Raw genomic sequence first — 230,686 nt, 5'->3', positions numbered from 1 at the left:
TGTCCACTGAGGACTTGTGTGAGGGTTACTTGGTTGGCGAGGCTGTTGGGGTGATGGTAATTTAATAATATTTGATAGCCCTTTGCATCCAGATTTTGGTAGCCGCCAGAATTAGGTTGTAAACGCGGAAACAGGATTTTACCTAACTGAAAATCTCCTTTATTAGTAAAATCATATTTAATGCCTTGTTTATCTAAATAATTAATTGCTATGAGCGCACCAAATGCAAATGATGTTGTACATTTTTTTTCTGGAGAGTAAACAAATAACAAACTGCGGCGGAGAATTTGGTCGTTTTCATTATCAGCAACCACATTGCTAAACCCAACATTATCTATAGGGAAATTTGGCGGTGGTGGGATTTCATCTTTACCCAAGGTGTTGAATAAACAGGTGCTGAAGATGTTATCTTGATTTTGCAAATGAGCCGCCAAATAGTTGTTTTCTGGTTGGAAAAGATATAAACCAACAATTCGCGGTTGATAAGACTCTATTTTTTTTAATAGCTGATTGATTCTACGATCTGATATAGTCTCTTTGTCTTGTTTAAGATCCTCGTCAGTGATTTTTACTAGCAAAATCCGCCGATCCGGTGCTTCTATCGGTCGTGATCGCATCATCTGGTCATAAGCTCTTAATTCCAAAGGTTGCAGCCAGCCATAAAGACGCACAATAGAAACACTGCCTGCAATGCTTATAGCTTTAATCAAGATAATTAATATTAACCACCTAATTTTAATTTTCTGCTCCAACGGTTCCCGCTTTGCTTGCTGTTGAGCTGTTGTCAATATCTCGTTTGCATTTACTATACGAGTAAGTCTATCTTCACTAAGCTTGCGTTGTGTTCTTTCCTTTGCAAGCTCTGTAATTAATTTATCTCCCTGTTGCTGACGAATAAAAGATACTAAATAATCATGCACCAGTTGATAACGGTCAGCCGGCGATTCTGGTAACAGCAACACTAACCTTGATGCCACAAAAATCTCTAACACCAAATCTAGTTTATCGGCTTCTGTTGCCAAATCTGCGGCTAACTCAGCGCGAGTCTTCAGGGGACGAGTACCATTTTCATCTGTAAGTAAATATAAAACCAGTCGAGCAACCTGTTCATTCTCCGCACCACAATCATGGATGACTTCTTCTAAAAATCGCTCAACCAGTTTTTCTTTCGTACCAAACTGACGATACTTATCTAAAGTTGTAATTTTCTCAGTTTGCAATTGCGTCCCCACAATTTGTAACTCAATCGGGCGAACCTCCCCCAATTCGCCTGCTAAATCTTGCACTAATTTATTAATCAATGCAGGCTCTAAGTAAAATTGAGAGCGTTCTGTCAAACTCTGCACAACAGCCATAGCATCGGCTGGCGAAAAATTACCTAAGTAATAGCGAATATTTTTATCGAGAATATTATTATTAATTGCACTTAAATTAAATAAACGTTCTAACTCTAATAAATAATGTAAATAATCTTCCCGTAAAGACAGAATTATCTTGACAAAAGGAATATCTAGACAGACTCGCAAAAACTCATAAAATGCTCGTCGTTGACCTTGGTCTGGATAAACGAAGAAAAACTCTTCAAACTGGTCAAACATTAAAACCGTCAACAAATTCCGGTCAGCATTTCTCCGTAATTGTTCTAAAATAGCTACTGAAGAATCAAGATTAGCAAATAATTGATTACCTCTGACTTCCTCAAAAGCTTTAGCTAAACTCTGCCCCAACATCCCCACCCAATCGGTATAAACTCGCAACAAAATAGGTAAAGCATCTCGCTCCCCAATTGCTTGTTGTTGCAACGCCGGGATTAATCCACCCTGCAAAATCGAGCTTTTACCCACTCCTGACTGACCATGAATTACAGTCAATTTATGCTCAGTGCCGCCAATTCTTTCTCGCAACCGCTTAACATCTTGTCCGCGACCAGAAGCAGCAATTTCTTGAGCAATTGTTTCAGGATTTTCTACCTGCAACTGTGCAGAACTAATTACCTGTCGCTGCGGGTTGAGATAAGATGCACCAACAAAAGCACGGAAACCATACTGTTGTTCAATTTGTAATTGTTCTTGCTTAATATTAAAAGCTTTCAGATATTCAGCTTGTTCAAAATAGAGTAAGCGTAACCTCTCTAATATAGATATATATAACTGTGGGTTGTACTGATGATTACTTTCAGATTTAGCAATTTCTAAACTATTAATTGCTGCTTCAATTTGACCTAAACCCTGTTGAGATTTAGCTAAAATAAACCGATACAAACTAAATTCATTTGATTGTAAATTAGGTATCTCAGCTAATATTTGTAATGCTTGTCCTGCGAGTTGATGAGCTTCATTCCAGCATGACTGTTCTAAGGCTACTTCTGCCAAAAAACCATAATCTTTAGCCAACTGCAACGACGTGCCATAATTTTGATGTAGCGGCAGAGATTTTTCAACAAGGCTTTGCAACTCTGACCATGCTTGTAAACATCGTAGCACTTCACCCAGTTTAGTAATATGTTTGGCAACTAAATCTGAACGTTGTATTTGTTCAAAAATTTCAATCGCTTGCTGAAAGCAATTTCTAGACTCTTGCCAATAGCGTTGATTTTCTGTCTGATTTTTTTCAGATTGGCGGTTATAAGCTGAAGCAATATTAACGAGTAATATACCTTGTCGTTCTAAATAATTACTTTGTCGCCAAAACTCCAAGCTTTGTTGATAATGTGCTAAAGCAGAATCTATCTCATCATATAGATAATCATTTAAACCAAGCAAAAACTCTAAACTTGCATGAAGTGCTGCTTCTAATACTTCTCCTCGATTTTGCAAATCTTGACGGGCGGTTTCTAGTTCCCGGCACATTTGGGGATTGGGCCTTACATCACCTGCAAAGATTTCATCAGTTTTTTGCTGAAGGAAGTTGACTAACTCATCGGTAGGGTTTTCAAATTCAATGATAGTTGCCCAATTCTCTAAATCAGTTGCTAATCGAATAAATTTTTGCACAACTGAATCATTAACCCACAACAATATCGGAAATGGAAAGTTCTTTCTAAACTCCTCCCGTACTTGGTTAGCTGAAGTCAAAACCGTATCAATATCTTTAATCGACTCCAAACCAAAAATCATTAATGCAGGTGGCTGTTCATCTCCTAGTTGCTCACGAATATTTGTGTAAAGCGTTTTGACTGATGCGGGTAAAGTAATTTTGCGAATGGGTACAGGAGTTAATTGGTGCAGGCATTCTACCATACGCTGACGTAAAGCAGCATAGTTACAGCGCAGCAGAATCAGCGAAAATTCCCCCTGAGAAAGGGTAATTGTTCGCACCAGAGTTTGCAATGAACGCTCATTGTCAAAGGCTAAATTTTCTGGCTCTTGCTGATTACTCATAACATAGATAATTTACCTTATATTAGCTGTTTGTATAATTACATCATGCAAGTACGGGGCAGTGGGCAGAAGAATAATTTCTGTTAGTTGTAGGCTGTAGTTGTGAAAATTAAAACTGACATCGCTCCCGTAAACTCTGAAGCCACTCCCGTAAACTCTGAAGCCACTCCCGTAAACTCTGAAGCCACTCCCGTGAACTCTGAAGCCACTCCCGTGAACTCTGAAGCCACTACCGTGAACTCTGAAGCCAGTACCGTGAACTCTGAAGTCACTACCGTGAACTCTGAAGCCAGTACCGTGAACCCTGAAGTCACTACCGTGAACCCTGAAGTCACTACCGTGAACTCTGAAGCCACTACCGTGAACTCTGAAGCCACTACCGTCATAATTAAGTAGAGTGTGTTGTCGCCAAGCGCCGCACAGTCAATAATTCAAGGTGCATTAGCCTACGGCATAACACACCCTACGGACAATTTATGTTTCTTTATATAGCGGTTCTGGTTTGGATGCAATACAGTCAGACCTCTCTCCAAACCTCTCTCCTAAGAGGAGAGAGGCTTTGAATTTTACTCCCCTTCCCTTGTAGGGAAGGGGCTGGGGGTTAGGTCTGTATTGCACTCAACTGAGAACCGCTATATACAGCGATTTATAACCTAAATTCCTTGGCTTCTGCCAAAATCGGATTGATATCAAACCAAGAACCATCCTCATCCCGGTATTCAAACACAAACATACTGCGGAGCAAAAGTTCGTATCTTTCGTGACCTCTCAAGCTTTTCTCTTGCGTCACCTCACGTAGTAATTCCCATTCATCGGGCGTAATTGCCAAAGTTAGCTCATTGCGGCGTTGTTTAATCACTCTATTTACGCACTCTTGCGATAAAGGCGGGTCTTCTTGCTGAAGACAGCGAAATAATAACATTAACAAGTTACGCAAATGACCGCCGCTAACTAAGCACAGCCGTTCTAAACTATCAGCACTATCAAAAACTTCAGTAATCAAATGCTGGCTTTGTTCCCAACTGACACCAGGAAAAGCTCTCGCCATGACCATCTGTTGCAGCAGCGTGATTCCTTGTGAAAATTGTGAACCATCTTGTAGTTGCACAGGAACCATTGGCAAAACCTTGGGGTCTGCGCCAAAGCGATTTGTCAGCCTTCCTAAAGCGTTGGAAAAAATCAACACTAGGGGAATAGTATAAACAACATGACAATTTAGCTGGTTTAACTGTTCACCGCGTTCAACAAAGAGATATTCTGGCTGGTAATGACCGGAAGGCTTTAAAGAATTATCCACTCGGTCGAGATTATCAATAATTACCACCAGTCCTTTTTTACCTTGCTGCTTCAGTTTCTCTCTAGCAGGCTTGAGCAATTCTTTGTTGATTGATTCTAAAATGCCATTGGTACGCGGTTCTAAATATTGCCGTAACTGAGAGCGAAGTTTGGGGCTATCTTTAGTTTTGGCGGTAATCTTGGCAATACCTACAGATAACTCTCCCCCAAGTTCTATCGGCGTTTGCAAAAATTCAGCAAGTTCAGTAAATAGAGTTTGAAAGTATCCTGGTTTCAGATTAATTTTTATTGCTTCTAGACTTTGACTCACTTCACGAGCTACTGCCAGTAAAATATCTGTAACATCAATATCAGCCATATCTAGGCTTTGGCTAGACTCAAAATAAACCACATGAAATTCCTGCTGTTCTAACTCTGCCTTTAGCCGCAGTAATTCAGTAGACTTGCCACAGCCGATATGTCCGGTAAATAATTGACAAGTAGGTTGCTCAGGTGAAAGGCGGGTGATAGTTCGCCCTAATTCTTCAATAATCTTGGCACCACGCACTTTAGAGAAATCAATATAATATTGTCTATCCTCCGGTTTGCTCACAACCAGAGTCTTACTGGGGTTGCAAGCTTGAAAAAACCTGACTAAATCTAGTTTCATCACAAATCACCCAAAATTAGGCTGACACTCTTGCCCATTTCAGTGATTATACAGACGATAAAGCCGCTATTTCGGAAAAAGCTTCTTTAGATTGACTGATTAAAATATCTAACTTTTCTTATGGGGTGGGTGTCTCACCCGCCTACAAACAAGGGCGGACAAGATGTCCACCCCACAAGAAATATCTACAACTTCAGCTTTTCACCGCGAATTGAATAATCTAACAACTCCATCGGGTGAATAACTGAAATCTTTTTACCTTGCAACTGCAAATGCTTCGTAATCTGCAAAGTACACCCCGGATTAGCAGAAGCAATTAACTTAGCACCAGTATTCAATAAATTCTGCACTTTTTGCTGACCCAATTCTTCAGAAACTTCTGGTTGCAGCATATTATAAACCCCAGCACTGCCACAACATAAAGCTGCATCTATCGGTTCTCTCAACTTTACCCCTGGAATTTGCCGCAATATCTGACGCGGTTGCACACTAATCTTTTGTCCATGCAATAAATGACAAGCATCTTGATAAACTAAATTCAAAGGTTTATCAGTTAGTGGCGAAAGTTTTGCTGTAAACCCAACAGTTGCCAAAAACTCTTGAGCATCTTTAACCTTAGCTGCAAAATCCTTTGCCTTTTCTCGATATTCTGGGTCACTTTCTAAAATATGACCGTATTCTTTCAAAGTATGACCACAACCAGCAGCATTGATAATCACGAAATCTACATCCGTGTTAGCAAAACTATCAATCATCTGCCTTGCTAAAGCTTTCGCCTGTTCTGTTTGTCCTTGGTGTTCGGGAAGCGCTGCACAACAACCTTGAGATTTGGGAATCACAACTTCACAACCATTAGCTGTTAAAACTCTCACGGTTGCTTCATTCACAGGAGAGAAAAACAGCCGTTGCACGCAACCCAAAATTACCCCGACTCGGTAACGCTTTTCACCTTGGGCGCGAATAACAGTAGGCAAATTATCCTGAAAAGATTTGAGAGTAATTTCTGGCAGAATAGATTCCATTGCTGCCAAACGAGGCGATATTTTATTGAGTAAACCCGTAGCGCGAAAGAATTTTGCAAACCCCAACTTTTGATAAACCAACAACGGAACTAATAAAATCCGTAAAAGATTGGGATAAGGAAATAAAGAAAATATCAGTTGACGAAAAAATTGATCTGTTAAACTGCGAGGATAATTTCGTTCAACTTGATGACGAGTCGCAGAAATCAATTTGTCATACTGCACACCAGAAGGACAAGTACTGACACAAGCAAGACAACCCAAACAAGAATCAAAATGTTCTACTGTTGCTGTATTTAAAGCAATCTCGCCCTCATTAATCGCATCCATTAAATAGATGCGTCCTCTAGGAGAATCCATCTCCTTACCAAGCACCCGATAACTGGGACAAGTTGAGAGACAAAATCCACAATGGACACAACTATCAATCAACTTTGGGTCAGGCGGATGACTCTGATCAAACCCCTTCAAATTCTTTAAACTAGCCGTATTATTAACAGAATTTTCTGAAACCTGCATAATTAATTCTTTTCCCTATTCCTTGGCGACCTTGGCGTACTTGGCGGTTCGTTTTCTTAAAATTAAATTCCACCCACAAACCGACCAGGACTTAAAATATTCTTACTATCAAACTGTTCCTTAATACGGCGCATCAACGGCAAAGCATTACCCGTATAACCCCAAACATCTATTTGTTCTTTAACCGCCACTGGTGCTTCCAGAATTGTTAAAAAACCACTACTTGCTTGAGTGCGTAGGCGTAGCCCGCCGTAGGCATCGCCTCCGGCGGAGCGTAGCTCATCGCGCACTTTCAAAACTTGATTTTTATCCTCTAATTGTAACAAACCCAAACCACTACTTATATGAATTAAACCCAACTCCACCTGAGCCAAAATCTCCACAGCAGCAGTAGGTAACACTCCTATTTTGCAAGTAATTATAGATTCTGTGGCACTAGTATGGATTCGTTCTTGCAATCTCTGCCATAGATTAACTTCATCACCATCGGCAAAAATTGCCCCATCTAAACCTAACTTTTGCCCTACTTCCAAAACTCGGTTTGACTGTTCCTTAACACTCTCACTAATACTTTGAAAGCGGGCAATTAATCCCAGCCCTTGACCCAAACCTAAACTAGACACCAACTTAGTTGATAGCAAATCAGCCTGAACTGGTGTTAACGCCGAACCTCGAAGGATATCAGCCGCTTGGGATACAGCCTCTGCACTACCCGTTAGTACCACCGTTCCCGATGCCTCTGGTAGTGGATACACGCGAAAAGTTAGTTGACTAATAAAGCCCAATGTGCCATAAGACCCAGTAAGCAACTTCATCAAGTCATATCCGGCAACATTTTTGACTACTCTTCCCCCAGCTTTAGCTATTTCTCCATCAGCACGCACAAAGGTAATACCTAATAGCTGGTCGCGCACACTACCATAACGTTGCCGCAGAGAACCTGTATCACCTGTGGCAACAATACCGCCAATGGTTGCAGACTCTGGTGCTGTAGGATCAAGGGCGAGAAATTGCCGCGACTTTGCCAAAAGTGCTTGTAAATTAGAGAACTTCATCCCAGGTTCTATTGTGACAGTCAAATCCCCAACAGCGTGTTCAATAAGTTTATTAATGCGTTCTGTACTAACTACAATATCAACGCCCTTAGCTAAACCGCCCCAGCTAAGTTTACTGCCACTACCACAGGGGAGGATACGCCAGTTGTTAGTGTGAGCTGTAGCGATGACTGCGGCTAGCTGTTGTTGAGTGCGAGGATAGACGATACAACTGGGAGAATTTCCAGAAGCTATAGCCTGTTGGATACGTTTTTGCTGACTTAATTCGATATTTTCCCAAAGACAAACAGCATTTTCTTCGCCGACGATAGATGCAAAATCAGAAACGCAGATGGCTTGCGGCTTGTCGTTAGACATCGCTTTCATTTAGTTTATTTTTTTACGCCCTATATTTAATTTACTGGGTAACCTGACTAAAAAAGCGGATTGCCATTAATATATGATGGCTTTAATACAGGGAGCAATACCGTACCACTTCCCTACGGGACGCTACGCGAACGTAAAAGCAAGCTACGCAAAGCGTCTGTCTGCGACACGCTGCGCGAACCTAGAGATATTTCTTAGCTAATTTTAATCAGTTTATCAGGGGTAATTCAGAGCGATCGCTGATTATAGTCATTAATGTAGGGAATCCCGTACTAGAGTTGATTGCCCAGTGAACCGGAAAATAGAAAATAATAGATATATGGACAAACGATATTTTTTACAGGCTAGTGCAGTAATAGTCGGCACAGCATTGTTATCAAGGTATATCAAATGGGGGCCAAAAGAGATGACAACTTCTAATAGTGGATTTGAAATTACTAAACCTGAAGAAGAGTGGCGCACCATTTTAACGCCGGAACAGTTTAAAGTATTGCGTAAACACGGCACTGAACGCCCTTATACCAGCCCATTGGATAAGGAATACGACAATGGTACTTATTATTGTGCTGCGTGTGAACAGCCACTGTTTACCTCCGATACCAAATTTAACAGTGGTACTGGCTGGCCTAGCTTCTTTAAGCCGATTGAAGGTGCGATCGCTACTACTGTAGATCGGTCGTTGTTTATGACCAGAACTGAAGTGCATTGTAGTCGCTGTGGTGGCCATCTGGGTCATGTTTTCGATGACGGACCTGCACCCACAGGCAAGCGCTATTGCATGAATGGAGTTTCGTTGAAGTTTACTCCTGCCTAATTTAGTTGCGTAGGCGTAGCCCGTCGTAGACATCGCACGCACTAACCTAAATTATGAAATTTTGAGGCTTGACCAAGGGTGAATAGATTGTTGACAATAAGTTCTCCTACCCAATCCTACTGGACGAAGTATTGTCAATTAAAAAAATACAACTCTTGGTCTTCGCTAAAGCTATTTACCTAAATCTTTCTATTTGTTCGAGTCGTTTTTCTCCTTTTTGTCTTTGGGATCTTTTTTAGGTTTTTTAACCTCTTTATTACTTTTTCTTTCTTTCGACATTAGTGTTCTCCAATTAGATTACTTAGTGAAAGCTTCCACATTTTGCCATCAGTAAATCAGGACATAACTTACCTGATATTCTTTTAAGGCAAAAAAGAAAGTATCAAACATAAATGCTACTAACTACCATGATACGGTGTTGTTTGATTATCGGGCTTAATCTAAAATCCAAAATCCAAAATCCTTTGACTATTGTTCCAACAATTTTATCCGTTGCCACCAAAGATTTAGCGGATAATAGACCACAGGTGCCCACAGACTACTAAGAATGGCAGAAGCTAGGGCAACACGTTGGTAATATGTCCAAATATCTGTGACCTTGCGCTCATTCCCCATCAAAGTTAATTGCAAACCAAAAATAGTTTCTGCCAAAACTGCCATAACAAAGACAATTACAGCGATCGAAATAAAATCTTCTTCGATAAAACGCTGCTTTTGGAGCAGAGCAGTTAAAATTCCCACTATACCTAAACTAAGAGCATGAGTAGGGTTAGGTGATGTCATTGAATCTTGAAGTAGTCCTAGAATTATACCTGCCAATGCTCCGGCAAACACCGTGCGCTTCACACTCCAAGCTACCACCCAAATTAACAGCCAGTTAGGGGCAATTCCCAATAATTCCATACCCGGTAAGCGGGTTGGCAATAATAGCAAACATAATAGTACAGAACTAGCCGTCACTATCCAACCCAACAACTGACGTACACCGGGATGCCAACGAGAAAGTGGCTGGATTCGGAATTTCGATTTTCGCTGTGATGATTTTGGCTTTTTCTGCCTGCTACTACCAAATGCAGGAATCTTCATTTTTCTATGGATTTTTTTGAAGAATTTACTTAGACTTTTGCGGCGCTTGATTTACCGACTTTTGTATTTCCGACTCTTGGTTTTCTGGCTTTGGATAAACAGCTACCCAATCGAGAGAGCGGATTGGTGGAAAAAGCTCAATTTTCGCTACTGATGCGGGAAGTTTCTTTAAATCCAGCGACTTGATTCGTCCTACTGCCAAACCAGATGGAAATTTCTGACTATAAGTAGATGTGGAAACTAAATCTCCTACCTTGACATTTGGGACTTTTTCATAAAACTCCAGCACAGCTTCTGCTGAAGAATCTCCACGCAAAACACCTTTAGCTGCTGTACGGCTAACTGATACACCCACTTGACTTTTGAGATCGCTGATTAACAACACGCGGCTAGTATTAGGAGTTACACTTTGCACCAAACCCACTAATCCGCCTTCTGCCTTGACTATGAAACCTTCCTGAATCCCTGCATTCGCACCACGATTCAAGGTAACTTGTTGCCACCACTGGTCAGCACTACGTCCTACCACCCGCGCTGGAATTGGCCGTGATGCCAACGGCTCTTTTTCCACATAGCCTAATAAATCTTGTAGCTTTGTCTTTTGACTTTCCAAATCTACTATACGAGTTTGCAATTCTAATATCCGGGCATCTCTAAGCCGTTCTTCTGGAGTTGGCCCTGACTGCAACATCTCTAACGGACGGGTAATTGCCTGGTATGTCTCAAGCACCAGTGCACCTTGAGTTTGTCGCAATATCCAAGCACTACCTACTACTAAAGCTAACAACCCGATTTGTAATCCTTTATGATCCCACCAACGCCGCATTGTAACCATATATACTCCATATACTTAAACAATTAAGTTCTACTTGGATTCTATTTATATAAAACCCAAATAGAACTCAAATAGAACTCAAATAGAACTCCAGCCTGATATTTTTGTTGCTACATATTGCGAGAGCTTTCAATAACAACTCTTTCCAACTGTTTAAAGTTTTCTAACACACGACCTGTTCCCAGCACAACACAGCAGAGAGGATCGGCGGCAATGTGAGTCACAATCCCCGTTTCATGGCTAATTAAGGTATCTATGCCTTTGAGCAAAGCACCACCACCGGCTAACATAATACCTCTGTCAATAATGTCTGCTGCCAGTTCTGGAGGTGTACGTTCTAATGTGCGCTTCACAGCTTCTATAATTACTGATAGCGGTTCCAGCATACTTTCACGGATTTCTGGGGCTTTGATGGTAACAGTTCGCGGAAGACCAGAAAGTAGGTGTAAGCCTCGGATTTCCATCATCATGTCATTATCATCATTAGTGGGATAAGCAGAACCCATCCGAATCTTGATGTCCTCGGCAGTCCGTTCACCAATGACTAAGTTATGAACTTTCTTAATATACTGAATGATCGATTCAGTCAGTTCATCTCCAGCAATGCGTACTGATTCGCTGATCACTGTACCTTGAAGACTCAGCACTGCAACTTCTGTTGTACCACCACCAATATCAATGATCATGTTGCCAGTGGGTTCAGCAACAGGTAGTCCGGCACCAATGGCAGCAGCTACAGGTTCATCGATTAAATAAACTTTTCTTGCTCCTGCTTGGTGAGCTGCATCCATCACAGCTCGCCTTTCTACTCCTGTGACACCACTGGGAATACCAATGACAATCCGAGGTAAAATTAAAGATTTGCCTTCATTTACACGCCCAATAAAGCTTTTGAGCATTAGCTCGGCTATATCGAAATCAGCAATTACACCATCGCGCAAGGGGCGGAGGGCAATCACATTTCCAGGTGTGCGACCGAGCATTTTTTTGGCTTCTTCTCCTACTGCCAGTGCTACCTTTTCGTTGACATCGATAGCAACTACAGAAGGCTCTTGAAGTACAATACCTTTACCAGATACATAAACTAGGGTGTTAGCAGTACCGAGGTCGATACCCATATCCCATGATGTACGAAAGTTCCTAAAAATACCCACGCGTCTATAAGCCCCCTATGTGCGATACTTCTTGACTACAACGGTAGAGTTGATTTGATTATGTTTATATCCTGAGTTCAGTAAACTAGACTATATTTTTATATAATTCCCAGGAATATTTGCGATGTCTTAGCTATGTATGTTTTGATATTCTCTGGTTAACTTAGTATATCCGTATAGTTTTATGTGTTTCTCCAAGTAATATGTATAATTTTTCAAGTCAACTATATTGTTAACTGTTTAACACATTATTTTCAAGTGTTTCACAATTCGCTATGATGAAAGTCTAAATTACTAAGTACGCATGTACTAAAAGGTAACGCACATGAGTATCAATGTTGTCACCCTCATTGGTCGTGTAGGCGGCGACCCAGAGATTAAGTATTTCGAGTCTGGTAGCGTTAAGTGTAGATTGACACTAGCTGTTAATCGCCGTACTAAAGAAGGCGAACATACTGACTGGTTTAATTTGGAGCTATGGGGAAAAACGGCTGAGGTGGCAGGTAATTATGTACGTAAAGGCAGGCAAATTGCAGTTAAAGGTTCCTTGAAGTTTGACACATGGAGCGATCGCCAAACAGGAGCAAACCGATCCTCACCAGTTATCCAAGTAGATCAACTGGATTTATTAGGCTCTAAGCGCGATTCAGAAGGGGGCGGAGATTTTTCGCCAGAGAATTTCTAATTGGGCATTGGGAATTGGGCATTGGGCATTGGGCATTAGTCCTTTGCTTTCACAAATGACAAAGGACTAATGACTAATGACTAATAACTAATTTGCAATGTCACCGATGCTTCTACTTGCTGCTCACCACCAACGACAGGGGTTGAGGCATCAGCTACTTTGGCAGCTTCAGCCCTTAACAACATCGGTGGTGGTGGAGGCGCACTGGCATTATTAACTTGAATGCTCACCACTTCTTTGGATTTGAAACCCAAGGCACTGAAAACAGCATCAGCTTGCTGCTGGGCATCTTGGGTAGCTTCTTTTAATGCTTGCTTTTGAGCAGCTGCGATCGCTTCATCATTAGCAACAAAACTAATACCGTTAATTTGTGTCGCACCCGCTTTCACTGCATTATCCAATAATGTACCGGCTTTCTCGGTAGGAATGCGAAAACTAACTATGTTATTGGCAGCATAGCCTGTAATCCTCTGCACATTATTGGTGTAACTGTAAACTGGATTAAGCTGGATACCAGTAGTTTGTAATTTTTCAACATTTTGGCTTTTGAGGAACGCAACTACAGCCGATGACCTCCGGGCGGCTTCTTGCTGTACCTCTTGGGCTGTTTTCCCCTGAATCTCCACTCCTAAATTGACTTGCGCCAAGGTTGTAGGAATTGTTTCTACTCCGCGACCGCTCACACTAAGGGTTCGCCACAATTTCTCTTTTTCTTGTGCTAACGTAGGCAATGGAAAATTTACACATAAAAGCATTGCTAAAGGCAGTATTTTCCACAATTTTCCATGAGAAAACTGAGAACCGGGTAAAGCGGTTCTAGTCATAAGATTTGCACTCCTCAAAGTATCCACAGATGTTTTCAATCAACGTATCTAGCAATCTTCTGCTGGCGTTGAGAGTCAACAGTGATCACAAGTTTTTCACAACTCAAGTGCGACTAGATACGATTTATATGTTCTTACTTTGACATTGCCATAGTCAAAAGCGGAAATGGTTACATTTTTGGAAACTAAAAAAATTACACCAGTACTTTCTTAAGCTAGTAATGAAAAGTTTGTAGTAAGCAATTTAATGCTTACAAATAAGGACTGAAGTCCTTACTAGGAACTGGGGACAAATTAATTTATTTAATCTGTCAATCGCATTTCCATAGGATGTTTTTCAGAAACGCGTCAAAATCAAAGAGAAGGATTTTCAGAGAACCCATGCATTTGTTAGATCCAATCAACTTCTCTTTTCCTCTGCTGGCTACCGCAACACAAGCCGCAGACAGTTCAATGGTAGTAGCAGCAGTGTTACTAAGCTTAGTAGTCGTTTATCTCGCCAGCAAAGTTGGTGGAGAGTTATCAAACCAAGTGGGTTTACCGCCTGTCTTAGGCGAACTGGTAGGTGGTGTGGTAGTTGGTATCTCTGTTTTCCACCTTTTAGTGTTTCCAGAAGGCGGCACAGACAGTTCTAACTCTTTGATCATGTCCTTCCTTCAAATCACTGCTGGTTTAACGCCTGAAGCTACTCCAGCCGTGTTTGCAGCGCAGTCTGAGGTCATTTCGGTTTTGGCAGAATTGGGTGTGATTATCCTACTGTTTGAAATCGGCTTGGAATCGAACTTAAAAGATTTAATGGCAGTTGGTATCCAAGCTACCGTCGTTGCAGTAGTGGGGGTAGCAGTACCCTTTGCCGCTGGAACTGTGGGATTGATGACTTTGTTTGGTATTAGTGCTGTACCTGCGATTTTTGCCGGGGCGGCTTTGACTGCCACTAGTATCGGTATTACTTCTAAAGTGCTGTCAGAGTTGGGGCGACTCAATTCTAAAGAAGGGCAGATTATTTTGGGTGCTGCCGTAATTGACGATGTTTTGGGAATCATCGTTTTAGCGGTAGTTGCCAGCCTAGCTAAAGATGGTGTAGTGGATGTCAGCAAAGTTATTTATTTGATTATCAGCGCCACTGGTTTTATTTTGGGAGCAATCCTACTAGGGAATGTTTTCAATAAATCTTTTGTGGCGATCGCTGATAAACTCAAAACACGCGGTGGACTAGTAATACCAGCATTCATCTTCGCTTTTGCTATGGCATACCTTGCCGCCGTCATCCACTTAGAAGCAATTTTAGGAGCTTTTGCGGCGGGTTTAGTTCTAGAAGAGACAGATAAGCGCAAAGAACTACAAAGGCAAGTCTGTCCCATTGCCGATATGTTAGTGCCAATTTTCTTTGTAACTGTTGGCGCAAAAACCGATTTGGGAGTTTTAAACCCAGCAATTCCCGATAATCGAGAAGGTTTAATTATGGCAACTTTCCTGATCATAGTAGCCATTCTCGGTAAAGTAATCACAGGCTTAAGCGTGTTTGGTCAACCGGAAATCAACCGTTTAGCGATCGGTGTAGGGATGATTCCTAGAGGAGAAGTTGGATTAGTGTTTGCTGGTGTCGGTGCAGCCAGTGGCGCTCTCTCGAAACCATTAGGGGCAGCAATTATCATGATGGTTATCTTGACAACCTTTTTAGCCCCTCCTTTGTTACGATTTGTATTTCCAGATCCAAAAACTGTGGATTCAGGCTCAGACCAACTGATTTTAGATGGTTCCTCTGCCTCGTTGGTAATTGAACCGCCTCAGTCAAGAGTGCCAGCATCAAATGACAGTGGCAATTTGGAAGTAACCCCAGAATCTAGCGATCGCTAATCTTTGGGAATGGGGAATGGGGAGAAACTTATTCAATAATTCTCCCTCGTCCTCCTCATCTCCCTCATCCCCCTCATGCCCAATTACGCAGTGGAAACTTCTCTTCCTAAATTTCCGTCCCGTCTGATTGTAAAATAATCGTCTGTTTATAATTTCTACCACCATTCGGAATGTTATTTATTTCCAGTTTCCCTTGGCTTGTAAGCCTTTATTTGAAAATTTTTTAGGTAATTGGGGAGTAACACCCATAAATTTTGCTAGATCCTCTCAAAGGAATGGGAATTATCTATTTAGTACATTGATGGCGAAAAACAAAAAACAGTTATCAGTGAACGGTTATCAGTTATTAGTTTTCTAGCTTCCTTCGGAGTCAGAATTCCTACCTCTAAAGGTGGAAAATTTCACATGGGGATTTAGACCCAATATGAAACCTGGTGACTGATTTAAGCGCGTCTTTATACCATCTGAAAAAATCAGAAAAGGCATCAGAGGTCAAGTTTAGGTGGTGACAGTGTGATGATTTACCAATGAGTTGAGATATTGACCAGAAATAAAAAGGTACAGAGCAAATAAATTTATTCATGGGCTTGGTAAATTTTTGACTTTTGACTTTTGACTTCCCGGAAGGGGCTGACGGCTCCCATGAACGTGAATTAGGAGAAAGAACTGTGAAATTACATTGGTTACTACCCAGCACTATTGGAACTATCTTCATGCTATCGTCGCCGGTAATGGCTGCGAGACTTGAATCTTGGCGCTTTGATGCCAATCAAAACAGGCTGGAAATTAATACTGTAGGAGCAGTTCAACCCCAGGCACAACTAATTTTCAATCCAACTCGGCTGGTAATTGATTTGCCAGGAACCACATTTGGGCGTCCGCAGCTAACCCAACAGGTGGGCGGTGGAATTCGCTCGATCCGGGTTGGACAGTTTGATACAGAAACAACCCGTATAGTTGTGGAACTGACTCCTGGCTATACTTTAGACCCCAAACGAGTGCAATTTGTAGGTACAACTGGCGATCGCTGGACGGTGCAATTACCTAGACCAGAAGTGGATAGAGTAGCCTCATCTCCCCCTTTATCTCCCAGAAGTGCCTACACTGTTGTTACCCCAGACTCTGAACCTCAACCTAGTATTTCAAGGGTTGCCACTACTATACGAGGGGCGACTCAAATTGAGAACTTACAAGTAACAGGTGATGGGTTGTTCATTCGCACCAGTGGTGGTGGTAATTCTCCGATTCGGGTAATTCGGAGCCGCGATCGCGCTACCATCTTCATGGATATCTCTAACGCATCTTTATCACCACGTCTGACGCAACAGAATAATATCCCCGTTAACAAACATGGTATTAGCCGCGTTGAATTTACCCAACTACAAAGCCAACCTCCTGGCGTTCGCCTGACTTTGCGGGTAGATAAAAATAGCCCTAATTGGCAAGCAACTAATAGTAACAGTGGTGGATTAGTAGTTCTACCTAGTCGCGTCGTCAGATTGCCTGGAAATAATAATTATGATAATCAGGCACAACCACCCTCCTTTCTCAGTAGACCATCTGCCGACAACTCCCCAGCAACAATTGAATCTGTACAACTGGCTGATAATAACAGACAACTGCTAATTAGAGGCGACCAAACTTTATCTGCCACTGGAACCTGGGATAGATCCTTAGGTGTGTTCCGCGTTACAATTACCAATGCCAAGTTAGCTCAGAGAGTTACAGGCCCGACTTTTGCTCCCAATAGCCCCATTCTTCGGGTACGTCTGCAACCCCAACAACCCAACACAGTCGTTGTTTTAGTTCAACCAGCAGCCGGAGTGCAACTTGGGCAACCCCAGCAGATTGGCGACCAGCTTTTAGTTCCAATACAAGGTTCTCGGCGAGTTGTTGCCCTCCCTGGAAGACCCCCCTTTGCTTTACCTGGGCTACCACCACCAAACCGGGGACCATTCCCAGACCCAAACAATCCCAATTCCCAGCCACTAACACAACCACTGCGTCGAGTTACCAATGGGCGAGTGGTAGTGATTATTGACCCAGGACATGGTGGCAAAGATTCTGGAGCGCTTGGCATTGGGGGGGCACGCGAAAAGGATGTTATCTTGCCTATTGGTAAGAAACTTGCTGAGATTTTGCAGCAACATGGCGTACAAGTAATTATGACCAGGGATTCTGACTATTTTGTTACCCTTCCAGGACGGGTGCAATTAGCAGAGCGAGCTAATGCTGATGTGTTTGTTAGCATTCACGCTAACTCCGCAGGTGCGAGTCGTCCCGATGTTAATGGCTTAGAAGTCTATTATTACGATAGCGGTCTGGATCTAGCTCGTATTGTCCGCAGTAGCATTCTTCAAAGCATTAGTACTATCAAAGACAGGGGAGTGCGGCGAGCCAGATTTTATGTCCTCAGAAAAAGTTCTATGCCTTCTATCCTCGTGGAAACAGGTTATATGACTGGTCGACAGGATATGGCTAGGCTCAGAACCTCAGCTTACCAAAATCAAATGGCAGAAGCGATCGCTCGTGGCGTTCTTCAGTATCTAAAGAGAAGATAAGTAATTTAGTCGAAATTATTGAGTAAATACATCTAATCTTTACCATTTTTATCCGATTTAGTAGTAAACAATTTAAGTATTTTTGCGGCGGGATAGGAGTAGCTTCTTTGTTATTGTCATCTGATGATTTGCAAGCCAAGCCATTTTGGATTTTGGATTTTGGATTTTGGATTAACCCCACTGATAAAGGGATGGGGGTTGAGAATTTTAAATTTTTGATTAGGACTTACGCACACTCTACGAATTCTCGGCGCTCTTGGCGTCTTGGCGGTTCGAGAAATTAAGCTTTTTAGCAATTTTTGCGTAAGTCCTATTGATAATGGAATTATTTCATACCACAAGGAGTGTTAGTGTATCAAAGCGATAGTCCACCATCAACCAAAAATCAAAAAATCTAAAATTAGGAATCTAAAATCTAAAATTGACAGTCAAATTTATATAGGCTCATGGCATGGCAAAATCAGAGGAGCGTGCTATATTTTACGCCATTAGCTGTGTCTTAATAACAGCGTAAAACTCAAGTATGCGCGGTGACGGTGTGAGGATTTGCCAATATGTTGAGATGTTGACCAGAAATCAAAAGGTACAGAGCAAATAAATTTATTTATGGGCTTGGTAAATTTTTAACTTTTGACTTCCCCAAAGGGGCTGACGGCTCCCATGAATGTGAATTAGGAGAAAGGACTGTGAAATTACACTGGTTACTATCCAGTACTATTGGAACTATCTTCATGCTGTCGTCGCCGGCAATGGCCGCGAGACTCCAATCTTGGCGTTTTGATACCAACCAAAATCGTCTGGAATTTAATACTTCAGGGGATGTTCAACCCCAAGCACAATTAATTTTTAACCCCACTCGTTTAGTAATTGATTTGCCAGGAACCACATTTGGGCGTCCGCAGTTAACCCAACAGGTGGGCGGTGCAATCCGCGCTATCCGTGTTGGGCAGTTTGACGAACAAACAACGCGCATAGTCGTTGAACTGACTCCTGGTTATACTCTTGACCCCAAGGGAGTACAATTTGTTGGCACAACTGGCGATCGCTGGATGGTACAATTACCTGCGCCAGTAGCTGAGAATGTACCCTCAAATACTGGGGGGCAACAAGAACAAGCCATAGCAACAGAGACTTCACCGAAAACATCTCCACCACTGTTCCCCCCAAGAAATATTTATAACGTGGTGACACCAAGCTCTGTCAATCCGCCTAAAAACGGAATACTTGCCGCCAGAGTTACTCAAATTGAGAACTTACAAGTCACAGGCGATGGTTTTTTCATCCGCACCAATGGTGGTAATCCTCAGATTCAGGTAAATCGTAGCAACGACCAAAGGGCAGTTAACATCGATATTACTGGCGCTACTTTATCACCAAATCTAGGGCAGCGCGATTTGCCGATTAATCGCTATGGTGTCAACCGCATTCAGTTCAGCCAACTACAAACAAGCCCATCTGTTGTTCGCATAACTTTACAGGTGGACGAAAATAGTCAAAATTGGCGAGCAACAACTAGCAGTATTGGTGGTTTTGTGGTTCTGCCCAGTCGTGGTATTGCCCAGTTGCCTGGAGGTAATACTTCACGCCCAATACCATCTACTAACACTTCACCTGCTACCATTCAGTCTGTGCAATTGGCAGGTAATGGCACACAACTGCTGATTAGAGGCGACCAAGCTTTATCTGCTACAGGAGGCTGGGATAGAACTTCTGGTCTGTTCCGTATTACCATCAACAATGCTCGGTTAGCCCCCAGAGTTACAGGCCCGAATTTTAATGCTAATAGCCCTATCCTGCGAGTTCGTCTGCAACCACAAGAATCTAATACTGTCGTCGTCTTAATTCAACCAGCAGCCGGAGTACAAATTGGAGAACTCAATCAAGTTGGCGACCAGCTTTTGGCTTTAGAATTACAACGCTCTGGTAGCGTCACACCTCCTATTGCTTTACCTCCTCTGCCATCGCCAAATCTAAGTCAATTCCCAAACCCCACAGATAATCCCCGTCCTATCTCCCAGCCACAGCCGCGCCCCTCAGTTCCCAGAGGGAAATTACTAGTTGTGATTGACCCAGGACATGGTGGAAAAGATTCAGGTGCCCCAGGTCTAGGCGGACTTTTAGAAAAGGACGTAATCCTGCCTATTGGTAAAAGGGTAGCAGCAATTTTAGAGCAAAATGGTGTACAGGCAGTACTCACACGGGATGCTGACTTTTTTGTAGAACTTCAGGGACGGGTAGAAATAGCCGAGCGAGTTAATGCGACTGCCTTTGTCAGCATTCACGCTAATTCGGTTGATAATCGTCCTGATGTTAATGGGTTAGAAGTATATTATTACGATAGTGGTTATGCTCTGGCTGAAGTAGTTCGCAAAACCATCCTCCAGAACATCAGCACAATCAAAGACCGGGGAACCCGCAAAGCCAGATTCTACGTCCTCAGAAAAAGCTCTATGCCCTCGATTTTAGTAGAAACAGGTTATATGACTGGTCGAGAAGACAATCCCAGATTGGGAACATCAGAGTATCAAAATCAGATGGCAGAAGCGATCGCTCGTGGCATCTTAAAATACTTACAGCGCTAATTAATATAGTAAAAATGACTAATTAAAAGGTGGTATTTAGACTTCTTTGGCATCCAGAATTTAGTGGTCAAATTGGAGATTGTCTGCTAAATTCTGTATTTTAAATCCCAAAACCAAATTAATATCTGCCTGTGTATTCATCTTTGATCTTTGAAGCGAATCTTGACAATTTTTCTGATCAAGAACCCCAACGTGCCCCAATTGGCATCTTTGACAGTGGTGTGGGTGGGCTGACGGTACTACGACAACTATATCGGCAACTTCCCAATGAATCAATTATTTACTTTGGGGATACAGCCCGACTTCCTTATGGAATTCGTTCACAAGCAGAAATTTTACAATTCACGCGTGAAATTATTACCTGGCTACAACAGCAGCAGGTAAAAATGGTAATTATGGCTTGTAACACCAGTTCTGCTCTGGCCCTTGAAACCGTGCGTCAGGAATTCAATATACCCATTTTGGGAGTAATCCTACCGGGTGCAAAAGCTGCCGTACAGCAAGGAAAGCGGATTGGTGTAATTGCCACTCCCGCTACAGCGAAAAGTAATGCTTATAAGCACGCAATAATCGAAATTGCTCCTGAAGTTCAAGTCTGGCAAGTTGGATGTCCAGAGTTTGTGCCACTCATCGAGCAAAACCGGATTCACGACCCCTACACTGCCGAAGTAGCACGAGCCTATCTAGAGCCTTTACTAGAGCAGGAAATTGACACCTTAGTTCACGGCTGTACCCATTATCCTCACCTGACACCAGTATTGCGATCGCTCCTCCCCTCCCATGTCCAACTGATTGACCCAGCTGTTCATGTCGTAGCAGCTTGTGCCCAGGAGTTAGACTTATTAAGCTTAAAAAATACCCACCTCCCACTGCCAACTCGCTTCGCCGTTAGCGGTTGTCCGAAACAGTTTTCCCAGTCAGGAGTGCAGTGGCTAGGTTATACCCCAATGGTTGAAGAGGTTTGCTTCACTGATACCGCTATTTCCCAACTCCATTGAAGGAGGCAGGGGGCAGGGGGCAGTGGAGACAAGGGGACAAGGGGACAAGGGGACAAGGGGACTTAAATCAGAACTTGCAACAAGTGTTTCCCCTTGTCCCCAATTCTCAAGAGTCCCCAAGTCCTCTTTTCAATGCCCAATGCCCAATGCCCAATGCCCAATCCCTACTGACTATTAACTGCTTCAGTCACCTTTGCCCTTACTGATATCTCCTGCTTGTGTTTTCCTTCGGTAGATGAAGAAAAACTTCTAGCAACAGTCTTTGTACCTGTTCGCTTTGCCAGTGCTAGTAACAGGTAGACTGTGAACAAATATCCAGACGCTAAAATAAAAATCATCATAGGTATACTTCCGCAAATCATTGTTCTACTAGCACCTTTCTAAATGAATATAAAATTCCATAAAATTAGTAGAACCTCAGCCAAGCAAGTGCATCTTGATGGCTGTAGCTTCATAATGGTAAAATTACCCATAGAGATAAAATTCTCTATAGACAAATAATTTCTTCTCTAATACGACTTCTTGCAGACCATAGATCCCACAGCAGTTAGATTGCTAAAAAGCAATCTAAAACTATGATTCTTTGCGGTCTACTTGATCTGCTTTATTTTTGATCACATTGCTGTGAAAGGAGCAATGCTTGCGCTCAACGTGCGCTGAAGACGTGTAGCGGCTTCCCATAGGGATATCGCATAGCTCCAAACCAGGAGTTTGGCGGATCGTAGGAAAAATCAAAGGAATTATTTCCTTAATTTTAAACTACGACTAATTATTTTAGACCTACATCACCGAGTCAGTAAAATCAACTACTAGGTGACTTACTTTTGGGGTGTGAATATCTGAAAAATTTAAAATTCCTATATTTTAGCGTAACACAACGACATTAAATTTTGAGCCTGTTCGACTGCTAAATTTCAAATTTTTTGAGTAGCTACACTTCAGTCCTGAATAAATTTAGTCTGACTCGTTGATGACTCATTTTAGTTAAATCCATTTTGTCAATAGGGAACATTGCTTAATTTTTATTTTGAACTGTGGCGGTAAAGGTGTACCGAGAAACTACTTACTATAATTTAAGCTTATATTTATTCCCATGTACTTATAACTCGTGTGTAAAGTTATTTTTAAACCTAAGTTTTCAACAATTAAGCATAATTGCTTATTGACAAATACACTATTAACCTCAAGTATCACCTATAGACTCATGAAAATGGGATTACCTTATGAAAACTTTGCGCTGGCACAGGGTTATCTTAAAATGAGTGTAGGATATGTAAACTTTCGTAACCTAAGTCAGAGTCCGCCCATCCATGACCCCAGCCACCTCCCTGTTTACCCCTGTGGAAGCAGACCTGCGACTACTAGCAGATAACCTAAAACAGCTAGTTGGAAATCGCCACCCCATTCTGTTTGCAGCAGCCGAACATTTATTCGGTGCTGGGGGAAAGCGTATCAGACCAGCAATTGTCCTGCTAATATCGCGGGCAACAATGTTAGAACAAGACATCACGCCGCGTCATCGCCGTTTAGCTGAGATTACAGAAATGATTCACACAGCTAGCTTGGTACATGACGATGTGGTAGATGAATCAGATGTGAGGCGAGGCGTTCCTACCGTTCATAGTTTGTTCGGTAATCGCATTGCCATACTAGCAGGAGATTTTCTTTTTGCCCAATCGTCTTGGTATTTAGCAAACTTGGACAATTTGGAGGTAGTAAAACTCCTCTCAGAAGTCATTATGGATCTGGCTACTGGGGAGATTCAGCAGGGACTGAATCGTTTTGATGCTAGCATCTCTATTGAAACTTATCTTCAAAAGAGTTATTACAAAACAGCTTCATTAATCGCTAACAGTTCTAAAGCTGCTGGGTTACTTAGTGAAGTTTCGCGAGAAACTGTTGAGCATCTATATAGCTACGGTCGTCATTTTGGTATAGCATTTCAAATTGTTGACGACATTTTAGATTTCACCAGTACAACAGATACCTTGGGTAAACCAGTGGGGTCGGATCTTAAAAGTGGTAATCTGACTGCACCCGTTTTATTTGCTTTAGCCCAAAAACCATCCTTAGAAGTGCTAATTGAGCGAGAGTTTGCTCAAGAAGGGGATTTAGAGCAAGCACTAGCACTAATTCAAGATAGTCAAGGCATACAGCAGGCGCGAGAGTTAGCTGCTCACCATGCGAAGCTAGCAATTGAACATCTTGCAGTTCTCCCACCTTCAGAATCCCACCAGGCATTGATTAATATAGCTGAGTTCACACTGAGCCGCCTTTATTAAATCATTTACCAGTTAACAGGTACTTTAGGGGACTTTAGACCCCAAGCGAAACCTTTCACCTGTTCTTAGGTGGAGAATTTTTGCTTAATGGTCAGCTAAATTTTGAAAAATGTTCACTAATAACTGTTTGTTAAGCAATTTTAGATTAGGCGAAAAATTAAGCCGATCGCTTGCTTCTTTAAAGAACTAGAAGTTTAGTAAGTGGCATTAATTTATTTTTCATCAAAAACTTTTTCAAACAAATTTGAGATTTAAAATTTTGGATGTGGGATTGTATCTAAAAAATCCCACATCCAAGTTTTTTCTATGCAATATCAGGGGGTATCTGTTTAGGCGATCGCTGCTGTCGTAAGTGTTTCTGCATGAGTTTTTCTAGTTCAGTTCGTCGAATTTCAACGGTATGGGTGGTCTTACCCGGCGTCTCCAAAAAAACGATACTATCTACGGGTTCCAATGCCACCAATTGGAACAAAATATGGGTGACAGGGATAATTTTAGCTAGCATTTGAGGGTCAAGCCCAGCAGGGGAAATTAGAGAGACATCCTGTATGGTAGGGAAAGCGTAAACAACGCGCTTTTCCAATCCTGGATTAGTAAGATTGCTCAATGTAGTTAAAACCCAGCTTGATTCTGAATTTTGGAGAATATAGTACTGGGAGTGACGTAATTTTTGAGCGATCGTTCTAAGGGCAGGAGCAATTGCTGCAATCAAATTTGGTGTCATACCATCGCGGGGTGCATTGTCAATCAGCAATTGAATTTGTGCTTCTAAATCCATAATGACTTGTATACGGCTCTTGGGTAATGGCAATAACATCTATCAAAATGTGAACAATCCCATCCAAGTTGGGAATAATAAAATCAGCCACATTCTCAATATAGGATTGGTCTGCGTTTAGCTTATACGTAAAACCGAAAAAGCCAACACCCACAGTCGTACAGGTTGTATTTAAATACTTAGGGTCTTTTGAAAACCGAGACTATGAATTCAGCCGCAACCGCAACTATTCCATTTGCAAATATTCTGGGAGAAAATTCTAAAGGCGTGGAGGTGATCTTTCAACTCCTGTCCAGGGAGTTTCAACAATCAACCAAAGCTTCGGAACAGAATTGCCACGATGTAGCAAGACGTATTACCACCGAAGTCTATCGAATTTGCCAGGAAAGCAAACGTATCCAAGCTTCTGGATCTGTAGAAAGCTCGGCGATGACCCTAGCTCGCCATCGGCTACAACAGTGTCTCAGGTACTATCAGTTGGGTTCAAATCGGGGTAGGGTAGAATTACACAGTACTCTGAGTGCAATTATTTATCGATACATTAATCCGCCTCAGAAGCAATTAAGTTATCAAGGGCGACTAACTATAATCGAAGATTTCTTACAGAGTTTTTATCTGGAGGCATTAAACGCTTTCCGGCGAGAAAATCAACTTGGTGCTACTTATCGCCCTCAGACGCTTTTAGAATTGTCCGAGTACATGGCATTTACCGAACGCTACGGCAAACGACGCATTCCTTTACCAGGCCGTCAGCAGCAGCTAATTATCTTGCGGGCGCAAACTTTTTCTCAACAACAGCCCCCAGAAACTAGCGTAGATATAGAACAAGCCGCAGAAGGCAGCAATAATGAAGGCGATGGTTGTTGGGAAGAACCAGCAGTGCATCAATTACGCTCCACAATGGCAACGCAAGCCGAACCCGAACTTGAAGAAGATACTTTGCGTTCCGTTGTAGTTACAGAATTAATGAATTATCTCGAAGAACGGCAACAATCTGACTGTGCTAATTACTTTTCCCTCCGCCTCCAGGATCTCTCAGCACAGGAAATTGAGTCAATTTTAGGTTTAACCCCTCGTCAGAGAGATTACTTACAACAGCGCTTCAAGTACCATTTGATTCGGTTTGCCTTGTTACATCGTTGGGAATTAGTTCACGAGTGGCTGGAAGCTTCTTTACACACCAATTTGGGCTTAACTCCCCAGCAATGGCAAGTATACACAGCACAACTGGACAATAAGCAACGATCTTTACTAGAGTTGAAGCAACAAGGACAAGCCGATGAAAAAATCGCAAAAACTTTAGGGCTGTCAATGGCACAACTTCAAAAACGATGGTTTAAGATTCTTGAGCAAGCTTGGGAAATTCGTAACTCATTAGTGTCCGGATCAGGTGCATCTACTCATGAATAGTGACTCAGAATCCTTACAATCTCAGTGTCTCGGTTGGTTATTGACAGATAATGTCAAAAATACCGACCAATCTGTAGAATGTCAGGAAAATGACGGGGTAAAAAACCTCCACAATGAAGCCACTGCTTCAAAAAGCAGTGAGCCAAAATTGGGAGGAACGCCCCAGACCTTTCAATTGGGAGAAATTCCTACTGTGCAAGATCGTTTCCAAGCTGTCCTTAAGCATCGCTTACAAATCCAAGCCCAAGACCACCCACCTTTATTTCCTTGGGAAACACAATTAATCGACTATCCCGATTGTGTTGATGAGCCTTCAATGACGCTCGTTCCTAGCTGGGGGTGGATGGTACAACAGTCAAAGTTGAACCTGCCGCGTCCTTTACCGGAGAAAGTTTTTCAGCAATTGCTGGAAAAATGTCAATCAATGGTGACATCTTCAGTACCTCTGGGAGCAAAATTAGTTCAAGTGGTGGAGAACTTTTTTCCCAACGAGTCTCAAGCATTAAACGATATCGCGGGATTGGTGCTAAGAAGCACCTATCGATCTGTAAGTACTTTGGATATGCCCAATATTCAGAGCGATTATTCAGATTTACAACCGCGTCAACAAATGGCTTTGTCGTTGCTGGCAGCTAAACAACTGCTGGAAAATCTGACTCTACCACTTTCAGCAGCTAGTCCAGTGGTGGAAAGACAATGGCTAACGACTGTCGGTAATTTGAATATCAAAGTAGAGTATCAGTCTGTAGGTATTACGAAGTTACTTGTTGAAGCTGAGTTACCTATTAAAGGAACTTTGACACTTCGCAAAAGTGGAACTTTAGCAATGGCAACATCTTCAACTCCGGGATACTTAAGTGTAGAGTTAGGCTGCGAGCAACTTAACCCAACTTATACTCTGGAAGTTGAGTTTCCAGAAGTAGACGAACAGTCGCTTTTGTTTGTGATTAATCTCACTGTGTAACCTTAATTGCCACCGCTAGTACGCAATGCCAAATATCTTAAGGTAACTATTGCCTAACTGTTGCCTTGGGGCTTTTTCTGTCTCTAGATACTACTAGCAACAGGGTGCTTACTTATACTTAAACTGCGGTTACAGGTTAGCAGTGGGTGTAAACTCACCATAATTGATTTTCTGTAGGTAATTGTCAGTCTACTGTTTACTCGCAAAGCCTGGGGAACGAGTTAGTTTCTTATGTTGTGCTGATTTTAGCTCGCCTGTATTTTACCAAGCCACCAATTTTTCACAAGAATTTATTCGGTTGGATTGTTTTTTTATACAAAATTATGTTCGCGCTTGGCGTTACAGTTCGCGGTAACGTCATATTATGTTCGTTTGATTACTTAGTTAAAGCCGAAGAACCCCACCCCCAACCCCCTCCCCGCTCTTCGAGAGGGGGCTATGATTGTATCTCATTCATGTAATCAAATTTTTTAACATTTAAAACTCCTGTGAGGAATTTAATTTATAAAATAGGCGCTAAACCTGTATAGATGCATCAAAGCAGGATAGTAAAGCTTCTTCTAACGGGAATACTTTAAATTAGGACGAACAGTTTCGTCCTAAGCATTGTTTCCGTGGCATTTATACTTAGACTCGAAATGCTTAACTTATCCTGGATGAATCGGTTTTGGCGTGTCCCTGTAGGTAATTTCTGGCGGCAAAATCCGCAGCGATCGCCTTTAATAGAAGTGGAAGATTCAATTTCCTTGCGGGTGCTGGTGCTAGCGTTGGTTGTTTTGGGAATTGTGGCGACGGATATCGCTGCTGAAACTTCATTCAGTTTTTGGGCATTACCCCTGAGTGTACTGGGTGCGATTTGGAGTTACTATCGCCGCCGCGATCGCAATGTTGCAGTTAAGTTTTGTATCGCCATCGGAATGTTAGTAGCACTGGGTGCTTTCTTTGGGCGATTAGTGGGAGAGTTGAATGATACACGGTTGGGTTTGGCTGAGTTATTAATTCAACTCCAGGTGTTACATAGCTTTGATACACCCCGCCGGAAAAATTTGGGCTATTCGATTGTTATAGGATTAATTTTATTGGGTGTGGCGGCAACGTTAAGTCAGACTTTAGCATTTGCACCTGTGCTGCTGTTATTTTTAGCGATCGCTCTCCCAACTTTAGTATTAGATTATCGCTCCCGTTTAGGTTTACAGCCATTAAAAACTGAAAAGGGAAAATTCAATCAGAAGAATTCCTCAACTCTTAATTTTAAATTTTTAATTCTGAATTTCTTCCTAATTGTCGGTCTAGGACTGGCAATTTTTGCTGTTTTACCCAGATTTCCTGGCTATCAGTTACGGAACTTTCCTGTAAGTTCTGCGATTCCAATAAAAGGTAATTTCACCGGACGTAGTATCATTAATCCCGGTTATGTCCGCCAAGGTAAAGGTGATAATCAAGGCAGTGGTACGGGACAAAATCAAACTGGTCAACCAGGTAAAGTAGATAATAACTTTTATTACGGTTTTAATAGCCAAATTAACCAAAACCTGCGGGGCGAGATGAAACCTAAAATTGTGATGCGGGTGCGATCGCAAGCTGAGGGTTTTTGGCGAGTTCTAGGATTTGACCGTTATACGGGTAAGGGATGGGAAGTTTCCCGTAATGAAGATGTTACAACCATCAAGCGATCGCCTTGGTCTTACCAAATCTTCCTAAATCGACCTTTGATCGCTGGTAAAACCCAAGAGATAGTACAAACTTATACAGTGGTGGCGGATTTGCCTAATCTAATTCCGGCGATGGCTTATCCCAAAGAGATTTACTTTCCTACACCAATGATCGCGGTTGATAAGGAAGACGGATTGCGATCGCCTGTGGAATTATCAGAAGGACTCACTTACACAGTAGTGTCTGAAGTACCATATCGCGATCGTACTAAATTGGGTGAAGCTTCTACTAAATATCCACAAGATATTAAACAGCATTATCTGCAAATTCCTCCCGAAATTGCAGAAATTGTCCGGCAACGTACCGAAGAAATTCTTGCTAACTATAATCAAGAACGAGTTGCAAAGTCTTCTAAAAGTCTAGATTCAGTCTATGAAAAAGCTCTCTACTTAGCTCAATATTTAAAGCAACGCTACTCTCTTCCCCAAAATCCCTTAGATTTGCCTTATTTGGGAGAAAAAGATGACTTAGTAGAAGCTTTTTTATTCAAATATAAAGGTGGTTATCCAGACCACTTCTCAACAGTTCTGACGGTAATGTTGCGTTCCATTGGCATCCCAGCCCGGTTGGTAGCAGGGTTTAGTGCAGGAGAATTTAATCCATTTACAGGGCTATATGTTGTCCGTAATACTGATGCTTATGCGATGACGGAAGTATATTTTCCTAAATATGGCTGGTTTGCCTTTGACCCGATTCCCAATCATCCCCTGATACCTCCATCAGTGGAAGATACTCAGACTTTTAGTGTGTTGCGTCAGTTGTGGCATTGGGTTGCTGGATGGCTGCCTTCTCCAGTAACAGGTTTGTTGAATAATGTATTTGAGACAATATTTAAGTGGGTGATTGGAGCGATCGCTTGGTTTTTAGCTTTATTCTCTCAAGGTTGGTTTGGCGTATTGACTGGCTTAATCTTGGCAACTACAGCAGCTTTCTTCGGTTGGCTGGGTTGGGGACAATGGCGAGAGTGGCGCAATCGTCGATGGTTAAAGAAATTGCCAGCAATGGAGAGCCTTTATCAACAAATGCTGCAATGGACAACCCAAAAAGGTTTAGCTAAACATCCAGCACAAACACCTTTAGAGTATGCCAAAGGATCATATCAGCATCATGCCCCAGCAACTGCTGAGGTAATAGATGAGATTAGCCAAGCTTATGTTAGTTGGCGTTATGGTGGTCATGCTCCCAACTTGAAGCGATTGCGAGAGAGATGGCAAGGTATCAAAAAGACTGCTAAGTAATTTAAATCCTAGCAGAGCGCAAAATTTTCAGGTTATTTCTTCTAAGAGAATATCCACTTATTTAGACAGACCTAATTAGACAAATAATTTAGATGCCAAAGAAGAAGTTTGAAGATATTCCCTTTCCTCCTTTAGTCAGCATGGATACGGATACTCCAGTTTCTGTAGACCAAGTTTCAAACATTTTGAGGGAGCGACAAAAGGGAGCTAGTATCTGCATTCGTAGTACAGAGGGACACACTAATCGAGGCGGGTACTTCTTTCATGTCCTGCCAACAGACAGCGATTTAAGCAAATGCGAGTTATACAACTTTGAGAAAACGTTAGTTACTATATTACCTGTAGAACAGATAACCCTCTTCATGAATCATTGTTCAGGCTTGGAGTTCAACGAGTGGGTATTTCAATTCTGTCAATCAGTTGTTAATTTCCGGCTTGACCCAGCTGAACCTGAATCAGCTGAACTTGATTCTACTGAGTCAGATCCTACGGAGTTAGATTCGCTTAAATAAGCCGCTTTGGTTTTTTTCCCGTTCGCTTCAATGTCAATTTTCCTTTTTTATACTCAAATTCTCTCCAAGCATATTTATCTGTAAATAAGTAAACTTTGCTGACTGTTAGCTGGCTAAGAACTAAATTTTGTTTTTTCTTTGTTGAAACAGCAGAGCTTAATAAGAAGCAAACCTCACCTGATTGCCAACCAACTCGCTCATTCTCGTGGAGGACAGCAACAACCTTATTAAATTCAGAAAGCTGAGGTAGAAATAAATGAGCCAAAGTATCTAAACCTGCTTTGATCACTCCATTTTTAAAGGCAAGATAGTCTGCAATAGTGCGGTGAACTAGATCCGACTCAGGTGGTTCATATTTAAAGCCTTCTTGCCATATCCGTAGAAGCTTACCATAATTGCCCTCTTCCTCGTTATATGTGCCATCTTTGCAGTTGACAGCATATCTAAGGTCAAAGCCTTGCAATCCATTACCTAAATCATTAGGAGGACAATTGAGCCAGTACCAGTCGCGCAGTAAAGCAAGTGAAGATGCATGAAAAGCATACGCATGATGAATGAAGGGCGCTCGATCCCAGGTGACATCTTCAGGGTCATACCTCCAGTCCCAAGCAAAAACAATCACAAAGTCGGTTAGAGAATGAATGTCTTTTCTTAAAGTATCAAAGTTAGCAGATTTTTCTTCAGCAATGGTTTGAAGGCATTTAACCTCAACCCGAAGACCGCGAGAGCCTGAAGATGTACGAACTTCTAAATCAGGGAAACGGTTAGCGACAACATAACTCCAGAAAATATCTTCAATCTGGTGATCTTCAAGAATGCGAGTTGCTAAACGGGCTACTTCATATTCGATGATTAGACTCACGCGATTGCGTACATCAGTAAGGTTTCTTTCATTTTCTGGAATTTTCTCGCCAGCATATATACCAAGCCTACGCCTAACATCAGTTTCATTCAGCCTTTTAAGAACTTCTGGCAGGAATAAGTCGGTTAACCAAGACAATGTATCTAAAGGGTTGGACTCCCCCCTTAGAAAGGTTCTCAGGCTTTCAGCAGTGAGTGCCATTTCTTTATTCTCAATAGGCATAAAAGATGTTATCTTTGGGCTTCCAATAAAAGAACAAACCAGTTCTTTTACTAACGATGTGAGCATTAATTGAGAGCGGTCTAAAAAGCTTCCAATATCCGATTTGAGATTCTCTACTTTTTGGTGCTGACTCAAATACTGACGGCGAATTTCCTCTTGAACATCTTTAGGTGGAAGCGGAATCATTACTTGCAACAATTCTTTTGAGTTAATTCTTGGACGGCCAATACCTGCTACCAAATGCATAATTTGCCCATAAACAAAGTCTGATCTAAGTAAAACGCTTAGTATAAGAGGGTCAATTAGATATGTACCATCAGATGCTTTATTGGCAGCAAAAACTGAACATTCCGACGATACAAAACCTGGTTCTGCAAAGCTCATTAATGCAACTTTTCGCAGGTTAGGACGCATTTTTGCAAAAATAATATCACCAGGTTGGTACATCTTGACTGAGCTTTTTAATGAGTCAGATGGAGTTGGAACTTGTTCAAATTGTCCAGTATTTGATTCAATATTTGCCAACCCTGTATATCGAATAATTGCGCCAGAGAGTTCTTTGCATGGAGAGATAGAGACATTCCTTTCTGTACAAATATCGGCTAAACGTTTTAATGGATAAATAGAAGTAGCAATTAATTGTTGGCTTTTTTTTCTAGATGGGTGATGATACTGGAAATCTATTCGATGCCCATTTGTCTTTTTGTCAAAGTTAGAGTAGACATCAGCAACATAGATGTTTTCTGATTCATCAACTCGACCTTCTTTAAGGTATTTGTGCCAGGCATTTAATATAGACGGAAGATCGCTATTAAGATAACTTTTTCCATCCTCGTCGTAACGAATGTCTTCATCCCCGCTTGTTTTACGTCCAACTTTATCTGCTTTAGCAAAAAATACTGAAAGTTTGCTATTCTCAGCAAATATTTTTTTAGACATTATCAAAATGGAGGCATTCACGGTAGCATACGGCATGAATGCAGTTTCAGGCAGACTGATAACAGCTTTTAGATCAAAGTTTTTGATAATAAACTGTCTTACATCAGTTGCGTGAGACAAATTTAAAACACCTTCGTCAAGAATTATAGCAAGTATACCGTTTTTACGTAAAAGAGCATGGCAACGTTCAATAAAGAGAATTCCACGCCGACGAGATGATTTGCCTATTCCTAATTCAAATGTTTCTAAAACATCAGACTCGGTAAAATCGCTGCCAAATGGTGGGTTAGTGATTATCGCATCGAAGCATGAAAAGAACTGATTGGCTTGATTACCTAGAGTCCCCCCAGCAGGAAGAAACACTGTACGAATGTTTTTTGCTCCGTGAAGAAGCATATTAATTCCCGAAACCCAAGAGAGCCGCTCGTCAATCTCAATACTTGTAAGGGATGAATAATTTATTTGATGCCTTGCAATGCTAGAGAGAAATCCACCTGTCCCAGATGCTGGATCACAGATATCACCTTTAAGATAAGGCTGACAAGCGGAAACAATAAAATCAACAATATGAGGCGGGGTGAAAAATTGTTGATGATCGCTTTTGTCAAAAGTATTACGAACAATTTCTTCGTAAGCTAATCCTTTCACATCAAATTGTGTAGATGTGAAATTGAACGATTGAAGGGCTAAGACACATTTCATGATTGCACTATCAGAGCAATGAAGCTCACTAAACCGTTTTGGAATAAGGTTGCTGTGCTGGTGTGAAAGATGCTGATAGTATTTTCGGACGACGCAGGGATTTAGAGGAAGATCAGAGGGGGAAAAGGGTGTAGATGCTCCACTGTTGTAAGTTTTATCAGATACAATTTTGGCGAAGACCAGTTTCGTGATTTCGTCAAAGCGGCTGATGATGTTGCTCTGGCTATCATTGTCACGGAAAATATCATGAAGCCGAGATACCAATAGGCGAATACTTCTTAAGTCGAACACATCTGACGACATAAAACCTGTCTTCTCTGAAAATAGCTTCAGCTGTTGTTGAAGTTCCTTGGACGAGGCAGTTTCAACAGAGTTAACATCGTGCAGAGGTTTGTTCGACAAGAATTTAGACATGGCAAAACATTATAAAACCTTATTAATGGGTTGAAATTCTCGAAACTATTAGCAAGCTAGTTAGAGTAATTGCTGGGATCGAACTAGATCAAAACTCTGAAGATTACCTTACAGGTTTTTATCATATTTTGTCGCAATCCTAAATTTACAATTATTATCGTCTACTGTATGTAGACAGTGGTCAATTATCTTGAGGCAACTTACACTAAAATCATAATTTGAAGTTAAGTCCATGACAGTAGTGCAAGTTAAGCGAGTAGTGGAAGTGGTGCAGGACTTCCCAGATATTGGAAAGCGGATAAAACAGGCAAGGGAGAGAGATGAACGGTCTCTCTCACAAATTTGCCGAGAGGCTGGCATTAGTCGCGCCTATTGGTATCAATTAGAGGCTGAAAACTTAAGAGCGCCTGCAACAGAAGGAATCATCCGTAAGATTGAAGCAGTTCTAAATGTTGACTTAGGAGTGAAATTTCAAGAATAATTGAAGATGGAAATCCTTCCGTTGTTGGCTGTTAAAAGCAATCAAGAGAGAAATATTGCTTAATTGGAGTGAAAATAATTTACCAAATTAGCTATTATTTTGGATTTCGTCTAACTTGGCACGCACTGCCTGGATATCCTGCCACATCAACCACTTCGGCGCACCTCTTTCTTTAGAAGGGTTACGTAGCAAGTAGGAAGGATGAAAAATTGGCATACATAAACGTCCTTCCCACTCTAACCACTGTCCGCGAATTTTCGTAATCCCTCGCTTATCGCCTGTGATGGCTTTGACAGCAGTTGCACCTGTTAACAGGATTATTTTGGGGTCAACTAAACGAATTTGTTCTAGTAAGTAGGGTAAACAAGCCGCCACTTCTACAGGTGTAGGAACTCTATTATCTGGTGGGCGACATTTGTTAATATTGGCAATGTATACATCATCCTCAGTAGTCAGATTCACGGATGCCAGAATTTTCTCTAGCAACTGCCCCGATCTGCCTACAAATGGTAAACCAGTTTCGTCTTCATTTTGACCAGGCGCTTCTCCTATAACCATAATTGGTGCTTTGAGATTACCGCGTCCGACGACAGCATGAGTCCGAGTGTCTCCCAATGCACAACGATGGCAGCTATTGCAATGTTGTACCAACTCCGTCATGTCAGAATAAGTTCCCGAAGCGATCGCAATTTTAGCGTCTGTAGGAATCAGTTCTCGTTGGTTAAGGGTTGAGTCGTCGAAGAGGCTGAGTTGAGTTTCGCTGCTCATGAAAATTAGGATTTTGGCATCAGCACCATCTGTTTTATCTGAGTTAAATACTGCTCTAGTTGGAGATTTATCAGAATCAATAGACTTTTGCTGAGTACTTAGTTATTTATACAAATCTTATTGTATCAGTTAATTTGAGACAAAATTCAGTCATCATAAAAGCAGTGCCGTCCTAAGATGCTGGGGGAAACTATGTCATATACCCCGCTTTTCGCCGATCGCACCCATGCGGGTGAGGAATTGGCGCGAGTTGTTCATGATGTTTTGACTCAGCAAACTATTGATTCTGGGGTAAAGCCTGTACCAATTGTTTATGCTTTGCCAAGAGGGGGTGTACCAGTAGCAGCACCAATAGCACGTCTTTTGGATTGTCCGTTGACAATTGTTGTGGCGAAAAAGATTAGCCATCCAGAAAACCCAGAGTTAGCAATTGGTGCAGTGACTACTTTTGGAAATGTTCTTTGGACTGATCAAAAGCTATCTCGCCTTAAACATGATGCGCGGTGGCGGGAAGTAGCTTTAAATAAAGCGATAAACCTTGCTAAGTCTCTTGAGACTCTATTAATTCCTGCTTGTCCGCAGGTGAATGCAGAGGATGCTACGCTGATCTTAGTTGATGATGGCATTGCTACAGGTATGACAATAGCGGTAGCGGCAACTGCTCTCAAAACGCTTTCTCCAGCAGCAGTTTGGCTATGTACTCCAGTAGCACCACAAACATTGCTACCCTGGTTAGAACAGTGGGGCGATCGCACCATTGTCTTGCAAACACCAGAACCCTTTTGGAGTGTAAGTAATTTTTACACAGAATTTCCCCAAGTAGATACATTAGAAGTTCTCGGGTATCTCCAGCAACAAAAGACAATGGGAGAAATTGACCGATGTGAGTAATTTCATATTATTAACTTTTAATTATTCCTTTCCCTCTCTTGCTTTTTAACGATTTTTCGGACTTTTTGTAATTACGAATTACGTAGCCTGCTTCTCGCCGGAGGCGAGTATTACAAATTATTTGAAGATGTTCCTTGCTGGTATTGCATAGCTTTGGCATAATCACCCAAGGCGTAGCAAGCAGCTTTCAGACGATCAAGAGCTTCTTCTTCACTGCGCCGATCTTTGATGCTTCTAGCTAACAGCAAACGTTCTTCATAATACTTAATCGCTTTGTTATAGTCACCCAAAGCTTCACAAGCAACTCCTAAGTTACCTAAAGACTGTTCCTCGCTACGCTTGTCTTGAATTTCTCTAGCTAATTGCAACCGTTCTTCATAATACTTAATGGCTTTAGCATAATCACCTAAGGCATAACAAGCATTCCCTAAATTCTTTAGCACCTGAGAAGCACTGCGAACATGTTTCAAGGAACGTGCTAGTATTACACACTGCTCATAATAGGCGATCGCTTTTGAGTAATTGTCCAAAGCATACCAAGCATTACCCAAATTCTTGAGTACCTGTTCCTCGCCCCAGTTATCTTTGAGTTCCCGGACAATCTCTAGACTTTGCTGCTGATACTCAATTGCCTGTATAAAGTTACCCGAAGCTTTATATACCAATCCTAAATTATTCAGTGCTGCTACTTGACTACGTTTGTCTTGCAGCTGTTGTGTTATTTTTAAACACTTTTCCAAAAATTCAATAGCCTTGTTATGGTCATTTAGATGACGGTATGCATTCCCTAAATGGGAAAGTGCTTGCATTTGCATTACAAAATCTGAGGAGTTATTGACCAAAGACAAACACTGTTCGGAGTAAGAGATAGCACCTTTGTAGTCTCCAGCTGTGTAAGTTACCAATCCTAAAAAAGAAAGTGCCTGTGCTTGTTTTTGCAAATCCCCAACCGATTGAAACAGCCCCAAGGATTGTTGTAAGGACTTCAAAGCCGCTATTAATTCACCAGCTTGCTGCTGTTGAATTCCTTGCCTTAGTAGCTTGGATGCTTCCGATATGTCATCACTTTCCTGTATAGGTAGTATTTCTGCTTGTGAACCAGAGTCAAATTCATGGGTAATTGTATTACGCTTCACTGATTTTAAGTGTGTTATGGGTAATTGCACGGGAACTGTATTTTTCGATCTGTTATTTCATTCCCCTTTAGACATCAGCCCTTTCTTGTTCAGTCTGGTGCTATATCTAGTGTTCCCAAAACCACAAGGTATCTTTCATCAGGTTGGTTTAGCACAGCGTGACTTGTTTATTGGAATTTTTGTATTCCAGACTTGGGAAATCATCAGCAATAGACTTTGACAGGCTGCCTTACCACAGCACGATTTGTTGAGATAAAGAGATTTTAGATTTAGCGAACCAGTTGTGAAGCTTATGAATAAAACTTATATATTGACAAAAGCACTAATTGTGAGTAACGCCAATTAGTAGTTTATCTTGTAATTAAGACTGCGATCGCTTATTAATAAATCCCCCCTTCCTCCTGAAAATGCGGGGCTATGTCCGCTATTTCTAAGAGTAATTGGGAGGATATTCAAGAAATAAATGTCAATAATCTACAATTATTAATTATTGGCTTAACTTAAATGCACCTGCTAAAAGTTAGGTGTTGATTTAACCAACACCTACAGAAACATTTGCCACAGAGCCATTATTTAGGATAGGCTGACGGGTTTTCAAGTCAAATTTGAAACCATGTGGCAAAATATGAAGCTTTGCTCCGCAAATCGCCAAAGACTCATCTTTCAAGATTTCGTCCATATTGTTGTACGTAGCCTCTGATTCATCAACAATCGTAACCGCACCTTCACCAATAACTTCAACTTGGTTATCTGTCACGACCATAGCGGTATTCTCGTCAATACCGAATCCCAAAACAGCAGGCTGTAGTATCAAAGCTGAAATTAAGCGTCCCAAACGTCCGCGCTGGGAAAAATGTTGGTCAATTACCACTCCTGGTAGAAAACCAAGACCCGGGCCCATTTCAACAGTTTCAATCCGAGGATGTGTTTCTGAGTCGCCTTCTACAATCATTACGTCTGGCATCACGGCAGCTCCGGCGCTTGTGCCTCCGATAACTACACCTTCAGAGAACCGTTGATGAATCGCCGTATCTATTTCGGTGTCCTTGAGAATACTGGTGATGCGAGCTTGATCTCCCCCAGTAAAAAATATCCCAGTTGCTTTATGAATTGCTTCCAATGCAGTAGAAGAAGATCCATCTTCGCGGGTTTCTGTATCAATAATCCGAGCATTTTCGGCTCCCAGGCGCTCAAATACTCTAATATAATTTTCTCCCACTTCTCTAGGTAATTCTGTCGCCGCCGTCATTATTACAATATACGCTTTTGTACCCCCAGCGCGTCGCACAAAGTCCCGCAGAATTTGGCAATCTCCTTCCTTGTCTTCGGCTCCCCCAATAATTACCAGTTGCCCTTTTGAATTAGTTTGTACCATGATCGATGTCCCCTGATTTGAGTTAATAAATTTTACTAAACCATGACAATTCCAACTATCAAATCATCCCTTTGGTAGATCACCTAATAGAAGATAGTATTGATATTCGCGTAGCGTCTCGTAGAAAAGCCGCTTGTCGTTAGACATCGCAGCAGACTAAAAGATTCTTGCCAAAAATTACATAGAAAATAGCTATCCTCATTAACATTCGTTGACTTAATAAAACCCACAGCAACAACTGCCTCTAGAGTGATTTTTTAGAGACATTGCTAATTGCCGATTGGAAATTTATCGTGCAATTATTAAAAAATTGGTATTAACTCTCGCTGGATGCAATTAGATATCTGATGGTAAGTCCTAATGAATGCGACTTCTATAAAGCAAGTTAGTTAAGAAAAAACGTGCTTGTTCGAGGGGGAGATGCCTGGGTTTGCCTTGGTAGACAATTTGATACTCGTTTATATCCGGGCCATCACCATGCCCAGAGATCAGCTTTTGGTGAAAAGCTTCCTCAGCAAGTTCGCGAATTTCGTCTCTTAGAGCAGCTTGTGTGCTATTCATAACTTTGCTGTCTTTATGACTGTCTTTTGAATACCGCATATTTATTTATACAATTTATTGGCTGAGTGTTGCACCTTTCAAAGGTTATATATTTGACCATTCATGAGGATGAATTAACTGTAGTTTTTTCTTTGCTAAGGTAGGGGGGTTTAATTATGCCTTGAGATAGTTGAAAATGCTTACTAATAGGTTTAATCTAAGTTCTGATTAGATTCAATGGCTTTGCCATCACTCTCAAAAGATAATGTGAGTTAATTTACAATCAATAAGTCTGAGTAACCAGAACTCAGCATTTAAATTTCAGGGTGTTTAGCCAAAGGTTCGTAATCAATGGTTCTACAAAAAAGCAGTGATTTAGTCCGCATTAATGCTAGAAGAACGGATGTATTCGATATTTTCAACTTCAAGCATTTTGTTGGGCCCAACCCTTATTTAGATACAGGAGCGCTAGTATTTGATTTTGCTCTAATTGACTCTAGAGAGCCTTTGCCCATTGAAGATTATATTGCAAAGATTAGCGATCGCTATCCTCACCTGGGCAGCAAAAGCTACGAATCTTATGCTGATCTATTTGCCCAAGTTGTGTCTGAAGTCGGAAAACTGGACATGGATTTGCACCTTAACCGTTGGAGTGTCAAGCCATATCCAGATTTTGTGCGGATTAGCGTTCAATCACTACATGAACGCACAAGTAGAGAGGTAGCTTATTTTGTTTGGGATTGGTTTGAAGCTATTACCCAAGACGAAGACTTTACCTTTGATGAACAATTGGTGAGGCTGCAAAATAAATTCCGCGCCTCTGTCTATGGTGGCCCCACAGTTTACGCCTTATTGCGAACAGCTTACGAAAAAGGTATTCCCGCCTTTTATTTGTGGGAAGAAGGATTAATGCAATACGGCTTAGGAAAAAAACATGTGCGAGGGGTCGCAACAACATTTAACTGTGATAGCCATCTAGATTCGGAGTTTACCACCCGTAAAGACGACTGTAAGGCATTTTTAAAAACTTTGGGTTTCCCAGTCCCTGAAGGCGATATCGTTTTTACTGAAAAGGAAGCCTTAGCAGCAGCAAGACAAATTGGCTACCCAGTGGCAGTTAAGCCAGTGGTAGGTCACAAAGGAATTGGCGTTACGGCTGATGTGCAGGACTCAAAAGAATTGGAAGCTGCTTATAATAGGGCATTAGCAGCGATTCCCGAAGATCAGCTAACTCGGATAATTGTTGAGAAAAGTATTTCTGGATCAGATTTTCGCTTGTTGTGTGTCAATGGCAGATTTGTCGCCGCCACAGAACGCCGTCCAGCATCAGTTGTTGGTGATGGCTATTTAACGCTTGCAGAATTAATCCGCCAAGAGAACCGGAAACCTGCACGCCAAGACACGCCTACCTCGCCGATGAGTAAAATTCAAATAGATGAAGCGATGGAACTCTATTTAGAAGAACAGCGCTTATCATTGGACAGCGTGATTGAGAAGGGACGCACTGTTTACCTGCGTAAAGTCGCTAATCTTTCAGCCGGAGGTATGAGCATTGATGCAACCCAGACAGTTCATGATGACAATATTATTTTGGCGCAAGATATTGCCCAACACTTCCAGTTGACTTGCCTTGGTATTGATGTCATTACGAAAAGTCTCTCAGAATCTTGGAAATCCAGTAAGTTTGCCATCTTAGAAATTAACGCTGCACCAGGTGTTTTAATGCATCTTAAACCTTCTGTTGGTGAAAGTGTTGATGTGCCTTCTTATATCTTAGAAACCTTTTTTGAGTCGGGTACAGATGCCAGGATACCAATTATTACCTTTAATAAAATCTCAGTTGAAGAACTGCAAGCAACAATTGACCATATCCTTTTACAAAACCCCAACTGGACAATAGGCGCTGTTTGTCGTGATGCAGTTTTTGTGAATCGCTCCAAAAAAGTATTAAGCAAAAATTACAACAGCAATGTCCAAACTTTGCTGCGTCATCCAAAACTTGATTTGCTGATTACCGAGTATGCGGAAGATATCTTAAATGAAGAAGGGATGTTTTACCGCAGTAGTAATATGGTAGTTTTGGATAATCCCACCGAAACTGAGATGATGTTGGTACGGGATGTGTTTGATGGTTCCACTGTGGTGATTAGAAAAGGCAACGACATTTCTATCCGTCGCAAAGGATTGATTGAAGATTATACTTTGGGTGAAGATGAACCATTTACGCGGGTTTATTTGAAAGAAACTGGAGCAATTTTGCAGTAGCGAATTTTATTCGCCCAATACTTTTCAAATCTCCTTTTATCTCATGTCCGCCTGACTACTTCTTAAACCTGAAGAACCCCACCCCGTAAAAGCTACGCTTCGTCTCCCCTCCCCGCAAGCGAGGAGGGGATAACGGCTAAGTGTAGTAGTGTGGGATTTATAACTAAATTATGCGACTATGATATTTATTAAACTAAAAGTCGCTATTTATCCGAAATCATCGATTTTCTAGAAGTTTAAAATATCTAATGATTCTTCTATTTCTAAATCTAATATTATTTCTCGTGTATCTTTGAGTGCTTCTAACTTACCTTCTTGACGATAGATGTCTGCCGCTTTTTGAAAATCTTCAATTGCTCCCTGTTTATCTGCTATTTCTAAACGGATATTGCCACGGTTGTAATAAGCATCTGCATAATTTGTATTAATCTGGATTGCCTGAGTATAATCTTCAATTGCTCTTTCAAAATCTCCTAAATCTGAACGAGCATTACCACGGTTGTAATAAGCATCTGCATAATTAGGATTAATTTGTATTGCCTCAGTATAATCTTCAATCGCTCCTTCAAAATCTCCTAAATCTGAACGAGCATTACCACGTTTTTTATAAGCTATAGCATCTTTAGGATTAATTTTAATTGCTTGGGGAAATCCCGGTTGAGAGCCTAATAAATAACGAGCAATTCCACGGTTTTTATAAGCATCAGCATAATGGGGGTTAATTTTAATAGCCTGTGTGTAATCTTCAATTGCTCCTTGGTTATCTCCTACGTGAGAACGAGCTTCAGCACGGTTTTTATAAGCTACGGCAACATTAGGATTAATTCTGATAGCCTGAGTATAATCATTAATTGCTTCTTCTAACCGCCCCAGTTGAGACAGAGCTAAACCTCGTTTATTGTAAGATTTAGCATCATGAAGATTAATTTGAATTGCTTGAGAATAATCTGCGATCGCAGCTTCATAATCTCCTATTTGATAGTGAGCTAAACCTCGTTTATAATATAAATCAACATCACCAGATTTTATTTGTAAGGCTTGATTATAGTTGGCGATCGCATTTAAATATTCTCCTTTCTCAAAACATTCATCACCTAATCTTACATAAAGTATATTTAAATGTTCATCATTATATTCTGGTTTAAAATAAGAGTTACTCAACTGATTAATAGTTGGCTTAGATGCAATTTTCTGCTTCGGAAGATATTTATAAATTGGTGTTTGTTGCCTAGAAGAATTTATAGAATATTGTAACTGTTCTAGATAACACCATAAACCGCCACCATACAGTAATTGCTCTATCCCAAAAGAAATTTTACCAGTCTTTAACTTAATCATTCGGGTTGGGAGAAAGCCAGCTAAGAAAAGGTGATATTCAGATTGCGCTTCACTCACATCTTCTTGAATCAAAATGCAAACTACAACTGCATTTTTTTCAACCTCTTCAGAACTAATTGACCATCTAACTCTATCAATACTACCGTGACGAGATTTAACCTCAATACCAATAGATGGGTCAGAAGTCAAGGTAAAATCTATATTGCCATCGCCGCCAAATCGCTTTTCATAATCAACTTCCGTAATAAAATCAGCTAAACGTTCTTTGACAACTTCCTCACCCAACTTGCCTTTGAGATAGCTAAGAAAAACATCACGGACTGGCAAAACACGCTTATATTTCTCAGCCATTTGCCAGCAAAATTCCCGTAGCGCCTTTAATCTTTCTCCAGAGATTATAGTTACTTCACTATATTGACCTTCTGTTTCACAATGAAGCAGAGAACCAGATGTTAACCTTTTAATAAAATCAGACTGTAGCGATCGCAGTAGTGTAATCCAGTCCATTTATGTTTCTGCGAATCTTTTGATGAGATTATTCTATTAAAATATCCATTCGGCGTAAAGCTTTAAATCAGCTTTTTAGGTGCAACCATGTCTGATTATGCCAGAGTTTTGAAGAGTTGGGAGAGGGCGATCGCTCTTAATAATACATGAAATATTAATTAGCTAACCACCAAGATCGCAAATGACCCAAAGTCACAACCCCAACCCAAAGTCTCTCACCGACTCCAGTCCCCCCTCTCCGTGCTTGCGAAAAGGGGGGTGGGATTTAGTACCTACTCAACAGAGAACCGCTATATGCTGTACTAATGTTTACAGTTGCCTTGCTTTTGGTGTTCATGACCATGTTCATGATGATGACCATGACCGTGAGAGCAGCCTTGCAAATTCTCCTTCATGAGATTGTCGCTAATTTCTTGTAAAGATTCATCCACAGCTTGTAAGCCAATCCAAGCATCAATCTTTTGTACATCAAATCCGACCTCGCGCTGTTCGCCTACTTCTAATAAAGGACGGCGAATCAACAACGGCTCTTTCAGCATCAGCGCCAAAGCGGTTTGTTCGTCCACTTTTTCAGGAACTACCTCACCAGATTTTACCTTTGGAGCGGAAGGATTAAACCATTCGGCTACGGGGCGATCGCCAAAAAATGAACGTAACCGCTCAACTGTCCAAGGTTCTGTTAGCAGATTGTATGGTATCACCTCATGACCAGCAGCTGTAAGCAAAACTTTTTGCTTAGTACCACCTTTACAGCCTGGTTTACTATAGAAAATTACTCTTGCCATTCAACTACCTCGCTGTAAAATACTATTCTTTTTTAAGGGCGCACAATTGTGCGCCCATACCGCGTGATGCTAAAAGTTTTTAGCACTACACTTAACCGGGTCAAACTCAAATCTCTCACTCGGATCAGTTTCGCCGTAGATATTAAAAGTCACAGTTGGTTCATCACCCATTGCTTCTACACTGTGAATTGCATCAGGAGTGAAGCTAATAATATCCCCTGGAAATAGAGTTATCTCTCCTGTCTGTTCAATCTTGCCCAGATTTTCAGCGCTATGGGTGCGTCGCCAAAAAGTATTTTTTTCCTGACCTTTTAACACCGCCACGATTCCCCACGTCCCATGATTATGAATGGTTGATCGAGTTCCTGGTGCAAATGTTACTGTTTGCACAGTCAACGGAAAACCCAATTCATCGTATAGGAGTAAAACAGAGGTTCCCGTTTTAGGCGAAGGCTCTAAATATTGACTCCGCACCCAGTAGGAATTTACTATTAAGCGCCTTACGAGCATTCGGATTTCTGGCAGACAACTGGTTTGATCGTCCACACTATTGAGAACATCTTCGATTTCAGTTAAAAACCGATAAACGCGATAATTTTCTCTCAATAAATCCCATGCTCTTACAGCTTTACAGGCTTGATAATGACCGTCCCCCGTTAGCAGCCAATCCTTACCTTTCATAACTTTTAAATTGATAGCTGAGAAGATTGGATGATGATGATCGGAGAGACATTAGGAATATTATTACCTCCAGGAAGTTTAGTAGGTATGGTGATAGGAGGAATGATAGAGTTGCTATCAGTAGCTACTCCTAATAGGGAGTATGAGGAATATGATGTGGTAGATAACCAATTGTTCATGATTGTTCACCAAAAGGGCATTGGGAATTGGGAATGGGGCATTAGGGGGCATGGGTTATTCTCCTTGTGTCCTTGTCTCCCCACTCGTTACAGACGCGATGAATCGCGTCTCTACAACGCACATCGTCTTGTCGAGATATGCATTGACTAATTAATCATCTTCTTCTGCTGGACGTGTCAAAATATCCAGAAGAATTCCGGCTCCAAAATCATGCTTTTCGTCTATCTCTTTGACTTTGGCGCTGATTTCTTTTGCTTGCTCAATTGCTCCTAACTTTGCTAGTACTAATCCAGAAGCAGCATAAGCATTTAAGTACAATCGAATTTGTGGGTCTTCTTTGCGATTGACTAATATCGGCTTAAGTTGCTCCCAGTCATCAGGCAAGTTTTCTATTTCTTTAATTTTATCTAATAATTTAGTTGTTGTTTGTAATGCAAGAGAATAATTATTTTTATAATAGAAAAATCTATATGCTGCTACCAATACATCTGTATTTTCACCAGTTTTGGCTAAAGCTTGTTGAATATATTTTTCCGATTCTGATGTGTTCTCCCAGGTTTGTGCAGCTAAAATTAATAGATTTTTGATGTCCTCTGGAACCTGGAACCATGAGAATTGGTTTGTATTAGCTTGCATATTGGTCACTGGGGATTGGGGACTAGGGACTGGGGATTGGGGAAGATGAGGGAGTGAGACAGAATAATTAATGCCCAATGCCCAATGCCCCCTGCCCCATGCCCAATTTAAAACAAAGTAAGAACGTACACCAAGGTGAATAAAATAATCCAGATAATGTCTACGAAGTGCCAGTAAATTTCTGTCATTTCGATGAAAGTATGATTGGTTGCAGAATATTCACCGGGAAGACGCGATCGCCACAATGCACGTAATATCAATAACAGTCCCACAAAAACGTGCAAACCGTGGAACCCTGTCATGATATAAAAGCAGTTAGCGAAGACGTTGGTAGTCAGTCCGTATCCTAATGTTGAATACTCATAAACCTGACCACCTAAGAAAATTGCCCCCATGATTGCGGTAATTGCGTACCATAGTTGCATTCCCTTGACATTATTCTTTTTAATCGCCGTATCACCGAAGTGAATGACGAAACTACTAGACACCAGGATAATGGTGTTAATCGTTGGTACGAGTAGTTCTACTTCGCTTCCTTCTGGAGGCCAAACTGCTGTAGTACCCCGGAAAAACAAATAAGTGGCAAAAAATCCCCCAAACATAAGGGATTCAGAAGCGAGGAACGTCAACAATCCCCAAACTCTTAAATCTGGATGTTCTTCGTGTCCTGCATTGTGATTTTCGCTTGTGGTTGTAGCTATGGTCATAGATTTTTTGACAATATTATCCACTGTGTCTGTTGTGGAAGCTTGAATGAAGAATGAAGTCTGAAGCGGCAAAATATTTCATTCTTCATCCAAAATCCTTGTTTAACTCAACTCTTCACTTGTTCAGGAATTCTCAAAATTCCAAGTTCCGAGTTCCGAACTCGGCCTTTCGAGTTCTGAGGCTGAAGTTCCGAGTTCCGAACTCGGCCTTTCGAGTTCTGAGGCTGAAGTTCCGAGTTCCGAACTCGGCCTTTCGAGTTCTGAGGCTGAAGTTCCGAGTTCTGAACTCGGCCTTTCGAGTTCTGAGGCTGAAGTTCCGAGTTCTGAACTCGGCCTTTCGAGTTCTGAGGCTGAAGTTCCGAGTTCTGAACTCGGCCTTTCGAGTTCTGAGGCTGAAGTTTCAAGTTCTCAAATCAAATTACTAGAAATTGTAGTCAGCTTGAGAGCGATCGCATTCCTCACTTTACTACCTAAGCATTAGCTGACGGTGTTGCAGATGGCTGTATTTCAAGAGTATTATCATGACCGTAGTCATAAGGGCCATGAGTCACAACCGGCAACACTTCCCAGTTTTCAATTGCAGGTGGTGAGCTAGTTGTCCATTCTAAGGTCAAACCTTGCCAAGGATTATCACCAGCCAAAGGCCCTTTCAGCCAACTGTAGATCATGTTGATGGTGAAAGGAATTACCGATATCGCCAAAACAAATGAACCAAAGGTACAAATTTGATTCAGGTCGATAAATTGGGGGTCATACATTGCCACTCTTCGCGGCATTCCTTTTAAGCCCAACTCGTGCATGGGTAAAAAGGTCAGATTAGTACCGATGAAGGTAAGGGCAAAGTGAATGCGTGCCAAGCTTTCATTCAGCATTCGTCCGGTCATTTTGGGGAACCAGTGATAAATACCTGCGTAGATACCAAACACGGAACCACCAAATAGAACGTAATGGAAATGTCCGACAACATAATATGTGTCGTGGACATGAACATCAAAGGGGGCTGTTCCCATCGTCACACCACTTAAGCCGCCCATGACAAACATGGACAACAAACCAATGGCGAAAAGCATCGCACCTGTGAAGCGGATTTTACCACCCCAGAGGGTAGCAACCCAAGCAAAAATTTTCACGCCAGTGGGAACTGCAACTATAAGAGTGGAGATAGTGAAGAACATCCGCATCCAGCCGGGTGTGCCACTGGTGAACATGTGGTGTACCCAGACGAACAAACCAACAACGCAGATGGCTACACTAGAGTAAGCGATCGCTTTATAACCAAAGATTGGCTTACGCGAGTGAACTGGTATTACCTCCGACATGATGCCGAAAATGGGCAGAATCATTAAATATACTGCCGGGTGAGAATAAAACCAGAATAAGTGTTGATAAATTACAACATTACCGCCTGCATCTGGTTTGAAGAAGGAAGTGCCAAAGTTGAGGTCAAACAACAGTAGAACTAAACCGGCTGCTAATACAGGTGTAGAGAGAAGCGCCAGCAACGAGGTTGCCAAGATTGCCCAGCAAAATAGGGGCACTTGATCCCATTTCATGCTAGGAACTTTCATCATCAAAATGGTGATCACAAAGTTCAGTGAACCCAAAATTGAAGAAGTTCCCACTAAGACGATCGCAAGTATCCACATACTTTGAGCGATTGGTGCTGTCACTAAGCTCAAAGGTGGGTAAGCTGTCCAACCAGATTGCGAACCGCCAAAAATGAAACTACCTAAAATCAGCGCACCGGCTGGGGGATTTAACCAAAAGGCGATCGCGTTCAGCTTCGGGAAAGCCATATCCCTAGCACCAACCATCAACGGCACCAAATAGTTACCAAATCCCCCAATGGCGCTAGGAACAATCCACAGGAAGATCATAATCGTCCCGTGATTGGTCATGAAAGCGTTATACAGATTGGGGTCGAGTACGTCTGCATCTGGTGTTGCTAATTCGACACGCAGAGCAACAGCCATCAGTCCACCGATGAGATAGAACACAAACGCCGTCACTAGGTATTGGATACCAATAACCTTGTGGTCAACATTAAATGTAAAATAGTCTTGCCATTTCCACGCCTTCGGATGGGAGGTGTGGCCAGCCACCATTTCCGGTTTCTTTTCTTCTGGTGGAGTATTCCGGGGAAATTCTACCTGCGTCATATTTTTTACCCTTATGCAAAGACCAGGGTCAAATGTTCAAAGCAATTAAATGTGACTCTTGATCGGGCAATTTTGGATTTTGGATTAAAATAATTTTTTGATTTATCCCCCAGTGGCGTAGCGGAACCAATCTAAAATCGCAAATCTAAAATCCAAAATCGTTTGACTAATGACCAATGACCAATGACTGTAGAGTTGCTGCACTAATTCCCATATCATGGGTGTGGGGTGCGAGAAACTCTGATGTTGATAAGTCGGCTGGATTAACCCTTTGGGTTCGCGAGTTCCCCATCGCCGGAAACCGCCAAGACGGGGACTCGCTCACTGCAACGACTTGATTTAAATTTTGCTGTTGAGCAATCTGGTTTTCTGTCCGCCAGTTATTATATTCTTCTGGTGTGTGGACAATTACTTGTGTCCGCATTGAACCGTGATAACCACCGCACAATTCAGCACAAACTACGGGATATGTACCTGGTTTAGTGGCGACAAATCGTAGTTCGGTAGGGATACCGGGAAGTGCATCTTGTTTCAAGCGGAAGTTTGGCACCCAGAATGAATGAATTACATCTTGTGCTGAAAGGTTGAGTTGTACATCAGCACCAACGGGTATGTGTAATTCCCCAGAGGTAATGCCACTATCAGGGTAATTAAATAACCAGGCGTACTGTATGCCTTTGACATCAACAACTAAGTCGGCTGGTTTATCTAGGTTTTTGGGAGACGCGCCAATACCAATTGTTGGGGCTATTGCTGGGGCAGTTGTTGCTTCAGTATCGCTTAATGTGGCTGCCAAAGCACTCCCCGGTATATGAGCAACATGAGCTGCTGAATGAGGATGACCCGCAGGCTCAAAGCCGCCCATTCGGTTAAAAACATCTACACTGTAAATGCCCAAGCCGAGAACAATCACTGTTGGGATTGCTGTCCAAAAGATTTCTAAGGGAACGTTGCCTTCTACTCGCACACCATCACTATCATCACCGCGACGGCGACGAAACTGAATCAAAAAAAGTACAATTGTTCCTTCTACCACTAAGAAGAGTGCGATCGCAATGGTAAACATGACGTTAAAAAAACCGTCTACCAAAGGCGCTTGTAACGATGCTTGCACCGGCATCAAAGTGTGATTCTGACCAATCCAAATACTGATTGCTGTAACTACTATCCCAGCAACCAGAGTCCATAGTGAAACAGGAACTTGTTGCATACATGCTACCTGTGTAAACAGTCTTTTATAGGTACTGGGTATTGGGTACTGGGGATTGGGGATTGGGGATTGGTAATTGGTAATTGGTAATTGGGCATTGTTATTTATTCCCTATTCCCCATTCCCCATTCCCCATTCCCTATTCCCTTTTCACTTATTAACTTTCTAACGTGCAGCCATAAAAAATGGGGGAAACTTCCAGATTTTTTCCATATCTTTCCCCCAGAAACTTACAAATTATATTTCAACTCCTATGAAAAAGGTAGCCCCCTGCTTCCAGAAAAGCTAGTTGTTCCAAGAGGGCACTGTTAGACCTAATATTGATTAGGCTATATTAGCAGCAAGTTTAATTTTGTTAATAACTGACATTTTGCGATTTACGGATTTGTTTACTGTGAACTTTCTATTAGTTACAGTAAATATTTAATATCCCCCTCAAGTTACCTTGCCTAGCACATTTGCGCTTTATACAAACAGTGCCTCCTTGAATGAACAACAATTTTGACTAACTTCAAAAACCTTAGTTGTTTAATGCAACATGGGTGTAGCAATTTTTGGGGCAAATCCGTGAACACGCTTCACAACCAATACAGTTTTCTGGAGAAGTAACTGCCATTACTTTGCGTTCAATTTCATCATCATCTTCATCATCTACAAATTCGCCTTCTTCATTGAGCGCCTTCAAACCCAAAACATTGTAACCGCATACTTTAACGCATCTGCCACAACCGATACATTTGTCCTTGTCAATTTCTTGAGCGAATTTTGGTGTCCAAGCCTTACCGCCAAATGTCAAACCTGTTAGCTGTGCCATGAATAATCCTTCGGCAATTTTGCCTTTCAATCTGTTTGTGCATTAATCATCATATTATCCTAATCTTTTATTCGTTTATATTCAAAAATTACTTTTTAGTCATCAAATTCCGATGACTTTGAACACAAAATTACATTGTTTTTAATTTCAAATTATAGATAAGGATTATTGATAATAATTGTCTAGTTGTAGGGAGCTAAAGTATCTAATTACTACTGTGTATGGATAACTATTATTTCCACAAGATACAAATATCTCTATAAAAATGATGATATTCTTTTTCAAGTATTTTTTGATTAGTCAGATAAATATATCAAAACAGTAGTGATTGATACAAAAATAAATGTTCATGAGTTACATTTTTATATATGCAATATGTATTTTAAAAGCCAACAATTTTGATTTTCCTTTAATTAATCTATTTAGATAAATGATGACAAAAGAGATTATTCTTTTACATCAAGAAAGTAAAGTTAATTATGAAGGAACTGTAAACTTGGTAGCAGAATATCATCATGCATTAAATATTAAAATCAGTAATAAATCAGATGAAATGTAATTACAACAAGCTTAAATGTTTTCTAAAAGCACTTTATGGGTAAAGGTAAAATGTTCATTGAGGTAGAATTTCAACAAATATTAAGATTTTCTTTAAGCTCGATACAAACAAATTAATCATTATTTTTATGAAATGTATAGTTAATAAATAAGTTTTATCCGGCTCGGTTTTAAAGCCTTAAATAGCTTCCAATTGGATGCAAACTCAAAATATGGATGTGGGGAGTGAGTATGGTGAGAAAAAATTATTCTCGCCATAAAGATATGTGGTAGCGAGTCATGAATAAACAGGACTCATCCAGGGGAGACCTGAGCCAGACATCTCAACGATTAGAGTGGGAAAAGAGCCTTATGCCTTATACAATTCCTAACAACAGTTGCGTTGGATGTGACAACTGCCGCCCCCAATGTCCTACGGGTGCAATCAGAATAGAAGACAATGAATACTGGATTGATCCTGGTCTTTGTAATAATTGTGAGGGTTATTATTCAGAACCGCAATGTGTAATAGCTTGTCCAACAAATTCTCCGATTCCTTGGCAGTCAAAAAAAGGGAGATGCAAAATAGAACCAAGAGATGCTAGCAGTTTAGACTTGTTTTCTAACGGCAAGAATAATCCATTTGCTTCAGCGATCGCTATTTGGGAAGCTTGTAATGTACTAGCACAACGTACATCGCTACATTGGGAAACCGATGAAGAAGGCTATATAAGTTACAGCCGACAAATCAATCAGGGACGAGGTGCGATCGCTTTTCACATCCAAGATCCATTCAAAGTTAACGACAAGGCCATAGATTTAGCAGCAATTGAGGGGCTTGACATCAGAGCCGCTTGCATACATCTAATTTTTGCAGCTTATGCTACAGCTTTAGAGCAACCTTGGGAGCAAGAATTTGCGATCGATGAGCGACAAATTGAGAAATATTTGGGGATGGAGAAACGCAAAGATTTAAGCAAAGCTGCCAAACTAGCTTTAATGAAAAATCTTGTCCAGCAAGCTTGCTCCCTGCTTATCTCCATTGACTGGCCTCAACAAGGTCGAATTAACGGATTTTCTATTACAGGTAGCCGCTTATGGCACTTAGTAGATATTCAGCACCACTTTCAAGAAGACAATCTTGGATGCAAATATCTTATTGGGCTAACTTTTAAAGTAAAAGCAGGTTTATGGGCACAATATTTCTTAAATAAGCAAGCATGTAAACAGCGAACCGCATTCTATCAATACGGTAGTCTTCCGAAAACGCTGCTAACTACAGTTATGAGCATTTGGCAGCAACATGAAGGCGCAGTCCGATTAATGCTGTGGTTGCTGTTTAAAACCAAAATGGGCAAGGAACAACGTATTACTATTCCTACCTTGCTGCGGATTGCTTACGGAGAAGAAAAAGTTGCCCTTGCATCCAGACAACGAGAAGAACGCAAACGTCTGCTGCGAACTTTTGAAAGCGACTTAGAAATTCTCAATCACTATGGAATGAAACCACTTTTCGATCCGGTTACCTACCCGCCAGAAATTCAACCTTTATGGGCGAAGTTAGTTGATCTTCCAGAAGATCCAGATGAAGCATTAGAATTTTGGACTAATGACGGTGGTGCTGAAACCCGCCTCACAGACACAGGCCCCCGTGGTAAATGGAATCTCTTAATGAATGCGCGGATTTTGGCTTTTGAACTCCCACCAGAATGGGAACAGCAAATTTCAGAATCAGAGAAAAAGAAAACAAGAACTGCTAAAGCCAAAAGGAAGCCTAAAGCTACAAACGAATTGCTGGGTGAACAGATTTTACAGGCGCGAAAAAATTTGAATCTCTCTCAAAGAGAATTGGCAAAGCTTACAGGTAAAAGCCAAAGCTGGATTCGAGATATCGAAAATGGCCGTTTAAAAGCCAAATTAGAAGACCAAGTACTTTTAAGAAAAGTGCTAAATATGACTTAATCTTGATTTGGAATTTCAACGCAGAGGAACGCAGAGGGAAACGCAAAGGTACGCAGAGATTTTGTTACGAATTTGTGCAGCATTATACTAAATACAGCAAGACTCCGCGTCCCTCTGCGTTGAAAAACTCCTCTCTTTTAAGTACTATAACTCATCACCTTACTAGAACTAACCCAAAGACTACCGACAGCATATTTAGTAACTACCAATTCTCGTGTAGCATTGCATGAACTCTTCAGTTGTTGAGTCTTAGTTTCATCTCTCACAAGTTTAGCCTGGTAAGTGTAGAGAGAACCAGAAGGTTGTTCAAAACTTAGCTCACCCAGAATAGTATTATTATCTAAACTTTGCTCCAAAATTTTGCCTGCAACTTTGTAATTAAACCAATCCCATCCATTACAAAGCATTAGTTCTCTTTCCAAAACCTGAAGTGCAGCAGGTAGAATTCCCCAGCCTCTATAGACTTTATTTAAGCATTGAATATCGCCAGTACGAGTCAAAACCGATCTAAATGAATCTATATCTATACGACCGTAATATCTTCCTTCTGGCAAGTCTATAATTGTCGGTGCAAACCGATGTCCGCCAAAGTGTGATGATTTCCAGATTCGCACATTATCCAAGCACAAATCAGCGTTCCTTGCTGTTACATTGAAGTAAAAAGGAGCGCCATATCTGGCACAACATTTATCATGGCTACCGTGGGTACAAACTAAAATATCTTTAGTTGTACTCGTTTCTATCTCAGAATTAGAACTGATACCCCATAACCATTTTTGGACAACTGCTGCTACTTGCTCAATATTTGGCAGCTTAAACTCTTTTTTATGATATCCATTACTTAGCCCTTCTTTTTTTTGATAAATCAACAGCGTAGTCTGGTTTACTTTGTGTGATTGATCATTGGCAATTAAGAGGAATCTAATCGGTAGTTTAGCACGCTTCACTTCCTCTACCAAAATCCTCAAATTCTGGGGTACCCATTTGGAATTAAAGGCTTCTGATATCCAAGGTAAAGGACACTCAACTAAAATATAAGTTTGAGAATTGGTGGCGCTACCAATAACATCTTCTCCTACTTGGTGTGAATCGTCAGAACAAAAAAAAGTATTCATCTCGCTGTACTCATTAGCGTATTTTATGGACGAAAGGTATTACAAAATACAATTGTGTTCTTAGCTACAATATCCTTGACTAAAGGAGATAAAAAAGAACAATATTCATTTCCTAGTTAAAACTAGGTATCCACTTTATAACATCATTACTGATCAAGGTCTTTCCGGTTAATAAAGTCTCCACAATAGAGATAAACAGCATCAAAATAGATTTTTCCGTATACGCGGCGTTAGTTTTGTATCTAGTTTTATTGTTATTTGGTATCTTGTAAATTTTCACTTGCTGAAACTCGGCTTTTCTAAACTTGGTTTCTTTCGCAAAATCAAATATGTTCAATCTTTTGCGCTCGCTTAGAGAGTAACAGACAATCAACTTGCTTACAATATAGATGTAGCTGATATTACAATCAAAAATATTGCTAGCAGCAACATAGTTATTTAAAGTTTTGCTGAATTTTTTTACATAGCTAGTTACAGTTGTTGTTTTTACATATAAACATATTCCTAAAAGTAGATGCGAGAACACCTGATAAACAGATAATACTTTTTTATCTGCTTTTAATGTATTTATCCATATATACATATTGAGAATAATTGTCAATTATTACAGAAAAAATAAAGACAATTAAATTGGGGGTAAACGCTTTGTGCCCCGTACTTTATACACGATAAGTTAATGAGCAAAATTAGTGACTAATTGTTAGCAGCGTCACTAACTATCAACATTAACAAACCTGCTATTTACCCTTTTACCTAATCTAACTTCCTGAAGCTCATGTCAGGGTTTGATTATATGCCTCTGCCTTGACTGTAACTGAACTTAATAATAAATGCAAGTATTTGAGAATATTTCTAATATTTTTAACGTTTTTCACCTCTAGAAGGTAAGTTAAATCAAGGTTAACGGGCATCTTATAGCGGAAATAGCTCACTTGAGCAAGCATTGATTTTTTCAATACAATAGATAAAGCTTTGCAATTGTGACAAATTATTGCCAGTAAGGGGATACAGCAGTTCCTAATAATCCAAAGATTTTTAAGTATGGCGATCGCATATTTCTTTTTTCATGGAGAATTGAATCATTTTTTACCACGGCATCATAAGCAGGTGAAAATCTCCCATTTTTTTGAGGAGAGAGGCTCAATTAAGGACATGATTGAATCGTTGGGTGTCCCTCATCCAGAAGTTGCTTTTATCAATGTTAATGGTGAATATGTAAATTTTTCTTACATAGTTTCGGATGGAGATACTATTAATGTTTATCCAATTTCTGTTAGGACTACTATTATAACAAACGTTTTGGTTATGCCAGAACCGCTCAGTATTATCCGCTTTGTTTTAGATATCCATTTGGGGAAGCTGGCGACATCTCTACGACTTTTAGGTTTTGATACTTTATACCGCAATGACTACGAGGATGAGAAATTAGCCGAGATATCCTACAGCCAGGGGCGTATTCTCTTGACTCGTGATAAGGGTCTATTAATGCGTAGTTTGGTAACGTATGGGTATTATGTTAGAAATACTAACCCTCAACAACAAATCTTGGAAGTACTGCAACGCTACGACTTGTTTAAATTAGTCTCACCATTTAAAAGGTGTTTGCGCTGCAATGGATTATTAGAACCTGTAGAAAAACAATCCATCGTTGACAAGCTACCAGAAACAGTGCGATCGCAAGTTGATGTGTTCCAGCATTGCCAAGACTGCGATCGCATTTATTGGAAAGGTTCACATTATCAAAAATTGCAACAGTTTATTGATGGAGTCCTCAACTCACAAAGAGATGAGTAACTTAGTAATGGCAATATTTAACTACCTGAAATATTGGCACTAATTATTTGACTACCCCCGATTCTAGGATCTTCATCTTCGCTATTGAAATCATCAGGAGTAGGGTTTTGCTTACTCTCTCCAGTGACTTCTTCAGGTTCAATGGGATCTGTCTCTTGAGATTTATCGATATCAAGAGAGACAGGAGTTTCTTTGGCGTGAGAGAAATCGATAAGTGGATTAGGTTCGGAAGTCATGAGTTGCTAAATTATATAGTCTTCTTTAGTGTTGAATTTATTTTGCTTGCAAACATCTTTCTTGAGAAATAAACCACCTATTATATAAAGATAAAAAACGATGACATTAATTTTAGCTCTCGATTTTGGTGGAACTAAATTGGCGGCAGGATTGGTAAATGTAGGTTCTAGAAAGTGGCTGCGTTATGAACGCCGTCTCTCGCCAGCGAATGCAAATGCTAGTACTGACTTGGAAATTATGCGATCGCTAGTATACTCTCTGCTAGAAGACACAAAACCAGGTGCGATCGGTGTCAGCTTTGGCGGCCCTGTAGATGCTTCTACGGGGACGGTGCGACTATCTCATCATGTGGCTGGATGGGAAAATATTCCTCTTAAAGGTTTGTTAGAGGAAGAGTTTGGTGTGAGTGTTGGTGTGGACAATGATGCTAATGTTGCTGCTTTGGGAGAACATCGTTTTGGTGCGGGACAGGGGTACGATAGCCTGTTTTATATAACTGTAAGCACTGGTGTGGGTGGTGGTTGGATACTCAACGGCCAGCCTTGGCGGGGTGCTGGTGGGATGGCTGGGGAAATTGGACATATTGTTGTAGATCCTGCTGGGCCAGTTTGTTTGTGTGGGAAGCGGGGATGTGTGGAACGTTTAGCTTCGGGGCCTTATATGGCACAAAATGTTAGGGAAATTTTGGACAAGGAACCGCCAAGTCGCCAAGTACGCCAAGTAGGAGAGGTGTTAAGGGGTTTGGTGGGGGATAATTTAACGTTGCTGACGGGACAGTTGGTAAGTGAGGCGGCGGCGGCTGGGGATGATTTGGCAAAGGAAGTTTTACATAAGGCTGCTTGGGCGCTGGGTGTAGGTATCGGTAATGTGGCGAATTTGATGAATCCGCAGCGCTTTGTGTTGGGGGGCGGTGTGACGAAAGCGGGGGCAGATTTTTGGCAAGTGCTGCGTCAAGTGGCGCGGGAGACGGCTTTACCAGAAGTTGATTTTGAAATTGTCCCAGCGATTTTGGGGGATGATGCGCCGTTGTGGGGGGCGGTGGCTTTAGCAGAAATGGATAATTAAAACATTAACTGAACTGTATTGGTCTTTTGACGACTTTCGCTATTAGACTCAGAATTTATTCTGAGGCGGGATAGATGAGAACGAAATAGCGTTACTATTACTAGACTTGTCGCCTAATAAAGGTTTTGAATTTTTCGAGCCAGGCAAAGCAAGGGTTTCAGACACTAATTTTTTATAAAGCGACAAGTCTACTACTGAATACCCTGGCGAAACTCTCTAAGCGCTTCCAAGGGAGACGACAACAAAATACAACGATTGAGCAGGAATAAATCTAATTCTGGGAATAACTCACTTGTAACAACTTTCTCATATTCTTGCTCTCGTAAGCAGTAAACTTCAATTGTGCCATCTTCCCAAAACCAAACTTCCGGGACTCCCATTAATTTGTACTTCTGTAACTTTATGGGACTACCGCTAGTAATCACGACTTCAATGCACAAGTCTGGTACAGCTTTGTCCGTTCCAAAGCAATAAGATAAATCTGCTTGATATTCTACTATCTCGGGAATAACCTGGCTAAAACTTCCACTGGGGAAAAATTCAATGCCCTGTTCCAAGAAATACTGCCCCAAGAGCAAACCAGTTAAACACTTAATTGCCTCATGAGGCTTGCCAATACTCACAATTTCTAAGATTCCCTCACAATAAAACAATCGCACTCCCGCGACATTTTCAAAGCTAGCTTGAATTGCTTTAAACTGTTCCCAACTTAATCCACGTTTGAAGAAGTGTTGTTCTTCTGGGAAGTTAACAGCATTTTCTAACGTTTGAGTCATAATATTTTTCACTCTCGCAGTTAGTACTTAGGAAACTTATCTTATTTCCATCCTAAATCAAAACCAAATTATCCCGGTGAATCACGGTTTCCACACCCGCATAGCCTAAAATTGCGGAAATTTCCCGCGAATGACAGCCGCGAATCTTTTGCAATTCATCGCTGTTGTAATTCACAAGTCCTCTAGCAATTTCGTTACCGTTGGTATCACACAATTGCACTGCGTCCTGTGTGCGAAACTCTCCCTCTACTACCTTAATTCCAGCTGCTAATAACGATTTTCCCGCCAGAGAAATTGCCGCGATCGCACCTTCATCTAAATACAATTTACCCGCAGGTAAAAGTCCGTAAGCTATCCAACGTTTACGCGCCGAAGTTGGTTCAGGTTGTGGTTCAAAATGTGTCCCAATCAGTTCACCTTGGATAATTTTTTCAATATTCTGGGGAAATCGCCCTTGGGTAATTACGGTACGAACTCCCGCCGCGATCGCAATTCTCGCGGCCGAAATTTTTGTCACCATACCGCCAGTACCCCACTGAGAACCTTGGGAACCTGTTTGTATTTGTAATTGAGCTAATTCTTTAATGCTACTCACTAAAGCGATCGGTCGCGCATCTGGTACGGAACGTGGATCGGCTGAGTACAGTCTATCGACATCGGTAAGCAAAAATAGCCAATCTGCTTCTACTAAGCTAGCAACCAATGCTGAAAGGGTGTCATTATCACCAAATTTTAGTTCGTCTATTGCTACGGTATCATTTTCATTAACTATGGGGATAACTCCCAGCCCCAATAGTTCCTGAAAAGTGTTGTAGGCGTTGAGATAGCGGCTGCGTTGTACTAAGTCGCTGCGAGTCAGTAATACTTGAGCAATTGGTTGTTGTAAGGTAGTAAATAAATCATCGTATACACGAATTAACCTGCCTTGTCCAACTGCTGCTACAGCCTGTTTTAGTGCGATCGCTTTGGGACGTTCAGTTAAGCCCAACCGCGCACAACCCACTCCCACAGCCCCAGAAGAAACCAAAATCACCCGGTGTCCTTGGCGTCTTAAATAACAGAGTGTTTCCGCCAAGGTAGCGATGGTCGAAAGTGCTAATTGTCCCGTTTCTGGTTGAGTTAGGCTCGAAGTACCGATTTTGACAACAATTGTTTTCGTCATTGGTCATTAGTCATTAGTCATTAGTTATTGGTCATTAGTCATTGGTCATTAGTAACTGACGAATGACAAAGGACAAAGGACTAATGACCAAAGAAATTGTAAAGCGCCAATCCCTCTATAGTGAAGGCTGACGCTTTACGGGTTTATATTTATTTTGTATGCTGTAGGGTCTTTTTTGGCTGACCCCATGTTATTAATACTTAAGATCCCCGATTTTTGGATTTCAATAAGATTCTTTAACCATTTCTTTAGATTTACTTTCCTGATGATTTGTCAAGTTTTGTGAATTTTGCTTTTCTTGGGTGTAATAGAGGCTCCAAGTATTTCAGATATCCAAACTTCAAAGTTGCGAACAGGATGAGAACGCAAGGCTGCGTCTGCATGGACAATCGGTTCAACTAGAATAGTAAACATCCCCAAGCGATTACCTGCTATGACATCCGTAAATAAGCGATCGCCTACCATCCCCACTTGATGCACTGGTAGATCCATTCCCCTCAGTGCTGCTCTAATTTTGCGTCGGGAGGGCTTGGCTGCACCTAAGTAGTAAGGTAAATTAAGCGATCGCGCAATTCCACCAATTCGGGCTTCACTCAGGTTGTTACTCACCAAACACAATGCAGTACAGGAGCGAATTTGCTCCACCCAATCTTGTAGTTCTGGGGAAGCCAGCCCTACTCTAAAGGGTACTAAGGTTTCATCTACATCCAATACCAGCCCTTTAAGCCCGTATTTTTGGATAATATCTGGTGTTAGGTTCAACACTGAACCTTCTAAAATCAAGTCAGGCTGTAAAAGATTGTTCCAGACCATAGTCAACAGTGAAATTTAAGTAGCTCTAGACAAATGAGCATAACCCAATATAGTTTAGTTAGTCGAATTCGATTTTGGTACATCTCCCTGAACACTTTGAGATAAAATCCCTAAAATCTTATCGATCTCTTTAATATAATAATTATTTAAATCAATAAATATATTGTTTTCTTCTAACTTCAAAAACTTCCAAATATCTCCCGTTGTTACTGCCCCATAAATTTTCCTAATATCATTTCCTTCTCGTTGATTGAACATTTATGCTGCCAACATTGTCGCTGCACATTGACCTAATCCACCTTTAATATTTTCATTTTTCGCTTCAATAATAACCACCACAGGCACATTAATTGTTAATTGCTCTTTAGCGCGACTGATGATAAAATCACAACAGCCATTTAGACCTTTTTCGACATCTACATTAAAATCTGTTCCTAAAAATAAACTAATTGGATAATTAGCCCTACGTCTTACCTCCAACAAAATCGGAGTGATAATCATTTCTGAACGAGCTTTTTCAGTATTAATTGCTAAAGCCAGTTCTGCCGTTTCTTCTAGAGAATTTATAAGTTTCTCGCTTGGCTGTAAAGGTTCGATGTCAGCACATAAATCAGTTTCTTCATCAATGTGGATGCTGAATGACTTTTTAAATTTACTTAATGTAAAGTCGCTATAAGCCATTTTCAGCACCTCATCCCAATTTTGGATTTTAGATAATGGAATTAAAATCCCTACCAAAATGCTTTTTCCAGAATCTTAAACAAGAATAGTACAGTATGGCGTAAATAAACTACCCAATCCAAATAGCCAAAAAGTCTGCCCTATAAACTTTTTGACTTTTGATTTTGAACGCCAGTTGCTTCTCCTGTCGGAGACGCTGCGCGAACAAGTCGGCAAAGCCGCCCAACGCACTGGCTACTTTTGACTTCCGCCATGCGGTACTAATTGTCCCAATTTAGTGTCAATAATTACATTGCTTCCACAGTTAATGGGACATGGTAAAAGGTTTAAGTAAATTTGTATTCCAATTAAACATTCCCAGTTAAAAAATTCAAAATGAAAATGTTACATTTTGAATTTTTAATCTTATTCCACTTCATTAAAAAGATGTTCTTCTAACAGAGGCTGCACTTTCCGAAATTCCTCTGGAGAAAGTAATTCAGGTTCACCTGTTTTTGTTATCCGTGCAAAAAATAACAAGGGATCGAGGGGTGTATAAATTGCATACTCCTGATCTTCATCATAGAAGCTAGCGAGTAGCTGTAATTGCTCCGGATCTAAATCTGCCTCTTCGTCTTCGATTTCTAAAGTGAAAAGTTCTGATTCTTCAACGGGCGGTAAATCACCTGCAACAGTCAGAGCATAAGCTGTATTCTTTAATATCAGGTTCTGCTCAGATAGTACAGCTTGGGCAGTGGCAAAAATTTGCTCAATAATGGTGTCATCTTCTACCAGAACCGCTTCTTCTTCCTCACCGTCACCTTCCCAAGAAAAAATTTCTACAGGTGAGTCTACAGGAAGAAGTAAAACGTATTCTTGTCCATCGACTTCTAGGGAATGCTCTATGTAACATTCGAGCGATCGCCCTTTATCATCGGTTAAAGTGATGGAACCCGCATGAGCGTTATCATTTTCTTCAGGAAATGGAGAGGAAAACATAGCCGAAATGTAGAAATTTAATAAATACCAGCAACTTTGAAAATCGCTTAACTATTTAATGACATTATTATGCCAACTAAACAGCGTTATACGTAGATACAACTGCTGGCTAATCGTTTTCAGAATATCATGTTAAAAGGTATCAATATTCAATAGCTGCAACTGAACTGCGGGAACTAGCACGCTTAACATCCAGCCATTGTTGTAAAATCAAAGCGGCTGCCTTGCGGTCAATCAAACCTTTATGGCGTGACGGGGAGCGGTTCTCAGCTATCAGCAGTTGTTCTGCTTGAAATGAAGTTAATCGCTCATCGATATATTCCACAGGCAGTTTCAGTGCTTTAGCAAGTCTTGTAGTAAATTTTTGAACTTGACGCGCTTGAAATCCTAGTGAGCCATCCATTGAATAGGGTAAGCCCATCACCAGGATTTGCACCTCGCGTTCATTAACTATTTGCCGGATTTGCTCCACATCCTGCTCAAAAGATGTGCGCTCAATTGTGGTAATTCCCGTGGCAATTAAACCCGTGCGATCGCACCCGGCCACACCAATCCGCTTGCGACCGAAATCTAGTCCCAATGCTGAAATAAAAGGTTTTGGTTGCTCTTGGGATATCACAATTAATTCTCCTGCTGTGCATCTGCTGATTCCGAAATCGGTGATGCTTCCACGCTAGGATTTTTTACCGAAAAGTTAATCGGTTCTGACAAGCTTTGCAGTGGTTTATCTGACGATGGCAGTTGTCCTGGTTGTATCCATGACATCCCACCCGGTATAGGTTTACGTGCTGGTTGTAAACCTTGCAGCATATCAGTCCACTGAATTCCTTCTAAGGAGACGAATTTAGACTCTCGTAGCTTGTGCCATACAGAGCGAGACATAACTAATGTATGTTCTATGCGTTTTGCCCCAATTCGCTCCAAATATTCTTCTCGCTCTGCCTGATAGTCTGAAGAAGCGAGTTGTAACCCTTGCTGGGGAAAATCTTGGGCAATACGAGCCAGCTGAGATAATAATTCTGGATACAGCCAAGTATAAGCAGGATGAACAGTTAGCGTTGCAACGTGGGGGACTTCACCCTTACGGTCAAGTTGCACCTGAAAATAGCCGATCGCAGCCTTGCGTTGCGGTTCAAATACGTAACCACTCACTACTTCTGTTTTGCTGACCCATTGCATTACTGCATCTGTTAAAGCACCAAACAAACTGGTTTTAAAGTCGCGGGTGTTACGGTCAAAAACCTGACGTACCAAAGGTGGCATCGATGCCGTATCTAATTGATATAGCAACTGGGCATCAGCATTACTTACTGGCAAAAGGTTGGGTAAGTCTGGCTCTGCTTGCGCCAATTCAGCCAGTAATTCTGGCCCAATTTCCCAGTACGTCATTTCTGCCAGACGCTGGAATCCATTTTGCCGATATAGTGCCAGCGCCTCTATGTCATTGATATTAACTTCCAGTAACCAAGTCCGAGCTTCCAGAATCGATTCAAAGCAATGACGCAAAAGTTGTGAGCCAGTTCCTTGTTTATCGACACCACGCTCTAACAGCACTTGATCAATGCGCCAAGTGCTGCGTGTCCGGTTAAAGGGTGACACTTGAATCATCCCTAAAAGCATCCGTCCTTGCTCTGCTATGTAGGCACAGAGGCGATACTGTAGCGGGTTAGGAAACCAACTCAAAAATTTGAGTAATCCATACCAGCGACGCAGTATGAGCATCTGGCTGATAGCAAAACCTGCTCCCTTGGGAGTGAGGGCTGAGAATGACTCTTGAGTTATGCGCTCAATTCCGTCCAGATCCCGGTATTGGACTGGTCGGATAATAACGCTGAGGTTTCTGGGAAGTAATGAAGTCATTTTTATTCGAGCCGCTATTTAGCCTTAACTAACTGCTCTTCAAAGGAACTGCTGAAATAATATTAACTGCTTTTTGCCCCTTACTATTGCGCCAAAAGGGTGATTTCAGTAACTCAATACTTAAAAAAGCAGAAAAAGCAGACCTTGTGAGAACACCATTGGCATTAACCCAACAACATCTGCCTTATATTTTATTGGAATTTTGATTAAAATTTGTATATATTTTATAGCCCTTGTCGAGAAACTAGCTTTTCAAATTGGGCTTGAGTTTGATGGAGTAATTGGTGGCGACTATCTACCAGTGTTTGCTTCAGGGTTGGAACAAGATTGCGAGCTTGCAGAGTCATGTGAAGTTGCAGGTTGGCGACATATTCACTGAAATCTTGATTCATTTCATCTGCGCTTGCATTCGTTAATAAATTTGATTCCATTGCCACTGTGTTCTCCTGTGTTAATCCTATGCTGTCTCTCTTCATGAACAAAAAGTATCACGTTATTTTGACTAACTTCTTAATTTGCAATGAAGTTTAACGCTTCTTAGGGATAGGGATAGGGATAGCGATCGCAGTAGGGTTTTTTTCTGCCCCTTAAAATCTCAAACCAACACCACCTTGTACAGAGATAGCTGTACCACCGCTATCACGGTAGGCATCAAAAGCGATAATGGCATTGCCAAAAAGTACAGTATTGCTATTTGGGATCATATAATCAATGCCCGGTTGTAAAGCAAAACTAATTTTGTCGCCCACAGGAGAAGAACCACCACCACTAGCCAACACTAATCCAGCACCCAGGTAAGCATCAGCTTGCCAGTTAAGGGGTAAATCGTAGGAAACCGTTGGCACAATTGCCGTATTATTACCAATTAACACTTGGGCACGTAGTGAAAGTGGCGCTTCCAAAAGCTTGTAGCGACCGGCTAGAACTCCACCCAATTGGATACCATCAGTAAAACCAACAGTGGGGCCTATACCGACATAACTGCCATAAGCTACTTGAGCTTGTACTGGTTTAGCAGTTGCCAGACTCAACACCAAGCCAGCCCCCAAAACTGAAACCAAATATTGAATACACTTCATAACTAACTCCTCACACCAATTAGTCATTTGTCATTTGTCATTTGTCATTTGTCATTGGGCATGGGGCATGGGGCATTGATTATTCGCTTTATCTTCCTCATCTTCCCCTGCTCCCTCTGCGTCTCCCCTCCCCTTGCCCCTCTACTCCCCTCCCATTCTACGGGCAACTAGAATGAATGCCTCCTTGAGTACAAATGTATGCGATTTGCTTAGGATCTAAATTTTTGGCTTTAGAAAAATCAACCCCTTGGACTACGGCAGATACTGAGCCTAAATCTGGGGTTTCTACAAATTGATCGGCTGGATCTTGTTTACTAGGGGCGAGAATTGCTCCCTTGAAATCTGCTCCAGCAACATTTGCTCCCCGTAAATCTGCAAGACTCAGGTCGGCATTTTGCAAGTTAACGTTTTCCATCTGGGCAGAACGCAAAACAGCACCAGCTAGACGAGTGGCGCGGAGGTTAGCATTGCTAAGATTAGCACGATCCAAATAGGCTCCTGATAAATCTGCCCCTTGCCAATCAGTGTTCGTTAAGTTGGCAAAGGATAATTGTGTTCCTATGGCAGTGGCGCGACCTAAACGGGCAGCGTACAGATTGGCTTCGTTCAGTTTAGCGTCACCTAAATCTGCTCCTGTCAAGCTGGCTTTTTCCAAAACTGCGTTTCGGAGATCGGCTCCTACTAGTTGGGCGCTGTTGAGTTTAGCCTCATATAGACGTGCGTTGGATAAATTGGCTCTGTTGAGAGTGGCGCGGCTCAAATCGGTACGGTTCATCAAGACGCGACTGAGATTAGCATCAGTAAGATTGGCTTGCTGCAACTGGGCTTGGCTTAAATCAGCCATTACATCGTCGTAGGTATCCCAACGTCCATCTTCACCCACGCCTCGAAAGCGGCTACCTTTAAAGCTAGCTTGATTAAGATTTGCAGATTTAAACTTAACTCCTGACAAATCAAGGTTGTCTAGTACCAAGTTGAAGAAAGAACTTCCTGGAGTCCCGCTTTGACCTAATTGGGTATTACTAAGGTCAACGCCCTCGATTTTACCGCTATAAACAGAGAGAATCTTGTTGAGCGTTCGCTGGTTTCTTTGTAACCGCCCTTGCCGTAATTCCCGTTCTTGGGTTGCAGCACTACCCACAGACTCTAGTTCACTAACCAAAAACTGATTTTTATTTTTTAATTCCGGGATGGCTTTGGGCCCGACAGTTGTCAAAGCTTGTTGAATTGTATCTAAGAGGGTGGGGTTAGTTTCGCTAACCAAGAGATTCGCCAAAAATTTGATGGACTCTGGGTCATTAAGACCACCTATAGCCAAAATTGCACTTTGGCGTTGCTCATTAGTTGCTCCAGAGTTGGGAGCTAATTGTTTGACAAGTTCGAGGAACTGTTGGCTGTTGATTTTCTCGGTTGCTCGCTGGGATTGTTGAATTTGGATATAAACTTGAGTACCGATTAAAGTTGCCAATACAGCAGTCATACTCGTAAGCCCTACCCCAAACAAAGTCAGATTAGGATTTTGCTGTATCCGCCGCCAGATATTGGGCGACTGATTGGTTTGGGCTGCCGCTAATTCTTCTCCCTCCTGCCATTCTTCTGGTTCATCATTACCATCAGCAGACTGAGCTTGTTTGTTGTTAGCTGAGAGTGAGGATGGCAAGGGGCGAGTCGCGTCTATTGTATAAGTGCTTGCAAGTTGATCGTGCAATGCGCGACGACCCCGGCGCGACGGTAAGCCTATCCCTTCACCCACAATCATTAATAAAGATAAAAATGTGAATAATCCTAAATTAGGAAAAGCAAAGCTGTAGCGCCACAGCAGATAGGCGATGGAAACGGGTACAGTCCAACGCCCAACTCCTTCTCTAATCACTACTGCCCCTAAACCAGGTGGTCTTCCTTGCTCGTTGACAACCCGCACTTTTAACCAACGTTTAGGAATTGTGCTACCAGTCTTAGCCAGTAAATATAATTGCCACCATGAGAGAGTTACAGGTGCTAACAGGGCAATTGTCCACAAAATATTAGTCGGCCATGCTACATTACGGATGCCATAGCTAACAGGTAGGGCCAGGGGTCTAGCGATCGCTCTTTCTGTAACTACCAAAACGGGATTAAGCGGCACTCGGTTAAAATCACTTCTAGAATCGGCATAGACACCAATGCTGAAGGGAATCAACCCACTTGTAACCACTAGTGTAATTTCAGCCGCCCAAGCAGCAAACCGCCTGCTTGCTAGTAGCAACGAATTGGCTCTTTCTGGTTGTTTGGACTGCCCAGATTGATTACTTCTTTTGACAATTGGTGTCGTCATCGCATAATTTCCTTTGATTATTATTTATACGCCGCGATCGGCACAGTTAAAATAGACTAAGCTAATCGGCAAAACGTGAAATAGAATTTTGGAGCTATAAGTCAGGAGCCTTTTGGATCATGGCTCCTGACTTTCATAACTACAGATATGCAAAGTAAATGCATATCAGCTTATTACTTACGTTGAAAGCTACTGGACACAAAAATTTTGTATCCAACATACACTAATACCGCCAAAAGTGCCAGACTAATTACAGATGCAACCAGTTTAAACACTGCTTGCAGCATTGCCAAGCCTACTAGCACTGTCACACCCGAAACTACCAGCTTTTTTGTTCCAGATAGGCTGTTGAACCAAATCTGAAATCGCTCCAGTTGCAAATTAAATTTGGTAAAAATAGATGCCTCAGTCTGTTTTTGTGGTTGGGGAACCACTTCCGGCGAAGAATTAATCTCTGCCTCTAGCTTATTGAGGCGACGCTGCAAGTCTTCTTCTCTTTGAGGATTCATTAATCTTTTCTACCTCAGCTAGGTCACTTATTCCACAACAGACCAACCAAATTATATTTTTGGTGGTTGTCTTAGTGATTTTAGCTAATGTCTGTGTATGCAATACTTTTCTAGCAGTAAAAATTATGATGATTTTTGGAATTTTAACGTACTACGGATTGAAGTGTAGAATATTTTGGTGTAAAAGCGCCACCACACATAGATAATTTGCACAATTAATGGTTTTTACACCCATCAAATCTTCACAAAAAATCCTTAAATTAATGGTATTACTTTATACGGTAGCTTTTGGAACCAAGATGGATTGCCGTCGTCTATTAAGTCCTAGATATAACAATATTGCTCTACAAAAAATCTGGAGCATTAATTAAAATGAAAACGCTTAGGCTACTTACAATCGTTCCCACAGCTTTGGCGATGAGTTTGGTTTTCGCCCAGACTAATTTGGCACAGACGCCAACAATCCAAATTAATCGGAATCTTCAAGCAGATCCACTGATTTTGAAGGGAAAGTCTGGGGGAACTGTCAAAAGTAATTGTGGCAATATTACCACTGAACCTAATCACGTTATCCAGGTTACAGAATCACTGCCTTATTTGCGATTAACAGTAGAGAGTGAAGGAAAGCCAACGCTATTGATCGATGGCCCTGGGGGTCGTTTTTGTGTAATGGCAGATAAATATTCCGGAGGCAAGCCAGAACTTTCTGGTTTCTGGCAAGCAGGAACATACTTGCTGTTTGTAGGCGAACAATCCCCAGAAAAGCCAAACTTTAACTACACCCTCTCAATCTCGCAAGAAACAAAGAAATAGTCATTAGTCATTAGCAAATGACTAATGACTAATCTTCTAGTGATTTGCCTGGGATTTCGACAGCTTTGACATCAATTGTGCCTTCTGGTGTGAAGCGCTGAAAATGACTATTTTGTACTAACAGTGACTCTCCACAGTTGGGGCACTGCAATTGACTGTTATTTAAACCTGTAAATTCATATCGACAGACGGGACACTGGTCAGCAACCAAGTTACGTTGCAGCCACCAACGAAAGCCAAAAAAAGCCACAATGGGTGCTAAAAACAGCAACCCGACAATAATTAGTAACGAATTAACCAACCAACCCAAGCCCAGTGATGCCAGCAACCAAATAACTGCCAGCAGGGTAAGCCAAGGGCGGAGATTTAAAAGATTCAATTGAAATGACTTAAAGCTCATTTTTTAAATGTCGTCCTGCTCTCCTTCTAGGATAGCGATTTTAGTCATTGGTCATTTGTCATTTGTCATTTGGATTTAAATGGATTTCATTGCTGGGGATAGAAGAATTTTTTGCAAGTGCTGTTGAAAGGCATCTATGCCAAACAGAGCGATCGCTTGTTCTCGTAGCCACTCTCCATTACATCGTTGGTCATTCCCTTGAAGCATTTCTATACAAGCCGTTGCTACCGCATCAGGGCTGCGGTGTGGGACTCGCCATCCCAGTTTACCATCTTGCAAAGGATCAGCTGAACCATCGTCGTCACCAGATAATACAGGCACTCCACAAGCCATTGCTTCTAGATAAACTATGCCAAAGCCTTCTTGCGAAGGCATAATATAGGCATCAGCAAGGCGGTAATGTTCCATTAATTCTTCTGTAGCAACGAAACCAGCAAATACGACGCGATCGCTCACACCTAAATATGCAGCCAGTTTAGCTAATCGCGGTTGGTCATCACCGCGACCAATTACCAAATATTTCACTTCTGGGAAAACTTGAGCGATTTGTGGTAATGCCCGAATCGTTACATCTACACCCTTATAAATATCCCCTGACCATAACCGTGCTACTGTCATTAGCACCTTAGCACCAGTTAAGCCATACTTCTTTTCTAATTCTGGCTGCTTGGAACCAGGAGTAAATTTATCGCCGTCAATTGCACAAGGCATCATCTGTACCATTTTTGGGTTTAGACTATTAGCAGCACAAGCGCGATCGCGGCTGTAACGACTAATTGTCCAAATTCCAGCTGCTGATGTCAGGGCGCGACGTTCTTGATTTTTGAGCGGTTCCCAGACTTCTTTGCCGTAAGTTAGCACTGTGTAAGGAATCCCCAAGGGCTGGCAAAGAGTTTGTACTAATACTCCTAAGTTAATATGACCGCAGAAAACTTGTTCTGGACGGTTTTGTAATAGACACTTAAGTAAAGCTGCTGCCATTTTTAGTCTCCCTATTTGGGAAGACTGATTTTTAAAGTAATGAAATTTTAAGTTCTTGTCTTTAAACGGATTTAAGCTATCAGGACTATCTCGCAGCAAAAAGACTTCCGCTTTGTAGACTTGGCTCAATCCTAGATAGGCGCGAAAAATATCTTTTATATATGATTGAATACCGCCTTCGTGGGCAAAAATTTCTAAAAACACGAAGACATGATTAGTTTTTTTGTTAATTTTATCACCTAACTTAAGGTTTTCTGTCACTCTAGTGATATGCATGTTAGGTTATTTACACTCGCGGTAAAGGTGCGATCGCACCGCTTTTTAACCGCTCTAAATCTGCTTTTACCATTTTTTCTAAAAGTTCTTCAAAGCTCACTTGGGGTTCCCAACCAAGGTTTATTTTAGCTTTATTAGGGTTGGCTACTAGTTCAAAATGTTCATCTTGTCGCAATAAGCTGGTATTTAAAACTATATGCTGTGTCCAATCCAATCCGACAGACTCAAAGGCTGCGGCAACTAACTCTCTAACACTGTGCAGTTTACCAGTGCCTATCACATATTCTTCTGGTTCATCAACTTGCAACATTAACCACATTGCTTCTACGTAATCACCTGCAAAACCCCAATCACGTTTGGCATCTAAATTACCCATTTCTAAGGTGTCAGTTAAACCCAATTTAATCGATGCGGCTGCCAAAGAAACTTTGCGTGTAACAAACTGAGGCGGACGTAGAGGAGACTCATGGTTATATAAAATTCCACTACAGGCAAATAGTCCATAGCGCTGTCTGTGATGCACCATAGTCCAATGAGCGTGCATCTTGGCCGCAGCATAGGGATTTTTGGGGCGAAAAGCCGTTTCTTCATCTTGAGGCGAAATAAATACATCGCCAAACATTTCTGAGCTACTGGCTTGATAAAATCTGGTGGATAAACCAACTTGTCGTACTGCTTCCAAAAGTCTGGTAGCCGTACCGGTTATTAGATCCAGGGTTCCCAATGGGTCGTTCCATGAATCGGGTACAAAACTGGGAGCCGCCAAATTATAAATTTCTTGGGGACGTAGCTGCTCAACTGCGGTCAACAGCGCTGTATTATCCCTCAAGTCAACTGTAAAAATTTCTACCTGATTTGCCAGTGTTCCCAGTTTGGTCAAATTAGGTTGTCGATGCGGGGGTACTAATCCTACAACTCGGTAACCACGGTTGAGGAGCAAATGGCTGAGATAGTAGCCATCTTGACCAGTTATTCCTGTAATTAGGGCTGTCTTAATCATATTTTCTCCCCTATTCCTCTATCTCTTTAAGCACAAAATGGCACTTGTTGGAGAATAAAAATAAGACTCTCAACACTGCTGACAAATATTAACAAGGGAGATAGCGTAACTCGAATGTTATCTTTACTGTATTCATTAATTCTTTTTATACAACAATATTTTTTGAAGCTTTACAAAAAAATCATAATTCATAAGCAATTTTACGTAAAAAATATATTATCCCAATCCTAATAGTATTGAAAAAAAGTATACTTTTATCAATCAAATAACTACATATTTGAGCATAAATTACTTCTGCTCGTGTTTCTGTTTTCAAATAAGTGGCTCAACTTAAGGCAAAATTTCCGCCCCTTGCGCGGCGACATAGAAGAAGTTTTGTTTGTTGTACTCCTAATTATAATCAGGCTATGTGCAACGTATTGTAGAAAAGACAAGCTTTCGCACCCTGCGGGTACTCCTTCCCTACGCTGCGCCTATGCTCAAAACCCAAAATTGATATCAGAAGTATTCTTATCTACTTTTACCTTTGACTGCTTAACTTTTACTTTTGCGCTTCTTGAGAGTATTTGACGATGAGGAGGCAATTTCTACCATCTGCACCACGTTCGTATACAACACGATCAGCTAACCGCCGCAGGAGAAACCATCCATAACCGCCTACTTGCAGTGTACCTGGTTCTGGCTCTGCGATCGCATCAGGATTAAAAGGTTTTCCATAATCCCAAATTCTAATCTCTAGTCGGTCAATCCATAGATAAATGTTAATCTCAATGGTTGTTTCTGGGGGTAAAGCATGATGAGCGTGACGAACAGCGTTAGTAAAGCCTTCTGCTAATGCTAAATTTAGGCGATCAAGTTGGGTTTTTGACCAGCCAAGTTGAGACAAATGTTGCAGACAAAATTGCTCAAACCATTCTTGCACTTGGTTTAGGAGACTAAGTTCGCTCTTAACCGTCAGATGGTCTTGCTGCACTATGCTAAACATTAACTGTGACTTAAATATAAGTAAACCCAAGTTGCTAGTTATTAAATTTTGCACTATTCGCAGAATTTCTCTGATATAGAAAAATCTAAATTTAGATATTCTATGTCCCAAAAGACAAAACATGAACGATTTTGACATTTCGAGAATTGTAACTAGCAACTTACGTTAAGTAAGTGAAAAATGTTTGTATTTGATGACTTTCGGTGATTTTAAATTTTGGAATAGTTTTTCCATCCAAAACCTCAGATCCCAGATGCAATCTGAATTATTAAAATTGACGCCTGTAAATTTTTTTCAAAAGCACATCTGCATCTGCTCTTGAAACTCACAGGCGTCAAAGCACTTTGTGGTGACTAATTTAGAATAGTCCCAAGGTCAAAGATTTATCCAATGGCAAGGCAGCACCAATACCCAGCCACAAGGTGACCAGGGTACCAAAGAGGAACACTGTGGTTGCAACTGGACGACGGAAGGGGTTTTGGAACTTATTAACGTTCTCAATAAAGGGAACGAGGATTAGCCCTACTGGTACAGAACCCATTGCTAACACTCCTAAAAGTTTGTTAGGAAGCGATCGCAAAATTTGGAAGACTGGATACAAGTACCACTCTGGCAAAATTTCCAATGGTGTGGCGAAAGGATTTGCTGGTTCACCGGTCATAGCGGGATCTAGCACAGCTAGAGCCACAATCGCAGCGAAGGAACCCATGATCACGATTGGAAATACGTAAAGTAGGTCATTAGGCCAAGCGGGTTCACCATAGTAGTTGTGACCCATGCCTTTAGCAAGTTTGGCTCTTAACTGAGGATCGCTCAGGTCAGGTTTTTTTTGTGTTGACATATTGAAATCTGCTCTCCTGCTTAACTTAAATTAAAGCATTTGTGAAAGCTATCAGCTACTAGACAACCCTAGCAGGCGGCAAACAGTATTTGTCTATTTTCGGTCAGCCGCCTGGAGGGTGTCTCCAGCTTTAGCCTTCAGATACAAATGTTTGTTTTTTGAAACTTATGTACAATTAATTTGTGTTTCATAAGTTTAAAACAAACAACTTCATCTGGAAACTGATAAATGTTGCCGAGGGCTAATAGCTGAGATTACAAAGGCCCGGAAATGCCTTGTTTGCGGATCATCAAGAAGTGAAACAGCATGAAGACTGCAATCAACCAAGGCAGTACAAAGGTGTGTGCGCTATAGTAACGAGTTAGTGTTGCTTGACCAACACTCGAACCGCCGCGCAGTAGGTCGGAAATCAAAACGCCAACCACGGGAATTGCTTCTGGTACGCCGCTAACGATTTTCACAGCCCAGTAACCAATTTGATCCCAAGGTAAGGAATAGCCTGTGACTCCAAAGGAAACTGTAATCACAGCTAGGATGACACCACTTATCCAGGTCAGTTCGCGGGGTTTTTTGAAACCACCAGTCAGATAAACGCGGAAGGTGTGCAAAATCATCATCAATACCATCATGCTGGCAGACCAGCGATGGATGGAGCGAATTAGCCAACCGAAGCTGACTTCATTCATGATGTACTCTACAGAGGAGAAAGCTTCAGTAACTGTTGGTCTGTAGTAGAACGTCATCGCAAATCCAGTAGCAAACTGGATGAGAAAGCAAACCAGGGTAATTCCACCCAAACAGTAGAAGATGTTGACGTGGGGAGGGACGTACTTACTAGTAACGTCTTCAGCGAGTGCCTGAATCTCTAGGCGTTCCTCAAACCAGTCGGAAACGTTGGCCATACAATCTCAAGTTCCTAAAAGTCGGTTGCGGTTGATAAATCCCGAAGTTCTGAATCGGCGACCAAAATTCTGATGATTTCAAGCCTCGGCATCCTGTGAGTTTGCCTTTAGGTTTTCCCGTTCGATAAAGGAAAGGGGTTGCCACAGGCTAGGGTAGCAGCAGAATTGTCTACGGACTTCTCATAAGCCGCCGCTCAGACTTCTCTCCCAATTAGCAATTTTGGGATTTTAGTAAAGGCGAGTTTTGTTTACTTGTCAGCTTTCAGCGTGCTAAGAGTCTTCAGAAACTTTACACTCTGTAAAGAAGGAATATATTGCGATCTCTTTACGCCCCTGCACAGAAAATGGTGGACACAAAGTAGATTTTATCCTTTGATCAGTGGATACAACGCATCAGTTGACTGAACAACTTGATGAGAGGAATGCACCACTTCTATAAAAAAAGTAACATAATCGAGAGATAGATTTCATCAACAACAGAGCAAGTGGGCATTATCTAGGCAATTTGGGTTGAGGTGGAATTGATAATGGGGTTCATGAACAAACAAGTCTTTCGGGTTGGATTTTCATTGTTAATGGCGTTTTGGGTGGCATTAGGTACGCTCACGCAGCCGGCGATGGCTTTAACATCTGAACAAAAGCTGGTTTCGGAAGTTTGGCGAATTGTTAATCGCACTTATCTAGATGAGACGTTTAATCATCAAAACTGGGCGGCTGTGCGGCAAAAGGTGTTAGAGAAGCCACTAAAAGACTCAAATGCCAGTTATGAGGCTATTGGGAAGATGCTTAAGAGCCTTGACGATCCTTTTACCCGCTTTTTAGATCCAGAACAGTACCGCAGCTTACAGGTTAATACTTCTGGGGAACTGACTGGAGTAGGATTACAAATTACTTTAAATCCTGAGACTGGGAAGTTGGAAGTAGTGGCTCCGATAGCAGGTTCACCAGCAGATAAAGCGGGAATTAGACCACGCGATCGCATTCTCAAAATTGAAGGCGTTTCCACAGAAAATCTTACCCTAGATGAAGCTGCGACTAAAATGCGCGGCCCGAGTGGCAGCCTTGTTACTCTCCTCATAGAACGAGACGGAGAGGCAGAAACAGAAATTAGACTGACACGCTCGCGCATTGCTCTTAACCCTGTGGTTTCAGATTTGCGTGTTTCTCCTGAGGGTACGCCCATTGGCTACCTTCGTCTTACTCAATTCAATGCCAACGCCTCAACGGAATTGGCACACGCTATTTCTAGTCTAGAAAAAAAAGGCGCTGATGCCTACATTCTAGATTTACGAAATAATCCTGGGGGGTTACTACAATCAGGAATTGAAATCGCCCGTCTGTGGTTAGACTCTGGTACTATCGTCTACACTGTGAACCGACAAGGTATTCAAGGTAGTTTTGAAGCCTTTGGGCCAGCCCTGACGAACGATCCTCTGGTGATTTTGGTGAATCAAGGAACTGCCAGTGCTAGCGAAATTCTTGCTGGCGCCCTCCAAGATAATGGTCGCGCCCAGTTGGTAGGTGAAACTACTTTTGGAAAGGGCTTAATTCAATCTTTATTTGAATTATCCGATGGTTCAGGCTTGGCAGTCACAATTGCTAAGTATGAAACTCCTCAACACCGGGATATCAATAAACTAGGTATTAAGCCAGATAAAGTGATTTCCCAAGATCCAATTAACCGCGAACAGATTGGCACGGAAGCGGATCTGCAATATCAAGCAGCAATGGAACTTTTGAAGAAAAACTCGGTTGTGGCGGGGAAGGTGTAAAAAGAGACGCGATTAATCGCGTCTGTACAAGAGTTAGAAGAAGGTTTTTTACATGAATTTAAGTTTTTTCAAAAAGCATCCACTGTTGTTTGTCATAATAATTTTCTTTGGGCTTTTTTTCAGTAGTACAGTAGTTGCTGCCAACTTAAAATTGTATTTAGCTGCTCATAACTCTCGGTCACTACAATCAGCAAATCCTCAAGCCATTACGATTGCAGATCAACAACTATCTGTAGATAAATTACTAAAATTGATCCAGCAACGATTGCTAATTGCACATGATGTAGCCAGGTGGAAATGGAATAACAAACGTCCTATTGAGGATCTGAAGCGAGAACAAGAGTTACTATTAAAGGTTAGGCAACAAGCAAAAACTCATAGTCTAGAACCCGATAGAGTTGCAGCATTTTTTAAAGCACAAATAGAAGCAGGAAAAGTCATCCAAACAGTTGATTTTCAAAACTGGCAAAAGCAAGGCATTAAATCTTTTCCTAATGTGCCAGACTTAAACCAAACATTGCGACCATCGTTAGATAAATTAAACACAGAACTTGTCTTAGCTTTAATAGAAGTGACTACTGTTCTAGGTTGTCCGCAGATACGAGAATTAATTCAGTCACGTTCTCAGGTGATTATTCAGGGAGATGGTATTGATCGGCAAGTGCAGAGTCTAGCAATTTCACCCCTGCTGAAATTTCAAAGCGCTTCTTGCAAAGTAGTTTCCTGCTTATGCTATCTTCCCTTTAGCTGGAACCGAACGCAGACTAGCAGCGCTGCGCCCCCATGCTGCCAAACCATTACCCGGAAAAACAATCGCCATTCTCGACCCAGGGACAAAACTGGTGGTTGATGTTATCCCCTGTGAAGACGGTCATTCCCAAGAACGCTCCTTGTTCAATCAGGTTTTGGCACAAGTGTACATGGGGTAGACAAAATCGAAGTCGGTCTATCTGATTTTTACTTGGTGGATGATATTCACGGCATCTATCGGGGCATGATGATTAGACTTCTTGCATAAGTCGGGAAAAGGGGAAGGGGGAAGGGGAAAAAGTTCTGTATTATCCGCTTCCCCTAAAACCATTACCCTTTTCCCCAAGAGTGCAAAAAGCACTTTTGCAAGAGGTCTATTGCCATTCCTCCGGTTCATTGGCAATGCTTTGAGGATTTTACACTCAATCAGATGGTAGATATTCTCCAACATCTAGCCACAAAAGTACATCTGAAATCGTTTCGCAAGCATTCCAGAAGTCCCAAAAAGAAGCGACCAAGCACAATCGGGTATTGAGCCAATTGCAAAGTATTATTAATCAGTTAGAAAAAGTGCAAAATTGTACTACAGCCTATCTTAAAGCTCAAAAGTTACTACTTTCGGCAAATAATAAACTCAGGCAGCTACAGATTAAATAAATGGTAGCGATCGCTTTAGTATGTTAATATCTCTGCCAAAAATCTTTGCAATATAATTAATCGGCTATAGGGGCGTACAGCTATACGCTCCTACTTATATATCAGATATTTCATGAAATGAAATTAGTCCATTTGTACTATATATTTTCTATTTGATTTCTAGCCAGTTGTGGTGAAGCGGTGACGCTCGCTCTACTTGTTAACTGCATCCAACCCTAAAAGGGTAGTTCACACGGGCGTCAACAACTGGCCATTGGGTGGGATTTTTGAGACGGGAATCGCTCCCTTGTAGAATTTTCTCAATGTCCCAGTAACCCTGTTGATATCTCAATTAAAACTGCAACAGAAAAATTTTGGATGCCAAATTGCCAAAAGCACTCAATCAATTTTGATTGGGTAAACATAGGCGTTTTTATACCATGAGAAAACGCTCCAGGTGTACTCTGGAGAGGCTTTGCAGGATTTGTTGTGACTCAGCAGTATATTAAAAACTGATGCAGAACTTTATATATAGGAAGTTCAGTAAGCCTTCATGTTGAATTGGGGTTCTGCCCAATCCAGTTAATTTGGATTTTGATCATTTTTTCCTGAATGAATGTCCTGTTTTACCTTTTTACTCGCTGTAGATGTGATTAGAAACGCAAGGATTATTGGGGAGAATTCTTTGAGCATCGAAAACGACGGTCGCGGCAGTGGCAGGAATTGTTATAGCTTTTGTATTAGTCTTTAGATAGCGTAGGCGCACCCCGCCTTAGACATCGCTATCGCCTGGTGAAGTTTCCTGATTAAAGTGGTCTTATGTTGAATGGGGGCAAGAAGAGTGAAAAATCCGGATTAATGTCTTTTACCTGCTCCCAGATATAGCTCACCCACTTTAGGATCGTTCAACAGTTCTTGACCTGGGCCTGAAATAGCATCGCGTCCTGACTCCAGTACATAGCCGCGATTAGCCATTTCTAAAGCCTTACGGGCATTTTGTTCCACTAATACGATCGCAGTACCCGCCTGATTAATTTGTTTAATCTGCTCAAACACTTGTGTCACCAAAATCGGGGACAAAGCAGCAGATGGTTCATCCAAAATCAGCAAACTAGGTTCCAACATCAAAGCTTTGCCCATCGCTAGCATCTGGCGTTCTCCTCCAGAGAGAGTACCGGCGCGTTGACGACGGCGATCGCTTAGTCTGGGGAACATAGTAAATATTTTATCTTTAATTGGTTTCAGAGGAACGTTAAGCACAAAAGCACCCATCTCCAAGTTCTCTTCAACACTAAGGGAGGGGAAAACATTGGCGATTTGCGGTACGTAGCACATTCCTCGTTGAACTATTTCATTGGACTTTAGCCCCACGAGATTTTCACCTTTGAAGGTAATTGTCCCTGTGTGGGGGATCAAAAGTCCAAAAATTGCTTTTGCTAAAGTAGATTTACCAGCGCCGTTGGGGCCAATCACAGTTACCAATTCGCCTGGTGCAACGCAAAAATTTACGCCTTGCAGGATATCTACATCTTTAATGTATCCAGCGTGGACATTTTGGACATCTAGTAAATAATCATTTGTCATTTGTCATTTGTCATTGGTCATTGGTCAACAGTCAAGTTAAAAATAGCTATTGACTGTTGACTATGGACTATTAGGGAGTTTTTTGCAACTCTGGTCGTTCTTCTGCAAGAATTGCCCCTTCTACTGGGCAAACTTGGAGACATATACCACAATCGATGCAAGTGGCAAAGTCAATCCAGTACCAATCAGTTCCCTTGGCATTTTTGCCTGGGCCATCATGAATACAAGCTACTGGACAGGCATCTACGCAGTCAGCAACGCCTTCACAGACTTCTGTAACAATTGTGTGCGGCATGTTCTCGATTCCCTCTTTTCTGTATCGGCTATTTCTAGCCTAGCAGGGGAGTGGGGAGTGGGGAGTGGGGAGTGGGGAGTGGGGAGTTAGGAGTTAGGAGTTAGGAGTTAGGAGTTATAGATATTAACTCTTCACCAATGCCCAATGCCCAATGCCCAATGCCCAATGCCCAATGCCCAATGCCCAATGCCCAATGCCCAATACCCAACTCACTTAACGCAATGGTTCAATTTTTGGTGAGCCATCAGCTTTCATCCAAACAATTTGGGCAATGCCGCGATCGCTTGCATATTGGCGAATAGCGTCTGCATCCCTTCCCCCTAAATCAATTTCTACGCGCACTAAATCAGTAGAATCTCTGAGTTTTTGCGCGTAGGCAAAGGCAAAGGCGTTAGCGCTAGCTGTCTCTGGTACTACCAACCAATCACTTGTTGGAGTTGCCTGTGGTAATTGCTGAGTTGACAACAGAACTTGGTATAAATCTTCAATACTTAGTCCAAAACCAATACCGGGAATGTTTTCTCCTTGGGGATGATATAGCCCCAAAAGCTGGTCGTAGCGACCACCTCGCCCTAAAACTCTAGCTTGAGATTCGGTATCATTAACAACTTCAAAAACGATACCAGTGTAATAATCTATGGTCTGGATGAGGCTGAGGTCGAGGATTAACGGAAATTTTTTCTCTGATTCCAGTAATTCTACTAGGGATTTGAGGTTATTTACTGCTTCTCGCTGTTCTTCGTCTAGATCCAAACTACTAACTTTTTGCAACACGTCTGCACTGGGGCCACGCAAATCTAGCATGGTTCGGGCACGATCGCGTAGTTTATCACTTAGAGGTAAAGTATCTATAGTAATGCGGTCAAGATGAGCGATCGCACTGCGAACTTTATCCTGTAAATTAGCAGGAAAGGCACTCAGGAGCGATCGGGTAATTCCCGCTTCACCTAAAATTAAATGCCATTCCTGCAACCCTAGTGCTGCTAAACAATCTGCTACTAACAGTAGTACTTCCGCATTCGCCAACAATCCGCCAGCACCTAATAATTCCACCCCAGCTTGATAAAACTCTTGCTGGCGATTGTGTCTACTTTCCCAAGTGCGGCGAAACACATTAGCGTTATAGTACAACCGTTGCGGATAAGTTGCATTTGCCATGCGAGTGACAACTGTGCGAGCAATGGATGCTGTTAATTCTGGACGTAGCCCTAATTCATCATCTTCGCCATTTTGTAGTTGAATCACCATCTGGCGCTGGATTGCTTCCCCCGCCATCAGAGTATCCATGCGTTCTAAAGTCGAGGTGATAATCCTGTGATATCCCCAACGGTGAAACACCTGCTGTAATCTATCTTCAATCCAGCGTTTTTTCTCCACATCCAAGGGCAATAAATCCCTGGCTCCTGCTGCTGGTTGATACACCATTATTTTTTCTTCCCACCAAACAAACCACCGAACAAACCACCACTACCAGATTTATCTGGTTGCTTATCTCCATTATTGGCGGATGAAGTCACCTTATGATCACTTGGTTGTTGTCCTATAGCTCTATCTATTTTAGGCTTCCATTGCAGAGCCGCTTCGTCGTTGGGGTCTAATTTAAGAGCATTGTCGAAGTGGATTTTTGCCATTTTTAGCTGATTTTGCTTCAAATACACCATTGCAATTAAACTATGGCAATGACTATTTTTAGGTTCTAGCTTGAGGGCATCCTGCAACTCTACTTTGGCTTGGGCAAATTGGTTTTTATCAATCAAAGATTGAGCGCGACGAATATACTGTTCTACAATCAAGTCTTCTTTTGGTGGCGCTGGTGCTGGTGCTGGTGGTGTATTTGACTGAGGCGTAACTGATTCGACTTTGGGTTGAGCAGGTGGCCGCGGCGCTGCGGATAGTTTGCTTGCACTCCGCATTAAATACACTAAATTCAACTCACTAACTTGGGCAATGACTTGCAGTGCTTGCTCTAAAGAATCATATTGAGTTTCAGCGATTTTAGCGATCGCACTTTTATAGAAATGCTCAAGATTAGGCGTCTGGGCTAACTGTTTAGCCAACTCGGTGGTGAGAGTCACTGAAGTAGATTCTTGTAGCAGGCGCTTGCCAATTTGCGACAAAATTAAAATATATTCTGTGCGAGTGCGATCGCCACACAGTTTTTCGTAAGCTGGGTTAACCAACTTTGATAAAAATTCGTTCCCTAGCTGTTTTTGTTCATCAGTTTCAGTAAAACTACTATCCGGGTGTAAGCGACGGGCAATTTTGAGATAGCGTTTGCGAATCTCTTTGACATCCGCATCCACTGGAACGCATAAAACTGCGTGATGATCTATGAAATCATATTTAAATAGTCCACGATCTATTTTGAAAGACATATAGAGGTTTTGCACCAAAGCAGCATTTAGATTCTTTTTAGTTTACCCAAAGTCAGGGGGAAAGCTCCCACCTGCTAAACCCATGCTGACAGTGGTGGAACTTGTAAAAGTTCGTTACTGAGAGAGTCGTGAATATAACTATTTGTAGCAAGAATTCTACCTGACTCAATTTTGACAGGTGTCCCATCGTAGGCGGTAACTTTGCCCCCAGCCTCTTGTAACAAAATTATTCCGGCTGCAATATCCCAAGGAGCAAGCCCTCGTTCCCAGTAACCATCGACACGTCCACAGGCAACGTATGCTAAATCTAGCGATGCGGAACCGCTTCGTCTGACTCCTTGAGTTAGATGAGTCAGGTGACTAAATTCTGCGTAGTTGTTATCAGAGGTTTCGCGGCGATCGTAAGCAAATCCTGTGACTAGTAAGCTTTTATTAAGTTCCGATGTTGCCGAAACCTTAATGGGGCGACGATTACGCGTTGCTCCTAAGCCAGCAGCAGCCCGGAATAGCTCATTATGGAAAGGGTCATAAATTACACCAAGTTGCGGAACGCCATTAATTAACAGTCCAATAGAAACAGCAAAAAATGGGTATTGATGAGCGTAGTTGGTTGTGCCATCTAGGGGATCTATTGCCCAAAGGTATTCATTCTCTTGATTACCTAATTTTCCTGATTCTTCAGCAAGGATAGAGTGATCGGGAAAGTGGCGGCGCAAAATTTCTAAAATCACCTCTTCTGAGGCTTTATCAGCAGCAGTGACTAAATCACCAGGGCGACCTTTTTCAATAATTGCGTCTTCTAATTTACCTAAATAACCTTGCAAAACGACACCAGCAGCTAAGGCAGCTTCAGTAGCAATATCTAGAAAAATTTGTAGATTAGTCATTAGTTATTAGTCATTGGTCATTTGTCATTTGTCATTTGTCATTCGTTTTCTTCCCCTGCCTCCCCTGCTCCCTCATCCCCCATTCCCCACTCCCCACTCCCCACTCCCCACTCCCCACTTTTCAAAGATTTTGACGGCGAAACTCAGCAGGAGTAAGGTGCATCGGTTTTTCTGGGTTCCAGATTCCTTGGCCCATAAGTCTAGCCCATTGTTGGGCGCGTTCTAAACGCTGGTCATATTTGTGATTAGGCGATCGCTCAACAAACATTGCATTCCCTTGTTTCACTAATTCCTCATTCAACAACACCTTATTTTTCCATACATAAGCTAGAGTTCGTCCGATTTTGTCTTTTGTTTCTAAATCAAACTCCAGCGTTACCGATTGTTCTGCACCTCCAATTAGATTTTCTAACTGTTCTTTTGCTGCGTCCCCCCAAGGTCGCTGTCGCAAATCTGGTGCATCAATGCCAACTAAGCGCACTTGGGAAATTAAATTTGGTTGTTCAGCCATGCCTACCACTTCCAAACTTTGCCCACTAACTACCCGCGCTACTTTTACCTGAGCCTCATTGTTTGGCAGTTGGTTTTTACCTTGGCAACTTACCAAGAGCAACAAGCAAGCCAAAATCGCTATTTTTCGCACCCAATTACTAAGATGCATAGGCATTAAAATTTCGCCTATGTTCGCTGCTGCACGATCAGTGATTTTGAATAAAGGATGCAGGAGGAATAATCTCTTTTGCCTCGTGCTGCAACTAGAAATAACTTTAGTTTGAATCCCCAACTTCTTCAAGTGACTCTTTCTCAGGTGCGGTTGATGAGCAAAACCTCCTGCCTTATTCAATTGTTTATTCCTCATCTAAGGGTAAACCTGCTTTAACTTTCCCCCTAGCAAAATACCGACCAAACTGGAGTTCGTAGACTTCATCTTCGTCTTGTGTCTCTACCTCCAAGTCAGAACGGGGGTAACTCACACATAACAAGGCGTAACCTTGCCGACGTAAATCTGGCGACAATCCGATCGCCTCCGGTTGGTAAATTTCTCCCGATAAAACTCTCACCGCACAAGTGGTACAAGCCCCGTTACGGCAGGAAAACGGCAGTTCTACCCCTTGTTTTTCGCCAGAGTGCAGGATGTAGCGGTCTTCTGGGACTTGCAGGGTGTGGGTTTGGCCAGTGGCGCGATCGCGAACTCTAATTGTATATGTACGGGACATCTGGATTTGCGTTTTGGAATTGGGACTTTCAGATTCAATCTAAAATATCTTTCTTTATCTTTGCATTTTCTGGGATTCTATAGTATAATCGTAACTTGTGGCACCTGGAGAGGTGGCCGAGTGGTTTAAGGCGCAGACCTGGAAAGTCTGTTTAGGGAAACTTAACGGGGGTTCGAATCCCCCCCTCTCCGTTCTCGAAGCTAGTTTAAATATATAGTTTGAACCAGATTTCTACAAATAGTCAGGTTCTTTAAAAAGCAATATGGTTTAGTTAAGGCTGAAAACTGAAAGTTGCGTTGGTTGGAGAGCCACTATGCCCTTGCGGTTTTCCCAACCTGTTCGCGGCTAGTTCGAAGGGATAAGTAAGTGGCGTTTGAGGGAAAAATTTAACATTTTATACTAATAAACTTTATACCCACAACTAAAGTTTTCATTAATACTTCTTTTCTGCTAACCTCGGTTTCCTCTTGTAACATTTGTTTATTTTTCACTCATAATTGAGCCATTTTGTAAAGTGGCCAAACTCCTACTTCACGATGGCGACAGCCTGATGAACGGATCAGGTAAATTAATATAAGTAAATAAAACGCTTTGAACTAAATGGCAGCTCTAAGCTTACAAGAAATTTCTACTCAGTTAGAAAGTCCGAATTTACGCGATCGCATGGTAGCCCTAGCCAATCTGCGTCATGCGTCTCCTGAGGATGCAGTTCCTTTAATTAAAAAGGTACTAGATGACGAATCTTTGCAACTGCGATCTATGGCAATTTTTGCCCTTGGAATCAAGCCAACACCAGAGTGTTATTCAATTTTGGTCAGAATTCTCGAAAATGACCCCGATTATGGTATGCGTGCTGATGCTGCTGGTGCTTTAGGATATTTAGGTGATGCCAGAGCCTTTGAAGTACTTTCACGGGCATTTTATGAAGATACTGATTGGCTAGTACGCTTTAGTGCAGCCGTTTCTTTAGGTAACATTAAAGATCCTCGTGCCCATCAAATACTTATTCAGGCATTGGATAGCAAAGAAGTAGTGTTGCAACAAGCAGCAATCTCTGCACTGGGAGAAATTCAAGATATTGAGTCAGTCGATCAGATCCTGCGCTTCGCACAATCAGATGATTGGTTAGTAAGGCAGCGTTTGGCAGAAGCTTTGGGTAATCTTCCTACTCCCAAGAGTGTTTCAGCTTTAAAATACTTAGAAAAAGACAATCATTTCAACGTTGCCGAGGCAGCCAGGATTGGACTCAAGAAGCTTGAGGGAATAGGCAATCAAGCTTAATATTAAATCCTGCTACCTTTTAATAATTAAGTGAGAATTTTAGCATTTTGATGCAGGGTAATTTTGTTCATGAATATTGAAGAGTTTTTTCAGTTAAGTACTGGTAAATGGTTTTCTCATCGTACAAGTCAACATTTAGCTTTTAAAGAATCTGAAGAGAGTAAGTCAGACATCATCATTGAGACGCTGGCACTAGATGATCCAAAAGTGATCAAACTATGTCAACAGTACGAAATTAATCCTAGTTCCGCTTCTTGTGCTGCCAAAATTACCTGGAACGGCACAATAGAAAAAGATAAAACAAAACACAGTGGTTCAACTGTGTTAGTTTCTGTAACTGATGCAGATAATCCAGCTGAAGGTAAGTTACTGCGGGAAATAGTTGATACCGATAAAACTCCAGTTGCTGGACACTATAAATTTGACAGTGATGGTGCTTTAATTCTAACTATAGAGGATGAAACCATGTCGTTAGAGGAGCGTCTGTGGTTTGCTAGCCCCAATTTACGAATGCGGGTAAATGTCCTCAAGAGTTCTGATGGATTTAGTATCGCTTCTTTTACTTCTGAGATTCGCATGGGTGGTTTTCCACCAGCTGCGAAGGCTTCAGAAGCGGCTAATTCAGTATCGAGTTAGGTTTTGTAGGCTGTGTTATGCCGCCCTCTTACGCACCATCCTAAATTTTTACTGCGTTATTTCAGTGCGTTAGGACTAATGTCTATAACGCACCTTTTTATATTAGAAGAAGTGCAAATAACAAAATACCAAACTGTGGCAATACTTGTCGGTTAAGGGGAAAAGGGGAAAGGGAAAGAAAAAACCTTTAACCCTTACCCTTTACCCTTTTCCCCAAACCTGATTCTGAGTTAAAAATCCTTAACCGAGCAGTATTGCAAACTGTGGTTGATTCCATAGTGAAGAAAAACTTAGATATATTTCTCTTGGCGTTGAAACTTTTTAAATTTGCAAAAAGTTAGCGATCGCCTGCGGTAGTGGCAAAATAATTACAATCAGCAATGCCATTGCCAGTAATCCCCAAACGTCACGTTGGTTATCCAATTCAGTGACATCATTCAGTGCAGGCTCATCAATCAATGGCATAAATAATAAGATAATTGCCCACACCAAAAATTCTTCTCTGACTAAAGCCAGTAATAGCAATAACACACGAGCAATTTGACCAATTACCATCGCAGTTCGTTGTCCGAACATTGCATGGACAATGTGACCTCCATCTAGCTGTCCCACAGGCATTAAATTTAAGGCTGTAACAATTAGTCCCAAAAAACCAGCTACTGCAACTGGATGCAAATCAAGGGCTGATTTTGCCGTTAACTGACTACCCAAGGCTAACTTCGAGAGTAGTGCTAGTAAAATGGAATACTTGGGATTAAGGGCATCAGGATTTAAAAGTCGGGTTTTTTCAGTGATGGAAACCACATCAGAATGAGCCAAACCCCATATTAGTAATGGGACAGTCACCACAAAGCCTGCAATTGGCCCAGCGATACTAATGTCAAATAAAGCTTTGCGGTTAGGAATAGGACTACGCATCTGAATAAATGCACCGAAAGTTCCCAAGAAGAAGGGTATGGGAATAAAGTAAGGCAAAGTTGAGCGAATCTTGTAGAATCTAGCTGTTAAATAATGCCCAAGTTCGTGAATACCCAAAATAGTCATTAACCCTAAAGCATAGGGTAATCCCTTGAATAGAACATCTGGGTTAGATAGAACTTTGAACAAAGAACCGGCTTCCCATAGAGGCGGTAGAGAAACACCAGCAATTTCTACTCCCACCAAGGTAGTAGTTACCAAAGTAGCTGCTAGCAGTAAAAGTGCTAATCCTGGTCGAGTTAAGCGTTCCTGTTCGCGTCGTGGTGTTGTATTATTTCTCTCTTTAGCAGCTTGAGTGTTGGGAACCAGCACAAAGAAAGGTTTGTCATTTAAACCTTCTTGAAAGATCAGCAAGAAGCGATCGCCAAATTGTGCTTCAATATTAGTTTTAATCTGCTGATAGGCGTTGTTAGCTTTAGTTCGCAACTGACCACGGCAAATCACAGCTTGTGGCCGATACTCAATATTTTGAACGTAGTATACAGACCAAGGAAAACAATTTCGTAGTTGAGTTTCTTCTGTTGGCTCAATGGGACGCACTATTGGTTCTGTAATAGGCTGGATAGTCGGGGGTGATTCTGAGGCTTGGGGTTGGGTTTGGGCCTGTGTATCTCTTGGCGATCGACGTCCCCATTGAAACAATGTCCAGTACAACACTGTGGAGACAAATATCGACCAAAGAATCAGCGCTGGCGGTGGAGGTTGTTTCGGCCCATACACCAGCGTCCATCCACTCAACAGTAATGCTGGTGCCATTAAAACCAGCCACAATAACCATACTGGCGTCCGGGTGATCTGAGCGACGCTGTGCTGCACCATTAGATAAGTAGCTAGCCCCAGTAGGAGGATAAATAGAAACCAAAATGCCATATTATCTTCAGTAATTTTGACAAAACGTCTCACCAGTAGCTTCAGCACCATAGCATTAACTACAAGGCAGACCTCAAATCCCAATTTTTTTCAAACGGTTAACAGTGCTGGTTAACGCTCAAGTTTCAATTCTTTAGAATTTCCACACTGTCACCAGATTGTCTACAACTCCTCAGTTTCGGCTCTTTTATCATGTGCCCTTTACCTCAAGTGCCAAGTCATACAACTAAGCCACCACGGGCTGTCTTCCCTAACGAAGTTCCTAGCGCAGGTTCTCTACAATCGAACTTCGCACAAGAGAGCATTTTTGCTTTTCCACCCAATCGGGACACATTAGGAGGAACCTCTTATCTTATTGTAAGAAATGAAGGCAATATCCTGATAGACTGCCCTGCCCTAGACCAAACAAATCAAGATTTTTTGCGATCGCATGGAGGCGTGCGTTGGTTATTTATTACCCATCGAGGCGCAATTGGCAAGACTGCTGAATTTCAGCAAATCTTTAGCTGCGAGGTTTTGATTCAAGAGCAAGAAGCTTATTTGTTACCAGGCTTAACCTTAACTACCTTTAGCCAGGAATTTACGCTTGATGCCGCAGCCCAAGCAATTTGGACACCAGGTCATTCTCCCGGTTCATCTTGCTTCTACTACAGCGAACGTGGAGGTATATTATTTTCTGGTCGTCATTTACTCCCTAACCAGCACGGTGAACCAGTACCATTACGGACAGCCAAAACCTTTCACTGGCCCAGGCAAATTCAGAGTCTTCGATTCTTGTTAGAAAATTTTACACCAGAAACTCTCCGCTACATTTGTCCCGGTGCTAATACAGGCTTTCTCAGAGGCAAGCGCGTTATTGATCAAGCTTATCAACACCTCGCCTCTCTAGATTTATCAGCTTTGCTGCGGATACAGCCTTTTTGAAGCATTGGGCATAGAGAGTTAAACCAATTCGCAATTCGCAATGGGCTAACGCCCCGCTCCGCTAACGCAATTCGCAATTACGTTTTGTGTCGGGGTCTAAATCCCCGTCACAAAACGTGCTGCCTATCTTGCTGGGGACTTAAACCCCCAAAGTTCGTTAAGGGACTTCCAACTAAAAAAATATCCTATCGTGGTGTAGGCAGGGGGGCAGGGAGCAGTTCTTGCTGGGGGAGAAAGAAAAATATGATCTGAGTAAATTGGATAATTTATTTTCTGGAAGTCCCTAAGTATTCCTAAAGAACACAGAAAATATATACATAGGGGTGAATAATTGAAGATTTGTAGTAAATACTTGAGTCCTAATAAAACTTGCTATGAGTGATTAATCACTTACTACGAACTATAATTTTATTGTATGTTTAGTTATGCCTACATACTTAAGTGCTAAATTACGATGCTATCTGAAGATTAAATGACTCTTAAATCGTGTAAAAAGGTACTGTTGCATCTTGCTTAAGTCTGATATCTTCCTGAGAACAGCTTTGTTTTCTGGTAGATTGATGAGTCGAATTAATGGATTTCTAGGACGACGTGATTTCTTAAAATTTGCCAGTTTAGTAGGTATTGCAGCTACTGCTTTTGGTGATAGTTTTTGGAATACAGAATTTAGAAAAATTTAAAAGCAAAGCACAGTCGTAGTTTGTAACAAATAAATCCGGCAGGGGCCATATAACAAGGCCACCCGCCAGGAAGGTATAGTATATTCTGGCCATGTTTGATTAGGTTAGCGCTTATTTATAAAAAATAATTGCATATCCCTAGATACAATAACTAAATACTTTGGAAAACACAGTTAAGAAAAGTTACTAAATAGGTTAATTTCTAATTAAACCAACAATTCCCCAAATGGGGAGATGAGTGAGCAGAGGAGACAAGCGGACAAGGGGACTTAAATCAAAATTTGCAACAAGTGTTTCCCCTTGTCCCCAAGTCCTCTTTTGAATGCCCAATACCTAATGCCCCATAATATAAGAAAGCGCTTCACACTTCTTAAATAATCAGCTTTATTAGAACAATGGCAAGAGACTTGCGGGGATTCATTAAAATTTTGGAAGATAAGGGACAATTACGGCGAATTTCAGCTTTAGTTGACCCAGATTTAGAAATTGCTGAGATTTCCAACCGGATGCTACAAAAAGGTGGCCCAGGATTGTTGTTTGAAAATGTCAAAGGCGCTTCTTTCCCGGTGGCGGTGAATTTGATGGGAACTGTGGAAAGGATTTGCTGGGCGATGAATATGCAGCATCCAGAGGAGTTGGAAACTCTGGGGAAAAAACTAAGTATGCTGCAACAGCCAAAACCGCCGAAGAAGATTTCCCAAGCGATAGATTTTGGGAAAGTGCTGTTTGATGTGCTGAAAGCAAAACCAGGGCGTGACTTTTTTCCTGCTTGTCAGCAAGTTGTACTTCAAGGTAATGATTTAGATTTAAACAAGTTGCCCCTGATACGTCCTTATATTGGTGATGCTGGCAAGATTATCACGTTAGGACTAGTAATTACCAAAGATTGTGAGACGGGTACTCCAAATGTAGGTGTGTATCGCTTGCAACTGCAATCCAAGAATACGATGACGGTTCACTGGTTATCGGTGCGGGGTGGGGCCAGGCATTTGCGAAAAGCGGCCGAACGTGGGAAGAAATTAGAAGTTGCGATCGCACTTGGTGTAGATCCTCTAATTATCATGGCAGCAGCTACACCCATCCCTGTAGATTTATCAGAATGGCTGTTTGCTGGACTTTACGGCGGTTCTGGTGTGCAGTTGGCGAAGTGCAAAACTGTAGATTTGGAAGTTCCCGCAGATTCAGAATTTGTTTTGGAAGGGACGATTACACCAGGAGAAGTTTTACCGGATGGGCCTTTTGGCGACCACATGGGTTATTACGGCGGTGTAGAGGATTCGCCGTTAATCCGCTTTGAGTGTATGACGCACCGGAAAAATCCGATTTACTTAACAACATTTAGCGGTCGTCCACCTAAAGAAGAAGCGATGATGGCGATCGCACTAAATCGTATTTATACGCCTATTCTGCGGCAACAAGTATCAGAAATCGTCGATTTCTTCCTACCAATGGAAGCTTTGAGTTACAAAGCGGCGATTATTTCCATTGATAAAGCATATCCGGGACAAGCGCGACGGGCAGCTTTAGCATTTTGGAGTGCTTTACCACAATTTACATACACCAAATTTGTAATTGTTGTAGATAAAGACATAAATATTCGCGATCCGCGTCAAGTTGTGTGGGCAATTAGTTCTAAAGTTGATCCAGTGCGGGATGTCTTCATTCTGCCAAATACACCTTTTGATACCTTGGATTTTGCCAGTGAAAAGATTGGCTTAGGTGGACGCATGGGAATTGATGCGACTACAAAGATTCCGCCGGAAACAGACCATGAATGGGGTTCGCCTTTGGAATCTGATCCAGATGTGGCGGCGATGGTAGAAAGGCGATGGGCGGAGTATGGTTTAGCAGAGTTGCAGTTAGGAGAAGTAGACCCAAATTTGTTTGGTTACGATATGAAGTAGTATGCTATTCATCACAGCAGTTATTAGATAACTGCTGTTTTGAACTAATTACTAGTTCGTAATTATTGGTGGAACACCACATTACGGGAAAAAGGATTGGGTTAAAAATAGGAGTTAAATCAATGCCTTCTATATTTCCTGGAATGAACCCTTATTTAGAACATCCTGAATTATTTCCAGGATTACATCATTTACTCATTAGTGAAATTGCCAGATTTTTATCTCCACAACTGCGCCCTAAATATCGAGTTGCGGTAGAAGTGCGGATGTATGAAACAACTGACGAGAATTCCTTGCTTGTTGGTATTCCTGATGTAATATAGGACTTACGCAAAAATTGCTAAAAAGCTTAATTTCTCGAACCGCCAAGACGCCAAGAGCGCCGAGAATTCGTAGAGTGTGCGTAAGTCCTATAATAGTCAAAAATCGCCAGACTCTAACTGACTCCACGATTACAAATGTAGTAGTTGCCGCACCGACATCTGAACCTATAAAAGTCAAAATTCCAATGCCAGTGAGTATTAGGGAAGGATATTTAGAAGTACGAGAAGTAGAGACAGAGATATTAATTACTACTATTGAAATTTTATCTCCTACGAATAAACGTATAGGAAAAGGACGGCAGATTTATGAGGAAAAACGCGCACAAGTATTAGCTAGTCGCACTAATTTAGTTGAAATTGATTTATTACGTAAAGGCGACCCCATGCCAATGATGGGTAATGATATTCAGAGTCATTATAGACTTTTAGTTTGTCGTGGCGATCGCCGTCCTTATGCTGACTTATATGCTTTTAATTTACCAGATATAATTCCAGCTTTTCCCCTGCCTTTGCGTTCTGGAGATACGGAACCAGTTATAGATTTGCAGACATTGTTAAATGAGGTATATGATATCTACGGCTATGATTTGGTAGTAGATTATAGTCAACAACCAGTACCAGCGTTATCAGAAGCAGATGCAGCTTGGGCAGATGCACTGTTGCAGCATAAGGGTTTACGGTAACTCAAAATACTGTGAATTCTAAGCATATACTTATGCGATCGCAATATTACCTTAAGTTTTTCCTTAACGATTGATACATATTGCTAGAAAATTAAAGAGTAATTTTTGACATGGTTATTCTCAGAGTTCTGAGAATAACCATGTCACGAAATCACAAAGAATGCCTTACTCTACTTGAGCAAATTCGCTAGGGTGGAAAACCAAAATGTCTATACTGTCAATCAACCAACATCCCCAAGACAATCTCACTTAAGAGTTATCTTTGTAACATATCGTAAAACTATACTGAGTTTTGTCACAAATGTTACAACGCTAAACTTGGATGGGCATAGTAAGTATGCTTAATATTGCAAGAATAAAAAACAATGACAGCTACTTTATCTGGTTATCAACTCCTCGAAACTCTTCACTCTGGTAGTAAAACTGTCATTTATCGGGGACGGCGAGAAACCGATAACGTCTCTGTCATTGTCAAAACTCTCCTGTGCGAACATCCACTCTTAGAAGACATAGCTCGACTGCGCCACGAATATCAAATTATTGAGCCTCTGCAAATTCCTGGCATTGTTAAAGCCTATGAGTTAAAGAATTATCAGCATGGACTGGCTTTGGTTTTGGAAGATATTCCAGGTTGCTTGCTCCAAGAACTGATTGCAACTCAAACAACCACCTTAATTACTTTCCTCAAGGTGGGGATTAACCTAGCACAAATTTTAGGAGAACTGCACGCCCAACAGATTATTCATAAAGATATTAAACCGCACAATATTTTAATTGACCCCGATTCTGGGGAAGCCAAACTAATTGACTTCAGTATCTCCTCGCGCCTTGATAAAGAAAATCCCACCTTGAGCAATCCTAATTTGCTCGAAGGTACGCTTGCGTATATGTCACCTGAGCAGACCGGCAGAATGAATCGGGCGGTTGACTATCGCACCGACTTTTATTCGCTGGGTGTGACTTTATATGAAATGCTGACGGGTATTTTGCCCTTTCAAGCTGTTGACCCGATGGAGTTAATTCACTCTCACATTGCCAAAACACCACCCGCACCTTGTAGCGAAACCGTGTGTCGCGTTTTGGAAGATGTGCCAGAAGCGATTAGTGCAGTTATTTTTAAATTATTAGCGAAAACAGCAGAGGAGCGGTATCAAAGCGCCTGGGGACTGAAAGCGGATTTAGAGGAATGTTTGTTTCAACTTCAAACGACTGGAAAGATTGAAAACTTTGTACCGGGAAGACAGGACAAATCTGGGCATTTTTTGATTCCGCAAAAGCTATACGGACGCGAAGCAGAAGTAGCAACATTGATGGCTGCATTTAAGCGTGTGGCAGGTGGTAGCAGCGAACTCATGCTCGTCTCTGGTTATTCAGGAATTGGAAAGACGAGTGTTGTCAATGAAGTTCATAAACCGATTGTGGGAGCAAGGGGTTATTTCATTGCAGGCAAGTTTGACCAGTTCAAGCGCAATATTCCTTATGCATCCTTGATTCAAGCATTCCAATCCTTGATTGGGCAATTACTTACCGAAAGCGAAGCTCAAATCCAAATTTGGAAAGAGAAACTTCTAACTGCATTAGCAGAGAATGGGCAAGTCATTATTGATGTGATTCCCGAAGTCGAACTAATTATTGGAACTGTGCCACCCGTAACACAACTGGGTACGGCTGAATCTCAAAATCGTTTCAATCGCGTTTTTGGGCAATTCATTGGCGTATTCACAAGCCAAGACCATCCTTTGGTTGTGTTTCTCGATGATTTGCAGTGGGCAGATTCGGCATCGCTGAACTTAATTGAGCTATTGATGACAGATAGCGAGCGCAAATATTTATTGTTAGTCGGCGCGTATCGGGATAATGAAGTATCGCCCACCCATCCGCTTATGATGAGTTTGGACAAGATTCAATCTTCTGGTGCAGTGGTAGATAACATCGTCTTGTCACCATTGCAGTTAACGGATGTGGAAACGTTAATTAGCGATACGTTGAATGACACAGAAGCCAGCAAGCCACTAGCAGAATTACTATTCCACAAAACTGGAGGAAACCCTTTCTTCTTAACACAACTGCTGAAAACTCTACATCAAGAAGACTTGTTAACGTATGAGTTCCATTCAGGAGTATGGCAGTGGAATATCCAACATATTCAAGCGATCGGTCTTACTGACCTAAATGTAGTTGAACTGACGGCGAGAAATATTCGTAAACTGTCTCTAGAAACGCAAGAAGTACTTAAACTAGCTGCTTGTATTGGCAACACGTTCAATCTGGATGTATTAGCGATCGTTAACGAAGCATCTTCTTTAACGACTGCGGCGCAATTGTGGTCAGCCCTGCAAGCTGGGTTAATTCTGCCATTAAATCAGGATTACAAAATTCCCTTAGCATTTAATCAGGAGAATTCAGGCAGCGTTACCTTAACTGATGTCAAGGTTGATTACAAATTTTTACATGACCGAGTGCAGCAAGCAGCGTATTCTCTAATTCCCGATGAGCAGAAGAAAGCAACACATCTAAAAATTGGTCAATTACTGCTGCTAAATACTACATCAGAAGAACGCAAAGAAAATATATTTGCTTTAGTTAATCAACTCAATTACGGTGCTGATTTACTGATATTTGAAACAGAAAAATATGAATTTGCTGAACTCAATTTAATTGCAGGTAAAAGAGCGAAAGCAGCTACAGCACACGATTCTGCCGTTAAATATTTGCAAGTTGGTTTAGGATTGTTAGCAGAAGATAGTTGGCACACTCAGTATGACCTAACATTAGCACTGCATGAGGAAGCAGCAGAAGCAGCTTTTTTGAACGGTGATTTTGAAGGAATGCAGAGGTTCGTCGAGATAGTACAAAACTGCGCCAAAACGCTGCTGGACAAAGTGAATGTCTATGAAGTCCAGATCCAAGCTTACATAGGGCAAAACAGGCTGCTAGAAGCAGTTAATACGGGACTAAAAGTTTTAAAGCTCTTAGGGGTGGAGTTTCCCCAAGAGCCTAACCCATCAGATATTGGGCAGGCATTAGGGGAAACTGCGGCAATTTTGAGTGGAAAGCGAATTGAGGATTTAATTGACCTGTCTCAAATGAGCGATCGCTATAAATTAGCAGCCATGAGGCTGATGTCAAGTATCTTTGCTCCTGCATACATGGCTGCGCCAGCACTGGTTCCATTGACGGTGTGCAAACAAGTAAATTTATCCGTTCAATATGGTAATGCTTCTGTCTCTCCCTTTGCTTATGCCAATTATGGTCTTCTTCTTTGCGGAGTTGTAGGAGATATTGATTCAGGTTATCAGTTTGGTCAATTGGCTTTAACTCTAGTGTCAAAGTTAAATGCTCAAGAAATCAAAGCCAAGACACTCCTGATAGTAAATACATTTATCCGACCTTGGAAAGATCATCTGAGAGAAACCTTAGAACCTTTTGTGTCAGTTTACTCTAGCGGACTAGAGACAGGTGATTTAGAATTTGCTGCTTATGGTCTACTAATGTACTCTTATCTCGCTTACTTTAGCGGCAAAGAACTGACTGTCCTTGAAAAAGAGATGGCAATCAATAGAGATGCTATTCATAAAATCAAGCAAGAAACACCGCTTCATTATCTAGAAACCTATCGGCAGGCTACATTAAATCTGCTCGGAAAAAGTGAAAATCCCTGCCTTCTAAAGGGTGAAGCCTGCGATGAGCAGATTGGGTTTCAATTGCACGAGCAAGCGAACGACAGATTGGGAGTTGCCTACATATATTGGAACAAACTTTTACTTAGTTACTGGTTTGAAAATTACTCAGAAGCGATTGAAAATACTGTTATAGCAGAGAAATATTTGGACGCAGTGATAGGATTGCCTGTTGTTCCTCTATTCCATTTTTACGATTCTTTAGTACAGCTAGCAGTGTATTTCGATCGCCAAGAGTCAGAGCAAAAGGCGATTCTCGATCGCGTCCAAGCTAATCAAGAAAAAATGCAAAAATGGGCGCATCATGCCCCGATAAATCATTTACACAAATTTTATCTAGTAGAGGCAGAACGGCATCGTGTTTCAGGGGAAAAAATCGAAGCCATCGAGATGTACGATCGCGCGATCGCACTTGCCAAAGAAAACGAGTACATCAACGAAGAAGCACTTGCTCACGAACTCGCTGCCAAATTCTATTTGTCATGGGGTAAAGAAGCGATCGCCCGCACCTACATGACAAATGCTTACTACGCCTATGGCAATTGGGGAGCGATCGCTAAAGTCAAAGATTTAGAAGCACGCTATCCCCAATTGATTGTGCAATCAAATACAGAAAAACTAGAAACGAATTACCTGCAAACTATTCAAACAAGCTCTACGACTACCGCAGGCGGTCAAATTCTCGACTTGATCACGGTGATGAAAGCTTCACAAGTCTTGTCAGAAGAAATGGTGCTGAGTCGCTTGCTCGAAAAATTGCTGAAAAATGTCATCGAAAATGCTGGCGCTCAACAAGGTTACTTTATTGCTAAACACAAGAATAAATGGATGCTAGAAGCAACGGGAATAGTTGTAGGTAAGGAGGTTAGTGTTGTTGTTAACGCAGAAGATAAAACTGATTCACCCTTACTCCCAGTTGCCTTATTCAATTATGTCGAAAGAACCAGAAAGAATCTGGTTTTAGGTAATGCTGTTAAAGACTCTCGTTTTGCTGCTGATGCTTATATCACCACTTACCAATCTAAGTCCATTTTGTGTTTACCATTGATTCACTCTGGCAAGTTTACTGGTATTCTTTATCTGGAAAATAATCTCATTTCTGATGCGTTTACCCCAGAACGGGTAAATGTGCTGAGTTTGTTGATAGCACAAATTTCGATTGCGATCGACAACGCCCGTCTCTACACCAATCTGCAAGCTTACTCAGAACAACTGGAAGCAAAATCACAAGAACTCGAAGCTAATAATGAAGCTTTGCAAGCATCCGAAAGGCGAGAGCGAGAAAAAGCGGAGCAACTCGAAAAATCTTTGCATAAATTGCAACAAACTCAGGCTCATCTTGTGCAAACTGAGAAAATGTCAAGCTTAGGGCAACTAGTAGCTGGCGTTGCCCACGAAATCAACAATCCAGTCAATTTTATCTTTGGCAACCTAACTCATGCCAACGGCTACACTCAAGATGTGCTGGGATTGCTGGAACTTTACCAGAAACATTACCCATCTCCCCATCCAGAGATTCAGCAAGAAGCGGAGGCGATCGATTTAAATTTCCTGCTGGAAGACCTGCCTAAGCTACTGTCTTCCATGCGGGTTGGAGCAGACCGAATTCGGCAAATTGTCGCTTCCCTACGAACCTTTTCACGTATGGACGAAGCCGAGATTAAAGCCGTTAATATTCATGAGGGAATTGACAGTACTATCATGATTCTGCAACATCGCCTCAAAGCAAAGTCAGATCGTGTCGGTATCGAGTTGATTAAACACTATGGCAACTTGCCCCAAGTGGAATGCTATGCAGGACAGCTAAATCAAGTGTTTATGAATGTGTTGAGCAATGCGATCGATGCTTTAGAAGAGTCATTAGCAGACAATCAAGGACAAATAACAACTCCAACTATTACTATTTACACTGAACAAATTGATGCTCATCAAGTCGAAATTCGGATTGCAGACAATGGTCTAGGTATACCAGAGTCCGTTCGGCAACGTCTATTTGATCCTTTCTTCACTACAAAACCTGTGGGCAAAGGCACAGGTATGGGTTTGTCAATTAGCTACCAAATCGTCACTGAAAAACATGGTGGTTCACTCTCTTGCACCTCAGAACCCGGCGAGGGAGCGGAGTTTCAAATCCGCATTCCAGTTTACCAGGAAATCAGCAAGAACTTTGCTACTGATGTCTAAGGTCTTTAACGTTCTTGGCAACTTTTGATGATGGAAAGTTACGCGCTTTAAGGCAGCAGGATTAATTTCATCGGTTCATAGTTGGTGCTTTAGCAAAGCCCCAACTACAAACAATTGAGTAATTAATTTGCTACTCGCGCCACACTACTTAGAACGATATAAATTTGCTTGAGGAATAAAAGAGAAACGTGTCAGCACATCATCGATAAATGTAAATCTAGTAGAAGCATCTGTATTGAGCGTAGCGTACACAAAGTCTACAACCTTCTGTTGCTTAAACACTGAAGGTTGTAGAAAAGTAGGCTGACCATAAATCGATATCACCTGCTGCGGGTTCATGCCAACTCGGATACGTTGGGAGACAGACCCGCTTTTTGGCATGGCTGGTTCTGCTGGCAATATTACTCCCAGAATTTTGACTGGAGTTTCCAATCCGACATTCATAGCCTCCACCCGGCCATCTGTGAGAATTATATTTACTGGTAGTTGACCATCTTTTGCGTATGTGAGTCGCTCAAGTTTGTAAATAGAAATGTCATTACGTTGCTCAGACAAAGGCTCACCCATTAATTTCAGAACCTCTTGACGACTCATGCCAATTTTAATGCCCTGAGCAAAAGCAGGAACATCATTAGTAGTTATGGTTTTGACTTCGCAAGCAATACCTGATAAATAACCATCAATTATTGAGACTTTAGTGATAACTGGCTCTTGGCGATAATTCAGGATTTGAATGTGCAAATCTGAATTGGAAAACACCTTAATATCAGTTGGTTTTCCCATTACCTTTTCTACCTCAGCTTGAGTCATACCTTCGTATAACAGGCTAGATTTCAGAGGTTGACGCTTAATCTTAATATCACTAAGGATTTTCGGCAAAAAGGAAGGTTTGTTATCTCCTTGGGATTCAGTGTGAACTTGATTCTGTCTGGGGTTAGGAGTTTGAGCTATTAAGGGTGTAGCGGTAGCTGTAAGACTAAATGCTACAACGCATAGCTGAAGAGGCAATTTCACTGGAATAAACTCTTGTAATGGCATGATAGTAAATAAAGCTGTAGTTCACCTTGATAAGCACCGCTATATTGGTAATTAATAAAGGGCCCTGACTCAAAGCCCAATCACTTCAAATACATGAAGCAGATTTAAACTGTTGTGTATTTAATTTACATACACAACAGCTAATTTTGAAGGACTTCTAAACCAATGCTTTGGGAAGTTTATTTTATTTGTTTGAGGGAGCAGAATCTACCTGATTTAATGGAGCTAGAGGCCCAGAATCATTTATGATAAAGAAACTAGGGGCTGGGTTTGGATCAGAGAAAGTAGCTGGGGCGTTGTTTCCTGTTCCAGTCGGGTTAACAGTTGTTGGTGCAACAGGGCCAAGCTGTGTTGTACTACTTGCTGGGATATTGAACAGTGAATTAGGTGAATTCTGTACCACAGGAGCATTTGAAAACTGTCCGTTCGGCCTTATGGGCGCCAAGATAATCCTCTGCTTGCCAGGATTACCTGGGTCTGAACTCAATTGTGGCCCTACAGTAATGGTGGCTTTCTTTTGTACAAGGGTAGTAGTCGCCGTACCATTAGAATTAAACGACGGTGGACGACTATACACAGAAGCGGCAGTATTGCCACCGAGTGGGGAAGCGTCGTCTCTATAACCTCTCACTACTGCACTACCAATGGTATACCCCAAGGCTTCACCAGCTACTGAGTCAGAGTAGTAGTGTACACCTCCTTGTCTGCGGGAAAGGGAGGCTTCTCTACCCAAGGCAACGAAATTCTCTACTGGTTCTTCAGGAAAACATGCCGGCCCCACAGCCATAAAGACACCAGCAGAAGTGGAGTGACCAGAGGGGTAAGCCGGGTGGTAAGGTGTGGGCATTATGGGATTAGCAGCTTGAAAAGTATAATTAGTTACTTGATCCGGGCGGGGACGCAGGTACATGAATTTGTTGTACCAGGCAGCTAAAAGCCCAGCATAGATGCCTTCGTTCAGCATGGCGCTACAACGCGCTGCCAAGGGTGGACTGTATTTATAAAGTTGAACTAAATGGTCAAAATAGTAGTTGTAGTTTGAAGCAGGTGGGTCAAAATTCCAACGACTAATAACTTTGATCGTATTAGGATTGGTACGAGTAGCTGCCAATTGGTTCAATTCCCTTAGTTCATCTGCGGTTTGGGCAGAGGTATTAGAGGGCGGTGGAGGAAGGATAAACTTGTCAAATTTTCTCACCGGATTCTGGGGGATCACCCAGTTGGGAGCAGTAGGAGCAACAATCTGCGAATCGTCTAGGATTGTTGGAAACTGGGGATTCGTGAAAGTATCTTTAGGGTTAAAGCGTACATTATCTGGCTGATTAGGAACCTGAGCATGAGCTGCTGGAATGGCAGTAAAAACAAGCAGAGATATAGCAGATGCACTCTTAAGAAAGAATGAATTTCTCATTATTTTTAGTAGTATTAAATACTAAGTGTGTTCTACAAAATACTGGAGAATAATCTAAAACGATCGCTCTCAACAAAGATCACTTTGACTACTTGTAAAGTAATTATTAAGCGTATCTAGTTTAGGAAGACAGGCGGCTAGTACCGCAAGGCGGAAGTCAAAAATCAAAAGTCTTTAATTATAGGCTTTTCGGCTGTAATGAAATGGTAGGTTTATTTCCGCCGACCTGTGCTAGATGGTTTCCCAGCATAAAGATGACTTTGACTATCACAAAGCAAAATACAACATTTATTTAACTTTGTTGGATACACTAACCTAAACATAAACAGAACTGAAAAATATATATCAGTTGAGCACTTAAGATTTACTTTACAAATGATCTATCAGGAACGATTAATCAGGAACACAAAACGCTAGTAGTAACAGCATATTTGTTACCGAGGGTTTTTAAAATCTATCTTAAGATAGATTAAATTATCATTTTTTTGTGAAATATTATTGCGATTTGACTAACAATCGCATAAAGATAGCATTAAAGTATATACTTAAATAAACAGTTAAATTAAGTAATAAAATTTACATAGTATGATAAATATAGTTTAGGAGCCAGAAGTCACAAATCTTCTCGCTCCTAACTTTTTAGATATCTTCTTGCTTTTCTTAACGCACGCTAGCAGTTTCTAAGGACAAATCTTGAAACATGGGGGTGCTGAGATAACGTTCGCCAAAAGAAGGCTGAATCATCACGATTAACCGCCCGGCATTTTCTGGACGTTTACCTACTTGAATTGCAGCGCACAAAGCTGCACCAGAGGATATGCCAGATAATAAGCCTTCTTCTTTTGCTAAACGTCGTCCATAAGCGATCGCTTGTTCATCGCTGACTCTAATTACTTCATCAACCAATTCTAGGCGGAGAACATCGGGGATAAATCCGGCACCAATACCTTGAATTTTGTGTGGCCCGGCTTCACCGCCGGAGAGAACTGGGCTGTTGCTGGGTTCAACTGCGATCGCTTTAAAAGTCTTCTTACGCTGTTTGAGTACTTCTGCAACCCCAGTAATCGTTCCACCAGTACCTACCCCAGCAATGACAATATCTACTTCCCCGTCTGTATCTGTCCAAATTTCTTCTGCGGTGGTTTCCTGGTGAACCTTGGGATTAGCAGGGTTGCGGAACTGTTGCAGCATAAAAGCATCAGGAGTATTAGCCACAATTTCTTCGGCTTTGCGAATAGCTCCCCGCATTCCCTCAACGCCTGGTGTTAACTCCAAAGAAGCACCATAAGCCCTGAGCATGGCCCGTCGTTCTTGGCTCATTGTTTCTGGCATTGTCAAAATCAAACGATAGCCACGCGCTGCTGCTACCATCGCTAGAGCAATACCTGTATTACCAGAGGTAGGCTCAACTAAAATGGTTTTTCCAGGGGAAATTGAGCCAGCAGCTTCTGCTGAAAGTACCATACTCAAGCCAATGCGGTCTTTCACCGAAGCTGCTGGGTTCATCCCTTCTAATTTGACAACTATCCTTGCTACTACTCCCTCAGCTTGAGGAATCTTGTTCAGTTGAACTAAAGGAGTTCGTCCAATCAGTTCTGTTATGTCTTGAGCAATCCGCATTATTTAACTCCTAAAATCCTAAATCTTAGTACAGAGTATTTACTTATAACAATAAGCTCTTGTGTATTTTATTTGCAGTTTAGTCTCAATGAGTGCATATACTATGTATTCTAACTAAATCACAAAATATGAAAGTTTAGGAAGAACCTTTATCAGATGTTCCCATTAATTCTCACTTCAGCAGAAAGCTAGATTGCCATACTTATATTTTACCATTTGTAATTGCTGACTATTGTTTATTGGGCATAAATTCTGTATCTATGCATAATTTTTACCATTATTTTTAATCTCCTCTATATGTTATGTAAATCTAATTTACTTTCATAACATTTAATTGTTTTTTCCAATTTATTAGTCTATCTTTATCAAAAGACATTGATATTGCCTTTTGAGTGCAGTTTTTGTTTGTCGAAATTTGCATCAAAAACAGTCCTTAATCATTGCCTACACTGCTTTGAGGTTGAGTGCAGAAATACCAGAACCCCACCTCATAAACACTAGAACCCCATCCCAAAAACACTAGCACCCATACCCCAATTAATTTTTGTAAGACTTATCAGGCAGGGATTACAGGCTTTGAGTACTATTCTAATGAATTTAATAATCTTAACAGGGCTAGGGTAAACTGTTTTGTGGAGAGCGGCTGATATAAATCGTATAGGATTTACGCAGAGATTCCCCTCTACCCCCCAACATTCCTGAGCGAAAGCTTAGTGAACTAGGGGGGACTTCTTAATCTCTCTTTTGAAAGGAAGATGAAATCACATTCTCTGAATCTGAGTGCGTTATACCAATTTGAAAAATGATTAAGACAGATGGATTAATTGAACCCGCAAATAAAAAGCGATTCTCAATCCAAAATCTAAAATCCAAAATGGTATTATTTCTGACTGATTAATCCTACGTTTTGTGAAAAAGTTGGTAACTTTTCAGTGGTTAGTAGTCAGTGGTAATTATAAAAATGACTGGCAACTAACGATTGTAAAACTACCATTTACACATATTTTAATATCAAACCTGTTTAAAAAGTAGAAATATATAGCTACTTAAGATAAACAGCAAAAGATATTTTCTTGCTGAGTGCATACTACCTAGCAGGGGAGAGCCGAAATGAAAGCCAAACTTTTAAATCTTCTCACAGTTTGCGTAGTTACCTTAGTAGTGCTTTCTCCAGGATTAGTAGTATTTGGCATAGTTTGGGAACGACATTTGGAGTTAGTAAAATCCCAGAACTTAGCCTGCGAAATTAACAAGACTAGTAGAAATGCTCCTATCTTGGCTTCCCAGACAGAGGGTACACATTCCCCTCAGACTAGCATCAAATCCTCTGACCGTAATGTGATTCATCAAATGCTGACTGTTGCTGAACAATATAAATTTGCCACGATCCTACAATGGTTCTTCTTGCTAACCCCTATTTGTATTGGGTTAGGGATTCTTTTTTACGACAGATATCTTGTTCATCGTGCTGCTGTTTTAAAAGAACAAGTTGAAATGTTGGAAAGGCTATGGCAGCACAGTATCGAACAGTAACTAATTCACAACTCACTAAAATCAACAAAATTACTATGTCAGAGCAACGCCAACAACTATATTTCAATCTGATTGATGAGCTACTCAAATGTCCTAATGGTCAGGAACCAGAAGTTTTGGAAAGTAAGCCAGAATTGATTGATTCTGGATTTGTGGAGACAATGTTACAAGTAGCAACTATGTTTGCCCATGAAGGCAATCAAGATGGCGCTAAGTTTTTATTTTTTGTAGCGCGTGAGCTAGCTAAAGAACTGGGTTTATACCCGGAAGTTTCCAATCCTGAAGTTGCAAATACTGAAGCCGCAAATAAGGAGTAAAAATGCTGTTGACTTCAACGGATGCGGGACAAATAGCTTTAGAACTGCTGATGGCAGATTGGAATATATCAGAAGAGAATCGGGAATGGTTTACAATATATAACTCTCGTCTGATTGGCGAGAGTTGGTACACTGTAGAATTAGGTGTAGAAGGGTTTCCCGATAGATGGTTTATTCAAGTATATGACAATGGAGTGTGTGATCCAAACTACACATTTATATCACCAATCCGTGGCTCTGAAGGATTTACGGACTTTGTAAATGTGCCGGATATTGTAGCAGAAGTCTTAGTTTGTGAACGCAATGCTCGATAATAATTAAAAAGACAAAATTTAGAATTCAATATTAAGATATGCTATTTAAATGCATTTTCTTTGAATTCATAATTTTCAAATTTGGTTTGGGGAAAAAGTTAAAGGTTAAAGGTTAAAGGTTTTTTATTTCCCCTTTCCCCTTTCCCTTTTCCCCAAAACCCGACAAGTATTGTAACTGGTTTAACCTACGCAGGTGGGTTAAGTCTCTTATAACTGCGAATTCCATTTGCCAAGTCTAATACCGCAAGGCGGAAGTCAAAAGTCACGCAAGATTGTATTCTAAACTCTTGCGCCATTTAAAATGGTATGTTTGTTTCCACCGTGCTGCACTAAGGGTTTTCAAACCAATACTTTTATATTTAAATATAAAGATGCTTTACGCGTATCTGAGGTAATACTAAACAATGTATGCCTCTTTTTTTTGTAATATTTAATATTTTATTTAAGCCTAAGGGACTTCCAAAGAATAAATTATTCCAAGAAAAACAAGAGACAGGTTTTCTCAAGAATGATAATCATTTTAAGGGGGGGGGGAAGGGGTTGCCGAAGGCAACCCCTTCCCCCCCCCTCATCTATGCATGAAGAATCTATACACTTGTCGTCTGCTTTGAAGTTAAACAGTGTAAAATTAGTATGTTTTGTAGCTAAATAAATGCTGTTATTAAAATCAAATAACTTTTGTTTTACTACAACAAATATCAATAAACCAATTACCTAAATTTGGGAAGACTTCATGAGTAGAATCGGTTAACCGCTCAATCTGTTTTTCAATTTGAGCCATAGCTTTTTTTGTAAGTTTTACCCCATTCTCATAAGTTTTGTGTACTAGCTTAACTACTGGTTGATTTCCTTTCCATTTCATAGTACTAGCAAACTTTAAAGCCGTCTCCACTTCATCTAAAATGTTGCCATTCCAATGATTCTCTAGTATTGCCCATGTCCTTTCTATCGGATTATATTTACTATGATAAGGTGGATAATAAGCTAAACGTATATTTACTTGATGCTTGTGGGCAAACTCTACTATACGTTTCATAAATTGGGTACGCCGTGAACTATTCTGCGGCCCATTATCTTGATTGAGAAGTAGGGTTTGAATATCAGAAAAACGATGCTTTTCTGATAACCAAAAATCTTCTAAAATATCAACAATAAAATCGCTTGTAACTTTCGATTCTGTAAAGTATAAAAATAGCTCATCAAGCTCTGGAAGAAATATACCGTAAGGAGTTACAGTTGTTTTTGGGTTATAATCATGGTCGTCAGCTTTCGCTCCGTCCCGGCTTTTACCCCCGCGATCAAATGAGCCAATCTTAACGCGAGCTTTTGCATCCATGCTTAGACGTAAAATACTTTTATCTTCCGAAGCATCAATATTAACTAGGTCTAATTGCTCAAAGATGGCATCAGTTTGTGGGATTTTTTTTGAGGTTGAACTTTCTTTACCCTTCTGAGCTTGTAACCTAAATTATTTAATTTGACTCGAATTGTTTCTGATGTATGTAAATTTTCATCACTATAACCATATTTTTCAATTAATTGCTTTCTGACTTCGGCTGCACTGAGTCTGCTATATAGTCTTTGACTTTTAAAACTAGGATCAGTCTGACTTTGCGAATCTACTATATTTTTTATATCTTCTAAAAGATTTGGCAAGTGTTCTTCTGCTTTATAACGCCCTTTGCCACTCATGTTATCAATACAAGTAATACCACTTTCTAATTCTCTTATTCCTTTGCGAATTGTGTCTCGATTCCATCCTAATTCTGATTGTGCAAGTCTTTGCCCTCCTAAACCTAATCCCTGAACTGTCTGTGCCATAAATTTGCGCTTTGCTGCACCTTTTAATCCAGATACAGTTTCAATCAACAACTTTTTGAGAGAATCAGTTAATACTATGTCCATCAGTTACCACACTCAAAAACAAGCATCATTATTCAAATTACTACAAAAGGGGAATGAAGGGGCTGCCGTCGGCAGCCCCTTCATTCCCCCCCCCTTTAAAATGATTATCATTCTTGCTAGTGGAATAGTTTATTTTCTGGAAGTCCCTTAATAGGCTATTTTGTCATGTTTAATTGATAAAATTATGTTATATTAAATAGCGTGATGGACGCTACAGAAATATCAGTTCCAATGATTGCTGAAGATATCTTAGCCAAAGAATTCACAAGAGTCCTCAACGAATACTACCCAAAAGTTGGAGAATTACTAGACGGGTGTTATGTGAAAGTCATTACCTGTTTCTGGGGACGACCTGCGAGACGCTTGCAATATATAGGAATTTATTGCTCTGACGAAATGATTTCCTGTGTGCAAGCCCACAAAGAAATACTCAGAGAAGTAGCAGACAACATGGGTCTAGTACAAGTAGTCTGCATGAATGCCAAACGATTATTGCGCGATCCGATGTCGAACATCAAACACAATAACCCACGTCTATGGTTGGAGTTACAGTGGGTTGCAAATTAGTCTTTGATCGCATTAATGGAGAGGAGTAAAGGTGTTTGTAGTGGGGACTTTAGTCCTCAAATATTTAAGCACGCTTAGTGCTTACTACAAACCTATCGACCACTAGAATAGCCAGCACAAAGTATTAACGCAAGTAATGAAAACTGGAATTTTCTGCAATTACGATAATCATCACCAAGATGCTCATCGTGCCATCTTTGAGCAAGTCGCGCTAGTAAAACAGGCAGAAAGTTTAGGTTTTGAGTCAGCCTGGGTGAGTGAACATCATTTTAGTGAATCCAATCTCAGCCCCTCTATGTTGCTGTTAATGGCACACTTGGCGGGGCTGACTTCAACTATCCAATTAGGCACTGCGGCGGTGTTACTGCCATTCCATAACCCGATTCGGGTAGCGGAAGATATCGCCACTCTGGATAACCTGTGCAATGGACGATTATTATTTGGGGTTGCTAAAGGCGGCCCCTTTCCCCAACAAAACAAGCATTTTGCGACACTCCCAAGTGAATCTCGTCCCAGGATGCTAGAGGCGATCGCACTGATTCAAAAGCTGTTATATGAAACTGATGTATCATTTAATGGCAAGTATTATCAATGCGATCGCTTAACAATTTATCCAAAACCATTGCAGAGTCAAATACCAGTGTATGTTGCCACTGGCGGCGATGATGGTATCGAGTTTGCTGCTAAACATTCCTTCAGCTTGATGGGTGGGCCGCCATTCTCCCTACAGAGATTGAAGGATACTGTTGCTAAATATCGAGCCTTAAATTCTAGTGGTGCGGAAAATTTCGTGCTGGCACGCTTTTTTTATGTTGGCAAAACATTTGATGAGGCAGTGAGTGAGGCATTACCTTTCATTCGCCAATTTAGCAAGAAAATGACAGCTAATTCGGCTGAATTATTACAGAATAGTGCGAATCCCAACCAAAAACCATTCGATCGCACAAACATTTGTTTCGACGAAGATTATTTGATTGAGAACTCAATTATTGGTGATGTGGAGACTTGTCGAGACAAAATCAAGAAATTTCAGGACGAATTAAATTTAGGTACGTTAGCACTCAAACCCTCGGCTTCGGATATGCAAAAAAACCTGGAGAGTTTGACGCGCTACAACCAAGAGGTGCGAAATTATGTCTTCTAAACTTTACTTGCTTCCTCCCGATGATTTACCTCCCACTGAGGTAACAAAAGAGGATGGAATGCTGCAAATGGAGCTAGAACAGTCTACTGGCAGATGCTTTTTTCTAGCTTGCGATCGCATTACGCGAGTCTTGTTGTCTAATTGTCAGTGGTATCTCACAACAAATGCTAGCATTCTAACATTAATTGTTGACTGCCCTGACTTAGTATCTTACTGGCATATAGTCAGCAATATTGCCCAGTTAGGTAATAGGTTAGAGCGGTTTGCTAGCAACGGTAAAATCCGCGTTTATCCGCCATTTGGCAAGGGGATGCCGTTTGAAATCAGCGTAAATGAAATATCAGCTTATCGAGATTGGCTTTGAGGTAAATAGAAACTGGGAATCACACAAAATATAGCTGCTTACACCTTGTACTCCTAAAGTGCAGGGTGTTGCAATTTTGGAAGAGTTTCAATATGGTATATGTTTAATTTTATTCCCCAAAAATAAGTGTTTGGGATGAGTAAGTACCGTAATAAGGCGGTTTAACAGACTAGTTAAATTTTAAATTTTTCCTTTAAAATTTCTCTAAGCACCTTGCTTGCTCTTTCTATAAAATCTTCTTCCGTCTCGCTTGCATTTGGTTCACCAATTTTTTTACTTGAAGAAGATATGACCTCTTTTGATGTTGCATATTCTGAAACTTCCTTGCTAAATTTTTCACTTTTTCTTTGTGTATCATCCAGTCCGAATAATGTAGCTGCAAGAGGTGCACTAGCTATTAAAGTAGCAGCAGTAATAGAGGATTGTATTGTAGATACATGAATATCTTCAGAGTTATTTGGAATTTTTGTATCTGCTTCCCAAAAATCTTCAAAATTAAGATTTTCTAGATTATTTTGAATGGTAGAGCCTTCTGAATGATTTTCCATATTATTCAAATTATATTGACTAAATATTTTTGTTCTCGTGCCAATGCCTGTAGTAATTACGGAATAGTTTTGTAAATTCCTTAACTATCAACTCAATTATCTCTTTTTTGAGGCTATCGGGCACTTTTTCCCATAACGAAAATAATAATTTGAAAAAACTGAAAATAAGATGAAACATAATAAAGTATAATTTAGGTTTCTTTATAGTTTATATTTAATATGCAAGACAAATATAAAAAATAATATTCATAATGACTATAGTATTTTTACTGGAACATAAAGTTAATTTTTACAGCAAGACAGTTTTAATACTTACCTAATTTAAGCCAATACAGTTCAGTTAAATATTTTTTCCTTTGCGTTCTTTGCGTCCTTCTCTACGAGACACTGCCCGTTCACGTAGTGTCTCGCAGAGAAGGCGGTTCGTCAAAAAAAATTAACCAAGGTCAAGAAAGTCTCTGGGAGTAATTATCTGGTTTTGATATTCGGCTAGGATATTGAGTGATAAAAGGTCTTGATCTCCTGTGAGCAGAAACTCGGCGCTGGAATCTTTAGCAAGTTCTAAAAATTTATTGTCGTCTGGATCTCTACAAATGTTTACTTGAGATTTTATTTCTATAAATTTACTGTATTTTTTAACTACATCCAAAAAATCTTGCCGTTCTTCATTTGAAATATATTTATCAAACTTACGTTTGTAAATTCGTGTCTTTAATTCTTGATAAGTTTCATTGCTTTGAGCAATAAAGAATTCTTTATAGATTTTATCTAGAGCTTTACGGGCTGTTCCATCAGGACTTAGGGCAGCACTAAGTAAAACATTTGTGTCAATGACAATTAGTTTATGATTCATCGGCGAGTAGTTCTTCTAGCATTTCTTCGGTTAGTCCTTTGGCTTGAGCATTTCTGCCGATTCTTTCAAAAACACTAAGTAAATCTTCATCTTTATTTTTTGGAGAATTTCTCTTTATTTCTTGAATGAGTTCTTCTTGTTCTTGTGCTGGTAATTGTAGGACAAGATTAAGAATTTGCTCGAAGGTTAGTGGAAGTTGATAGGTTTTTTGATTCATGGTAGGTTCTGGGGTTAGTGGATAGTGACTTAGCCCACGTCTATTTTACCTGTGATAAACTAACGAGATATTTACTCATTCTTGGGCAAAGCTTATGGTAAAAGTTTATAAATTTAAACCAGGTTTTTATCCCAAAGCTTTGCCCAAATGCTGGTGTTTGCTTACGCCAAAATCGCCATTCCTGAAGGAGGCAAATCAATTCGTACAGTTGCGCGAAGGTCGTTATGATGTTGTACAGCTACAGTTTGTCCGCGCGGTGGGTAGCGTAAATATGAATCACTCCAATCACTTTTGTATAAAAAAGTCATGGTCGAGTCTGGAGGATGCATGTAAGTATCTACTGTCACTTCTGCACCGCGATTTTCTAAGCCGTTGGTATTCAGCACCATCAACACTTCTGTGTCAAATAAAGTCTGTGACCAAGCAACTAATTCGCATTGTCTGGGAATCGAGAAGGGGGAGTCATAAAAGGATGTTTCGCGCAGGTAGTGATGTCCACGGCGCAATGCTTTGCCAATTTTATCGTGACTGCTGCGAATCCGCGCGATCGCAGGTTATCAAATTGAGCTGCGATCGCTAGCGGCAGCCAAAACGGGACGATTCAGATTTGGGATGCCCAAACGGGTGAATGTTTAAAAACACTCAATCCTGACAGACCTTATCAAGGAACCAATATTACAGGCGTAACAGGAATCACGACAGCTCAAAAAGATGTCCTCAAAGCTTTAGGTGCTTTCGAGATTTGAGTCAGAAATTACGCAAACAATAGCCGATGCAATCGATGTGCAGGTCAATGCAATCGATGTGCAGGTCGATGCAATCGATATGCAGGTCAATGCAATCGATATGCAGGTCAATGCAATCGATATGCAGGTCGATGCAATTGATGTGCAGGTCGATGCAATTGATGTGCAGGTCGATGCAATTGATGTGCAGGTCAAAAGAGTTATATATCAATACAGTTCAGAATAAGCAACAAAACCCTCATGTAGAGACGCGATTCATCGCGTCTTCAACGACCAATCATCTTGTCCTCTGCTTCAACCTTAATTTTTTAGACGAATTCGACTTAATTATCTCCTCAATTTTCCATAACTTATCTCCATCGACGCGATCGGGCTAGAAACCTAAAGAACTGACACAGATGGGATTGTTGATGGTGGCGCTGGCACTGATACTCTAGTTGCCGACTACAGCCAGTTGAACAATGGTACTCCTGTTGATGTCGGATACCAGGGTCAAAATGCCATCTTCAGCCGCTTTACTGGCAATCCTGTACTCAGCTACAGCAATATTGAGCGATTTGAACTTACTGGTTCACAATACAACCAGTTACCCATTTATACCAATTATCTAACCCTGCACCAGTAATTGCCGAAACCTGAAAAATCTGAATTTGAGGATTCACCTGTACAGCATATTCTATGCACTTTTGCACATCAAAATCTAGATAAGGTAGCAAATCAATTTTAGTGATAATCATTACATCACTAGCACGGAACATGTGTGGGTATTTTATCGGCTTATCTTCTCCTTCTGTGACAGAGAGAATCACGACTTTTGCCTGTTCTCCTAAATCAAATAAGGCTGGACAAACCAAATTTCCGACATTTTCAATCATCACAACTGAATTTAGTGGCGGATTCAGTTGTTGTAAACCCCTGTCTATCATTGATGCATCTAAATGACAGCCCGTTCCGGTATTGATTTGGATGACTTTAGAACCAGTTTCTTTAATTTTTTTGGCGTCGTTAGCAGTTTCTTGGTCGCCTTCAATGACACTAATAGATAATTGCTGCTTTAAATCATTAATGGTTCGCGTTAAAAGAGTTGTTTTACCTGCACCGGGAGAACTCATTAAATTTAAAGCGAGAATATTTCGACCTTTAAACCATCCCCGATTTTGAGCAGCTAGCAGGTTATTCTTTGCCAAAATATCCTGTTCTAAGGATATCGTTGTATTGTGTATTTTGGCATGAACTTGAGACGCTTCTATATGAGTATCATGATTGTGGGAATGAGTGATGACAGTTCCATCTGGTAAAGTGTGAGTATGATTATGTTCAGCTTTATCTGTTTCCAGATTTGTAATTTTGACTTCACCATCATCAGAACAACCACAGGTTACACACATAATTCCTCTATTTCTATTTCTTTAATTTTCAATTCTTCACCAGTAATTAAATCTAATTGCACGCTACCGCAATTACAAATTCCAAATGGTTTATCTAAATAAATTTCTGCACCACATTGGCGACATCGCCCTAATCCAGGAATTTCCAAAATTTCTAATGTCGCCCCTTCTAAAACTGTGCCTTGAGTGCAAATATCAAAACAAAATCGGATAGCATCTGGCATGATGGCTGAGAGTTTGCCGATTTCTAATAAAACTCGCTGCACTTTTACGCCTTTGGCATTTTCAGTTACAATTGCCACTATATTTTGGGTAATTCCAAATTCGTGCATACTATAAAATCTATTAACAAATTCGTGGTAATTGGTCGCCTACTAACATATCAACAATTCTTTCAGCACCAAAAGCTGTTTTTAATAATACTATACCTGGAGGTGAAGAAATAACTTCGCCGATAATACAAGCATCTTTTCCTACTGGGTGTAATTTCATAGCTGATAAAACGTTTTCAGCATTCTTTTTTGGAACCACCACAATTAACTTACCTTCATTAGCTAAATACAACGGGTCTAAACCGAGAATTTCGCAAACTCCGTTGACTTCTTCCCGCACCGGGATAAATTCTTCGTATAGACGGATTCCTACATTTGAACTGAGAGCAAATTCATTTAGTACTGTGGCTAAACCACCGCGTGTAGCATCTCGCATAGCATGAATTTGAGGACATGTATGGAGAATAGTTTCTACTAAACTATGCAACGGCTGACAGTCACTTTCAATATTAGTGTCTAAAGCTAATTCCCCACGGGCAATTAAAATTGCTGTACCATGATTGCCTATTTCACCATTAATTATTATTGCATCTCCGGGTTTAATATTCTGGGCGGAAATGTTAACTCCTCGCGGGATGATACCAATACCAGCAGTGTTAATAAAGAGTTTATCGGCAGCACCACGATGTACAACTTTTGTGTCACCAGTAACAATTTGAATACCCGCTTTTTCTGCGGCTGTTTTCATACTGGCTGCAACACGGCGTAAGGTTTCTACAGGTAATCCTTCTTCTAAAATTACGCTACAAGTTAAATATAGAGGTTTTGCACCGCTTACAGCTAAATCATTAACTGTACCGTTTATAGCTAATTCTCCTATATCACTACCAGGGAAAAATAACGGGTCTACAACATAAGAATCTGTTGTAAATGCGAGTCTGTCTCCTTGTTGGAGGAGAGGGGTTAGGTTGAAGCTGGCTTGGTCTTCTAGTTGTGAGAGAATGGGGTTATCAAAATTGCTGATAAAGATTTCGTCTATTAAATCACGCATGGCTTTACCACCGCTACCATGTGCGAGAGTTATATGAGTGTCTTGCAGTTTTGCTTGGCGACGGCGGACTTGTTCTATTTTTTGGAATAGGGGATTTTGTATTGGGTTTGTGGGGGAAATGTTCATATTAAAAATTTTTTTAACGCAAAGGAACGCAGAGGGAAGCGCAGAGGTACGCGGAGTATTATAAGTCTGAGGAGAAGCCGCAAGCGGGGAGAGGTTCTTGAGTTATTTTTGGTTTTTGGGTGATTGTTCTTTTGGCAATGGTGGAGAGTCGCCCATATTTGTAATAGGCTGCACAAGCGCCTTCGGAAGATACCATGCAAGTGCCGATTGGTGTTTCTGGTGTGCAAGCTGTACCGAATACTTTACACTCCCAAGGTTTTAAGACTCCTTTGAGAATTTCTCCACATTTACAAGCTTTATGGTCGGCTACTTTGAGGTTAGGAATGGTAAATTTAAGTTCGGCATCAAATTGGGCATATTCAGGTTTAATTTTTAATCCTGAATAAGGAATATCACCTAAGCCGCGCCAATCAAAACTATCTCGGATGGCAAAAACTTTATTTATGGCTTGCAGGGCTACTGTGTTTCCGCTTTTTTGGACAATTCGGTTATATTGATTTTCGACTTCGCAACGATTTTCTACTAGCTGTTGCAATAGCATCCAAATTGATTGGAGAATATCTAAGGGTTCAAATCCTGAGATGACTATTGGCTTATTATATTGTTGAGAAATAAATTGATATGGGTCACTGCCAATTACCATGCTGACATGACCAGGGCCAACAAATCCATCTAGTTGTAAATCGGGATTATCTAGCAGTGCTTTGAGGGCGGGAATCACGAGAACGTGATTGGAAAACATACTAAAGTTATGAATTTCTTCGGCTGCTGCTTGCAAAATGGTGAAGGCGGTGCTGGGGGCTGTGGTTTCAAAGCCTAATGCGAAGAAGATTACTTCTTTATCGGGGTTATCTTTGGCAATTTGCAGGCTATCTAAGGGAGAGTACACCATACGGATGTCTGCACCTTGCGCCCTAGCTTGCAGTAAAGTGGTTTTGGAACCGGGAACTCGCATTGCATCGCCAAAGGTGGCAAAAATGACGTTATGATTTTGAGAGATTGCGATCGCATCATCTAATCTCCCTTTTGGCATAACGCATACTGGACAACCAGGCCCATGAATTAGTTCGATGGTTTGGGGTAATATTTCTTCGATACCATATTTAAAAATGGAATGGGTATGTCCGCCACATACTTCCATGATTTTGATGGGTTTTTCTAGCTGGTTGCATAATTTGGCGATTTCGCGGCGTAAGGCTTCAGCTTTTTCCGGTTCGCGGAATTCGTCAACATATTTCATAAGGATTGGGGAATAGTTAATTTTGCTTTTGTGGTGGGGAGTTTTTTACGAACCGCCAAGACGCCAAGAACGCCAAGGAAGAAAGAGATGAGTTTTAAACCCTTTCTTTACGTGAGACAAGAAAAGTCTATTATTTAATACTATTTCTTTGTGAAGCTGCGCTAAATCTCTTAATTTCTTATTTCTTCTCTTCGAGACGCTTCGCGAAGGCGTTCTTGGCGCTCTTGGCGGTTCGTTCTTTATTTTTTACACTATAGGCACATCTTCATACAGAATTGGTACAAGTATTAATTCCTGCTTGTGCTGCTGCTAATTCTTGGAATAGTTGTAATGTTTCTGCTGCTTCTTGTTCGTTAATTCGATTCATGGCAAAGCCAACATGTACTAGCACCCAATCACCAATACAAGCTTCGGGGGGATGTTGTTCATCTACAATGCAGGCAATATTTACTTCGCGCTTCACACCACCAATGTTAACTAGGGCTAGTTTATGGTTAGCGTTGGTAATTTCTACAATTTGTCCGGGGATTCCTAAGCACATTTTTTTATTTTGAAGATAAACTAACCGCAGAGGCGCAAAGAACACAGAGAGAATTATTTCTGAGTTTTTTCAAATATCAATACTTGTGTATTAATTGTGCTGCTCCAATAACTGCTTGTCCTAAAGATAAGCCGCCGTCGTTAGCTGGAACTAAGCTATGAGTGAGTACTTTTATTCCCAATTTTTCTAATTGTTTGGTAACTTGCTGTAACAATATACAATTTTGGAATACTCCTCCTGTTAGGGCTACCTGAGAAATCAGATTTTCTCGAGAAAGATGTTTAACCATTTGCACAATTGCTTTAGCTAAACCTTTGTGAAATTTGGCAGCCATAACTGGTTGGGGAATCTGCTGCTGTAAGTCATGGAGTAAGGCTTGCCACATTGGACGCAGGTCTATACAGTAAATACTATCTGAAATGCTAAAACTAAAAGGGTATATTAGCGTTTCTTCATCATTATTTAAGCTGCTAACATCTACTATAGCTTCAAGTGCGATCGCAGCTTGTCCTTCATAGCTACATTCATCTCTATAAATACCGATAGCCGCCGCCACTGCATCGAACAATCGCCCCACGGAAGACGCTGGAGGAGAGTTAATTCTTTTATCAATAAGTTGATTGAGTAGTTTGAGTGGCTTGCTTTCCAGAAATTTTACGATTTCTAAATCAGCATACTGTTGTCGGCAGTCATCCCAAAGATTAGCAGCTATTAATTGTGCATAAGTATTACGCCAAGGCTGATAAATGGCTTGTTCACCACCAATCATTGCTACTGGTTTAAATGTTGCTAGTCGCTGAAATTTCCGATAATCTGCTAAAATAAATTCTCCGCCCCAGAGTGTACCATCATCACCATAACCTAAACCATCTAAAGCAATGCCCAATACTGGAGGCGCATCTAGAGGAATCCCATTTTCTACCATGCAAGCGGCAATATGCGCGTGATGATGTTGGATTTGATGAATTTTGATTTTATTTGTATCTGCGAGTTCTTTACCAAGTTTGCTTGATAGATATTCAGGGTGTTTATCAATGGCAATTACTTCTGGTTTATGTTCAAATAAATTTAAGTATAAATTCAAAGTTTCTTGATAAGCATTAAAAGCCGCAGCATTTTCTAAATCTCCCAGATGTTGAGAGAGAATTGCTTCTCCTTCACGCAATAAGCAAAAGGTATTTTTTAACTCACTACCCATTGCTAAAATTTGCGGTACATTCTTAAATCCTGATGGTAAACTAATTGCTGCTGGTGCATATCCTCTAGCACGGCGAATTATTTGAGCTTTATCGCCGATAACACGCACAACAGAATCATCTACCCGATTAATAATATCTCGATTGTGAAAGAGAAAATAATCGACGATTGTCCCTAATTTTTCTCTTACTTCGTCATTATCAATACATTGTGGTTCATCGGCAAGATTGCCACTTGTTAAAACGATTGGGCGATTCATCCGCCGCAAAATTAAATGATGTAGGGGCGTATAAGGTAGCATGAAACCAAGGGTATTTTGCCCGGATACTATCGATGGGGCTACTACTTTTTTACCTGTTGCTTGTAATAAAACAATTGGTGCAGCAGAACTTGTCAATAATTCTTTTTCTTTGATGTTAACACTACAATATTGTTCAATTACTTCAATATCCCGCGCCATTAAAGCAAAGGGTTTATGATAGCGCCTTTTACGCTGACGCAGTTTTTGTACAACAGTTTCCTGTGTTGCATCGCAAGCCAGATGAATACCACCTAAGCCCTTAATTGCGACAATCTCACCCTTTTGCAATAAGGTACAAACGGCATCAACATCATCCAGCATAGAAAACATGGAAGCAGTAACCGATTTACCATCAGCGCGTTCTAACCAAGCTGAAGGGCCACAAACATGACAAGCTACAGGTTGGGCGTGAAAACGCCGATTTTCGACATCGTGGTATTCCTTTGAACATTCGGGACATATAGCAAACGCAGACATACTGGTATTGCTTCTGTCATAAGGAATCGCACGAATAATACTCAGGCGTGGGCCGCAATTAGTGCAGTTGGTAAAGGGATAGCGATAAAAGCGGCTAAAGGGGTCGAATATTTCTTGTTGACATTGCAAACAAGTGGCTGCGTCAGGGGTAATTTCTGTTTTAATAGCATTACTAACACTAGTAGAAATCACAAAATTATCAAATTTAAATTCACTTTGATAAATAATTCTTGTTAGTTGATTAATTTTTGCCAACGGTGGACACTCTGTTTGCAATCTGGCAACAAATTCTGTTATTGCTTCCTCACTACCAGATACCCTAATTAATACACCTTGACCATCATTACAAACATCTCCATGCAAACCGCAAGCTTTAGCCAGACGATATACTGTAGGGCGAAATCCTACTCCTTGAACAGTACCGCGAACTCTAATTTCTTCAGCCGCCATATAAATCTGACTTTCAAAAATTATGAATTATTAAACTGCCACAACAAAATTCGGTTATTTCCAGAATCAGCTATGACTGCTGTATTGCCATAAATTTTTATCCCGTAACACCAATTTAAGCTGTCTCGTTTTGGCAATCCGAAATTACGATTTTCACCTTTACTTTGAAAATTTATTTGTCCTGCTAACCCATCTGCTGCCGCACCTTGCAGTGATAAAATTGATTCTGGTTTCTTCCATCCTAACAAACGAGAATTAGCGGTATCTGCAACTACTAACCAATCGTCAGCCACTCCTACACCATAAGGCATACTCAAACTACTAGCACTTGGCAAATAAACTCCTTGATTCATTTCCACAAAATCAAAGCTTTTTTGTCCTAAAACTACTGCACAAGGAGCATTATTTTCTGTGGGTATTCCTTGCCAAATCATTACCCGGTGATTACCTGCATCGCTGACAACTAGATTTTTTCCCCAAAAAGCGATATCGTGACACCAACGCATACTCGCTGCGGTTGGAGAAGCACCGCCGTTTTCATTGCGAGATATCATATCTGGTTGTCCCAAAACTACATCAGCAGGTTGACCATTTTCTGTTGGTAATTGATGCCAAATTAATACTCTTCGATTACCAGTGTCAGCAATAAATAGCCGTCCTTGATGATAGAAAACACCATAGGGCCAGTGCATTGTACTAGCAGATGCTACTTGATTTCCTTGATTTGGTTCATTATTGGTAAAATTAACTTGCCCTAACACCAAATCTGCCGGAACATTGTTATCTTCTGGTAAATTCTTCCAAATCAAAACCCGATGATTCCAAGCATCTGCTACAGCTAATCCTTCGCCGCAAGCACAAATCCCTGTTGGTACACTTAAGGTTGCCCTTCCTGGTATATTTTTAGCATTTTGTCCTTCATGATAAAAATCAAGTTGTCCAATTACCCAATCAGCCGGTTGACTATCTCTAGTGGGTAAATTCTGCCATCCTAATAATCGATGATGTCCTGTATCTGATACCCATAATGGGCCAGTTTCTGATAATAAACAAGCAGCACGAGGCCCAAACATTGTTGTGGCATTGGGTGCTACAGGTATAACTAATTGCTCTGGTTCAATAATGTTACCTAAAATTACCTCCGCACCTTGAGGTGATAGAGGTAAATATTGAGGATTTTCTGTTGCTTCTAGCGGTAATTGTGATATGGAATTAATTATGTTTGGGATATCCATGAACCGCAGATAGAGGCTGATAATTATTTAAAAACATTAATGTTGATTAGCATGTAACAACAGTAACGGTTTTGCATTATGCTTTTTTCAAATTCAGTTAAAACCTCTAATCAACTTCTGTATTAATCAAGCTTAAAAATCAAGATAGCTTTTAGTAACTTTTGCTACATAGCAAATTTTTGGCATGAGTGCGTGATTTACTGAAATGAGAAAGCAAACTGGGGTTTGAATAAGTCAAATGATCTTTTGAGAAAGTAATATGCCTTTTTACTTTCTCAAAACACTAAAATCAATACCTGAATTACACAAATGAGAATGAATTTAGAGATATTGAGAAAGCATTCGGGCATTTTGCTTGTACAAAACACTAAGATGAATGCGCGAACTACTGAAATGAAAAAGCAAATTAGCGGTGATTGACTAATTGCCAAGTATATTTGCTGACATCTTATCTTTGCATCATCATTTTTGTAGTTTCACAAAAACTTTATCGTCTTTAACCTTGACTGGATACGACTGAAGCGAAACATCAGGAACGGTTAAGCATTTACCTGTCTCTAATTTGTACTGGAATCCGTGGGCAGGACAGGTAATAATACCATTTTCAACTTTACCTTTTTCTAAGGGAGATCCTAGATGGGTACAAGCATTACGGTAAGATTTAACTGTAATGCCTTGACGATGTAAAATTAGTGAAGTACCAGCAAGTTGTACTGCTAATACACTAAATTCCGGAACTTGATCAATAGTCGCTACTTTGATCCAGGTAGAAGTTATTTTTGAAGAGAATGGGCTGATTAAACCAGAATTTACGTTGTTAACAGTAAAGTTGTTAGCAACTGCAACTACTTTGGTAATTTCTGGACAATGGTTTTTGATTGCCTGTTCTACTCCTTGAGATAAAGTTAAAGTAGAAGCTGGACAACTGCTGCAAGTTCCGATTAATCTGACTTCTACTGTATCTGGCGGCTTAATTGCCACTATTTCTACATCCCCATTATGGCTTTTTAAACCTGGGCGAACTTCTTCAAGGGCTGTCTGAATACGTTGTGAAAGTAGAGGTTTCGGTGGTTTGACTAGTTCGTGATACAGTAAGACTGCATACACTAATTCATCTGCAACAGCATGGCGCAAAGCTGGCATTGATTCTTGTTTAAGGCTTTTAATCAAGTTAGTCAATGCAGCTTTATGCAAAGCCTCAATTGCTCTTTTTAGACCTACTGCTACACACCTTTGGCTTTCATCCCACTCGGATATAATCGCCTCAAAGCGGTTAATTTCCTGAACTAATTCTTCAAGGTTTGTCATTGGTCATTAGTCATTGGTCATTGGTCATTAGTCATTAGTTGTTTATCAATGACTAATCACTTCATTTTGAAGTCCTTGAGGAGAAATGGCATAATTATACCCGTCACCAAGCTAGATAATATTATTGGTAAGTAAAAGGGAATTGGGGCTTGTGCGAGTAACACTAATAGTAAGAAACCTATAGCAATACCAATAGTAGTTTGTTTAACAAAATACACTGGGTCACGTAGTAGCTTTCCTTTAAAAAATAACTTGGCTGAAAACCACCCTATTTCTAACATGTTGTCTCCTAATAATTTGTCAATAAATTTAAGGCAGCAAGCCCTAAGAAGATGGCGGGAATTACACCCGCAGGGGCAAATAATGCACCAAGCATGGCTGAAAACTGATAGCCTATATCTTTACCAGCTAACAGCATTCCGCCAATTGCACCGCCGACCATAGACAAGGCTGCGGCGATGATTAACCACACAAATTCTGTTGCTATGTTCAAGTCACCATCTGCTAAACTTGTGAGAAAATTTATCACGTTTGAGTAGGTAAAAATATCTCTCATGCTGTTTTGTCCTGATTGTTAGGAATTAGGGGAGTGGGGAGATGAGGGAGAAAGAATAACTAACCTACTCCCTATTCCCTATTTCTGCTTCTACATCTTGTAGTGCTTGGGCTACTACCTCTGCTTGGGCAATTTGTTGGTATTTCGTAAATATTTCTAAAGCGTCTTGATAGTAGATACGCGCTTGCAAAAGATTTTGAGGATTACCAGCTTCTGGTTTTTCCTGGTCGTCTGCTAAGTTAAATAGGGCGTTGGCTTTGTTGGAAATTGTGTTAGCGTACTCTAGAGGTGTATCTTTGGCGTTACGCACTTTTAGCGCTTCGTCATAAGCTGCGATCGCTCTTAAATTATTCTCTACAGGATGGGAACTCACTAAATATTGCAAAGCGTTACCTAAATTATTTTGCAACATCGCATATTCTCTAGGATGGTCAATCAGATTAATATGCTTTAGTGCTACCTCAAATGATTGCACAGCTAACCCTTGACGCAAGTATTCCCGTTCTGATGCTAGGGGCATAGAAAGGTAAGCGATCGCAATATTGTTATACAAAATGGCGTATTCTTGAGGATAATCTTCCCAAGTAAACACCCGCAAAGCCTCATGATAAGCTTGGATGCTGTCTGTTATCCGCGCCAAATTAAACGGCACTAGCGACTGCAACACCAGACCAAAATTCATCTGCGTCTCTGCCACTTCCTCTGGCGCAGCTAATTGTTGTAAAATCGGTAATGCCTCTTCATAACCGACTTTAGCTTGCATCAACAGTTGGTAATCAGCATCCGGTATTGCCTGTAATGTCCCCGCCATCCCTACTTGGGCCCTGGCTTTTAATAGGGGATACTCCTCACCACACATTTCATAGGCCCGGTAATATAACCCAACTGCATTTCGCAAGTCTTGGGCAGCTTTGGGCTTTTTTTGAAAACCCTGTGCTATCTCAATCAGCATCTGGATTTTTTCTTCTGCTGAGGCTGACTCTGAAGCAACAGCTGCTACCGCAGCCTTCACTGCTGAATCTGTAATGCTGGGGGTCATAACTCTGCCGTACTCTAGCCAATTGGGAATTGAATCTGTCAACGCCCACGAATGATTGAGATACGTAAACGCATCTAATCACGGGCCATACTGATTTACGCAGGCTTCGAGTCCTTTAGGCGGAATTCCCCTTTTTTATTTGAGCTAGGATTAAAGACTAGAAACTAGGGAAAATACTAAATACCCTATAGCCAATGTCTTATGCCATGCTCAATACAATACTATAAAACACCCTATTTCTAAAATTCTAGGGGGAAATTGCTAATATTAATGTCAGTTTTAAACACCTAATTTTTTTTAAATACTTTTTGTATCATCGTGTTATACAATTTCAATCTTTTTTATTGAATTGTTGACATAGAGGAATCCGGTTTGATTTGTGAAAATACATGTAGGATGTGTTAGCGACAGCGTAACGCATCAAACCCACGATCATAGTGCGTTACGAACTCCGTTCTAACACACTCTACAATACTTAATTTTGTTCAAAAATTAAATAGTAATTTTATATATATTTAGTGTAATCAAAATAGTTGCCACGCGATCGCCGAAGTGTAAAATATATTCATCAACTGTAAAACAAGCTACCTTTGAAAACAGACAGTATCTTCTATCGGATCTTTCAAAGTATCCCCAGCACCTTTTTTGAACTGATTAATTAACCACCGCAACTAGCTAGTGCTTACCAATTTTCTTCAGTAGAAGTTAAACAACTGGCGTTTAGAATCGATGGTGTCTTTCTCCCAAATACGCCAGAATTACCGATTTATTTTGCTGAAGTGCAATTTCAACCAGACAAAAAATTCTACTCACGTTTATTTACCGAAATCTTTAACTATCTCGACAAAACCGAATTAACTAACAATTGGCGTGGTGTTGTCATCTTCCCCAACCGCAGCGTTGATACTGGAGATACTGAAAGATATACAGAATTACTCAACTCTCAACGAGTAACTCGCGTCTATCTCGACGAATTAAGCTCAATTGAGACATCATCAATCGGTATGGAGGCAGTTAAACTGATTATCGAACCCGAATCAACGGCGACAACAAAAGCTGTAGAGATAGTAAACATTGCCCGACAGCAAATTCCAGATGTCACTACTATTAGGGAAATTATACAATTAATAGAGACGATATTAATCTACAAGTTACCGCGATTGAGCCAGGAGGAGATAGGAAAAATGTTTGGATTAAATGAGTTAAAGCAAACTAGATTTTACCAAGATGTTTTTGCAGAAGGTAGGCAAGAAGGGAAACAAGAAGGTATACAAGAAGGTAGACAGGAAGGTAAGTTAGAAGCGATACCCCAGCTATTAGGGTTGGGTTTAAGTATTGAACAGATAGCTCAAGCGTTAGGTTTGGATGAACAAGTTGTTAGGCAAGCTGCACAATCAAAATCCTAAAACAGCAGGAGATAAAAAATGTTTGGCTCAAATGAGTTAAAGCAAAGTAGATTTTACCAAGATGTTTTTGCAGAAGGTAAACAAGAAGGGATAAAAGAAGGTAAGTTAGAAGTGATACCCCAGTTATTAGGATTGGGGTTGAATATTGAGCAGATAGCTCAAGCGTTAGGTTTGGACGAACAAGTTGTTAGGTAAGCTGCACAACCAAAATCCTAAAACAACTGATATATAGTTGACGGGGCGCAAAGTTTTGTGCCCTTATTTTTGGCTCATTTATTATATGAAAATCTAATGGCTTAAAATACTCGCCACCTCAGACAATTAATAGTTGATAGTAATTATTATTAATATCAAAGAGCTTTAACCGTGATAAATTAAGCACGTTGAGTTTGTTAAGGTCAAGGCTTAAAAACAAAAGGTAGTTTTTATTTATACATTTTGCATTTATTAAATGTGTTACATATATAACAGACATAGCCATTGAAAATAATCTTGAGAGTATTTAATTTATTGTTAATGATTAATTCTTTTTTAATGAAAGTAAATTAGATAAAAAATATCTTAGTATTGAAAAATAAATATTGATAAACAGGTGAGACTTTGCAAGCATTATCACCTACATCATGCATGGTAAACAATACAAAAATACCTAGCCGATGACTAACGTACTATGGCTACAAGGTGGTGCTTGTTCCGGCAACACCATGTCATTTCTCAACGCTGAAGAACCGACAGTCTGTGATTTAATTGCCGACTTTGGTATCAAGGTACTTTGGCATCCTTCCTTGGGGTTAGAACTAGGCAACGACTTACAAACACTGCTGCGGGATTGCATTTCTGGCAAAATTCCTTTAGATATCTTGGTATTTGAAGGCAGTGTAGTTAATGCGCCCAACGGCACAGGCGAATGGAATCGCTTTGCCGATCGCGCCATGAAAGATTGGTTATTAGACCTCGCTAAAGTCGCTCAATTTATCGTCGCCGTAGGAGATTGTGCCACATGGGGAGGAATTCCCGCCATGTCACCCAATCCTAGCGAATCGGAAGGTTTACAATTTCTCAAACGTCAAGAAGGCGGTTTTTTAGGTAAAGACTTTGTGTCGCAAGCTGGATTACCTGTAATTAATATACCTGGATGTCCCGCTCATCCCGACTGGATTACGCAGATATTAGTTGCGATCGCTACTGGACGCATAGCAGACATTGCTTTCGATGAACTAAATCGTCCCCAAACTTTCTTCAACACCTACACCCAAACAGGTTGTACCCGCAATGTTCACTTTGCCTACAAAGCATCAACCGCCGAATTTGGTCAGCGCAAAGGCTGCCTATTTTATGACTTGGGTTGTCGCGGCCCCATGACTCATTCTTCCTGCAACCGCATCTTATGGAACCGCGTCTCATCCAAAACTCGCGCCGGAATGCCTTGCTTAGGTTGCACAGAACCAGAATTTCCCTTCTTTGATCTCAAACCAGGAACCGTATTCAAAACCCAAACAGTAATGGGAGTTCCTAAAGAATTACCGCCAGGGGTGAACAAAAAAGACTACGCCTTACTCACAATGGTCGCCAAAGACGCAGCACCACCTTGGGCAGAAGAAGACTTTTTTACTGTTTAGTCATTGGTCATTAGTCATTAGTCATTGGTCATTAGTCATTGGTCATTGGTCATTAGTCTTTTGTGAAAAACCAATGACTAATAGATATCTCCAGAAATTAGGTTTTTACCTACAGAGGATAAGAGTTTAAGATTATTTTTCGGAAATGATTGATGACAAAATACCAATGACAAACAACAAATGACAAATGACAAACAACAAATGACAAATGACAAATGACAAATGACAAATGACAAATAACAAAGGACAAATGACAAATGACAATTCAATCATTAGACATTTCGCCCGTTGGTAGAGTTGAAGGCGATTTAGATGTCCGAGTCGATATTGAACATGGAAGAGTAGTCAACGCCTGGACACACGCGGAACTATTTCGCGGATTTGAGGTTATCCTACGCGGTAAAGATCCGCAAGCCGGATTAATTGTCACACCTCGCATTTGCGGAATTTGCGGCGGTTCTCACCTAACTTCTGCATCTTGGGCATTAGATACAGCTTGGGAAACAGAAGTTCCCCGCAATGCGATTTTGGCGAGAAATCTTGGTCAAATTGTTGAAACAATTCAAAGCATCCCTCGCTATTTTTATGGTTTGTTTGCCATTGACTTAACCAATAGAAAATACCGCAATAGTCGCTTTTATGAAGAAGCTACCAGACGCTTTGCTGCTTTCACTGGCAAATCTTACGAACTCGGCATAACAATTTCCGCTAAACCTGTAGAAATTTATGCACTATTGGGCGGACAATGGCCCCACAGCAGTTATATGGAAATAAATTGGGGAATTGCTTATATAGTAAGGATTTGCCAGGATATGTGTAATGATTCCCTGGTTTTTCCTTAAATTAGGCGATAAATCCACTGTCAGCTACACCATAAGCAAAGATAGCAAGCAGTAAATCCATTAATTTTTCTCTGTTAAAAGTTATTTGCTTTTCTCAGGTATTACCTAATTTTTCCCTAACCATAGATTAGCGATGTCTAGCGACAAGCCGCTCCGCGTCTACGCAGTTAAGAAAGTCCAAGGCAAGTAGTTAAGTATAATTATTTTCTTCCTTTTGAAGTATAAATCTGGGTTTTCCTCAATATAAATACGCAAATAGTCATATCAGGGTTTAAATAATTATAATTTGGTCTAAGTATAGAAGTATTGATTTCTTTGTTTAAAAATTGAGCGATCGCTTTTCTCAAAGATGTTTAATGGTGAAATTATTGAGTTTTTAGCAGAAATACATGATACGATCAGACGAATTGGCAAAAATGCACTCGCCACTTATGAATTACAGAAACTATATCACAATTGAAGCGAATAAACGCGGTGGTAAGCCTTGTGTGCGTGGCTTGCGAATTACAGTTTATGAGGTGCTTGAATACCTAGCTTCCGATATGACCGAAGCAGAAATTCTTGATGATTTTCCCGACCTAACGCGAGAAGATTTAAAAGCTTGTATTGCTTATGCGGCTGACCGTGAACGTCGGCTTATGATTTCTCCATTATCAGCATGAAATTACTGTTTGATGAAAACGTAATAAGGTGTGTTACATTGCATTAACGCACCCTACAATATCAGCTATCGCACTACGTCATAAAAATTCCTGAAAGAGGTTATCGAACGGTTCTGTATTTTTCCAGCGATAGGTGTTGAAGTCTCGATAATCAACCGATAAAATTTGGCCATGACCTAATTCTTCTGCAAGGATCACGAGAGAGGAATCGGCTAAATCCATCGGTAAGTCTTTATATTTTTCCATCAGTTCTTCAATACGCTGGCAATGATGTTGTTTCAGATCAAAGATTTGTAGCTTTCCTGTAGAAATTTTATGAATAAAGATTTTTGGAGCATCTACTCCTACTCTTTTTTGTAATAGATAGCACGTTTCCGTAACGACACACCAGGTTGTAATAAATTGCTGATTAGCTAAATCTTGAAATCGTTTTTTGGCGGATATATGAACTGCATCTCTTTTATTGGCAAGAGCTAACCAAAAGCCTGTATCAACTATGATCATATTTTTGGTTAAGTTCACGGTCTAAGTAGTTTTTATAGTTTTTTGAGAGGTCTGTTTCAGCTTCTATGCAACCGATAAAGTCTGACCAGTCTTGCAAGGAATTTTCTGAAGATTCCTGTTGATTCAGAAGGTAGCGTTTTTTCAGGAATTCTACGAGTTGAACTATGATTTGTTGTGCATCGGGAGGAAGAGACTCAATATCTTGTTGAATTGTATCTAAGTTCATAATCTCATCTTGCTGTTTCCCTGATTATAGTTTAGCAAAAAATGTTCTTACCCAACCAATATGACAATACAATAAATAATTTTAAAATAATTTAATTTTACCCCTACTAGCTCCCTATGCCTAATTATAGAAGACCTAATGTTTCTGGAGGTACATATTTCATCACACAAATCACTTATCAAAGAGAATCTTGGCTCTGTACTGAATATAGGCAGAAAATCTCTCCGAGAAGCAATAGAAAAAGTAAAGGAAAAATATCCTTTTTGTATTGATGCTTTATTTAGGTTTAGAGGTTGTTTGAAAAGTCTTTTGCTGTGATTTTAAGCACGTTTAGATCCCCCCTAGCCCCCCTTAAAAAGGGGGGAACTGGAATCAAAGTCCCCCAATTTATCGGGGGATTTAGGGGGATCTAGAACTTTTGGATACCGACAAGAGGACTTTTCAAACATCCTCTTAAATAATTATAGGGCTTTTTAAGAATAGAAGTATTGAGTGAATAACCCACCTTGCCTAATGACTCATCACTTGACCCGATACGAATAGTACGCGTGGCATAATGCATTTCTTACTTCAAATTTATGTTCTTATAGTTACTATTACTTATGCTGGTTTGTCAAGCTGGTATTCAAAAAAGGTGGGTTGTCATAAGTTTCGCCACAGTTTTGCTACCCATTTACTGCAAAATGGCTATGATATCCGTACTGTTTAGAAATTAGGACACAACGATGTCAAAACCACCATGATTAATACCCACGTTCTTAACCGTGATGGTAAAGCTGTTTGCAGTCCTCTGGATTTTTAAACATTTTCCAAAAATTTCAACTTTTCAACTTCCAACTTCAACCTTTCATTCTCCATCCGTAGCGCCAATATTTCATTTTTCTGCAACTCAATTAACGACTTTTGACTAATTACCTCGCCAAAGGCTTTTTTACGGTTTTCAATACCAAACCATCTTTGATAGGTTTTTGTATGTTCATCAACAGTATGACCTAAATTATCTGCTGCGGCTTTGATGGGTATTCCCTGAAGATGCGCTCGAATCGCGCAAGCATGACGCAAATCGTAGGGTTGAAACTCAATTCCCACTTTTTTAAACCATCTGGATATATCTCTCCGCATCCAATTAATATTTTGCACAGATGCGATTTTTGTCACCTTTTTTTCTAAAATCTTTAATGGTTTGGGATTGTGTAAATCAAATAATTCTATCCATTCTGGTACAAAGGGGATAACTTCTCGATATCCAGTTTTTGTATTTTTATTGACTTTCCAAGTATGGTCTATATTTTGGAAACACATCCACCAATTAATATCTGGTTCGACAAATAATTCCCTTGGTCTTAACCCAAAGGTTGCCAACATTCCATATACCCAACGCCACATTTCCCAGCTGTCTATTTCATCAGTAATATTTGTATTTTTGCGATTGAGGGCGAATTTTTCAAAGAGGTCAAAAGAAGATACTATTTTATCATTGTCAGGTATTTCTCGATGAGCAGGAGTGACATGATCTCGTGTCACATCAAGTATAAATCCCAACTGAAAGGTTTTAATAAAAACAGAAGATACGGCAATTAATTCATTTTTTTTATTTCCCTGAAATGAATTAATAATTTCTTCAAAATGATTTTTGGTTACTAAAGTTGTTGCAGGAAAGTTTCTTTTAATAACGGATATATAGTTAGCAAAAGTATTTTGACTAGTTATAGTTTTGTGACGGGTTTGATAATATTTTTCATCAAATGTATCTAATAATTCCCCAATAGTTTTTATCTCTTGCTTCTCTCTAGATTTAATTCCTAAATACTTCTCATTCCACTCGAAGGTATGGCGAGCGATTAATTTACCCAACTCGTAACTTTCCTCGATCGCAGTTTTCAGTCCCTCTAAATTTGCTGGTATCCCTAGAGACAAGTCATACTGTTTTTTTTCCTTATCTACGCTGCTATCACCTGGTTTTAACGGTAGGGTAGCTCGTAACTGTAGAGAATTGCCAGTTTGTTTAATGCTAACTCTAACTCTATCCCTTTTTAAATTACTATTAGCTTCGACTAACTTCTGCTCAAAAACCGCTTGATACTGTAGTTCTGTTGCTTTAATTTTCGCCATTGTTCCTCTGTAACTACCGTCTGTGGTGTTGTGCGGCTCAAAATCTGCGAACATATCGGCGAACAAATCCCTTGAGTCTGCGTTTGCATCCTCATATGTAGATGGGGGATATGTCTGCGATATGAAATTGTGGCGATTGCAATTACCCTGGTTTTGATTTTGCCAGTTCATTCCCTAAATATTCCCTTATTTATAAGCTGAGATAGTGAAAAGAAAATGTTATTACCGAGCAAAATCACTTTATGCAATAAGTTACTCAGGAACATTTTGAGCATACCACCAGTTGCCACAGCAGTTATATGGTGCCTGGTGGCGTGATGTGCGCCCCAACACTAACAGACATTACTCGCGCTTGGGCGATTCTAGAATACTTCCGCACCAATTGGTTAGAACCAGTGTGGTTGGGTTGTTCTTTAGAACGCTACGAACAAATCCAAACTTATGATGACTTTAGAGATTGGTTGGATGAAGACCGAAATCATCGAGATTCCGACTTGGGTTTTTATTGGCGCATGGGTTTAGACATCGGTTTAGATAGATATGGCGCTGGTGTTGGTAAATATGTCACTTGGGGATATTTAGCCCATGAAGATAAATACCAAAAGCCGACTATCGAAGGGCGAAATGCGGCGATGATTATGAAAAGTGGAGTGTACGACAGCTTCACACACACTCACACCTTAATGGATCAGTCATTTACCCGCGAGAATACAACTCACTCCTGGTACGATGAAGGGACAGAAGATATTCACCCTAGCGATCGCACCACTAAACCCACTGCAATCAATACCAAAGACTTCGATAATGCCTACTCTTGGTCGAGTGCAGTCCTTCACAAAGACTTCGGACGTCTGGAAACTGGCCCCTTAGCGCGTCAATTAGTAGCCGGTGGTAAACATGGCGAATCTTGGCAACACTACGACGGATTTATCCTCGATGTATTCAAGGAGATGGGTGGTGCTAGTATTCATGTGCGTCAATTAGCACGAGTTCACGAACTTGTCAAGTTATATCGGCAAGCTGAACACTGTTTACGCGAATTCAAATTAAACGATCCTTGGTATATCAAACCTACAGAAAAAGATGGTCGTGGTTGGGGTGCAACGGAAGCAGCGCGGGGTTCATTGTCTCACTGGGTAGAAGTAGAGGGCGGTAAAATTAAAAATTACCAAGTCATTGCCCCAGGTACTTGGAATATCGGCCCTCGTGACGGTGAAGGTATCCGCGGCCCTATTGAAGAAGCTTTAATTGGCACACCCATTTACGATTCTAGCGATCCGGTGGAAGTTGGGCATGTGGCGCGATCGTTTGATTCATGTTTGGTGTGTACAGTCCACGCCCATGATGCTAAGACTGGTGAAGAGTTGGCGCGTTTTCGGACTGCTTAATTGATTGTTAGGTGCGTTACGCTATGAATAACGCACCGAAACTTCTGTATGCCTAAATCATGGTATGCCATGATTAGAAATAGCTGGGGCATGAGGGAAGAATTTATGACTATAACGGTAGAAGCTGTTTACGAACATGGGGTACTCAGACTATCACAGCCAATTCTATTAGCCGAGGGAACTCACGTTGAAGTCACTGTCATTGCAACTGAGGCTAAACCTCAAAACAAAACTCCTAGAGAAATTCTGGCAGAAATCGCTGCCATGCCCCTAGAAGTTAGCAATGATGAATTCTCTGGTAGCGATATAGATCGCTAATTACTTAGCGCCCTAGCAACTATTTGTTCTAATTTGTCGCACTCATGAATTAGCTTCATTACGACATTGTGGAAGTACCCCAAATCCATCAAGCTAATCTCAGCATTATGCATAATTTATTGAGTTAATTCATATTCTTAACTGTGGCGGTCGCAGTCCACTTGACTTATAAAAACTCAACTATTACATATTGTACAATCACTCTATCCAAGTAATGATTGTTACTTATGCTGTGACATTTCGCCACTATCTATACCACCAACAAGAGCGTACGCGTAGCCCGTCGTAGACATCGCTCTTGCACCACTATTACAAAAATACTAAACTTAGTTTAATTTCATGGAAACCGTAAATATTCATCAAGCTAAAACGAATCTCTCAAAGCTGTTGTCACGCGTAGAACTTGGAGAAGAAATCATTATTTCCAATCGAGGTATTCCGATCGCCAAGTTGGTTCCGTTTCACAACTCATCAAATCGACTCAATAGTTTAGGGCAAGATAAAGGGCGTTTTGTAGTGCCAGATGATTTCAATGCCCCTTTACCAGAAGAAATTTTGGCAGCATTTGAGGGCGGTGAGGAGTGAAACTTTTGCTAGATACACAGTGCTGGTTATGGTGGTTTACCCAACCAGAGCTTTTAAATCAAGCAGCAATCGCGCATATTGCCGATGAAACGAATGAATTGTGGCTCTCAGTTGCCAGTATTTGGGAAATGGGGATAAAAGTTGCGATCGGCAAGTTACCACTGGCAGATCCCCTAGACAGTTATATTTCTAGTCGGATGACAGTGTTGGCAATGCGAGCGCTAGAAATTACAGCTTCTCATGCTTTACAAGCGGCTGCGTTACCTTTGCATCACCGAGATCCTTTTGACAGAATGTTGATTGCACAGGCTCAGATAGAAGAAATGACACTTGTGAGTGCCGATTCGATGTTTAATAAGTACGACATTTCCCTAGTTTGGGCAGCCAAATCTTAATGCCTACGGCTGGCTACGCCTACGCATTTGCTATTTCGGCGATCGCTGCTGCTTATTGCGTTCATCCCCAAACAACGGACTGATCTAGACCATCTAGATTGCAGTCTGCTGCAACACTGTGTTATGCCGCACTGACTATGATAACTAGGCGATCGCCTTCAACAGTCACAATATCTTTACCTACGATTTTTCAATTTTGAAAAATACAAGGAGGTTGCCATTCACGATTTTTCTGTTACTTTTTGCGATTCAAGGTTTGAGCGATCGCATCTCTACTTTTTAGGGGCGCAATCTCTTACGCCCCTACGATAGGATATTTTTTCAACTGGTAGTCCGAAAGATGCCGAAAGCGCACAGACAAAAAGGTAAAAAACGAAATATTGAGGTTGGTTAAAACACAATAGTATTAGACCGTTAGAATATTTGCTGCTATTCGCTGTGCTACATCTTCATTTTGCCAGTAACTTCCGTGAGCGCTGCCGCCATTTGCCAAAGCCAAAAACGTCTGTCGGATCGGGGGAGTTTGAGCAAATAAATTCAATAAACCAGAGTCACCAGTGAGAACGTCTTCAACGTTAACGTAAGAACCAGAATCGGGGATTAACTTGGTGATGAGATTTTCTAGCGGCCAAGCAATTGGATCGCCAGGATGTATAAAATTGAGCCAAGACAACTCTCCATCTCCTTGAGTAAGGTTCTTCAACAAATTACTTAAACCAGGACTGATGTCATGAGTACTTTCATCATTAGCATTTCTACCATTGATACTAATTAAGCTAAACAAGGCGATGGGAGAACCCATAGTCTGAATACTAGCTAGTCGGATACCTGTTGTAGGATTCTCCCCAATACCATAAAGCTTATCTCGAATAGCCTTTACACTTTCATAGCCAGGAATTTCGTGATCATCCCAACGGCTGGCAAACAGAATGTCAAACAGTATGATTGTCCCCCAACTATGAGTCACCAAATGTAGGCGATCGCCCTGTTTATACTTTTCTAAGCCTTTAAATGTTTGTTTTTTAAGTTGTTCAGCCGCCATTGAGCCAATTAGGCGACTGATGTAGAGTCCTCCATCCCCGACAAATTGCAATATTTGCTTTTGGCGAAAATCTTGAAACCAAAGTTGGTTCCACTTAGACGAGCCTTTCAGGTTTGTTAGTAGTTCATTCAAGGCGCTTTCGTTGACATCACCCCAGTAAAGAGGCACTTTGATGCATTCACCCCACATTCCGCACCCTAACTGTCACAAAGGGGTTTTTACTGAATATTTTTTCTACAATGAGAATCAAAAAACACTTTACCTACTTACTTAGTCATATTATTTACCTACCCTCAATCAGATTTTTATTCTCAATAAGAAGCAATAAGTGTTTACGCTTAATTAATAGATAAAAACTTATGGTTGTTAGGCTAATATCTATATTTGATTTATAAGATGTCAATTAAAAGTCATTATAATTTGTGACTTTTAATCAAAATTAATAGTCTCTATGACAAATAAATTTTTGCTCCAGTCTGATTAACATTTATAATAGTAGCCACAAGTCTCTGGCAAAAAGCTCAAAATATATTTTCTTTCTGAAGTTAAATTTGATATTGATATTTCCTGATCAAATTTAACTAAATGTATGGATTGAAAACATTGAAATATCCATCGCATAGTCGGGTTATTTACAGATTTACCCAGCTGATTTTTAATAGTAGATTCAGACGCTGATAAGGCTTTTCTTATTTGTCTTTGAGCTAAAGTATAGATTAATAGGCATAATCCCATTATCATAGCCATAGCTTCAATTCTTTCTGGAGATTTCAGAAAAATACTATCTGCGAAAAATAAGGGGTCTTTGAGAAATCCAAATCCTCTTTCACAACTTTGCTGTGCCTTATATTCGGAAAGCATATCGTCATTGCTCAGGGATTTTTCATCTAAAATGTTTGTTGCAAGCACAAAACGTCCGGCACTTTGATAAGCTTTTTTAATAGCATTTATATTTTCCGACAATGAAGCACTTACTTCATAAAAATTTATTTTATCTTTTTTATTTTTTGATTCTTTCTCTAAGTAATCGATGTAATTAATTTGATGGTACTTTAATTTTTTATTTAAACTATCTACGGCTTTAATAGCCTCTTGATGAGAATTAAATTTTGATTCCAGTAGTTTCTTCAGATGAGATAATGCACTAGCTTTTGACTTAGATATTCTTCTTTCTAATTGGCGTAAATCAGATTCTTTTCTTTCAGTGCTTTCCACAACCAACCATCTTTGTTCAACTCCACCATAATTACTTTTAACTACAGAATAATAATATCCTGTTAAAGAACTACTAATAAAATCAGTTGATAATAATGTTGATGCTAGTTCTTTTGCCTGTCTTATAGTCATCGGTACTCTACATAGCCATTTTGTGCCAAATAATGAACTGATATTTTTGGCGTTATACAAAGCCGCATCTGCGACCATTAAATTATCTTCGTTCCCTATCTCTTCTTTTTGTATTTGTTCTTTGTATTCTAAAAATATTTTAGCGAAACTTGAAGAATCTGATTGATTTCCAGATGCCGATTTTAAAAATATTGGTATATCTCCATCTCCAGATGATATTAAATCTATGATAAATTGTTTTAAATCTGGTCTGTGGTCACGAGAATAACCATAGGTTATTTCGATAGGTCGTGCTGATTGTATTTCACTATTTGATGAATTACAATGAATAATTACATCGGTTAAACTACTACTATATTCACCATGTAAATGCAAGGAAGTCGAATCTAAATGTGAAGATTTTAAACTAATATTAAATTCTTTGACCGCCTGGCTGCTAATAGCTAAAAATATCTCCGTTAAACCTTTAATAAATAATTTATCCATGACTCTACCTAACTTATCATCATTTAAATATTCTGCTTTTACTCCTTTTCCGATTAAATGTTCACAAGGTTTATCTTCAAAAAACTCGGAAAACATATATAAAGGACTACTCACAAAACCCAATCCATTTAAGATCATTGCTTTAACCACTTGTCCAGGACTGATTTTTTCTCCTTGTTCTTGCCCAATTAATTCATTAATAATATCTACTAAGCCTATTGAGTCTATAATCCCTGCAATTATACCCAAATGGTCTATGTTTTTAATTTCAATTTCTTTCAGATTAGACATAGCGATGAACAGACTAAACAACATCTGTTCAAATTTTCACACTTTATCTACCTAAAAATTTATTTGCAATATCCAAGCCGCAGGTTTTTAGCCTTCCGTGCATATATAAATTTTTTGGCTTTGGCTTGGCTCAATTATCTATTAATAGTAGTTATTATCATTAAGTCTTAAAATACTCCTCCAGTCTATAGTTCACAAATACTATTTACTGAAAATTAGTTAAGTACTAATGAACTTGTGACAGTTAGGGTGCGGAATGTGGGATTCACGATTACGATCTTTCTCCCGGACTAACTCAACAATCAAGTTAAACAACTTGTCAGCATAGATGTAATTCTGGTTCCTTTCGTTTTCTTTCGATTCCCGTACATTTACGCCATGCAGAAATAAAATATAATCTTTTCCCATAGCTAACTCTGCCTTCCTTAAACTAATTAATCAAAACGGGTGATAATATTCTTAAGATTCCCATGAGAAATACAACTTGAATACATCTGTAAATATTCTTTAAAATATATGCTCATAATTGTGGTTTTCCCGTTAATCGACAATTATTTCACTATGACGAGCATCATTGCTATCTCTAGGATGATTTTTGCTTGAGATATCTCATAATCTAACTATTTATTCAAAAGTCGTAGCGTAACACACCAAAACATCTAGAAACGATGCGTTAGGCTTGCCTTAATGCATTTGCATAAAACAGCAATTTACACGGTAAGCTTGTGTCTGATTTAGCGCTACATCAATATCTCCCTCGCGTTCCCGATGCAGCATTGCAGGAATTCATCGAATGGTGTGTTTTAGAGCAAGCGAAAGCCGCAGAATGTAACTTTACTCCCGATAGAAGTAAGTTAGATAATTTGCCACCAGAAGACTACATTCCTAAACTTGTCGAGCAGTTCATGAAAGTTAAACCAGACCCAATTAAAGCTGGTTTAGTAGCTGCGATCGCAGGCAAAGAAGCAGACCAACATGCTTTATCCGGTTTAGCGATCGCTGCTGATTTTGTATCTCTTTATGTCAAGTATTTAATTCCTAAAGAAGGAAGTACTAAAGAACAGGCTGAAGAGATATTAACTAAAGTGTCACAAGATCAGTATGATAAACTGAATGAAATCGCCAAGAAACATGGCGTAGAGTTATAGTTTCCTGCTGATAAATTCTTTTTCAGAGGCTTTGTCTGTATTATTATTCAAAGCCTCTATTTCAATCACTACTGATTGCCTGTATGACAAACTTTAATTACTATTAATTGTTAAATTGCGATCACTCCATATCAAGTATGAAAATACTAAGCTATTTGCTGACCTAGCGGCTGAGAGAACCTACAGAAATATTATTAAAAATATTCTCATAGAATATGACCGCATCTGTAATATAGGAATCCGGTTTGATTTCTGAAAATATACGTAGGATGTGTTAGCACAGAGAGTACGGCATAAAACTCGTGTTCATAGTGCGTTACGAACTCCGTTCTAACACACTCTACAATACTTAATTTCGTTCAAAAATCAAATAGTAATCCTATAGCTCGCCTGATGACCACGTAGAGAGCCTTTTAGCACTCGATGATAAACGCGATCAATATTTATGGTTTCAGATTGGCTGGCAAAAAAATCGCCGGATTAAATCTCATCCCATGCTAACTATTATTGGTTGCGGCAATCTAAATCGCAGTGACGACGCAGTAGGCGTAATTATTGCCCAACGCTTACAAAAATATCTAGCTGAAAAACCTCACCCTAATGTGCGAGTATATGACTGTGGCACCGCAGGGATGGAAGTAATGTTTCAAGCTAGAGGTAGTAAAGAATTAATAATTATTGATGCAAGTTCAACTGGTTCTGAACCGGGTGCTGTGTTTAAAGTTCCAGGAAAAGAACTGGAAGCAATGCCCGAACCTAGTTATAACTTGCATGATTTTCGTTGGGATAATGCTTTAGTCGCCGGACGGAAAATCTTTCAAAATGACTTTCCTGAAGATGTAACAGTTTATTTAATTGAGGCGGCAAATCTTGGTTTGGGACTAGAGTTAAGTCCTGTTGTCAAACATTCTGCTGATTTGGTTTTTGAAGAGGTAGCTGCACTTATCAGCCAGAATATCAACTTTTAATTAACAATCCAAAATCGAATCAAGCCCAATCCCGATAAACAGACAATTCATCTACTCTCATTTCAAAAGGTACGCCTTGACTCTCTGGCGGACAAACACGGATTTTAGCACTGCTGACAATTCCATATAGCAATGTCCCCATTGGCACGATTTTTTGCAAAATACGCCAATTAGTAACTTGATCGGGACACTCAATAACCAATGTTAGAGCATTGGCATGGGTTGTGACATACCACCGACAATTAGATAGAAGATTTTGAATCGTGCGATCGCAAGCGTCATAAAAGTATCTGCTAATAGAATACTCTAGCTGTTGCCGCAGTATAATATCCGCAGATGTCGGTTGCATAGGATGTGAGTCATCACTATTGAAGTAATACATCTTTCTAGCCATATCTCTTTAGCTTCCTGCTTATATTCCAATCACCATTCCATAAAGTACATCTTTATTTGTTTCTAATAATTCTTGGGTTTCGTCATCATAATACGCACCAATTCCACTACACTGAATTCCCAAATAATTACTAGTTAAATAAAGCCTCTGTCCAAGAAAACCAGCTATTTGCATAGCAGTTTGATAGTTTAAATAATCTGACACAAAAAATAAAGTTACAGCGCCATCTCTAGCAATAGCCTGATTAATGCATAAGTAACCTGTCTTTTCACTAAAGTTACCTGCTTTAACCAGATACGTACCTTTATATAACCCAGGTGTCATTCCTTCTACTTGATGCACCACTGAGTAAATTTCTATTTCCTCATAATTTTCTGTCGGTATTGACTGCTGAAGTTGTTGTACTACATATAAATAATCTTCTTGAGAAATACACTCTTTCCGGAAACGTCTAATAGAACGTCTATCCCAAACTGTTTGATAAAATTTATCCCGATCAAAATCAAATTGAGGATACTCTAATTTCTGCTGGCGACTCTTTTGTAGAGTTGTTGCTTTATAGGCATCTTCAATAAATTGATTAGATTCAAAATAATCAGTACCAGAGACAAAAGGAACTTTCAGCCTTAAGCTTCTGATTTTCTTGTCTTGTATTTCTCCTGACACCGCACAAGCAGTAATAAACTCCTTATTCTCAAAACCCAAATCTGAATTGAGAGCAAGTTTATCAAAGTCAAAAATTAGTTGTATATCTCGGTTGTGGAGAAAAGCTGAAGCTGCAACTGCACCTAAATGGTGTCCGCTATCTAAGAAGCAATATCTTATGCTTCTATTTTGATATTTCCAGCTAGACCTATAATAAACACAACTAATTAAAAAGATGAATCCGTTGATACATTTACCCGGTATAATATAATTCTCCAACCCATCATCAATTAATTCATAGATGAGAGTTAGACAATTATTCTCAACTTCTACATGGTATATACCATCTACCATTCCCTCAATCCTGCGAACCTGTACGTAAACTTCCGTAGGATACAGAGCGCCTGCTGATGGATTCACCCGCAGTTTATAAGGGCCATCTTTATATACTTTTTCTAGTGTTACTGCACTGGTTAATGAGATAAAAGAATGAACAGGATTATTGAGATTTAATTTCACTCTCCGATAAAACTTGGGATAAACTTTAAATGAAGATGGCTGTGTTGAAGCATCTACATAATTTGGATCAAGTTGTACCGATAAGTAAGAATGCTTGGTAGCGTCATGATAAGCTTTGCCCGATATCTGACTTGATGGCATTTTTAATTATCCTTAAGACTTCTACGTTGCTAGCAAAATCTATCGCTTTATAATCGTCTAAGTTTTTTAAATATAAATTAGGATGATGTTGTAAAAGTAACTTGACTACTTCTGTCTTTCCGGCTGATGCTGCATACATTAAAACAGTTGCACCATTATCATTTTGGTTATCTATATTAATGTTGCTAGCAAGTAGTAAATTAATTAAATCGTAGTGATTGCCAAAACAGGCAAACCACAAAGCATTGTTGCGATCGCTATTTCGAGCATTAATATCCGCACCAGCATCAATTAGTTCTTTGACGACTGTATAAACTCCTTCTCTTGTCGCTTTCATTAAAGCTGTATCGCCATTTTCACCCGGCTGATTTAAATCGCTAGGATTATAGTCTTTTTCTATTAACCATTGGGTTGTTGATTCACTCAAATTTGGACTGTTGGTTCGATTCATGAGTATTCCTTAATTAGCTTAATCTGCACTAATTTACTAATATAAATTTGCTTGACAAATAGAATGGTGAGCAATGCCCACCATTTTTAGAAAAATGTTATCTACTAAATTATTTTCACTTACATATATGCTATCAACTTTATAAGTTTAAACTCTGAATCATTTATAAAGATAAATTTAAGATTTTTTCTTATTATTTAAACAATGCTAAAGTTTTCCAACAAACTTATTAAAAAATTATTCTAATACTTGATGCGACTTTTGTTAGGAAGTATAAATGTAAAAATGTTATCTAGCACTCGTTAATCGATAACTCTATTTTTGATAATGCCTATTATTTTTTAAAATTGTTTGAGCCTGAGTTTTGTAGCACATTACCACACTTTCTTGTAAAGATCATCACCTAGAGGTTTAACCGTTAGGCAAATGAGAATTATTTCAGAATTATTAAGATATTTAAAAAAATAACATTTATAATATTAAAATTTGCTAATTTACTAAAGTATAAATAGCTAAAGTTGGCAAGTAAAAACATGGAAATTAGCGCTCGTAATTCTCTCAAAGGTACTGTAAAAAAAGTTGTTCCTGGTACAGTTAATACTGAGATAACTTTAGAAGTGGCACCAGGAGTAGAGTTAGTGTCAATAATCACAAAATCATCGGCGGAAAAGCTAGGACTTGTAGAAGGTAAGCAAGCTTATGCCGTGATTAAATCATCAGATGTGATAGTTGCTGTGGATTAAAAAATAAGCAAGTTGCTTTTTCTTGCAAGCAGCTTTGTCTGTAATACGAAATTGCATTCATCTCTATAAATTTAGTGACCTCACTCCTGAAATTAATTAAGAAAGGAGTGAGGTCAATGTAATTCGTAATTCTTAGTTGCAATCAGTGCTTGCTCCATACCCTTTTAATTATAAATTAATAATTATTTTATCAAGATAATATTATATAGATGTTAATTATTTATCAATAATGCGGATATAAATAACACAGCTACTTTCTATATTTAGTTCTATATATGTGTTTATTATTTTAATAATTAATGAGAGAAACTTTTATTCTAAAGTCAGAATCATTCCTGACGTTACTCCCTTTGATATCAGTTTTTTAAATATTGTTTAATCTTGACTTTTACAGAAGGTTACGATTCCTCGCTTTCCCATTCTTAATAATTCTAATGAACAGCCAGAAATACTAAAAGTGGAAAAGATTTGAATTATAAATTAGGGCTTGTGAAGGGAAGAAGGAAGTATATTTTCATCCTTCATCCTTCATTTTTTATTTGATTGCCTTAGGCAGCAACCAAAATAATAGTTTAGACGAGATAGGGTTCTTGATGTGTCTTAATTGTGCAATTAGAACGGGGATAAGTGACACAAAGTAGAGCGAATCCCTTAGAAATCTGTTCGTCATCTAGGAAGTTTTGATCTTCTTGATCAATTTCACCTTCAACGACCTTGCCAACACAACTAGAGCAAGAACCTGCTTGACAAGAAGCTGGTAAGTCAATATCGTTTTCGTGCGCTGCGTCTAAGATTGTTGTCTCTTCGTCAACTTCAATTGTGGTGTCGAGGTCTTCTTTTTTGTTGATTAATCTAACTTGGTAGGTAGCCATTTTCAGATTCTCCTCAAACGTTATACAGTTGGTCTAATTTCCGAATTTTTTGAGCAACCTATCCTACTTTTTGCTTCCCTTCTTCTTACAGAGATGCTAAGTTTAGTCAGCTTCTCTATAGGGGTAAGGGATACAAAGCGAACTAGAAGCTACCTCAAGAGCATTGAAACTCTGCGGAGTGTGTTTATGGGAAATCTCTACAATTGACTTAGCACTAACGAAATGATGTTAGCTTTGGCTGCAAGGTACACCAGTAGGCGTACCGTCGTCTGTTTTAAAGGACTTTCCACAACCGCAGGTATCAGTTGCATTGGGGTTGATGAATTTAAAACCGCTTTCCATCACTCCCTCAACGAAGTCAACAATAACTCCGTCTAATAACGGCGCACTTTTGGCATCAACGTAAACCAGCACTTTGCCTTGCTGGCTTACCAAATCATCTGGTTGAGGCTTGCTAGTGATATCGATCGCATATTCGTAGCCACTGCAACCACCATCTTTTACAGAGATGCGGACACCTTTAGTTGCGCCATTAGCGTCGGGTGCGGAACCTTTGAGAAATGCCCGCAGATGAAATTCTGCTTTTTCTGATAAAATAACGGCCATTAAGTCTCCTGATTTGTAGCGATTAGTTGTTCTGATTTCAGGTGGGGTTGTCCTTCGTCATTTGTCAGTTGTCCTTTGTTATTCACTAATGACTAATGACCAATGACTAATGACGAAAATTAACTATTTTGTGCAATACCTGTGGCTGTGGGTTCCATCGAATTGGATTGCGCGTGTCTCCAAGGCGCACTATTACCGCATACTGGACAAGAGCGATCGCGGTGAGAACGGCGTTTAGCAAATTCCATCCGATTTAAGTCGATTGTCAGCAATTGCGACAATAGAGGCTGACTAAACCCGGTGATCAGCTTGATAGCTTCCAAAGCTGTTAAACAAGCTAGGGTTCCAGAAACAGCGCCTAGAACTGAAAAGCCGCGCTGATCCCAATCAGGCTTTTCTGGAAACAGACAAGATAAACAAGGAGTCACACCAGGAATAATCGTCGTTAGGTAAGCCTCCATCCCATTCATTGCGGCTTCCACCATTGGCTTACGCGATCGCACACAGGCTTCATTTAACAAATTGCGCTCTGTAAAGTTGTGGGCGCAATCAAGAGCCATATCGGCGGATTGCACTAATGAGTCTACATTTTCCGGGGTAATGTAATCATGAACAGCTTCCACTTGGACATCAGGATTAATCGCATCCAGAGTTTCTTTAGCTTTGAATACCCTTGGCTTACCTACCCAATCATCAGTCATAAGAACCTGACGATTCATATCATCTAGCCGCAAGTCACCACCCCGGACTAGAATTAGCCGCCCAACGCCCGCTACTGCTAGGTAAAGCGCCGCCGTACCGCCTAATCCTCCCACACCTGTCACCAGAACTGTCGCTGACTTCAAGCGTTTCTGTGCTGTTTCGCCAAAATTCGGAAGCATCATTTGGCGACGATAGCGTTCTAATTCGGTAGGCGTTAGGTTAACCAATTTATACCTCCTAATCAGAAGTGATTTCTGTCAGTGTGACTACATTTTTCGGCTTGTCGTTAAACACTTTAAACAGCTTTTGTTCGTGAGGTGTTGATTCGACAAATACCTGATAAGCTTTTTGCAAAGCCAAAGAATATTGATTTAGTCTCTCTTCTTGATTCATGTCAAAAGAATTATCATCAATTTCCTGCATGTATTGAGAGAACTTTTTCAGAATATGTAGACGATTTACATTTACAACTTCTAAGTCGTAGGACATGTTAAAGAATTGAAAAAATTCTTCTGCATCTACGAGCTTCTTGAATTGATCAATAGTTCCAGTCATTTAGCATTCTCCAATTTTTTCAGATGTTGCTTCAGTTCATCTAACTTGCGATAGATTTCATAAGTTGCGGCGGCAACATCCATAAGTTGGTTGTAATCTGTTGGCAGACCTTCAGCTAAATCATGCAGATCCATTTTCATTTGACCTGCTTTGCTGTTAAGCCGTCTGATTTGTCCTTGTAGTTCCTCAATACTCGTGTCTTCTGCTTGCACAATCAGCCACTCCTTTTCTAAAAGTTAGGAGTTATAAGTTATGAGTTATGAGTTATGAGTTATAAATTAAGAACTGTAAATCATGAATTATCAATTAAGAGTTAACTTAATTACTAACTCCTAACTATTAACTCTTAACTCCTAACTCCTAACTCCTAACTAATTAAATTTTGCCAACTTCAGGAAAGCGCTTCGCCAAATCAAGACCTTTTTTGACGTAGTTTTCTCCCTCTTCTGCTAATTTCTCTAGCGAGTCAAAGCCAAAGCGGTGAGCATCTCGCAGGGTTTTCACAGTTAGCAAAAGACGGCCAGAAAAAACTAGCGCCCAGCCAAATCCTTCATGGCTCAAATCAACTACAACCTGGGATATCAAACCTGTTTCTTGTTCAATTCCAGCCGCTACAGCTCGAAAAAATGCCATTATCCGGGCTTGAGTTACCGCATCAACTTCGCCCTCAACGGAGATTTCCCGTTTCTTTTGTTTGGTGACAATAAAGGGTTTGAGAATCAACTCATCTGACCAAGTACGATAAACTCCATAACTGTCTTGACCACGGATTTGTTTGATTAATACCTTAAGGAAAGGTGAGTTCAAGACTTCAGTTGTAGCGGTTCCGTTCACACTATTATTTGCGGTCATACTGTTGCTTCGTCTTCGATTTCATCAGCAAAGTTTGTGGTTTTTGGCTGTAAAGCTTTACGCAACCAAGGTGGAGGATTACCTTTGAGGGTTTTCACTAGCTTGTTTAGCACTTCACTAATTTCTTCTTCTTCCGATCGCGCCTTCACTGGGGTGACACCTTTCTTGATTAACCGAGCGGCGGCACTACCACCAATTGCTGTTACGTAAATAATCGTACAGTCGCCTATTGCCTCAAGTTTTGGGGTGATTTTGTCTTCATTCCCATCTTCTTTGAGTTCGCCTTCAAAGGTGAGGGTTTCTACGAAGTGATATCCCTCATCGGTAATTTCGTAAACATCAATCATTTTTGCCCATCCAAAGTGAGCATTAATATGAACTCGGTCACTCGTCGTGAAGGCTATTTTCATTGTAATTCTCCTCTCTAAAGTTTTGAATTTTGAAGCAATACGGTTCAGTTAGTAATATTTAGCTTTTAAAGATCCCCCCAACCCCCCTTAAAAAGGGGGCTAATTTAAAACTTGTTCTATTCACTCCTTAAAAAAGAGGGTTAGGGAGGATCAACTCTTAACTGAACTGTTTTGAATTTTCAAGCGTTAATTCAAAACTCAGCGCTCACAGTTCCGAACTCTTGGAATTGTTTAACTCTCGCTTCTTCTGCCTCTAAAAACAGGTTGCCGATGCCAAACACAATTTCCATCGTGCCTCGATAACCAACTTTGGTAAATTGACCATTACCTAAGCGGTCATAAATGGGCAATCCTAAACGATAAAGAGGAATCGAAAGGCGTTTTGCGATCGCACCCACATTCGAGTTACCAATCAGCAAATCAGAACCGCCTGCTAGACTCTCAAAGTCTTCTAAGTCGCCGATGGTGATGCTTTTAACTGGGAGTTTTTCTAAGAGGGGCGATCGCGTGGTTGTCACCACTGCATGAATTTGCGCTCCCATCGATTGCAGGAAATGCACCGTTGACCACAACAAGTCTGGTTCCAGCGCCAAAGAAACTCGTTTTGCACCGAAGTAAAAGTGAGTATCCAGCATCGCATCTTGCAACTGACGACGTTGGCGGCGGTATTTTTCGGGTACGCTGTTACCGCTCAGAATTGCCAATGCTTGGATAAACTCATCTACTGGTTCTAATCCCGTCAGTTCGCCGAACACCTCGTAAGGTGTGCCAAAGCGTTCTTCGAGAATCTTGGCAGCCCCCCGCATACTTTCACCCAATGCCAGGGTAAAGGCAGAACTACCTACTTCTCGTAGCTGTTTTAAGGTAGTTCCACTGACTGTAACTGCACTATAAGCATCCTCTAAATGTCCATCTAGAGAAGCGCCAAGGTCAGGTACAAAGATCGGCACTAGTCCAAAGGACGTGATTATCTCTTTGATTTCCTGTACATCTCCAGGTGTGAAGGCAGAACCCGCCAAAACCGTGACTTGTTCAGTTCTGAGTCCACCTGCGCGAGGAATTTCCTTAACTATGCTTTCGACAGCAACAGCAAAGCCATCTTGCAACGCACCTTTAAAATCTGGGGTAGGTGCAAAAACGATCGCTAAATTATTCAATTCGGGATGGCGATCGCGGATTTCCTTCAGAAAACCTTCAATGTCATCGCCTCTAGTTTCCGTTAACCCAGTACTACATAAACCAATAATTTCTGGATTAGCCTTTTCTACCAGAGTCAGAATCGCTTGCTCTACATTCTCTTCACCACCCAAGATTGTAGTGACTTCCGTCATCGCTGTCGTAGCTAGGGGAATCGCTTCCCGGAAATGCCGTACTAGGACAACTTTAGCGAAAGCAGTACAACCTTGAGAACCGTGGAATAAGGGCATTGTCCCTTTCAATCCCAAAAAGGCTAAGGTTGCGCCCAAAGCTTGACTCTGCTTGAGGGGATTAACTGTCAGTGCTTTGTTAGAAGCGGTAACGATCGCCATTAAACTTCCTCCTCGTCCCAAGGAGCGGGTTTGCGTATTTGTTCCCAAATCGGGCTATACAGAGCTTCGTACAATTCCCGCGCCATCTCAATCATTCCCACATAACCTGCATAAGGATGGTGGCGTTCTTGGTTGATATCAAGGAAAGGAATTCTAGCTTTCAAAGCTGTGTATTGGTTACGTCCACCAGCAATCAGCATATCTGCGCGAGTGTCTTTAACCAGTTGTAACAATTCTTGAGCGTTGCCTTTCTCCAGCATGATGCCATCGTTGCCGATCAACTTCTTGATTTTGGCTTTATCTTCTTCAGTACTTTTTCGAGTACTGGTAGCAACAACTTCAATGCCTAAGTCTCTAGCAGCCGAGATAATCGACCAACTCTTGACACCACCAGTATACAAAACAACCCGCTTACCTTTGAGTCGAGCGCGATAAGGAGCCAATGCCAAATCTAAAGCAGCCGTTTCTTCTGCAATTAGCTTTTCTGTCCGCTCCTGTAAATCAGCGTCGCCTAATTTAGCGGCGATGTTTCGCAGACAGCGATTCATATCATCGATGCCGTAGAAAGACTCTTCAATGTAAGGGATGTTGTAACGCTCCTCCATCTTTCTCGCCATATTGAGCAACGCTCGCGAGCAGATCATGACGTTGAGCTTGGCGCGGTGGGCGTAGCGAATTTCATTGTAGCGAGCATCGCCCGTAATTTTAGACAAAATACGGATGCCTAATTTTTCTAACAGTGGTGTTACTCCCCACATTTCACCGGCGATGTTATATTCACCGATTAAGTTAATATCATAGGGCGTTGTATGTTCCGGTTCTGCTGTGCCGACAACATATTCTAATAAAGATTCACCACCGAAACGGTTGCCGAGATTTTTACTGCCAATGAATCCTGGGGCAATGACGGGAACAACAGGAATACCAATTTTTTCAGCCGCCGCTTTGCAGACAGCATCCATATCATCGCCAATTAGAGCTGTAACGCAAGTGGCATAGACGAATACTGCTGCTGGTTGGTAGCGCTCGTGAAGTTCCAGAATCGCTTTGTAGAGTTTCTTTTCGCCACCGAAGATGACATCATTTTCACCCAAGTCAGTAGTAAAGCCCATTTTGTAGAGTTGAGGGCCAGACGACAGACTACCACGACTGCCCCAGGAATTACCAGCACAGGCGATCGGCCCGTGGACTAAATGAGCAGCATCTGCGATCGGCACTAGAGCAATCATTGCACCATCAAAGGCACAGCCCCCTTGAGCCGCGCCAGGTTGTGCCTGTTGAGCGCAAGACTTGTTTTTCTTTTCTGTTTGTTTGTGCTGATTATGTTCGCATCCTGTCTCAGTCAGCAGTTCGTTGATTTTACCTTGGGTGCTTTTCATCTCTCTTCTCTTAATTGTTAATTGTCCTTTGTCATTTGTCATTTGAATTGACTATTGTATAGACGCGTAGACGCTCGAAGAGCGGCTTCTCGCAGAGTATAATTGCGTCTCTACCAATGACTAATGACCAATGCCCCATGCCCAATAATTAACAAATGTATCTTGTGACATCCTCTCCACAGACATCGGTCAGGTAAGATAGAGCGCGGAAACGCAATCCTACAAATTCGTCATATAAAGGATTGAGTTTACATAGTGGTGGGATATCAATACACTTCCCAAATAATTTAATTTGTCGCTCAAAGGGACAACAACAAGGAATTGTTTGACAAATTAGATGAGCGATGCGATTATTTTTAACCTCAATTTCATCCACCACACGGCGCAACGGATTAAGAAGATTGTTGAACCACCCTCGTTTTTTCTGGTTTGGTGGATGGTAATTAGGATGAGGATGAGGATGAGTGTGAGTATGTTCGTGAGTGTGATTGATGGTTTCCATCTATATATACCTTCGGTAAATGCTAGCAAGAAAAAGGGGAGTTGGGGATTGGGGATTGGGGATTGGGCATTGGGTATTGGGTATTGGGCATTGGGTATTTTCCCAGTCCCTAGTCCCCAGTCCCCATTCCCTATTCCCTACTCCCGACTCCCCTTCTTCACCCTTTAATTAACACGTTGTGTTTCTACGCAATTTCTAACGAATCAAGTCGTAGGAAATATCTGTCTTAGAAGGAATGTTGGTGTTGCGATCGATTTCTTCAAACAGGGTGTTTACAGTCCAGTTGAGGAGGTTGATCACGCCTTGATAACCAATGGTGGCATAGCGGTGTAGGTGGTGGCGATCCATGATGGGGTAGCCGATTCTCACGAGGGGAATCTTGGTGTCACGCCACAGGTACTTACCGTAGGTGTTACCAACCAGGAAGTCTACTGGTTCGGTGAACAACAGTGAACGCATGTGCCACAAGTCCTTACCAGGCCAAACAGTTGCATGTTGACCGAAGGGGCTAGAAGCAAGCAGTTCTTTGATTTCTGCTTCAAATACTTCGTTGCTGTTGTGAACTAAGATATGCACAGGTTCAGCACCCATTTCTAGCATAAAGCCAACTACGCTGTATACTAAATCTGGTTCGCCGTAGATAGCGAAGCGCTTGCCGTGAATCCATGAGTGGGAGTCAGTCATGGCATCAACTGCCTGACCGCGTTCAATTTCTAATTGTTCGGGAATGGGGATACCGCTCAATTCGCTGAGTTTCATCAAGAACTCATCAGTACCCTTAATGCCCCAAGGACGGGAAACTGAGGTTGGTTGATGCCATTCTTTTTCGATGTACTCGCGGGTTTTGGGTGTAGAGTGGGCTTGCAGAGCGATCGTTGCTTTCGCATTGATTGAATCTGCTGCATCTTCTAACTTTGTACCACCTGGGTACATATCGAACTCACCTGTGTTTGGTGAATCCAAGTAGTCGCTGTTGTCGGCTAAAATTGTGTAGTCAAAGCCGAACAAAGAAGCAATCCGCTTGATTTCGCGGTTGTTACCTACATAGGTGTCAAAACCTGGGATGAAGTTGATTTTACCATTGCTGGTTTCTTTCTTATGACCTGCGGTCAAGTTAGAAAGAATTCCCTTCATCATGTTGTCGTAACCAGTGATGTGGGAACCGACAAAGCTAGGGGTGTGAGCGTAAGGTACTGGGAAATCTTGAGGAACTGAACCAGCTTGCTTAGAGTTGTTGATGAAGGCTTGTAAGTCATCACCAATTACTTCTGCCATACAGGTGGTGCAGACAGCGATCATCTTAGGCTTGTAGAGTTGGTAAGAGTTCGCCAACCCGTCAATCATGTTTTGCAGACCACCAAACACGGCTGCATCTTCAGTCATTGAAGAAGATACACCAGAGAATGGTTCTTTGTAGTGGCGGGTTAAGTGGGTGCGGAAATAAGCAACGCAACCTTGAGAACCTTGAACGAAAGGTAGAGTACCTTCAAAACCAACAGCAGCAAAGATTGCTCCTAGTGGTTGGCAGCCTTTAGCAGGGTTAACGGTTAGAGCTTCACGAGCGAAGTTCTTTTCACGATAATCCCAACCCTTTGTCCACTCTGCAACCCGTTGTACTTCTTCGGCTTCGTGACCGTTTTCAAACTGCTTTTTGTTTTCAAATAGCTGTTGGTACTCAGGTTGGTGGAATAACTCGACGTGATCTTGAATTTTTTCTGGATTCTGAGGCATTTCTTTCTGGATCTCCAAGCTTACTGAATTCTTTTACTGATTGAGGAGGGAGAGACGCGATTATACTCTGCGAGAAGCCGCTCTTCGAGCGTCTACGCGTCTTTACAAGGGAGATGGGAATATGATTCAAAATTCAAAATGCAAAAATCAAAAGAAATTTTAATCTTTCAATTTTGAATTTTGGATTCCCAACTCCCTCCTGGGGTTTTAGCCCCAGGTTATCCTTACTTATCGCTCTCTCCCATTTCCCTAGACGGCAGCCTTAGCCTTAGCTTCAGCCTTCTTAGCCTGAGCTTTTTCATTCCAAGGAGCGCCAATTAATGACCAAGTTGGGCTGTTGAGTGCCAAGTCCATATCACGAGCGAAGATGGCAAAGCCGTCATAACCGTGATAAGGGCCGGAGTAATCCTTTTTGTGGTTTAATTCTTTTCAACTGTTTAATGTTTGCAGTAAACAGTGTCAGCGATAAACATTGTTTTCTGAGAACACATTTATTTTTAGCCTAAATATAGGCTAAAAACACAGCATAATCAGGTTCAGGACTCACGCATCATCTAAATGTTGTCCTGAACCAAGGCGATTAAACAATCGCCCGTTTTTTTGCTCATCTCTGCAAGCACAGCAGCAAAAAGAACACATGAGAACGAAAGTACTACTAGAATTAGAAAAAGTTAATCTGCGTTTGAAGTCTGCAAAGGCAAAGGTGACAATTAGAGAATCGAATGGAAGTCTGCAATTACGGGCGACGTTACCAATTAAACCAGGAGACAAGGACAGTAATGGAACTGGAAGAAAGCAATACAATCTCAGTTTGAATATTCCCGCTAACTTGGATGGACTCAAGACGGCTGAGGAAGAAGCTTATGAGTTAGGGAAGTTAATCGCTCGTAAAACTTTTGAATGGAATGATAAATATTTAGGAAATGAGGCAATTAAAAAAGATTTTAAAACTATAGGAGAATTACTAGAAAAATTTGAGAAAGAGTATTTTAAAACTCATAAACGCACAACGAAAAGCGAACATACTTTTTTTTATTACTTTTCTCGTACAAAGAGATTTACCAATACTCAAGATTTGGCAACTGCGGAAAATCTGATCAGTTCAATTGAGCAAATTGATAAAGAATGGGCTAAGTATAATGCAGCTAGAGCGATCGCAGCATTTTGTGTGACATTCAATATCGAAATCGATTTATCTAAATATTCCAAAATGCCTGAGAATAATTCCCGGAATATACCGACCGATGCAGAAATATCTGAGGGAATTATCAAGTTTGAAGATTATCAAAATAACAGAGGTAATCAAGTTAATCAAAACGTTCAAGATAGTTGGCAACTTTGGCGGTGGACTTATGGAATGTTAGCAGTTTTTGGTTTACGTCCAAGGGAACTTTTTATTAATCCCGATCTTGATTGGTGGTTGAGTCAAGAAAATGCTGATTTGACATGGAAAGTTGATAAAGATTGTAAAACTGGTGAGAGAGAAGCACTACCATTATATCGGCAATGGATTGAGGATTTTGATTTGAGAAATCCGAAGTATTTAGAGATGTTGAGGAGGGCGATCGCTAAAAAAGATAACACTAATCATGCTGATATAACGGCGTTAACACAACGAGTTAGTTGGTGGTTTCGCAAAATAGGATTAGATTTTAAACCTTATGATTTACGTCACGCTTGGGCAATCCGGGCGCATATTCTAGGGATACCAATTAAAGCGGCGGCGGATAATTTGGGGCATAGTGTGCAAGTTCATACCCAAACTTATCAGCGTTGGTTTTCGCTAGATATGCGGAAATTGGCGATTAATCAGGCGTTGAGTAAGAGGAATGAAATTGAGTTGATTAGAGAGGAGAATGCTAAGTTGAGGATGGAGAATGACAAATTGAGGTTAGAGATTGAGAAGTTGAGAATGGAAATAGTTTATAAACAAAGTTAAATTTACTGATAAATCATACCAATTTTATATAATTTGCTATGGTTTATGGGTGAAGAACTATCGTTATTGACTTTTGCTAGCCATAGAGCATATACATACAAGAAAAACGAGGTCATGTATGGATTATAATTTCATCACAGGATGACTGCAAAAGTTAAAATTAACCAAGGAGTATAACTTATGCAAATTATCATTGAACTCCCCGATGATATAGCTAATCAATTACAAGTACAACCCACTAACATTTCCCGGAGAGTTTTGGAACTTATAGCAGCTGATAATTATCGCCAAGGTCGCATTGGAGCCGCCGAAGTTCACCGAATGCTGAATTTATCTTCTCGATGGGAAACTTATGAATTCCTCAAACGTGAACAAGCTTATTTACCCTACACTGAAGAAGACTTAGAACAAGATGTTCAAGCGATTCGTAACCTACTAGCTACTGAATGATTATTGTCTCCAACACTTCTCCAATCAACTACCTAATTTTGATTGGGCAAATTAACCTCCTACCAGAACTATTTCAGCAAATTATCATTCCTCAAGCAGTTTACACTGAGCTATCTGATAAACTTGCTCCACTACCTGTCCAAGCTTGGATTGCAACACCACCCAGCTGGTTAAAAATTCAACCCGTTAGCCAAAGTACGGATGCGATTGCAAATTTGCTCGATCTTGGTGAATCTGAGGCTATACTGCTAGCTCAGGAACTCAATGCAGATTTACTTATATTAGACGACATGAAAGCAAGACGCATTGCCAAAGATAGAAATTTGGTTATCACAGGTATCTTGGGAATTCTGGATCAGGCAACAACGATGAAGCTCATCAATTTACCTGTTACTATCCAAAGCCTTAAAAACACATCTTTCTGGGCATCTGATAGTTTGTTTCAAAAGTTGTTAGATAAGCATTCTTAAATGCTAATCGACCACGGGGCGATCGCGCAGCAATATAATGTGACTAAAGATTATCAGCAGATGGTCGCAGACGATATTGTTCACGAACATCTCTTAATAACTTGGTCTTTGAACCGTTTGGTTCTAATACTTCTATCACTTCCCAAAGTTCGCCCTCGTGCTTAAGGTTGAATACCCGACGAATTTCTTTCACCTCGTCACGATAAATAGACATCTCCGAAAACTATCAAAGCTTTGCTGTAACTAGTTTATAAGATGCCGATGCAAACATCAAAAGCTAGCTAATCAGTACGATAAAATAGGAATTTGAGATACTTGCTGATAATAACAAGGCAAAAATATGTAGTTATATGCATTAATTTTAGCCTGACGGCATAGGATATATTTCTACTGGTAATATTAGCGATCCAATTCGTAATCTTACTAGTCCACAAATAGTCAAGATAACTTGTTCATACTTCTTAGGATTCAACCTAAATCTGTCTTGAACAACTCGAAAAATTTTTACTGAGCGAATTCGATGTTCAACAAATACTCGTTTTGATGAAAACTCCTTGTTTGATGTTTTCTGTTTAGTTGTTAACTCTTTATTTCTTGGTTTCTTAATCTGAGTATCAATTAAATCTTCTCCTATATAACCCAAATCTCCCTTAAAACTTTGTTTTTGGTCAAAGTTATCACGATTTTCTCTAAACATTGTTATATCGCTTTTTGATCCAGGTTCTCCTGCCACAACATCAACAATATCACTACTATTAGGCAGGATAATTATCTGACTTTTAAATGTATGTTTACTTGCCTTAACTGAGTAATATTCTTCTTGCTATTTATTGTCTCTAAGTCTTTCCCTCACTTGCTCATAGCTATCTACAATTAATTCATAATCTGTGAGTATTTCTTTAACTAATTCATAGTCAGATTCTTTTTTTTTACTTGTTCAATTAAACTGGATGGTAACAGTTATCTCAAAAGAGGCAACCAATAATTAAACGTATCATTTGCCGTAGACTCACTGACTCCAAACTGGATACCCAAAAGTTGAAAACTTGTCATGTGCCTCAGATATACTAAGGTTAAAATTATTTGTTCTTTAATAGATAGTTTTGGTTTACGACCTCCACCACCAGTAATAATTCTAACTTTTTTGGATTCTAACAACGCTTGTTTCTCATGATGTAACTGCTCCGCATTTTGGATTAATTGTTGTAACTGTTCATACTTCATACCAATTAATCGCTTTGTTTCTTTTCGATTCTCCTCAATGTGATTCAGTATGTCACTCATATTTTCGTGTTAAAAAACTTCTCATGATGTTTTTTTACCACAAAATATACTATTTTGGAGATGTCTAATGGCAAAGCTAGACCAGTATCGTGAATATATTCAAAATTTACTAACGAAGTATGGCAGTTACCAACCTTCAGAGCAAGATGTTGAAATCCAATTGATATTCGATACGACGCGAGATCATTACCAGATTCTAGAGATTGGTTGGGATGGATATGACCGAATTTATAATTGTGTGATACATCTCGATATCAAAAATGAAAAGATATGGATTCAGCATAATATGACCGATATCCAAATTGCTGAAGATTTGACTGACATGGGAGTATCTAAAGAAGATATTGTTTTGGGATTACAGCCATCTTACCTGCGTCAATATACGCAGTATGGCGTAGCATGAATTTATCTAAAAAGTAATTACAGGATAAATCTCTGTTTAGTACGCATCCCTTACTTAGCGTGCGTTGTCGCAAAAAGCCAGAGTTACTTTACTCAAAAGCAACGCCGCGATAAATTTCTGTCATCGGCAATTCAATACTAAGCGAATCCAAAGAAATAGATAGCTCTAGACCGCTAAAATCACTGAGCAACCAACCTTTGGCTTGTTTACTGTAGCGTTCCACGAAAGGTTCATTCTGTTCTACTAATAAATATTCGCTAAAACTCTCAATTGAGCGATACATCCGAAATTTACTGAGTCGGTCGTAATCTGCGGTGGAAGGAGATAGGACTTCAACAATTAGCGTCGGATTTAAGACTTCATCTAAGCGATCGCCATTTAGTTGCGGTTCACCGTCAAAAACCATTACATCTGGGTAGACTCCGCGTCGATGTTCAGGAATCCACAGCCGTAAATCGCTGTTAATTGGCTCGAATTGAGTATCGCGCAGCACTGTACTAAAATAGGTTAGAATGTTCCGACCGATGCGGCTGTGTTTGAGCGTTCCTCCAGGCATGGGTACAATTTCTCCATCTCGATATTCGCTCCGTCCTTCGGCTTTTTCTTCGATCGCGCGATATTCATCTAAGCTGTAGCGGCGCGAGATGGTAGAAATCATAGGTCGTAAGCGATCGCACTGGCTATAAAACAACAATATTATTTTGTCACAGATTTACTTGTGAGGTAATATAATCCTGGGGTATATATATTCTTTTTTCTACAAAAGACTTTATCTTTCTGGTTAGCTGTCTACGATGTCTGCAAGAGATAGGTTTCATGAATTAGTCAGAACTGCTCTTGAGAAGCAAGGGTGGGTAATTACTCACGATCCGTACCACATTGATTTAGGGTTTGTTGATTTTTACATCGACTTGGGTGCGGAACTGTTGCTAGCAGCGACAAAGGATGAGGAAAAGATTGCAGTTGAAATCAAAACGTTTTTAGCACCCTCAACAATTTCTGAGTTTCATACTGCAATTGGACAATTTATTAACTACCGTATTGCTTTGGAAGATGACGATCCAGATCGGCGGTTGTATTTGGCTGTTCCGCTTGACGTTTATAAGCGATTTTTCAGATATCCATTTATTCAAACGGTCATTGTCCGTAACAAAATTCCCCTTTTGGTGTATGACACAGAAAAACAGGAGATTGCAGAATGGATAAGCTAAATTTGTATCGTGAACTAATTCAGAAATTATTGACGGCGCGAGCAAAGTTGCGTTCTAAGAGCGATCCAGTAGAAAGTCAAACCATTTTTGATACTACAAAAGACCACTATCAGCTTGTGCATGTGGGATGGAAGGATAGTAGTACCCGGATTTATGGCTGTGTGCTGCATATAGATATCAAGGATGGGAAGATTTGGGTGCAGCATGACGGAACGGAGGATGCGATCGCAGATCAACTTGTGAGCGAGGGAGTGCCTAAGCAAGATATTGTGATAGCATATCATGCACCTCATGTAAGGCAGTATACAGAGTTTGCTGTAGGCTAAACCTATTTAAAAAGCCTGTTTGCGATCGCTACTCGCAAACAGACTTGACTTTTCTATACTTCTAATTAAGCTTGCTCCCAAAGCTGACGTACATAATCAGGTAGCCAGCTAGCAATTTCCTGAATCCGCTCTTCGGAAAGTTCGTCTTTGGTGGCAGAAAACACTGCTTTAACCGCTTGTTCTCGCTCAACTGATCGCGGCATTCCGCTTTCATTAGCAACTCGGAACAAGAAGCGATCGGAATCGATATTGAAGATACCTGGGCCTTTCCAGGGTGGACGAACCCGGCTCAAAAATCCCACAATTGGATTGGTGTCTTTCCAGAGATCGGACACTTCAAACTGGAGTGCTTTCTCATCAGTAGGTATAGCTTCTGTATGCAGTTCTGCTTCGACGCGATCGCTGGCTTCTGTGGTCATTACGTCGCGCATCACGCGATACACAACTTCGGTAAAGTCTCTTGCGTCATACAAATCTGCAAATCCGCTTCTAACCATGACCTTTTCAAGAAAGGAGTGATGTTCGTCTGCGATCGCAGTTCGAGTATCTTCAATCTCTGTTGTGTCAACTTCTGGAATATCTGTTCTAAAACTTTGATCTGGCATTGTTTTTTCTTCTGGTTATTAATTTTGAGTCTTTATGCTTACTTTATGTAAGGTCGCACAAATCAAAAACCCTTGGAATCTTCCAGAAGTTTGAGATGGTATCTATTCAAAAGTTAGAAATTTCTTTGATCTGCTCATAGCTATAAAGTCGGAGAGCAATACTTCTGATGTTTGTGCCCGTCTGTGTCGAAAACCAGTCAAAATAAATGAGTTGGTATAAAATCAGCCGAAACAAAGATGCTAGAAACAACAAACATCGAAATTAACACTTATGGAACAACACCCAAGTTACAATCCTGAAGCTGCTCCTGATGCTTGGCAACATGTTCTAGAACTGTTTAAAAATCATTTGTCAAGCTAGATTACTTAGAAAGTGGTGTATTGTAGCCAGCGATCGCTACTTCTACCCAGGTTGAATTAACTACCGATGTGCGAATTATAATTTGACTAGGATTGTCGTTAATCTCCTGATAAGTACGCAAGGCATTGCTTTCTTCTAAGGCATCAATCGCATTAACTAAAATATTCATAAACACCTGATTGAGTTGTCCGGCATAGCATTCTACTAGAGGTACATTGCTATAGTCTTTGATCACCTCAATTTCAGGTTGTTCTGGTTTAGCTTTGAGGCGGTGTTGCAAAATCATCAAGGTACTATCGATGCCCTCATGAATATCGACGCTTTTAAATTCCGCTACTAGAATAGTGAGTTTTCATTGGAAACTAGAAGTTGAGTTTAATCTGATTTGCTTCTATATAGGAATCCGGTTTGATTTGGAGAAAATATACGTAGGATGTGTTAGCACGGAGAGTACGGCATCAAACTCGTGTTCATAGTGCGTTACGAACTCCGTTCTAACACACTCTACAATACTTAATTTCGTTCAAAAATCAAATAGTAATCCTATAGTTCCCAAGATGCTCACATACTCACCTTTGTTTAATTTTTTTGTCAAGCTGTCGGGTGCGTTAGACTGCGCGGCTACTAATGGATAAATATTTTGGTAAAACAGCGATGTCTACGACGCGCTGCGCCTACGCAATTATTTGGGTTTGACAAAATTTTGATTACTAGCGCACATCTTAACTTGTCGCTACTGTTTTCTTTCCATTCTTGCCTTCCAGACTGGCAACAAATGACGGTTGCTCCGCGTTAGGAGTTTGCGACTGGCCTCGCAGTCCCTTACGACGCTGGCTTTTAGGAACTCCTCCTGCCATGCCATACTCTACACTGTTTTTACCATATCGAGTCCCAACTGCCATCAGCATGTATTCTGTCATATCTCCCAACTCGCTTTCTGTTTCCAGCATTTCCTGATACAACTTATCCAAGCTAGAAAGGGCACTATTGTAAGCATTTTCTTGAGATCGCATCTTCTCGATCAGGGTTGAAAAAGCAGGTAAGGTAAGTCCATTGCCTAAATCTAATCTCGGATCAATTGAGTTTATGCTAGCGGCACGGCGCACTGCTTTTTCTAACACTACGGAAGTTCTTTTTCTACGAGCCATAATCTACACCTTGGAATCTAGTATGGTTAATATTCTTTACCTTAAATAACTGACCTATAGATCAGCTTGAGAGAATTCCGGCAAATCTGCAATAGTTTTTGCTACATAGCGATCTTTGTCATGAATGCGCGAACTACTGAAATAAGAAAGTAAACTGGGGTTGGAGAAAGTAAGAGCTTCTTTTACTTGCGGAAAACACCATAATGAGAAAGTAAAAGCTTATTTTACTTGCAGAAAACACCCAAATAAATAAGTCATAAAGCATTTTGATTAAGTAAAAGTTTATTTTACTTGTAGAAAACGCCAAAATGAATAATTCATAAGTCATTTTGAGAAAGTAAAAGCTTATTTTGTGTGTGACAAATACCTAAATGAATAAGTCATAAGGCATTTTGAGAAAGTAAAAGCTCATTTTGCTAACTAAAGGGGAACGCTAAATAAGCATAAGTCTTTAATGTAGCTTGAGGCCACGATTGAATTGTTGCTGGGAAAAACTTCGTAGGGCTACTGTTGCAATCTGTGTGTTCTTGGGAATACTCAGCTATAGAACTACTCAATATTTCTCAAATCAAGTTTAGTGAAGGACAATCAGTAAAGAACTGTTGCTGTTGAGTTAGAAAAAGCTAAGGATGCTTGGAGGCAAGCATCAAGAGATGATTGGTTTCCAAAATTCCTTGAACTTTTTGGAAAGTTTTGGAATGATTTGACAAGAGAACTTGAACGTCTAACTTCATCAATGATCTCTGAACGAGATACCGATGATAAAAACTTTAAGTCCGCCGTTGATTCTGCGATCGCGGCTTGTCGCTCAGAAACGGGAATTCCTGAATTGGAGGAGATTCAGCAAAAGTGTTATGCTAATGGGGCATACATGACTGCTTATGCTGAGTCTTTGCATGAAATACGTACTCATCTTTCAAAACAGTTTCTTTCTTTGGATATTGCATTAAAGGAATCTTTAGAGCAAGCAAAGTCTCGTGTAGTAGGAGTTTTAAAGACTCATGGCAAATTGGAAAAGATTGCGGAAGGTAATGGTAGTGAATTCTTAAAAGAGTTAGCAGAAAAGATTCCAGAAAATTTAGCTGGTTTAAAACTTGGTTTTCAGACCCTTGCAACCTTCGACCTTCAATATCGTGGACTGGTTCAACATAGAATTAGAAGGCATCTAGATGTTTTAACTCCCAATAGAACAACCTACAGCCTTGAAGTAGGTTTTCTAGACAAATGGATAGATATAAAGACAGGAAGAATACATACATCTCCCCCTGCTGAGAAAATTGTAAATAATCTCTCTAAAGCTCAAGCTGAAGCAGTTAACAACTGTGAAAAAGAACTTAAGACTCTCTTAAAAGAACCAAGTCAAGCAGGCTTCGCTATTGTTGAAGAATTTGTTGATCGGGTATTACGTGCTGAAGGTGTACGTACTGAATGGCAGATTTTCTTACAGGAAGTTGCTTCAGATGTTTGGATTGATGAATTTGGCACAACTATGGAACGTACCCAACTTAGACGAGACTGGATACAGAAAATAGGGGAAGTTGATCATCTAAAGCAGCCAGATGCAATAAACTTTTTACGATAAGTTGTTGTTTTGAGTCAAAATTGATAGAGAATAACGCGGCAGCATAACGCTTTTTTGGATCAGCAACACTGAGAAAGGTAGTTGACGTTGGTTTGAGTGAACAGCCAATTTACGCTAGTTTGCCTACATTTGACTGAAGCTCGGTTCCCTTAGAACCGAGCATTTATTGAGATTTTAATTAATGAGCGTTATGGCGCTTAGAGGATGTTTTAAAAGCCCCGAAAGTTATAATTTTGCACTTCTGCTAGGGTTATTACAACGCTAAATTCATATTTTAGCTATGTGCTAATATGCAATAATTTGCTAACTATGAGAGCAAAAAATCTTTTAAAACATCATCTTCAACAAGCGCAATTACCTTGTATATAAGACAAAGTAATTTTACTTGCGAGTTAGGTTAAGTAGTTCTTTGGGAGAAGCAAGTAAGTCAATAGCCACAAAGTAAATTTGACCTTGAGGATCGAGTAAAAATCGCCAAGCAATGTTCATCCCAACATTACCCCCAAACCAAGGAGTTTCGACTGTACCAGTAACTTTATGCTGGGTATAACCATCTTCTATAGTTTCCGAAACACCTTTGGTTGGCTTCATGACTAACCCTTGTCCCTCATCTCTTAGGTAAGCAGTGATAGCTTCTCGGCCAACAATTGGTTTTTGGAAAGGTGGTTGCAGCGCACCATTATTAGCAAATAAAGCAACAGCAGCTTCAAAGTTATCTGCATTCATAGCTTCAATGTATTTCAGCACTGTTGGCTCTGTAACTCCCTCAATAGTAAATTGGGGACTTAGAGATGAACGTGGGAACTTAAAGTTGATGACTTCTGCCTGTTTATTATCAGCCAGAGACGGATCAAACCCCATATTTACTACAGTATTGCGTAGTACAGTAATTTGCTGACTCTGATCGATTTTCTGAACAGCTTCTAGCACTGCTTTAACTTGAGGTGACATTTGATAGCCAGCTGGCATAGGAGCGACTATACCCTGTTTCATCCACTCTCCTAACTGCCACCAGAATCCCAATTTAGCATTGACACCAAAGTATGCATAAGAACGGCTGATAGGAGTATCTGCATTACTTGCTAAATCTCTCATTAACTGCGTTTGTTGTTCATGAGACATCTGCTTAATATCGTTGAATATACCTTCCATTAATTGGAGATTTGCTTTTCCGGGAGCAGCTGGAGTAATTGTACGACCTAGTTCAGCATAGGCATACCAGAGAAATGCCAATTGATCGTCAACGTTGAGTTTAGCAAACATTGCCGTAGTGGCTGGAACAGCATCTGCCACTTGCGTGCTAGAAAAAATATTCCGTGCAGATTCGATAGTATAACTCATGCTTGTTACCTCAAAGATTTACCTATTCAGTAGTTGTTTTCGGCTACATTTTGCAGTTTGAGGGATAAATCTAGGGCATTTTTCCTGGATGACACAATTATCCCTAGATATGTAAATCCGAATTATTATTCACTACTATGGCATCATAGCTGGTAAACATTAACAAAAGACTAAGATTTATAAGAGATTTATCTGATGAATATCATTGAATGAAATGTATATCTACTATTTATTTTCAATTTATAGTCTAATAAAAGTAATTTTTTAAAAAATATATCCTTCTCAAGAAAGATATATAACTGTATAGCATCTATCTTTGTAGATAAATATATCTAGTTTTTGAGCTTTTTCGTTAAGAAAAATAGAATTTGGTAATTGCTTAAATTAGTTTTTTTAATTACTGTATGGGTTACAGCAGATTTATGTTTAGCCGTAGGTTAGGCTAAATAAATAAAGTGAAGTCTGTTTAATATAAACCATCGGTTCGTTTATTAGTAAAATGCAAGTTACAAATTTTTTGCGATCGCTCTTTTTTTTGCGATCGCCCTTTAGTTAGGGGATATAGGACTAATAATTGATTTCTGAAAAAACTCGGTACAGTTCAAAAGCCTAATTCCCTACTCCCTACTCCCCGCCCACATAGATAATTTCAAAAATCAAATACGATTCCTATAGTTCTGGCTTAATCTTTTCGCATAACATGAGTTGATTATTTTAGCTTCAAATATGATCGCACGTTTCAAGTAGGGTGCGCTGTCGTAACGCACCTATGATCTCAAACATTCCAAATATCCAACACAAGCAAAACATCACTATTGCCATCCTAATAACCGTAAATCCTCTGTTGAGGTATAGAAAAAGCTGTATAAAATAGTCTTTATTGGCATTAAGATTATAAAAAATGATGCGGAAAAGTCCACTTGTGATTATTGCTGCGGCAATTGTAACAATTGCTGTCGTTGTAGCCAGTAAGTACTTTCTTACGGCAGCAAAATGTGAAAACCAGATAGTTACTTTAAGCTTGCCTCAAATTAAACTCCCTTACAAAACTGAAGATGGTCGAGCCTTGAGTATGGATGGTATTCCAAGGGGACGGTTTCAAATCTCTGCCGATAGTGAAATTACCCAAATTGAGTTAAGTGCTGTCATGCTTGATCCCAGCCAAAATTTGATCAAGCAGGTTTTAATGATTGGAGGTAATTTTCCCGATGTTGCAGAATTTGAATTGTCTGATAGATTCAGGCGAAAAATTATTAGACCAGCTAAAGTGATTGACCGCATCGTTGTACAACCATCAGGCTCCAATACTAACTTTATCTATCTATTTGCTCCACCCGAAGTTACCCGATGGAATGGAAGCAGAATTGTTTCAATTGAATTAGATGACGCTATTCCCATAAATCACTTATCTGTTCGCAGGGCAAACACCCAGTCAAAAAAATGGGTAGAAGGAGTATTTGTCAGAACTAACGAACAAATAAAACTTGGATATGCTCGTAAAAATGAGGCAAAAGAATACAAAGCTACTTATGTTTATGGTGTGTCTGATAGTTGTCCAAAGGAATAAAATTGAGAATATTAATAAATTGAGTGTAGGCTTAACCCATTGTTGATACGCTTATCAAATCGTAAATACTACCTGGACTGGATTAAATAATTAATTATACCTAAAATTATTAAGTGAGCCGGGTAGAATAGATAAAACCATCTAGCCCGTGAACCTTGTCTACCATTAAATTGAAAAACAATGAATCCTGCAAAAATTGCCCAAATTTGAAATATATAATTTATAGATAAAATTACTATAATCAAGTGTAAGATGCACCAGTAGAGCAACCATACTCTGGGGTTGAGTTTATCTATTAAAGACATCAATAAAATTACTCCAATCCCATATCCTCCATACTCAAAGCCCAAGACCTCAGAAACTGCTGCACACAATCCAATAATTATTAATTGCTGCCATAATTGCGGACAAAGCTTTATTAAGCGCAACATCACAAGTCCAAGAAGAAGCGTGAAGAGAATATTAAATGAGAACTTTTGGAAAACAACAGTATAGATTGGCTGAGATATAATTGCTGTAATTAATAACCTGCCTCCATAGCGGTACACATTTTGGGTGTGTTTTTCGCCTTTAGCTAGAAGCCATGCAAAGAGGGGAAAGCTCAATCGCCCAATAAAGTGCAATATTAAAAAGTCTGGCATTAACAAATAGCACACATGATCCATAACCATGAACACTGCGGCTAAGATTTTAATGCTGAAAGCTGAAAATTTAATCATAAGGTTGAGTTTTACCGTTAAAATTGCTAAATAGGTTCTTAGCGATCGCTTGCTGGTTCAAAAAAATATCCTGAGTGAAATCCTCCGCTTCTTGGGGTTGCCCAAACCTTCAACGCCAGTCCTAAGCTGAAGAAGAGCCTTAGCTTGTTGAGTTTACTGTGGCTCCCTAACTTACCTATAGATTCATAAAGCCGATGAATAAAAATCAAGATTTTTAATTTTTATTTGGTAAGAGTAATATAAGAGCGCTACTAAATACTAGCAATTTGATAACATTAACAAAGTTGATGATTGTTTACGACCCAAATTAGGCGGTATCTTAGACAAGCTAACGCCTACGCACTCTTCAGCAGATTGGCACAAACACTATGGCAAAGCGTAAAAAAAGCAATCTCCAGTGGATTAAAGAAACCCTTGAACTAAAGCCTGACCATCATTGGGAATCTCCATCAGGCTATAAAATATTTGTTGCGAATCGCGGAGCTGTTCGCTTCAATGTTCCCCAGGATTGGGTTTTTGAGCCACAAGAAAAATCCTTCAAGTTCCTCGATAAAAAACCCCCCAACGATGATTGCTGTCTGGAAGTATCTTTCAATCCTCTGCCACCTAATGATTGGAGCAAGTTTCCGCTAAAATCTACCTTAAAGAAAGTCTTGGAAAACGACAGCCGCAACATCATTGCTAAGGGAGAAATTATTACCGTCAAGCGCCAAACCGCTAAAATTGTCTGGACAGAGATGAAGTTCATTGATACTCAGGAAGAACCACGGGAAGCTTTTTCGCGGACTTGCATTGCTTTGGGGTCGAATATTCAGTGCTTGATTACATTTGATTATTGGGCAGATCAAGCAGAACAATTAATACCCGTTTGGGATGAAGCAATACGTAGTCTCACATTAGGGTTGTATATTCGTGACCCGATGACTGGTTTAGCTTTTCCAGACTGAAGCCCAAAAATAATTGCTTAAACTTCCTTGACAAATATAATGAAAACGCTATTCATATTAGTTGGCCCAAAAGGAGCGGGTAAAACTCATATTGGAACCTTGGTTAATGCTCAGATGGCAATCAAATTTCTTCCTGTAGAGCCAATATGGATTGATTATTTGCAGAATGGAGCTGAGGATCGAGATGGATGGGATATTGTTGAGGAAGAAATTGACCGACTGTTTGAAAGCAATAATACTGAACACATTCCTGAGTTAGAGGCGATCGCTTAACTTCACCCAGTATAAATATATAGTGGCGTGTTGTCGAACTGGGGCGATCGCTACAACGGTTTACTTCTCGTGCATTTTACACACAATCTCTAAATATACAGTGGCGTGTTGGCAAGTTGGGGCGATCACAGTTATGAGTAACCAACAATGCCAAAAGATTAGAGGTAGAAGTTTGCTGATTTACTTAGGCTTTGCTTGAGCGAATTTTATTCACGAAATTTACGAGTACTCTAAGTAAGGATTGTTATACGGAAAATATGTATAATATGTAGTTAATCAGCTTCCTTTCTGAATGAGGTCAATGGTTAAAGGTTATGTGTTAATGTTCAGCACCTAGTTACGATGAAGTTAACGGTTAGTATAGTTTCGACATTGGGAGTAAAGCAATTGGCACTTTGTATCTTAGGTAATTTAGAATGACTAACTCATCAAATCCTCAGAAACAAATTTTTGGTAATAGATGGGCAACAACGCTTAATGTCTCTCTACTATTTCATTGAACAACGCTTTCCAAAAGACGAAAAGAGAACTATTTTGAGGCGAATTTTTGAGGAAAATGGCAAGATTCCAGATGAAATTCTGGGAGATGATGCCTATTTCACTAAATTCAACTTGCAATTGCCCTCAAATTTACCAAATCATCCCAATAAGCTAAATAAAATCAACTACTCAACCCTAGATGAATATAAGATTGCATTCGATTTGCGAACTATAAGAAATATCATAATCAAGCAGAATTTTCCAGAAGAAGATGATTCTTGTATATATGAAATTTTTAATCGCCTAAACTCTGGCGGTATAAATTTAAAACCTCAAGAGATTAGGACAAGCCTATATTATTCTGATTTCTACAATATGTTGTATCGGCTCAATACTTTACCTGCCTGGCGACGAATAATTGGAGTTTACGAACCGGATCTGAATATGAAAGACATTGAAATTCTCTTAAGAGGATTTGCAATGTTAGTTGAGCGCCAAGAATATCAGTCGTCTATGGTTAAGTTTCTCAATAGCTTTTCTAAAAACTGTAAAAAATTGAGAACTGAACAAATAGATTACCTTGAAAAGCTATTCCACTCTTTTTTAGAAGCTTGCTCAGAATTGCCAGAAAAAGCATTTTATCGAAAGACAACTAATAAGTTTAATATTTCTATCTTTGAAGCGGTATTTGTCGCTCAATGTGGACATTTTTTTGAAACACGTCAGCTTGTTGAAGGAAAGATAGATACTGAAAAGCTCGAAGAACTAAAAAGCGATATAGAGTTTGTAGAAGCCATACAATCTCAAACTACTAGTAAGGAAAATGTCAACAAAAGATTACAAAAAGCGGCATTCTGCGTAAACAATTGTGATTTATGATAAAACAAAGTATTGTTGACCGAATTTATCAAGATAATTTAGACCTTCTAAAATTCCTAGAGGACAAAAATGAGCCATCTTTTATGGTTCAATTTAATACTGTTTTTACCAAAACTTTACTACTCTCAGCAGCAAGCTACTTTGAGCATGAGATTTGTAGAATGGTTCAAACATTTATTGAGTATAAAACTCAGAATGATGAATGCATTGTTTCAATAGTTAAGCAGAAGGCGATCGAAAGACAATATCATACATATTTTGATTGGGAAGGAAGAAATGCTAACAAATTTTTTTCTTTATTCGGTAAGACATTTAAAGAAAATAGATTAAAAGATGTAAAAGAAGATACTAATTTAGATTCTGCAATTAAGTCATTTCTAGAGCTAGGCAATGAGCGTAATAAGTTAGTGCATCAAAACTTTGCAGATTGCACTATCGAAAAGACAGCGGAAGAAGTTTATAAGCTTTATCAGCAAGCAACACTATTTATAAATTTTCTAGATCGGCAATTTAACAATTTATAATTTAAAGTTGCCAATTCAAGTAGCGTTATAATAATCAGCGGATGAGGTTTGTTATCTGCTGCTCAATTTAGACATTACGCACCATTTAATCTAAAAAATCGTCATTATAAATAGTCTTTCATTTTACAGTTATTATTTAAGCAAAATGCAAGCAAAATATAAAAACCAGACTCCATATAGAGTTATACTGTCTAAAGCATCAAAACAGATTGTTACTACATAACCCTGCAACTTGCATTTAGGCTAAAAATGGGCTGCTTTTTTCTCTCGCCGCTAAAAAACCTTGCATTATATGATGTTGAAGAATGATCGCTAGGTTCGGAGTAATCCCAAGAGTGCATTTGACGGAAAGGTAGACCCATCTTTTGGAAGACGTACTTCTCTTTCACACCAGAAGCTACTAGGTCAGGCTTCAGCGCCTTGATAAATTCCTCGAATTCGTAAGCGGTAACGTCGTCATAAACGATGGTGCCGTTTTCGATGTAGTGAGTGGTACGTTTGTAGTCATCGTTATGAGCGAACTCATAACCTGTACCAATCATCTTCATGCCCAAGTCTTGGAAAGCTGGGACAACGTGGCGAGGACGTAGACCACCAACCATGATGGCAACAGTCTTACCTTCTAAACGGGGGCGGTACTTAGCAACTACCGCATCCATTGTGGGCTGATACTTGGCGATAACTTTCTCAGCGTTTGCTTGGATTGTTTCGTCAAACTTGGAAGCGATTTCCCGTAAAGATTCAGCAATCTTGGTGGGGCCGAAGAAGTTGTATTCCAACCAGGGTATACGGTAGCTGAAAGTCTACAACGCTTGTGTACCAATGGTTTTGCAAGTCTGCGTTTCGCGTGGCTTGTTTTTGTCTTAAAGCTTGCGATTTAAACATCCAAAACTCTAGTAAAATGGTAATTTGATTTGCAAATTGTGGCTTAAGGGTGTGAAGTTTTAGCTGTATACCCACAGAATTAGTAATCGAGCAACTCTCAACTAGAGATGCAACAGTGGTGCATAAGTCAAAATTCGCTGGCGGATAACCTATAGGTTGTCTAGCAAATTTTTGCAACAGCTTGCAGGGTATCTGTCAAAGTTTATACACTAGGCTAAAACGCGAGTGTATTGGCATGGAAGTATTGGGAAGGCAGATAAGCAAAAACGGAGTGCTGCACTTAATGGATAACGAAAATCCGCGATCGCAAACTTGGTTGACTGTGTGCGGTCGTAAAATTCGCGCCACTCACGCTCTACCGTTGCAAAAATTTGATGCTGGCGAGAACTGCTGTACAGTCTGCGTCAGGATGCAACGCAGTAATGAGTTGCTGCACTCTCGACTTTTAGCTGCATGAGTGTGCGGCTAGTGTTTTTTAAGCGGAAAGGGTTAAACCCTCCCCTTATTTTTTGAAGTCCTTGCTAATAGTGATTTTTAGCCATTTTTTCTAACCGGAGAAGTATACTTCTCCAGTCAATTCGACCAAGTTTTAAGCAACGCTTAGAGTAGTGGGGGAAATACACGCGAAACCGTTGATTTTTAGAAGAATTAAACCAGCGACAAGTTAACTTGTCTAAGAAATATTGGCGTGGTTTGTTTTTCGAACATATTAGGGACTTCCAAGAAATAAATTATCCAATCTTGTGGGGTGGGCATCTTGCCCGCCTTTGACTATGGGCGCTCATGTTGCCCACCCCACAATAAATAGTTGTATATTTTTTTATTTGGAAGTCCCTTAGATATTTCCCAGAAGTTTTAGCGTGGTTTGAAATTCCTGCTGTTTTTAGAGACTGACCGCCAACTCTCCCGGTCGAGCCTTAACCCTCGACCGAGTTTCACTTGCTCAAAACATTTTGTTAACGGGTTAACCTATTAACATAATTTTTTGAGCAAGTGGCATTGCTACAGACCTGCTGTGATGTGTCCCTCTCTTTGGGGTTAATGTCGAAGAGAGTAACTCCAGTAGTTTGCTAACGGATAACCTAATTTAGTCCAGTTAATTTTTGCAAAATATGGGTACACCCCTGACTTCGGGATACTATACCGAAGCATTGTTTACGTTGCGACTGTTCTACGAACGGAGGGGTTAAGGCTCCGTAGCGACGATTGTTCTACGGGCGATCGCCGCTCAACAATGGCTAAACCTTAAGGTTTGTATGAAGTTCTTTACCGCGATTCCCCGACGTTTTTGTACGCAATCGGCGGCGGCTGGTTTTGCTGCTGCACGTTGCGGTAACTTCCGACTTCAACTTACAACTTCACCAGCTAGTCAGTGGAAGTCGGAAGTCAGGAGTTGGAAGTTAGGAAGCGTTGCAACGAGCGGTGAGCGATCGCTCACAAAAACGACCCCCGGTCGTTGACTGGAGGTCGTTTTTTTTGTAGTCCACGCGCACTACCTCGAAAGGCTGCAATCACTGCTGCCTTTGTCTTTTACCCAATCATTAATTTCTAGGATGAAATAGCTAAATAAAGCAACTTCATCAACTAGTGATATGTGTAAGTACCGTTTTGGCCGTAACTCAACAATTTCACACGCGCTTTGATAAATGTTGGGATATTTATCTTTCAAAAAGTCTTCAAGTAACAGTCTAAGTAGAAGTGCGATCGCCTCAATGACGATCGCCCCTGCCAAGGCATTTTAATTACATCGCCTCTAGCAAATAGCCTTCCAGTTCATCCCAGCCATGATTCTCATGATGAAACTGTGGATGATCTTCTGGCAATTCGACGGCGTACATCCAATCAAGCCCAGACCATCTCAAGCCTATTACCGTGACCGGATGCAAAATTTCACCCTGCCTCACTTTCATCTTGTGCAGCACGGTCTGACCAATGTAATATTCGGGCTTGTCGAATTCTTTACTGATCCGCAAACGCCAAAACTTTGACGCTTGACGAAAAATGCCCAAAGTGGGCGCGTCTGACGCTAACATACTATTGCCTCCTTAGTGGCGTGAGAACTTGTAAGGGGGAAGTCGTGCCGGTGGGGGAGAGGTGAAAGACTCTCTTGCCGGGGCGCATTCAAGCGCTGACCTTATTTGTCGTTGTAAAAAGCGATCGGGCTTCTTTTAGCCAGATGATCATTTACAGTAAACCACAAACTTTTGAAAACCAACGTAATAATAAGGGTTTCAGCCATCGTTAATCAGGAGTATTGACCATTGGTTTTAGAAGGATCTTAGAGCCCACATTCCGCACCCAGAGTGTCACAATCGGTAATCACTTAACTTTTGACAGGTTTTGAGCTAAAAATTATGCTGACATAATTTTTAATCTCAGTTAAAACAAGGAGATTAAGTATATAAACTAGCTTTGTTTTATTCTAAAAAACAGTGAAAACACCTTTGTGACAGTTAGGGTGCGGAAGGTGGGTTAGAGCGATCGCTTAAAGATAACTAGAGTGATCGTCTGAAATGCTCAACAAAACGTTGTTTTGTGATATCCCTGGCTTTGGCTGAAATGTTTGCTTGGGTTTTGCTTCTAAAAAACTTTTTGGTTTACTGATTTATCCATCCCATGTGGTTACTAGGGGAGCGAAACGACGCTACGACTTACTCGCTGCAACCTAAGTCAATTCCTGTTTTCATCTGTCTACACTAAGAATACGACAACCTTGAATACAATGTCAACATAGCTGTAGACAGCGAAGCTGAAACCATCTAATATTGTAGGCAGTGTAGACAAGGACAGGGTTATGGTTAGCAAACAATTTTCGTTTCGCTTGCCTGATGAGGCTGTAGCAGTATTAGAAGCATTGCAAATAGAGGGTGAAACATTAAACCAGACGGCTCAAAGGAGAATGATAGAATGTCTAGGGCTGTCTACAGATACATCTAGAAAATTGTCTACACCTGTAGACATGAAATCATTGGTTAAGCAAGAAGTAGAAGCAAGCCTAGCTGAAGTGCGATCGCAATTAGAGGCGCAACTGGAGGAACTGCGGGGAAAATTGAAAGCCCGGTAGAATCCGAGAATAGTGCTACCGGGCAATTAAGCAATGAAGAGTTAATCCTAACCCGCGATCGCACTTTGAATAAACTTAAAGTGGGTAAGCAATCAACGGCAGGAAAGGCGATTGACGCTTTTATCAAGGAATTAAAGCACGGTTTATAGTCAACTTATGCACGGTTTCAACGCGTCTACAGTTCGCCTACACCGCGACAACAGAAGGTGACAAGTACGCCACGATCGGCGGTGATAAAAGCGGTTATAGTGCCACGATTGACGGTGACAAGTGCGGTTCCAATGCAGTTTGAGTGCGTCTACACTGTCTACAGGTGTAGGCAAAACTGTAGACGGGTGAAACTCCCTCTAGATGCCGTTTTTATCAACTATAGACAATTTTTTTCTGGCTATTTTTTAACATAAATTGCAAAAAAAATAGGTATTTTATCTAATAAATTGCCCAAAAATATAGCAACACTAGTTTAACAGTTTAAAAAGCTAAATAAAAGAGATGCACCTCTCCTAATAAACTACGCTCTGCGTTAAGTTAAGTAGACAGCACCTCACTGATTTGATGCCGTGCCAGAGCTTGCCTGAGATATTCCACCTCAGCCCTTAGCCGTGCATTCTCCTGTATCAACGTATCCATATCATCTTTTTTATCCACTGCCTGCCTAATTACTTTCTTCCGGTTCTCTAAGCTGAACCACTTCTGATAAATCTCAGTGTGAATTTCTACAGAATGCCCCAAGTTATCAGCAGCAGCTTTAATTGGAATGCCCATCATGTGCGCTCGAATTGCCCAAGCGTGGCGTAAGTCATAGGGCGTAAACGGAATATTTACGCGTCTAAACCAGGATGAACAATTAACCCGAATAGTGTTTATATCTGTAAAACTAGTTCTGTCATCAGTTTGAGCTTTTAACAGTTTCAAAGGCTCTACATTTTTTAAATCAAACAAGTAAACCCATTCAGGATGTAGCGGCAAAGTTTCTCTGTAACCAGTCTTAGTATCTGGGTGAACCTTCCATGTATTATCTTTGTTTTCAGGATTCAACCACCAATCGATTTCAGGATTTACAAACAGTTCTCTTGGGCGTAATCCATAAGTAGCAAGCATTCCATACACCCATTCCCACATCTTCCAACTGTCTAAGCAATTTTTTTTAATTGTTAGGCTTCTAGTCAAAGAGTACTGATGAAAAGATTCATAATTTTTGATGATATCCTCATCACTGGGAATGTCCCTAGCCTGACTTTTGGGTTGTGTAGCTTTAAAATTTTCGAGAGTGAAGCTAGTTAAATTAAGGGTTGATTTTAAAACCTTCAATGATTTAACAGCACTGTATTTGGCGGAATCGCCCGTCAATTCTGTAAGCTTTTTATCAATCTCCGATTGAGTTAATAAAGTATCTAGCCCAATCAATCGCCGTAAATAGTCTTTGTAATAGGAAAAGGTGTGTTTACTTTTTTCTGTTAACTTGCGTGTTTTGAAATACTTAGTTTCAAACTCTTCTAAAACATCACCAAGGGTTTGGGATTTGTTGCTGACCTTAGCGATTTTACCCAAATATTTGTCAGTCCATTCAAACTGTTTCCGGGCAAGTAGCTTGCCTAGCTCGTTTGCCTCTTCCTCAGCTGTTCTCAAACCGTCCAAGCTTGCAGGGATATTTAGCGAAATTTTGTACTGCTTAAAACCAGTTCCTTTCGTGTCGCGATCGCCCGGTTTGATAGGTAGAGATGCTTGCAATTGAATAGTCTCCCGTGCCACGACCAAACCAACTTTGACCTTAGCGGCTTTTAGACGGGCCCGAGTGTCTGCCAAGCCTTTCTCAAATTTGCGTTCCAGATGCTGCCGAGTAGCCTTCATGTGTTTCTGCGTTCCTAGATAGCTGCCATCGGTAGATGCTGGCGGAGTGAAATCCTCAAAAACGTCCTGCGCCTTGCTTTTCATTGTGTCTTAAATGTGTCTTAAAATTTAGTCCATTTAGAACAATGTTTAAATTAAGCAAAGTTATACGTGGACTAAATCCTGGTATCACAATATATTAAATCATACTTCGTACAGGGTATACCATAAGCTTCTTCCATGTGACGGCTGATGTAGTTCATCGACCGATAACAGTGGATGAGGTTCATCTTCACATTGGGGGTCATCAACATTTCGTTGATGGTGCCATCACCTGACCACTGAGCGACTACGCGCAAGCCGATTTCTTCTAACAGGATGCGGCTAGCCCAAGCATCACCACCGATGTTGTAGTCACCAATGATGGCTACATCATAAGGAGTACCTTCAAACTGAAGTGTACCGTCTTTTTTCGCTTTGTCTGCTCTGGTGAACACCCAGTCACGAACCATGTCGTTCGCAATGTGGTGTCCCAAAGATTGGGAAACACCCCGGAAGCCTTCGCAACGTACAGGTACAACTGGCTTGCCAATTTCTTTGGATGTCTTACGAGCTACTGCTTCGATGTCATCCCCAATTAGACCGATGGGGCATTCAGATTGAATGGAAACACCACGGTTGAGGGGGAAAAGTACATCTAGTTCTTGGATTAGCTTGACAAGTTTCTTGTCACCACCGAACACGATATCTCTTTCTTGGAAGTCAGAGGTGAAGTGCATGGTACCAAAGGTATCAATACCTGTGGTGCCGATGTAGTAGTTACGACGACCAGACCAAGACCAGTAACCGCAACCTACAGGCCCGTGGCTGATGTGGATCATGTCCTTAATAGGACCCCAAACCACACCTTTAGAACCGGCGTAAGCACAACCACGAGCGGTCATTACACCTGGAAGGGATTTGATGTTAGACTTAACGCCGCAATCGGACTTACCTTCTTCGTATACACTTAAGTGCTTTTCCCGTTTTTTCTTAGCTTTATCGGGGTAAGCGTCTAGAACTTCTTTAATTAGTTCTTTTCTTTCTTCGATGATGTTTTGATTTTCTGGAGGTGTCATATTTAGCCTCTGTGACTCGTAAGGATCGGGGCATAGGGGGACTAGGAGTCCCCTCTAAGGTTAGGGGGGAGATGCGAGGGAGAGGAAAAGGTAAGATATGGAACTCTTCCTTTTTCCTTGTGCTAAAGCGTTATTTATTAGCGGCTACTTATGCTACAGGAGCTTCAGCAGCAGTCTTACCTACCAACTTCGCAGCATTTTCCTCGCTTTCGAGGATACCGAATTCAATCAACAATTCTTCTAGTTCTTCCATTTCGATGGGTGTAGGAATAGCTAGATTTTTGTTGTTGATGATCTTGGTAGCCAATGTGCGATATTCGTTAGCTTGGTTGCTTTCTGGTGCGTACTCGTTAACAGTCATCCGGCGCAATTCTGCGTGTTGAACGATGTTGTCACGGGGTACGAAGTGAAGCATTTGGGTGTTCAACCGTTTTGCCAAGGTTTCGATTAATTCGATTTCCCGGTCAGTGTTACGGCTGTTACAAATCAAACCACCCAAGCGCACGCCACCAGTGTGAGCATACTTAAGAACACCACGAGCAATGTTGTTAGCAGCATACATCGCCATCATTTCACCTGATGTCACGATGTAGATTTCTTGTGCTTTACCTTCACGGATAGGCATTGCGAAACCACCGCACACAACGTCACCTAATACGTCGTAAGATACGAAGTCTAGGTCTTGGTAAGCACCGTTTTCTTCTAAGAAGTTGATGGCGGTGATGATACCACGACCGGCGCAACCTACACCGGGTTCTGGACCACCAGATTCTACGCAACGAACGTTACGGAAACCGGTTAGCATTACTTCTTCGAGTTCGATATCTTCTACTGCACCACGTTCTGCGGCGAGGTGAAGAACGGTTGTTTGAGCTTTGCTGTGCAGCATCAAACGGGTGGAGTCAGCTTTAGGGTCGCAACCGACGATGAGGATGCGTTGACCCATTTCTGCCATAGCTGCCAAGGTGTTTTGAGAGGTGGTAGATTTACCGATACCACCTTTACCGTAGAAAGCTATCTGTCTAATGTTATCGTCTGTCATGGTTATTGTTTCCCTGCAATTGGTTGGTTGGTGGGTCTGTGCGTTTGTCAGTTGCGTTCACGCCAGTTGAGCGACAGTAGTGAGCGCGTGTAGAGCATCGTTGGTAGCGTTGGCATAAATGCCTGCTGGGGGCGATCGCTCCACAGCTAAAATTATTGAAAGTAAGTACATCGATCTTCCTCGTTAAAATTTTTTTTCTTTTGGTTTTTTGTCCTTTGTCCTTTGTCATTTGTTTTGACAAAGAACAAAGAAAATTACGCGATTTACAAATACGTCATAATGTGTTTCAGCTTGCAAGATTCAATAGGACTTGATGTTGCTATTTGTCAACAATCAATGCATAAGTCCTATTACTTGTTCAAAATAGCGCCCTTCATATTTGTGACGCGATCTAGTGCAGCTTTGGTGTTTTCTGCTGACACTCCACGCACAGCCATTGCTTCACCGAGATGCTTGGCGATCGCATCGAAGTGTTGTTGCTGTAAATTCAATCCTGCGTGGGTTTTGTCCATTGGACGACCGCCGTATTGCTTTGGCCCCTCAAATATTTGAGCTAAGAAAGCAACTAGATGATTGCGTTGCTTCGCCATATCTGTACCAGCAAAAATGGGACTGAGGAGGCTGTCTGTGGCAATGCGTTTGTGGAGTTCATCTACTACTTGTTCAATAGCTGGTTGTCCACCAATGTTGTCGTACAATGTGCTCATATCCTGTTCCTTTGAAGCGAGTTGGATGATGAAATTTGCAAGTAGGCGCTTAATGTATGAAGCCTATATGCTGTTAGCCGTCATAGCTAATTTAGCTATTGGTTGTCGGTAGGATTGAAGCATTGATGTGGAGACAATTATATGGTTCAAATCCTACTTTCTGTTCCTGGCTGAATGCATATTAGAGCGTATTTGTAGATTACGTTAAGTCCTACAGCAATTCCTAAACTGCTTCGACTACAAGGCTCTTGCTGACACGATCTTGTAATCTGGCTTCGATCGCAATTTTTAGAGTTGCTGTACTACTAGAACAGGAACCGCAAGCACCTTGCAGTACAACTTTAACGCGATCGCCTTCTACATCATAGAGTTCTACATCTCCCCCGTCTGCAATCAGTACGGGTCTGACTTCTTCATCGAGAACTTTTTGAATTAGAGCAATCTTTTGCACGTTTGTTAGCGATCGTTGCTTTGAATTAACAATTTCTGTGGCAACTTGTACGCCGTAATTGTTGAGAGCAGGTGAGGCGTATTCCTGTTGAACTGATCTAATAATATCATCGATATTCGCCAGACAGGAACCGCATCCGCCACCAGCTTTTACATAATTTGTTACTTGCTCGGCATCCGTGAGATGATTTTCTAAAATCACGCGGCGAATTTTGGACTCGCTGATGCCAAAGCAACTGCAAATTAACGCGCCTTCATCGTCATCATCGTGGGTAGCTAGAGGTATGCCACGATAGTTATAGATAGCGGCTTCTAAGGCTTCTTGCCCCATAACAGAGCAGTGCATCTTTGCTTCTGGTAAACCACCCAGGTAATCTGCAATGTCTTTGTTGGACACTTTCAAAGCTTCATCTAAGGTTAAACCTTTGACCATTTCGGTTAATGCACTAGAAGATGCGATCGCACTAGTACAACCAAAGGTTTGAAAGCGAGCATCTAAAATCTTATCAGATTCTACTTCCACTTTCAGGTGCAATCTCAGAGCATCACCGCAAGCAATGCTACCGATTTCACCCGTTGCAACCTTAACTCCAGCTTCGCTCGTTTCTTCGATTGCTCCCTGATTTTTGGGATCGTAAAACAGTTCTAATACTTTATCAGTGTAGTCCCACATATTATTAAGTGCTGAGTGCTGAGTGCTGAGTTATGAGTGGGGGGATTGGGAAAGGGGTAATGGGGAAGGGGGAAGGGGAAAAATCATTCCTTTACCCTTTACCCTTTAACCTTTTCCCATTTATTCCTAGTCCCTAACGATGTGCCAGTGCTTGTTCTTGTCCTTGCAACCAACCCGCGTCATCATTTTTGAAAGGTGAGAGGGCGCGTAAACGCTCTACAATACTGGGCATTACCTCTATCACTCGATCAATTTCGGCTTCGGTGGTGTAGCGACAAAGACTGAAGCGAATTGAACCGTGCAAAGTTGTATAGGGTAAGCCCATTGCCCGCAGGACGTGAGAAGGTTCTAGAGAACCGGAGGTACAAGCAGAACCGGATGATGCACAGATACCGTATTTGTTCAATAACAGTAGGATTGCTTCACCTTCGATGTACTTAAAGCCGATATTGGTGGTGTTGGGCAATCTCTGCGTAACGTCACCGTTAACGACACAATCGGGGATTTTAGCGAGTAAAGTTTGTTCCAAGCGATCGCGCAGTTTTCTTTCTCTTGCAGTCGCTTCTTCTAAGTGTAACAGTTCTAGTTCCGCAGCTTTGCCCAAGGCAATAATTCCTGGAACATTCTCTGTTCCCGCTCTACGTCCGCGTTCTTGGTGTCCCCCAATCATGAAGGGACGGAACCGAACTCCGCGCCGAATATATAAAGCACCAATTCCTTTCGGCCCGTGCAGCTTGTGACCAGACAAGGTTAACATATCCACCGTGCTAGTCTTCATATTCAAGGGGATTTTTCCCACTGCTTGCACCGCATCTACATGGAAGATAGCACCATATTCTTTGACGCGCAACCCAATTTGCTCAATCGGGAAAATCGTGCCGGTTTCGTTATTAGCATACATAATTGTCACCAGGGCGGTGTTACCCGTCAAGGAAGCTTCTAGTTCATCTAGATCCAGCTGCCCTTGATGATTTACTGATAGATAGGTAACACTATAACCTTGGGTTTCTAATTGTTTGCAGACATTGAGTACTGCTGGATGTTCAACTTGGGTAGTGACGATATGTCGCTTTTCTGGTTGTGCCAACAGTGCGGCTCGAATGGCGGCGTTATCTCCCTCAGTTCCACAACTTGTGTAGACAATTTCTGACTCATCGGCTCCCAGGATGGCTGCAAGTTGTTCTCTTGCTGTTCTCACTGCTTTACCGACTTGCCCACCAAAGGTATGCATACTGGAGGGATTGCCGTAATAATCTGTCAGGTAAGGTAGCATTACCTCTATAACTTCTGGGTCTACCTTAGTGGTGGCATTATTATCGAGATAGATGCAGTTATTTTGCATTGTTGTCTTCAATTAAGAATTACAAATTATTTAATTAAGCTTCAGAACCCACCGATTGGGATTGACGCTTTTGCAACTGTTCAGAGTATTTCTGGGAATAACAATTAAACCAACGTTCCCAGTAATCTTGTTTATTTGTTAATTTAGCGACTACGCGGTTGTAATTAGCAAACCAGCCTTCCCAATAATCGCTAGGCTGCTTAACGCAACCGTCGCACGTGGGACAACCAGCTTTACACTGAGGCACGGTGTGAATACTACCAATACAGTTTGTACAAAGTTCAGGGTCAATCCAGTGCTGTCCGTCAACCAGTTTTACTGCATTTGTGGGACATGCCGTTAGACAGAGATTGCAGGAAATACACTGGCTAGTAAGAATTTTGTAAGCCATGATTTATTCTCCTTTTTAGGTAAAGGGCATTGGGCATTGGGCATTGGGCATCGGGGAGACAGTGCCATAGGTGGGAGGCGAGTGGCGGCATTAGGGATAATTCTTCTTCTATTCCCCATGCCCCATGCCCCATGCCCTATTCCCTAATTCCCTAATTCCTTAACGTATTGCTCGTAGAACTCCAAAGCAACCTTTTCAATCACGTCGTAAGCTTCAACAGTCTTTATTCCAGCTTCTTGCAATTTTTCTTGAGGACAGTTACCAATCTTGGAGACTAAAACTGCTTTGCAATCTGCGATCGCTTTCATAATATGCTCAAAAGAAGCTTCTTCGCCGTATCCACCTTGGCAGTATTGGTCAATTTTGCGATGGCTGACAAAGCGAACTTCGTCTCCACCCACTTCGTAAATTTGGAATTCTTTTGCATGACCGAAGTGTTGGTTAACCAATCCGCCGCCTTTGGTTGCTACTGCAACTAAAACTTTCGGACTATTGGCAATTTTCTTACCAGCTAGCGCCTTATCTTTGGCTACTTTAAGTTCTTCTTTAAACTTCTCAATTCCTTCGTGAACGGTAGCGCGTTGCTCCATGTCATATTCTGGAGTCATTTCCAAGAATTTCTCTTTGGAAAATTCTTGGCTGCGGTCTTCTCCCAATAATCCGACTGCATCGGCACGACACTGGCGACAGTGACGCATCATTTTCATGTTACCAGAGCAGTTGTCTTGAACTTCTTTGAGTTCTTTGGGTGTGGGGCCGCGTTGACCGGTTAAACCAAAGTGTGTGCCATGTTCTGGTGCAGAAATCAATGGCATGATGTTGTGCAAGAATGCACCTTTTTCACGAATGACTCGATTCACTTCAACTAAGTGCTGATCATTAATTCCGGGAATCATCACGGAGTTAACCTTGCACAAGATATCAGCATCTTTCAGGGCTTGCAATCCTTCCATCTGTCTTTCGTGGAGGATTTTCGCACCTTCAAGACCTTTGTAACGCTTGCGTCTGTAGTGAACCCAAGGATAAATCTTAGCACCGATCTCTGGATCTACCATGTTAATGGTGATCGTAACGTGATCTATATTTAATTGTTTAATGCGATCGATGTAGTCGGGCAGCATTAAACCATTGGTTGATAAGCAAAGCTTGATGTCTGGTGCTTGCTCTGCAATCAACTCAAATGTGCGGAAGGTTTTTTCTGGGTTCGCCAGAGGGTCGCCAGGGCCGGCAATTCCCACAACTGTCATTTGGGGAATCTTGCCACCAATGACTAAAGCTTTGTGTGCTGCTTGTTCTGGTGTTAGCAATTCGCTAACTACTCCAGGACGGCTTTCGTTAGCGCAATCATATTTGCGGTTGCAATAGTTGCATTGAATGTTGCAAGCGGGAGCAACTGCAACGTGCATCCGGGCGTAGTGGTGATGAGCGTCTTCGCTGTAGCAGGGATGTTTAGCAATGCGTTCTTGGAGCTTTTCGTCCCTTTCCACGGTGGTGCTGGTGGTGCTGTCGCAGCCGCAACCACCGGATTTTGCTTGGGTTGTCGATTCCGTAGCGTTGGAGTTGAGGAGTCGTGTAGACGGTGATGTCATTGAGTTTCGCAAAAGGTCGGTGGACTTGGCTGCCACTGTGGGAGATGCTGTTGCCACTCTCTATGCCCAGGAATTGAAGTCGCGTCTTTCACACTACCTGCAAACCCTTGGGTTCGGGCAACTTGTTTTCAAGTAAGGCAGGCGATAGATATGTGATGTTCGGCTGGTGTGTCAAGGTTCGGTTCTTGGGTAGAATTTGTGCTTACAGCCGCGACTTCTCTTCACTTCAGGCTTGGTGCATGTCATCCCTCCACTCACTTTTCGCTTTGTTTGTTTCAGAGCGTTAGGTGATTGGCGATATAAGATTTATAGCAGCCGTCTCCTAGCCAAACGGTGCGTCTCTCTAGGATAGAATTTATTGGATTTATTACATTTGTACTCAAATACTAAAAACCCTAATCCTTCAAGCATTACAAGAATTAAAAAAGTTTTTTTCAGGTAGGGGTTCTAGTCTTTTTTGGTTGGGGTTCTAGTGTTTATAGATAGGGGTTCAGGATTTCTTTGTACTCAGCCACAATCCAATCCCAGCAAAGAATTTAATCTATTTGCAACTGGGTTTTGGTTATTTAAATGTGTACTCATATTGCCCTCAATTTGCGTTACAAGCAAGAAATACCAAGGGTTTGAGGGTGAAAAACTGAACTAATCTATATTGTTCTACTCCATAAACGCATGAAATTGAATTCTGTATCTAACATATCATTTTTTTGAGGGTAAAAATGCACTTCATATTCTTTTAATTTTTCTTTGACAATGATATTCAATTATGCCTTTAAGCCTTGTCTGGCAAGCCATATAAGCTAGTAGTCATAGATGTGTTTCTGCACATAATTTTCAAAAAATTTAACTTTTCAGTTCTTTTTTTTCATTCCCAGAATGAGGAGATGGGTAGGAAAGTCTCGAATTTTGTGTTTGAGAGAAACAACAAACTATAATCTAACATGATTAAGCGATCGCAATGATTTTTCTGAATTGCTCATTACAAACCTTAGCGAAAAACATAACCCCCTAACCCCCTTTCTGATGCGGTAAGGGTGAAAATTCAAAGTCTCTCTCCTTTAGTTCAGCGCCGCACATGTTGAGTGGCATTTGTCGGATTGCAGCGATCGCATGATTCATACTTGGATTCAGCAACGCCCAAAACTATTCCCTATTTGGGAAATATATTAGTTTTTGTTGGCACTTGCTGAAAGTTCTTCTGATTCTTCTGTTTTAGATGTAAATGTTGATGATTCTACGACTTGTTCAGGTAAAGAAACAATGATATCAGCGCCATTGATAATTGCCCCCAATAACCCCAGTTCCGATTCAACCAATTGATCAATAGCTTCACCTAACATGTTCTCTTGTGTATAGTGTGGTCGTGCCACAAGTACCATGCCATCGCTGTAGGGTTGGATTAACAAAGGGTCATTAGATATGCTGAGAGAGCTAGTATCTAAGATAACTAAATCAAAACGTTCGCGGACATCCTCCATCAGGCGCCGCATTTCGCTAGATTCAAGAATAGCGGCGGATTGACGCACAGGACCAGGACTAGGTATTATGTATAAATTTTCTACATGAGGAACTAAACGAATACATTCACTTAAGTTAGCGTAGTAACGCAGGGGTTCAATAGTGGCGTCGGGGTCAGGAATTACATTCAGTGATGCACAACGGGAAGGCGATCGCAAATCTGTTTCAATAATCAAGGTTCTTTTACCAGCACGAGCTGAAGCTATACCCAAGTTATAAGCACTTGCTGTTTTACCTTCTAGGTTACTGGTGCTAGTAATCAAAACCACCTTTAAGGCTTTACCACCAATCCGGCGCAGATTACTACGGACTTTCTCATAAAATTCTAAATAAGGAGAATCAGCAGAAAGTACTACAGGCACTGCATCTTGAGGCAAATCATCAACTGGCATTAAAGGTAATTCTCCCAACAGTGCCACTTCCCGTTGCTTGAGGCTCTCGCGGATATCCTCCCTGGTTTTGAAAGTACCTTCCAGCGCTCCTAATAAGAATATCACCCCGCCACCAATCAACACACCTAATAAACTACCCACAGCAAGGGTTACAGGTACACTCTTAGGTGGTTTTACGTCGGCAGTCGCTGTAGGGCGTCTGGCAATGCTAAGGCTGCTGGTAGTTTCTGCCTCTGCGGTTTTGGCATCGGTTAGCTTCGCCTGCATTTGATCATAGATAGCTTTTTTAAGTCCAACCTCTTGTTCTAAACGCGATCGCTCTAATTGCTTATTGGGTATTAAAGAATACTCTCGCCGTAGTCGCGCTTCTTGTTGGATTTCTTGAGCTAGTTGTTGTTGCAGCGTTTCCCGTTGGGTTTGCAAAGACACCATTTGGTTTGCCAATTGCTGGCGAGCCGGATCTAAGCTACTTTGGGCGCGAATCCCGGCAACACTACCCTGAAGCGGAGCCGCCGTTCCATCGCCACCTAATACCTCCGCAGCCCGTTGTTGCAGCAATTCCTCAGCAGCTTGTTTCTGACGCTGCAACTGAACCATCGTTGGGTGTTCCGGCCGTAAATCTTTCCTAAGTAAGGCGATTTGTGACTCACTTTGATAAATTTGCGATCGCAAGTTACCAATAATTGGATCGGCACTTAAAGCAGAAGAAATATAAGCCTGTCCGACTGTTAAGCCTAACTTATTTTGTAAACTCTTAACTTGAGCATCAACCCCAGAAATAGTTAATTGAATTTGCCGTTGGAGATTTTGGCTGGCAGTAACAGCGCTTAATAAGCTGCCATTCTCCGCCGCTAATATCGCCGTTCTCTCTATGCGATCATATTGTTCCAGTTTCTTTTCGGCAATTTGCAATTCCCGTTTAGCTTGTGGTAAGCGCTCATTAATCTTTTCAATAATTGCTTGTAATCGCCCAGTATTGATGTCACTGCTCAACTTAATCATTGATTGCATCAATTCAGTTAAGACCTCTATGGCCCGTTTGGGGTCACTATCTACATATTTCAGTTCAAAGGTACTCGTTTCTAAATCTCCAGTCTTGGGATTTTTTTTAGGTAGAGAAAGGACAATACTTGAACCAAGTTGTTTCGGTTTGATATTTACTTTCTCTGCCACTGTGGCAAGTATCTGGTTTGATAATAAAACATCCTCATTTAGTTCCTTTCCTTGCTGTTGGATTTGACTACCAGTTGCAGAAAAAGAAACTGGTGGACCAGCATAGGTAAGTGCGGCAGATGCTATGTAGTTAGTCTGTGGCTCTGGCTGCATAGCCACTACTGTTGACCCCACTACGACTAAACCAAAACTAGCTAGTCCAATCCACTTGTATTTTTCAAAAGCAATAAGATAGCGTTTAACAATTGGTGGAGTCATGGCAAGGGCATATAGAATCAGTTATCAGTTATCAGCTTTATATTTATCACCCTCATTTTCTCCTCTTTCACATCCTAGTAACAATCAGCGAAGAGGTGAGAGCTACTAATTTTACCTGCCACCGAAGTCGTCAAAAAATCGGAGAAAGGACTGGACATTAAAGAAGGGTTGAGTAATGGTAGTCAAGAAATTAGTAATTCTACCGATGAGGTTCCGACCAACAACCAGAACATCATTATCTTGAAGGGCCACATTTTGAGATGCATCGCCTCCTAAAGCTTTTTTCGCATCAAGTTTCTGGGTAACAGCTTTACCTCGTTCAGGATCAAAGCGAACCAAAGCGATATCTCGGAGATTAGCAGTGTCGAGATTTACTCCTCCCAAAGCATCTACAAAGGTACTCCCGTTAGGTAGTGATTGAATGGCAAGACCTCCAGCAGCGTAGTTTAAAATCCGGACTCTAATCTGTGGTGTGGACAAGGATGAACGTGCTACCAAATTGCGGTCATAATCATCATTATTACCAACTTCACGACGGGGAACGAGTATCGCATCTCCGTCTTGTAAGCGTAAATTGGGGATTGAACCGCCATTTTGCAGTGCTGCATATAAATCAATAGTTTGTGAAATCACAGAACCATCAATTAACTTCCGGCGTACTTGCACTTGTCGCAGGTCTGCATTCAAAGTTGAACCACCAGATATTAGTAAGGCATCAGCAACGCGCGGTGTTGTTGAATTAATCGGATAAATTCCAGGTCGAAATATTTCCCCACTAATGGTAACTTGAACTGGTCGCGTTCCTGCCAAAGATACTACTACGATTGGATCGGGTAAAATGCTACTTAAACCCAAGCGAATTTTTTCTTGAGCTTCTTCCAAAGTTAAGCCTTGTAATGACACCGTTCCCACTTGTGGCACTACAATGTTGCCTTCTGGACTAATTACAGCTTGAAAACTTAAGTCTTGACGCTGCGTTGCCAAGGCTAAAACTATTACTGGATCAACTACATAACGATTTAAACCTAAGCGAATTTTCTCTTGAGCTTCTTCCAAAGTCAAACCTTGTAAAGAAACTTTTCCCAGTAGCGGCACCACAATGTTACCTTCTGGGTTGATTAAAGCTTGAAAGCTCAAATCTGGAAAGCGCTGCACCGAAACGCTAATTCCATCTCCTATTCCTAAGCGGTACGGGCCAGGAGGACGCTGAAGCACAACACCAATTGTATCTCCTGGCCCCAAGAGATAGCGGCTAAGTTGGGGGGAAATTTCGTTATTTGCACCTAGAGGTACAACCTCAGTACCTGGTACAGGCGCAGGGGGTTGCCTTGGTAATTGTCCTTGAGGTGGAAAAGGCTGGGCAACAACAAGCTGGATAGGTGCTGTTAAGAAAACTCCTACTTGAAGACTGACAAAACACAAGGCGCTGAATGCACGCATATAAGAACTTTGATCTATGAACATCGGTGCAGGAAAACTTAGATAAAAATTAGTCGCGCCGAGTGGTAATTTTACTCTAAAAATATTCTAAACGTTTCTTTTATCTGCAAGTATTTTACCAACAAAAAGTAGAAAATTTTTGCCAATTTTAATTTATAACATCATATTTTTAACCTGGACGCGATTATAGAGATACAACTGAAGAATCTGTGGACAAATGCATTTATAACAGACTCTACAAAGAGTCTGCCATCAATTTAGCTTGCACTGTTTCTCCAATAGACTGTGCTAAAGTCCAAGATGTTTCTACCTGCCCTAAAGGTTCTATTGGAATCAGAATACTCACACCCACCCAAGGAGTGCGTTGCTTACGCCACTGGGCCAATTGATCTGCCAAGAACCAGTGGAAAGGTGATGGAGTTCCGCCGTCTGGCATAGCGTACCATTGCAAGACAGCGAAGGTTTGCTGTGGTGTGACGGCGCGAAAGAACCTAGCTTCTACTTTTATTTCAACCTTAGATGTCAACTTTGCAGGCGGTTTCACGGTAAATTCAGCAGAACGATATTGAGCTATATCCCACTTTCCCCAGCGCGATCTTCCCCAGCCGTTAACGTCTGTCCACTCTACCTCTGGTTGATCCATAGGCCCATTTTGCGGCAGCAAAAGCAGGATTGCCTGGGATTCGGAACCTTCTTTTTTAATTACCTGCAAAGACCATTTATGTTCGCCAATTTGCTGTTCTGCTTGTTCAATAGTTTGCCAACCAGGAAGGGCTAACCCAGCATGGCGGATCTGTTTTAACTCCTTGAGGGTGGTAACAGGTGGCGGCTGTTTCCATTGCCAGTGTCCTGTCAGGTATCCGGGAACCCCTCCGATTGCCAACAAGAGTAGCAATAACAAAAGTGCTGCCACCTGACTCAATTGGTTTTCCTTAAAAAACTTGGAGAAAGAAATCATCAGTAAAATTTATAATACTTAGGCAAAATTTTACTTCATAAAACCACACCATGAGGTAATATTTATCAGTAGAGAAGAAGCAGGGGAGTGAAGAAGTGAGGGGGATGAGGGGGATGAGGGACAAGAATTAATAACCAATGCCCAATGCCCAATGCCCAATGCCCAATGCCCAATGCCCAATGCCCAATGCCCAATGACTAATGACTTTCCCCTTCTTGCTGAGTTTCTGATGCTGAAAAATAGCTATTAATCCAATTCAGTAAGGGCACTAATGACACCAACATACAAGCTGAATAGAGGTCACCACCCCAACCCTCATGTAGCCATCTAAAAGCCGCTTCTTGACCTGTGCCGTGAAAGAAAGTCAGTAATGTATTACGAATGATATTGGCACAAGTACTAACGATCGCAGCAAGAGATAAAAACGTTATAACTGTGCGACGTGAAGACAAAGCATCTGTCCAATAAAGCAGCATCAAGCCGACGTAGAGAGTAGTAAACAACATTTTCAGCCCTGCACAATAGGGGGCAACTTCTACAATCCGTCCTCCCACGTAGAGATTTATCTCATCTACGGTTACGTCCATACCAAATTGATTCAGTATAAAGCCTGCTGTGCCAGCAATAAAGCTTTGAAGAGGCAAGGTATAGGGAGCAATGAGATAGGGTACTGCCGTTGGGGTTGCCAAAAATACTAGTATCAGGGGGAATCCTTGCGATCGCAAACCTGGTATTCCCTTAAACCACAAGCATAATCCTGCTAGTATAACGGGCAAGGAAAGGTTAACCCACTCTGTAACACCACTAAGATAAAACACTGCCCCGAATAACAATAAAACGGGACCCAAAGGATGGATCGTATCTGGTAAACGTTTCCACTTTTTCCGGTTCATCCAGCCCAGATAAGCGGCAAATGGTAAACCAATGATTCCGTGGCTGAAATATTCGTGTTCTGTACTGATATTTTTGTTTAGCCAACCATCCAACCAATGTAGCAATATAGGAGCATAAAGCAGCAGCAAAACGCCTAAAATAGCTAGATTTATTAATTCTGAGGCGTTTCTGTTTTTAACCTGTTGCGGGAGTACCATGATTTTCAGTAATTCAAAAACTTTGGTCATTAGTCATTGGTCATTAGTCATTGGTGATTAATTTGAGAGATAGTACAAATGACTAATGTCTTATTGTTAGATGCACATTAGGTATGAATTAACTTCAGGCTACCACGCTACCAAGGTCAGCATGAGATGGTTTATCTGTTTTAGAAGTTGAGACTGCATGAGCGATCGCTGTTATAACTTCTTTAATTTGGCTACTGGTCAAACCAGGATACATCGGTAATGATAATATTTCTTTTGACAATTTTTCTGCTTGGGGAAAATCTCCAGGCTGATAGCCTAAGTTGGTGAATGCCGGTTGGAGATGACAAGGAATTGGGTAATGAATGCCAGTTTGGATTCCTACTGCTGTAAGTTTTTCTTGGAGTTGCTGGCGTTCTATGGGACAAGAATCATCAACTCTAATGACATATAGATGATACACATGGCCTGTATCACTTTGGTTTTCTATAGGGATAATACCAGCATTTGCCAAGGGTGCTAGTTCTTTATCATACTGTTGGGCAATAGTCAAGCGAGCGCGATTCCATTGTGACAAATATGGTAATTTTTGGTGCAAAACTGCTGCTTGTAAAGTATCCAAGCGGCTATTTGTACCTGGTTCAGTATGAAAATACTTTTGCGATGCACCATAATTTCGCAAGCGCATCATCTTTTGAGCTACATCTAAATCTCGTGTCAGCAGCATTCCTCCATCCCCAAATGCTCCCAAATTTTTGCTGGGATAGAAACTAAAAGCTGCTGCTATTCCGACTGAACCAGCGTGATATCCGTCTCTTTGGGCAAGGTGTGCTTGTGCAGCATCTTCAAAAATTAGTAATTTGTAGGTATCAGCAAAATTCAATAGTTCACTTGGTAATACCATTTGACCATAGAGATGTACAGGGATAATTGCTTTGGTATGAGGCGTAATTGCCTTTGCTGCTTTTCTTAAGTCAATTAAAGCTGTTTGGCGATCGCAATCTACCAAAATTGGCTTCGCGCCAGCCCGTTGTACCCCAATCAAGGTTGCGATAAAAGTGTTTGCTGGTAAAATCACTTCATCACCAGCGCCAATATTACACGCTTGCAATCCGAGAGCGATCGCATCTGTTCCTGATGCAACACCAATTCCATAAGCTGCACCAGACGCTGTTGCAAATGCTGCTTCAAAATCTGAGACTGCTTGCCCTAAAATAAAATCTCCTTGTTCCAATACAGATTGGATTGCATCTTGCAATTGCGTTTGAATTGGTTCGTGTTGTAACTTCAAGTCTACAAAAGGTACTCTAATGGTCATTTTATTCATTACCAATTGTCCTCAAAAAAATATTTCCTCGGATGGAAAAAATAAAAAAGCCTGCACAATTTCAGCATAAAATTGTATTAGGTTTAATCTATTGAATCGAGACTTATATAAAGTATCTAGGATTGTCCGCCATTAGTGCTAGCTGTTATAAGTAATAATTGCTATAAAAGCTACATGATTATAAGTTACTCAGTAAATTTACCTTTAATATACCAGTCAGAATTTTTCCTTCTGTACATAAAGAATGACAGCCCCTTTGTATTGTATCCTTAGCATTAGCTTACCCTGGCTGAATCTAAATCTAACGCAGTCTGGCTATAAAATCCCAAGCAATAAAGGCTACACCAGCGTTAGATAAAGAATATTCAGCACCAATAACCGACTTAATGTCAGAGATAAAAAATTTTTGCTCCAAATTTGTTTGTCAGAGGCAAAATTAGGGAATGCTTAAAAATAGCAATTGATAACCCAGATAGGGCTTATATCAATTACAGTATCGAGAAATTATTAAGGTAGCAGTGGCAATGGTAGAGCCTGAAAATAAATTATTTGCTCTAAAGGATGGTTGGGACTCTCATGAATCAAGAGAACAACAACGCCTTAAAGCTTTGTCAGATTTAGGTTTGCGGCAACCAGAGACGATTCCGGTTTTTGAAGAAGCCACACAGACTGCTGCCCACTTTTTGGAAGCACCAATTTCCATATTGGGATTTGTGGATCAAGAACGTCACTGGTTCAAGTCGGCGGTGGGCTTATCTAGGCTGGGGCTAATGAATCATTTAGCACAAAGCCGCCAACTGTCACGTCGGGAATCCTTTTGCACTCAAGTAGTAGAGAGTCTTCAAATATTTGTAATTAATGATACGCATAACCTGACAGATCCAGTACTTGTTAGCAGCAAGTTAGTGCAGGATTATGGTATTCGTGCTTACTTAGGAGCGCCACTGATTGATGCTGAGGGAAATTGTTTGGGTGCATTAGCGGTAATGGATTTAGTGCCGCGCAATTTTACAAACCGAGACATTGAGTTTTTACAAATCATAGCTCGTTGGAGCATGAGTGAATTTGAACGTAACCGACTTCTGCAACGGAAACTCGAATCAAGTACACCCGTAATTGCTCCGATATTTTCAATCAATGACGAACGGAATACTGAAATTAAAATCACCCCAGCCACCACAGATAGCGGCTCTGTTTCTACCAAGGAACTGAAACTGGAACTTTTGGATCAGCTAACTCAGGAGTTACGCACGCCCTTAACATCTGTACTTGGTATGGCTAGTGTTTTAGGACGTGAGATTTATGGGCCTTTGACGACTAAGCAGAGAGAATATTTGGAAATTATCCAACACAGTGGTCGGTACTTACTTTCCTTAGTAAACGAAATTACCGAACTAGGAGCTATGGATGAAAATTCAACTGTGCTAAATATAGCTCCTGTGGATATCGAAATGCTGTGTCAACAAGCTATCAATACCCTTGAAGAAGCAGCTAATCGCCGCGAACAAGATATTCGCCTCTCTATAGAACCAGGACGCAATCGCATTTGGCCTTTAGATAAAGACAAGGTGCGGCAAATCCTCTATCACCTGGTTTTCAGTGTGATTCAACTTTCGGCTACAGGTAGCATTGTTCGTATTCATGTTTCTTACAAGGAAGATACGCTCAACATTACTATTTGGGTTTCCCACCCTTGGCTAGGGGATGGTATTACTGAAGTTGATCCCTACTTCCGTCTCAATTCTTTGTCGCTGCTGGAGCTAACAGGTGAAGTAGCAACTTACAATACTCATGGACAAAACCAGGAGCAAGGAGATATTTCATCAGTAGCGGTGGATAATTCAAATCACTTGAGTGCGAATCACTCAAATTTATTTGCTGCTAGTTCAGGTATAAATTTAGCTAAATCGAATGGAAATATCTCTCGTGAAAGTTTGGGTCTGTTGCTAAGTTGTCAACTGGCAGAATTGCATAGTGGACAAATTTTGATTCAAGGTTCACCAGAATCAGGATATCGTTATGTGCTTTCTTTGCCACTGCAATTGACGACTTCTTCACAAACAATTAGCGATGTCTAATTACAGCTAGCAGGGAACAGGGTGCGGATTATAAATAATAAGGAAATATAAATTCATGCTTTGTTATGTAGTAACTAGGTGAAGGGTTAGTCAACGGCTATCTTCACTTAGTATTAGCTGAAGTGTTTTAGATTACAGGTAGTGGCTGATCGCTATGAATAAGAGCATCATTACTAAACTGCAATTTCGTTATTATCTTTTTATAGCCATAGGCATTATGATCAATTCCAAGTTCTGCGTCGGCAGGCTAATTGATCGCAATGTTTTTTATGAATTTAGTCTGGCAACGATTTACTTTATCATCTTTCCCGCTCAAAGAATACCTTGCTACCAGTTATGTACATCGTTTTCTGGTGGGACTGTTAAGTTCTTGGCGACAAACCAGCGTCTTGATTCAGTGGGGAGATGCGACAGCAGCTGCTTTACTCAGTTTAGTATATGCGCTTGCACCTTTTACTTCGAGTACATTGATCGGCTTGTTGCTGGTGGCTTGTGTAGCATTTTGGCTGTTGTTGACTTTATCTGATGAAGCAACACCAGCAAATGTCTCCTCAGTCACTCCCATTCACCTACTGGTGTTGCTCTACTGGGGGGTTGCCGCAATCGCAACGGCATTATCACCAGTGAAAAAAGCCGCACTTAACGACTTGGGAACGTTAACCTTGTATTTGCTGCTATTTGCCCTTTGTGCCAGGATACTGAGGTCGCCTCGCCTCCGGTCTTGGATTATCATCCTTTACCTACACGTATCGTTAATTGTCAGTGTATATGGGTTGCGGCAATGGTTTTTTGGAGCCACGGCACTGGCAACTTGGGTTGATCCAGAATCTCCTCTGTCTAAAACTACCAGAGTCTACAGTTATTTAGGCAATCCTAACTTATTGGCTGGATACCTTTTACCAGCAGTAATTTTTAGCTTAGTAGCAATTTTTGCATGGCAAAGTTGGATCAAAAAAGCTTTAGCATTAACAATGTTAATTGTCAATACTGCCTGCCTGATCCTCACTTTTAGTCGTGGCGGTTGGATTGGGCTAGTGGTGGCAATTTTGGCTGTGATGGCATTGCTAGTTTATTGGAAAAGCGTGGAAATGCCTCGTTTTTGGCGTACCTGGTCGCTACCGATTGTTTTAGGAGGTTTGATCGGTATATTGTTGCTAGCAGTGATATTTGTAGAGCCAGTGCGCCTACGAGTGTTCAGCATTTTTGCTGACCGTCAAGATAGCAGTAATAATTTTCGCCGAAATGTTTGGGATGCTGTTTTCGAGATGATTCGCGATCGCCCCATTTTCGGCATTGGCCCTGGTCACAACTCTTTTAATCAAGTTTATCCTCTTTACCAACGCCCTCGTTACACTGCTTTGAGTGCCTATTCGATTTTGTTTGAAGTGACTGTAGAAACTGGCTTTGTTGGTTTAGCCTGCTTTCTCTGGCTAATAATTGTCACATTTAACACGGCATTTATACAAATGCGACGACTGCGACGATTGAGAAGTGTAGAAGGATTTTGGTTAATTGGAGCGATCGCTATTTTGTTGGGGATGCTAGCTCATGGAACCGTAGATACTGTTTGGTATCGTCCTGAAGTTAATACCCTCTGGTGGCTCATAGTTGCCTTAATTGCTAGCTATTGGACACCTTTAGCTCAAAACCAGACAAATTCATCTAACTTAGAATCAACAGTAAACTAACATGATTAAATTGTCAGTTGTTTTTCTACTGAACAACTGACAACTTCAAAAATTTTCTATTGTCTAGTACAGGTGGGCGGAAATAAACCTACATTTCGTTCAACCAGAAAGCACAAGAGAATTAAAGCCTTTTGACTTTTGAGAGGCACTTACTTCAGCGCTTTTAAGTCGCCCAACGCCTGGCTGACTCCTTTTGACTTCCGCCTTGCAGTACTAATCTCTGTAGGTAGTGGCGCTTGGAGCATTAGGGTCGCGGTAAGCAGTAGGTTGGTTCTCACTCTTTTTACCAGCCAAACCAGCCAAACCAGCTAGACCAATTAATCCCAGCCAACCCCAATCAAAACCGTTGCGATCATTATTGTAAGTGGTCGTTCCTGAACCAGTATTGGCTCCGGGGTCAGTTGTCGTTTGAGCTTGTGCGGATAGAGTTAAGGGTAAAATTCCCATACTCAAGGTGAGAACGCCAGCACCAATAGCTCTAATGAAATTACTTTTCATAAGTTGTGACAATTCCTTATGCCATCCGAAGTTACTCACCACTTTATCGATTTTCAACTTTAAGAAAATCAATCTGCGGCTATAAACTATAAATTTTCACAACTCACGCTATGGACATACAACATGCTTTTTACAGCAATTGGTTTCTCACTGTGGTGTGGTAGTTTAGCGACACTGACACTCAATAGTTTTTCATTGCCCGTTGAATGTCACGCTGGTCTTGGCGTCGTTTCAGGTCTTCTCGTTTATCGTGGAGCTTTTTACCTTTGCCAAGGGCTATACTTACTTTTACCCAGCCACGTTTGAGATACATTTTCAAAGGGATTAAAGTTAGACCCTGCTGTTCTACTGTGCCAATTAGCTTGCGGAGTTCTTTGCGATGCAACAGCAGCTTCCGTGTACGCCGTGGTTCATGATTAAAGTATTGTCCACTAGCGTTATAAGGCGAGATATGGACATTGATCAACCATGCTTCACCATTGCGAAGCAAAGCATAGCCATCTTTGAGATTGACTTTACCCGCACGAATCGACTTAACCTCGGTTCCTGTCAACTCAATTCCAGCTTCGTAAGTTTCTAGAATTTCATACAAATAACGGGCTTGGCGGTTGTCGCTAATAACTTTGTAACTGTCGCTCTTGTCGCTCATTGATAATTTTGTGTGCTTTAAATGTACCTAAAAAATTATTTAGATTTTTTGTTAATTATAGGCTTTATCTTAGAACCGCTATAAATTATGAACTCTATATCACTAATTTAGCTTTTATCAGTTCACAATTAAGAGTTTTCTGGCAACTTTAAGTTATATGATACCGATAACCTGTGAGTTAGGTAAGACTTGAGGCTTAAGCCCTAAGTCTTACCTAGTTTGATTTTGTGTAGTTTTATAAAGAATTGGGATGATACCAATAATCATTAGTGATTAGCTAAAAATTAATTACAAAGAACAAAAAATAACAGATATTTATTCCTACTTAGCTTTTATTAAATTATTTATTAAGTTAATATTAATTTACACTATGGTAGTATTTACTGTGCTTTATTGATGAGTTGTTACAAACGACAAAGCTCTCTATGCCTCCCAAAGAGAGCGAGTCAAAGGTGAGTTACACTTCTTTAACCCTTTCTAAGGATTTAAGATTTTCTTTATAAATCATCCCTAAAAACATCATTAGGTGGTAATCCTGTCATAGTATGAGACATAAGAATATTATTGTCTGTGTTCATTGATGAAGCGCGTAAAAGCAAATTTCTGAGTAAAAAAATGCTAGGGGTGTATTGTCCATGCCCTTGACGATCCTTGTAGTGGATGATGATTTGGGCACTCGCCTGTCTGTTAGTGACTATCTTGAACTGTCTGGCTACTCGGTGATTACGGCTAATGACGGTCAAGAGGCTTTGGCTATGGTGGATGAACATCATCCAGATTTAATTGTCACGGATATCGTGATGCCACAGATGAATGGCTACGAATTAGTGCGCCGGGTACGTCAACAACCAGTGTTTCGGTTATTACCTGTAATTTTATTAACAGCCCGAACTAAGACCCAGGAAAGAATTTTGGGCTACCAGTCAGGGTGCGATTTATTCTTACCCAAGCCTTTTGAACTGGAAGAGTTAGCAGCAGCAATCCGCAATCTTTTGGAGCGATCGCAAATTATTCAATCGGAGTATCGGTTTTCTCATAAAGAGAGTTTGGGCATTTCCGCCTCGACAAAAGCGGTGGATGCCCATAATTCTCTTTCCACTCAAATTCAGAAATCCCAGTTGCACTCATCCCTAACTCATAGAGAACAGGAAGTCTTAGAGTTATTGACTCATGGTCTTTCTAATGCCGAAATGGGTCATCAGCTACACCTAAGTCCTCGCACAGTGGAAAAGTATGTTAGCAGTTTATTGAGAAAAACCTCAACCAGCAACCGAGCGGAATTAGTGCGTTTTGCGATAAAGCATGGTTTGGTGGAATAAAAAAGTGAGGAGGAGAGACGCGATTAATGGCGTCTGTACAGAAGTGGGGAATTAAAATTCCTAACTCATAACTCATAACTCCTAACTTTTGTCAGCAGACCTTCACAAGCATCGATCAGTAAATCAATAACCCGATTAAATCCCTCTTGACCACCGTAATAGGGATCTGGAACTTCCTTCAGGGTGTGTCGAGAGCAAAACTCGCACATCAAACGTACTTTATGCTGATACTGCTTAGTTTGATCAAGAGTGAGGATGTTCTCATAATTTTCTTGATCCATCGCTAAAATGAAATCAAAGTCTTGAAAGTCTGACTTTTGAAACTGGCGTGCTCGACCACGTAGTTTAATTCCCAACTTTGTCGCAGCCGCAGCACTCATGCGTCTGTCAGGTGGGCTACCAACGTGATAACTAGATGTACCAGCAGAGTCACAGAGTATGCGTTCGCTTAAGCCAGCCTGCTCAATTAGATGATTCATAATGTTTTCTGCCGATGGCGATCGGCAGATATTACCTAAGCAGACAAATAGCAACTTGTAAGCCATAGATATTCTTTGTCCTTTGTCAATAGTCATTTGTCCTTTGTCCAATGACCAATGACTAATGACTAATGACTAAAATCCAGGAAGTTCTAGTCCACTGGTCAATTCTTCCATACGTTCCCGCATTGTTGCTGTAGATTTGTTGTAGGCTTCTTTCATTGCCACTGTCACCAGATCAGAAAGTACTTCTGCACCTTCTCCTAAAGCATCTGGAGAAATTTCTACCCGCTTGGGTTCTTGATTACCACTGACAATCACCTTCACCAGACCACCGCCAGATTCTCCTAGAATCTCCATTTGCTCCAATTCTTCTTGGAGTCGCTTTGCGCCCTCTTGAACTTGCTGCGCTTTCTTAAAAGCGTCAGCCAATTCTTTCATTTTTCCTAAGCCAAAGCCGAATCCTTGTCCTTTACCTGTCATAATTAGTTTTACGCGTATGCGTTGAATAACAAATCAAATTCAATTATAGATGCGGTAAGTAATTTGCCTCTTTTTTTACCAATAATTAATGCGTTATGGAATGGGGAGTGGGGAGTAGGGAGTAGGGAATAGGGGATTGGGCATTAGGCATTGGGAATTGCACATTGGTTATTAATTTAGGACTTACGCACACTCTACGAATTCTCGGCGCTCTTGGCGTCTTGGCGGTTCGAGAAATTAAGCTTTTTAGCAATTTTTGCGTAAGTCCTATAATTCTTCCTCATCCCCCTCATCTCTCCCATTCCCCACTCCCCACTCACCACTCCCTACTCCCCATTCCCTATCCACAAGCACCTTGAAACTCTCCGAGCATTTTGACTTCTGGTTCTAAATTAATAGACCAACGTTCTTGTACTTGATGTTGAATGTGGCGAATGAGACAGAAGATATCACTAGCTTTTGCTCCACCACGGTTAACAATAAAATTAGCATGGAGTTGTGCTACTTGCGCTCCACCAATTTGGTAGCCTTTCAGACCAGTTTGTTCAATTAACCAGCCAGCACTGTAAGGTTTGGGATTGCGGAACACACTTCCACAACTGGGGAAGTTGTATGGTTGGGTGCTCAAGCGATGCTTTTTGTGTTCTCTGGTGATTGCCACAACTTTTGCTGGGTCTGCACCTGGCGCGAGTTGTAAAGTGGCTTGAGTGACTATGCGATCGCCACCTTGCAATAATGAAGTTCGGTAGCCATAACCTAACTGATCGGCGGTAAGAGTTTCCAGCGTACCATCGGGTGAAAGTACTTGGGCGCTAACTAACATATCTGCGATACAGCTATTATGTGCCCCTGCATTCATGACCACGGCACCTCCGACTGTTCCAGGGATACCAACAGCCCACTCCAATCCTTGCCACCCTAATTCTGCTGCCGCCAATGCCAAACTAGGAATTGATTCTCCAGCAGCAACGGTTAATTGACCGGTTTGGGGGTCAAAGTTGCTGAAGCGCAGATGACGAGTAGCAATGACTAAGCCTGAGATACCGCGATCGCTAACTAGCAAGTTAGAACCTGCTCCCAGTGTTGTCACCTTTAAATTACGTTCTTTTGCGTATTTAAGACTTGCTTGCAGTGATTCTAAGTTTCGAGGAGCAACGTATAAATCAGCTGCTCCCCCAACTCTATAGGAAGTAAATGCTGACAAAGAAGCCTGGGGCTTAATCGTACAATCAGTATTGGGTAAGTAAATTACTTCACTGTCCACCGAATTAGTTGTTTGATGTTTCTTTGTATTCAAAGCAGAAACTGTGCAGACGTTTCCAGCTGCCTGGGAAATGGTCATTTTTACTTTTTTTTGGTAAAATTTTTACATTTATTTACCGTAAAGATACGGTAATAGAGTTAACCTATGGAACCATTGCTAGACAGGCACTTTGCTCAGAAATAAAACTTCGCAAAGTCTCCACTTAAGATGTGGCTTTAGCAGGTTCACAAAATGTCGTAATTATTTCAGGAATCACTTGATTCAAGTTCCCAGCCCCCAAAAACAGCGCCAAGTCTCCTGGGCGTAGTGTTTGCAGCAAGAACTCACACACTGAGGATAAAGTTGGTTGATAAACTACCTGGGAATGCTGTTTAGCAATTTCCGCCGCTAGATGTTCACCAGTAATTTGCCCTAAATTGGGTTCGCCTGCACTGTAAATATCAGTCAGCACAACCAAATCAGCATGGGTAAAGGAATCGGCAAATTCATCTAAAAAGGTGAGTGTACGGCTATAGCGATGAGGTTGGAAGATAGCTACTACTCTTTGTCCTGGTCTTGCTTGTAAGCGTGCTGCGGCAAGCGTAGCGCGAATCTCGCTAGGATGATGAGCATAGTCATCGATGAAGGTAATACCATCGACTTCACCCCGGAACTCAAAGCGGCGTCTTGCTCCCTCAAAGGTGGCGATACCTTTAGCAATTTCTCCAAATTCTAAGCCTAAGAGGCGACCAACAGCTACTGCTGCTAAGGCATTACTGAGATTGTGCCGACTTAGCAGGCGTAACTTCAACACGCCCAAAGCTTTGCCTCTTTCCCAAACTAGAGCTGTGGTGCCATCAGCACGATAATCAATATTAGTAACGCTGTAATCAGCGTCGGTGTCTGAGTATAAGCTGTAGCTGATTGTGGGTTGCAAGCGATCGCGCACTGTAGCACAATCAATGCTACCTATTAACGTTTTACAACCCTTAGCAAATGTCTGGAAGATGTCAATGACTTCTTCTAATGTCTCGTAATGGTCTGGATGATCGAGTTCAATATTGGTAATGATGCCAATCTCTGGAGCGTGTTTTACCAAGGAACCATCAGATTCATCTGCTTCGGCTACCAAATATTGGCTTTGTCCCAATCGAGCATTGCCTTCCCAAGCATTGACTTCACCACCTACTAAAATCGTTGGGTCTAGACCTGCTTCCAGAAGCATATAGCCAATCATGCTACTGGTTGTAGTTTTGCCGTGTGTTCCTGCCACTGCAATACTGTGGTAATCGGCGATTAAAGCTGCTAGTACATCTGAACGATGTAAAATTGGGCAACCTAATTCCAGCGCTGCTTTGTATTCTAAATTATTCGTGTTAATTGCAGTTGAACAAATGACTTGAGGCAGTATTGAGTTAGTAACAGTAGGTAATTCTTCTTGTGAATTTAATACTACTGCATTCGCTAATACCTGAGGCAGAAAGAATTCGAGATTACTTGCCTCTTGTTTACCAAAAATATGAGCGCCGATAGATTCTAATTTGTGCGTAATATGGTTAGGACGAAGATCCGAACCTGATACTGGAAATTGACGCTTGGCGAGAACGTATGCCAGAGCAGACATACCTATACCACCGATGCCAATGAAATGAAATGGTCTACCACTAAAATCTACAGAATTAGTCATTTCTTGCTCCTTTTACACCACACCACACCATAATCACAAATGACACGCGTATCATAACAGGAATTTGATTTTTACCGTAACTATCCCTTAATCATGTTTATGTTTGATGGCCAGATGATATTTCTGCTCTGGTTTTGCTTGTTCAGAATGATTTTACCTTGGTTAGAGGTTTTTACTATTTCTGAACTGTTTTTAAGATTATTCTGAAAATTTTGGCCGCATCGGGAAAGAAATTCTTGTGATGTCAAATACATCTTTTTGGCTACCTTACTGGAATTGGCTACATCATACATTGTTAGTAAAGCTGATTTTAAATTGCATCCAGTCTAGGCATGAATTGACTACAATAGTACATTGGTAATGAAACTATTTTTCAATTGCATAAAATCCACCCATAACTGGATGCAGCAACTAGCAATTTTTGGTGGCACATTTGATCCAATTCATTGCGGACACCTGCTCGTAGCCGAGAGAGCTTTGCATCAAGTATCCCTTGAAAAGGTAATTTGGGTGCCATCCCTAAATCCTCCTCATAAACAAGCAGCTTTGTTTGAGCATCGTGTGGCAATGCTGCAATTAGCCATAGAAGATAACCCAGCGTTTACTGTCTCACTAGTGGAGGCAAATCTCTCTGGGACTTCTTATGCCATTAACACCCTGATAGACTTATCTGCTTCTTACCCAAATACTCACTGGTACTGGATCGTAGGCTTGGATACTTTCCAAACTTTACCCCGTTGGTACCGTGGACACGAACTAGCACAAATGTGTGATTGGTTAATAGCACCCCGACTGCTAGGTGGTGAGACTATAACTCAAAGTAAATTAATCTGCAAGCAAGTGGAGCAACAACTGAGGGAGCAGTCATATAGCATTCACTGGCAACTCTTAGATATACCAATAGTCGGAGTTTCGTCAAGTCTAATTCGCAAATTTTGCCGCGAACGCCAGTCAATTCGTTATTTAGTCCCAGAATCGGTTAGATCATATATCACTAACAACAATCTCTACTCGAACAAATCTGAATAAATTATGTGTTTTTTTGTTGATATAACACTTTATGGTTAAAAGTGCCCCCCCCCTTTGCGATATGATTGGGGTCAACGATATCAACATATAAGCATAAATACAGAGGGCAAGACACTGTGATTAGAGTTGCAATCAACGGTTTCGGGCGGATTGGACGTAACTTTGCACGCTGCTGGGTGGGTAGAGAGAATAGTCAAATCGACCTTGTGGCTATTAATGACACTTCAGACCCTAGAACCAATGCTCATCTGCTGAAGTATGACTCAATGCTAGGGAAGATTAAGGATGCTGAGATTAGTGCCGATGATAACTCTATCATCGTTAACGGTAAGACCATTAAGTGCGTATCCGATCGCAACCCAGAAAACTTGCCCTGGAAAGAGTGGGAAATTGACCTAATTATCGAAGCAACCGGGGTATTTACTAGCAAAGAAGGAGCGCTCAAGCATGTAAATGCTGGAGCCAAGAAAGTTCTGATTACCGCTCCTGGTAAAAACGAGGATGGCACTTTTGTGGTTGGTGTGAATCATCACGACTATGACCACAACAAACACCACATTATCAGTAACGCTAGCTGTACTACCAACTGCTTGGCACCGATTGCCAAGGTGTTGAACGATAAGTTTGGCATCATCAAAGGTACGATGACCACCACCCATAGCTATACAGGTGACCAACGCTTGCTAGACGCTTCTCACCGGGATTTACGACGGGCGAGGGCAGCAGCAATTAACATTGTACCCACCTCTACTGGTGCAGCAAAAGCTGTGGCACTGGTTATCCCAGACCTCAAAGGCAAACTAAATGGTGTTGCCTTACGCGTACCGACCCCGAACGTCTCAATGGTAGATTTCGTAGTTCAGGTTGAGAAGCGTACTATTACTGAAGAAGTTAACCAAGCTCTCAAAGATGCTTCCGAAGGGCCACTCAAAGGCATTTTGGACTATAGCCAACTAGAATTGGTATCTTCCGATTATCAAGGTAGTGATGCTTCTTCGATTGTTGATGCTAGCTTGACTTTGGTTATGGGCAATGACCTAGTAAAAGTTATGGCGTGGTATGACAACGAGTGGGGTTACAGCCAACGAGTTTTGGATTTGGCAGAATTAGTAGCTGAGAAGTGGGTTTAATTAAAAAGTTAGGAGTGAGGAGTGAGGAGTGAGGAGTGAGGAGTTAGGAATTAAAACTCATAACTCATAACTCATAACTCTTAACTATTGAAATGTTGAAATCCCTGGCTAAGACTTAGAACTTGGTCAGGGAATTTTTTTTGTTGGTCGTGCAATAGTACTGTTGATCCCGAAGTAATACTACCTACGATCGCAGCACCTTCGCCAAGATGTTGGACTAAGGCTGATGCTAACTCTTGTGGCAAGCACAGCACTAATTCAAAGTCTTCGCCACCGTATAGAGCATATTCCAGCCCTTGCTCTTGTGTCAGCCAATAGTTAAAAGTTTTTGGTAAAGGAATTTCTCTTCGTTCTAAGAGAGCGCCAACACCACTGGCGCGGCAAATTTGAATAATCGCATCTGCTAAACCATCGCTACTATCCATACCAGCAATGGGCAATGGGCATGGGGCATGGGGCATGGGGCATGGGGATGCTAAAATTTTCCAGAGGATTGGTAAGACATCTAATCGTGGCTGTGGGCGTTGGTGGGCGCGGATTAGAGCCGTCTTTTCTTCGTCGTTGAGGTCTTGTCCTAATTCGGGATGCAAGAGCAGTTCTAAGCCCGCTTTTGAGGCTCCATGAACGCCTGTAACGATGATCGCATTTCCCACAACAGCAGCAGAACGGCGGATAATTTGGCTAGGGTTAACTTGACCAAAAGCAGTAATTGCCAGAGTCGTCACAGGCGATCGCACAATATCACCCCCAACAATTGAGGTATTGTATTTTTGCAGGCATTCTGTCATTCCCTGGTACAGCCGCTCAACCCAGCTTACTCTAACTTCACCGGGTAGTCCCAACCCGACAGTGATTCCCAATGGAGAAGCACCCATTGCTGCTAAATCTGATAAATTGGCAGCAGCAGCCCTCCAACCAGCATCTTCTGGGGAAGTGGTGATGTTGCTAAAATGCACGCCATCAACCAGTACATCTGTAGTTACCACTAAAGATTGCCCTGGTGCAGTCTCAAGTACTGCGGCATCATCGCCGATAATTTCTGGAGGACAAAAGCGCTGCAATCTTTTTAAAAGACCTTGTTCACCAATGTCTTTGACTTGTTGAGAAGATAACTCACTGTTCACAATCGGTTTTTCGTGTTGCAAAATTACGAAGAAAACTGATGATTTGTTTTACTGTTTAAAATAAGGGTATCGTCTAGGAGTCAGTTGGGATGGTAACAACACCAGTAACCAGCATCACATTTGAGGAGTACTTAACCTATGATGATGGCAACGGTTTCCATTATGAACTGGTGGATGGCAAGCTAGAGTTAATGAATCCACCAACTATTGAACATTTTCTGATTGTCGATTTTTTGGATACTGCCTTGAAAGCAGAAATCAAACGTTGTAACTCTACTTGGCTGAGTTTTCGGGAAAGTGGGGTGAGAACGGGTAGAAATAAATCCAGGTTGACTGATTTGTGCGTAGTGACAGTGGAACAAGCCAGAGAATTGCTGAATGCCTCAGCAGTATTTCAGTCACCGCCGTTACTAATTGTCGAGGTGGTCAGTCCAGAGTCGGTGAAACGGGACTATCGCCATAAGCGTTCTGAATATGCGGCTTTAGAGGTTCCTGAATATTGGATTGTAGATCCTCTAGAAGGGAAGATTTCAGTGTTATTACTGGAAGATGGATTTTACGAAGAAACAGTTTTTACTGCTAATCAGCAAATTGGATCACGGACTTTTCCAGAATTAGCGGTCGCAGTTGATCAAATATTCACCGCCGGAAATCTAAATCAGGGGAGACGCGATTAATCGCGTCTGTACAAGAATTATTCTCCCCCTGCTCTCTTCTTATGCTGCTTGCGGCTCAACCAGATTTTCTATTCCCTGAACGACTTTTGCCGATTCTATTTTGTCACCAGCCTTCAGTTTATCCAAAACTTCTTTGCCTTCAGTGAGATAGCCAAACACGGCATAGCGACCATCTAATAGGTTGCGTCCGGCGGGGGTGAGTTCTGGTTCAAAGAGGAAGAAGAAGAATTGTGAAGATCCACCATTCACTTCACTTTCGGGACGAGCCATCACCACTGCCCCAAAGGCAGAGAAAGGTAAAACTGGCATATCAACGTAACGACCAGCTTCTTCTAGTGTAATGCCATAAGTAGGTGCTTTATCACCTTCAACTAAGACTTCTAAGGGAATAGCGCGATATTTACCTGTGTTTGGATCAATGAAACCCACGTCTTTACCTTCTGGATCTCCAGTTTGCAGAAAGTAAGATTCTTCAGAACGGGTAAATTCTAAGCCATTATAAAAACCCCTGTGCACCAAATCTACAAAATTCCCAGCAGTGACAGGGGCACTATAACCATCTACGACTAGGGTCAAATCGCCTTTGTTAGTTTTGATTTCTACTGTGGCACGACCTTTAAGTTGTGGTAGGTTGCTATATTGGGCAGGCACTTCAAAGGGGAATTCTTTCACCATTGACTCTTCTAACTGAGTAACGAGATTCAGAAGTTTGCCTCTCTCTTCGAGAATTTGTTCTTTATCTTTACTCTTCGCCAATTCTTCCAGTTTTCCCACCCCAGATTTCAACTCGGTAATCCAAGCTTCGGCTTGGGGTTGGCGTTCTTCAGGAACGCTTGTTAAGATTTGGGAGGGTTTATCGAGAATGCGGGATGCTTGGCTGATGTCCTTGGAAATAGCACCCCAGCGCCGATTCGCCCGTAGTTGGGCAGAGATGTCCTCTAAACTGGCTTGTAGTTGCCGTACAGGTTTGTTATCTATCGGGAGTGCATACCGCAACAAAGCCTTACCGTCGGTAATTGCGTTGCCGGCTGGCAGCGCGGCGCTACTGGAGGGAGTCCACCCAGCTGTAGTTATGCCTAAAAATATTGTTACCAGCAGTATTGCCATTAGGCTGTTCTTCAGCCAGGATTTTAATAAGTTAAGCATGGGATAACTCAAATGCAGCATTAGATTGTTGACTGGACGTAACCCATCAATAATCTTCCCACGTTAAGGGCGGAGGATAAATGACTAATGACTAATGACAAATGACTAATGACTAATGAGAAATGCCCAATGACGACCCTAGAAGGGTACAATAAATGCCGATTGTCTTCCAAAATTTGAAAGTTTCATGATCTCCAGTAACGACTTTCGACCCGGTGTTTCAATTGTATTAGATGGGTCTGTATGGCGAGTGCTAGAATTCCTGCACGTCAAGCCAGGCAAAGGTTCCGCTTTTGTACGAACTAAGTTAAAAAATGTCCAGAGTGGCAGCGTGATGGAAAAAACGTTCCGAGCCGGGGAAACAGTTCCGCAAGCCACGCTAGAAAAAAGCACGATGCAGCATACCTATAAAGAGGGCGATGAGTTCGTCTTTATGGATATGGAAACCTACGAAGAAGGCAGATTGACCCGCGAACAAATTGGCGATCGCGTCAAATACCTCAAGGAAGGTATGGAAGCTGAAGTTATTAAGTGGGGCGACCAGGTGCTGGGAGTAGAATTACCTAAGTCTGTGGTTCTGGAAATTGTACAAACAGATCCAGGTTTAAAAGGTGACACTGCTACCGGTGGCTCAAAACCCGCGACTTTAGAAACTGGTGCAGTTGTGATGGTTCCTTTGTTTATTTCTCAAGGAGAACGCATCAAAGTTGATACCCAGGAAGATAAGTATATCAGCAGGGAATAACTTTTATCTCTACGGAGATGCTTGTTCCCGATGGAAATCCCTACATAGGGATTTAATTCCCTGCCACACTTAAGATACTCATTTACGGATAGGTCGAGGTAATAAAAACTGTGCCATTGGACTTTAATGAAATCCGCCAACTACTGGCAACTATCGCCCAAACAGATATTGCAGAAGTAACGCTCAAAAGCAATGATTTTGAACTAACAGTCCGTAAGGCTGTGAGCGTTAGCAATCAGATGTTGTCGGTAGGTCAAGCGACCTTCGGCGGTGTGGTGGGTTCTGGCTCGACATCGGGTTCATCTGGGGGAAACCAGGTGAACACGAGTCAGGTAACGGAGGTGTCCACATCTCGCGTGTTTGAGAATACTGGAACTAGCACACAATTACAGTTGTCAGTAAATTCCCCTTCAACCCTTGACCAGAGATTAGTAGAAGTGCCTTCCCCTATGGTGGGAACGTTTTATCGCGCTCCTGCACCAGGGGAAGCGGCATTTGTGGAAGTAGGCGATCGCGTCCGCAAGGGTCAAACGGTCTGTATCATTGAGGCTATGAAGCTGATGAATGAAATAGAAGCCGAAGTCTCTGGACAAGTGATGGAAATTCTTCTCCAAAATGGTGACCCTGTAGAATATGGTCAACCTTTGATGCGAATTAACCCCGATTAAGTATTAATCTATATATGAAATGAGTCATCCCAAATGAGTCATCGTTAAAACTTCAGTCCTTGCTGGTTAATCCTGATGAAACAAACGTTGCCTTTACCGCCAGAAGTGGTGCAACAAGTAGCTGAATACTTCAGTCTGTTAAGTGAGCCGATGCGCCTGCGGCTGCTCCACTTATTACGGGATGAAGAAAAATGCGTGCAAGAGTTGGTAGAGGCAACACAGACTTCTCAGGCAAATGTGTCAAAACACCTGAAGGTAATGTGGCAAGCAGGTATCCTTAGCCGCCGCAGTGAAGGAACTTGCGCCTATTACCGGGTAGAAGATGAAATGATTTTTGATTTGTGTAATCGGGTTTGCGATCGCCTTGCCACAAGGTTAGAACAGCAAGCCCGTAATTTTCGTGTGTTAAATGGCAAACGTTAGGTTAGTTGTCATTTGTCCTAAGAAAATGACTAATGACTAAAGTTGATAATTTTTATCAAAGCTTTCACGAGTTAGTGGCTGTTGTAACTCTACACCTTCACCACCTAAGACATCCAACGGTTTGCCGTTCACGTCAATGTACACTTTGGCTTTGGGATTTAAAGTTGTCGCAGTATAAACAACTTGTCCCACGCGACCCATCATTGATGTGCTTCCACCACCACTGGTAAAATCTTCAGATAAATTAACGTGAACTTCGTCATTTTCTGCCTTCAACCCCAAAAGTTTGGTTCCTTTGGGGATAGTTGTGGAATCTGTCCCTTCTGTTGGGCCTGCTAACAAACTTTGGAAAGCTGCTTCTAATGGCTGGTTGGCTCGTATAGAAGCGACTCTAACAGGCTGGGGGACTAAAGTAACATTTTTGTCTGTTGGTCTGAGCCAATAAACGTTAGGGCTTTGCTCATTAGCTGGCTGCCTAGTTGATGGCTGTGTTGGCTGTTCGATGCGCCCAGAGGGGTTTGACGGTGTGGGAGTATTGCTGGAGTGTGTAGTAAACCAAGCCACACCGCCACCCACCGCTACAACCACTGCTGACACGGCTGCAATTGCGCCTGAAGAAATACGATTAGATCCTTGTTGGTCTTTCATGTTCAAAACCTTCCTGACTGAGGGCTGATATAGTAGTTATTGAGGAGCAGCCTGGTTAAGGACGATACTTATAACTGAAGAGTTTCCCACTACCTGGAGGAGACTTTTTGCCTCAAAAGGCGATTATTTTTAATTTTGCAAGTCCCTGATTCAATTTTAGAATTTCTATTTCTAATTCGTCACCTGCCAAATTATGTAAATCTCATTCTTTTTGGAGATGATTGAAGATTAAATTTACAACGCAGAGGAACGCTGAGTAAAACGCAGAGGAACGCAAAGTAAAGTATTGATTCCTCTGCGTAAATGTTGAAGTTTAATTTTTTACCTGAATGGCGGCGGTAATCCACTTATGAAGTGTGGTTGTAACTTCCTCTATGACAATTTCTTGAGAGTTGCGGGTTGCTCTTTCTACAACTTCGACTTTGCCATTAGCGATCGCTCGCCCGGTTACAATTCGATAAGGTATGCCTATCAAGTCAGCATCTTTAAATTTCACTCCAGCTCGTTCGTCGCGGTCATCTAGTAGGGTTTCAATTCCCGCTTGATTTAGTTCTGTGTAAAGTTTTTGGGCGATTTCGATTTGTTGAGCATCCTTTATGTTGGGAATTGTGATGATCGCGTGATAAGGTGCGATCGCAACTGGCCAAATAATCCCATCTTTATCGTAAGATTGCTCTACGGCAGCTTGTGCTAATCGTGATACACCTACACCAAAACAACCCATCAATAGCGGCTTTTCTTCACCCTGTTCATTGGTATAAGTTGCTCCCATCGCTTGGGAATATTTAGTACCTAATTGGAAGATGTGACCTGCTTCAATTCCACGGGCGCTTTGTAGGATTTGTTCTGAGTTATGGATGGCGCGATCGCCTGGTCTTGCTTTCCGTATATCTACTATTTGCCTTGGTACTGCAAATTGCTCACCCCAATTAGCACCAACTACGTGATAACCAGCTTCATTCGCACCTGTAACAAAGTTTTTTAAATCAACGGCTGTTTGATCCACTAAGCGCAAAAACTTGGGGTGGATCTGTTTATTGGCGTTAATATACTCATCTGCGATATCTGGCGCAATGTAGCCTAAAGGTAGAGATTTAGCTGTCCATGCTTGCTGGGCTTCTACATTTGGTACATTCAAACTAATAATAGTTTTAGCGCTATATTCAGGAGCTAATTTAGTCAATTCATTTTGCAATTTGACTTCATTAACTTCCTGATCGCCTCGGATGCTCACCAAAACTAACACCGTTATACCATTATCATAAACTGTCTGATAAAGGACATTTTTCACTAATTGAGTCGGAGAACAGTTGAGAAGTTGACAGACCTTTTCAATCGTTTCTGTTCCAGGTGTATCGCGTTTCTCGTAGGTTGTAAACCGTGAGGTTTCGGCATCAATTGGTAAAGAAACAGCTTTTTCTACGTTAGCGGCGTATTTACCATCCTCAGTATAGAGAACTTCATCTTCACCAGCTTCTGCCAAAACCATAAATTCTGTAGAACCAGAACCACCAATTGCACCAGAATCAGCTTCCACTGCCCGAAAAGCTAAACCAGAACGGCGTAGGATATTGCTGTACGCTTTATACATATCCTGGTACGTTTCTTTGAGGCTGGCTTCATCGGCATGGAAGGAATAGGCATCCTTCATGATAAACTCCCGTCCGCGCATTAAACCAAAGCGGGGACGAATTTCATCGCGGAATTTGGTTTGAATTTGGTAGAGATTTAGTGGTAGCTGACGATAAGAGCGAATCATATCACGAGCGATCGCTGTGATTACTTCTTCATGAGTTGGGCCTAATCCTAATTGTTGCTCACGGCGGTCAATTAGGGAAAACATGATCCCCTCAGCTTTGGTGTAAGTGTCCCAGCGTTCCGATTCTTTCCATAAATCAGCAGGTTGTAATTGTGGTAGAAGACATTCTTGTGCGCCTGTAGCGTTCATTTCTTCCCGCACAATTTGGGAAACTTTTTGCAGTACCCTCCACATCAAAGGCAAATAAGCATAAAGACCACTACCGATGCGACGAATGTAGCCTGCACGGAGTAATAATTTATGGCTAGGAATCTCAGCATCAGCCGGATCATCCCGCAGTGTAACAAATAACATTTGTGAAAGTCGCATCGTTTATTCCCTTTCCAGAATCTCTAATTTGTTTATAAACCACCTGGCGATTACAAATCGCAGCCACACAAACTCAAAATCTGCCTGGGCAAACTAAAAAGGTATCCTGGTTTTTGAACTTGCATGGTGTGCGATGGCTTTGCCCGCCGCAGGCATCGGCATCTTACAGCCGTTAAGATGTGGCATGATATAATCTTTGCAACTATTTAATCTAGGTCTAGGTTATGAGTCTTTTGACATTAAAACTAGACACCGTTCACCTGAGTGACGAACAATTTTATCACTTATGTCAAAATAACCGCGAATTGAAATTTGAACGCACTGCCAAGGGAGAATTAATCATCATGTCCCCTGTTGGAGGTGAAAGCGGCAATCGAGAAGCAGATTTAATTATTGATTTGGGAATCTGGAATCGGCAAACTGGACTGGGTTACACTTTCAGTTCTTCTACTATATTCAAATTACCTAATGGTGCTGACCGTTCCCCAGATGCTGCTTGGATTCAACGAGAACGTTGGCAAGCACTTACGCCTGAACAAAGACGCAAATTTCCCCCCATTGCACCCGATTTTGTCATTGAATTAAGGTCAGCAACAGATGATTTGGAAATGTTGCGTTCCAAAATGCAAGAATATATAGATGCTGGCGTGCAATTAGCATGGTTAATTAACCCTCAACAGCAGCAAGTGGAAGTTTATCGCCAAAAACAAGATGTGGAAGTGCGAAATCTGCCCACACAATTATCGGGTGAAGGTGTATTGCCAGGATTTAGCTTGAGTCTATCCTGTTATTAAGATTTGCAAGTGCTGTTAAATTTCCACTATCTGCCAACATTTTTCATTGCAACATAAAATACTTTATAAGTCTGCGTAAGTATGCTTCATTAAAATAATCTGCGTAGACTAAAAAGGTATCCTATTTTTTTAACTTGAATAATGCGCCAAGCACAGCGTAAGAGGCAGGTTTTATCTCAACTTCATTACTTAGGGCATATTACAGCCGTTAGGATATCTTAAAAGATATAACCATCAGGCGATTAAAATCAGGGAATCTTTAGGAGAAACTACTTTGGCAGATGTAATTTATCAAGCACAGCCACCCTTAGAATTTATTCCTCCGGCGTTTAACCCCTTATTTCTACGATTTGTCCATCTGTTGCTACCTAGTTGGATAAACTGGCAAACACCTATTACCCAGATTGAAGCAGACAACGTAGAGGTGCTGGTGGATCTTTATCGCCAGTTTCAGGAGGGTAAGATCCGTTTTATGCTGGCATTTCGCCATCCAAAAACAGACGATCCGTTTTGTTTGGCTTACTTGCTGTCTCAACTCGTGCCAAAGGTAGCACGATCGCAAGGTACAGCGCTACAATCTCCGATTCACGCTCATTTTATCTACGATCGCGGCATTCCTCTATGGGCAGGTTCCTACGTCGGCTGGATTGCTTCTCGTTTAGGTGGGACTCCGATTCAGCGAGGTAAGGCTGATTGGACGGGGTTACGTTCGGCGCGTGACTTGTTCGCCAATGGACAATTTCCGATGGCGGCTGCGCCAGAGGGTGCAACCAATGGTTTATCAGAGAATATTAGCCCCCTAGAACCTGGTATTGCCCAATTAGGCTTTTGGTGTGCTGAAGATTTGCACAAAGCTGGACGCGACCAACAGGTTCTAATTGTACCAGTTGGGATTAAATATAGTTACGTTGATGCTCCTTGGGATGCGATCGCTAATCTTTTAAGTGAAATGGAAGCGGCTAGTGGTTTACCTGTGAATGAAGCAAAAAACGCTTCTATAGAGTCGCTTTATCCCCGGTTGTTGACTTTGGCAGAACATTTACTTTCGTTAATGGAAAAATTTTACACGCGATTTTATCATCTAAAGCTGGCAGATATCAAAACATTAGGAGGAGAAATTGAAGATAGAAATGAAGCGTTAGCAGTTCGTTTGCAAGCTTTGTTGAATGCAGCACTACTAATCTCAGAACAGTATTTTGATTTGCAGTCAAAAGGTACTTTAAGCGACCGATGTCGGCGGGTAGAACAAGCTGGATGGAATTATATATTTAGAGAAGATTTTAAGGATGTAAAAGGAGTATCTTCTGTTGAAAGAGCTTTAGGCGATCGCGTGGCTGAAGAATCGAATGCGCGGATGTGGCACATGCGTTTAGTAGAAAGTTTTGTGGCTGTTTCTGGTAATTATATTCGTGAGAAACCGACGGTAGAAAGGTTTGCTGAGACAACTTTAATTTTATGGAAAATGATTGCTAAAATAAAAGGCGATAAAGGTGTACAGCGTCCACAATTGGGGAAGCAAAAGGTAAAAATTACTGTGGGTGAACCCATATCTGTTTCTGAGCATTATTCGGCGTATAAGGAAAATCGTTTAGCTGCTAGACAAGCTGTTGCTGATGTAACGAATGATTTACAGCACGCATTGGAAGCATTGATTTGATTAAGAGGGTAATATTCCAAGTTCCTGATCAGCTTGCTTCGGTAATAATTAAATTATCTTCTTGAAAAATTATTTCATTAAGTTTGTTAAGATAGCATCATCTACCTCATTATATTTGTCTGTCTTACAGACTTCAAAACTCTCTGGTAATCTTCTTCACCAGGCATATATGAAACCCATGACGAAGCTCTAAAGAGTCCTTCATAGGTATTAAAAATTTCTATCCCTCTTGAAAGAAGCTCTTCTACTTCTCCCCATAAAACAGTATTAATATTCAGGCTAGCGTCAAGAATAGACCGTCTATCTGTGTGGGCAACCTGTTTATCTCTAAACTCACTTAATTTTTTAACAAGAGGATTAGTTTCTTCGCTGACATATTCTATATCTCGTGTAATAATTTTATGATCTGGCACTCTTGGTATTTGAGATAATTCATCTATAAATTGTCTGTCTTTGATTCTTTCACAAAAATTATCTTTCTCAAATAATTTAGAATTTGCTGAAATAATATTAAGTAGTTTTTTAAGATTTAAACTATCTTTGTGAGTATCATATACTCTACATAACATAAGGATTGTAGTTGTGGCATGAGCATTAATTGTCAGTTGCCAAAATACAGGAGAATGATTCATTTCATAATTATATTCTTCGCTTGCTTTACATAGGTTTGTATGCAAGCGATTATGTATGGATGCATGTACGAGATTATTGGCAATCCCATCTAGTAATTTTCCCAGTTCCTCGCTGGTGACTGTCATATTATTAATATTTTACTGGATGTACTTTACTTTAGAGTATTATGACACATGGATATTACTCAGGCAATTCGCCAAAGCTTCGCGGTAATGCTGTAACAGAGGTTCTGCTAATTCGCGTTGCGATCATTCCTGTTCAGCACGAATACTTTCCTGTTGTGCAAGTTCTTCTGGAGTGGGAAATCTATTACCTTGCTCATCAAATATGAATAAACTTCCTCTAACTTCAGATTAAGAGAATACTAATATCAGTATTACAGGTAAACTAGCAATAATACTCAATTTTATTGAATATAAAAAATCATTATAGCACGTATACTCGCTATAATAGGCTTGACATAAAAATGCTATCGATTGATTATGAATAAAATCACTATATCTAATCTTGATGATGACATCAAATATCGTCTACAAGAACGAGCAGAAAAATCTGGTCGTTCTCTCGAAGAAGAAGCTAAAGAAATTCTTCGTATGGCTCTAATAGAAAATCACGAACAGCCCTTAAACTTAGCTAATATGATTGAGCAGCGTTTTGCAAATTTGGGAGACTTTGAATTACCAGAAATTCCTAGAGAACCTATTCGCACCGTATCAACGTTTGAAGAATGATTATTCTTGATACAAATGTGTTGTCAGAATTAATGAAGCCTAAAAAGGCTGAACTAGTTCGTAGTTGGGCTGCTCAACAATCGTTAATGAGTCTGTTTACCACAACAATCACTCAAGCAGAAATTCTCTATGGTATCGCTTTACTCCCTGTGGGAAAACGACGAGAAGAACTTAGTCAAGCAGCACAACTGATGTTCTCAGAAGATTTCGCTGGGCGTGTTCTTCCTTTTGATCAAGCTGCTGCTGTAGCTTTTGCTAATATTGCGTCTCAAAGAAGACACAATGGTACTCCTATTTCCCAATCTGATGCTCAGATTGCAGCTATTTGTTACACCCATACAGCAACCATAGCAACACGCAATTTCTCTGACTTTGAAGGGTGTGGTATTTCTATTATTAATCCTTGGGAAGTCTCCAGCAGATAGAAGCTACACCCTATAATTGAGGTAGACGATACACGCAGTAGCTTGCCGTTAAACATAGCCTTTTATAAATTAACTGGAAACACCTTAAATAAATCCACAACTAAATCAGGAAAACAGGGCAGCTTAACTGATTCGTTTGGCAGATAAATAAACTTGCGGCGATAACCAAATTTAACTTGCAAAGTTTGATAAGGTTCGCTGTAGCACTCCAGATAATGATCTACTAAATTAAATATCCAATAATCAGAGATACCTGCTTCTGCATAAATAGCTAGCTTTTCCTCTTGATCATATTTTAAGGATGAATCGGCAATCTCAATTAAGAGTAAAATATCAGATGGGCTGGGATGATTTGCTAGATAGTCATCATCTCTATTTATTGCAATTACTCTATCTGGTTCAGGCTCACTGTTGTTAGACAAAGTAATTGGTTGTTGCCCTCGCAGGGTTGCGCGATCGCCTACTAGCTTATATAATTCTCGTTCTAGGCGTGTTTCACAAACAGAGTGCGGTGTGCCTTTTGCTGCCATCTGGATTATTTCACCCTTAATTAGCTCAACTCGCTCATTCTCCTCAAAGAAGCCGAGTTCAACTAGACGGTGATATTCAGCTATAGTAAAGCGTTTAGCAGTGGTAAGGCTCATAACAGCTACGAGAATGCAGAGTTATTTTTATCTTAATATAGCTGTAGCTGATTAAAGTTATGTGGTGGAAGATGGTGATGTGGCTGGTTATTCTTCTTTATCAACAAATAGGGGTAAATATTTTACCCCTACAAAGTTGCGTATTATTTTAAGAGATTATTACTCTGTTAAGTGACTTTCTAGCAAAGATGCGATCGCTTCTGGATGAATATTCTTGTATTTCTTTTTACCAAGGTGTAAAACACAGTTGGGAGCGCTGCTACAGCATTTTTGACAACTCGTATGTTCAATGGTAACTTTGTCTAACAAACCGCGATCGCACAAAGTTTTTTCTAACTCTGATAATAAACCTTTACCACCACGTTTGAGGCAACCGCCCTTTTGACATACCATAATCCTCGCTTTCATTTGAGGTGGTAAATCTTGCTTTGGACATGCATCAATTGGTATCACCCGATAGGCTTTAATTTTTATTTTACTTGTGCGTGAGTCTACCTCACTATGACCACAAACGCGAACTTTTTGTCCAGGAACTAAGGATGAACTTAGTAAACGGCGTAACTCTTTAGGCAATTTAATTTCCACATTTCCAGATGGAACTGCCAATTGCAAATATTTATATTTTCCTGGTTCACCACCAACAAAACCTAGTAACTGTCCCTCAAGGTTCAATTCTGATAACGTCAAATACTTATTACCCATGATTGATAAAAAGTTAGGAGTGGGGGATGAAGAGTTAGGAGTGAGTAGTTAGGAGTGAGGAGTTAAGAATGAGAAGCTAAGAGTTAATAATTCATAACTCCTAACTCTTAACTCCTAACTATTTTTAAGCGAGTCGTTTAGCTTCTACAGTTTGAGGTAAATTTGCTGTATCTGGCAAATCACGAAATTCTAATTCCCAACCATTTGCTAGGGTGAGAACTTTGCCATCATTTCCATCGGTTTGTTTGACGACTTCTTCTTCAAGGTCTTTTTTAGCAACGTAAACTACTAAAGTACCGGCATCATTCATCCGTAGCATTACTTTCATGAGACTCCTCAACCGATTCTAGTTCTTTTTTCTTACAGCCGACGACGAACCCTGTTTCTAAGAAATGCACAGCATATATATAGGAAGTCTGCAAATATGTGCCTATACTCGCTATGTAGCCGATATCTCCTTTGTTCACTAAAACTTGCCCAACTTCTTTACCAGGAAAAGTACCATCGTTCTTAAGCAGTTTCCGAACTCTGACTTTTTCACCAATTTCAAAAGCAGGTGGCAAGTTTAGCTCTAATTCATCACGTTGCATGAGAGTACCTCTGTTCTCTGACCAAATTCAATAGTTCTTCTGTCGTCAAACTGCGTTTTTTCTGTACCGATTGATGGCGCACTGCGTCTAAAACAGATTGGGTTTCTTGGGAGTTCAAGAAAATTCCATGCTGTTGTAGCAAGTTTGCAACCAAATGCCGTCCAGAATGTTTACCTACTACTAAACGTCGTTCCCAACCGACTTCTTCAGGAGCAAATGGTTCGTAAGTGATGGGGTTTTGCATTACTCCGTGAGCATGGATGCCAGATTCGTGAGCAAAGGTATTTTCGCCAACGATCGCTTTCCAGGGTGGTACACTAGCACCTGATGCAGCTGCAACTAGTTGAGACAGTTCCAACAAGTTGGGAGTGTTGATGCCCAAATCAACGCCGTAGATGCGTTTAATTGCCATAACAACTTCTTCTAAAGCTGCATTTCCCGCCCTTTCACCTAATCCGTTGACTGTGGTATTCACTGATAAGGCTCCGGCTTTGATACCCGCAAGGGCATTGGCTGTTGCCAGACCAAAATCATTGTGGGTGTGGATTTCTAGGGGAATCATCAAAGCTGAAACCAGTCGTTTAACCTTGGTGTAGGTGCTGAAAGGGTCGAGAACTCCTACGGTGTCGCAGAAGCGGAACCGGGATGCACCCCATTCTTGGGCATAAAGCGCTACATCTAAGAGAAAGTTTTCATCAGCTCTGGAAGAATCTTCTCCGCCGACTGCTACCCAAAGACCTTGATCGACAGCGAAGCTGATACAGTCTTTGAGTTTTTGCAAACTGACTCGCCATTGACCGTGGAATTTAGCGGCGATTTGAATCCCAGAGACGGGAATGGCAATATGCACCCGGTTAAGTCCGCAAGCGATAGAAGCCTTAATATCTGAGATGACGGCACGGTTCCAGCCCAGGAGTTTTGCTTGTAAACCCAAGTTAGAAATTGCGGCGATCGCACGTGTTTCTTCGTCACCCATTGCCGGTATACCGACTTCTAATTCCGGTATACCAATGGCATCAAGAAATTTAGCGATCGCAACTTTTTCTTCTAAGGTGAATGCAACACCTGCTGCTTGTTCGCCATCACGTAATGTAGTGTCATTAATTATGATTTGATTCATTGCAAATATCCCTCTCTTGGAAGTATTCTTAATAACCTTTCTCTCTACAATCCCCAGCGATGGCAAATGCTAAAAATATCACAATTCATAATGTAGGATACATGATCCTTAATTATTGACTGATTCGTAGCATCACATCTGTATGGCAGAGAACTAAAACCATGTATAATTTACTAATCGTTTTTACCGATGTCAGTTGTAATTTCTTCGATTAGCAACGAACTGATATAGCTATTAGCAAATCCTGAACAAAGTAAAACACAGAATCCAGCAATTAAGGATGTAATCATCTTAGTAACCTCAATTTTTTTAGAGCATTGGTGTGTAATTTCGGCAGGTAATAGTAAGGAAAAGCTAAAGGGTTAAAATGAGCTAACTTTGTTCTGCTAGCCAGTCAAAAATCTTTCCTAGTTGCTCCAAGTCAACTAAACCATACTGCCAGAGGAGCATCGGTAGTGGCCCATTTTCTAATTCACGGTGTCGCAGAGCTACAGCAATATCAGCATTTGAAAGTTCAAGTTCGTTGTGCAAAAAATTCAGAAGTTTTATATCTCTGTTACGAGTCGCCATAATTGATTGAACTTTCAATTTCTTAATTTGCAAAAGAATTAAAAATCATAAATTCCCAGTCTTTTTTGCTAATTTCACCTTTGGAATTGTCGCTAGATGTCAGGAAAATTTCAGATTTATAAGACTGGATAAAATCTAAAACTCGGTTAATCTCCCTCAGTCTGCAACAAATTCTGTTAACATACAGTAGCTTCAACTTCTAAAGCTATTCGAGCTTTGTGCATCTATGAACAAAGAAGGGAGTGGGGAGTGGGGAGTAGGGGATGAAATACTTTTCGTACTCAGGACTCATCACTGTAATGCCAGCAACGCTCTAGCCACTCTAATAATTCGTGACGAGAAGCAAGAAATTGCATAACTGTACTGCGAATTAAAATCGCTTCGAGCAAATTGTTCACTTGCACTCGTAGAGAACCATCGGGGGGACAGGAACTCTTAATTTTTAACTCTTGCAAACGGTGGTAGATTCGCCAGCGATCGCTCAAAGGAATCTGCAAAACTTGATCGCCTAAAGTGTGATTTGTCATTTGTCCGTTGTCCTTTGTTAGTTGTCCTTTGTCATTTGTCGTTTGCTAATGACCAATGACTAATGACTCTTAACGCCTAAAGTTTGCAGTTGTTTTTCGAGTTCTTCAATGCGCGAGAGCAAAGAACGAATCACGGTTGCTTCCACATCGGGTAGCTTTCCATGTTCTAAAGGAGAAAGGCTGGCGTTTTCGTTCCGAGAAATAATTCGACCGGGAATTCCCACGACTGTGCGATCGCTAGGGACATTTTGCAAGACAACCGAACCTGCGCCAATACGGACGCGATCGCCTATTTGCAGATTACCCAAAACTTTCGCACCCGCACCGATGACTGCATTTTTACCCACTGTGGGATGACGCTTACCAGTTTCTTTACCAGTTCCGCCAAGGGTGACGCCCTGATAAATCAGTGTATAGTCGCCCACGATGGCAGTTTCGCCAATGACAACACCCATTCCGTGGTCGATAAACACGCCCTGACCAATCTCTGCACCTGGGTGAATTTCAATTCCTGTTAAAAATCGCCCCAAATGAGAAATTAAGCGGGGGATAAAACCCACACCTCGACAATGTAACCAGTGAGCAAGACGATGCAAACAGAGTGCGTGCAATCCAGGGTAGCAAAACACCACTTCTAGCCAATTACGTGCTGCTGGATCGCGCTCAAAAATAATGCGAAAATCACTCAATAATGGCTCAAGAAAAACGCCAGAGAGAAAATTTTTCAGCATGGATGTATGGGCAGAGTCCTGCGTTTTGGTAGTCTGGCAATCGCTAATACTGTCTAAAGACTGTTGCATCGGTAATGTCTATCTGGTAAAAGAGCCATCTGCTATTTTTATGCTTATATCAGGTGACTTCCAACTCGATACAAAACTCAATGCTGATTGGATTTATTGGATTGATTAAGGTTGTACTCAAACGCTAAAACGCGTACCCCAAGATAAACTTAAAATTTATCTTGGGGTACGGGTGCTAGTGTTTAACGATGGGGGTACTAGTATTTTTGGGGCAGGGGTTAAGAATTTCTATGATCGCTACAAGAAACTTTACCTGCAAGCCTTTGCTAAGATTTAGTCAAGATATTTTGCAATATATTAAGCTGTACTCAGATGCACTCAAATATGAGTTTGATGAGGCTACAAATGGATTTTCTGTATATGCTACTACTGTTATTATCCTATTATTTTCTGAGGCGAAGGACAGGTTTCTTTATTTTATTTTAGGATTTCCTGTCTGTATGTATATATACGTTTCAAAATATAGTTATCGCTCATAGTGGATATCTTATTATATAGATGTGTTGAAGGAAAGCATTGTACTTTTGTAAATATAAGAATCCGATTTGATTACTGAATCATTCGAGTAAAACAACAGGGGTTTTCCTGGAGGTGCATCCCAGGTTTTATTTTCCAATGAGAGAATAACTATCATTGCGATCGCGAGTGCGTCTCGTAGAGATGAGGAACGTTTTACTTCGCTTTGCTTGCAATGATATGTAAAAAAGTGGGATGTTTTCTTTTCCTTGGGCAGTAAATTATAGAATGGACAAAAGTACCTATCAAATTGGCGAATTGTGCTAAATCTTTGCTGAAGCCAACCCGGAACTGAGGAGTAAGAACTAACTTTGGCTACTTTTATTATTTTTTCAATTGTTCTAAATAAACAGCAACCTCTATCATAATGCTGTTACATCTTTGTTAAGAATAGTTACAAGTTCTTAACACAAGGGAATATTGATTATGGCAGTCTCACTAGAAAAGAATGCACCACATCAGGTTGTTATCGTTGGTGGTGGTTTTGGTGGATTGTATGCAGCAAAGGCTTTGAATGCAGCGAATGTAAATGTTACTCTCATTGATAAACGTAACTTTCACCTATTTCAGCCGCTTTTATATCAAGTTGCCACAGGGACGCTATCACCTTCTGATATTTCCGCACCATTGCGATCTGTATTTAAGAAAAGCAAGAATACAAAGGTGTTGTTGGGAGAAGTAAATGAAATTGATCCAAAAGCCCAACAAGTTATTCTAGGTGATGAAGTAGTACCTTATGATACATTAATTATTGCTACAGGTGCTAACCATTCCTACTTCGGTAAAGATCACTGGGAAAAAGTTGCTCCTGGCTTGAAAACTGTGGAAGATGCCATAGAAATGCGTCGCCGGATATTTGGCGCATTTGAAGCAGCAGAAAAAGAAACTGATCCTGAAAAACGCCGTGCTTTCTTGAATTTTGTGATTGTGGGTGGTGGCCCGACTGGTGTAGAATTAGCAGGTGCGATCGCAGAGTTGGCATACAAAACTCTCAAAGAAGATTTCCGCAGCATCGACACTTCAGAAACGAAAATTTTACTATTACAAGGGGGCCCTCGCATCCTCCCACACATGGTGCCAGAATTATCGGCATCAGCAGCAGTATCTTTGCAAAAGTTGGGTGTAGAACTCCACACTCACACCAGGGTGACAAATATCGAAGGTGATATTGTTACTTTCAAGCAAGACAATGAATTTACAGAAATTGCCTCAAAAACTATATTGTGGGCAGCAGGTGTCCAAGGTTCTCCAATGGGGAAAGTCTTAAAAGAAAGTACAGGTGTAGAGTGCGATTACTCTGGGCGTGTAATTGTAGAACCTGACTTGTCTATCGAGGGTTATGCCAACATTTTCGTAATTGGAGATTTAGCTAACTTCTCCCACCAAGATAGTAAAGTCTTACCTGGTGTTGCACCCGTAGCTAAACAACAAGGAGAGTATGTAGGTAAACTAATTCAACGACGGCTTCAAGGTAAGACTTTGCCACAATTTCATTACAATGATGTGGGTAGTTTGGCGATGATTGGGCAAAATTTAGCTGTTGTAGATTTAAGCTTAATCAAACTCACAGGTTTCATTGCTTGGGCATTTTGGCTATTAGTTCACATCTACTTCTTAATCGAGTTTGACACTAAATTACTAGTAGTATTTCAGTGGGCGTGGAATTATATCACTCGTAATCGTCGCTCTAGATTGATTACAGGCCGGGAAGCTTTTGTAGAACCAAAAGCTGTTAACACTAGAGTGCAACAGCCTTCTGGGACACCTCTGTAACTTCAGGTATCACAGCATTAGTCAACGATGAGATAAGAGACTATTGGAGTGATGAGTGGCGTGTGGTGGGAAATCTTGGGCGAAGATTAGCTGTTCCACGAAAAGAATATGGGGATGAGATACCGCCCTAAGCTATTTTGGCAATTTGGCATTTCATGACTTCGAGTTGCAGTTTAAATGGAGATATCAACACAAAGGGACAGTAAAGAAGTTGTACGAAGGATAAGGTAAAACTTTCCGCTTCTCGTGTCCCAGCTATGCCAGTTGTCAAGTGAGTGCTGTAGAAATGCTCTACATAAATGATACAGCACTCACCAGAGTTCAGTTCCCGCTCTACAACTGGCTAGAAATCAACAAAACCAAATATAGTCTAAATGGGCAAAATTAGGTTTCATTTACAAATCTCCAAGTTCCATCACGAAATACAAGGATTTGCAGTTCATCACCTGCCAAAATAAATACATTACCAGTTGTGTCACTAAAACGGAATAGCATCTCAGTTCTATGATAGAAACAAGCCAGTAATTAGGTTTAACTTATGTCTTCCCCTGTCCTGGAAAACCCTACGACTGCTGAGACTTCCTATGTTCTTCTGTACAATGTCAGTTGGGAACAATTAGAACAGCTTGATGTCACCCTTGCAGGGACAAGCGCACGACTAACTTATTTAGATAATATTCTCGAAATTATGTCCCCACTTTCTGACGACCACGAGGACAGTAAAAAAACTCTGGCGATGTTGCTGGAAGTCTATATGCGGACGAAAAAGATCCGGTTTTATGGGCGAGGAAGTGCAACCATCGGTAAAAAGTCAGACAAAACGCGACGGGAACCGGATGAGTCTTATAATTTAGGAGCAAAAAAACCTATTCCCGATTTAATTTTGGAAATAACTGTCACCAGTGGCGGAATTAATAAGCTACAAATTTATCAGAGATTGCGAGTACCTGAAGTCTGGTTTTGGGAAGATGGCTTATTATCAGTTTATTGTTTACAAGCTGATAACTATATAAAAGTTACTAGAAGTACTTTATTGCCTGATTTAGATTTAGATTTATTAGCAAAATATGCGCGAATGGCTGACCAATATGATGCTGTGACTGAATATAGTCAGATAATAACTAAAGCAACCTGAACTAAAATCAAAATGACTATAAAGCCATTCTCTGGTGACACCAAAATAGAGAATTATAGGACTCATATTTGATTTTTGAACAAAACTCAGTACACCTTTATTCCTTCTTCCCAGTCCCCAGTCCCCAGTTCCCAATCCCTTACCTTTAGGACTGATTCAGAAATCAAATCGGATTGCTATAGTATAGTATCATCTACCTGTTCGGTGAGTTGCTGCATTGAAATTAAAACTTCGGTGAGCGCAGTGGCTAATTGATAATCCCGGACAAGTTCTTCAACCTCAAAAGTGGCTGGAAGAATTTCGCGGTTAGACTGAGCAGCAGTGACACTATTGTTTACAAAGGCTAGGCTTTTATCACCCATTTTTACCAACTTGCGCCGTTCTTCAGTGCTAAGAGTGACTAAAAAGGGCATCTTTTGTTGGATTTTTTGCAGCGCAGCTTTGATTTCTTGGATATCTTGTGGCGAAAGGGCGGCTGCAATATTTTGATAGGACATTGTATATTTACCTTGGAAGTTCTAATGATGAAGTAGCAATAGTTGCTAAGTATAGAATTCCCATTGGTGGGTGCGATCGCACATTTTCTGATAATTTTTAGTTTAGTAGGCTGTGTTAGCGCAGGGTTACGCACCACAATACAATAGGCTAATTAATAATCTTGAACAATTCTTTAAGCGATGTCTACGACGGGCTATGCCTACACACATCATAACCTATTTATTTATCTGTTTTAGCGCCGACGCTGAGGGATACTGACCAGATGCAATTAAAGCTTGTCGTTCTACAATCCTTTCATCGCCGTTAAAATCTAGGATGCGTGCGGTTACTTCACCAATGTCTGTTTGATGCTGAATTACAGCCTCATCTAGTCGAAAATGCTCACCCCAAAAGTCTCTGCGTGGGTTAAAAAACCGCACAAGTTCGCCAGTTTGCCAATTAATTGACCCCAAATCCGTGCCTTTTTGCATTACATGGGATAATCAGAAAGCCCTCATGTAGAGACGCGATTTATCGCGTCTGAAAAACTAGCACGTTAGACGCGATAAATCGCCGTCTCTACAGGAATATTGTTGTCAATTATTCCCTAATTGTGCCAACTTCTTCTGAGCAAATTCCCGCACTTGCTCATCTGGGTCATTCTTGGCGCGATCGCACTTAACCCCACATCTTGCCAGAGAATAAATCCTCTGGCTAATAGCTCAACTCCACTGAAGCGGACTAAAACTTTGGTTCAGTCTTCTTTAGAAGACTTTAGCTATGAGATAGGGTGTGATAATTCCGTTAAGTGTAAGGAATTTTTTGGTTTAAAATAGCGATCGCCCTGCCTTTTTTGGTAACTTTCGTTTCACCCATTTTTTGATGAGTTAAGAAAAATAAGAGTAAATAAAGATATTTTAAGTATTTTAAAAAACCAGTACCTCTAAGTTAACTTTGTTCAAACTCCGGGTAGAATCGGCTAGTCGAGAGTTCCGTGTAATATAAATTACTACAAGGCTAGAGGGAAGTTTAAGATGGTTGCATTTGCTTTAAAACCAACACAGATACTTAGAGGCATATTAGCCACATCGCTACTGAGTCTAATGTCCTTAGAGGTTCTTACCACCGCCGCGTTGGGCAATCCGCCCCCTGCGTCTGTTGAAACTAAGGTGAAAGTGCCTAGTACAATGACCGATAAGACCTTTTTTAATACTGACCGTTACTTGAAAGTGCCGCCCAATTTCTCTGTCTCTGTTTATGCTCGCATTACCAAAGCTCGCTTTATGGCAGTTGCTCCCAATGGGGATCTTCTAGTATCACAGCCGAGTACGGGTAAAGTGTTAATTGTCCGGCCAAATGGCAGCAAAGACCCAATTATTTCTGACTTCGTGACGGGTCTACGCAGACCACACGACATTGTGTTTCATAAGATTGACAATACCACATACGTTTATATCTCTGAGACTCATCAAATTAACCGCTTCATCTACAACTCTGGAGATAGAATCGCCAAAAATCGCCAAATCGTTGTAACTGGCTTACCAGACAGCAGCACCTCAGAACTCAGAGGTGCTTATGGTCACGAATTAAAAAATATCGCGCTTGATGCCAATCACAAACTGTACGTGTCGATCGCCTCTACATGTAATGCTTGCAAGGAAGATACTGTTAGTACCCCAAAACGTGGTGCGATTTACCAGTATAACGCTAATGGAACCAATCAACGGCTTTTTGCCCAAGGTTTACGTAATGCCGAAGGATTAGCATTTTTACCTGGCACAAATGATCTTTGGGTAGTTGTTAATAATCGAGATGAGATCCGCTATCCCTTCAACGATAGTACCGGCAATTACGGTAAAGTTATCCCCTCTTACGTAGACAACCACCCGCCAGAGGAGTTTACGAAAGTCCGAGATGGCGGTAACTACGGTTGGCCATTCTGCAACCCCAATCCTGACACGTCAACTGGCCTCAACAATATGCCCTTTGACCGCGATTATCAGTTCAATCGTGATGGAAGCGTTAATTGCAATGCAATGGACAGGATTAACAAGGGTATTCAAGCCCATTCTGCTCCCTTGGGACTAACATTCTTACAAAATACCAGGTTTCCCAGCCTGTACTCAAATGGGGTCGTGACGGGGCTACATGGTTCATGGAATCGGCAGAAGAAAACGGGCTACAGAATAGCTTATTTTCCCTGGAACAGTACGACAAAGACTCCAGGAGAAGAGATAGATCTAGTTAGCGGTTGGCTAGTTCCAAGAACGGAAGAAGTCTGGGGGCGACCGGTGGATATGGTAGTCGATCTGCAAGGTAATTTGTTAATTTCGGATGACTCCAGTGGTACTATCTACAAGCTCTCTTACACGCCGCCAGGAGAAGTTAAGGTCTACAGAGATCCTAATTTGACTGGAGTTTCTCAGTCTTTTCCTAAAAACCCAGGAGTATACAAAGCGAACAAAGGTGACTTAAAGGTTGTAGGCAATGACACTATTAGCTCGTTAAGTGTACCAGCAGGTACAGTGGTACGTGTCTGCCAAAATGAAACTGGTGGTCGATGCCGTGAGTTTAGTGCTGGTGATTATAAATCTCTTGGATCTGACTTCGATAACATAATATCGTTTATACAAGTCAAGTAGCACCACTCACCGAATTTTAGATTTTAAATTTTGGATTTTGGTGAAGCAGCGCGCTCTTGGGGAGCCAGTGCGGTCTTGGGGTTTCCCCAAGTGGAGCATCTGGCGTGGTTTCCCCCATGAGCGACTGCACCAAGCCGTTCGCGCAGCGTCTCCCCTTGGGAGAAGGGATTGAATAGCCTAAAATCCAAAATTTAAAAAAGTCCCAGAGTAAGCGAATTTAAACGCGAGAACAATTTGATGAGCCAAAATCAAAAATTAAATCATCTGTGCTGCTTTTGGCTGATTGTCCTCCAATCAACTAGAAACTGCGATCTCTAGATGGGCTGCGCGATCGCAATTTTCCCTACTGCGCGCCCAGTTTCGCTATAAGTATGAGCCGCCGCTAATTCTTGTAAGGGATATGTGCGATCAATCACCACACGAATTTTATCTGCTTCAATCAATTCTTTGAGAAAAAGTAAGTCTTTAACGTTAGGTTTCTCAAAAAGAAATTTCGCTTTTTGACCAGGAAGGAACGCTGTTAAGACGCTCTCTAACAAGACTTCAGGGCTGGGTAATGTGGTGATATAAATTCCGTTGGGTTTGAGGATTCTTTTGGTTTGTGAGAGCGATCGCTTACCCACTGCATCAAAGATAATGTCATACTGCGCTGTATCTTCGGTAAAATCTTGCTGCGTATAATCAATCACGCGGTCTGCTCCCAAAGATTTCACCAAATCTAAATTTTTGGTACTGCTAACTCCTGTCACCTGTGCGCCTAAAACCTTAGCAATTTGCACTGCAAAAGTCCCTACACCGCCCGCAGCACCATTAATTAAGACATTTTGTCCTGTTTGAATATTTCCTTGATCTCGCAGCGCTTGCAGAGCTGTCAGCGCTGCTAAAGGCACAGCCGCAGCTTCTTCATAAGATAAATTCGTTGGTTTAAGCACCGCCAAGTTTTCTGGGATGGCTGCAAACTCTGCGTAACCTCCTCCAGGGAAGCTAGTACTCCCATAAATAGCATCTCCTGGTTTAAAGCGAGTAACTTGAGAGCCAACCTCTACAACTTCTCCCGCCACATCAAACCCCAGAATCTTTGGGAATTTGCTGCCGGTAATCAAACTCAACATCCCTTGGCGAATTTTCCAATCAATGGGATTAACGCTACTAGCACGAACTTTCACAAGTAACTGCGTTGGCTCAATTTTCGGCTGTTCCACATCTTCATACTGCAACACTTCAACGCCGCCATACCGACGGATAACCACTGCTTTCATCGCATTCCTCCTGCTACCCTGTTTGATTCAATGAACTTAGACAGCTTATGAATATAGTGTAGCGATGCCTCACTACCCTATTCTTATGCCAATATTCAATCGGAAGTGGTGTTTGATCGAAACCGCGATCGCTATTTGTGGATGGATATAGGTTGGGATGGCGATCGCCGCATTCATGGCTGTCTGGTTCATATTGACCTAATTGATGGCAAAATCTGGATTCAACGGGATGGCACTGAAGAAGGTATTGCCGCCGATTTAGAACGGGCTGGAATTCCTAAAGAACATATCGTCCTTGGCTTTCGTCCACCGGAGTTAAGACCCTACACAGGCTATGCAGTTGCTTAAAGCCCACATTCCGCACTTCAAAAAGTAGTACAAGGGGTTACATAGGGATAGCCAAGTACAAGTAAATAATAATACACATAAACGCTCATTGAACCCGCATGTAGAAATAAATCTGTGTGACGAAGACGGTGCGGTTAAAGTGGGAGCGAAAAAATTAATTTTAAGATTTTTATAAAACTAAATATACAGTGGTAAGCGTCCAAGTGAGACAATCAAAAAAGCTCAAAAATATTTAAGGGAAAAAAATGTCTCCAATCGAAAATGCCAAAATTAAAAATATCGACCACTTAGGAATAGTGGCAGGGTTAATTGATGAAATAGGAATCGTTGAAATAATTAATTCCAAATTAGTAATAGACCCTCGTGAGAAGATTACGGCAGGAATATTGGTGAAAGCTATTTTAATTAATGGATTAGGATTTGTATCAAGACCTTTATATTTGTTTAGTCAGTTTTTTGATGATAAAGCCATCGAAATATTATTGGGAGAAGATATAGAAAAAGATCATATTAATGACGATAAAATTGGAAGAGTCATGGATAAATTGTATAAACATGGCTTAAATAATCATCTGTTTATAAAGATTGTATTATCAGTGATTAAAAATTTTAAAATAGATACGAAATATTCACATCTGGATGCCACATCATTGGGAGCATCCAGTTTTGGAAGATTTACCATTTATGGGAAAATGTAAAGGAAAAGAACTCTGTGCGATCGCTGACAATGAACCAAGAGAAACAGTTGATAGTGTTAATCACATCCTCTCTATTCGTTGTGCTTATCTCAATGGTTTATTAGCTATTTGAGTCTTTCTGCCAAAAGTGGATGCTCCCTGTGAACCTGAACCGTAATTGTAATCGGTCATTGGAAGAGATGACTTGAACAGTACCTTTAGAAGCTTTACTAAAGTTGGGTGTAGAGAACACGGTTTATCCTTGTTAGTACCTTTTTTAGTACACCAACTTTACACCCAAGTTACACCCAAAATCACCTAAAAAGAGCTAAAATTTGTTTCTAGCAATAAACTAATATACCGTCCTCAACGCAAGAGGATACAGAGCAAATCCTTGAAACGCTTGTTAGATAAGGCTTTTTTTTAAAGCGGGCGATGGGACTCGAACCCACGACGTTCACCATGGGAAGATGACATTCTACCACTGAATTACACCCGCGAATTGCTACTATAAACTTAGGGCTATAATCAAGAATACCACATTTACAGCTGTTTCAAATTTACTAGAACATACACTGTTTTGGCAACCGCTTATGTATGAGTGCTGTGGTTGTTCAAATTGGAGAATATTTTTAGCTGATGACGGCACTGAATACCATATTTCACTAAAGAACAATGTTTTCACCTCGCTCGGTAAAGCGAACCTCTTTAATATTCCATTGAGCATTACTTGTTAAGGTTTTGCGGAGACTGCCAAATAGAGCAAACTGTTCACAACTAGAAAGAGAAGCTATTTGTCGCTTTGAATCAGGGGATATTCGTAAATCAACTGTAGCAATACCATTTTTGATGTTGACACGATACCCAGACAACCTCAAGTCGCTTGTATCTCGTTTTTCTAAAATTTTACTCACTACGTTTTTCACTGGTTCCTCAGCTGGTACTGAAACCTTTTCTGGAATGAGTTCTTGACATTGGGTATCACTTGTATACATCGTGACGCTGGTAGTTCTGTTAGTGACAGCTTTAGGAATTGATAAAGAAGGCGTATTTTCCTTTGGAAATTCTTGATTAGGAGATTTTTCTCTTAATTGAGCTACGCTAGGAATCTGGCTGGGAGTCTGAGACGATGCGCTATTTGTCGGTGTTGTGGTAGAGGATGGCGTTCCACTGTCAATATTACGAGCGGTGGGGTTAGAATTACAACTGCTGAGGCTGACAATAATTGTCACAAAAATAAGGGGTAAAAAATATCTCTTGTTTGTGCTCATAATTTTCCTCATAAGTGATATTGCTGCTATTAACTTCAGTGTAGCTGGTATCAATTCCACATAATTAGTGAATATTGAGCCAGTTTATAAAGTGTCAACCCGAAATCTGTTCAAGTCGAGGGCTATACTATATACCAAAATTACAACATCTGCTGTTCAAGGAGCAATGTCTGATAACAAGCCGCTTTGCGTCTACGCCAATCCCAAAAAGCTTAACCAGAATAAGCCGAGGTGCAGGCAACAAAAATATACTGATCCTTGGTTAAATCAATGTAATTTATTTATGAAACAATACTTAGAAGTTTGAGCAGATGATTATCTTAAGTAGTTAAACAAAATTAACTACTTAATTTTTTCCAAATTCTCTAAGAATTTTTTCAACAGATGCAACGAAAGTTTTCCAATTTTTGTAACCATCTATTGCAATCTATTCATACTTAATAAACTGCCACAAAATTTTAATTAAATTTAACTTAGGTGAATAAACAGGTAATTCAAAGATGGTAACACTAAGTTTTCTCCATTCTTCAATCTTATCAGAATGGCATCACTAGTATGTATAAAGGATTGATCAAGTGTTCTCAATATATCACCGTATTCTTCCAATTTTAATCCGATTGAACTTTGGTGGTCGCAATTACTATAGCAATTACTATAGAGGATTTGCTCAGAGCGATCGCTGTCCGATAAAAAAGTAAGTTTTCTTAAGGTAATGGTACGCTACTAACTCTCATTAAGCCGCTTAATCACTACCTTCATCGTTTAACTCTGAATCTATTTTTCCTTCTGTTGTTCAACTACAACCTGTTTTAAACTTTACCCTTTCATAAACGCGAAGCTACAATTTATTAACAATCGTGATTCGTTAGAAAAACTTGTACTTTGAAGTTGCTAATTAAAAGTAAATTATTAGTTTTCACTACTTTTCTGCTTGCTCAACTCCTGCACTAATAATTGCACTCCCAAAGCCAACAAACCAAGTGCTACTATACCAAATATCCCACTTCCCAGAGCGACTACACCAACAACAAGAGTCCTAACAGCAGAAGAAATCCTAATTACTAATGGATTAATTGAATGGAGAGGTTTAGTAGCAAAATTTGTAGCGATCGCAATCATCAGCGAATACATTGCATATCCCATTCCTCCAGAAATCACCGCCCCAGTTAAACAGCGTAAAGGACTCGCTGTCACCTGTATTTTAGTATCCGTTTGTGGTGTTAAATTTTGGTCACTCATACGATTTTGGATTTTATATTTTGGATTGGGCCATTAAGAGTAATTCTTGTCTATCCCTAAGCTTCATCAACGAAAAAAATTATTTAAACAGACGATGCCACTTTAATACCATGTGTGATTGTCCGAGTTACAAACAATTCTAAGTCCTCATCAAGAATTGATTCTCTCACTTGCCGCAAAACTAGTTCTGCCTGCTGCTGAGACTCAAAAAGAGCAAATACTGTTGGTCCAGAGCCAGACATCATTGTTCCTAAAACGCCTTCTTGATTTGCAAATACTTCTCGCAGTTGCAATACTTGGGGATAGGCTGGCAATACCACGCGCTCCAAATCATTGTGCAATTTTTGGGCAATTTCTCCCACATCTTTATTTACGACAGCTTTTACTATTGCTCCTGAATGAACTGCATTAGCACGCGCTGCCAAGTTTTCGCTATCTCTAATATAAGAATGACCAAACTGCTCTTGATAGGTTTTGTATGCCCAAGCGGTGGAAACTTCCAGGCTGCGGTATTTTGCCAACAGTATATAAATATTATCCAAACTTGGCAAAGGAGAAAGTTGCTCACCTCTACCTGTTGCGATCGCAGTTCCACCCGCTACACAAAATGGGACATCCGAACCAAGTGTACCTCCCAACTCCTCTAATTCGGACTGAGTTAGCCCCAACTTCCACAGTAAATCTATTCCTACTAAGACAGCTGCTGCATTCGTCGAACCTCCAGCCAACCCAGCAGCTACAGGAATTTGCTTGTTTATGCTAATCTCCACACCCCCATATTGAGCGAAGGCTTGGGGAAATTGCATTGCCATTAATTCTGCTGCGCGGTAAGCCAGATTACTTTTATCTGTCGGTACTTGTGGGTGGTTGCAGTGAATACGGATGCTATCAGTGCTGATGGAACGGACATCAATTTGGTCTACAAGTCCGATACTTTGAAGTATCATAACTAACTCATGATATCCATCCGGGCGATCGCCAATGATTTCCAGATACAAGTTGATTTTGGCAGGGGCAATTAGGCTGTAGGAATGCATTTTCTGGGAATGGGGAATGGGGGATGGGGAATGGGGAATGGAGAATGGAGAATGGGAAAAAATTTGCCTTATCCCCTACTCCCTACTCCCCACTCCCAATTCGTTTGCAAGAATTACCCATTGCTGAACGCCGAGGTCTTCGGCTCTAGCTTGGGGATTTATTTTTAATTGTTCCAGTAAGTGGCTCAAGCGATCGCGTTCTATAACTGATTGCAAATTATTTCGTAACATTTTGCGCTTGGAACCAAACCCCAACTTTAAGAAATTCTCTAACTGTCGAGGATTAAGCGCTGGTATTTCTATTTTTCGGGGACGCAACCGCACCACTGCCGAATCGACTTTTGGCGGTGGATGGAATGCGGCCGCTGGGACTGTGCAGATTAACTCACACTCAGCCAAATACTGTACCCGCACACTCAACGCCCCAAAGGTTTTTGAGCCTGGTTTAGCATATAATCTTTCTGCTACTTCTTTTTGTACCAGCAACACTATTGAATCAAATGGTTCGGGATTGGGGTTAGCGATCGTACCCAGTAGTTTCTCAATGATTGGCCCTGTAATGTTGTAAGGAATATTGGCTACTACCTTGTTTGGCTTGTGGAAATTGGGAAAGGCTGCCAGATAAGATGGTAAATCTAGACTGAGAAAATCGCCTTGCAGCAGTAAAAAATTTTCAGTCTTACCAAGCTGGTTTGACAACAGTTGGCATAAGTCGCGGTCTATTTCAACTGCAACCAGAGATTGTACTAAAGGTAATAAACGACGAGTCAGAATCCCGGTTCCAGGGCCAATTTCTAGGACGCGATCGCCTTTAGCGGAGCGATCGCTTTTTGTACACTCTGCTGCTTTAATAATTGCGTCGAGCGCCTTCTCACTTTTGAGCCAATGTTGAGCAAAGACCTTACGCGGTCGGATCATCTGTATTTCTTGCCTAGTCTAGTTTTTAGCTTTTTATCAAAAACTCATTATAAATTTTGAAGTCCCTCTACAGCGCTAGACATACTGTAACGCCTATCTTCTCTTCTAAACGCTCCACGAACGTAGTGATGGCGATCGCGTAAATGTCCATAAAATAAACTTCACCTGTAAGATAGAAGTCTTAAACTGCAAGCTCCGCAACAACTATGCTCTTATATATATCGTTACTTCGAGCATTTGGATTCAGGACAAATCGCTCCAGCAAGACTACTCCTGCCTTTTTCTATAATCATTACTATAATCACTCAACCTGCATCAGATCCCATTTAGAGACAAGCAACATCCATTATTCACACAGTCAGGTTTAGCCACTTCGTTCTCGCCTTCCTTCTGTTGCTTAACCCATTAACCTGAAAGTAAGTCCAGTCAAGCGATTTGCCTTTTGTAGAAAAAAAATAAATTTACCCCTTGACAAACTAGGGTATGACTAGTTAATCTAGTTAAGTGGAAAGGCAACAGACGCCAACCACCGCTGAACCTAAAAAATATAATACTTTGAAAGCTTAAGAAAAAACCAATCCTCGTCAAAAGATTTGACTTTTGGGAAATCACAAAAGGACAGTCAAAATTAACAACTAGGATTCCGGGAAATATTTTTTTCGGAGCCACAAACTCGAAACACAACAAAACGGAGAGTTTGATCCTGGCTCAGGATGAACGCTGGCGGTATGCTTAACACATGCAAGTCGAACGGTGCTTTAGGGCACAGTGGCGGACGGGTGAGTAACGCGTGAGAATCTGGCTTCAGGTCTGGGACAACCACTGGAAACGGTGGCTAATACCGGATGTGCCGAAAGGTGAAAGATTAATTGCCTGGAGATGAGCTCGCGTCTGATTAGCTAGTAGGTGTGGTAAAGGCGCACCTAGGCGACGATCAGTAGCTGGTCTGAGAGGACGATCAGCCACACTGGGACTGAGACACGGCCCAGACTCCTACGGGAGGCAGCAGTGGGGAATTTTCCGCAATGGGCGAAAGCCTGACGGAGCAATACCGCGTGAGGGAGGAAGGCTCTTGGGTCGTAAACCTCTTTTCTCAGGGAAGAAAAAAATGACGGTACCTGAGGAATAAGCATCGGCTAACTCCGTGCCAGCAGCCGCGGTAATACGGAGGATGCAAGCGTTATCCGGAATGATTGGGCGTAAAGCGTCCGCAGGTGGCTGTGTAAGTCTGCTGTTAAAGAGTCTAGCTCAACTAGATAAGAGCAGTGGAAACTACACGGCTAGAGTACGTTCGGGGCAGAGGGAATTCCTGGTGTAGCGGTGAAATGCGTAGAGATCAGGAAGAACACCGGTGGCGAAGGCGCTCTGCTAGGCCGTAACTGACACTGAGGGACGAAAGCTAGGGGAGCGAATGGGATTAGATACCCCAGTAGTCCTAGCCGTAAACGATGGATACTAGGCGTGGCTTGTATCGACCCGAGCCGTGCCGTAGCTAACGCGTTAAGTATCCCGCCTGGGGAGTACGCCGGCAACGGTGAAACTCAAAGGAATTGACGGGGGCCCGCACAAGCGGTGGAGTATGTGGTTTAATTCGATGCAACGCGAAGAACCTTACCAAGGCTTGACATGTCGCGAATCTTCTCGAAAGGGAAGAGTGCCTTCGGGAGCGCGAACACAGGTGGTGCATGGCTGTCGTCAGCTCGTGTCGTGAGATGTTGGGTTAAGTCCCGCAACGAGCGCAACCCTCGTTTTTAGTTGCCAGCATTAAGTTGGGCACTCTAGAGAGACTGCCGGTGACAAACCGGAGGAAGGTGGGGATGACGTCAAGTCAGCATGCCCCTTACGCCTTGGGCTACACACGTACTACAATGCTCCGGACAGAGGGCAGCAAGCGGGCGACCGCAAGCAAATCCCGGAAACCGGAGCTCAGTTCAGATCGCAGGCTGCAACTCGCCTGCGTGAAGGAGGAATCGCTAGTAATTGCAGGTCAGCATACTGCAGTGAATTCGTTCCCGGGCCTTGTACACACCGCCCGTCACACCATGGAAGCTGGTAGTGCCCGAAGTCATTACTCCAACTGTCAAAAGAGGAGGATGCCTAAGGCAGGACTGGTGACTGGGGTGAAGTCGTAACAAGGTAGCCGTACCGGAAGGTGTGGCTGGATCACCTCCTTTTTAGGGAGACCTACACCCCTTACATATCGAAAAACACACTAGTTTTATAGATAGTAAGTTGGTCTATAACTAGGTCGGTCGAGTATTGGTATAAAGCTTTCAAAGTATTAATGGTTCAGAATATTAAACAAAATAAGGAAATTGAGAAATCAGCAACATGACTTAACTGGAGTCAGACTGCTGAGTTGTATCTCAGCCAGAACCTTGAAAACTGCATAGTAACGCGAAAATAGCAGGCAGACACAGACATTGAGAGTGCTGAGTACTGAGTGCTGAGTACTGAGTAAAATCAGTAGGAAGTGACGAGGTAAGCAGAACTAACTATTTGTGAATGCAAGTCATTAAAAGACCAAATATTTGAGTGGTCAAGCTAATAAGGGC

At 41.0% G+C, this 230,686-nt stretch carries 213 protein-coding genes, 2 tRNA genes, 2 rRNA genes and 15 pseudogenes (2 of these 232 cut by a window edge); 88 read left to right on the top strand and 144 right to left on the bottom strand.

Going from position 1 to position 230,686, the window contains the following annotated elements:
- From CDC33_RS32015 to CDC33_RS31995, 5 genes are all read right to left on the bottom strand, one after another.
- Positions 1-3,380: the 5' portion of a CHASE2 domain-containing protein gene (locus CDC33_RS32015; protein WP_146195879.1), read on the bottom strand. 904 nt of this gene lie to the left of the window's left edge; the window shows 3,380 of its 4,284 coding nt (coding positions 1-3,380); it begins with the start codon at positions 3,378-3,380; its stop codon lies beyond the left edge, outside the window.
- 83 nt (positions 3,381-3,463) lie between these two features.
- Positions 3,464-3,694, bottom strand: a complete 231-nt coding sequence (locus tag CDC33_RS38005; protein WP_181374196.1) for a hypothetical protein — start codon at positions 3,692-3,694, stop codon at positions 3,464-3,466.
- Between the two features lie 332 nt (positions 3,695-4,026).
- Positions 4,027-5,325 (bottom strand): P-loop NTPase fold protein, encoded by a 1,299-nt coding sequence (locus tag CDC33_RS32005; RefSeq protein ID WP_109012344.1) that lies wholly within the window; start codon positions 5,323-5,325, stop codon positions 4,027-4,029.
- Between the two features lie 185 nt (positions 5,326-5,510).
- On the bottom strand, positions 5,511-6,866 hold the full coding sequence (locus tag CDC33_RS32000; RefSeq protein WP_109012343.1) for a (Fe-S)-binding protein: 1,356 nt from the start codon (positions 6,864-6,866) through the stop codon (positions 5,511-5,513).
- 62 nt (positions 6,867-6,928) lie between these two features.
- Positions 6,929-8,287, bottom strand: coding sequence for an FAD-binding oxidoreductase (locus CDC33_RS31995; RefSeq protein WP_109012342.1), 1,359 nt, complete (start codon positions 8,285-8,287; stop codon positions 6,929-6,931).
- Positions 8,288-8,606: 319 nt separating this feature from the next.
- Here CDC33_RS31995 and msrB point away from each other — a divergent pair, with 319 nt between their 5' ends.
- Positions 8,607-9,101, top strand: coding sequence for a peptide-methionine (R)-S-oxide reductase MsrB (gene msrB, locus CDC33_RS31990; protein WP_109012341.1), 495 nt, complete (start codon positions 8,607-8,609; stop codon positions 9,099-9,101).
- A gap of 468 nt (positions 9,102-9,569) precedes the next feature.
- Here the strand turns inward: msrB and mreD are convergent, their stop codons facing one another.
- The 3 genes from mreD to CDC33_RS31975 form a co-directional block, all read right to left on the bottom strand.
- Positions 9,570-10,187, bottom strand: coding sequence for a rod shape-determining protein MreD (gene mreD / locus CDC33_RS31985; RefSeq protein ID WP_109012340.1), 618 nt, complete (start codon positions 10,185-10,187; stop codon positions 9,570-9,572).
- 25 nt (positions 10,188-10,212) lie between these two features.
- Entirely contained in the window at positions 10,213-11,022 is an 810-nt protein-coding gene (gene mreC / locus CDC33_RS31980) for a rod shape-determining protein MreC (RefSeq protein WP_109012339.1), read from the bottom strand.
- Positions 11,023-11,132: 110 nt separating this feature from the next.
- Positions 11,133-12,140, bottom strand: coding sequence for a rod shape-determining protein (locus CDC33_RS31975; protein WP_109012338.1), 1,008 nt, complete (start codon positions 12,138-12,140; stop codon positions 11,133-11,135).
- A gap of 361 nt (positions 12,141-12,501) precedes the next feature.
- On the opposite strand from CDC33_RS31975, the gene CDC33_RS31970 reads away from it, so the two are divergent.
- On the top strand, positions 12,502-12,861 hold the full coding sequence (locus CDC33_RS31970; RefSeq protein WP_109012337.1) for a single-stranded DNA-binding protein: 360 nt from the start codon (positions 12,502-12,504) through the stop codon (positions 12,859-12,861).
- 80 nt (positions 12,862-12,941) lie between these two features.
- Here the strand turns inward: CDC33_RS31970 and CDC33_RS31965 are convergent, their stop codons facing one another.
- Positions 12,942-13,685, bottom strand: a complete 744-nt coding sequence (locus CDC33_RS31965; RefSeq protein WP_109012336.1) for an SIMPL domain-containing protein — start codon at positions 13,683-13,685, stop codon at positions 12,942-12,944.
- Positions 13,686-14,066: 381 nt separating this feature from the next.
- On the opposite strand from CDC33_RS31965, the gene CDC33_RS31960 reads away from it, so the two are divergent.
- The 4 genes from CDC33_RS31960 (at position 14,067) to murI (ending at position 21,683) form a co-directional block, all read left to right on the top strand.
- On the top strand, positions 14,067-15,542 hold the full coding sequence (locus CDC33_RS31960) for a cation:proton antiporter (RefSeq protein WP_109012335.1): 1,476 nt from the start codon (positions 14,067-14,069) through the stop codon (positions 15,540-15,542).
- A 668-nt stretch (positions 15,543-16,210) separates the two neighbouring features.
- The gene (locus CDC33_RS31955; protein WP_109012775.1) at positions 16,211-18,103 is read left to right on the top strand and encodes an N-acetylmuramoyl-L-alanine amidase; all 1,893 of its coding nucleotides are present in this window, start codon (positions 16,211-16,213) and stop codon (positions 18,101-18,103) included.
- 686 nt (positions 18,104-18,789) lie between these two features.
- Entirely contained in the window at positions 18,790-20,685 is a 1,896-nt protein-coding gene (locus CDC33_RS31950; protein WP_109012334.1) for an N-acetylmuramoyl-L-alanine amidase, read from the top strand.
- Positions 20,686-20,816: 131 nt separating this feature from the next.
- The gene (gene murI / locus CDC33_RS31945) at positions 20,817-21,683 is read left to right on the top strand and encodes a glutamate racemase (protein ID WP_109012333.1); all 867 of its coding nucleotides are present in this window, start codon (positions 20,817-20,819) and stop codon (positions 21,681-21,683) included.
- A gap of 164 nt (positions 21,684-21,847) precedes the next feature.
- Here murI and CDC33_RS31935 read toward each other — a convergent pair whose 3' ends face one another.
- Positions 21,848-22,045: a hypothetical protein gene (locus tag CDC33_RS31935; RefSeq protein WP_109012331.1), complete on the bottom strand. Its 198-nt coding sequence runs from the start codon at positions 22,043-22,045 to the stop codon at positions 21,848-21,850.
- 948 nt (positions 22,046-22,993) lie between these two features.
- Here CDC33_RS31935 and sds point away from each other — a divergent pair.
- Positions 22,994-23,965 (top strand): solanesyl diphosphate synthase, encoded by a 972-nt coding sequence (gene sds, locus CDC33_RS31930; RefSeq protein ID WP_109012330.1) that lies wholly within the window; start codon positions 22,994-22,996, stop codon positions 23,963-23,965.
- 304 nt (positions 23,966-24,269) lie between these two features.
- On the opposite strand, the gene CDC33_RS31925 is transcribed toward sds, so the two are convergent.
- Positions 24,270-24,743, bottom strand: a complete 474-nt coding sequence (locus tag CDC33_RS31925; protein WP_109012329.1) for a hypothetical protein — start codon at positions 24,741-24,743, stop codon at positions 24,270-24,272.
- A 204-nt stretch (positions 24,744-24,947) separates the two neighbouring features.
- Here CDC33_RS31925 and hetZ point away from each other — a divergent pair, with 204 nt between their 5' ends.
- From hetZ to CDC33_RS31905, 4 genes are all read left to right on the top strand, one after another.
- On the top strand, positions 24,948-26,153 hold the full coding sequence (gene hetZ / locus CDC33_RS31920; RefSeq protein ID WP_109012328.1) for a heterocyst differentiation protein HetZ: 1,206 nt from the start codon (positions 24,948-24,950) through the stop codon (positions 26,151-26,153).
- Positions 26,146-27,117 (top strand): PatU, encoded by a 972-nt coding sequence (locus CDC33_RS31915; protein ID WP_109012327.1) that lies wholly within the window; start codon positions 26,146-26,148, stop codon positions 27,115-27,117. Before hetZ ends, CDC33_RS31915 begins: the two co-directional genes overlap by 8 nt.
- A gap of 656 nt (positions 27,118-27,773) precedes the next feature.
- A complete protein-coding gene (locus CDC33_RS31910; protein ID WP_109012326.1) occupies positions 27,774-30,068 on the top strand; it encodes a transglutaminase TgpA family protein in 2,295 nt (764 codons plus the stop codon).
- A gap of 92 nt (positions 30,069-30,160) precedes the next feature.
- Complete coding sequence (locus CDC33_RS31905; RefSeq protein ID WP_109012325.1) at positions 30,161-30,580, top strand: hypothetical protein; 420 nt, start codon at positions 30,161-30,163, stop codon at positions 30,578-30,580.
- On the opposite strand, the gene CDC33_RS31900 is transcribed toward CDC33_RS31905, so the two are convergent.
- On the bottom strand, positions 30,573-33,719 hold the full coding sequence (locus CDC33_RS31900; RefSeq protein WP_109012324.1) for an N-6 DNA methylase: 3,147 nt from the start codon (positions 33,717-33,719) through the stop codon (positions 30,573-30,575). The two genes, CDC33_RS31905 and CDC33_RS31900, sit on opposite strands and share 8 nt — an antisense overlap.
- A 232-nt stretch (positions 33,720-33,951) precedes the next feature.
- Between CDC33_RS31900 and CDC33_RS31895 the strand changes: the two genes are divergently transcribed.
- Entirely contained in the window at positions 33,952-34,200 is a 249-nt protein-coding gene (locus tag CDC33_RS31895) for a helix-turn-helix domain-containing protein (RefSeq protein ID WP_109012323.1), read from the top strand.
- Positions 34,201-34,287: 87 nt separating this feature from the next.
- On the opposite strand, the gene CDC33_RS31890 is transcribed toward CDC33_RS31895, so the two are convergent.
- Positions 34,288-34,968, bottom strand: coding sequence for a uracil-DNA glycosylase (locus CDC33_RS31890; RefSeq protein WP_109012322.1), 681 nt, complete (start codon positions 34,966-34,968; stop codon positions 34,288-34,290).
- A 192-nt stretch (positions 34,969-35,160) separates the two neighbouring features.
- On the opposite strand from CDC33_RS31890, the gene CDC33_RS31885 reads away from it, so the two are divergent.
- Entirely contained in the window at positions 35,161-35,859 is a 699-nt protein-coding gene (locus tag CDC33_RS31885) for a phosphoribosyltransferase (protein ID WP_109012774.1), read from the top strand.
- Between the two features lie 110 nt (positions 35,860-35,969).
- Here the strand turns inward: CDC33_RS31885 and CDC33_RS31880 are convergent, their stop codons facing one another.
- From CDC33_RS31880 to CDC33_RS31870, 3 genes are all read right to left on the bottom strand, one after another.
- Positions 35,970-36,995 (bottom strand): tetratricopeptide repeat protein, encoded by a 1,026-nt coding sequence (locus CDC33_RS31880; RefSeq protein ID WP_181374195.1) that lies wholly within the window; start codon positions 36,993-36,995, stop codon positions 35,970-35,972.
- A 532-nt stretch (positions 36,996-37,527) separates the two neighbouring features.
- Entirely contained in the window at positions 37,528-38,370 is an 843-nt protein-coding gene (locus CDC33_RS31875) for a cyanophycinase (RefSeq protein WP_109012321.1), read from the bottom strand.
- A gap of 357 nt (positions 38,371-38,727) precedes the next feature.
- Positions 38,728-38,931 carry a hypothetical protein gene (locus CDC33_RS31870; RefSeq protein WP_100900450.1) on the bottom strand — a complete coding sequence of 68 codons (204 nt, stop codon included), beginning with the start codon at positions 38,929-38,931 and terminating at the stop codon, positions 38,728-38,730.
- Positions 38,932-39,261: 330 nt separating this feature from the next.
- On the opposite strand from CDC33_RS31870, the gene CDC33_RS31865 reads away from it, so the two are divergent.
- Positions 39,262-41,175 (top strand): acetate--CoA ligase family protein, encoded by a 1,914-nt coding sequence (locus CDC33_RS31865; RefSeq protein ID WP_109012320.1) that lies wholly within the window; start codon positions 39,262-39,264, stop codon positions 41,173-41,175.
- A 228-nt stretch (positions 41,176-41,403) separates the two neighbouring features.
- Here the strand turns inward: CDC33_RS31865 and CDC33_RS31860 are convergent, their stop codons facing one another.
- The 3 genes from CDC33_RS31860 to CDC33_RS31850 all read right to left on the bottom strand — a co-directional run bounded on the left by CDC33_RS31860 (position 41,404) and on the right by CDC33_RS31850 (position 44,486).
- A complete protein-coding gene (locus CDC33_RS31860) occupies positions 41,404-43,020 on the bottom strand; it encodes a tetratricopeptide repeat protein (protein ID WP_109012319.1) in 1,617 nt (538 codons plus the stop codon).
- Positions 43,021-43,322: 302 nt separating this feature from the next.
- A complete protein-coding gene (locus tag CDC33_RS31855; protein ID WP_109012318.1) occupies positions 43,323-43,805 on the bottom strand; it encodes an ArsC/Spx/MgsR family protein in 483 nt (160 codons plus the stop codon).
- 69 nt (positions 43,806-43,874) lie between these two features.
- Positions 43,875-44,486 carry a cysteine dioxygenase family protein gene (locus CDC33_RS31850; protein ID WP_109012317.1) on the bottom strand — a complete coding sequence of 204 codons (612 nt, stop codon included), beginning with the start codon at positions 44,484-44,486 and terminating at the stop codon, positions 43,875-43,877.
- Between the two features lie 30 nt (positions 44,487-44,516).
- On the opposite strand from CDC33_RS31850, the gene CDC33_RS31845 reads away from it, so the two are divergent.
- Complete coding sequence (locus tag CDC33_RS31845; protein WP_109012316.1) at positions 44,517-44,816, top strand: hypothetical protein; 300 nt, start codon at positions 44,517-44,519, stop codon at positions 44,814-44,816.
- On the opposite strand, the gene CDC33_RS31840 is transcribed toward CDC33_RS31845, so the two are convergent.
- The 5 genes from CDC33_RS31840 to fdxB form a co-directional block, all read right to left on the bottom strand.
- Positions 44,817-45,302: a hypothetical protein gene (locus CDC33_RS31840; RefSeq protein WP_109012315.1), complete on the bottom strand. Its 486-nt coding sequence runs from the start codon at positions 45,300-45,302 to the stop codon at positions 44,817-44,819.
- 107 nt (positions 45,303-45,409) lie between these two features.
- Positions 45,410-46,009, bottom strand: a complete 600-nt coding sequence (locus CDC33_RS31835; protein WP_109012314.1) for a cytochrome c oxidase subunit 3 — start codon at positions 46,007-46,009, stop codon at positions 45,410-45,412.
- 470 nt (positions 46,010-46,479) lie between these two features.
- A complete protein-coding gene (gene ctaD / locus CDC33_RS31825; protein ID WP_109012313.1) occupies positions 46,480-48,168 on the bottom strand; it encodes a cytochrome c oxidase subunit I in 1,689 nt (562 codons plus the stop codon).
- A gap of 166 nt (positions 48,169-48,334) precedes the next feature.
- On the bottom strand, positions 48,335-49,378 hold the full coding sequence (locus CDC33_RS31820) for a cytochrome c oxidase subunit II (RefSeq protein ID WP_109012312.1): 1,044 nt from the start codon (positions 49,376-49,378) through the stop codon (positions 48,335-48,337).
- A gap of 520 nt (positions 49,379-49,898) precedes the next feature.
- A complete protein-coding gene (gene fdxB / locus CDC33_RS31815) occupies positions 49,899-50,192 on the bottom strand; it encodes a ferredoxin III, nif-specific (RefSeq protein WP_109012311.1) in 294 nt (97 codons plus the stop codon).
- A gap of 909 nt (positions 50,193-51,101) precedes the next feature.
- Here fdxB and CDC33_RS31810 point away from each other — a divergent pair.
- Complete coding sequence (locus tag CDC33_RS31810; RefSeq protein WP_109012310.1) at positions 51,102-52,691, top strand: helix-turn-helix domain-containing protein; 1,590 nt, start codon at positions 51,102-51,104, stop codon at positions 52,689-52,691.
- 137 nt (positions 52,692-52,828) lie between these two features.
- On the opposite strand, the gene CDC33_RS31805 is transcribed toward CDC33_RS31810, so the two are convergent.
- Positions 52,829-53,806: a ferredoxin family protein gene (locus CDC33_RS31805; protein WP_109012309.1), complete on the bottom strand. Its 978-nt coding sequence runs from the start codon at positions 53,804-53,806 to the stop codon at positions 52,829-52,831.
- A gap of 1,041 nt (positions 53,807-54,847) precedes the next feature.
- Between CDC33_RS31805 and CDC33_RS31795 the strand changes: the two genes are divergently transcribed.
- Positions 54,848-55,600 (top strand): Mut7-C RNAse domain-containing protein, encoded by a 753-nt coding sequence (locus CDC33_RS31795; RefSeq protein ID WP_109012307.1) that lies wholly within the window; start codon positions 54,848-54,850, stop codon positions 55,598-55,600.
- Between the two features lie 17 nt (positions 55,601-55,617).
- On the opposite strand, the gene CDC33_RS31790 is transcribed toward CDC33_RS31795, so the two are convergent.
- On the bottom strand, positions 55,618-55,836 hold the full coding sequence (locus CDC33_RS31790) for a hypothetical protein (protein WP_109012306.1): 219 nt from the start codon (positions 55,834-55,836) through the stop codon (positions 55,618-55,620).
- Positions 55,837-55,936: 100 nt separating this feature from the next.
- On the opposite strand from CDC33_RS31790, the gene CDC33_RS31785 reads away from it, so the two are divergent.
- A complete protein-coding gene (locus tag CDC33_RS31785) occupies positions 55,937-56,902 on the top strand; it encodes an ROK family protein (protein WP_109012305.1) in 966 nt (321 codons plus the stop codon).
- Positions 56,903-57,093: 191 nt separating this feature from the next.
- Here the strand turns inward: CDC33_RS31785 and CDC33_RS31780 are convergent, their stop codons facing one another.
- The 11 genes and pseudogenes from CDC33_RS31780 to CDC33_RS31730 all read right to left on the bottom strand — a co-directional run bounded on the left by CDC33_RS31780 (position 57,094) and on the right by CDC33_RS31730 (position 67,074).
- Complete coding sequence (locus CDC33_RS31780; protein ID WP_109012304.1) at positions 57,094-57,678, bottom strand: Uma2 family endonuclease; 585 nt, start codon at positions 57,676-57,678, stop codon at positions 57,094-57,096.
- 52 nt (positions 57,679-57,730) lie between these two features.
- Complete coding sequence (gene proB / locus CDC33_RS31775; protein ID WP_109012303.1) at positions 57,731-58,840, bottom strand: glutamate 5-kinase; 1,110 nt, start codon at positions 58,838-58,840, stop codon at positions 57,731-57,733.
- Positions 58,841-59,113: 273 nt separating this feature from the next.
- On the bottom strand, positions 59,114-59,653 hold the full coding sequence (locus CDC33_RS31770; RefSeq protein ID WP_109012302.1) for a YqeG family HAD IIIA-type phosphatase: 540 nt from the start codon (positions 59,651-59,653) through the stop codon (positions 59,114-59,116).
- 54 nt (positions 59,654-59,707) lie between these two features.
- Positions 59,708-60,334: pseudogene (locus tag CDC33_RS31765) on the bottom strand (hypothetical protein).
- A gap of 405 nt (positions 60,335-60,739) precedes the next feature.
- Positions 60,740-61,312: a DUF3727 domain-containing protein gene (locus CDC33_RS31760; protein ID WP_109012301.1), complete on the bottom strand. Its 573-nt coding sequence runs from the start codon at positions 61,310-61,312 to the stop codon at positions 60,740-60,742.
- A 142-nt stretch (positions 61,313-61,454) separates the two neighbouring features.
- Entirely contained in the window at positions 61,455-61,931 is a 477-nt protein-coding gene (ruvX, locus tag CDC33_RS31755) for a Holliday junction resolvase RuvX (protein ID WP_109012300.1), read from the bottom strand.
- Between the two features lie 2 nt (positions 61,932-61,933).
- The gene (locus tag CDC33_RS31750) at positions 61,934-63,172 is read right to left on the bottom strand and encodes a GNAT family N-acetyltransferase (RefSeq protein ID WP_181374194.1); all 1,239 of its coding nucleotides are present in this window, start codon (positions 63,170-63,172) and stop codon (positions 61,934-61,936) included.
- 224 nt (positions 63,173-63,396) lie between these two features.
- Positions 63,397-63,603, bottom strand: coding sequence for a hypothetical protein (locus CDC33_RS31745; protein WP_109012298.1), 207 nt, complete (start codon positions 63,601-63,603; stop codon positions 63,397-63,399).
- 156 nt (positions 63,604-63,759) lie between these two features.
- The gene (locus CDC33_RS31740; protein ID WP_109012772.1) at positions 63,760-64,251 is read right to left on the bottom strand and encodes a hypothetical protein; all 492 of its coding nucleotides are present in this window, start codon (positions 64,249-64,251) and stop codon (positions 63,760-63,762) included.
- Positions 64,252-64,408: 157 nt separating this feature from the next.
- The gene (locus CDC33_RS31735) at positions 64,409-66,565 is read right to left on the bottom strand and encodes a pentapeptide repeat-containing protein (RefSeq protein ID WP_109012297.1); all 2,157 of its coding nucleotides are present in this window, start codon (positions 66,563-66,565) and stop codon (positions 64,409-64,411) included.
- A 173-nt stretch (positions 66,566-66,738) separates the two neighbouring features.
- On the bottom strand, positions 66,739-67,074 hold the full coding sequence (locus tag CDC33_RS31730; protein ID WP_109012296.1) for a hypothetical protein: 336 nt from the start codon (positions 67,072-67,074) through the stop codon (positions 66,739-66,741).
- Positions 67,075-67,446: 372 nt separating this feature from the next.
- Between CDC33_RS31730 and CDC33_RS31725 the strand changes: the two genes are divergently transcribed.
- Complete coding sequence (locus tag CDC33_RS31725; RefSeq protein ID WP_109012295.1) at positions 67,447-67,887, top strand: hypothetical protein; 441 nt, start codon at positions 67,447-67,449, stop codon at positions 67,885-67,887.
- A 28-nt stretch (positions 67,888-67,915) separates the two neighbouring features.
- Here CDC33_RS31725 and CDC33_RS31720 read toward each other — a convergent pair whose 3' ends face one another.
- The 6 genes from CDC33_RS31720 to petB all read right to left on the bottom strand — a co-directional run bounded on the left by CDC33_RS31720 (position 67,916) and on the right by petB (position 73,272).
- A complete protein-coding gene (locus CDC33_RS31720) occupies positions 67,916-68,287 on the bottom strand; it encodes a hypothetical protein (RefSeq protein ID WP_109012294.1) in 372 nt (123 codons plus the stop codon).
- Between the two features lie 75 nt (positions 68,288-68,362).
- A complete protein-coding gene (locus CDC33_RS31715; RefSeq protein WP_109012293.1) occupies positions 68,363-69,544 on the bottom strand; it encodes a glycosyltransferase in 1,182 nt (393 codons plus the stop codon).
- 10 nt (positions 69,545-69,554) lie between these two features.
- Positions 69,555-70,544 carry a GDP-mannose 4,6-dehydratase gene (locus CDC33_RS31710; protein WP_109012292.1) on the bottom strand — a complete coding sequence of 330 codons (990 nt, stop codon included), beginning with the start codon at positions 70,542-70,544 and terminating at the stop codon, positions 69,555-69,557.
- A gap of 541 nt (positions 70,545-71,085) precedes the next feature.
- Positions 71,086-71,529, bottom strand: a complete 444-nt coding sequence (locus CDC33_RS31705; protein ID WP_109012771.1) for an ATP-binding protein — start codon at positions 71,527-71,529, stop codon at positions 71,086-71,088.
- A 358-nt stretch (positions 71,530-71,887) separates the two neighbouring features.
- Positions 71,888-72,370, bottom strand: coding sequence for a cytochrome b6-f complex subunit IV (petD, locus tag CDC33_RS31700; protein WP_069068452.1), 483 nt, complete (start codon positions 72,368-72,370; stop codon positions 71,888-71,890).
- A 254-nt stretch (positions 72,371-72,624) separates the two neighbouring features.
- Positions 72,625-73,272: a cytochrome b6 gene (gene petB, locus CDC33_RS31695; protein WP_100900603.1), complete on the bottom strand. Its 648-nt coding sequence runs from the start codon at positions 73,270-73,272 to the stop codon at positions 72,625-72,627.
- A 527-nt stretch (positions 73,273-73,799) separates the two neighbouring features.
- On the opposite strand from petB, the gene ctpA reads away from it, so the two are divergent.
- Positions 73,800-75,044, top strand: coding sequence for a carboxyl-terminal processing protease CtpA (gene ctpA, locus CDC33_RS31690; protein WP_109012291.1), 1,245 nt, complete (start codon positions 73,800-73,802; stop codon positions 75,042-75,044).
- Between the two features lie 52 nt (positions 75,045-75,096).
- Positions 75,097-75,894 (top strand): gamma subclass chorismate mutase AroQ, encoded by a 798-nt coding sequence (gene aroQ, locus CDC33_RS31685; RefSeq protein WP_109012290.1) that lies wholly within the window; start codon positions 75,097-75,099, stop codon positions 75,892-75,894.
- A 1,391-nt stretch (positions 75,895-77,285) separates the two neighbouring features.
- Here aroQ and CDC33_RS31675 read toward each other — a convergent pair.
- The 7 genes from CDC33_RS31675 to CDC33_RS31645 form a co-directional block, all read right to left on the bottom strand.
- The gene (locus tag CDC33_RS31675; protein ID WP_109012288.1) at positions 77,286-78,014 is read right to left on the bottom strand and encodes an ABC transporter ATP-binding protein; all 729 of its coding nucleotides are present in this window, start codon (positions 78,012-78,014) and stop codon (positions 77,286-77,288) included.
- A 70-nt stretch (positions 78,015-78,084) separates the two neighbouring features.
- Positions 78,085-78,309 carry a ferredoxin family protein gene (locus CDC33_RS31670; RefSeq protein WP_012407913.1) on the bottom strand — a complete coding sequence of 75 codons (225 nt, stop codon included), beginning with the start codon at positions 78,307-78,309 and terminating at the stop codon, positions 78,085-78,087.
- Between the two features lie 213 nt (positions 78,310-78,522).
- The gene (locus tag CDC33_RS31665) at positions 78,523-79,734 is read right to left on the bottom strand and encodes an ATP phosphoribosyltransferase regulatory subunit (protein WP_109012287.1); all 1,212 of its coding nucleotides are present in this window, start codon (positions 79,732-79,734) and stop codon (positions 78,523-78,525) included.
- Positions 79,734-80,684 (bottom strand): J domain-containing protein, encoded by a 951-nt coding sequence (locus tag CDC33_RS31660; RefSeq protein ID WP_109012286.1) that lies wholly within the window; start codon positions 80,682-80,684, stop codon positions 79,734-79,736. The genes CDC33_RS31665 and CDC33_RS31660 overlap by 1 nt, the downstream gene beginning before the upstream one ends.
- A 74-nt stretch (positions 80,685-80,758) precedes the next feature.
- A complete protein-coding gene (locus CDC33_RS31655) occupies positions 80,759-81,571 on the bottom strand; it encodes an inositol monophosphatase family protein (protein ID WP_109012285.1) in 813 nt (270 codons plus the stop codon).
- A gap of 121 nt (positions 81,572-81,692) precedes the next feature.
- On the bottom strand, positions 81,693-82,238 hold the full coding sequence (locus CDC33_RS31650; protein ID WP_109012770.1) for a thermonuclease family protein: 546 nt from the start codon (positions 82,236-82,238) through the stop codon (positions 81,693-81,695).
- A 181-nt stretch (positions 82,239-82,419) separates the two neighbouring features.
- The gene (locus tag CDC33_RS31645; protein ID WP_109012284.1) at positions 82,420-82,788 is read right to left on the bottom strand and encodes a 2Fe-2S iron-sulfur cluster-binding protein; all 369 of its coding nucleotides are present in this window, start codon (positions 82,786-82,788) and stop codon (positions 82,420-82,422) included.
- A 106-nt stretch (positions 82,789-82,894) separates the two neighbouring features.
- On the opposite strand from CDC33_RS31645, the gene CDC33_RS31640 reads away from it, so the two are divergent.
- The 3 genes from CDC33_RS31640 to CDC33_RS31630 all read left to right on the top strand — a co-directional run bounded on the left by CDC33_RS31640 (position 82,895) and on the right by CDC33_RS31630 (position 84,705).
- Positions 82,895-82,979 (top strand) — tRNA-Ser (locus CDC33_RS31640).
- Positions 82,980-83,388: 409 nt separating this feature from the next.
- Positions 83,389-84,069 (top strand): HEAT repeat domain-containing protein, encoded by a 681-nt coding sequence (locus tag CDC33_RS31635; RefSeq protein ID WP_109012283.1) that lies wholly within the window; start codon positions 83,389-83,391, stop codon positions 84,067-84,069.
- Between the two features lie 69 nt (positions 84,070-84,138).
- On the top strand, positions 84,139-84,705 hold the full coding sequence (locus CDC33_RS31630; protein WP_109012282.1) for a phycobiliprotein lyase: 567 nt from the start codon (positions 84,139-84,141) through the stop codon (positions 84,703-84,705).
- A gap of 321 nt (positions 84,706-85,026) precedes the next feature.
- On the opposite strand, the gene CDC33_RS31625 is transcribed toward CDC33_RS31630, so the two are convergent.
- Positions 85,027-86,553, bottom strand: coding sequence for a site-2 protease family protein (locus tag CDC33_RS31625; RefSeq protein WP_109012769.1), 1,527 nt, complete (start codon positions 86,551-86,553; stop codon positions 85,027-85,029).
- A gap of 192 nt (positions 86,554-86,745) precedes the next feature.
- Here CDC33_RS31625 and CDC33_RS31620 point away from each other — a divergent pair, with 192 nt between their 5' ends.
- The 5 genes and pseudogenes from CDC33_RS31620 to CDC33_RS31600 all read left to right on the top strand — a co-directional run bounded on the left by CDC33_RS31620 (position 86,746) and on the right by CDC33_RS31600 (position 96,931).
- Entirely contained in the window at positions 86,746-87,477 is a 732-nt protein-coding gene (locus tag CDC33_RS31620) for an MBL fold metallo-hydrolase (RefSeq protein WP_109012281.1), read from the top strand.
- A gap of 560 nt (positions 87,478-88,037) precedes the next feature.
- Positions 88,038-88,157: a twin-arginine translocation signal domain-containing protein gene (locus tag CDC33_RS41755; RefSeq protein WP_369694401.1), complete on the top strand. Its 120-nt coding sequence runs from the start codon at positions 88,038-88,040 to the stop codon at positions 88,155-88,157.
- Positions 88,158-88,552: 395 nt separating this feature from the next.
- Complete coding sequence (locus CDC33_RS31610; RefSeq protein ID WP_109012280.1) at positions 88,553-90,061, top strand: UbiD family decarboxylase; 1,509 nt, start codon at positions 88,553-88,555, stop codon at positions 90,059-90,061.
- Between the two features lie 122 nt (positions 90,062-90,183).
- Positions 90,184-91,067, top strand: a pseudogene (locus tag CDC33_RS31605) (DUF4058 family protein).
- Positions 91,068-91,432: 365 nt separating this feature from the next.
- Positions 91,433-96,931 (top strand): trifunctional serine/threonine-protein kinase/ATP-binding protein/sensor histidine kinase, encoded by a 5,499-nt coding sequence (locus tag CDC33_RS31600; RefSeq protein ID WP_109012279.1) that lies wholly within the window; start codon positions 91,433-91,435, stop codon positions 96,929-96,931.
- A gap of 144 nt (positions 96,932-97,075) precedes the next feature.
- Here the strand turns inward: CDC33_RS31600 and CDC33_RS31595 are convergent, their stop codons facing one another.
- The 3 genes from CDC33_RS31595 to cysK form a co-directional block, all read right to left on the bottom strand.
- On the bottom strand, positions 97,076-97,969 hold the full coding sequence (locus tag CDC33_RS31595) for a hypothetical protein (RefSeq protein WP_109012278.1): 894 nt from the start codon (positions 97,967-97,969) through the stop codon (positions 97,076-97,078).
- A 184-nt stretch (positions 97,970-98,153) separates the two neighbouring features.
- Complete coding sequence (locus CDC33_RS31590) at positions 98,154-99,380, bottom strand: vanadium-dependent haloperoxidase (protein WP_109012277.1); 1,227 nt, start codon at positions 99,378-99,380, stop codon at positions 98,154-98,156.
- 660 nt (positions 99,381-100,040) lie between these two features.
- Complete coding sequence (gene cysK, locus CDC33_RS31585) at positions 100,041-101,000, bottom strand: cysteine synthase A (protein ID WP_109012276.1); 960 nt, start codon at positions 100,998-101,000, stop codon at positions 100,041-100,043.
- Between the two features lie 1,110 nt (positions 101,001-102,110).
- On the opposite strand from cysK, the gene CDC33_RS31580 reads away from it, so the two are divergent.
- The 3 genes from CDC33_RS31580 to CDC33_RS31570 are packed head-to-tail and all read left to right on the top strand — an operon-like array spanning position 102,111 to position 103,164.
- Entirely contained in the window at positions 102,111-102,533 is a 423-nt protein-coding gene (locus CDC33_RS31580; protein ID WP_109012275.1) for a hypothetical protein, read from the top strand.
- Between the two features lie 35 nt (positions 102,534-102,568).
- On the top strand, positions 102,569-102,850 hold the full coding sequence (locus CDC33_RS31575) for a hypothetical protein (protein ID WP_100900566.1): 282 nt from the start codon (positions 102,569-102,571) through the stop codon (positions 102,848-102,850).
- 2 nt (positions 102,851-102,852) lie between these two features.
- Positions 102,853-103,164, top strand: coding sequence for a hypothetical protein (locus CDC33_RS31570; RefSeq protein WP_109012274.1), 312 nt, complete (start codon positions 102,853-102,855; stop codon positions 103,162-103,164).
- A 667-nt stretch (positions 103,165-103,831) separates the two neighbouring features.
- Here the strand turns inward: CDC33_RS31570 and CDC33_RS31565 are convergent.
- Positions 103,832-104,856: pseudogene (locus CDC33_RS31565) on the bottom strand (ISAzo13 family transposase).
- A 417-nt stretch (positions 104,857-105,273) separates the two neighbouring features.
- On the opposite strand from CDC33_RS31565, the gene CDC33_RS31560 reads away from it, so the two are divergent.
- From CDC33_RS31560 to CDC33_RS31550, 3 genes are all read left to right on the top strand, one after another.
- Positions 105,274-105,636: a hypothetical protein gene (locus tag CDC33_RS31560; RefSeq protein ID WP_181374248.1), complete on the top strand. Its 363-nt coding sequence runs from the start codon at positions 105,274-105,276 to the stop codon at positions 105,634-105,636.
- A 136-nt stretch (positions 105,637-105,772) separates the two neighbouring features.
- Entirely contained in the window at positions 105,773-106,780 is a 1,008-nt protein-coding gene (locus CDC33_RS31555) for an LLM class flavin-dependent oxidoreductase (protein WP_109012273.1), read from the top strand.
- Positions 106,770-107,144 (top strand): hypothetical protein, encoded by a 375-nt coding sequence (locus CDC33_RS31550; protein WP_109012272.1) that lies wholly within the window; start codon positions 106,770-106,772, stop codon positions 107,142-107,144. The genes CDC33_RS31555 and CDC33_RS31550 overlap by 11 nt, the downstream gene beginning before the upstream one ends.
- Before the next feature lie 173 nt (positions 107,145-107,317).
- On the opposite strand, the gene CDC33_RS31545 is transcribed toward CDC33_RS31550, so the two are convergent.
- From CDC33_RS31545 to CDC33_RS31530, 4 genes are all read right to left on the bottom strand, one after another.
- Positions 107,318-107,692, bottom strand: coding sequence for a hypothetical protein (locus CDC33_RS31545; protein WP_109012271.1), 375 nt, complete (start codon positions 107,690-107,692; stop codon positions 107,318-107,320).
- Between the two features lie 436 nt (positions 107,693-108,128).
- Complete coding sequence (locus CDC33_RS31540; RefSeq protein ID WP_109012270.1) at positions 108,129-108,545, bottom strand: putative toxin-antitoxin system toxin component, PIN family; 417 nt, start codon at positions 108,543-108,545, stop codon at positions 108,129-108,131.
- Positions 108,535-108,762, bottom strand: coding sequence for a hypothetical protein (locus CDC33_RS31535; protein WP_109012269.1), 228 nt, complete (start codon positions 108,760-108,762; stop codon positions 108,535-108,537). Before CDC33_RS31535 ends, CDC33_RS31540 begins: the two co-directional genes overlap by 11 nt.
- Positions 108,763-108,923: 161 nt before the next feature.
- Positions 108,924-109,268, bottom strand: a complete 345-nt coding sequence (locus CDC33_RS31530; protein WP_244919389.1) for a hypothetical protein — start codon at positions 109,266-109,268, stop codon at positions 108,924-108,926.
- Positions 109,269-109,545: 277 nt separating this feature from the next.
- On the opposite strand from CDC33_RS31530, the gene CDC33_RS31525 reads away from it, so the two are divergent.
- Positions 109,546-109,734 carry a hypothetical protein gene (locus CDC33_RS31525; RefSeq protein ID WP_109012766.1) on the top strand — a complete coding sequence of 63 codons (189 nt, stop codon included), beginning with the start codon at positions 109,546-109,548 and terminating at the stop codon, positions 109,732-109,734.
- A gap of 337 nt (positions 109,735-110,071) precedes the next feature.
- Here the strand turns inward: CDC33_RS31525 and hypB are convergent, their stop codons facing one another.
- The 11 genes from hypB to CDC33_RS31470 form a co-directional block, all read right to left on the bottom strand.
- Entirely contained in the window at positions 110,072-110,896 is an 825-nt protein-coding gene (gene hypB / locus CDC33_RS31520; protein WP_109012268.1) for a hydrogenase nickel incorporation protein HypB, read from the bottom strand.
- On the bottom strand, positions 110,887-111,228 hold the full coding sequence (locus CDC33_RS31515) for a hydrogenase maturation nickel metallochaperone HypA/HybF (RefSeq protein WP_109012267.1): 342 nt from the start codon (positions 111,226-111,228) through the stop codon (positions 110,887-110,889). The genes hypB and CDC33_RS31515 overlap by 10 nt, the downstream gene beginning before the upstream one ends.
- Before the next feature lie 13 nt (positions 111,229-111,241).
- Entirely contained in the window at positions 111,242-112,345 is a 1,104-nt protein-coding gene (hypE, locus tag CDC33_RS31510) for a hydrogenase expression/formation protein HypE (RefSeq protein WP_109012266.1), read from the bottom strand.
- A gap of 58 nt (positions 112,346-112,403) precedes the next feature.
- On the bottom strand, positions 112,404-113,585 hold the full coding sequence (gene hypD, locus CDC33_RS31505) for a hydrogenase formation protein HypD (RefSeq protein ID WP_109012265.1): 1,182 nt from the start codon (positions 113,583-113,585) through the stop codon (positions 112,404-112,406).
- A gap of 265 nt (positions 113,586-113,850) precedes the next feature.
- Entirely contained in the window at positions 113,851-114,126 is a 276-nt protein-coding gene (locus CDC33_RS31500) for a HypC/HybG/HupF family hydrogenase formation chaperone (RefSeq protein ID WP_109012264.1), read from the bottom strand.
- Positions 114,127-114,202: 76 nt separating this feature from the next.
- Positions 114,203-116,551, bottom strand: a complete 2,349-nt coding sequence (gene hypF, locus CDC33_RS31495) for a carbamoyltransferase HypF (RefSeq protein ID WP_109012263.1) — start codon at positions 116,549-116,551, stop codon at positions 114,203-114,205.
- 20 nt (positions 116,552-116,571) lie between these two features.
- Positions 116,572-117,786 (bottom strand): NHL repeat-containing protein, encoded by a 1,215-nt coding sequence (locus CDC33_RS31490; RefSeq protein WP_181374193.1) that lies wholly within the window; start codon positions 117,784-117,786, stop codon positions 116,572-116,574.
- 462 nt (positions 117,787-118,248) lie between these two features.
- The gene (locus CDC33_RS31485) at positions 118,249-119,094 is read right to left on the bottom strand and encodes a NifU family protein (protein ID WP_109012262.1); all 846 of its coding nucleotides are present in this window, start codon (positions 119,092-119,094) and stop codon (positions 118,249-118,251) included.
- A 56-nt stretch (positions 119,095-119,150) separates the two neighbouring features.
- Positions 119,151-119,375, bottom strand: coding sequence for a hypothetical protein (locus CDC33_RS40745; protein WP_109012261.1), 225 nt, complete (start codon positions 119,373-119,375; stop codon positions 119,151-119,153).
- Positions 119,376-119,383: 8 nt separating this feature from the next.
- Complete coding sequence (locus tag CDC33_RS31475) at positions 119,384-119,650, bottom strand: asr0689 family protein (protein ID WP_109012260.1); 267 nt, start codon at positions 119,648-119,650, stop codon at positions 119,384-119,386.
- 64 nt (positions 119,651-119,714) lie between these two features.
- Positions 119,715-120,689 carry a hypothetical protein gene (locus CDC33_RS31470; RefSeq protein ID WP_109012259.1) on the bottom strand — a complete coding sequence of 325 codons (975 nt, stop codon included), beginning with the start codon at positions 120,687-120,689 and terminating at the stop codon, positions 119,715-119,717.
- A 590-nt stretch (positions 120,690-121,279) separates the two neighbouring features.
- On the opposite strand from CDC33_RS31470, the pseudogene CDC33_RS31465 reads away from it, so the two are divergent.
- The 5 genes and pseudogenes from CDC33_RS31465 (at position 121,280) to CDC33_RS31450 (ending at position 125,218) form a co-directional block, all read left to right on the top strand.
- Positions 121,280-122,095: pseudogene (locus CDC33_RS31465) on the top strand (Rpn family recombination-promoting nuclease/putative transposase).
- An 18-nt stretch (positions 122,096-122,113) separates the two neighbouring features.
- Positions 122,114-122,290, top strand: coding sequence for a hypothetical protein (locus tag CDC33_RS39325; protein ID WP_181374192.1), 177 nt, complete (start codon positions 122,114-122,116; stop codon positions 122,288-122,290).
- A gap of 461 nt (positions 122,291-122,751) precedes the next feature.
- Entirely contained in the window at positions 122,752-123,714 is a 963-nt protein-coding gene (locus tag CDC33_RS31460; RefSeq protein WP_109012258.1) for a hydrogenase small subunit, read from the top strand.
- Positions 123,715-123,971: 257 nt separating this feature from the next.
- Positions 123,972-124,481 (top strand): annotated as a pseudogene (locus tag CDC33_RS31455) (nickel-dependent hydrogenase large subunit); the annotation flags it as partial.
- Positions 124,482-124,987: 506 nt separating this feature from the next.
- Entirely contained in the window at positions 124,988-125,218 is a 231-nt protein-coding gene (locus CDC33_RS31450; protein WP_109012256.1) for a DUF433 domain-containing protein, read from the top strand.
- 78 nt (positions 125,219-125,296) lie between these two features.
- On the opposite strand, the gene CDC33_RS31445 is transcribed toward CDC33_RS31450, so the two are convergent.
- A complete protein-coding gene (locus CDC33_RS31445) occupies positions 125,297-125,722 on the bottom strand; it encodes a type II toxin-antitoxin system VapC family toxin (RefSeq protein WP_109012255.1) in 426 nt (141 codons plus the stop codon).
- On the bottom strand, positions 125,709-125,948 hold the full coding sequence (locus tag CDC33_RS31440) for a hypothetical protein (protein ID WP_109012254.1): 240 nt from the start codon (positions 125,946-125,948) through the stop codon (positions 125,709-125,711). Before CDC33_RS31440 ends, CDC33_RS31445 begins: the two co-directional genes overlap by 14 nt.
- A gap of 556 nt (positions 125,949-126,504) precedes the next feature.
- Here CDC33_RS31440 and CDC33_RS42030 point away from each other — a divergent pair.
- Positions 126,505-126,657, top strand: coding sequence for a tyrosine-type recombinase/integrase (locus tag CDC33_RS42030; RefSeq protein WP_146195876.1), 153 nt, complete (start codon positions 126,505-126,507; stop codon positions 126,655-126,657).
- Between the two features lie 89 nt (positions 126,658-126,746).
- Here CDC33_RS42030 and CDC33_RS31425 read toward each other — a convergent pair whose 3' ends face one another.
- Complete coding sequence (locus tag CDC33_RS31425) at positions 126,747-128,231, bottom strand: site-specific integrase (protein ID WP_109012253.1); 1,485 nt, start codon at positions 128,229-128,231, stop codon at positions 126,747-126,749.
- Between the two features lie 116 nt (positions 128,232-128,347).
- Here CDC33_RS31425 and CDC33_RS31420 point away from each other — a divergent pair.
- The 4 genes and pseudogenes from CDC33_RS31420 to CDC33_RS31405 form a co-directional block, all read left to right on the top strand.
- Positions 128,348-129,448, top strand: a pseudogene (locus CDC33_RS31420) (nickel-dependent hydrogenase large subunit); the annotation flags it as partial.
- A gap of 48 nt (positions 129,449-129,496) precedes the next feature.
- The gene (locus CDC33_RS31415; protein WP_244919388.1) at positions 129,497-129,766 is read left to right on the top strand and encodes an antitoxin family protein; all 270 of its coding nucleotides are present in this window, start codon (positions 129,497-129,499) and stop codon (positions 129,764-129,766) included.
- 339 nt (positions 129,767-130,105) lie between these two features.
- Positions 130,106-130,351 (top strand): type II toxin-antitoxin system Phd/YefM family antitoxin, encoded by a 246-nt coding sequence (locus CDC33_RS31410; RefSeq protein WP_109012251.1) that lies wholly within the window; start codon positions 130,106-130,108, stop codon positions 130,349-130,351.
- Positions 130,348-130,746: a type II toxin-antitoxin system VapC family toxin gene (locus CDC33_RS31405; protein WP_109012250.1), complete on the top strand. Its 399-nt coding sequence runs from the start codon at positions 130,348-130,350 to the stop codon at positions 130,744-130,746. Before CDC33_RS31410 ends, CDC33_RS31405 begins: the two co-directional genes overlap by 4 nt.
- A 406-nt stretch (positions 130,747-131,152) precedes the next feature.
- On the opposite strand, the gene CDC33_RS31400 is transcribed toward CDC33_RS31405, so the two are convergent.
- Both CDC33_RS31400 and CDC33_RS31395 read right to left on the bottom strand, forming a co-directional pair.
- Positions 131,153-131,956 (bottom strand): hypothetical protein, encoded by an 804-nt coding sequence (locus CDC33_RS31400; protein ID WP_146195875.1) that lies wholly within the window; start codon positions 131,954-131,956, stop codon positions 131,153-131,155.
- 312 nt (positions 131,957-132,268) lie between these two features.
- Entirely contained in the window at positions 132,269-133,912 is a 1,644-nt protein-coding gene (locus CDC33_RS31395; protein WP_109012248.1) for an IS1634 family transposase, read from the bottom strand.
- A gap of 725 nt (positions 133,913-134,637) precedes the next feature.
- On the opposite strand from CDC33_RS31395, the gene CDC33_RS31390 reads away from it, so the two are divergent.
- Positions 134,638-135,060, top strand: coding sequence for a hypothetical protein (locus CDC33_RS31390; protein WP_109012247.1), 423 nt, complete (start codon positions 134,638-134,640; stop codon positions 135,058-135,060).
- A gap of 395 nt (positions 135,061-135,455) precedes the next feature.
- Positions 135,456-136,028: pseudogene (locus CDC33_RS31385) on the top strand (hydrogenase maturation protease); the annotation flags it as partial.
- A gap of 19 nt (positions 136,029-136,047) precedes the next feature.
- Here the strand turns inward: CDC33_RS31385 and CDC33_RS31380 are convergent.
- The 3 genes from CDC33_RS31380 to CDC33_RS31370 are packed head-to-tail and all read right to left on the bottom strand — an operon-like array spanning position 136,048 to position 138,178.
- Positions 136,048-136,422 (bottom strand): hypothetical protein, encoded by a 375-nt coding sequence (locus tag CDC33_RS31380; RefSeq protein WP_109012245.1) that lies wholly within the window; start codon positions 136,420-136,422, stop codon positions 136,048-136,050.
- An 18-nt stretch (positions 136,423-136,440) separates the two neighbouring features.
- Positions 136,441-137,727, bottom strand: coding sequence for a nitroreductase family protein (locus CDC33_RS31375; RefSeq protein WP_109012244.1), 1,287 nt, complete (start codon positions 137,725-137,727; stop codon positions 136,441-136,443).
- Complete coding sequence (locus CDC33_RS31370; RefSeq protein ID WP_109012243.1) at positions 137,690-138,178, bottom strand: ankyrin repeat domain-containing protein; 489 nt, start codon at positions 138,176-138,178, stop codon at positions 137,690-137,692. Before CDC33_RS31370 ends, CDC33_RS31375 begins: the two co-directional genes overlap by 38 nt.
- 533 nt (positions 138,179-138,711) lie before the next feature.
- On the opposite strand from CDC33_RS31370, the gene CDC33_RS31365 reads away from it, so the two are divergent.
- Positions 138,712-138,921 (top strand): TOBE domain-containing protein, encoded by a 210-nt coding sequence (locus CDC33_RS31365; RefSeq protein ID WP_109012242.1) that lies wholly within the window; start codon positions 138,712-138,714, stop codon positions 138,919-138,921.
- Between the two features lie 572 nt (positions 138,922-139,493).
- Here the strand turns inward: CDC33_RS31365 and CDC33_RS31355 are convergent.
- The 12 genes and pseudogenes from CDC33_RS31355 to CDC33_RS42025 all read right to left on the bottom strand — a co-directional run.
- The gene (locus CDC33_RS31355; RefSeq protein WP_109012241.1) at positions 139,494-139,793 is read right to left on the bottom strand and encodes a 2Fe-2S iron-sulfur cluster-binding protein; all 300 of its coding nucleotides are present in this window, start codon (positions 139,791-139,793) and stop codon (positions 139,494-139,496) included.
- A gap of 228 nt (positions 139,794-140,021) precedes the next feature.
- A complete protein-coding gene (locus tag CDC33_RS31350; RefSeq protein ID WP_109012240.1) occupies positions 140,022-140,399 on the bottom strand; it encodes a HesB/IscA family protein in 378 nt (125 codons plus the stop codon).
- A gap of 119 nt (positions 140,400-140,518) precedes the next feature.
- Positions 140,519-141,328, bottom strand: coding sequence for a HesA/MoeB/ThiF family protein (locus CDC33_RS31345; protein WP_109012239.1), 810 nt, complete (start codon positions 141,326-141,328; stop codon positions 140,519-140,521).
- Between the two features lie 10 nt (positions 141,329-141,338).
- The gene (gene nifW / locus CDC33_RS31340) at positions 141,339-141,656 is read right to left on the bottom strand and encodes a nitrogenase-stabilizing/protective protein NifW (RefSeq protein WP_109012238.1); all 318 of its coding nucleotides are present in this window, start codon (positions 141,654-141,656) and stop codon (positions 141,339-141,341) included.
- On the bottom strand, positions 141,653-141,868 hold the full coding sequence (locus CDC33_RS31335; protein WP_109012237.1) for a CCE_0567 family metalloprotein: 216 nt from the start codon (positions 141,866-141,868) through the stop codon (positions 141,653-141,655). The genes nifW and CDC33_RS31335 overlap by 4 nt, the downstream gene beginning before the upstream one ends.
- A 163-nt stretch (positions 141,869-142,031) precedes the next feature.
- Complete coding sequence (locus CDC33_RS31330) at positions 142,032-142,508, bottom strand: NifX-associated nitrogen fixation protein (RefSeq protein ID WP_100900532.1); 477 nt, start codon at positions 142,506-142,508, stop codon at positions 142,032-142,034.
- Positions 142,505-142,918: a nitrogen fixation protein NifX gene (gene nifX / locus CDC33_RS31325; protein WP_109012236.1), complete on the bottom strand. Its 414-nt coding sequence runs from the start codon at positions 142,916-142,918 to the stop codon at positions 142,505-142,507. Before nifX ends, CDC33_RS31330 begins: the two co-directional genes overlap by 4 nt.
- A gap of 191 nt (positions 142,919-143,109) precedes the next feature.
- Positions 143,110-144,447 (bottom strand): nitrogenase iron-molybdenum cofactor biosynthesis protein NifN, encoded by a 1,338-nt coding sequence (nifN, locus tag CDC33_RS31320; protein WP_109012235.1) that lies wholly within the window; start codon positions 144,445-144,447, stop codon positions 143,110-143,112.
- Positions 144,447-145,826, bottom strand: a complete 1,380-nt coding sequence (gene nifE, locus CDC33_RS31315) for a nitrogenase iron-molybdenum cofactor biosynthesis protein NifE (protein ID WP_109012234.1) — start codon at positions 145,824-145,826, stop codon at positions 144,447-144,449. Before nifE ends, nifN begins: the two co-directional genes overlap by 1 nt.
- Before the next feature lie 148 nt (positions 145,827-145,974).
- Positions 145,975-146,328, bottom strand: a complete 354-nt coding sequence (locus tag CDC33_RS31310) for a Mo-dependent nitrogenase C-terminal domain-containing protein (protein ID WP_109012764.1) — start codon at positions 146,326-146,328, stop codon at positions 145,975-145,977.
- Positions 146,329-146,523: 195 nt separating this feature from the next.
- Positions 146,524-148,059 carry a nitrogenase molybdenum-iron protein subunit beta gene (gene nifK, locus CDC33_RS31305; protein WP_109012233.1) on the bottom strand — a complete coding sequence of 512 codons (1,536 nt, stop codon included), beginning with the start codon at positions 148,057-148,059 and terminating at the stop codon, positions 146,524-146,526.
- A 249-nt stretch (positions 148,060-148,308) separates the two neighbouring features.
- Positions 148,309-148,476: pseudogene (locus CDC33_RS42025) on the bottom strand (nitrogenase molybdenum-iron protein alpha chain); the annotation flags it as partial.
- Positions 148,477-148,654: 178 nt separating this feature from the next.
- Between CDC33_RS42025 and CDC33_RS31295 the strand changes: the two are divergent.
- The 3 genes and pseudogenes from CDC33_RS31295 to CDC33_RS31285 all read left to right on the top strand — a co-directional run.
- Positions 148,655-149,998, top strand: a pseudogene (locus CDC33_RS31295) (site-specific integrase); the annotation flags it as partial.
- A gap of 180 nt (positions 149,999-150,178) precedes the next feature.
- Positions 150,179-150,448, top strand: a complete 270-nt coding sequence (locus tag CDC33_RS31290; RefSeq protein ID WP_099099951.1) for a UPF0175 family protein — start codon at positions 150,179-150,181, stop codon at positions 150,446-150,448.
- The gene (locus CDC33_RS31285) at positions 150,445-150,918 is read left to right on the top strand and encodes a PIN domain-containing protein (protein ID WP_109012231.1); all 474 of its coding nucleotides are present in this window, start codon (positions 150,445-150,447) and stop codon (positions 150,916-150,918) included. Before CDC33_RS31290 ends, CDC33_RS31285 begins: the two co-directional genes overlap by 4 nt.
- Before the next feature lie 43 nt (positions 150,919-150,961).
- Here the strand turns inward: CDC33_RS31285 and CDC33_RS39310 are convergent, their stop codons facing one another.
- The 3 genes from CDC33_RS39310 to CDC33_RS40735 all read right to left on the bottom strand — a co-directional run bounded on the left by CDC33_RS39310 (position 150,962) and on the right by CDC33_RS40735 (position 152,202).
- Positions 150,962-151,132 (bottom strand): hypothetical protein, encoded by a 171-nt coding sequence (locus CDC33_RS39310; protein ID WP_181374191.1) that lies wholly within the window; start codon positions 151,130-151,132, stop codon positions 150,962-150,964.
- 147 nt (positions 151,133-151,279) lie between these two features.
- Positions 151,280-151,681 (bottom strand): transposase family protein, encoded by a 402-nt coding sequence (locus CDC33_RS40740; RefSeq protein WP_244919441.1) that lies wholly within the window; start codon positions 151,679-151,681, stop codon positions 151,280-151,282.
- A 197-nt stretch (positions 151,682-151,878) separates the two neighbouring features.
- The gene (locus CDC33_RS40735) at positions 151,879-152,202 is read right to left on the bottom strand and encodes a helix-turn-helix domain-containing protein (RefSeq protein ID WP_244919387.1); all 324 of its coding nucleotides are present in this window, start codon (positions 152,200-152,202) and stop codon (positions 151,879-151,881) included.
- 67 nt (positions 152,203-152,269) lie between these two features.
- Between CDC33_RS40735 and CDC33_RS31275 the strand changes: the two genes are divergently transcribed.
- Positions 152,270-152,605 carry a XisI protein gene (locus CDC33_RS31275; RefSeq protein WP_109012230.1) on the top strand — a complete coding sequence of 112 codons (336 nt, stop codon included), beginning with the start codon at positions 152,270-152,272 and terminating at the stop codon, positions 152,603-152,605.
- An 88-nt stretch (positions 152,606-152,693) separates the two neighbouring features.
- Here CDC33_RS31275 and CDC33_RS31270 read toward each other — a convergent pair whose 3' ends face one another.
- Complete coding sequence (locus tag CDC33_RS31270; RefSeq protein ID WP_109012229.1) at positions 152,694-153,263, bottom strand: Uma2 family endonuclease; 570 nt, start codon at positions 153,261-153,263, stop codon at positions 152,694-152,696.
- Positions 153,264-153,399: 136 nt separating this feature from the next.
- On the opposite strand from CDC33_RS31270, the gene CDC33_RS31265 reads away from it, so the two are divergent.
- On the top strand, positions 153,400-153,816 hold the full coding sequence (locus CDC33_RS31265; RefSeq protein ID WP_109012228.1) for a XisH family protein: 417 nt from the start codon (positions 153,400-153,402) through the stop codon (positions 153,814-153,816).
- Positions 153,804-154,142, top strand: coding sequence for a XisI protein (locus CDC33_RS31260; protein WP_109012227.1), 339 nt, complete (start codon positions 153,804-153,806; stop codon positions 154,140-154,142). Before CDC33_RS31265 ends, CDC33_RS31260 begins: the two co-directional genes overlap by 13 nt.
- A 65-nt stretch (positions 154,143-154,207) precedes the next feature.
- Here the strand turns inward: CDC33_RS31260 and CDC33_RS31255 are convergent, their stop codons facing one another.
- The gene (locus tag CDC33_RS31255; protein WP_109012226.1) at positions 154,208-154,747 is read right to left on the bottom strand and encodes a DUF2267 domain-containing protein; all 540 of its coding nucleotides are present in this window, start codon (positions 154,745-154,747) and stop codon (positions 154,208-154,210) included.
- Between the two features lie 274 nt (positions 154,748-155,021).
- Between CDC33_RS31255 and CDC33_RS41750 the strand changes: the two are divergent.
- Positions 155,022-155,108: pseudogene (locus CDC33_RS41750) on the top strand (dienelactone hydrolase family protein); the annotation flags it as partial.
- A gap of 1 nt (position 155,109) precedes the next feature.
- On the opposite strand, the gene CDC33_RS31245 reads toward CDC33_RS41750, so the two are convergent.
- Positions 155,110-155,394 carry a hypothetical protein gene (locus CDC33_RS31245; RefSeq protein WP_244919386.1) on the bottom strand — a complete coding sequence of 95 codons (285 nt, stop codon included), beginning with the start codon at positions 155,392-155,394 and terminating at the stop codon, positions 155,110-155,112.
- 436 nt (positions 155,395-155,830) lie between these two features.
- The gene (locus CDC33_RS31240; RefSeq protein ID WP_109012225.1) at positions 155,831-156,256 is read right to left on the bottom strand and encodes a hypothetical protein; all 426 of its coding nucleotides are present in this window, start codon (positions 156,254-156,256) and stop codon (positions 155,831-155,833) included.
- 703 nt (positions 156,257-156,959) lie between these two features.
- Between CDC33_RS31240 and CDC33_RS31235 the strand changes: the two genes are divergently transcribed.
- Entirely contained in the window at positions 156,960-157,838 is an 879-nt protein-coding gene (locus tag CDC33_RS31235; RefSeq protein WP_146195873.1) for a hypothetical protein, read from the top strand.
- 381 nt (positions 157,839-158,219) lie between these two features.
- On the opposite strand, the gene CDC33_RS31230 is transcribed toward CDC33_RS31235, so the two are convergent.
- Entirely contained in the window at positions 158,220-159,179 is a 960-nt protein-coding gene (locus tag CDC33_RS31230; protein ID WP_109012223.1) for an orange carotenoid protein N-terminal domain-containing protein, read from the bottom strand.
- 901 nt (positions 159,180-160,080) lie between these two features.
- Here CDC33_RS31230 and CDC33_RS31225 point away from each other — a divergent pair.
- The gene (locus CDC33_RS31225; protein ID WP_146195872.1) at positions 160,081-160,746 is read left to right on the top strand and encodes a hypothetical protein; all 666 of its coding nucleotides are present in this window, start codon (positions 160,081-160,083) and stop codon (positions 160,744-160,746) included.
- 68 nt (positions 160,747-160,814) lie between these two features.
- Here the strand turns inward: CDC33_RS31225 and CDC33_RS31220 are convergent, their stop codons facing one another.
- Positions 160,815-161,465, bottom strand: a complete 651-nt coding sequence (locus CDC33_RS31220; protein WP_109012221.1) for a TraX family protein — start codon at positions 161,463-161,465, stop codon at positions 160,815-160,817.
- A gap of 368 nt (positions 161,466-161,833) precedes the next feature.
- Here CDC33_RS31220 and CDC33_RS31215 point away from each other — a divergent pair, with 368 nt between their 5' ends.
- From CDC33_RS31215 to CDC33_RS31200, 4 genes are all read left to right on the top strand, one after another.
- On the top strand, positions 161,834-162,412 hold the full coding sequence (locus CDC33_RS31215) for an Alr1449 family protein (protein WP_109012220.1): 579 nt from the start codon (positions 161,834-161,836) through the stop codon (positions 162,410-162,412).
- A gap of 39 nt (positions 162,413-162,451) precedes the next feature.
- On the top strand, positions 162,452-162,685 hold the full coding sequence (locus CDC33_RS31210; protein WP_109012219.1) for a hypothetical protein: 234 nt from the start codon (positions 162,452-162,454) through the stop codon (positions 162,683-162,685).
- Positions 162,686-163,135: 450 nt separating this feature from the next.
- Positions 163,136-164,044, top strand: coding sequence for a GmrSD restriction endonuclease domain-containing protein (locus tag CDC33_RS31205; RefSeq protein WP_219930080.1), 909 nt, complete (start codon positions 163,136-163,138; stop codon positions 164,042-164,044).
- Positions 164,041-164,568, top strand: coding sequence for a HEPN domain-containing protein (locus CDC33_RS31200; protein ID WP_109012218.1), 528 nt, complete (start codon positions 164,041-164,043; stop codon positions 164,566-164,568). The genes CDC33_RS31205 and CDC33_RS31200 overlap by 4 nt, the downstream gene beginning before the upstream one ends.
- A 215-nt stretch (positions 164,569-164,783) precedes the next feature.
- Here the strand turns inward: CDC33_RS31200 and CDC33_RS31195 are convergent.
- Positions 164,784-165,365: pseudogene (locus CDC33_RS31195) on the bottom strand (nitrogenase component 1); the annotation flags it as partial.
- Between the two features lie 371 nt (positions 165,366-165,736).
- On the opposite strand from CDC33_RS31195, the gene CDC33_RS39290 reads away from it, so the two are divergent.
- Both CDC33_RS39290 and CDC33_RS37990 read left to right on the top strand, forming a co-directional pair.
- Positions 165,737-165,910 (top strand): hypothetical protein, encoded by a 174-nt coding sequence (locus CDC33_RS39290; protein ID WP_181374189.1) that lies wholly within the window; start codon positions 165,737-165,739, stop codon positions 165,908-165,910.
- A 799-nt stretch (positions 165,911-166,709) separates the two neighbouring features.
- Entirely contained in the window at positions 166,710-166,913 is a 204-nt protein-coding gene (locus tag CDC33_RS37990; RefSeq protein ID WP_146195871.1) for a hypothetical protein, read from the top strand.
- Positions 166,914-166,945: 32 nt separating this feature from the next.
- Here the strand turns inward: CDC33_RS37990 and CDC33_RS37985 are convergent, their stop codons facing one another.
- Entirely contained in the window at positions 166,946-167,185 is a 240-nt protein-coding gene (locus tag CDC33_RS37985) for a hypothetical protein (protein ID WP_146195870.1), read from the bottom strand.
- 10 nt (positions 167,186-167,195) lie between these two features.
- The gene (locus tag CDC33_RS31185; protein ID WP_109012216.1) at positions 167,196-167,486 is read right to left on the bottom strand and encodes a hypothetical protein; all 291 of its coding nucleotides are present in this window, start codon (positions 167,484-167,486) and stop codon (positions 167,196-167,198) included.
- A gap of 761 nt (positions 167,487-168,247) precedes the next feature.
- Here CDC33_RS31185 and CDC33_RS31180 point away from each other — a divergent pair.
- Complete coding sequence (locus CDC33_RS31180; RefSeq protein WP_109012215.1) at positions 168,248-168,517, top strand: hypothetical protein; 270 nt, start codon at positions 168,248-168,250, stop codon at positions 168,515-168,517.
- 528 nt (positions 168,518-169,045) lie between these two features.
- Here the strand turns inward: CDC33_RS31180 and CDC33_RS31175 are convergent.
- The 14 genes and pseudogenes from CDC33_RS31175 to CDC33_RS31110 all read right to left on the bottom strand — a co-directional run bounded on the left by CDC33_RS31175 (position 169,046) and on the right by CDC33_RS31110 (position 185,795).
- A complete protein-coding gene (locus CDC33_RS31175) occupies positions 169,046-170,452 on the bottom strand; it encodes a site-specific integrase (RefSeq protein WP_109012214.1) in 1,407 nt (468 codons plus the stop codon).
- A gap of 98 nt (positions 170,453-170,550) precedes the next feature.
- Positions 170,551-171,465 (bottom strand): annotated as a pseudogene (locus CDC33_RS31170) (nitrogenase component 1); the annotation flags it as partial.
- Between the two features lie 148 nt (positions 171,466-171,613).
- On the bottom strand, positions 171,614-172,507 hold the full coding sequence (nifH, locus tag CDC33_RS31165; protein ID WP_109012212.1) for a nitrogenase iron protein: 894 nt from the start codon (positions 172,505-172,507) through the stop codon (positions 171,614-171,616).
- Between the two features lie 350 nt (positions 172,508-172,857).
- A complete protein-coding gene (locus CDC33_RS31160; RefSeq protein ID WP_109012211.1) occupies positions 172,858-173,214 on the bottom strand; it encodes a globin domain-containing protein in 357 nt (118 codons plus the stop codon).
- Positions 173,215-173,437: 223 nt separating this feature from the next.
- On the bottom strand, positions 173,438-174,337 hold the full coding sequence (gene nifU / locus CDC33_RS31155) for a Fe-S cluster assembly protein NifU (protein WP_109012210.1): 900 nt from the start codon (positions 174,335-174,337) through the stop codon (positions 173,438-173,440).
- Positions 174,338-174,470: 133 nt separating this feature from the next.
- Complete coding sequence (gene nifS, locus CDC33_RS31150) at positions 174,471-175,679, bottom strand: cysteine desulfurase NifS (RefSeq protein ID WP_109012209.1); 1,209 nt, start codon at positions 175,677-175,679, stop codon at positions 174,471-174,473.
- Positions 175,680-175,713: 34 nt separating this feature from the next.
- Positions 175,714-176,070, bottom strand: a complete 357-nt coding sequence (locus CDC33_RS31145) for a ferredoxin family protein (protein ID WP_109012208.1) — start codon at positions 176,068-176,070, stop codon at positions 175,714-175,716.
- Complete coding sequence (locus CDC33_RS39285) at positions 176,048-176,203, bottom strand: hypothetical protein (protein WP_181374188.1); 156 nt, start codon at positions 176,201-176,203, stop codon at positions 176,048-176,050. The genes CDC33_RS31145 and CDC33_RS39285 overlap by 23 nt, the downstream gene beginning before the upstream one ends.
- 10 nt (positions 176,204-176,213) lie before the next feature.
- Positions 176,214-177,659 carry a nitrogenase cofactor biosynthesis protein NifB gene (gene nifB, locus CDC33_RS31140; RefSeq protein ID WP_181374246.1) on the bottom strand — a complete coding sequence of 482 codons (1,446 nt, stop codon included), beginning with the start codon at positions 177,657-177,659 and terminating at the stop codon, positions 176,214-176,216.
- 1,166 nt (positions 177,660-178,825) lie between these two features.
- On the bottom strand, positions 178,826-181,000 hold the full coding sequence (locus CDC33_RS31130; RefSeq protein WP_109012205.1) for a GumC family protein: 2,175 nt from the start codon (positions 180,998-181,000) through the stop codon (positions 178,826-178,828).
- A 111-nt stretch (positions 181,001-181,111) separates the two neighbouring features.
- Positions 181,112-182,464, bottom strand: coding sequence for a polysaccharide biosynthesis/export family protein (locus CDC33_RS31125; RefSeq protein WP_109012204.1), 1,353 nt, complete (start codon positions 182,462-182,464; stop codon positions 181,112-181,114).
- 211 nt (positions 182,465-182,675) lie between these two features.
- The gene (locus CDC33_RS31120) at positions 182,676-183,398 is read right to left on the bottom strand and encodes a cyanoexosortase B system-associated protein (RefSeq protein ID WP_109012203.1); all 723 of its coding nucleotides are present in this window, start codon (positions 183,396-183,398) and stop codon (positions 182,676-182,678) included.
- A gap of 197 nt (positions 183,399-183,595) precedes the next feature.
- Positions 183,596-184,489, bottom strand: a complete 894-nt coding sequence (gene crtB, locus CDC33_RS31115; protein WP_109012763.1) for a cyanoexosortase B — start codon at positions 184,487-184,489, stop codon at positions 183,596-183,598.
- Positions 184,490-184,613: 124 nt separating this feature from the next.
- On the bottom strand, positions 184,614-185,795 hold the full coding sequence (locus CDC33_RS31110) for a DegT/DnrJ/EryC1/StrS family aminotransferase (RefSeq protein WP_109012202.1): 1,182 nt from the start codon (positions 185,793-185,795) through the stop codon (positions 184,614-184,616).
- Between the two features lie 533 nt (positions 185,796-186,328).
- On the opposite strand from CDC33_RS31110, the gene CDC33_RS31105 reads away from it, so the two are divergent.
- Both CDC33_RS31105 and CDC33_RS31100 read left to right on the top strand, forming a co-directional pair.
- Entirely contained in the window at positions 186,329-187,882 is a 1,554-nt protein-coding gene (locus tag CDC33_RS31105; RefSeq protein WP_109012201.1) for a GAF domain-containing sensor histidine kinase, read from the top strand.
- 269 nt (positions 187,883-188,151) lie between these two features.
- On the top strand, positions 188,152-189,570 hold the full coding sequence (locus CDC33_RS31100) for an IctB family putative bicarbonate transporter (protein ID WP_109012762.1): 1,419 nt from the start codon (positions 188,152-188,154) through the stop codon (positions 189,568-189,570).
- Positions 189,571-189,783: 213 nt separating this feature from the next.
- Here the strand turns inward: CDC33_RS31100 and CDC33_RS31095 are convergent, their stop codons facing one another.
- Positions 189,784-190,068, bottom strand: a complete 285-nt coding sequence (locus CDC33_RS31095; RefSeq protein WP_109012200.1) for a WGxxGxxG family protein — start codon at positions 190,066-190,068, stop codon at positions 189,784-189,786.
- Positions 190,069-190,249: 181 nt separating this feature from the next.
- Positions 190,250-190,717 (bottom strand): SsrA-binding protein SmpB, encoded by a 468-nt coding sequence (gene smpB / locus CDC33_RS31090; protein ID WP_109012199.1) that lies wholly within the window; start codon positions 190,715-190,717, stop codon positions 190,250-190,252.
- Positions 190,718-191,352: 635 nt separating this feature from the next.
- On the opposite strand from smpB, the gene CDC33_RS31085 reads away from it, so the two are divergent.
- A complete protein-coding gene (locus CDC33_RS31085) occupies positions 191,353-192,036 on the top strand; it encodes a response regulator transcription factor (RefSeq protein WP_109012198.1) in 684 nt (227 codons plus the stop codon).
- Between the two features lie 65 nt (positions 192,037-192,101).
- Here CDC33_RS31085 and CDC33_RS31080 read toward each other — a convergent pair whose 3' ends face one another.
- From CDC33_RS31080 to murC, 4 genes are all read right to left on the bottom strand, one after another.
- Complete coding sequence (locus CDC33_RS31080; protein WP_109012197.1) at positions 192,102-192,581, bottom strand: low molecular weight protein-tyrosine-phosphatase; 480 nt, start codon at positions 192,579-192,581, stop codon at positions 192,102-192,104.
- Between the two features lie 69 nt (positions 192,582-192,650).
- Entirely contained in the window at positions 192,651-192,998 is a 348-nt protein-coding gene (locus CDC33_RS31075) for a YbaB/EbfC family nucleoid-associated protein (protein ID WP_100900466.1), read from the bottom strand.
- A gap of 340 nt (positions 192,999-193,338) precedes the next feature.
- The gene (gene murB, locus CDC33_RS31070; RefSeq protein WP_109012196.1) at positions 193,339-194,340 is read right to left on the bottom strand and encodes a UDP-N-acetylmuramate dehydrogenase; all 1,002 of its coding nucleotides are present in this window, start codon (positions 194,338-194,340) and stop codon (positions 193,339-193,341) included.
- A gap of 124 nt (positions 194,341-194,464) precedes the next feature.
- Entirely contained in the window at positions 194,465-195,928 is a 1,464-nt protein-coding gene (gene murC / locus CDC33_RS31065; RefSeq protein ID WP_109012195.1) for a UDP-N-acetylmuramate--L-alanine ligase, read from the bottom strand.
- A 402-nt stretch (positions 195,929-196,330) separates the two neighbouring features.
- On the opposite strand from murC, the gene nadD reads away from it, so the two are divergent.
- Positions 196,331-196,957, top strand: coding sequence for a nicotinate (nicotinamide) nucleotide adenylyltransferase (nadD, locus tag CDC33_RS31055; protein WP_109012193.1), 627 nt, complete (start codon positions 196,331-196,333; stop codon positions 196,955-196,957).
- 116 nt (positions 196,958-197,073) lie between these two features.
- On the top strand, positions 197,074-198,087 hold the full coding sequence (locus CDC33_RS31050; protein ID WP_109012192.1) for a type I glyceraldehyde-3-phosphate dehydrogenase: 1,014 nt from the start codon (positions 197,074-197,076) through the stop codon (positions 198,085-198,087).
- An 80-nt stretch (positions 198,088-198,167) separates the two neighbouring features.
- Here the strand turns inward: CDC33_RS31050 and thiL are convergent, their stop codons facing one another.
- The gene (gene thiL, locus CDC33_RS31045; RefSeq protein ID WP_109012191.1) at positions 198,168-199,211 is read right to left on the bottom strand and encodes a thiamine-phosphate kinase; all 1,044 of its coding nucleotides are present in this window, start codon (positions 199,209-199,211) and stop codon (positions 198,168-198,170) included.
- A gap of 89 nt (positions 199,212-199,300) precedes the next feature.
- Between thiL and CDC33_RS31040 the strand changes: the two genes are divergently transcribed.
- The gene (locus tag CDC33_RS31040; protein WP_109012190.1) at positions 199,301-199,888 is read left to right on the top strand and encodes a Uma2 family endonuclease; all 588 of its coding nucleotides are present in this window, start codon (positions 199,301-199,303) and stop codon (positions 199,886-199,888) included.
- Positions 199,889-199,927: 39 nt separating this feature from the next.
- Here CDC33_RS31040 and CDC33_RS31035 read toward each other — a convergent pair whose 3' ends face one another.
- The gene (locus CDC33_RS31035) at positions 199,928-201,034 is read right to left on the bottom strand and encodes a peptidylprolyl isomerase (RefSeq protein WP_109012761.1); all 1,107 of its coding nucleotides are present in this window, start codon (positions 201,032-201,034) and stop codon (positions 199,928-199,930) included.
- Positions 201,035-201,221: 187 nt separating this feature from the next.
- Here CDC33_RS31035 and efp point away from each other — a divergent pair, with 187 nt between their 5' ends.
- The 3 genes from efp (at position 201,222) to CDC33_RS31020 (ending at position 202,870) form a co-directional block, all read left to right on the top strand.
- The gene (gene efp, locus CDC33_RS31030; RefSeq protein WP_109012189.1) at positions 201,222-201,779 is read left to right on the top strand and encodes an elongation factor P; all 558 of its coding nucleotides are present in this window, start codon (positions 201,222-201,224) and stop codon (positions 201,777-201,779) included.
- 110 nt (positions 201,780-201,889) lie between these two features.
- Positions 201,890-202,447 (top strand): acetyl-CoA carboxylase biotin carboxyl carrier protein, encoded by a 558-nt coding sequence (gene accB / locus CDC33_RS31025; protein WP_109012188.1) that lies wholly within the window; start codon positions 201,890-201,892, stop codon positions 202,445-202,447.
- A gap of 75 nt (positions 202,448-202,522) precedes the next feature.
- Complete coding sequence (locus CDC33_RS31020) at positions 202,523-202,870, top strand: ArsR/SmtB family transcription factor (RefSeq protein ID WP_109012187.1); 348 nt, start codon at positions 202,523-202,525, stop codon at positions 202,868-202,870.
- A gap of 36 nt (positions 202,871-202,906) precedes the next feature.
- On the opposite strand, the gene CDC33_RS31015 is transcribed toward CDC33_RS31020, so the two are convergent.
- Positions 202,907-203,518 carry a GerMN domain-containing protein gene (locus CDC33_RS31015; RefSeq protein WP_109012186.1) on the bottom strand — a complete coding sequence of 204 codons (612 nt, stop codon included), beginning with the start codon at positions 203,516-203,518 and terminating at the stop codon, positions 202,907-202,909.
- A 313-nt stretch (positions 203,519-203,831) separates the two neighbouring features.
- Positions 203,832-205,646 (bottom strand): proline--tRNA ligase, encoded by a 1,815-nt coding sequence (locus tag CDC33_RS31010; protein WP_109012185.1) that lies wholly within the window; start codon positions 205,644-205,646, stop codon positions 203,832-203,834.
- Positions 205,647-205,870: 224 nt separating this feature from the next.
- On the opposite strand from CDC33_RS31010, the gene CDC33_RS31005 reads away from it, so the two are divergent.
- Together CDC33_RS31005 and CDC33_RS31000 are read left to right on the top strand one after the other, a co-directional pair.
- Positions 205,871-206,440 (top strand): Uma2 family endonuclease, encoded by a 570-nt coding sequence (locus CDC33_RS31005; RefSeq protein WP_109012184.1) that lies wholly within the window; start codon positions 205,871-205,873, stop codon positions 206,438-206,440.
- 274 nt (positions 206,441-206,714) lie between these two features.
- The gene (locus CDC33_RS31000; RefSeq protein WP_109012183.1) at positions 206,715-208,097 is read left to right on the top strand and encodes a lysophospholipid acyltransferase family protein; all 1,383 of its coding nucleotides are present in this window, start codon (positions 206,715-206,717) and stop codon (positions 208,095-208,097) included.
- A 101-nt stretch (positions 208,098-208,198) separates the two neighbouring features.
- Here CDC33_RS31000 and CDC33_RS30995 read toward each other — a convergent pair whose 3' ends face one another.
- Complete coding sequence (locus CDC33_RS30995; RefSeq protein WP_109012182.1) at positions 208,199-208,855, bottom strand: AbiU2 domain-containing protein; 657 nt, start codon at positions 208,853-208,855, stop codon at positions 208,199-208,201.
- Between the two features lie 41 nt (positions 208,856-208,896).
- Between CDC33_RS30995 and CDC33_RS39280 the strand changes: the two genes are divergently transcribed.
- The 3 genes from CDC33_RS39280 (at position 208,897) to CDC33_RS30985 (ending at position 209,886) form a co-directional block, all read left to right on the top strand.
- Positions 208,897-209,061, top strand: a complete 165-nt coding sequence (locus CDC33_RS39280) for a hypothetical protein (RefSeq protein ID WP_181374187.1) — start codon at positions 208,897-208,899, stop codon at positions 209,059-209,061.
- 151 nt (positions 209,062-209,212) lie between these two features.
- Positions 209,213-209,461, top strand: coding sequence for a FitA-like ribbon-helix-helix domain-containing protein (locus tag CDC33_RS30990; RefSeq protein WP_109012181.1), 249 nt, complete (start codon positions 209,213-209,215; stop codon positions 209,459-209,461).
- Complete coding sequence (locus CDC33_RS30985) at positions 209,458-209,886, top strand: type II toxin-antitoxin system VapC family toxin (RefSeq protein WP_109012180.1); 429 nt, start codon at positions 209,458-209,460, stop codon at positions 209,884-209,886. Before CDC33_RS30990 ends, CDC33_RS30985 begins: the two co-directional genes overlap by 4 nt.
- 62 nt (positions 209,887-209,948) lie before the next feature.
- Here CDC33_RS30985 and CDC33_RS30980 read toward each other — a convergent pair whose 3' ends face one another.
- The 8 genes from CDC33_RS30980 to cysE form a co-directional block, all read right to left on the bottom strand.
- On the bottom strand, positions 209,949-210,530 hold the full coding sequence (locus CDC33_RS30980) for a Uma2 family endonuclease (protein WP_109012179.1): 582 nt from the start codon (positions 210,528-210,530) through the stop codon (positions 209,949-209,951).
- A gap of 159 nt (positions 210,531-210,689) precedes the next feature.
- Complete coding sequence (locus CDC33_RS30975; protein ID WP_109012178.1) at positions 210,690-211,232, bottom strand: (2Fe-2S) ferredoxin domain-containing protein; 543 nt, start codon at positions 211,230-211,232, stop codon at positions 210,690-210,692.
- Between the two features lie 124 nt (positions 211,233-211,356).
- Positions 211,357-211,560, bottom strand: coding sequence for a putative nitrogen fixation protein NifT (gene nifT / locus CDC33_RS30970; protein ID WP_100900485.1), 204 nt, complete (start codon positions 211,558-211,560; stop codon positions 211,357-211,359).
- Positions 211,535-211,822 carry a nitrogen fixation protein NifZ gene (locus CDC33_RS30965; RefSeq protein WP_069070441.1) on the bottom strand — a complete coding sequence of 96 codons (288 nt, stop codon included), beginning with the start codon at positions 211,820-211,822 and terminating at the stop codon, positions 211,535-211,537. Before CDC33_RS30965 ends, nifT begins: the two co-directional genes overlap by 26 nt.
- Entirely contained in the window at positions 211,812-212,942 is a 1,131-nt protein-coding gene (gene nifV / locus CDC33_RS30960; RefSeq protein WP_109012177.1) for a homocitrate synthase, read from the bottom strand. Before nifV ends, CDC33_RS30965 begins: the two co-directional genes overlap by 11 nt.
- A 372-nt stretch (positions 212,943-213,314) precedes the next feature.
- Positions 213,315-213,512, bottom strand: coding sequence for a DUF2949 domain-containing protein (locus CDC33_RS30955; RefSeq protein WP_109012176.1), 198 nt, complete (start codon positions 213,510-213,512; stop codon positions 213,315-213,317).
- A gap of 281 nt (positions 213,513-213,793) precedes the next feature.
- A complete protein-coding gene (locus CDC33_RS30950) occupies positions 213,794-214,039 on the bottom strand; it encodes an Asr1405/Asl0597 family protein (protein WP_100903080.1) in 246 nt (81 codons plus the stop codon).
- A 59-nt stretch (positions 214,040-214,098) separates the two neighbouring features.
- A complete protein-coding gene (gene cysE / locus CDC33_RS30945; protein WP_109012175.1) occupies positions 214,099-214,839 on the bottom strand; it encodes a serine O-acetyltransferase in 741 nt (246 codons plus the stop codon).
- Between the two features lie 942 nt (positions 214,840-215,781).
- On the opposite strand from cysE, the gene CDC33_RS30935 reads away from it, so the two are divergent.
- Positions 215,782-217,128 (top strand): NAD(P)/FAD-dependent oxidoreductase, encoded by a 1,347-nt coding sequence (locus tag CDC33_RS30935; RefSeq protein WP_109012173.1) that lies wholly within the window; start codon positions 215,782-215,784, stop codon positions 217,126-217,128.
- Positions 217,129-217,512: 384 nt separating this feature from the next.
- Here the strand turns inward: CDC33_RS30935 and CDC33_RS42020 are convergent, their stop codons facing one another.
- Complete coding sequence (locus CDC33_RS42020) at positions 217,513-217,623, bottom strand: DUF6888 family protein (RefSeq protein ID WP_439956631.1); 111 nt, start codon at positions 217,621-217,623, stop codon at positions 217,513-217,515.
- A 43-nt stretch (positions 217,624-217,666) separates the two neighbouring features.
- On the opposite strand from CDC33_RS42020, the gene CDC33_RS30930 reads away from it, so the two are divergent.
- Positions 217,667-218,263: a Uma2 family endonuclease gene (locus tag CDC33_RS30930; protein WP_109012172.1), complete on the top strand. Its 597-nt coding sequence runs from the start codon at positions 217,667-217,669 to the stop codon at positions 218,261-218,263.
- A gap of 179 nt (positions 218,264-218,442) precedes the next feature.
- Here the strand turns inward: CDC33_RS30930 and CDC33_RS30925 are convergent.
- Together CDC33_RS30925 and CDC33_RS30920 are read right to left on the bottom strand one after the other, a co-directional pair.
- Positions 218,443-218,760, bottom strand: a pseudogene (locus tag CDC33_RS30925) (hypothetical protein); the annotation flags it as partial.
- A 216-nt stretch (positions 218,761-218,976) separates the two neighbouring features.
- On the bottom strand, positions 218,977-219,231 hold the full coding sequence (locus CDC33_RS30920; protein WP_244919385.1) for a hypothetical protein: 255 nt from the start codon (positions 219,229-219,231) through the stop codon (positions 218,977-218,979).
- 153 nt (positions 219,232-219,384) lie between these two features.
- Between CDC33_RS30920 and CDC33_RS39945 the strand changes: the two genes are divergently transcribed.
- Together CDC33_RS39945 and CDC33_RS30915 are read left to right on the top strand one after the other, a co-directional pair.
- A complete protein-coding gene (locus tag CDC33_RS39945; RefSeq protein ID WP_219930079.1) occupies positions 219,385-219,576 on the top strand; it encodes a hypothetical protein in 192 nt (63 codons plus the stop codon).
- Positions 219,577-219,774: 198 nt separating this feature from the next.
- Complete coding sequence (locus CDC33_RS30915) at positions 219,775-221,382, top strand: PQQ-dependent sugar dehydrogenase (RefSeq protein ID WP_109012171.1); 1,608 nt, start codon at positions 219,775-219,777, stop codon at positions 221,380-221,382.
- A 314-nt stretch (positions 221,383-221,696) separates the two neighbouring features.
- On the opposite strand, the gene CDC33_RS30910 is transcribed toward CDC33_RS30915, so the two are convergent.
- On the bottom strand, positions 221,697-222,641 hold the full coding sequence (locus CDC33_RS30910) for an NAD(P)-dependent alcohol dehydrogenase (protein WP_109012170.1): 945 nt from the start codon (positions 222,639-222,641) through the stop codon (positions 221,697-221,699).
- Between the two features lie 81 nt (positions 222,642-222,722).
- Between CDC33_RS30910 and CDC33_RS30905 the strand changes: the two are divergent.
- The 3 genes and pseudogenes from CDC33_RS30905 to CDC33_RS41420 all read left to right on the top strand — a co-directional run.
- Positions 222,723-222,989: pseudogene (locus CDC33_RS30905) on the top strand (XisI protein); the annotation flags it as partial.
- 245 nt (positions 222,990-223,234) lie between these two features.
- A pseudogene (locus tag CDC33_RS30900) lies at positions 223,235-223,639 on the top strand (DUF4277 domain-containing protein); the annotation flags it as partial.
- Positions 223,640-223,673: 34 nt separating this feature from the next.
- A complete protein-coding gene (locus tag CDC33_RS41420; RefSeq protein ID WP_280524438.1) occupies positions 223,674-223,799 on the top strand; it encodes a hypothetical protein in 126 nt (41 codons plus the stop codon).
- 294 nt (positions 223,800-224,093) lie between these two features.
- Here CDC33_RS41420 and CDC33_RS30895 read toward each other — a convergent pair.
- The 5 genes from CDC33_RS30895 to rsmA form a co-directional block, all read right to left on the bottom strand.
- Positions 224,094-224,165, bottom strand: a tRNA-Gly gene (locus CDC33_RS30895).
- 166 nt (positions 224,166-224,331) lie between these two features.
- A complete protein-coding gene (locus tag CDC33_RS30890; protein WP_109012168.1) occupies positions 224,332-224,949 on the bottom strand; it encodes a GerMN domain-containing protein in 618 nt (205 codons plus the stop codon).
- A gap of 897 nt (positions 224,950-225,846) precedes the next feature.
- Positions 225,847-226,176, bottom strand: a complete 330-nt coding sequence (locus CDC33_RS30880) for a DUF3082 domain-containing protein (protein ID WP_109012167.1) — start codon at positions 226,174-226,176, stop codon at positions 225,847-225,849.
- A gap of 83 nt (positions 226,177-226,259) precedes the next feature.
- A complete protein-coding gene (gene ispE, locus CDC33_RS30875) occupies positions 226,260-227,213 on the bottom strand; it encodes a 4-(cytidine 5'-diphospho)-2-C-methyl-D-erythritol kinase (protein ID WP_109012166.1) in 954 nt (317 codons plus the stop codon).
- 75 nt (positions 227,214-227,288) lie between these two features.
- A complete protein-coding gene (gene rsmA, locus CDC33_RS30870; RefSeq protein ID WP_109012165.1) occupies positions 227,289-228,131 on the bottom strand; it encodes a 16S rRNA (adenine(1518)-N(6)/adenine(1519)-N(6))-dimethyltransferase RsmA in 843 nt (280 codons plus the stop codon).
- A gap of 685 nt (positions 228,132-228,816) precedes the next feature.
- Between rsmA and CDC33_RS30865 the strand changes: the two genes are divergently transcribed.
- Both CDC33_RS30865 and CDC33_RS30860 read left to right on the top strand, forming a co-directional pair.
- Positions 228,817-230,305 (top strand): 16S ribosomal RNA (locus tag CDC33_RS30865).
- A 363-nt stretch (positions 230,306-230,668) separates the two neighbouring features.
- Positions 230,669-230,686 (top strand): 23S ribosomal RNA (locus tag CDC33_RS30860); it runs 2,873 nt beyond the window's last position.
- The 16S and 23S rRNA genes sit together here, the layout of an rRNA operon.

This window comes from Nostoc commune NIES-4072, assembly GCF_003113895.1.
Taxonomy (GTDB): domain Bacteria; phylum Cyanobacteriota; class Cyanobacteriia; order Cyanobacteriales; family Nostocaceae; genus Nostoc; species Nostoc commune.
This window is presented reverse-complemented; position numbering and strand designations above follow the sequence as displayed.

Bases quoted from the DNA above. Each gene is read 5' to 3' on its own strand.
- CDC33_RS39290 (WP_181374189.1), top strand. From the start codon at position 165,737: ATGGATAACGAAAATCCGCGATCGCAAACTTGGTTGACTGTGTGCGGT.
- CDC33_RS31415 (WP_244919388.1), top strand. From the start codon at position 129,497: ATGCCTAAATCATGGTATGCCATGATTAGAAATAGCTGGGGCATGAGG.
- CDC33_RS42020 (WP_439956631.1), bottom strand. From the start codon at position 217,623: ATGCTATTCCGTTTTAGTGACACAACTGGTAATGTATTTATTTTGGCA.
- msrB (WP_109012341.1), top strand. From the start codon at position 8,607: ATGGACAAACGATATTTTTTACAGGCTAGTGCAGTAATAGTCGGCACA.
- proB (WP_109012303.1), bottom strand. From the start codon at position 58,840: ATGACGAAAACAATTGTTGTCAAAATCGGTACTTCGAGCCTAACTCAA.
- CDC33_RS31175 (WP_109012214.1), bottom strand. From the start codon at position 170,452: ATGAAAAGCAAGGCGCAGGACGTTTTTGAGGATTTCACTCCGCCAGCA.
- CDC33_RS31410 (WP_109012251.1), top strand. From the start codon at position 130,106: ATGGAAACCGTAAATATTCATCAAGCTAAAACGAATCTCTCAAAGCTG.
- CDC33_RS31885 (WP_109012774.1), top strand. From the start codon at position 35,161: ATGTCATATACCCCGCTTTTCGCCGATCGCACCCATGCGGGTGAGGAA.
- CDC33_RS31860 (WP_109012319.1), bottom strand. From the start codon at position 43,020: ATGGACTGGATTACACTACTGCGATCGCTACAGTCTGATTTTATTAAA.
- nifK (WP_109012233.1), bottom strand. From the start codon at position 148,059: ATGCCTCAGAATCCAGAAAAAATTCAAGATCACGTCGAGTTATTCCAC.
- CDC33_RS31130 (WP_109012205.1), bottom strand. From the start codon at position 181,000: ATGACTCCACCAATTGTTAAACGCTATCTTATTGCTTTTGAAAAATAC.
- CDC33_RS41420 (WP_280524438.1), top strand. From the start codon at position 223,674: ATGGGAAAATGTAAAGGAAAAGAACTCTGTGCGATCGCTGACAATGAA.
- CDC33_RS31745 (WP_109012298.1), bottom strand. From the start codon at position 63,603: ATGGAATCAAATTTATTAACGAATGCAAGCGCAGATGAAATGAATCAA.
- CDC33_RS31975 (WP_109012338.1), bottom strand. From the start codon at position 12,140: ATGGGTATCGACCTCGGTACTGCTAACACCCTAGTTTATGTATCTGGT.
- CDC33_RS31710 (WP_109012292.1), bottom strand. From the start codon at position 70,544: ATGATTAAGACAGCCCTAATTACAGGAATAACTGGTCAAGATGGCTAC.
- hetZ (WP_109012328.1), top strand. From the start codon at position 24,948: ATGAATTCAGCCGCAACCGCAACTATTCCATTTGCAAATATTCTGGGA.
- CDC33_RS31450 (WP_109012256.1), top strand. From the start codon at position 124,988: ATGAATTACAGAAACTATATCACAATTGAAGCGAATAAACGCGGTGGT.
- CDC33_RS31795 (WP_109012307.1), top strand. From the start codon at position 54,848: ATGGCGATCGCATATTTCTTTTTTCATGGAGAATTGAATCATTTTTTA.
- CDC33_RS31120 (WP_109012203.1), bottom strand. From the start codon at position 183,398: ATGATTTCTTTCTCCAAGTTTTTTAAGGAAAACCAATTGAGTCAGGTG.
- CDC33_RS31725 (WP_109012295.1), top strand. From the start codon at position 67,447: ATGAAAACGCTTAGGCTACTTACAATCGTTCCCACAGCTTTGGCGATG.
- CDC33_RS31515 (WP_109012267.1), bottom strand. From the start codon at position 111,228: ATGCACGAATTTGGAATTACCCAAAATATAGTGGCAATTGTAACTGAA.
- CDC33_RS31635 (WP_109012283.1), top strand. From the start codon at position 83,389: ATGGCAGCTCTAAGCTTACAAGAAATTTCTACTCAGTTAGAAAGTCCG.
- mreC (WP_109012339.1), bottom strand. From the start codon at position 11,022: ATGGTTACAATGCGGCGTTGGTGGGATCATAAAGGATTACAAATCGGG.
- CDC33_RS30915 (WP_109012171.1), top strand. From the start codon at position 219,775: ATGGTTGCATTTGCTTTAAAACCAACACAGATACTTAGAGGCATATTA.
- CDC33_RS31145 (WP_109012208.1), bottom strand. From the start codon at position 176,070: ATGGCTTACAAAATTCTTACTAGCCAGTGTATTTCCTGCAATCTCTGT.
- CDC33_RS31550 (WP_109012272.1), top strand. From the start codon at position 106,770: ATGTCTTCTAAACTTTACTTGCTTCCTCCCGATGATTTACCTCCCACT.
- CDC33_RS42030 (WP_146195876.1), top strand. From the start codon at position 126,505: ATGCATTTCTTACTTCAAATTTATGTTCTTATAGTTACTATTACTTAT.
- CDC33_RS31965 (WP_109012336.1), bottom strand. From the start codon at position 13,685: ATGACTAGAACCGCTTTACCCGGTTCTCAGTTTTCTCATGGAAAATTG.
- CDC33_RS31995 (WP_109012342.1), bottom strand. From the start codon at position 8,287: ATGAAAGCGATGTCTAACGACAAGCCGCAAGCCATCTGCGTTTCTGAT.
- CDC33_RS31660 (WP_109012286.1), bottom strand. From the start codon at position 80,684: ATGTCTTTCAAAATAGATCGTGGACTATTTAAATATGATTTCATAGAT.
- CDC33_RS31425 (WP_109012253.1), bottom strand. From the start codon at position 128,231: ATGAACTGGCAAAATCAAAACCAGGGTAATTGCAATCGCCACAATTTC.
- CDC33_RS30990 (WP_109012181.1), top strand. From the start codon at position 209,213: ATGAATAAAATCACTATATCTAATCTTGATGATGACATCAAATATCGT.
- CDC33_RS31865 (WP_109012320.1), top strand. From the start codon at position 39,262: ATGGTTCTACAAAAAAGCAGTGATTTAGTCCGCATTAATGCTAGAAGA.
- CDC33_RS31240 (WP_109012225.1), bottom strand. From the start codon at position 156,256: ATGGCTCGTAGAAAAAGAACTTCCGTAGTGTTAGAAAAAGCAGTGCGC.
- CDC33_RS31010 (WP_109012185.1), bottom strand. From the start codon at position 205,646: ATGCGACTTTCACAAATGTTATTTGTTACACTGCGGGATGATCCGGCT.
- CDC33_RS31610 (WP_109012280.1), top strand. From the start codon at position 88,553: ATGGCAAGAGACTTGCGGGGATTCATTAAAATTTTGGAAGATAAGGGA.
- CDC33_RS39285 (WP_181374188.1), bottom strand. From the start codon at position 176,203: ATGGGGCATGGGGCATGGGGAATAGAAGAAGAATTATCCCTAATGCCG.
- crtB (WP_109012763.1), bottom strand. From the start codon at position 184,489: ATGGTACTCCCGCAACAGGTTAAAAACAGAAACGCCTCAGAATTAATA.
- CDC33_RS31540 (WP_109012270.1), bottom strand. From the start codon at position 108,545: ATGAATCATAAACTAATTGTCATTGACACAAATGTTTTACTTAGTGCT.
- CDC33_RS31620 (WP_109012281.1), top strand. From the start codon at position 86,746: ATGTGCCCTTTACCTCAAGTGCCAAGTCATACAACTAAGCCACCACGG.
- CDC33_RS31200 (WP_109012218.1), top strand. From the start codon at position 164,041: ATGATAAAACAAAGTATTGTTGACCGAATTTATCAAGATAATTTAGAC.
- CDC33_RS31245 (WP_244919386.1), bottom strand. From the start codon at position 155,394: ATGATTTTGCAACACCGCCTCAAAGCTAAACCAGAACAACCTGAAATT.
- hypD (WP_109012265.1), bottom strand. From the start codon at position 113,585: ATGAAATATGTTGACGAATTCCGCGAACCGGAAAAAGCTGAAGCCTTA.
- CDC33_RS31375 (WP_109012244.1), bottom strand. From the start codon at position 137,727: ATGCCATCAAGTCAGATATCGGGCAAAGCTTATCATGACGCTACCAAG.
- CDC33_RS31005 (WP_109012184.1), top strand. From the start codon at position 205,871: ATGAGTCTTTTGACATTAAAACTAGACACCGTTCACCTGAGTGACGAA.
- CDC33_RS31180 (WP_109012215.1), top strand. From the start codon at position 168,248: ATGGTTAGCAAACAATTTTCGTTTCGCTTGCCTGATGAGGCTGTAGCA.
- murC (WP_109012195.1), bottom strand. From the start codon at position 195,928: ATGACTAATTCTGTAGATTTTAGTGGTAGACCATTTCATTTCATTGGC.
- CDC33_RS31475 (WP_109012260.1), bottom strand. From the start codon at position 119,650: ATGAGAGATATTTTTACCTACTCAAACGTGATAAATTTTCTCACAAGT.
- CDC33_RS31905 (WP_109012325.1), top strand. From the start codon at position 30,161: ATGCCAAAGAAGAAGTTTGAAGATATTCCCTTTCCTCCTTTAGTCAGC.
- nifS (WP_109012209.1), bottom strand. From the start codon at position 175,679: ATGCAAAATAACTGCATCTATCTCGATAATAATGCCACCACTAAGGTA.
- CDC33_RS31370 (WP_109012243.1), bottom strand. From the start codon at position 138,178: ATGAATCGAACCAACAGTCCAAATTTGAGTGAATCAACAACCCAATGG.
- CDC33_RS31925 (WP_109012329.1), bottom strand. From the start codon at position 24,743: ATGGATTTAGAAGCACAAATTCAATTGCTGATTGACAATGCACCCCGC.
- CDC33_RS31750 (WP_181374194.1), bottom strand. From the start codon at position 63,172: ATGACTTCATTACTTCCCAGAAACCTCAGCGTTATTATCCGACCAGTC.
- CDC33_RS31780 (WP_109012304.1), bottom strand. From the start codon at position 57,678: ATGACTCAAACGTTAGAAAATGCTGTTAACTTCCCAGAAGAACAACAC.
- ispE (WP_109012166.1), bottom strand. From the start codon at position 227,213: ATGCATTCCTACAGCCTAATTGCCCCTGCCAAAATCAACTTGTATCTG.
- CDC33_RS31580 (WP_109012275.1), top strand. From the start codon at position 102,111: ATGAAAGCCAAACTTTTAAATCTTCTCACAGTTTGCGTAGTTACCTTA.
- aroQ (WP_109012290.1), top strand. From the start codon at position 75,097: ATGAATTTAAGTTTTTTCAAAAAGCATCCACTGTTGTTTGTCATAATA.
- CDC33_RS31600 (WP_109012279.1), top strand. From the start codon at position 91,433: ATGACAGCTACTTTATCTGGTTATCAACTCCTCGAAACTCTTCACTCT.
- CDC33_RS30930 (WP_109012172.1), top strand. From the start codon at position 217,667: ATGTCTTCCCCTGTCCTGGAAAACCCTACGACTGCTGAGACTTCCTAT.
- CDC33_RS30985 (WP_109012180.1), top strand. From the start codon at position 209,458: ATGATTATTCTTGATACAAATGTGTTGTCAGAATTAATGAAGCCTAAA.
- CDC33_RS31535 (WP_109012269.1), bottom strand. From the start codon at position 108,762: ATGAATCAAAAAACCTATCAACTTCCACTAACCTTCGAGCAAATTCTT.
- CDC33_RS31790 (WP_109012306.1), bottom strand. From the start codon at position 55,836: ATGACTTCCGAACCTAATCCACTTATCGATTTCTCTCACGCCAAAGAA.
- sds (WP_109012330.1), top strand. From the start codon at position 22,994: ATGACCCCAGCCACCTCCCTGTTTACCCCTGTGGAAGCAGACCTGCGA.
- petD (WP_069068452.1), bottom strand. From the start codon at position 72,370: ATGTCAACACAAAAAAAACCTGACCTGAGCGATCCTCAGTTAAGAGCC.
- CDC33_RS31820 (WP_109012312.1), bottom strand. From the start codon at position 49,378: ATGCAACAAGTTCCTGTTTCACTATGGACTCTGGTTGCTGGGATAGTA.
- CDC33_RS31270 (WP_109012229.1), bottom strand. From the start codon at position 153,263: ATGATTTCTACCATCTCGCGCCGCTACAGCTTAGATGAATATCGCGCG.
- CDC33_RS31555 (WP_109012273.1), top strand. From the start codon at position 105,773: ATGAAAACTGGAATTTTCTGCAATTACGATAATCATCACCAAGATGCT.
- CDC33_RS31855 (WP_109012318.1), bottom strand. From the start codon at position 43,805: ATGGCAAGAGTAATTTTCTATAGTAAACCAGGCTGTAAAGGTGGTACT.
- nifU (WP_109012210.1), bottom strand. From the start codon at position 174,337: ATGTGGGACTACACTGATAAAGTATTAGAACTGTTTTACGATCCCAAA.
- nifX (WP_109012236.1), bottom strand. From the start codon at position 142,918: ATGAAAATAGCCTTCACGACGAGTGACCGAGTTCATATTAATGCTCAC.
- CDC33_RS31285 (WP_109012231.1), top strand. From the start codon at position 150,445: ATGATTATTGTCTCCAACACTTCTCCAATCAACTACCTAATTTTGATT.
- fdxB (WP_109012311.1), bottom strand. From the start codon at position 50,192: ATGGCACAGCTAACAGGTTTGACATTTGGCGGTAAGGCTTGGACACCA.
- CDC33_RS31085 (WP_109012198.1), top strand. From the start codon at position 191,353: ATGCCCTTGACGATCCTTGTAGTGGATGATGATTTGGGCACTCGCCTG.
- CDC33_RS31785 (WP_109012305.1), top strand. From the start codon at position 55,937: ATGACATTAATTTTAGCTCTCGATTTTGGTGGAACTAAATTGGCGGCA.
- CDC33_RS30890 (WP_109012168.1), bottom strand. From the start codon at position 224,949: ATGAGGAAAATTATGAGCACAAACAAGAGATATTTTTTACCCCTTATT.
- CDC33_RS39325 (WP_181374192.1), top strand. From the start codon at position 122,114: ATGTTTGGCTCAAATGAGTTAAAGCAAAGTAGATTTTACCAAGATGTT.
- CDC33_RS31220 (WP_109012221.1), bottom strand. From the start codon at position 161,465: ATGATTAAATTTTCAGCTTTCAGCATTAAAATCTTAGCCGCAGTGTTC.
- CDC33_RS30920 (WP_244919385.1), bottom strand. From the start codon at position 219,231: ATGCAAAAAGGCACGGATTTGGGGTCAATTAATTGGCAAACTGGCGAA.
- CDC33_RS31100 (WP_109012762.1), top strand. From the start codon at position 188,152: ATGAATTTAGTCTGGCAACGATTTACTTTATCATCTTTCCCGCTCAAA.
- CDC33_RS31260 (WP_109012227.1), top strand. From the start codon at position 153,804: ATGGATAAGCTAAATTTGTATCGTGAACTAATTCAGAAATTATTGACG.
- CDC33_RS31705 (WP_109012771.1), bottom strand. From the start codon at position 71,529: ATGTTTAGCATAGTGCAGCAAGACCATCTGACGGTTAAGAGCGAACTT.
- petB (WP_100900603.1), bottom strand. From the start codon at position 73,272: ATGGCCAACGTTTCCGACTGGTTTGAGGAACGCCTAGAGATTCAGGCA.
- hypB (WP_109012268.1), bottom strand. From the start codon at position 110,896: ATGTGTGTAACCTGTGGTTGTTCTGATGATGGTGAAGTCAAAATTACA.
- CDC33_RS31875 (WP_109012321.1), bottom strand. From the start codon at position 38,370: ATGGTACAAACTAATTCAAAAGGGCAACTGGTAATTATTGGGGGAGCC.
- CDC33_RS31500 (WP_109012264.1), bottom strand. From the start codon at position 114,126: ATGTGCTTAGGAATCCCCGGACAAATTGTAGAAATTACCAACGCTAAC.
- smpB (WP_109012199.1), bottom strand. From the start codon at position 190,717: ATGAGCGACAAGAGCGACAGTTACAAAGTTATTAGCGACAACCGCCAA.
- CDC33_RS31080 (WP_109012197.1), bottom strand. From the start codon at position 192,581: ATGGCTTACAAGTTGCTATTTGTCTGCTTAGGTAATATCTGCCGATCG.
- CDC33_RS31645 (WP_109012284.1), bottom strand. From the start codon at position 82,788: ATGTCCCGTACATATACAATTAGAGTTCGCGATCGCGCCACTGGCCAA.
- nifH (WP_109012212.1), bottom strand. From the start codon at position 172,507: ATGACAGACGATAACATTAGACAGATAGCTTTCTACGGTAAAGGTGGT.
- CDC33_RS40735 (WP_244919387.1), bottom strand. From the start codon at position 152,202: ATGAGTGACATACTGAATCACATTGAGGAGAATCGAAAAGAAACAAAG.
- CDC33_RS31035 (WP_109012761.1), bottom strand. From the start codon at position 201,034: ATGCTTAACTTATTAAAATCCTGGCTGAAGAACAGCCTAATGGCAATA.
- CDC33_RS31560 (WP_181374248.1), top strand. From the start codon at position 105,274: ATGGACGCTACAGAAATATCAGTTCCAATGATTGCTGAAGATATCTTA.
- CDC33_RS31215 (WP_109012220.1), top strand. From the start codon at position 161,834: ATGGCAAAGCGTAAAAAAAGCAATCTCCAGTGGATTAAAGAAACCCTT.
- CDC33_RS31440 (WP_109012254.1), bottom strand. From the start codon at position 125,948: ATGAACTTAGATACAATTCAACAAGATATTGAGTCTCTTCCTCCCGAT.
- CDC33_RS31675 (WP_109012288.1), bottom strand. From the start codon at position 78,014: ATGACAAATGATTATTTACTAGATGTCCAAAATGTCCACGCTGGATAC.
- CDC33_RS31445 (WP_109012255.1), bottom strand. From the start codon at position 125,722: ATGATCATAGTTGATACAGGCTTTTGGTTAGCTCTTGCCAATAAAAGA.
- CDC33_RS31290 (WP_099099951.1), top strand. From the start codon at position 150,179: ATGCAAATTATCATTGAACTCCCCGATGATATAGCTAATCAATTACAA.
- CDC33_RS31870 (WP_100900450.1), bottom strand. From the start codon at position 38,931: ATGAATAGCACACAAGCTGCTCTAAGAGACGAAATTCGCGAACTTGCT.
- CDC33_RS31915 (WP_109012327.1), top strand. From the start codon at position 26,146: ATGAATAGTGACTCAGAATCCTTACAATCTCAGTGTCTCGGTTGGTTA.
- CDC33_RS31490 (WP_181374193.1), bottom strand. From the start codon at position 117,786: ATGGATATCCCAAACATAATTAATTCCATATCACAATTACCGCTAGAA.
- rsmA (WP_109012165.1), bottom strand. From the start codon at position 228,131: ATGATCCGACCGCGTAAGGTCTTTGCTCAACATTGGCTCAAAAGTGAG.
- hypF (WP_109012263.1), bottom strand. From the start codon at position 116,551: ATGGCGGCTGAAGAAATTAGAGTTCGCGGTACTGTTCAAGGAGTAGGA.
- hypE (WP_109012266.1), bottom strand. From the start codon at position 112,345: ATGAACATTTCCCCCACAAACCCAATACAAAATCCCCTATTCCAAAAA.
- CDC33_RS31160 (WP_109012211.1), bottom strand. From the start codon at position 173,214: ATGAGCACATTGTACGACAACATTGGTGGACAACCAGCTATTGAACAA.
- CDC33_RS30995 (WP_109012182.1), bottom strand. From the start codon at position 208,855: ATGACAGTCACCAGCGAGGAACTGGGAAAATTACTAGATGGGATTGCC.
- CDC33_RS30935 (WP_109012173.1), top strand. From the start codon at position 215,782: ATGGCAGTCTCACTAGAAAAGAATGCACCACATCAGGTTGTTATCGTT.
- nifV (WP_109012177.1), bottom strand. From the start codon at position 212,942: ATGAATCAAATCATAATTAATGACACTACATTACGTGATGGCGAACAA.
- CDC33_RS31470 (WP_109012259.1), bottom strand. From the start codon at position 120,689: ATGACCCCCAGCATTACAGATTCAGCAGTGAAGGCTGCGGTAGCAGCT.
- CDC33_RS31665 (WP_109012287.1), bottom strand. From the start codon at position 79,734: ATGGTGTATCAACCAGCAGCAGGAGCCAGGGATTTATTGCCCTTGGAT.
- CDC33_RS31545 (WP_109012271.1), bottom strand. From the start codon at position 107,692: ATGGAAAATCATTCAGAAGGCTCTACCATTCAAAATAATCTAGAAAAT.
- CDC33_RS31970 (WP_109012337.1), top strand. From the start codon at position 12,502: ATGAGTATCAATGTTGTCACCCTCATTGGTCGTGTAGGCGGCGACCCA.
- ctaD (WP_109012313.1), bottom strand. From the start codon at position 48,168: ATGACGCAGGTAGAATTTCCCCGGAATACTCCACCAGAAGAAAAGAAA.
- CDC33_RS31230 (WP_109012223.1), bottom strand. From the start codon at position 159,179: ATGAGTTATACTATCGAATCTGCACGGAATATTTTTTCTAGCACGCAA.
- CDC33_RS31890 (WP_109012322.1), bottom strand. From the start codon at position 34,968: ATGAGCAGCGAAACTCAACTCAGCCTCTTCGACGACTCAACCCTTAAC.
- CDC33_RS31395 (WP_109012248.1), bottom strand. From the start codon at position 133,912: ATGTCTAATCTGAAAGAAATTGAAATTAAAAACATAGACCATTTGGGT.
- cysK (WP_109012276.1), bottom strand. From the start codon at position 101,000: ATGCGGATTGCTCAAGACATAACAGAACTGATTGGACGAACTCCTTTA.
- CDC33_RS31650 (WP_109012770.1), bottom strand. From the start codon at position 82,238: ATGCCTATGCATCTTAGTAATTGGGTGCGAAAAATAGCGATTTTGGCT.
- CDC33_RS31895 (WP_109012323.1), top strand. From the start codon at position 33,952: ATGACAGTAGTGCAAGTTAAGCGAGTAGTGGAAGTGGTGCAGGACTTC.
- CDC33_RS30965 (WP_069070441.1), bottom strand. From the start codon at position 211,822: ATGCAACGTGATGAATTAGAGCTAAACTTGCCACCTGCTTTTGAAATT.
- CDC33_RS31735 (WP_109012297.1), bottom strand. From the start codon at position 66,565: ATGACGACACCAATTGTCAAAAGAAGTAATCAATCTGGGCAGTCCAAA.
- nadD (WP_109012193.1), top strand. From the start codon at position 196,331: ATGCAGCAACTAGCAATTTTTGGTGGCACATTTGATCCAATTCATTGC.
- CDC33_RS31625 (WP_109012769.1), bottom strand. From the start codon at position 86,553: ATGGCATTTTGGTTTCTATTTATCCTCCTACTGGGGCTAGCTACTTAT.
- CDC33_RS31900 (WP_109012324.1), bottom strand. From the start codon at position 33,719: ATGTCTAAATTCTTGTCGAACAAACCTCTGCACGATGTTAACTCTGTT.
- CDC33_RS31720 (WP_109012294.1), bottom strand. From the start codon at position 68,287: ATGAGCTTTAAGTCATTTCAATTGAATCTTTTAAATCTCCGCCCTTGG.
- ctpA (WP_109012291.1), top strand. From the start codon at position 73,800: ATGGGGTTCATGAACAAACAAGTCTTTCGGGTTGGATTTTCATTGTTA.
- CDC33_RS31020 (WP_109012187.1), top strand. From the start codon at position 202,523: ATGAAACAAACGTTGCCTTTACCGCCAGAAGTGGTGCAACAAGTAGCT.
- CDC33_RS31760 (WP_109012301.1), bottom strand. From the start codon at position 61,312: ATGTTTTCCTCTCCATTTCCTGAAGAAAATGATAACGCTCATGCGGGT.
- CDC33_RS41755 (WP_369694401.1), top strand. From the start codon at position 88,038: ATGAGTCGAATTAATGGATTTCTAGGACGACGTGATTTCTTAAAATTT.
- CDC33_RS30955 (WP_109012176.1), bottom strand. From the start codon at position 213,512: ATGGCGACTCGTAACAGAGATATAAAACTTCTGAATTTTTTGCACAAC.
- CDC33_RS31015 (WP_109012186.1), bottom strand. From the start codon at position 203,518: ATGAAAGACCAACAAGGATCTAATCGTATTTCTTCAGGCGCAATTGCA.
- murB (WP_109012196.1), bottom strand. From the start codon at position 194,340: ATGACCATTTCCCAGGCAGCTGGAAACGTCTGCACAGTTTCTGCTTTG.
- CDC33_RS31730 (WP_109012296.1), bottom strand. From the start codon at position 67,074: ATGAATCCTCAAAGAGAAGAAGACTTGCAGCGTCGCCTCAATAAGCTA.
- CDC33_RS31380 (WP_109012245.1), bottom strand. From the start codon at position 136,422: ATGGCTAGAAAGATGTATTACTTCAATAGTGATGACTCACATCCTATG.
- CDC33_RS31040 (WP_109012190.1), top strand. From the start codon at position 199,301: ATGGTAACAACACCAGTAACCAGCATCACATTTGAGGAGTACTTAACC.
- CDC33_RS37990 (WP_146195871.1), top strand. From the start codon at position 166,710: ATGAAGTTCTTTACCGCGATTCCCCGACGTTTTTGTACGCAATCGGCG.
- CDC33_RS31460 (WP_109012258.1), top strand. From the start codon at position 122,752: ATGACTAACGTACTATGGCTACAAGGTGGTGCTTGTTCCGGCAACACC.
- CDC33_RS31910 (WP_109012326.1), top strand. From the start codon at position 27,774: ATGAATCGGTTTTGGCGTGTCCCTGTAGGTAATTTCTGGCGGCAAAAT.
- CDC33_RS31595 (WP_109012278.1), bottom strand. From the start codon at position 97,969: ATGCCATTACAAGAGTTTATTCCAGTGAAATTGCCTCTTCAGCTATGC.
- CDC33_RS30980 (WP_109012179.1), bottom strand. From the start codon at position 210,530: ATGAGCCTTACCACTGCTAAACGCTTTACTATAGCTGAATATCACCGT.
- CDC33_RS31225 (WP_146195872.1), top strand. From the start codon at position 160,081: ATGATGCGGAAAAGTCCACTTGTGATTATTGCTGCGGCAATTGTAACA.
- CDC33_RS31125 (WP_109012204.1), bottom strand. From the start codon at position 182,464: ATGTTCATAGATCAAAGTTCTTATATGCGTGCATTCAGCGCCTTGTGT.
- nifE (WP_109012234.1), bottom strand. From the start codon at position 145,826: ATGAAAAGCACCCAAGGTAAAATCAACGAACTGCTGACTGAGACAGGA.
- CDC33_RS31310 (WP_109012764.1), bottom strand. From the start codon at position 146,328: ATGGAAACCATCAATCACACTCACGAACATACTCACACTCATCCTCAT.
- nifW (WP_109012238.1), bottom strand. From the start codon at position 141,656: ATGACTGGAACTATTGATCAATTCAAGAAGCTCGTAGATGCAGAAGAA.
- CDC33_RS31105 (WP_109012201.1), top strand. From the start codon at position 186,329: ATGGTAGAGCCTGAAAATAAATTATTTGCTCTAAAGGATGGTTGGGAC.
- CDC33_RS31355 (WP_109012241.1), bottom strand. From the start codon at position 139,793: ATGGCTACCTACCAAGTTAGATTAATCAACAAAAAAGAAGACCTCGAC.
- CDC33_RS40745 (WP_109012261.1), bottom strand. From the start codon at position 119,375: ATGTTAGAAATAGGGTGGTTTTCAGCCAAGTTATTTTTTAAAGGAAAG.
- CDC33_RS31095 (WP_109012200.1), bottom strand. From the start codon at position 190,068: ATGAAAAGTAATTTCATTAGAGCTATTGGTGCTGGCGTTCTCACCTTG.
- CDC33_RS31590 (WP_109012277.1), bottom strand. From the start codon at position 99,380: ATGAGAAATTCATTCTTTCTTAAGAGTGCATCTGCTATATCTCTGCTT.
- CDC33_RS31075 (WP_100900466.1), bottom strand. From the start codon at position 192,998: ATGACAGGTAAAGGACAAGGATTCGGCTTTGGCTTAGGAAAAATGAAA.
- CDC33_RS31485 (WP_109012262.1), bottom strand. From the start codon at position 119,094: ATGACAAACCTTGAAGAATTAGTTCAGGAAATTAACCGCTTTGAGGCG.
- CDC33_RS31570 (WP_109012274.1), top strand. From the start codon at position 102,853: ATGCTGTTGACTTCAACGGATGCGGGACAAATAGCTTTAGAACTGCTG.
- CDC33_RS30975 (WP_109012178.1), bottom strand. From the start codon at position 211,232: ATGGGTAATAAGTATTTGACGTTATCAGAATTGAACCTTGAGGGACAG.
- CDC33_RS31110 (WP_109012202.1), bottom strand. From the start codon at position 185,795: ATGACCATTAGAGTACCTTTTGTAGACTTGAAGTTACAACACGAACCA.
- CDC33_RS31740 (WP_109012772.1), bottom strand. From the start codon at position 64,251: ATGAAGTGTATTCAATATTTGGTTTCAGTTTTGGGGGCTGGCTTGGTG.
- CDC33_RS30880 (WP_109012167.1), bottom strand. From the start codon at position 226,176: ATGAGTGACCAAAATTTAACACCACAAACGGATACTAAAATACAGGTG.
- CDC33_RS32000 (WP_109012343.1), bottom strand. From the start codon at position 6,866: ATGCAGGTTTCAGAAAATTCTGTTAATAATACGGCTAGTTTAAAGAAT.
- nifT (WP_100900485.1), bottom strand. From the start codon at position 211,560: ATGAAAGTAATGCTACGGATGAATGATGCCGGTACTTTAGTAGTTTAC.
- CDC33_RS31255 (WP_109012226.1), bottom strand. From the start codon at position 154,747: ATGCCAGATCAAAGTTTTAGAACAGATATTCCAGAAGTTGACACAACA.
- mreD (WP_109012340.1), bottom strand. From the start codon at position 10,187: ATGAAGATTCCTGCATTTGGTAGTAGCAGGCAGAAAAAGCCAAAATCA.
- CDC33_RS32005 (WP_109012344.1), bottom strand. From the start codon at position 5,325: ATGAAACTAGATTTAGTCAGGTTTTTTCAAGCTTGCAACCCCAGTAAG.
- CDC33_RS39280 (WP_181374187.1), top strand. From the start codon at position 208,897: ATGACACATGGATATTACTCAGGCAATTCGCCAAAGCTTCGCGGTAAT.
- CDC33_RS31960 (WP_109012335.1), top strand. From the start codon at position 14,067: ATGCATTTGTTAGATCCAATCAACTTCTCTTTTCCTCTGCTGGCTACC.
- CDC33_RS31365 (WP_109012242.1), top strand. From the start codon at position 138,712: ATGGAAATTAGCGCTCGTAATTCTCTCAAAGGTACTGTAAAAAAAGTT.
- CDC33_RS39310 (WP_181374191.1), bottom strand. From the start codon at position 151,132: ATGTCTATTTATCGTGACGAGGTGAAAGAAATTCGTCGGGTATTCAAC.
- CDC33_RS31655 (WP_109012285.1), bottom strand. From the start codon at position 81,571: ATGACTAATCTACAAATTTTTCTAGATATTGCTACTGAAGCTGCCTTA.
- CDC33_RS31715 (WP_109012293.1), bottom strand. From the start codon at position 69,544: ATGCATATCACTAGAGTGACAGAAAACCTTAAGTTAGGTGATAAAATT.
- nifN (WP_109012235.1), bottom strand. From the start codon at position 144,447: ATGGCGATCGTTACCGCTTCTAACAAAGCACTGACAGTTAATCCCCTC.
- CDC33_RS31840 (WP_109012315.1), bottom strand. From the start codon at position 45,302: ATGCAAGCTAATACAAACCAATTCTCATGGTTCCAGGTTCCAGAGGAC.
- cysE (WP_109012175.1), bottom strand. From the start codon at position 214,839: ATGCAACAGTCTTTAGACAGTATTAGCGATTGCCAGACTACCAAAACG.
- nifB (WP_181374246.1), bottom strand. From the start codon at position 177,659: ATGACATCACCGTCTACACGACTCCTCAACTCCAACGCTACGGAATCG.
- CDC33_RS31850 (WP_109012317.1), bottom strand. From the start codon at position 44,486: ATGAAAGGTAAGGATTGGCTGCTAACGGGGGACGGTCATTATCAAGCC.
- CDC33_RS31210 (WP_109012219.1), top strand. From the start codon at position 162,452: ATGAAAACGCTATTCATATTAGTTGGCCCAAAAGGAGCGGGTAAAACT.
- CDC33_RS31630 (WP_109012282.1), top strand. From the start codon at position 84,139: ATGAATATTGAAGAGTTTTTTCAGTTAAGTACTGGTAAATGGTTTTCT.
- CDC33_RS31350 (WP_109012240.1), bottom strand. From the start codon at position 140,399: ATGGCCGTTATTTTATCAGAAAAAGCAGAATTTCATCTGCGGGCATTT.
- CDC33_RS31575 (WP_100900566.1), top strand. From the start codon at position 102,569: ATGTCAGAGCAACGCCAACAACTATATTTCAATCTGATTGATGAGCTA.
- CDC33_RS31835 (WP_109012314.1), bottom strand. From the start codon at position 46,009: ATGACCATAGCTACAACCACAAGCGAAAATCACAATGCAGGACACGAA.
- CDC33_RS31805 (WP_109012309.1), bottom strand. From the start codon at position 53,806: ATGAATACTTTTTTTTGTTCTGACGATTCACACCAAGTAGGAGAAGAT.
- CDC33_RS30950 (WP_100903080.1), bottom strand. From the start codon at position 214,039: ATGACAAATCACACTTTAGGCGATCAAGTTTTGCAGATTCCTTTGAGC.
- CDC33_RS31670 (WP_012407913.1), bottom strand. From the start codon at position 78,309: ATGCCGCACACAATTGTTACAGAAGTCTGTGAAGGCGTTGCTGACTGC.
- CDC33_RS31935 (WP_109012331.1), bottom strand. From the start codon at position 22,045: ATGATTTGCGGAAGTATACCTATGATGATTTTTATTTTAGCGTCTGGA.
- CDC33_RS30910 (WP_109012170.1), bottom strand. From the start codon at position 222,641: ATGAAAGCAGTGGTTATCCGTCGGTATGGCGGCGTTGAAGTGTTGCAG.
- CDC33_RS31770 (WP_109012302.1), bottom strand. From the start codon at position 59,653: ATGGTCTGGAACAATCTTTTACAGCCTGACTTGATTTTAGAAGGTTCA.
- CDC33_RS31810 (WP_109012310.1), top strand. From the start codon at position 51,102: ATGCCTTATACAATTCCTAACAACAGTTGCGTTGGATGTGACAACTGC.
- CDC33_RS31845 (WP_109012316.1), top strand. From the start codon at position 44,517: ATGATGATGATCGGAGAGACATTAGGAATATTATTACCTCCAGGAAGT.
- CDC33_RS31265 (WP_109012228.1), top strand. From the start codon at position 153,400: ATGTCTGCAAGAGATAGGTTTCATGAATTAGTCAGAACTGCTCTTGAG.
- efp (WP_109012189.1), top strand. From the start codon at position 201,222: ATGATCTCCAGTAACGACTTTCGACCCGGTGTTTCAATTGTATTAGAT.
- CDC33_RS31275 (WP_109012230.1), top strand. From the start codon at position 152,270: ATGGCAAAGCTAGACCAGTATCGTGAATATATTCAAAATTTACTAACG.
- CDC33_RS31185 (WP_109012216.1), bottom strand. From the start codon at position 167,486: ATGTTAGCGTCAGACGCGCCCACTTTGGGCATTTTTCGTCAAGCGTCA.
- CDC33_RS31330 (WP_100900532.1), bottom strand. From the start codon at position 142,508: ATGACCGCAAATAATAGTGTGAACGGAACCGCTACAACTGAAGTCTTG.